Origin of the sequence: Stenotrophomonas sp. Pemsol, from assembly GCF_003586545.1 — a bacterium.
Classification (GTDB): Bacteria; Pseudomonadota; Gammaproteobacteria; order Xanthomonadales; family Xanthomonadaceae; genus Stenotrophomonas; species Stenotrophomonas sepilia.
On record NZ_CP025780.1, the window covers coordinates 2202937 to 2412904 of the forward strand.

Consider the following 209968-nt stretch of genomic DNA (forward strand, 5'->3'; position numbering starts at 1 on the left):
TAGGACATCACCCTTTCACGGTGGCGACCGGGGTTCGAATCCCCGTGGGGACGCCAGTTTCAAAACGGACTCTGCTCCTGGCAGATATCCAGAGTTTCATGGGGCCATAGCTCAGCTGGGAGAGCGCCTGCATGGCATGCAGGAGGTCAGCGGTTCGATCCCGCTTGGCTCCACCACTTCGACATTAGGCCGTCGAAAGTTCTACAACTTGAAGTTTTCGTGCGTCCCCATCGTCTAGAGGCCTAGGACATCACCCTTTCACGGTGGCGACCGGGGTTCGAATCCCCGTGGGGACGCCAATTCTTGAAAACCCCGGCTTCGGCCGGGGTTTTTCTTTGCCTGTGATTCCTGGGAAGGCCCTATCCACGCATGGCGTGGATCTACTGCAGGGCCCGGGTAGATCCACGCCATGCGTGGATGGCTTCACCCCGCCCACGGCTCAGAACCGCCGATACATCCCGATCGATGCCGGCGCAGTCGGTGCGAAACCAAACTGTGCATACAGCCGATGCGCCTCGCCATCGGCCAGCAGGCTGACGTACGCCGACGGCGGCAGGTTGGCCTGCATCCAGCCGTCCAGCCGCCGCATCACTTCCTTGCCCAGGCCCTGCCCCTGCAAACGCGGCAGCACCGCGATATCACAGACCTGCAGGTGGCAGCCGCCATCGCCGACGATACGGCCCATCGCCACAAGTTCTGCACCCTGGTAAGCGCACACGCCGAACAACGTATTGGGCAGCGCGCGGGCGGCTGCTTCGCGGGACTTGGCGCTGAGGCCTGCGAGCACGCGCAACTGGCAGTAGTCCTCGACCGTGGGTACGGCTTCGCGGAACTGGCAGGTGATGGAACCATTCATGCGGCATCTCCGGATGGGTCGGGCTATCCTGCCGCATCCACGTCGCAGCCGCTGCGACCCAGGCCCAAAGAGTCCCATGTGCTATTCCGCCCTGATCCGCGCTGACTACGCCAAGCTGGTACGCGAGTTCGGCGCCATCCTGTCGCTGGAGGACTTCGCCGAGCTGTACGCACACGATCCGGGCAAGAAGCGGCCGAAGACCCCGAAGGCGATGGATGACGGATTCGCCGGTGCGCGTACCGAACAGGGGCGGGACATCGTGGCGAAGATCCAGCAATGGCATGCGCAGGAGCAACAGGCACTGGAGGCCGAACTGGCCCGGCAACGCGAACGACGCGATATTGCCCATGCCACGCTGGCCACCCGGCCCACGCAGAAGGCGCGCAACGACCTGCGCGTGGCCGGCAACCGCATCGAGCGCGCACAGGCCCGGCTGGAAGACCTGCATCGGGTGCAGCTGCTGCCGCGTGACAACCGCATTTTCCCCGGCACCTACGCACCGGTGATGGTCAGCGAGAACGGCCAGCGCGTGATCAGGCCGATGCGCTACCAGTGCCGGCTGCCGGACAAGCCGGCGCGCAACGACGTGCTTTACCCCGGCACTTACAATGCGCGGCGCGACAGCCTGGAAGGTTACTGGCGGGGTGCGTTCGGACTGCGCCATGGCGTGGTGGTGGTACAGGCGTTCTACGAGCACGTGCCCCGCCACGCCATCGCCGGCCGCACCCTCGGTGCCGACGAAAAGGAACAGGACGTGGTGCTCGAATTCCGTCCCGATCCGCCCCGCGACCTGCTGCTGGCCTGCCTCTGGGCAGAATGGGAAGGACCGGAAGGCCGCCTGCTGTCGTTTGCCACGATCACCGACGCACCGCCCAGCGACGTCGCCGCTGCCGGGCATGACCGCGGCGTAGTGCCGATCCGCAAGGAACACCTCGACGCCTGGCTCAACCCCGAACCGGATGACCTGGCGCGCCAGTACCGCATCCTCGACGACCGCGAGGAGATCCGCTACGTGTACAAGGAAGCGGGCTGAGCGCCGGACGCAATTGAAAAACTCCGCCTGGGCGGGGTTCCTGGATCAGGGGTTGCCGCCGAACATCGCAGACGCGAGCATTCAGCCGTCGGCAGTATCCCCCTGCCGGTCCGTGGCGGACGGCTCAGGCCTTGACGCTGGAGCGACCCACCGCTCGCGCCAGCGCGCGTGACAGATCAGCCGACAGGTACGGCTTGACCAGCAGCAGGCCGGCCAACATCGGCGCCGGCAGCTGCTCGGCCAGCATCCCGGTGGCCAGCACGAACGGAATGCCACGCGATGAAAGCGCTGCAGCCACCGGCTCACTGGTCTCGTTGCGGGCCAGCCGGTAATCCAGCAGGGCCACGTCAGGAGTGCTCTGCTCCAGCAGCCGCAGGGCCTCGGACACACTCGCTGCGAGGCCAACCACGACCGCACCGGCATGCACCAGCTGCATCTGCAGCAGGGCCGCGCTCATTTCGTCGTTCTCGACCACCAGCACCCTCAGGTCCTGCAACACTGTCATCGGCTACCGCTCCTGGAGGCAATTGCACGCTGGGAGTATAGCTATCAAGGGGCCAATGCCGACAGAAACCGCCCTCATAGGCCCTCCTACTATGCATCGCCTGCCGACCTCGGTTACACTCGCACGCTGCCTGCCGGTGTGGCGGAATGGTATACGCAGCTGACTCAAAATCAGCCGGGGGTGACCCCATGAAGGTTCGAGTCCTTTCACCGGCACCACTGCATCAAAGGCCAGGTCCATGACCTGGCCTTTTGCATTTCCCGGGCCAGAGCGCCGACACTGGCAGGCATGCCCCAGCATGCCCTGCCCGCGCGCTGCCCCTCCTGCGGGCGTCCGACGCCGTCGCCCGGTCCCACTACTTCTCGCTGCCAGGCGTGATCGAGCACACCAGCTGGGGCGACGTTTCCGAACGGGCGATGGCGCTGCAGATCGCCCGCCATCTGCCTGACGCATCCGATCAGCGCCGGGCGCTGGGACGCCAACACCTGCAGGCGGTCGCCGCGATCCTCGACGGCTGCCCGCAACGCAGTGATGACCTGCTGGCCCGCGACGGCGGCGAGGAATTCATCGCCACCCTGCGAGCGCCTGCGCGCCGCCGTGGAAACCGCCGCCCTGCCCGCCGCTGAGGCCCCATGTGACCATCAGCATCGGCGTAGCCTGGCAGGCTGCGCATGAGCAGGCCGACCCACGATGCCGGGGAACAACACTCCGACCGCCGGGCCTAGACCGCGCGCAGCACCGCCGCGCCATGCAGGTGCCCCGCCCCACCCTGCACGCGGAAGCTGGCCACGGTCTGCAGAAGCTGCGCCGACTGCTCCTCCATGCTGCGCGCTGCGGCCGAGGCTTCCTCGACCAGCGCGGCGTTCTGCTGGGTGCCCTGATCGATCAGATCGACGGCATGGTTCATCTGCTGGATGTCGTCGCTCTGCTGCTGCGCGGCCGTGCTGATCTCGGACATCAGATCACTGACACGGCGCACATTGACCACGATCTCGTCCATGGTGCGTCCGGCGCTCTCAACCTGCGCGGTACCGGCGCCGACATTGGCCACCGACGCATCGATCAGCTGCTTGATCTCCTTCGCGGCACTGGCCGAGCGCTGCGACAGTTCGCGGATCTCGGTGGCGACCACGGCGAAGCCACGCCCGTGTTCGCCCGCACGCGCTGCTTCCACCGCCGCGTTCAACGCAAGGATGTTGGTCTGGAAAGCAATGCCGTCGATCACGCCGATGATGTCGACGATGCGCCGCGAGGACGCGTTGATCACGGCCATGGTCTCGACCACTTCGTGCACCACGTTGCCACCGCGGGCAGCGACATCAGCAGCACCACCGGCCAGCTGACTGGCCTGCCGTGCGTTGGTCGCGGTGCGCTGCACGGTCTCGGCCAGGCCCTTCATCGACACCGCGGTCTCCTCCAGCGACGCGGCCTGCTGCTCGGTGCGCTGCGACAGATCGCTGTTGCCCTGCGCGATCTCGGTGGCACCGACGGCGATGGTGTCGGCGGCGAACTTGATCTGGGCGATGATCGCGGCCATCGCCTCCACCAACGAATTCACGCCCTCGCACAGCTCGGCGATCGGCCCGTTCTTGTCGGCGGTGGCCACGCGCCGGGTCAGGTCGCCCTCCTTCGCGGCCGCCACCACTTCACGGGTCTGCGCCACGGCACGTTGCATGGCCTGGTTCTCATGCACCTGCGCGGTGATGTCGGTGGCGTACTTGACCACCTTGAACGGCTTTCCGTTGAGATCCAGGATCGGGTTGTAGGACGCCTGGATCCAGACCTCGCGCCCGCCCTTGCCGAGGCGCCGGTACTGGCCGGCATCGTATTCGCCACGGCCGAGCTTCTCCCAGAACTGGCGATACTCGGCACTGCCACGATACTCGGGCTCGACGAACAGCGAGTGGTGCTGGCCACGCACGTCGTCCAGGCTGTAGCCGGTGGCGGCCAGGAAGTTGTCGTTGGCCGAAAGGATGCGGCCGTCCATGCCGAACTCGATCACCGCCTGCGACTTGTCGATCGCCGCCAGCTGCCCGGCCGAGTCGGCTGCCTGCAGCTTCTGCGCTGTGATGTCGGTGGCGAACTTGACCACCTTGTAAGGCCGCCCCTGCCGGTCCAGCACCGGGTTGTACGAGGCCTGGATCCAGATCTCGCGCTGGCCCTTGCCGAAGCGCCGGTACTGGCCAGCGTCATACTCGCCACGCCCCAGCCGCGCCCAGAACTCGCGGTACTCGGCGCTGCGCGCCTGCTCGGGATCGACGAACAGGGAATGATGCTTTCCCTGGATCTCCTCCAGCCGGTAGCCCATCGCCTGCAGGAAGTTGTCATTGGCCTGCAGGATGGTGCCATCGAGGGCGAACTCGATGACCGCCTGGACCCGGTGCAGCGCCGCGACCTGGGCTTCCAGCTCGGCACGGCCATCGGACACGGCCTCGGCGCCGGTGCGGTGCTGGGGCGCCAGCGCGCCCAGCAGGGCACGCCACGGCGACCAACGGGTATGCAGCTCGGCCGGCGCCTGCGCGCCCGCCGTGAAGCCTGGAATGAGCATTGTCTGATCCTCGGTGTCCGGTAAGCGGTTGCGACCCGACGGGCGGGATGCCCGCCGGCAACTTCAGGTGCCAGGGACTACAGGTGCCAACCGGCACCTCTCGAGCGACTGCCACGAACGTCTGCTGCGGGTGCGATCGGCATCTGGGAGCGGCGGAACACACAGCGCGGGCCCCATCGGGGACGGCCTGGGGTCCTGCGGCGGGTGACTGTAGCGGGATCCAGAGGGAGTATCGGCGAGGGGATCAGTGGCTTTAGCCGGATTACGCGACGTCCGTCGCAACTTCAGATGCGGCTGCAGGGACGCGGTAGACAATCGCGATGTACTTCACATTCTGCTCACGCTCGGCGGGGCACGGGGTGTCGTCACGGAACATATCGCGCGTTGCCGCCGTCACTGGGCATAGCCTTGCCCGGCACGCCGATGCAGTTCAAGCCCAAAAGGTTTGCATGACCAACGGGCGATTCCATGGCAGGTGAAAATGGCCAGCATGCAGCGAACCGCAGGACGCTCACTGACACGGAGATCGCATGTTCCCACGCTTGGCCAGCCTCTTGATCCTGGGCCTGTGCAGTACCGGCGCCCTCGCTGCCGATGCCACCTATCGGCCCGCCTTCCAGCCGGACCAGCTGAAGGGGCCGCCTGCAGGGCGACCGAACGAGGTACTGGTACTGGGCACCGCCCACCTGTCTGGCCTGCCCAAGTCCTTCCAGCCCGCCTTGCTTGAACCGTTGCTGCAGCGACTGGTCGCCTGGAAGCCCGGGCTGATCGCCACCGAAGACCTGTCCGGCCTCCAGTGCGATTCCATGCGTCGCTACCCGGAACGCTATGCGGAGAGCGTGGCCACCTACTGCTTCGACACCACCGCTGCGCAGGCTGCCACCGGCCTGGACGTGCCTTCAGCGAACGCCCAGGCCGAGCGCCTGCTTGCGACCTGGCCGGACGAGCCGACGCCCGCCCAGCGTCGTCGGCTCGCCGCATTGTTCCTGGCTGCGGGCGAACGCGGCTCGGCGCAGGTGCAATGGCTGCGCCTGCCTGCGTCCGAGCGCAAAGCCGGCGATGGGCTGACGCCGGCCCTGGTCGAGATCCTCGGCAAAGGCCTGGTCCGCCGCAATGAAACCAGCCTGATCGCCGCCGTAGTTGCCGCCCGCCTCGGGCATGAACGGCTGTGGGCCGTGGACGACCACACGGCCGATTCTCCCACACCGGCAGAGGATAAGGCGGCGGCCAGTGCAGCCATCACCGGTGCCTGGAACAATACGTACTTGCGGGCGCGACGGGAGGCCGATGAACGCCTCGTGGCCAATCTGGACAAGCCCGGTGGCGTCATGGCGCTGTATCGGGATTACAACAGCCCGGCGGCAGCGATGGCAGCGTACCAGAGCGACTTCGGCGCGACGCTCGTCGAGCCGTCCTCCAAGGCGTTCGGCCGGATGTATGTCGGTTACTGGGAAACCCGCAACCTGCGCATGGTCGCCAACATCCGCGACGTGCTGGGCCTGCACCCTGGCAGCCGAATGCTGGCCATCGTCGGTGCCTCGCACAAGGGCTACTACGAGGCCTACCTCAATCAGATGCACGACGTGCAGCTGGTCAGTACGGACGCAGTATTGCGTTGACCAGGATAGGTGCCGGCCATGCGCTGGCACTATCCTGCAAGGCCCGTCTGCAGGTGCCGACATGCTGAAAGTGATCGCCGAGGATTTCATCCATCCCGAAGCCGTGGATACCGTGCTTCCCCTGTACCGCGAGCTGGTCGCATGCACGCAGCGAGAGCCGCTCTGCCTCGGCTATGAACTGTTCGTCGACCAGAAGGACCCCGGGCATTTCGTCTTCATCGAGCAATGGCCGGACCGCGACGCACTGGATATCCATTGCGCCAGCGAGCACTTCCAGCGTCTGGTGCCTCAGATCAACGCGTTCCAGCGCGCACCGTGCCGGGTCCTGCTGATGGACGCCGCACGGGTGTAGTGCCGGAAGCGAGACGCCCGCCGACGCTGCGGCCATGCCGCCACAGCAACAGGCAGGCTGCAACCGTGCACGCCAGGCTCAGGACCAGCAGCGCGACCGCGCCTTGCTGCAGCACGGGCAACAACGCCTGCGCGTACGGGTCGCCGCGCAGCTGTTCGGCGCGCAGGCAGGTGGCCAGCGCCAGGCACCAGCCGATCAGGGCCGGAATGAACATGCGCACCGCAACCGGGTTCCAGGCATTCATGGGTTCACCTGCTTGAGTGGAGATGCGCGCAGTATTCGCGCGCGTCCTCTCACAGGCTGAGATCAGTCCTGGGCGGCATCGGCATCGTCGCCTGGAAGCCCCGACAGCTCGCCCTGCACCTGCACGTTGTTGCGCCCCAGCGCCTTGGCCCGGTAGCACTGTGCATCGGCAGCGGCCACTGCCTGGTCCACGCTCATGCCCCCCGCCAGGGGCGCGATGCCGATGCTGGCACCGACCCGCAGCCGGTGCTGATCCCATGGAATGGACAGCGCTGACAGGGTCTGCAGGAGCTCACCGCCGATCCGTGCGGCACGACGCGGCGTACACCCGGACAGGATCACCGCGAACTCGTCGCCGCCCAGCCGCGCCACCACGTCCGAATCACGCACACCATGTCGCAGCACACTGGCCACCGCCCACAGCACCGCATCGCCGGCTAGGTGGCCCCAGGTGTCGTTGACCGGCTTGAAGCGGTCCAGATCGATGTACATCAGCGAGGCGGCCTGCCCGGTGCGCTCGACGCGGGTGATCGCCTGCTGCAGGTGCACCTCGAAACCGCGGCGGTTGCTCAGTTCGGTGAGTGGATCGATCTCGGCCAGGTGGCGGGCTTCGCGCTGCCGCGCCCGCTGCTGGGTGTCGTCGCGCAACACCCACACCGCGCCGCGCACATGGCCTTCGTCATCGCGCAGCCAGGCCCGCGTCAGATCCACCGGCACCGTTGCCGTGCCCAGGCGCAGCAGCAGGTCGGCATGCAGGTCCACCGCGTTGCTTTCCGGGTCCAGGAGTACCTGCACATCCAGCACCGAGCCGGGCGCGTACTCGGTGGTCAGCGCCAGCACGTCCTGCACCCTGTGCCCGGCCAGCGACAGCGCGCCATCACCGGCCAGGGTGCGTACCGCGGCCGCGTTGGCATAGTCGATGCGGCCGTCAAGGTTGACGCTGAGCACCAGGTCGGCCACCGCATCCAGGGTGATGCGACTGCGCTGTTCGCTCTCGAACAGGCGTTGCTCACTGCTGCGCTGGGCGGTGATGTCCTGGATCTGCGACACGAAATGCAGTGGCTGGCCATGCTCGCTGCGCACCAGCGACACTGACAGCCGCGCCCAGATGATGCGGCCGTCGCGGTCGAGATAGCGCTTTTCAAGGTGGTAATGGCTGCGCCGTCCGGCCAGCAGGTCCTGCACCAGGGCCAGGTCGGTCTGCAGGTCATCGGGATGGGTCAGGCGCTGGAAGTCGACCTGCAGCAGCTCTTCGCGCGGGTAACCCAGGATCCGGCACAGCGCATCATTGACGTCCAGCCAACGCCCCTCCAGCGACACCAGCGCCATGCCCAACGCCGCCGACGTGAATGCACCGGCGAACTTCTCCGCCGACAGCCGCGCCTCAGCCCGTGCCTGCAGGATCTCGGTGATGTCGATGGCCATGCCGACGTAGCCGATGCGTGCGCCATCGGCACCTTCCATGCGGCTGATCGACAGGCGCACCTGGCGTGGCAGACCCTCCTTGCGCAGCAACGTCCACTGCCGCGAGTAGGTCTGCCCGTCAGCGCGAGCACTGAGCGCTTCGAACACGTCGGGAAGGTTGCCCTCGGCATCGGCCAGCGGCTCCAGCCAGGCTTTCAGTTCCTCCGGATCGTGGAACGCATCGAGCCGGCGCTGGCCGACCACCTCCGCTGCGCTGTAGCCCAGCAGGCGCTCCGCACCCGTGTTGAACAGGGTGATGGTGCCATCGGTATCGGTGGCGATCACCGCTACCTCATCGGACGCATCGACCACGGCCTGCAGGCGTTGCCGGGTCTCGGCCGCGTCCTGCCTCGCCTGCTGCAGCTCGGTGACGTCAGCATGCGCGCCGGCCATCCACAGCGGCTTGCCCTGCCCATCCCATTCGAAGACCCGCCCGCGGTCCTGGATCCAGATCCACTGCCCGTTCTTGTGGCGCATGCGCAGCAGGCAGGCGTAGTTGTCGCTGCGGCCTTCGAAATGCTCATCCAGCGCCGCATCGGACAGCGCGATGTCATCGGGATGGACCAGCTTCAGGAACGTCTTCTGGCAGATGGGTTGCAGCTCTTCCAGGCGGTAGCCGACGATCTCAGCCCAGCGCGCGTTGACCCGCATCTCGCCGGTCTGCACGTTCCATTCCCAGGTTCCCGCGGCGGTACCGTCGATGATCATCGCCAGGCGGCGACGCTCTTCCGCCAGCTCCTGCAGGCGGCGCTCCAGCAGTCCATTGCCGTGGGTGCCCTGGCCCGGCATCAATCCGGTCCCCTGCCGGCACGGGCAGGCGCCGACCGCAGCGGAACGCTGCGGCCTGCAACGAAGATGGCGGGTCGTGCTGGCGTCATGGCCCTCCCCAGCAACAGCGGGGTGGCCGGACGCCTCCCCTCAAGCGCAAGTGTGCGCAATCACGGGGAAAATCGACAAGTCCCCCGCCACGAATCAAGTGTGACGGGGAACGCGGTCCTCAACCGCGCTTGGCGCGGGCGAAGGCCTCGGCCAGGGCGTTGTTGGCCGGCGGCGCGGACGCGGCGGGACGGCCGCCATTGCCTTGGCCCCGGTTCGGCCCGCGGTTCTGGCCGCCTGCATCGCGGCGCGGACCCTGCCCATGGCCGCGCTCATCACGCTGGCCCGGGCGGCTGGTCGCTTGCCCGGGGGTATCGTCCAGGCGCCGGGTCAGGGCGATGCGCTTGCGCGCCACGTCCACCTCCAGCACCTTCACCTTGACGATATCACCGGCCTTGACCACGTCGCGCGGGTCCTTCACGAACGTATCGGAAAGCGCCGAGATGTGGATCAGGCCGTCCTGGTGCACACCGATATCGACGAAGGCACCGAAGGCCGCCACGTTGCTGACCACACCCTCGAGCACCATGCCCTCGCGCAGGTCCTTGATGTCCTCGACGCCCTCGGCGAAGCGTGCCGCCTTGAACTCGGGACGTGGGTCTCGGCCCGGCTTCTCCAGTTCCTTGAGGATGTCACGCACGGTCGGCACGCCGAAGGTGGCATCGGTGAACTGCTCGGCCTTCAGGCCGCGCAGGAAGCTGCCATCACCGATCAGCGCCTTGATCGGGCGCGCGGTGCTGGCCACGATGCGCTCGACCACCGGGTAGGCTTCCGGGTGTACCGCCGAAGCATCCAGCGGCTCATCACCGTCGGCAATGCGCAGGAAGCCCGCGCACTGTTCAAAGGTCTTCTCGCCCAGGCGCGCGACCTTCAGCAGGTCCTTGCGGCGCTTGAACGGGCCGTTCGCATCACGGTGGCGCACGATGTTCTCGGCCACCGTGGCCGACAGGCCGGACACCCGCGACAACAGTGCAGCCGAAGCGGTGTTCACGTACACGCCCACCGCGTTCACGCAGTCCTCCACGCGGGCATCCAGCGCGCGCGCCAGGCGGTACTGGTCCACATCGTGCTGGTACTGGCCGACACCGATCGCCTTGGGTTCGATCTTCACCAGTTCGGCCAGCGGGTCCTGCAGGCGGCGGGCGATCGACACCGCCCCACGTAGCGACACGTCCAGCCCCGGGAACTCCCTGGCCGCGAACTCGGACGCCGAATACACCGACGCCCCGGCCTCGCTGACCACTACCTTCTGCAGCTTCGGGTTGGCAGCGGCCTTGATCGCTTCACCAGCCAGCTTGTCGGTTTCGCGGCTGGCGGTGCCGTTGCCGATCGCGATCAGTTCCACGTTGTGCTTGGCGCACAGCTGCTTGATCGTCTGCAGCGACTGCTCCCACTGGCGACGCGGCTCGTGCGGGTAGATGGTGTCGGTGGCGACCAGCTTGCCGGTGGCATCGACCACGGCGATCTTGCAGCCGGTGCGGATGCCCGGGTCCAGTCCGAGCACGGTCTTCGGGCCGGCGGGTGCCGCCAGCAACAGGTCCTTCAGGTTGTCGCCGAACACCGCGATGGCTTCGGCTTCGGCCTTTTCGCGGGCCTGGTTGAACAGGTCCAGCAGCAGATGGGTGTGCAGCTTGGCGCGCCAGGTCAGCCGGCACGCATCCAGCAGCCAGCGGTCGGCGGCACGGCCCTGGTCGGCGATGCCGGCCTTGCGCGCCACGCGTCCTTCGGCGTACTGATGGCCAGCCTCGGCATCGCTGCCCGGGTCCAGTTCCAGGAACAGGATCTCCTCGCGGCGCGCACGGAACAGTGCCAGCAAGCGATGCGACGGAATCTTCGCCAGCGCCTCGGCATGCTCGAAGTAGTCGCGGTACTTGGCGCCCTCGGTTTCCTTGCCCTCGGCGACGCGGGCACGGATCACCCCGGTCTCGCCCAGCCAGGTGCGCAGTTCACCGACCAGCGCGGCGTCTTCGCCCCAGCGCTCCATCAGGATCGCGCGCGCGCCTTCCAACGCTGCCTTGGTGTCGGCTACGCCCTTGTCGGCGTCGACGAAGGTGGCCGCGAACGTCTGCGGGTCCTGCGTCGGGTCGGCCAGCAGGCCATCGGCCAACGGCTCCAGGCCGGCCTCGCGGGCGATCTGCGCACGGGTGCGGCGCTTGGGCTTGTACGGCAGGTACAGGTCTTCCAGCCGGCTCTTGGTGTCGGCGGCCAGGATGTCATTGCGCAGCTCGTCACTGAGCTTGCCCTGCTCGCCGATGCTGGCCAGCACCGCCGCACGGCGGTCCTCCAGCTCGCGCAGGTAGGTCAGCCGGGTTTCCAGGTTGCGCAGCTGGGTGTCGTCCAGGCCACCGGTCACTTCCTTGCGGTAGCGCGCGATGAACGGAACGCTGGCGCCTTCGTCGAGCAGGCCGACTGCGGCGCGTACCTGGGCGGACTGGGCACCGATCTCGTCGGCGATGGTCTGGGCGATCTGCTGGGCGAGCGCGCTCTGGGCGTTCTTGGCGTCGTGCATTGCTTCAGGTCTGTGCCGCGTTTCGGGAAGCCCCCATTCTGGCAATCCGCGACGGAGCCGGACAAGGCATTGACAGGGGGCGAGGTTCAGCGGCGAAGCCGGATTGGACGCCGGCATCCTGGCAAAGAGCGGGCTCGGACTGGCCCGGGGCTGGGATGCCGGCGCGGGCGCGCGATGGTGGGCGCGCCCTGCCGCGTGTTGCGTCGGTCAGCGGTAGTGGCGAGCGGCGCGCTGCATGACGATGTCGTCACGCATGCCTTCCAGGGCCATCAGGCGGACCTTGCCGACACCCTGCAGTTCCATGAACCGCTCCGTGTAGAACTCCGGCCCCAGCGCGGTGTCGGCGCGGGATTTGCTGAAGCCGTAGGGCACCACGCCCTTCTCGCCATCCTTGCTACCACCGACATAAAGAACGATTGCCATGTGATGTATTCCTCCAAATTGCTACTGCGTACTGCGTTCGATGAGCGATGCTGCGAGCTCATCGAGGGAGAGCTTACCGCGTCGAACCTGACTGGAACGTCACGAAGGCTAATGACGATCGGTTGCATGCAGATGACTGCGGGATCGCTGCAGAATGCTTACGGATCTTTAACTTCCGGCTAACGAATCGGTGGGGGATTCCCGCCAACGGCGCAGCCCCTCGTGGGTGGTTTGGTTGGTCGCGGAAAGCCGGTTTCCTGTGGGCTGGCCGGGAGGGTGGGTAGGCCGGGGACGCCGTGAACCCAACCCGACCGACCAGCGCGAGGGTTTTGCATTTGACAACCAGGCATCACCACCCACGAGGGGCTGCGCCGTTGGCTGGAAACTACGGCCACCAACCACGCCCGAACCGGGCGAAATGATCGGCCGCGCGCTCGAACGGGTTGCGCGCGCTCACCCCGCCGCACAGCAGGTACACCGGCAGGTACAGCGGCCCCAGCACCATGTACTGGTAAACGTGCGCGCGCTCGTGGTCGTCCAGCCGGATCAGCGGCTCCACGCCCCACCCCGCCTGATGCGCATAGGTCCGGCAACAGATGCCGAGGTCATGGCCGGTATGCAGGATCACGTTGCCCAGGGTGATCGCACCGCCCGGCCCCCACGGCCAGTGATCGAACACCACGGCGCAGTCCCGCCCGCTCCAGCGCAGCGTCGCGCCGCCAAGCATGCCGGCCAAGCCGCCGATCAGGCCGATCAGTGTGTTGGGCAACGTCCATGCGGCGCCCAGCATCTGCAGCGCGCGCAGCCAGAGCGGCCAGGATCGAGCGGCGGTGTTCAATCCGCCTCGTTCGGAATCAGCAGCCACAGGATCAGGTAGATCAGAATGCCGGGGAAGGCGGCCGAGCCGATCGATACCAGCACGAACACGATCCGCACCAGGGTGGGGTTCCAGCCGAAGCGATGGGCAATGCCGCCCATCACGCCGGCAATCATGCGGTCGTTCAATGAACGCGACAGCGTCTTGGGCGTGGTGTTCACGGCGGTGTCTCCTCGGCTTGCGGGCAGAATCAGTCGAGCACGCCGCGACTCTACACCGCCTCCGTGTCTACGGCGTGCGGAGACGCAGCGCCTGCAGGCGCGCACCGAACCAGGCGGCCGCGGTCTGTTCAGGCTGCCCCGGGCACTGGATGCGGTAAGGCTTCCCGCTCATGCTGCTCTGGCTGGCGGCGCGCTCGATGAACTGCTCGGCGCTGTCCACCATGTCCTTCTTCAGCAGGTAGTCGTACTTGCGCTGCAGATGGGCGCGCGCATCGCCGCCGTCGTACCAGCTGCCATTGCGCTGGAAACGGCACTGCGAGCCGTCCAGGCTGGAAATCAGCTGGGCGATCTCCCGGCGTGCATCGGCACTGGGTGCGGCGTGGGCAAATTGTGCTGCCAGCAGTGCCGCAAGAATCAACGAAATCCGGTACGTCATCATCCCCCCAGGTCAGTCGAGCATGGCTCGACTCTACAGGTCACGCGCCTTCAACCAGCCATCGATCGTGGCCGGCACTTCGCGCTGGGCGCGGCCGGACACATAGATACCAATGTGGCCACCGCGGAAACTGGACTCGGTGTAGTCGTCCGTACCCAGGCGCCCACGCATCGCGCGCGAGGCGTCCGGCGGTACCAGATGGTCCTGCTCGGCATAGATGTTCAGCACCGGCAAGGTCACCTGCGACAGATCCACGGCTTCCTCGCCGATCCGCACCGTACCGTTCACCAGGCCGTTGCCCTGGTAGAACTGCTTGATGAAGTCACGGAACGCCTCGCCCGCCAGGTCCGGCGAATCGAAGATCCATTTTTCCATGCGCAGGAAATCCTCCAGCGCCGCCTTGTCGTCGAGGATATCGAGCAGACCGACGTACTTCTGCACGTTCAGGCGGAATGGCTTGAGCATCAGGTAGCTGGCATTCATCAGGTCAGCCGGTATGTTGCCCAGCGTATCCACCAGCAGATCCACGTCCACCTGCCGCGCCCAGTGCGAGAGCATGTTGTCGGCCGTCTGGAAATCGACCGGGGTGACCATGGTGATCAGCTTGCCCAGCTTCTCCCGGCGCAGCGCGGCATAGCACAGCGCGAACACACCGCCCTGGCAGATGCCGAGCAGGTCGATCGGGCCGCCACTGCGCACGCGCAGTGCATCCACCGCACCATCGATATAGCGCAGCAGATAGTCCTCCAGCGTCTGGAAGCGCTCCGAACGATCCGGGTAGCCCCAGTCCAGCACGTACACGTCCTGCCCGAGCGCCAACAGCTTCTGCACCAGGGAGCGGTCGGCCTGCAGGTCGACCATGTACGGCCGGTTGACCAGTGCGTAGACGATCAGCAGCGGCGTGCGCCGGGTCGGCGCCTGTTCGCCGACGAAGCGGTAGAGCACCACCTTGCCGTCGCGCCACACTTCCTCGCGGGCGGTCACGCCATAGTCAACGTCTTCCACCTGCGGCAGCAGCTTCAGCCCTTCCATCAGCTTGCGCTGCATCGCCAGGGTTTCCTGCATCAGGTCATCGGCGTTGAAGCCCAGCGGTCCCTTCATCGGTCACGTGCCCGTGAGGTGGTGCGAGATTCGGACTTTTTGGCAGCCGCCTTCTTTGCCGGCGCGGCCCTCTTCGCGGCCTTGCGGGCGGCTGGCTTCACCTTCGCCGGCGTCGGCTGCGCCACCGGATCGACCGCAGCGGTTCCAGCCAGCACCGCCACTTGTGCCTGCAGCCGGCGCAGGCCGCGCTCCAGCTCGGCGATGCGGCGGTGTGCGGCATCCATCTCGCTGCGGGTCGGCAGGCCGATACGTTCACTCATCTGTTCCACCTCGCGCTGCAGGCCGGCGCGCAGACGCATCTGCGCGTTGCCCAGCGAGGCGTACACCTGCTGGAACGGTTCGGACATGGCGACCTTGGCGTAGGCCTCCTCGGCCACTTCGATCCACAGGTCGAACATCGCGCGGGCGCTGGTCAGCTGGCTGCCCGGCTGTTCGTGCTCGGCCAGGCGCTGCTCGAACAGCGCAAATGCCTCGTCCAGTGCCCGCTTGATCTGGTCGACATAGGCGCGCGAATGCTGCTGGTATTCTTCCTGCGCACGCAGCAGGGCCTGCCAGCGCGCCTGGTGCTCGCGGCCGGGGCCGAATGCCGGGCTCTGCAGCCACGGGCCCGCCTGCAGCTGGAACTGCTGCAGCCATGCGGCGAATTCAGGTACTGCGGCACCGGCGTGGGTGCTGCCGCGGGCGCCCTGCAGCATCCATTGCAGCATGCCGTCGCCCTGCCCCTGCACCGCCTCGCGCCAGGCCTGGGCCACGTCGGCACTGCTGGCGTCGCGGCCGGCAAACCGAGCGGCGACCTCCTGCATGGTGCCGTACCAGCTGCCCGCCTGTTCGCGGAACCGGCGCATGGCATCTTCCGGCGCGCCGGGCGCCTGTTCGGGCAGCAATTGGCCCCACCAGTCAAACAACCGTTGCCAGCTGCCGGGGTCGTCACCGGCAGGTGCAGCGGGCGCGCCCGCATGGCGCAGAGCATCACCCCAGGCGCCGAAGTACTGCCGGGCCAGCGTCTCGAAATCGCTGCTGCCGGCATCGTGGGCCGAGCTGGTCATCGCAGGCCTCCGCAGGGCTGGCTCATGGCTTGGGGATACGCAGGGTCTTGCTGATCATCAGCGACCCGGACAGGGCAAACAACAGCACCATCGGGTGCAGCTGCCACGGTCCGATCTGCCACTGGCCGAACCAGATGTTCTGGCCGACGGCATCGGTGCCGGCGGCGATCGCCAGTACGATCACCAGCACCAGGCTGGTCGGGATCGGGGTGCCCTCGAAATACGTGACCTTGCCCTCATCGCCGGTCATTGCCTCGGCTGTGACGTTGTAGCGTGCCAGGCGGCTGACGCCGCAGCAGACGAAGTAGCTCAGCACCAGCCAGTCCCAGCCACCCTGCATGCCGCAGGCATAGGCCAGCGCCGCTGGGGCCACCCCGAAGGAGATCACGTCGGACAGCGAGTCCAGCTCGCGGCCCAGGGTGGAGCTGGACTTGCGCCAGCGCGCGATGCGCCCATCAAGGGCGTCGAAGATGAAGGCCAACGGGATCAGCGCCATGCCGAACAGCAGGTAGCCACGCTCGCCGTCCTGCAGGAAGCGCATGGCGGCAAATACCGCACCGGTGCCGCAGAAAGCATTGGCCAGGGTGAACCAGTCGGCCAGCTGGAATTCGCGCAGCATCGAGAAGTGACGTTTCATGGGGACTCACGGAGCATCAAGGCCCACAGGTTACCGCGAGCGCCGTCGCTGGTGACAGCGCTGACGGGGCCCACCCTTCACCGCCCCCTCACCCGCCCTCACCGGCGGTGAATTTTTCGCCACCCATCTTGACAGCCTAGGGGGGTGGCGCCTGTCGCGGCTTATCCACAAAGTTGCCCACGCGTAATCCACACCCCCTGTGGACAACCAGATCTCACCGACTGCGACGGTGGACATTTCCTCATCACCCTGACGCGGGGTTTCCCTACTTCCCAAGCCGCGAGGTCGGCGCTATGGTCACCGGCGGGCCCGCCGCCGCCACGCGCGATTCCTGGTGACGGGCGATGATGATGCCGGATGCTTCCACCCTGGCCGCGCAGCTGCGAAGGCCCCGCCGCAGCGCCGCACTGGCGGTCAACACCCTGTGCTTGTACTTCCGCCTGCTGCTGGCGCAGCGGCGCTGAAGTGGTAGAGCCGGCCGCTGGCCGGCTGCCCCTGCCATTCCGGAGTGCCGGCCAGCGGCCGGCACTACCCAGCGTGCACCCGCCGCCAACGCGCGAAGCACAACACCTGCAGCACCAGCATGGCCAGCAACCCCAGCGGCCACGCCCACCACACGCCGGCCAGCCCGTGCTGCGCCTGCATCCACATCGCCAGCGGCAGTTCCACCAGCAGCACCGCTGCCATACCCGGCAACGCTGGCAACCATACCGTGCCGCTGCCGCGCATCACCCCGACAAGCACCGCGCTGATTCCCATCGCCAGCACGCCCCACACCACAGTGCGCAGCTGCAACGCAGCCAGCTCGCGCACGTCGGCTGCCGCCAGGATCAGCCCGGTCAGCCCGCGCGCCAGCGCCACAACCAGCACCACCACCACGCTCAGCGTCGCCAGCGCCACCAGCACACCAGTCCGGGCGATGGCCGGCAGCCGTGCTGTACGCCCGGCGCCCATCGCATGCGCCGCGAGGATGGTGGCGGTGATCCCCAACGACATTGCCGGCAACTGCACCCAGTTCATCAGCTGGTTGACCGCACCGTAGGCGGCCGTAGCGGTGTAGCCGTAACGGTTGATCCAGCCCAGCAACACGATTTCGGCGACGGCCAGGCTGAGCATCTGCAGCGAGGAGGGTATGCCGATGCGCAGCATCGATCGGATGATCGCGCCATCGAAACGAATGGCATGCAACAACTCAGGGCCCGGTGCCAGGGGATGTCCTGCCCGATGCCAACGCAACAACAGCCAGCCCAGGGCCAACAGCGAGGCAAACGCCGCCGACACCGCCGCACTGGCCGATCCCAGCCGCGGCAGGCCGGCCCAGCCCAGAATCAGCAGCGGCGTGCACAGCAGGCCCACCGCCGTGGCCAGCAGCAGCGCATGCAGCGGCGTCTTCGCATCGCCTACTGCGCGGCTCACGGCAGTGGCCAGCCACAGGAGGAAGAACGCCGGCGCCGCCAGCAGCAGCACGCGCGCGTAGACGATGGACTCACCGAGGATCGGTGCCGGTGTACCCAGTGACATCAGAAGCTGTGGTGCGAAACCGCTCCCCAGAGCCATCACCAGCACCGACAGCACAAGGATCAGCGCCACCGCACTGCCAGCCACCGCGCGCACCTGCTGCGGCCGACCCGCGCCCCAGGCGTGCCCGATCAGCACCATCGCGCCGGTCGCCAGGCCCATCACCAGGGCCAGCAGCAGGAAGAAGACCGGGAAGAACGCAGCGGCCACGGCCACCGCCTGGGTACCGAGCAGATGGCCGAGGTAGATGTTGTCCAGCGTGCCTGCGGCCAGCTGCAGCGCATTGGTCAGCAGCATCGGCAGCAGCAGGGCCAGGTAGGTGCGCCACAGAGGCGGCGCGACCAGGGGCGTGGGATGTACAGGGGAGTTCATGGGGTTCTCTGGGCAAGGCGCTGCCCTGCCCGGCGTTTCCACCAGCAAAGCAAGCACAGGGGACCGGGCCGTGGCCCGCGATCAGGTGGCGCCGCCGTTCAACGACGGCGCGATGGATCAGCCGTCAGCGCTGTCGAACGCCAGACGCAGGGCGTGGTCGCGCACATCCCTGGGCCAGGAATGCAGCACCGCTTCCAGGCCCGCACGGTCGTGCGCGAACAGCACGCGGATGGCCTCCTCGAAGCCCGGCAGGTCACCGGCGATGGTCTGCAGGAAGAGATAGGCGCGCTCGGCATCGCGACGCCGGCGGTCCTTGTCCGCACCGGCGCGGCTGGCCGCCTCCACCAGTTTTCGCAATGCCACCGAGGCGCCGCCCGGCTGCTCGGCCAGCCAGGCCCAATGGCGCGGCAGCAAGGTCACTTCACGGGCGACCACGCCCAGCTTGGGGCGGCCACGGCCACGCGGGGTCGCAGCGTCTTCGGCAGTGATTTCGGCATCCGCCTCGCCAGAGGGGGAAAACGCTTCGGTTACCCGCGCCAGCAGTTCCTCGTCACTGCCGCGCGTATCGAAATCGCGGGTGCGACCGGTGGCGTTGTCGAACACCAGCAATGGGCCGGCAGCGTTGTCGGCGCGCAGCCGCTTGAGCGCCAGTGCCGCCACTTCCGGGCTGCCGCAGGCAACGAGGCGATGGCCGTCGAAACAACTGAAGGGAGGGAGTCGGGACGCAGGCATGGCAATGGCATCAGAGGTGATGCGCGAATATTGCCCGGGTAATTTATGGCTGTCAATATTGCCCGGGTATTAATCGACCAAAAGAGCGTGCCAACCCAGATTGGCACTCCCCGGAATGGTTGGCACCTCCCCGATTCACCGGGTCACAGCCGGCTGTAGGACCAACTGACCATGCGCCCGTCCTTGTACGGCATCACGCCGTGGAACGGGCGCGGGTCGGCGTCGAACACCAGCGGCAGGAAGTTGCGGTCGCCTTCCCACATCGGCAGCGTGTCCAGCTTGTCCAGATCTACCCACTCCAGCGTACCTTCGTGGTTGCCGCCGTGCGGGGTACCTTCGAAGCTGTCGATGACGAACACGAAGCCCAGCCAGTCTTCGCCGTGCTTGCCGAAACCGGGCCAGCTGAGAGTGCCGCGCAGGCGCATGCCGGTGCAGTCGATGCCGGCTTCCTCGGCAATCTCGCGGCGCATGCTGGCCGCCACGTCCTCGTCCGCTTCGATCTTGCCACCCAGGCCGTTGTACTTGCCGAGGTGATGGTCACCGGGGCGCGTATTGCGATGGATCATCAGCACCTGGCGACGATCGGGCGACAGCACATAGCCCAGAGTGGCGACGATCGGGGTGTACGGCATGGGGCGGCATCCAGCGGCAGGTCAGCCCTGGATTATGGCCGATCAGCGCACGAGCGACAGGCGGCGCTCGGCAGGCGCACCGGCGCCATCGGGGTCACGGCGCAGCGTTGCGACGCCGTGGCCGCGCTCGGCCAGGTATTCCAGCCACTTGCCGAGGAAGGTGTTCATCCGCATGCGGTGACTGATCAACTCCGCCGGCGGCGGGTACAGGCCCATGGTGTCCTGCCAGCGGCGGCCGACGTAGCAATGGGTGGTTTCGGCCTGGCGCGCGTCACGGTACAGGCGAACATAGGCCGAGGGATCCGGCTCGCCGGTGACCGGGTCGGCAATGTCGTAGGTCAGCCGCAGTTCCACCGTATAGCGGTGGCACTCGATCACGTCCAGGCGGACATCCAGGCCGTCGCCGATCGAGGAAATGTAGCTGCCCGCCGCCAGTCCCGCCGGTTCGAACAGGCGCACCAGATGGCGGTAGTTCTCCGCGTACAGGCCCATGAGCCAGCTCAGCCGGCTCAGGCGGGGAATGCGTTCGGTACGGGGCAAGGCTCGGGCCATGGGTCGATCCTACACGTTGGTGCTTCAACGTGGGGGCGCCTCAAGCCACAGCCAACCCGACGGTCGCTTTCATCGTGGTAGTGCCGGCCGCTGGCCGGCAGCCCCGCAGTGCGAAAAGGATCAATACAGCTCGCGCTGCAGCCCCAATGTGGCCAGCACCTTGCTGGAAATCTCCTCGATCGAGGTGTGGGTGGTGCTCAGGGTCGGGATCCGCTCCATGCGGAACATGGTCTCGGCCGCGGCCACCTCGCGCTTGCAGGTGTCCAGGTTCGCGTAGCGCGAGTTCGGACGGCGCTCCTGGCGGATCTGCTGCAGGCGGTCCGGATCGATGGTCAACCCGAACAGCTTGCGCCGGTAATTGCGCAGGCGCGGCGGCAGGCGGTCGCTTTCCAGGTCCTCGTCGGTCAACGGGTAGTTGGCCGCGCGCACCCCGTAATGCAGGGCCAGGTAGATGCAGGTGGGCGTCTTGCCGGCGCGCGACACCGCCACCAGGATCACGTCGGCATCGTCATAGTTCACTGCGATGCCGTCGTCATGGGTCAGGGCGAAGTTCATCGCGTTGATGCGGCGGTGGTACGTGTCGAAATCGACCATGCCGTGGGCCTGGCCGACCCGGGCCAGGCGCGGGCTGGCCAGTTCGCGCTCCAGCGGCTCGATGAACGGCGCGAACACATCCAGCATCAGGGCACCGCTGTCGGCCAGGATCAGGCTCAGGCTCTGGTCCACGCAGGAGTTCACCACGATCGGCCGGACCTGGTACCGCTCCCCCGCCGCCTGGATCCGGGCGCAGGCTTCACGCGCTTTTTCAGGGTCGTCGACAAACGACATCCGATCGGTAATGAAGCTGAACCCGGAGAACTGGGTCAGCAGGCTATGCCCAATGGTTTCAGCGGTGATACCGGTTCCATCGGAAACGTAGAACACCGGACGGATGGTCGACATGCGCGCTTTTACCCCCTACGAAGCTTAAAAAGGCCGCCAGCACAAGCTTGTGCCGACGGTGCTCTGCCCGGCATCATATCGGCTTCTTCCTACGGACGCGGCCACTCAGCCCGCCTCGGGCGATGGCCAAACGGAGCATCGCGCTTGAACGAGAACATCCTGTGGTTGCACGAACTGCGTCTGGCCGATCTGGCCCGCGTAGGCGGCAAGAATTCGTCCCTGGGCGAGATGATCGGCAACCTGGCCGGTCTGGGCGTTTCGGTGCCGGGCGGTTATGCCACCACCGCTGAAGCCTTCAAGGACTTCATCGCGCACAACGACCTGTCCAAGCGCATTTTCGACAGGCTGGCCACGCTGGACGTCGAGGACGTCAACGCGCTGACCGCCGCCGGCAAGGAAATCCGCGGCTGGGTAATCGACGCCCCGCTGCAGCCGCAGCTGGACCAGGACATCCGCACCGCCTACGCCAAGCTGAGCGCCGAGAATGGCGGCGGCGACGTGGCCGTGGCCGTGCGTTCGTCTGCCACTGCCGAGGATCTGCCGGATGCGTCCTTCGCCGGCCAGCAGGAAACCTTCCTCAACGTGACCGGTGCCGACGACGTCGTGCACAAGGTCAAGGAAGTGTTCGCCTCGCTGTACAACGACCGCGCCATCGCCTACCGCGTGCACCACGGCTTCAAGCATGAGGACGTGTTCCTGTCCGCCGGCGTGCAGCTGATGGTGCGTTCGGGCGTCGGTTCCTCCGGCGTACTGTTCACCCTGGACACCGAGTCCGGCTTCCGCGACGTGGTGTTCGTCACCTCCTCGTTCGGCCTGGGCGAGATGGTCGTGCAGGGCGCGGTCAATCCGGACGAATACTACGTCTACAAGCCCACCCTGCAGGCCGGCAAGCCGGCGATCCTGCGCCGCTCGCTCGGCAGCAAGGCGATCCGCATGGTGTATTCGGATGTCCCCGGTGAGCGCGTCCGTATCGAAGACACGCCGGCCGAACTGCGCACCACCTTCTCGATCAGCGACGAGGACGTGCAGGAACTGGCCAAGCAGGCGCTGGTCATCGAAAAGCACTACGGCCGCCCAATGGACATCGAGTGGGCCAAGGACGGTGTCAGCGGCAAGCTGTTCATCGTGCAGGCGCGCCCGGAAACGGTGAAGTCGCGCAGCCACGCCACCCAGATCGAGCGCTTCGCGCTGACCGAGAAGGGCGGCAAGGTGCTGGCCGAGGGCCGTGCCGTCGGCGCCAAGATTGGTTCGGGCGTAGCCCGCGTGGTGAAGACGCTGGACGACATGAACCGCGTGCAGCCGGGCGACGTGCTGATCGCCGACATGACCGATCCGGATTGGGAACCGGTGATGAAGCGCGCCTCGGCCATCGTCACCAACCGCGGTGGCCGCACCTGCCACGCCGCGATCATCGCGCGCGAGCTGGGCGTGCCGGCCGTGGTCGGTTCGGGCAACGCGACCCAGGTCATCGAAGATGGCCAGCTGGTCACCGTCAGCTGCGCTGAAGGCGATACCGGCTTCATCTACGAAGGCAAGCTCGGCTTTGAACGCACCACCACCGATCTGGGCAACATGCCGCCGGCGCCGCTGAAGATCATGATGAACGTGGCCAACCCGGAACGTGCCTTCGACTTCGGCCAGCTGCCGAACGCCGGCATCGGCCTGGCCCGCCTGGAAATGATCATCGCCAGCCACATCGGCATCCATCCGAATGCGCTGCTGGAATACGACCGCCAGGACGCCGCTACCAAGAAGAAGATCGACGAGAAGATCGCCGGCTACGGTGATCCGGTCAGCTTCTACGTCGACCGCCTGGCCGAAGGCATCGCCACCCTCACCGCCTCGGTCGCCCCGAACGCCGTGATCGTGCGCCTGTCGGACTTCAAGTCCAACGAGTACGCCAACCTGATCGGCGGCAGCAACTACGAGCCGCACGAAGAGAACCCGATGATCGGCTTCCGCGGCGCCAGCCGTTACGTCGATCCGAGCTTCTCGGCCGCCTTCGCGCTGGAGTGCAAGGCCGTGCTGCGCGTGCGCAACGAAATGGGCCTGGACAACCTGTGGGTCATGATTCCGTTCGTGCGCACCCTGGAAGAAGGCCGCAAGGTCATCGAGGTGCTGGAACAGAACGGCCTGAAGCAGGGCGAGAACGGCCTGAAGATCATCATGATGTGCGAAGTGCCGTCCAACGCACTGCTCGCCGATGAGTTCCTGGAGATCTTCGACGGCTTCTCGATCGGCTCCAACGACCTGACCCAGCTGAGCCTGGGCCTGGACCGCGACTCGTCGATCGTCGCGCACCTGTTCGACGAACGTAACCCGGCAGTGAAGAAGCTGCTGTCGATGGCGATCAAGGCAGCACGTGCCAAGGGCAAGTACGTTGGCATCTGCGGCCAGGGCCCGTCCGATCACCCGGATCTGGCCGAATGGCTGATGCAGGAAGGCATCGAGTCGGTGTCGCTGAACCCGGACACCGTGGTGGATACCTGGCTGCGCCTGGCCAAGCTGAAGGCCAACGGCTGATGCCGTGATGGGCTGACGTCGCTTTCATCGACGTCCGCCCATACTGCTGCTGCACGCAAGCCCCGCCTCTGCGGGGCTTGCTGTTTCTGGCGTCCACGCACGCCCGGCCCCACGCAGACATCGCTACGCAGCAAAGGACTTCCGCATGATCGCCGCCGCACCTCCCACCCCCGCCCCCGCCCCCGCCGCAACGCCCTGGTTCCACTCGCTCAACTGGGAGCGCCTGCTGGAAACCTACGGTGTGCCGTTACTGGCCGCCATCGTGGTGCTGCTCGTGGGCCTGTGGGTGGCGCGTCGCCTGTCCAACGCGATGCCGCGCGCCACAGCGCGCATGGGCGTGGACCCGATGCTGGGCAGCTTCCTGCGCAACGTGGTGTACGCCGCATCGCTGGTGATCGTGGTGGTGCTGGCCATCGGCACGCTGGGCGTGCAGATCACCCCGTTGCTGGCCGTGCTTGGTACCGCCGGCCTGGCCGTTGGCCTTGCCCTGAAGGATTCGCTGTCCAACATCGCCTCGGGCGTGATGCTGGTGACACTGCGGCCGTTCCGCGTCGGCGACGTGGTCACCGTTGCCGGACAGACCGGCACGGTGCGCGAAGTGCGCATTTTCCAGACCGTCATCACCGGTGCCGACAACCAGCACACCACCATTCCGAACACGCTGATCACCGCCGCACCGATCATCAACCTCACCGCCGAACCGACCCGCCGCGTCGAACTGGTGATCGGCATCGGCTACGAGGACAACATCCAGCTGGCGCGCGATACCGCGCTGGCGTTGATGAAGGCCGACCCACGCGTGCTGCAGACACCGGCACCGGACGTGGTGGTGTATGAGCTGGGCGCGCACGCCATCAACCTGGGCATCCGCTGCTACGTGAAGTCGGCCGACTGGTTCGGCACCAAGGTCACGCTGCTGGAGCAGCTGAAGCTGGGCTATGACAAGGCCGGCATCAACATCCCGTATCCGCAGCAGGACATGCACCTGTACCTGCATGGAAAGGATGGCGGGGTGATAGAGGCTGACGCGCTGGTGCGCGACAAGCCCTGATCCCAAACAGAAATGCCGGCCAGCGGCCGGCACTACCCTGCCCCGCGCCCCCTGGTAGTGCCGGCCGCTGGCCGGCACCCACCCATCTCCATGCACCGGTAGTGCCGGCCGCTGGCCGGCAGCGTCCAGGATCAGGCCGCGACGCTCTCTTCCAGCGTCGGATAATCGGTGAAGCCCGCCGCGCCACCGCCAAAGAATGTCGCACGATCCGGCGGATTCAGCGCCGCACCGGTACGCAGTCGCTCCGGCAGGTCCGGGTTGGCGATGAACGGGCGACCGAAGCCGATCAAGTCGGCCCAGCCTTCAGCCAGTGCCTGCTCGGCGCGCTCGGCGGTGTACTTGCCGGCGTAGATCAGCGTGCCCGGGTAGACCATGCGCAGCGCCTGCTTGAACGCCACCGGCATCAGCGGTGCATCGTCCCAGTCAGCTTCGGCGATATGCAGGTAACCCACGCCCAGCTCACCCAGCAGGTGCGCCGCGGCCAGATAGGTGGCCTGCGGCGTATCGTCCACCGCACCCTGCAACGTGATCAGTGGCGCCAGGCGCACGCCGACGCGATCACCACCGACCACCGCAACCACCGCCTGCACCACCTCGCGCAGGAACCGCAGGCGGTTCTGCAACGCGCCGCCATAGCCGTCGGTGCGCTGGTTGGCCTGCGAGTCGATGAACTGGTTGATCAGGTAGCCATTGGCACCGTGCAACTCCACGCCATCGAAGCCTGCGTCCAGCGCGTTGCGTGCCGCCTGGGCGTAGTCGGCGACGATGCCGGGAATCTCGTCTTCGCGCAGCGCGCGCGGCATCGAATGCTGGATCATTTCGCCCACCCCGGCTTCGGGACCTGCCCCGGTCGGGTCGACAAACACCTTCACGCCTTCCGCCAACAACGCCGACGACGACACCGGCGCGGCGCCACCCGGCTGCAGCGCCACGTGCGAGACCCGGCCGACATGCCACAGCTGGGCGTAGATGCGACCACCGGCAGCGTGCACCGCATCGGTCACCCGACGCCAGCCCTGCACCTGTTCCGGGCTGTGGATGCCCGGGGTCCAGGCATAGCCCTGGCCCTGCGGGCTGATCTGGGTGCCCTCGCTGACGATCAGGCCGGCACTGGCGCGTTGGGCGTAGTAGGCGGCCATGTCCGCGGTGGCGACGTTGCCGTCGGCGGCACGCGAGCGGGTCATCGGCGGCATCACGATGCGGTTGGGCAGGGTCAAGGCGCCCAAGCGGTGGGGAGTGAACAACATGGCGGCGATCTCTTGCGGGGGGACTGCCGCAAAGGATGGGGATGCCAGCTGCCAGGCAACAGGCATGCACTGGCAAAACAATTGTTCCCCGAAGGCAAGGATGGCCAGCCGGGGGGCAGAACCCCTTCCTGCGGAACGGGATCCGGCCCCGCGCGCAACCGGGGGCGGGTCCCTTTGCAACGCAAAGGGCTCCGACCGCGAAGCCGGTTACAGCGTGGGTTCGATCAGCACGCCGCCATGCGCCACGCGGTCATAGCAGGCGCGCACCACATCTTCCCCATACTTCAACTCCAGCCGGCGCACGATGAAGTGACCACGCGCCATGTCCTGGTAGTAATCGGTGAACATGGTATTCAGTGTTGCACCCGCGGCCGCACCAACGATCGGCACCGCCTGCGCAGCGAATTTCTCGGTAACAACCACACCGAAGCGCGCCGCCACCTTCTCCACCATCTTCGCCAGCAGCTTGCCGGCTTCCTTCGGCGCCACGCCCAGCGTCAGGTCGCGGCCGGTCACCACCCGCCCGGCCAGCTCGGCCGACAGGTGGCGCATCACGTCGGTGGTGAAGCCGCGGGCCAGGTAATAGCCCGTCTCGCTGGCGTCATCACGCGGCGAGTTGCCGCCCAGCGCGAACACTTCCAGGCACGCCTGGCGGGTGCTGAACTCGGACAGGTCAAACCCCTCGCTGCGGGCGACGTCGGCCACAGCACGCATCATGATCGTGGTCGACACCGGCAACTCGATGAGCAGGGCGGCAAAGCCGAAGGCGCCGCCGACCGCACCGGAGGTGGCTGCCGCCAGTTTGTGCCAGCGGGTCGACGCTCCCTTGCCGGGCGAGTTGTCCATGCTCCACAGGGCTGCCTGCGCCGACTTGGACAGTGCCGCCTGCACCGCACCGTGGATGCGGTTGGAGACCGAGCTGGGCAGCGCCTTCACCGCGAATTCCAGCGGCGTGCCGACCAGGTTGGCCATGCGCGCGGTCAGGGTCGGCGCTTCCAGCAGCGCCACCGCGCGCTGCAGGTCGGACCAGTCGCGGGCGTCATGGGCGATGTCGCGGGGAAGCAGGATGGGCTCGTTCATGGCGCCGATCTTAGCGCCCGGAAGTTGAACGGTTCGTCGCGGGTCACGACAGTAAGGCGCGGATCCCGCGCCTTGCCGGCCAGCGGCCGGCACTACCCGTTGGTGTGTCACCCGGTAGCGCCGGGCCATGCCCGACGGCGTCGTTCAGGCAGCCGGCAACCCCGACAGCGCGCCCATGAACTGGCGGTAGTGGCGCAGCTCGGCGATCGAATCGTGCACATCGCTCAACGCGGTATGGTTGCTGTTCTTGCCGACGCCGGCGGCCACGCTCGGCGCCCAGCGCTTGGCCAGTTCCTTCACCGTGGACACGTCCAGGTTGCGGTAGTGGAAGTACTTCTCCAGCCTCGGCATCTGGCGGTGCAGGAAGCGGCGATCCTGGCAGATCGAGTTGCCGCACATCGGCGAAAGACCGGCCGGAATCCACTGCGCCAGGAAGTTCACCGTCTGCGCTTCGGCCTGGCCCAGGGTGGTGGTGCTGTCCACCACGCGCTGCCACAGGCCGGAACGACGGTGCTGGTTGCGGTTCCACTCATCCATCGCTTCCAGCGTTTCCAGCGGATGGTGGATGGCAAACTCGGGGCCTTCAGCCAGCACATTGAGCTGGGCATCGGTGACCACGGTGGCGATCTCGATGATCGAATCGTTGTCGGTATCCAACCCGGTCATCTCCAGGTCGATCCAGATCAGTCGCTCGTTGGCCGCGCCGGTGTCCGCCATTGTGTCGCCTCGTTGCTGGGCAGGCGCGCGGCCTACCGGTGAAGGAAAGAGGCGCCCATCATACCCGTTCGCCCCTCAGCCCTCGGCCGCATGGTCTTCCAGCAGCAACGGCGGCTTGCCGCGCTTGGCGCGGAAATAATTGGTCAGGCGCATGCTGGCCTCCTTGGCCAGCACCCCACCGTGGATTTCCACCCGGTGATTGTGCCGGGCATCACCCAGCAGGTCGAACACGCTGCCGCAGGCGCCGGTCTTGGGGTCGCTGGCGCCGTAGACCAAGCGGGCGACGCGTGCATGCACGATGGCCATCGCGCACATCGCGCAGGGTTCGAGGGTCACGTACAGGGTGCTGCCGAGCAGCCGATGATTGGCCAGCCGCGTGCCGCCGGCGCGCATGGCCACGATCTCGGCATGCGCACTGGGATCGTGCGAGGCGATGTTGAGGTTCCAGCCCTCGCCCAGCAGCTGGCCATCGGCGCCCACCAGTACCGCACCGACCGGAATCTCGTCGAACTCGCGCTGCGCACGCTCGGCCAGCGCCAGCGCATGGCGCATCCAGTGTTCATCGGCGTCGTGCACCGGTACACCCAGGGCATCGGTCATGGCGGTTCTCGCGTGTCTGCAGGGCCAGGATGGCCGCCGGGGCCGCATTGTACGCCCGCGGCCGTGCAGGCGGCGCGGGTATCGGCGGTGCCATTGCGCGCGACCGGCGGTCCAAGCAGCGAGCGCGCTGAAGCCAGGCTGCAGGCCTCATACTGAGCCCTTCCGCAAGCACCTTGGTGAACCCATGACCACCCTCCGTCCCTCGCGCGCCGATGACGGCGCCGCCCTCGTCGACCTCTGGCGCCGTGCCGTCGACGCCACCCACGACTTCCTCAGCGCCGAAGACCGCCAGGCCATCGATGCCGAAGTCGCCAGCTTCCTGCCGCAGGCGCCGATGACCGTTGCGGTCGATGCACAGGATCGGCCACTGGGCTTCATGCTGATCGACGGCACGCACATGGAAGCGCTGTTCATCGATCCGGACGTGCGCGGCACTGGTATCGGCCGGCAACTGCTGCAGCACGCGCTGGCCCGGCATCCGCAGCTGAGTACCGACGTCAATGAGCAGAACGCACAGGCCGTTGGCTTCTACCTGCGCATGGGCTTCGTCGAAACCGGCCGCTCACCGCTCGATTCGCAGGGCCGTCCGTATCCCCTGATCCATCTCCGGCACAACGGCTGACATTGGACGGATATTCGAGGCCCGCCCCCGATCATCAGGCCGTGGCTTCGAATGCCGGTGAGTACTGCACCTCTCCCTGCGCCATCGACGGCCTCAGGTGCAGCGCCTGGAAGTACTCTGGCGGAACACCCGGCAGCACCAGGCCCGGCTCGGCGCGGAATCCGAATCGACCGTAGTACGCGGGTTCTCCCAGCAATACGCAGCCCTGCGCCGCCTGCTCACGCAGTGCATCAAGCGCCGCATGCATCAGCGCCGCGCCAATGCCCTGCCCCTGCCATCCGGGCAGCACCGAGATTGGTCCCAGGCCAAACCAGCCCGTACTGCCATCGCTGATCGTCACCGGCGACAAGGCAACATGCCCGACGACCTGCCCGTCCTTCTCGGCGACCAGCGAGAGACTCAGCTCTCCACGCGAACGCAGTGCATCCACAATGAACTGCTCGGTGTGGCTGCTGTGCGGGGCTTCGCGGAAGGCTGCCTCGGTGAGTGCGTGGATGACAGCGCGGTCTTCGCGGATTTCAGGGCGGATCGTGCAGTTCAAGGAGGGCGCCTTCAATGAAGTGATGGACATGTGAATGATTGATTTCAGTCACGGATTCAGCAGCAGACCTGCCTCCGGCAGCAATGCCAACGTGATGATCGCGAGCCTTGTGCGGCAAGCGATCCGCCCGGGCAATGCCTCGCCGGGGCGTCAAAAATCCGTCTCCAAGGGTGGCACAGCGCTCCCGGCACGTTCCATAATCGAGAAACCTGCCACCCAGGAAGGATAGATGGACATGGACGCACGATGCAGGCTCGCGCCATGCGTGTAGCTCGCCCCGAACCCAGGGGGCGGCCGCTCCTGGCATTGCTCGCCCTCGTCCCGCTGGCGGCATGTTCGCCCTACGCCGACGCCGAGCGTGACGTCGCCGCGGGTGGACGCGGCCTGGCCAAACTCAACCCGGCGCCGAAGCAGGCCTACGAACTGGTGCTGACACTGAAGGACGCGCCGGGCCCGTTCGCGATCGTGGAGGGCGTGGCCCAGTATGACGTCAGCAACTACGAAGACTGCGGGCGGGTCATCTGGTCCACCGGCACGGCCAGCCGCATCACCAGCCAGGAACCGGTGGAACTGCGCAGGACGGGCGAGAACGAATATCGCGGTACGTTCTACCTCGACCGCATGCAGGACCAGGACTATTACGATCGCGGTACCTGCCACTGGACACTGACCGGTGTTGGCGCGATGTTGCGTGCCACGACCGGCGAAGCTGATACGCGATTCCTGACGTTCATCGACAAGAAGCGCATGGACGCGGGGAGCCAGTTGACGCGGTACTACCCACGCGCCGACTACCCGCGGATCGAAGAGATCACCGGATACGGAGCAAGTGGCAAGGAAGATCCTTCGGCGTACAGGGAAGAGCTGCGCAATGCGCTGTTCTCAACCACCACCACTGTGCAGAGGCTTGTGCCATGAACTGCCAGTGCCACATTTCCCCCTACACACCAGGAGGCCGACATTGCGCCACAAGATGATTCCGTGCCTTGCTCTGCTTCTGTTGACCGCCTGCCATCCGGAGACCGCCATGAACCAGGAACGTGCCGCTGCTGAAGCCGATGTCGCCCAGGGTGGGCGCGGCCTCGCCAAGCTCAACCCCAGCCCGCGCAAGGCCTATGAACTGGTGCTGCGCCTGAAGGACGCCCCGGGTGATTTCGCTGTGGTTGAAGGCGTGGCCCAGTACGACGTCACCAACGAAGACCAGTGCGGCCACATCGAGCCGGCCACCGGCACGGCTGCTCGCATCACCAGCCAGGAGCCGGTGGAACTGCGCAAGGTCGCTGATGGCGAGTACCGCGGCACGCTGTATGCGGACCGCATGCTGGATGAAGACTACTACGGTCGTGGCGTGTGCAAGTGGGAGTTCACCGGCGCCGGGGCAATGCTGAAGGCAACGGGTGCTGAAGAAGAGACCCGTTTCCTGACTTTCGTCAAGGCGGAACCGCTGACTGAAGGCAAGACCCACACGCTTTACTATCCGGACGCAGCCTATCCGCGGGCACCACTTGCTGCCAACTATCCGGCCACCGGCAAGGCTGACCCGGCTGACTACGTTGCTGAACTTCAGGGCAAGTTGTTCACGATGAGTCTCAGCGCCAGCGAGGTCAACCCATGACCATCAGCACGCAGGATTATGCGGCGCTTTCCGACGATGCCTACAAGGATCGCGCTGTCGGCCGGAGGCGTCCGGGGGAAGAAGAGCTCGTCACGATCAACGGGCATGAATACAAGATTCTCGATCACGTCAATAATCGGCTCAATGGTTACCAAGGCACGGTTTATCAGCGAGCCGACACCAACGAGATCGTGGTCGCTCATCGCGGCACCGAGCAGATAGCTCGTGATGCCATCCTGACCGACGGCGGCATGGTCGTCGCCCGCACCAATGTGCAAGCGCCCGATGCCATTGCTTTGACCAAGAGTGCACTGGATTACGCGAAGCAGGACGCCGCCTTTGGAGGCCGTGCTCCTGAGGTCACCGTCACCGGTCACTCCCTCGGCGGCGCCCTGGCCCAGATTACCTCGCATCACTTCAACATCAAGGGTGAGACCTTCAACGCCTACGGCGCGGTCAGCCTCGGCTACCGCATCCCGGAAGGCGGCAACACCATGATCAATCATGTCATGGCCTCCGATCCGGTCAGCGCCGCCTCGCCGCACTTCGGCCAGGTGCGCATCTATGCCAAGCCGGAGGAGATCAGGACGCTGTCTGCTGCCGGTTTCAGCAACCACTCGTTGCGCGCCCTGATTCCAGACTACCCGGTCATCGCGGCAGCCAGTTCTTTGGGCTCCCACAAACTGGGTAACTTCCTCGATCAAGGCTCGGTGCTGAAGCACCCGGAAACCCAGACGCTGGCGAAAGACAACGCCAGGATGATCGAGGAGTACCGCGACAACCTGGAATCGCTGCGCAGCGGTATCACCCGTGCGGCGCGGGGCATTCCAGGCGGCGCCGTCGACCTGTACGACCACATCCGCGGCCCGCTGCAGCCCGGTGAGCCGGCACGCCGCGAAGCGGAGAAGAACGGCCATCACACCAGCATGCTGCGAATGGACGATGCCAACCATGTGGGCAACCCACTGTTCAACGACGCGATCCGTGGCGTGCACGCGCAGGATGTCCGCGTCGGCCGGGTACCAGACGTGATGAGCACGCAACTGGCAGGCAGCCTGGCCGCCGAAATGCACGCAGCAGGCGGCAAGCGCATCGACGAAGTGGTCATGAATGCCGATGCCTCGCGCAGCTTCGCCGTGCAGGGCCAGGGCGGCGACCCCGCCCACCTTCGCGTATCGGTCGATACGGCAGTGGCGATGAACACCCCGCTGGAACAGAGCAGCCAGCGCATCGACCAGCAGGCCGCCGACCAGCGCGTTACGCTGGAGCGCGACCAGCAGCTGGAACAGCAGCGGAACCAGACCCGCAGCCTGCAGGCCTGATGCAGCGCGGGAGCCGGTCAGCCCGGCTCCCGCATCACTTCGAGACTCCGACTCAGGGGCCGGACGCTGCCATTGGCACGGATGCTGCGGCCGTCACGAACAGATCGGGCCCGGAATCCGGGAATCCGCCACAGGCGCGATCGCCGGGTGCCACCGGGTCACAGGGCCACTGCGCGCGCGCGACCTTCTCGCGCAGCTCGAAGCGATCACCGGTCCAGACCACGAACGCGATGTGCTCACGGTTCCAGTCACTGTAGGCGCGCGGACCACCCTTCTGCGCCGACTCCGGGTATTGCACGAACCAACGCATGGCCGGGCCGTACTGCAGCTTGCTGTGGTCCAGGCTGATCCGGCCCTCACGCGACAGCTGGCGCGCACGATCGGCCTCCGTGACCGGGGGCATCGTCGGCATGGCATCGGCGGTCACATCCCTCGGCGCCGCATCCCCGCGGACCTGGTACACACGCTGGGCTACATAAGCCTCGCGGCAATCACCCGCTGGCACACGAACCGGCTCCGCGCCGTACTCATCACGGTTGGCGACCTGGTCGCTGCAGGTGAACGGCGCCGACACCAGATAGAACGTGCTGTCGGCGTCGCGCCCTTCCAGCGAACGCACCCAGATGTCGCCCATCCGCACGATGAAGTCCGGGCGCTGGCCATAGCCCGGCACAGCCTTGAACCAGGCCTTCTGCCGCACCTCACGCTCGCGCCAGCTGCGCGGAAGGTGGATGTCCTGCGCGGGCAGCGCGACCAGCAACGCGGCCAGATGCGTCGGCATGGTGCCCTGGCAGGCGCCAATCAGCAGGTCGCCCTGGGTCGCCAGCCGCCCGGCCAGATCCACCGGGCAGCGGGCACCGAGCGCCCGCTCGGTCGCCTGCTCTGGCGGCAACGGCACGATGGCCAATGCCGACGGAGCGGGGGCTACCGCGGGAACGGTTGGCTCGACGGCGGCAGGCGGTGCAGCCACAGGCGCCGCCGCTGCGGGCGCAACGGGCGCCGGGTCCGCAGCCGACGCCGGCTGCGTGTCCACCACCGGTGTCGCAGGGGGTGTCACGGCAGCCGGTACTTCGGGAGCCGGCGCCGCGACAACGGCGTCGGCCGCCGTGGGCGCTGCAACGGGCGCCGCCCCTGCAGGCGCCTCAACGATTGCATCTGCAGCGGGGGGCGTCTCCACGGCGGGTGCCGCTGTCTCCTGAGCCTGTGCCGACGCTGCGGCAAGTCCAAGTGACAGCAGCCAGACCGCCGGCAAGCGGCGCACGGATGCAGTGCAGCGGGCAGCGGCGTGCCGGGTATTCGAGGGAACGATTCGCATGTGGTGTCCTTACGAGTGGGTTTCCATGTCGGCGCCACTGGGCGCCACGCGTCGTACGTAAAGCGCCTGCGGGCACTCTGCCCGCCGGCATCAGGTGCTACAGGGATCGAGAGCGCTGCTCCTGCTCGCGGGCGAGCGCGGCCGCGGGGTCCTGCTGGGCGACACTGGCGGCCAACTGCTGGCTGCTCTGTGCCAGCGGCTGCTGTGCCGCCTGTTCGCGCTCGACCGAAGCGCGCAGCATGGCCGGGTCACCCAGCGCGCCCTGCACGGCAAACAACGTGCGGCCGTCGTTGCCAGCCAGGAGATGATCGATGCGCGACATCCCCGCCTTCTGCGCGCTCAGCGCCAGTGCGCCGGCAGCATTGTCCAGTTCCTGCACGCTGCGCAGACCGCTTTGTGGTCCCATCTGCTGCAGATGGTGGCGGGCGCCCTGGAACAGGGCATGCCCCGGCGCGCCAGGCTGCGACATGTCGCGCACGGTGGCCTGCTGGGCCGGCGCCCCGACTTCGCCCCGCTCCAGCCGCGCCATCACATCAGGCGTCAGCTTCTGCTGCCACACCTCGAATCGCTGCTGGCGGGCCTCGATGCCGTTCAGGCCACCATTGATCGCGCGCGTCGCTTCGCGCACGTCCTCGCGCGCCGCTTCCGGCACCCGCGTCTGCCACTGCCACACGGCAATGCGGCCTGCGTGCTCGGGCTGCGCGGCCAGTTCCGGGTGATTCACCAGGTCCAGATCCAGCGCCTTGCCGGCACGCTCGTAATTCTCCTTGCCGACCAGAGGCAGATAGCCGCGGCCGTGATACTTCAGCGCATCGCCAGGCGCGTCATTGCCCATACGCCCGCCATACATCAGTTCGGCCAGGTTCTCCGGCCGCCCACGCAGCGCCTCCTGGCGCGCGCTCTCAAGCGCACCATTGCCATTGCGCCACGCCGCTTCCACCGGGATCTGCGAGATACCCCGGGTGAAGTTGAAACTTTCATTGAGCCGGCTCAGGCCACGGGACTCGTGCCCGGCCTGCGCCATGAAGTTGGCCAGTTCCCGGGACGAGGTCATGCCGGCCTCCGTGGCCTGCCGCAACAGCTGCGACTCCCTATCCTGCGACACGGTGAAACTCCTGCTCGATCATCGTTGGATACTCCCGCCTCCTCACCGGCATGGCACTCAGGGCAAGCTGACGTCGGCGACGACGGACGGATCGAAATCCTCGAACCGCACCCGGCCAAGTTCGGCGGCCGAGAAGTCACGCGTATGGGTGGCCTCGGTCTCGGTGTCGACCACCTTGCGCTGCACGCCATGCACCCAGCACGCCTGCTCGGCAGGTGCATACCGGAACGTGTAGACGCTGCTCCAGCGTTCGCGACTGCCGCCGTTGGTGATCACACTGAACGCACCATCCTCGATGGTCACGTACGCGAAGGGATCGCCGGCAATGCCTCCCCGGGTGGAACACGGCACCAGCTTGTCGTTGCGCGCCGCCAACTGCCATCGACCCGTGGCGTCGCCCAGCAGCAGCAACAGCACCCGGTTGGGACCGTGCTCGCCGGGCAGCAAGCCCTCCGGAGGAGGTTGGTCGATCACCAGCAGCTGGTCCTGGAAACCATTGCCGGTCAGATCACCGCGCACGGCTTCCAGCAGGTTCGCGCCGGACGGAACGAACGCCAAGGCATTGTCCATGTGTACGCCACTCCCCTTCTCCATCCCCTGCAACTCCTTCAATCCCGTCCTGCCAGTTCCCGAGCGGAGGCCGGAAACGGGGCGATGCCTCGCACGTGCCCTGCGGCCGCCATGGCGGATGATAGCCCCGAGCCCACGGCAACCGCGATGGTGGCAAGCGTCACCCGCATCGCGGGGGGACACAGTCCTCATGGACGGAAAAGCTCCTGCGTTCGATGGCACCGGCGCGTCGGGATTTTGACGCGCACGCAGCTTACTTCGAGGAGGCGGGGCTCGTCGAAGGGGGCTTGGGATGAAAAGCGCACTTGATCACAGAAAAAGCGCGGTTAACGTGAATGGTGGCTTATCCGACAATCAGACACGCGGTGGATGGCGCCGCGGGGATGCGCTGCGACCCCACACAAGACCTGATTCGGCTAAGGCGATGTTGCACGGAAAGCCTGCGCCGCCCGTGCGGCTAGCCGCGACACGCCGCCCATGCTTTGCTGCCTCGCGTCGTAGCCAGCAATCACAATCAGCGCAACTGCTGCGCGCATGTAGCCCCCTGTGTGGCGTAGTCACGGACGTAGCCGTCCATCGTCAGCACCGTGATATCGCATCGATGGTTGACGTCACTGACGACATGCCCATAAGCATTCAATCCCTGCATACGCTCGCCACGATGCAGGTACAAGGTGCGCGAACCATCGGCCCCAATCTCCACACGATCCGGTGGGCCCCACGTCCGCACGAATTCCTGCTCTGTCTTGCCGATCCACAACTCCATGAGATTGTTGCGACCCACCCGGTTCGCTGCGCGACGCGACTCATCCAGAGCTCTGCTGGTTTCATTCTGGCCGCGCGCCACAGTCGCTTCCAGGCTACGCACAGTACGATCCATTTCAGCGTCGGTCGGCCGATAGGTGAATTCTGGGCGCTTGCCGTCCTTCCACAGGCTGCCCCAGATGAAATCCACAGGCGATTGCCCGACGTCACCGATGGAAAGGAAGCCACGCTTCATCATTTCCGCCGGCACCTTGGCCTTGGGATCAGGCCCCACGAGACAGGCAAAACGCACCAGTTGCACCTGCCAAGGAGCAATCGCCTCGGTTCGCGGTTCGAACTTATCCGGAGGGACGTTCTCCATTGGCCGATCGCGCCACTGGATCAGACTCGTCCTGATGGCCACGGTGTTCCGTGAGCAGTTCACCCAGTACTTTCTGACCAATCGATTCGGTTTGGTCGCGTTCTCGTAGACGGTATTGACCTGGATCTCGTACACCGGCTCCGGACCAGCAACGGGCTCACCGGGCTTGGGCGGCTTCCTGCGGCGCAACTGCTTAAGGTACGCGTTCTGCTCTGCCGGCGTGGCACGCTGCAGAAAACCGACCAGATCCGAGCGGTCGGCGAGCGTTTGCGCATCGACCACCCATGCCTCGCGGTTCGGCGTTTCGCCACCGGTGAAGATGACCCAGCTATCAGCCGCATGGGTCGACGAGGCGAACAGCAGTCCGCCAATCAGTGAGGCAACACGGCCTGGATTCTGCATGATTCGTTCCTTCCAATGGCGCGAAGACTTGCGGCATCGCGGGTGGCGCCTAATAGCTCGACCTGGCGCGTCGCCTCGAGCGACGCCAACCCTCAGCACAATGCCGAATGGCATCCATGATGCGAAGACAAAGGGAGCGCGATGGCTTCGCCACACCTGCAAGGCAAAGCATGCACGACCAAACTCAGGAGCTGTGAAATTCAGGCAGTGAGCACTCCGAGTAGGCCACGGCACAAGCGCCCCCCCTGTGCATCCGTACACTTCTCTTTTGCCAGCGCTATGGCAGTTGATTTATCCACCGCGGAAGTGATTGATCCTGTGCCCCGGCCAGAGGACGGGACGACATACGCCACGCACTGATTGTAGTAACTAATGGCCACACGGCAGTCCTTTGCCCCTTCCGCTTGGCACCTCGTAATCGCTTGTCGCTCCGCGTCCAGCTTTGAGGGCTGTCCCGTGCTTGTACCAACGAGCGTAGAACTACCGGATTCAGCAATCGCTCCCCACCGCGTCACCCACTCGCCTGTGGGCGCTGCAGGCACATCTACGGACGCACCCGAAGATGCATCTGGAATTGGGGCACAACCCTCAACCCCCTGTCCGATCTCAGCACGGGCTCGGCGAGGCTCACACCAGATTCGACATCGGCAACGCCGCTGCCGAACCCTAGGGCTTGAGCTAATCTTCCGTAGCTATTGCCAATCAGCGAGATGGGATTTTGATGCAGTTGACCACGCCAGGACCAGCACCACAATGAACCCGAGCATGTAAACTCATCATCCTAGACACTCAAAAACAACCGCATCTTCACCTGGCAGACGTGCGCTTAAAACTCACGAAAAACGGGTTTTGAGCATTCCGAATAGGCGATCACACAGGTACCGCCACCAGTATCTCTGCAACTGCGAAGTGCGTTGGCCCTCACAGTATCAATGTCCACTGCAGTATTCACGGAGCCCCGACCTTTGCCTGTCGATGGAGCGGAATATGCGACACATTGGTTGTAATAGCTCACAGTAGTCCTGCAGTCCCTCGCCCCTTCCGCCGCGCATTTTCTAATTGCGTCGGATTCAGCGGCGTCCTTACTCCTCTTGTTTGCCGAGGTTCCAACCAAATTCGAAGTCGGAGATTCCGCGACGGCCCCCCAAGTTGTGAGCCACTCCCCGATCGGAACCGGCGGGGAGTCCACAGCCCCCGAAGCGGCACCGGAAGACGCGCCAGGTATTGGCGCACACCCTTGCACACCCTGTCCTCCGATAGGATAAAACCCTGAAGGACAACTCCCTCCTTCAGAGTAGGCTGAGAATGGAACAAGGAATGTCAGAGCGAAAGCCAGAAAGCCACGATTTAATCGCATTGGAATACCCCACAAACTGATTCAGACATTTACTGCGGGAGCATTGCCACGCTGCCCGGCCTGCGCGGGTGCATCCGTTGCACCGCTAAATCTTGGCATCGAGCTCTGAGCTGGCGCCTCGAACGCCTGGTTGTTGCTGGGAGCATTGGGCTTATACGAGGAGCCGCCAGTAGAGCCGGGCGGCTGCCCTTGAGGGCCCGGCTGTGCAGCGGGCGAGCCGCCAATCTGCGAATAGGCCATGAAGCTACCCAGCGTGCCCTGGAAGAACATTGCGGCCATCGGCGGCGACGTAAGAATCAACGTCGTCAGAATCAGACCCATGCCGCCCTGCTGCATCGCCTGGCTGGTCATGCCGTCGCTGGAGGCGCCTTCGAGTAGGAACTTGTTGACCGACGCAGTCGATCAGAGCGCTGCCGAGACACCATGTACAGCGCGATTGAGATCATCGATGCCAGTCAGGAAGAAGATCGCCATTATGGGCGCTGCAGCCAGCGCCACCATCGGGATGTCAACTATCGATGCGTCAAAACGCTTCGAATTTTGGCTCTGTGCAGGCTGAGTAAACAACATCACAGCCACGTCCGCCGCGGGAATCGCACAATTTAGTAGCTACGCCTTTGGCAAGCTCTTCCGTAGCTGCACTGCCAAAGCTAGTCCCAGGGGTTCCAGAGCTAGGAACAGCCGCCGCAGCGCACTGATTCTTGTAGGTAAACGAAACTCGGCAATCACGCGCCCCTGAGCTAGCACATTCAGAAACTGCATTCTTCGCGGCGTCTGATTTCTTAACCTCACCAGTGACTGTTCCCGAGGCGCCGGTAGAAGAAGTTGCAATCGCTCCCCATGTCTTTATCCAACGGCCGGTGGCACGCGGTCCTTCCGCAGCTCCGCCGCCACCAGCAGGGATTGGAGCGCAGCCTGGAGCGCGGCTGTCCCCTATTGGATACTGGCCAGGCGGACATCTGCCCTCCGCGCTCACTTCTCCTGAGAGTGCAAAGGCTACACAGACCAAGACAGGCACCATCAGTGAAATTTTGTATGAAATAGGCATCAGCACCTCTTAATTTGAGACTAAAACTAATACTAAAAATCACTTATTCCTCGCCGCACCAAGGTGATCCGGCGCGAGCCCTGGATTAGGAGATGAGCCTTGCGACGACGAACTCCTTACCATCTGATTCGTTTCAACGGTACTGCTCTGAGCCTCAGTCTTGGCAGGCGCTGCCGGCGTATACGAACCCGGCGGCTGGCCCTGTGGACCCGGCTGGCCCGCTGCCGATCCACCGATCTGGGAGTATGGCGCGAAACCACCCAAGGTCCCCTGGAAGAACATGGCCGCCATTGGGGGCGCAGTCAGAATCAGGGTCGTGAGGATCAGGCCCATGCCGCCCTGCTGCATCGCCTGGCTGGTCATGCCGTCGCTGGAGGCGCCTTCGAGCAGGAACTTGTTGACCAAGGCGGTGGACCAGAACGCGGTCGAGACACGGATAACCATGTCCAGCGCGATCGATACCATCGCTGCCAGTACCGCCATCGAGAACATCGTGCCGATGCCATAGAACAGCCATCGCTGGAACAGCTGCTTGGTCTGGTCGAACAGCAGACACAGAATGAACAAGGGACCCAGGCCGATGAACAGCGCCAGCGCGACCTCGTAGAGCAGCAACATCGCACCAGCGGTGACCGCCGGGCCGCCCGTGCCCAGGCCGATGAACCACAGCGCCCGGGTCTTGTCCGCCTGCAACCCTGGATCATTCAGGATCTTGATGCCATCAATGCTCGACAGCGCCACCTGCATCCACGCCAGGCTCTTGTCGATCTGGTCTTCCGGCTGCTGGTCCTTGCCGGTCACCACGTGGGTGATCAGGCCTTTGACGTCCTCGTTGAGGAATTTCTGCAGGTTGCTGCCGAACATCGCCATGCTGGTGGCAACGCTCACAATCAACGCCGCGCGCGCCATATTGGTCACCAGCACCATCATGGAGTCGCGGCTGCGGCCGGTGACGATCCGGAAGCCCTGGATCAGTACCCACAGCGTCATCAGCACCAGGGCAATGCCACCGACCCAGGACATCATGCGCCCCATCAGGTCGATGCCGTAGTCACTGATCCTGTCGCGCAGGTAATCCATGATCAGCTTGAAGAAGACGAAATCGCCGATCGACTGGACACGCACAGCGTAGCCCAGCAGATCCTGCAATCCGCCTGAGAAATCAAAGTTGGCCAGCCACCTGATCGTCATTTCCACAATCCCTTGGTAATTCCGTTACTGCATGAAATGCCGCATTGCTTTGCAGCGCATGTCTACGTATTAGCGGCCTGCAATCACTTGACGCTGAGCGCGGCCTTCAGTGCGGTGGTCTTGACCATGTCGCTGATCAGCTGCTTGGTCGGGTCCCCCTTCAATGCGGCCTGCGCCACCACCTTCTGGTTGGCCTCCATGACCTCGATATAGGCATCATAGGATTTCATCCGTGCTTCCCAGCTCTGGGCAAGTGCGGCAATGTCATTGGCGGTGCGGAGCGATTCGCTGTCGGCACCCTGCACGGTGCCCTGATCGTTGTTGGTCAAGCGGATCTTGAGGATGCGGGTCAAGGAGTTGTTGATGCGCGGAACGGTCTGGGTCAGGAAATCGATCGCGTCGTTGTACTTGCGGTTCTGCATCATCCGGATGTTGACGCAGATCTGCATCTGCTGCTCCTTCACATCCGCCTGCGGATTGAACACGAACACTTTGAAGGCGGACTCCAGGCTGAAGTCCAGCGCCTTGCCGCAGGTTTCGGCAACCAGATAGTTCGGTGCCACCGGCACCAGCGGCGCGCTGTCGGGCATGCCGAAGCTGTTCACCGCCGCCTGCACCTGGATCAGCGCCTGGCGATACTGCTCCAGCGTGCGGATCCAGCGGGTGTTCTGCTCGACGTACTCGGCCGCGTCCTGCGCTTTGGCCGCGTAGACGGTCGCCTCGGTCTTGTAGGTGTTGATCTGATTGAGCAGGTGCTGGATGAGGCTGGTACCGGTCTCCTGCACGGGAATCCAGGCGCTGACATTGCCGGTGCCGAGCGCCATCATGGCTGCCACGGTCATCGCTGCAAGACGGGGCGCGCGGCGGCGGGGCGAGGAAGCTTGCTTGGTATTGTTCATATCAGTCTCCATTGATCGGAACTCGTAGTCTTCGGGCAGGCCGTCTCGCGGATCAGGTAACAGTGTCGCGCGCTGCGACAGCCGCCTTGCCCGAGCCCTTTCGATTCTTGTAGAAATCTTCAAGCCACTGTTCCGGCGTCAGCTCATCCACCGTCACCCGTGCGCGTACCGCAGCTGTCTGCAATACCCGATGCATGATGTCGATGTTGTCAGTGGACGCCGAGATCACCGACAGAATGTCATCCATGCCGCGCAGGTTGAGCTGGCACACGCTGGACGCGTGACCCTGCTTGACCAGGAAGCAGCGCGAGCGCTCGTCCAGGGCGGTAACCACCCTGAACTCGGCCTCGGTCAGCTTCAGGCCGTCCATGTAATCGCTCTTGCTGGCATTCGGGTTCGGCAGCAGGATCAGCGTGGCGGTCTGTTCGATCAGCGCGGCGGAGATATCGCTCTTCAGCGCGTCCTCCGGGCTCTGCGTCGCGAAGATGCCCAGACCGTTCTGCTTACGGATGGTCTTCTGCTTGTTCTTCGCGAATTCCTTCAGGCCACCCTCGCCGTCCAGGATCTTCCAGAATTCGTCCATCACGTAGATCAGCGGACGACCATCGATCAGCGACTCCAGGCGGTGCAGCAGGTAATTGATGACCGGCACGCGCACTTCGGGATTGTCGATGATGTCGGTGTAGTCGAAGCCGATGATATTGGCCTTGCTCAGGTCGACGGTATCCACCGGATTGTCGAACACCCAGCCCAGCGAATTGCCCGAGGTCCAGCGGCGCATGCGCGCGTAGAGGCCATCGTCACCCATGTTGGGCAGGCTCTTCTGGAAGTTGGTCATGCTGCGCAGGTGCATCGGTGTATCGAGCATGCTCTCTACAGCGCGATAGATATCCTCTTCCTCGCGGGCGCTGTACTCACGCTTGCCGGCCAGGACCTTGATCAGGTCGGCCAGGAACTGCACGTTGGCTTCATTGTTCTCGCACTGGAACGGGTTGAAGCCGGTCGGCGCACCGTTCTCCAGGGCCAGATAGTTGCCACCGCAGGCACGGACGAAGATCTCCGCACCACGGTCCTTGTCGAAGAAGAAGATGGTCGGTGACGGCTCGTACTTCTGAACCTGGCTGAGCAGGAAGTTGATCAGCGCGGTCTTACCGGTACCGGACTTACCAATCACCATGGTATTGGCGATCGCCTTCTCGCCCAGCGAGTTCTCTGACGGATGGGTCGCGTGGAAATTGAAGTAGTACGGCTGGCCGTTGGTGGTCTGCAGCGTGGTGACGCAATCGCCCCACGGGTTGTTGTGCTGCTTGCCGGTCGCGAAGTTATGCAGCGGCGACAGGCCCAGGAAGTTCAGCGAGCTGACATTGGCCAGGCGGGTGCGGTAGCGCCAGTTGGCCGGCAGCTGCGAGTAGAAAGACGAGGTGACGGCCAGATCTTCCTTGGTCGACACAAAACCGGCATTGGACAGCTCGGCGCGCGTCGTGGCCACGTTCTGCGACAGCTTGGCCTGGCTGTCGCCGTAGACTGCCATGATGAAGTGATACTCGCCGAGCACGAAATTACCCGACGAGAGCTGATCCATCGCCTGGTCCAGCTCGACGATCTGGCTGACTGCCTTGTCGCCGGAGGAGATCATCATGCCCTTGGTGCGGTCGAGCACCTTGAGCGCGTCCTGACGCCCCATCGGGCTGAACGAATGGGTGATGACGTACTCGTAGTCCAGGTACTTCAGGCCGTTGAGGATGCCCGGGTAAGTTCCCTCGGCATACTCCTTGATGTTCAGGATGGCGCCGAAGTGGTTGGCACCATTGGGGGTATTGATGACGAAGTCACCGGTCTTGGACGAGAACATGTGCCGGCTGACCGGCAGGTAGTCCTTGATTGGTGCCGACAGCACCGGGACCGGCTCGTCAATGCGATTGATCAGGTAGCCGAACAGCTCCAGCGTTTCCGAGAACACCACGCCATTCTTGGCCTCATACATGCCCAGGCGATACGGCGCGTAGTCGCGGATCACGGCCTCGACGTTGCCGGCCAGTTCCATCAGCTTTTCGACTGCCTGCTCCTGCTCCGCGCGCAGCTTGTCCACGTTCGCCGACTTCTCGACGAAGCGCTTACCCGCCACCACGGGGCGATAGATCATGGTCAGGTACAGTTCGTTCTGCATGATGCGCTGCGAGGACAGCATGCCCATGTACTGGTCGGACACGTCCTGGTTGAAGCGCTGCTTGTAGTTGCTCTTGCCCTTCAGCGTGCGGCGACGACGGATGTCATGCACCCAGAACGCCACGTTCACGAAGTCGGGAGCACGCAGCGTCTGCAGCAGGCGGTTGAACGTGTTGTGGCGATGCTCCAGCTCCCACTCCTCACGGCCGACGAACGGCAGCCCTTCCAGATGCCAGGTCAGCAGGTAGTCGCCGCCCGTGGTCTTGACCACGTTCGGGGCGACGTGCGACGACAATGGAATGAACTCGCTGATGGAGGTGTCTGGGCTGAACATACGACTGCTTCCAAAGAGGTACTGCCAAGAAGTTTCAACAGACCCGACGGGCGCTTGCGCCCGCCGGGCCGGATCCGGACCTCAATCCATTCGGGCCGGCTTGTCGCGGTAATGGTTGGGGTTGAACACCCACATGCCATCGTGTTCCTGCACGTTGCGGACTTTCAGCTTGAACATCAGGCGCAGGCCCAACAGGCGGAAGATCATTTCGTCACGCTTGGCCATCTGCCGCATGATGAAGACCGCCACCGGGATGGTGAGCAGGAACCAGAAGTTCGTGTACATGCTGAGCAGCAGCAACCCACCTGCCACCATGAAGAATGGCAGGTAGGGCACGCCCAGGAACATGGCCGGGCGCGTGCAGCCGCGGAACACGACGTTCTTATGCACTGTAGTACTGGATCGCGTTGTTGATCAGGTAGTAGGTGGTGCCGGTGCCGCCGCCGCACTTGCCATCACTGCCTTCGCCCAGCAGCATGCGCGCGATCTGGCCGGCGGCACCGATCAGCACGCCACCGATCAGGATCGGCGCGACGTCAGCGATGCGCTTGTGTGCGAAGGCGATCTGGTAGCCGGCGAAGATCACCGCGATGGTCACCACGGCGATCGAAGCCATGTTCAGCAGGCCGTTGATGTTGGAGAAGAAGCCGCAGACCTTCTTGTCGGTACCGCCGAAGTCGGGACTGGTGGCGAACACCTGCGGGGCGAACAGTGCGCCAACGAAGATCGTGGCCATCAGCAGGGTCTTCAGCGTGCGCTGGGCCTGGACGAGGTCGAGATTGGATCGCTTCATGGATTGATTTCCTTGTTGATGGACTAACACAACTGAATCGGCCAGCCGGGGGACTGGCCGCACCACGACTTCGTCAGAACACGAAGGCCGCATCCCCTGCGGGAATCTGTTGCACCGGTGCGGCCTGCACCGGCGCGTTGTACGAATTGTCGGTACCGGCCACAGGCTGGTTACGCTCGCTCCAGGGGCGCAACATCACCGGCCCTTCGTTGCCGGCGCCAGCCGCGCCCGGCAATTGCTGCGGCATGGCCATCGCCTGTGCGGGGCCTTGCTGTGGCAGCTGCTGCGGCATGCCGCCGGCCTGCTGCTGCGGATAGGCGCCCGCCTGGGCCGGCTGCGCCTGCGGCTGCATCATCCGATCCACCGAACCCAGCACCACCTTGGACAGCGCCTGGTCAGCGATGTTCAGCAGGCTGCCCCGCGCCATCGCACCGGTGGAGGGGTACACGACATACGCGCGTGCCGGATCTTCCGACGGCACGTACACCGGGCCATTGGATTGAGCAACGATGCGCGCCTGCGCCGGAGAGGCCAGCTGCGGATGATGCTCGACCTTCACGCTGCGGCGTTCACCGCGGCTCACCACGTCGATCGGCGCAACACCATTGCTGGCAACCTGCTGGCCGCGGCGGATCGAGTCGTAGATCTTCTGCACGTAGCCATGACGGAAGCCGGTCTCGAAGTTGCCCGAGTAGTAACAGCTGAACGACTTGCCCCAGTCACCGCCGGAACGCTTGTAGCATTCAGCAAGGATGCGCGAACCGGCCTGCAGGTTCGGGCACTGCTGGAAGGCCTTCTCGTAGGAATCCAGCCCGTATTTGCCCAGGTTGTAGCGATTGACCTGGGCCAGCCCGATCGAGAAGTTGTAGCCCTTCTCTTCCAGCATGCGCACCGTCGCCAGCGCTTCATCCAACGCCTTGGGCTGGCGCACCAGTGCACCGCCGACCACGCCGATGGCGTAGGGATTGCGCGACGATTCGACGTTGATGACGTGCTGCATCACATCCATCGACACGGCCATCTCCGGGCACGCCATCATTTCCAGTCCTGGCAGCATCCCTCAGCCCTCCTGCCCCTGGGCACGCCCAGGATTGAAGTCGATGCCGGTGATGTAGCGCGAGCCGGCATGCGCCTTGATATGCACAACGATGTCGATGGTCATCATCAACAGCCGCTTGATCACGTTGAACTCCAGGCCCGAACCTTCGGCTGAAGCCTTCACCATAAGCGCCAGCTGGTCCCAGGTCTGCTCCGGGCTGCCGGCATGGCAGCTGGTGATCGAGCCCGGGTGGCCGGACGCGCAGTTGCGGATGAAGTAGAACGCCTCGTCACCGCGCAGCTCGGCCAGGATGATGCGCTCGGGCTTCATGCGCAGGCAGGCTTCCATGCAGCTCTTGGCCGTGACATTGCTGGTGCTCTGCCCGCCCTTGGAATACAGCAGGTGCACGACATTGGGCTGGGTCAGGAACAGCTCGCGTGCGTCCTCGATGGTGACCAGGCGCTCGTTGTCCGGGATATGGTTGACCAACGCCTTCATGAAGGTGGTCTTGCCGCTGCCGGTCGCGCCGGATACCACGATGTTCTTGCGGTACATCACCGCACGCCGGAAGAATTCGGCGTACTCTCGCGAATGACGCAGCTCCAGCAGCTCGCGATCCTGCTCGCTGATGCTGCCATCAGATTCCAGGATCTGATTGAAGAAGCCGTCTTCGTGATACTGCGTGAGCGACTTGGTGTGCTTGGACGGCAGACGGATGGTGATCGACACCTTGCCAGCGTCACACGCGGGCGGAATGACGAACTGTGCACGCTGGCCGGTGGGGAACGTGAGCGACACGACCGGATCGGCATCGGTGATGCGCTGGCCGGTGTTGCTCTCGTTCACCACCGCCGTGCAGAACTGCCGGGCCCGCTCGAAGGTCAGGCTCGGCACGTCCACCCGCTGCCACCCCGCCCGGGTTTCCAGGTACAGCTCACCGGGACGGTTGATGCAGATTTCCGTCACTTCCGGGGAAGTCATGTACTCGGCGATGCCCAGCACTTCGTACTGATAGCGCAGGAAATCGCTGGAGACGAGGGCGAGGGGTGACACTTCGGCGTCCATGATCGTTCGTTGGGTTACCGGCGGGGGTGCAGCACGTTGGTGAAGTCGACGTCCTTTGCAACGTAGACGTTCACGATCGTGCCCTGGTTGATGGTGACGGTCGGCGGACGACGGTTGCTGCTGAGAGCCTCATTGGCCAGGCGCTCCATCGTGCGTGCGGTCGCACTCTCATAGGGCGACTGCACCGTCATGCCGTTGTTGGCGATGGTGGTCGTCTCCGGACCGTGTTCGGCGGCCGCGTACTTGAAGGCGTCGGAAATCAGGCTGATCATCAGCGCCGAGGCGATACGGCTGCCCCAGTGCGCGCTGTACTGGCCCGGATGACCGGCGCCGCCCAGCTGATCCACGCCCGGGCTGGACATCGCAACGTCGATGCCATTGGGGGTGGTGATGCGATCCCAGATCACTTCCACGCGCTTGCCCATCGGACCGCCGCCGTAGGCGCCATAGATCTTGGAGCCCTTCGGCAGCAGCAGGTTGCGGCCGTTGATCGAGTACACCGGCTCGGTCAGCAGGCACGAGGTATAGCCGGCGAGGTCAGTGATGATGCGGGTTTCCAGCACGCAACGCAGGTAGGTGCCGCGCACCAGCAGTGCATCGGGACTTTGGATGTAGGTTGCGCTGGAGACATCCTCGACGTCCGGTCCGCGACGGACCTTTGCCGGCGCCGCCTGATTGTTGGGCAGCTGGGCCAGCATGGTACGGGTGTACTCATCCATGCCGCGGCCGCCATTGCCCCCGTTGCCATCCTGTCCATCACCACCACCCACCCCGCTCCCGGAGCCGATGCGGCGGTCCAGCAAAGTCGGGCCACGGTCCATCTCGCGGGCCGAATCGGACTGGGGAACGAACAGCGGGGTGGAATCCAGCGGCGGCGGCGGTAGCGGCGGCGTCATCGGAATCGGATCAACCGGTTGCATGGCCTGGGAGGGCACCGGACTCGTCTGCACGGCGTCCGGCAGCGTCGGCGTAGACACGCGCGCAACGTCCGGCACCTTCTGCACGGCATTCTTGTCATCCTGCCCCTTGCGGAACAGCAGGAAACCCATGGCCACCAGCAGCACCACGATGCCGCCCAGGAACAGCAGCGCCTTGCGGTTCAACCGCTGCTCTTCGGCAGAGCGCAGCTGCGGCGCGGCCGCATCCAGATCCGGCGCAGGCTCGGCCTGGGTCGTGCCGAAGTAGGGATTCGACGGCGCGTCCGCGGCACCCTGTGCGCCGTACGGGCTCTGGCTCTCGTCGCGTCCGTTGTTCGGGTCGTTTCCGGGAGTGTTCTGCTGGCTCATTTCTTCACGTTCCTTCGCAGGCCGACGACGAAGTCGCCGTGGCGGATGACCAGGTACGGGTGCGTCCCGTGCACGATCAGCGTATTGCCTTCAACCGTGGTGTTGACCACGAAGTCTTCACCGTATTCCGTTTCACGACCGAACACCGCCGGGAAGATGCCGGTCTTGTACTCCGGCGAATTCGGCAGTTTCAGGTAGGTGAAACGACCATCGTCGTAGGCGTTGACCGGGATCAGCCACCCCATCTTCTTCGCCTTGCTGGTCGAATAGGAGTAGTTGAAGTTGTACTGCCGGTCCTTGGCCAGTTCCGAGCTCAACAACGGCTTGGCCTCTTCTTCGACCGCTTCCTGGGCGACGCCGAACACCGTGTCATTGGGATAGACGAAGGCGATCTTGTACTGCACGCCCGCGCGGCGGGCCTGCTCCAGCTGGCGCCAGTCGGTGGCCACCACCTTCAGTTCGAAGATGTAGGAATGGGTCTCGGTGCGCACCATCATGTTGGTGTCGACGTCGACGTTCTTCGGCTTGAGGTAGAACACGTTCTCGCGGCGGGTCAGTTCCCAGCCGCTGCTGAAGCCGGTGCTGTAGTCGAGGATCTTCTCGTTCGGGCTCAACTCGATCTGGGTGGTCAGACCCAGGCCGGTTCGAACCGGATAGATGCGGTCCTTCTCGTACTCGTAGTGGTCAACCGCCTGCGCCATCGCCGCTGCTGAGAACAGCAACGACAACATCGACAGCAGCGCCAGCGCGCTTCCCCTGATATTTCGACTACTCATCGGTTGCTTGCTCCATCAGCAGTTCCGGTGGAATTGTTCTGCGCCGGCCTCATGGCCGGCTGTCCGGGCATGGCCTGCCCCGGCATTGCTTGCCCCTGCACCGGCTGACCCGGCATCGGTTGGCCCTGTACAGGCTGTCCCGGCATTGCCTGGCCCGGTACCTGACCGTTGGCTGGCACCGCGACCGGCTGGCCGGTGGCCGGGTCGATCATGGTGGCTGCGGCCGGATTGTTGGGATCGTAGGCGCCCTGCCCCTGCTGCGCCGCCTGAGCGGCCTGCTGCGCCTGCGCCTGCATGGCGCCGTCATCCGGTACCGGCACACCACGCGAGTAGTCGTTGTCGACGCGGTACTCGGTGACCTGGAACGCCAGGGGGTTGAGGATGCGATCCTGCTCGGACAACGCCAGGTTCTGGTTGTACTCGAAGCGCATCGTCACCAGCTGGTTGTCCAGGTAGGTAGAGACGCCGGTGCGCTTGTCCAGCAGGCTGCGCTGGATGCGCACCGAAGCGCCGCGGAAGCTGCCGTTCGGCTCGGCCCCCAGTGGCGTGATGCTGAGGATCTTGACCCGGATGGCGCGCTCGCGACCGTACATCACGAACGGGTTCTGCGGATTGTTGCCGGCATAGCGGACACGCATGGACTGCGCCACCGGATCGGTGGACATCACGAACACCAGTTCCCAGTCACGCAGGCCCATCACCGCCGAGTCATACGATTCGCGCGCGAGCACGTACTGGGCGACGTTGCTGCGATTGATCGCTTCGTTGGTGGTGATCGTCTCGCCCTGGAAGGTGCCACTCAGGCGCGCGACGGTCGCAGTACCCGTGTAGGCATCGGCCATCACCAGGAACGGCACCTTCTCCTTCAGCGGCAGCATGTAGTAGTAGCCGCCCGCCAGGGCGAGCGACATCAGCAACGAGCCTGTGGCGACCCACCATGCGCGCCGCTCGCTGCGGCGTGCCATGTCGGCCACGGTGATCTCGTAGCTGACCGCCTTGGCGACCGACTGCTCGACCTTGGGACTATTGCCGGGATCCTTCTTGCGGAACATGGATTCTTCCGTACTGCTGAAACATCAATGGGCGTGGCACCCCTGCGACAGGCGCGGGGAGCGGCACGTTCGATGATTTCGAGGTGGACTCAGGTGCCGCTGTTGGAATCAGCGCCCTGCGCCGACGCGGTCGGCGTCGAGCCAGCGCTCTGCACAACGATCTGGTTGCCAACAATGGAGACGGAGATGCCCTGCGCCGCATAGGCTGCGGTCAGATCGATCACGGCCTGCTGTGCGTTGGTGGTGTCGATGTTCGAGACCGCGCCATACAGAGTGAAATCCGAGCTGAGGCGGTAGTCCAGCGTGCGCCCGGAATCCTTGGCCCAACGCTCGAGCATGGCTTTGAGCGTGCCATCCATCGGCGAGGCCTGGTAGACGTAGCTGGAGTACAGCGGAATTTCGGTCGTCGTCGCAGCAAAGCGGTTGACCGGCTTCCAGCGGCCTCCGAAATCCGGAGCGGACTTGGTGGCGCAACCGGCCACCATCAGCGCCGCCACTGCGGCGATGGACATTTTCGCGATAAACGCCTGATTCATACGGGCTTCACTTTGACGTACGAAAAAGCAGTCCCGAGCATTGGTCCCCTGGTCGTCCGGCGCTGCATCGCGCACGCCGGAATCGGAGGGACACGCTGTGTGCAGCGCACCCACTCCGGCTCCCCTGCAGCCCAAAGGCTGCCAACCAGGTTGCGGGGCCATCGGCGCAGCCGACAACACATCCGCATACCTCACCAACGTCGAAACCATCCTTGTTTCCATGGCACAAACTCCTGGCCACCCTGCTGCTACATCTTCGACATCCAGCACACACTTCTGGACGACATGCACAGGGTCGCACAACCACGCGTCAATTCCATGTCAGACAAGTCTGAAAATCCATGAACAAATGCCAAATTCTTGACCGAAATCACGAATTCACATTCTTAACTTCGAATCAAATTCACAAATTAAGCGTCGTGAATTAGACGTTCAGCATCGGAACGTCCACCTTCGGCAGCAGCCTCGAAGTGAAGTAGCGGTCCTTGTAGTAGCGGATCTTGTCGCACTTCACCGGATGCGGTATGCCCTCATACAGGAACACCTCCATGTCCGGCCCCATCGCCTTCAGCTCCTGCGGCAGCATCAGCGCGCGCCGTTCCTCGGTGAAGTTGTGGGTCTTCTCGCGGGCATGGGTGACGTTCTTCTTGCGCACCGTGGTGTAGCCCAGCATGTCCGAATAGTCATTGGCATCCTGTTGCTCACGCGGCGCGTACAGGATCTGCAGGGCATGGTTGGTGATGATGGTGCGTGACACTTCCCGGCCGTAGGTGGCGTCGAGCTGGGACATGCTCTGGATGATCGGCAGCAGGCGGATGTTGTAGCCAGCCATGTAGGACACCGCCGAGGCGATGATCTCCACTTTGCCGATCGAGGTGAATTCGTCCATCAGCAGCAGGCACTGGTACTTCAGGTCCGGGTTGGACTTGGGCAGTTCCTTGGTGTTGAGGTTGATCAGCTGGCTGAAGAACAGGTTGATGATCAGCCGGCTCTCGGCCAGCTTGTTCGGCTGGATGCCGATATAGATGGTCATCTTCTTCTTGCGGACATCGGTCAGCAGGAAGTCGTTGCAGCTGGTGGCCTTGTCCAGCACCGGATTGATCCAGGGATTGAGCGGTTCCTTGAAGGTGCCCAGGATCGAGGCGAAGGTCTCATCGGCCTGCGACAGCATGTTGGCGAACGCCGAACGGGCGTTGGCGCTGAGGAACGACCGCTCCGACAGGGTCTTGAGGTACTTCTTCAGGTCGGTGCCGTCGCCGGAGGACAGACGGTACACCGCACCGAGCGTGGGGGTGCCGGCGCCGCCCGGGAAACCGCTGCTGCGCTCGTCGTCCCAGTTCTCGAACAGGTACAGGGTGAAGGCCATGAACGCGTTGCGCGCCTGGCTGACCCAGAATTTCTGGTCCTCGGCCCCGTCCGGATACAGCATCGCGGCGATGCTCATCAGGTCCGACACGCGGAAGGCCGGATCGTCGGAGACGTAGCTGAGCGGGTTCCAGCGGTGCGTGCGCCGGTCCTCGGCGAAGGGATTGAACAGGTAGATTTCCTGGCCCTGGCTGGCGCGCCAGCCACTGGTCAGGTCGAAGTTCTCCTGCTTGATGTCCAGCACCACCAGCGATTCGCCGTACTCCAGCAGGTTCGGGATGACCACGCCCACGCCCTTGCCCGAGCGGGTCGGCGCGGCCAGGATCACGAACTGCTGGCCATCCAGGCGCACCAGCTTGCCGCCATGGCTGCCGACCACGATGCTCTGGCCGGTCTTCTTGAACATGCCGTGCTTGGCCAGGTCAGCGCCGGTGGCGAAGCGCGCATCGCCGTGCAGCGAGCGCTTGTCCTTCTTCAGCAGCAGCACCAGGCCGGCCACCAGCAGCACCAGCAGGGGCAGGCCGAAGCCCACGTAGCCAGCCCATTTGATCTTGCCCACGAAGGGCGCGACCTGCGGTTGGCCGATGGCGTGGACGTACTGGTAGTAGGTGTTCCAGGTGAACAGCTGGGTGTCCAGCCCCAGGAACAGCAGGGTCAGATAGCCGGAAAACACGAAACCGAGCAGCAGGGTCGCCAGCGTGATGATGGCGATGAGCAGATACTTCTTACTGGGCAACACCCGAATCCTCCATGATGCGCACGCGGCGCGACGGCCTAGCGGTGGCGCCAGCGCGACGCCTTCTTCCGCAGGTGGTTCTCGTTTTCCAGCCCGGGCTCCTCGCCCTCTTCACGCACCAGTTGCAGCAAGCGTTGGCGCGCTTCGGCCAGTGATATCAGGTCGGTCAAACGATCCCCATCGTCGGCGACGACCGCATGGCCGACCACATCGCCGGGAGCGTACACCGGCTCGTAGGACACCGCTACCAGCTGATAGCGTCCACGGGTTTCCAGCACATGCCTGAATTCCTGCATCTCACTCCTCCTTGTCGGGGCAACACTGCGTCCCCTGCCTCGCCATCATGCCCGTGGCAGCGTCATGGGCGCATCCACAACCGCTGCGGCTTTTGCGCGAAACTGTGCGCGGATATCCAAGGAGACTGCAATGGACTGGGTAGCACTTGCCCGTACGCTGGCCACCGAGGCCCACGCGGGGCAGATCGACAAGGCCGGCCAGCCTTATATCGGCCATGTGGCGCGGGTGGCGGCCGCCGTGCGCGGCGACGATGACGCCGAAGTGGTGGCCTGGCTGCATGACGTGGCCGAGGACTGCCCGGCGTTTGCCGCGCGGATCGAGGTATTCCCTGCGCCGCTGCGCGAAGCGGTGCAACTGCTCAACCGCGATGCAGCTCCTGACGCGGACAGCTACTACGCGCGCATTGCCGCCCACCCGCTTGCATTGAAAGTGAAGCGCGCCGATCTGGATGACAACGCCGATCCACAGCGGCTGGCGATGCTGGACGGGACCACGGCAGGGCGCCTTCGCGACAAATACGCTCATGCCCGGGCGGCGCTGGGCATCTGAGCCGGCCGCGAGGCGGCGCGGAGGGCCGGCGTGTCACCGATCAAACGCTGATTTACCCTGAGTGCTGCTGCTCCTGTTGCAGTGCAGCAGTACAATGGACGGCTCCCCCGCCCCATCGCGCCCCCGCATGAGCCCCAACTCTTCCCTGGCTGCGCGGCTGACGCCCCGCCAGCGCACCCTGATCATCCTCGCCCTGTCGCTGGGTGGATTTGCCATCGGCACCAGCGAATTCGCCAGCATGGGGCTGATGCTGGAGATCAGCCGCGGCCTGTCGATTTCCGAAACCCAGGTCGGGCACCTGATCAGCGCCTACGCCATCGGCGTGGTGGTCGGTGCCCCGATCCTCGCCTTCGTGGGTGCCAGCTTCCCGCGCCGCAAGCTGCTGTTGGCGCTGATGGGCTTCTACGCGATCGGCAACCTGGCCAGCGCGCTGGCACCGAATTACGGCACGATGCTGGTGGCACGCTTCGTCGCCGGCCTGCCGCATGGCGCCTACTTCGGCGTTGCGATGCTGGTGGCCGCTGCGATCAGCCCTGCCGGCCAGCGCGGCCAGGCGATGTCGCGGGTGCTGCTGGGCCTGTCGATCGCGATCCTGGTCGGCAATCCGTTGACCACCTGGCTGGGCCAGCAGTTGAGCTGGCGCACCGCCTTTGCCCTGGTCAGCGTGCTGGCCATTGCCACGGTGGCGATGATCGCGCGCTTCCTGCTGCCGGACCCGGACGAAGTGCGTACCTCGCCGATGCGCGAACTGCGCGCCTTCAACACTCCCCAGGTGTGGCTGGCGCTGGCGATCGGTGCGGTCGGCTTCGCCGGCATGTTCTGCGTGTTCACCTACCTCGCACCCACCCTCGTGCAGGTCACCGGCGTGGCCGAATCGTGGATGCCGCTGGCAGTAGGCGTGTTCGGCATCGGCGCGATCATCGGCAACATCGCCGGTGGCTGGCTGGTGGACAAGTTCCATTTCAAGGCCGCCGCCGTGGTGCTGCTGTGGTCGATCGTGATGCTGCTGCTGTATCCGCTGGCCGCACAGTCGGTGTGGACCATCGGCCCGATGATCATCACGGTCGGCACCATGGGTGCGCTGGCGGCGGTGCTGCAGACGCGCCTGATGGACGTGGCCGGCGAAGCGCAGACGCTGGCGGCGGCCTCCAATCACGCCGCCTTCAATACCGCCAACGCACTCGGCCCGTGGCTGGGCGGCATGGCGATCAGCGCCGGCTTCAGCCCGGCCAGTACCGGCTATGTCGGTGCAGCCACCGCGATCGGCGGCCTGCTGCTGTGGTGCGTGGCGGTGATGCTGGACAGGAAGCGCAAGACCGTCGCCGCCGGCAACCACTGAAGAACGGACGACCGCATCCACAGGTCGACCGGTCGACTGCGCGGTCTTCGTCGCGCTCCTGACGCGCGATGAACACATTTCGTGGATGTGCATTTGGGCACAGTGCAGCCGACGCCGTTTTCTCGGCCTGCACCGGACCCGCAATGCACCACCCTCGCGCCCCTGCCCGCCACGATGCCATCGCCTTGCAGGCCGGCATGCTGGGCAGCGTGTTGGGGGTGGCGTTGTCCAAGGCCATCGCCTTGTCCGCGTTGGCAGCCGATTCGATGATGGGGATCGGGCTGTGGGTGGTGGCCTGCGCACTGCTGGCTGCCTGGGCGCTCGCAGCCTATCTGGCCTGCCTGGCGCTGAGCCGTCGTGTGTTCGTGCTGATGGTGGCGCTGTGCATGGTGCTGATGATCTGCATCGCCTGACCCAGCAGGGGCCGGACTATCGCGCATTTGTTACAGAATAACAAGTGCAATGGGTCCGATTGTGCATGCCCGGCGTCACGGATTTGAATTCCATGACCATCCTGGCATTACCCGAGGCCACCCCATGAACCTGCAGCCTTCGTTCCGCGCCACCCTCACTGCCATCGCTCTGGCGTCGCTCAGCGCCTGCGCCACCTACGACGACAGCGCCATGCATCCGACCTGCCAAGAGTCACCCCATCTGAAGGATCTGCCACGCGAGGTCGCTGCCCGCGAGAGCCGTTGCAACAAGGGTGTGGAAGTGTGGTCGAGCGAGCGCGGCGGCAGTGACAAGCCGCTGGACCTGAGCGGAAAGAAAAAGGATCTCTGAAATGGAGCGCTGCCGGTTGCCGCAGCTGTCTTGATCATGTCCATGCACCTGGGCGACTGGCCCATCACAACCGGCGCGCGACGATGAGGTCTCCCCACCCTGTCGAGATTCAGATGCCGGACACTGCCCACCCTGTCATTCGCGCGTTCGAGGCCGTGTTCGATCTGTCAGGGGGCGTGCAGCGCATCACCGCGCTCACGGTCACCTGCCGGCATTGCACGTCGACCAGTTCGGCCAGTGAGGACAATCTGGTGCACTTGCCAGGTGGAGCATTGTTCCGCTGCGACGGGTGCGGCTGCCATCAACCGGTCAGCCATGCCCGTCTGTCGGACTGGCAACCGGCGTCGTTGCTGGGTATCTGAGGACCGCGACGTGGTAATGACTGTGGAACAGCGGAAAATACTCCAGGCCATCGCCGCTGCAGAACCGGTGCGCGGTGATGCCGCAACGTGGGCGGTGACCGCCGGATGGGCGGTACAGGCAGAGGACGGGGATATCGACCTCACCGAGGCTGGCCGGGATGCGCTCACCGCGCAGGCAGGTCGTGAGGGCTAGACCCGCCGCTCAGGCCAGCGTCGCCTCCCTTCGCGCTGCGCCGCGATAGCGGCAACCTGCGGAGCAAAGGGTGCATCCCTGCCACGTCGGCGGCGAAGTGGCGAGGCCTTTCATGTCGGCGGTGTGCAGAGCGTCATGACATGCGCTCGGCTATGCTGCGCCACCTTCCTGCGCCAATGGCGGCCATGCATCCTTTTCCCCTGCCAGTCTCTGCACCTGATCAGCTCGCCTACCGACTGCTGCAGGACAGTGACTGGGCCCGCTCGGCCACTGCCGCAAGCGCACCCGCCGAACTTCGCACGTTGCTGGCGATGATCCTGGATTCGCCAGAACCCCTGTGGCTTGCCTGGGGCAAGGAAGACAAGGCGTTCTTCTTCAATGATGCGTACCTGCCCATGCTGGGGGAAAAACTGCACGGCGCGATGGGCAATCGCCTGGAGGATGTCTGGGCGGACGTATGGCCGAACGTGGTGCAGGCCGTCAACGATGCCTTCGCCGGCACCAGCCGCAGCTTCAAGAACCTCCCACTGATGATGGATCGCGACGGCACGCTGCGTGAAACATTCTGGACGTTCTCCTATTCGCCGCTGCGCGTCGGCTGCGGCAGTGTGGCCGGCATCCTGTGCGTGGTCAGCGAACAGACCGAACGGGTGATCGAGCGCGACCTGCACAGCCGCCAGGTCGCGGCGATCACCGAGCAGGCGCGGGAGGCCCATCTGGAACTGGTGCGCGCCCGCGAGCAGCTGCGCCAGTCGCAGAAGCTGGAGGCGATCGGCCAGCTCACCGGCGGGGTGGCCCACGACTTCAACAACCTGCTGCAGGTCATCACCGGTTCGGTAGACATGCTCCTGCACACGTGGCCGGCAGACGACACCCGGCGCCGCTACATCCAGGCCATTGCAACAGCGTCGGACCGCGCCACCAAGCTGACCGCGCAACTGCTTGCATTCTCGCGTCGCCAGAGCCTGTCGCCGGAGGTCTTCGACCTCTGCGAAAGCGTGCACGCGCTCTCGGATATCATCACCACGGTACTTGGCGCGCGCATCCAGGTGTCGTTGACATTGCCCGATACACCGATGCCGGTACTGCTGGACCGGACCCAGCTGGACACCGCATTGATCAACATCGCGGTCAATGCCCGCGACGCGATCGAGGGACACGGCCGGGTGACCATCGAAGTGGAACGGGTAACCGCCGTGCCTTCGGTGCGCTTCGCCGCGCCGATGAAGGGCGACTTTGCCGCGATCAGTGTGACCGACACCGGAGCGGGCATCGACCCTGCGGTGGTTGACCGCATTTTCGAGCCCTTCTTCACCACCAAGAGCGTGGGCGCTGGGACCGGGCTCGGTCTCAGCCAGGTATTCGGCTTCGTCAAGCAGTCAGAAGGTGAGGTGGACGTGCAGAGCCAGGCCGGCGCCGGTACCCGCTTTACGCTGTACCTGCCGCTGGCGCAGGCAGGAGAAACGGCGGAACGGCCGGCGGCGCAATCGGGGCTGCAGCATGGGCATGGCGTCTGCGTGCTGGTGGTGGAAGACAACGTCGACGTGGCCGAATTTGCGGTGGGCGCCCTGCGCGAACTCGACTACAGCGTGGTCCTTGCACGCAATGCGGACGAGGCCCTGGCCGAGCTGGAACGGGATGCCGCGCGCTTCCATGTGGTGTTCAGCGACGTGGTAATGCCAGGCATGAACGGCCTGGATCTGGCCCGTGCCATCCGCGCCCGCTTCCCGGAGCTTCCGGTGATCCTCACCAGCGGCTACAGCGAATTGCTGGCGCGGGATCCTGGCCATGGCTTCACCCTGCTGCGCAAGCCGTACTCATTGAAGCAGCTGGCCTCGGTGATGACCGAGACCGCGCGCCGCGCGCTGGCTGTGATGGCATCGCCCTAGCCGGTCGCTCACCACGGCAAACCGAACCAGCGTTCCAGCGAAGACTCCAGCCCCGACGTGTCGCCGCCAGCATCGCAGGCCCAGGCCACAATACCGTCAGGGCGGACCAGCAACGCACCCAGTCCCATCGTATCGCGCGCCGTGGATATCACGCAGGGAACCGAGCGTTGCCAGCGCGCAAAGATCGGGCCGAGTGAAACGCCGGTATCGAGCCCCAGCAGCACGCCCTTCCCTGCGCGCAGCAGCTCCCCCATGCGATCGCCATTGGCCAGCTGGACGTCAGGCACGCTTTGGCCAACCCACGGATGCTCGCCGTTGAACACCGGTGGTTGTGCCACGCCCCACAACCGCTCAGCGAGATAGGTGGCACCGTCGCGGGTCGCGGCCAGGTCGGCGAAGACCGCCGCCAGCGCGCGCTGCCCTGGGCCTGGTCGCATCAACGCCACCTGCGCACGCGACCAGTCGAGCACCCGCGCGCCGATCGGATGGCGCTCCGCCTGATAGCTGTCCAGCAGCGTCTCGGCGACGTCGCCTCGCGCCACGGCGGCCAGCTTCCACCCCAGGTTCATCGCATCGCCGATGCCGAGATTCAGGCCCTGCCCTCCCAGCGGCGAATGCATGTGCGCCGCATCACCAGCCAACAGCACGCGGCCGCTGCGATAGGCCGTGGCCTGGCGCGCGGCATCGGTCCATGTGGTGGCCAGATGCAACGCGGTGATCGTTGCCTGGCGCCCGGACACCCGCCGCAGCAACGCCTGGGCGGCGTGCAGGTCCAGTGGCCCGCGGTGGCCTGCGCCACCGTCGAAATCGGCCAGCGCCAGCACGCCCGGCGGGTTGAAATTGCACATGCCGTATTCGGTGAACTGACGCCCCGGGGTGAGCACCGACGGATCGGCCAGCTCAACCTGCAGCGTGTACCCGGTGAACTCGGGCGCCGTCCCTGCGAACTCGAAGCCGGAGTGCTTGCGTACCGTGCTGCGGGCGCCATCGCAACCGACCAGCCATCGGCCCCGCATCAGCCCGCGACCGGTCTGCACCTGCATCTGTGCGTCGTGTGCCTGCACTGCCTGCACCGAACAGCCCCGCTCGATCTGCACACCCAGCGACACTGCGCGCTCGGCCAGCACCGTTTCCAGCGACTGAAGCTCCACCGCCATCTGGGTGGGTACCGGGGTCGGCAGGCGATCACGCCAGCGCCCGCTGTCCACGTCATCCAGCGCGAACGGAATGCCGGCGAAGTGGCCTCCCAGCGGCCGCGGTTGCGCCAGCCAATGGGCGGTGCCGGGCGGCGGTGCGCCCTTGTCCGGCTTCAGCACCTGGCGGGCTGCGACCGCGTCCAGCAGGCCGCGCCGATCCAGCGCTTCCAACGTGGGCGCGTTCAAGCCGCGCAGGCCAAAGGGCAGGCGCTTCAGGGCTGAATCGGGCGACTCAGCCTGCTCCAGCAGCAGGACCGAACAGCCGGCCTGGGCCAGCTCGCAGGACAGGAACAGGCCGACCGGGCCGGCCCCGGCAATGACAACGTCGTACAGCATCAGGTTCCCCCGCCTGCGCCGGCCCGGCGCTCTGGTGAGCACAATGTTACACTCGGTGTACGTTTACACAAGCCAACCGCCATGACCCCGCCCCAAGGCCGTCGCGAGCAACGCAAGGCACAGACCCGACAGGCAATTTCCGATGTCGCCACCGCGCTGATCATCCGGCGTGGCTTCGAGGCGGTGTCGATGTCCGAGATCGCCAAGGCCGCCGGGGTCTCGCGCAAGACAGTCTTCAACTATTTCGCCAGCAAGGAGGACCTGGTATTCGACCGCGACGAGGAGGCGCGGGCGTTGCTGCGCGAGGGCATGGCGGCGCGCCGCGGCATGACGCCGCTGGCCGCCTTCCAGTCTCTGGTGAGGGAGCTGCTCGACAGCGGCCATCCCCTGTTGCGGATCAACTCCGGTGCAGCGACCTTCTGGGCCACCGTGGCCGACAGTCCGGTGCTGGTGGCGCACGCGCGACGGCTGCAGGCACTGCTGGCCGACGACCTCACGCTGTTGATGGCAAGCGCGGTCGGGCGGCCAGCGGATGATGCCGAGGCACGCCTGGGTGCGGCGATGCTGCTGGCGTCGATGGTGGCGGCCTATCAGGGAGGCCTGGCCAGCCAGCAGGAGGGTGAGGATCCGCGCCAGGCGATGCTGCAGCTGATCGTGCGCGGCGGGACCGGCGTGCTGGTGGCCCTGGCCGGCACCCCGTATACCGACCCGGGCCCGCGTCCATAGCGCATTCGGGGGATAGGTCTCGAAGCACTGCAAATGCTAATCTTTCTCATTTGCAGCCCAGCCTCGTCCCTCATGCCCTTTCCAACCCCGCTCAAGCACGCCCTCTGCCTGGCGCTGCCCCTTTCCCTGGCTACACCTGCACTGGCTTCCGAGGCCTCCGCTGACACCCCGAAAGACCTGGACAAAGTGGAAGTCCGCGGCCGCGCGCAGACCCTGTACCGGGCCGACGATGCCGCTGTCGGCACCCGCACCGATACCCCGCTGGAACTGGTACCGCAGTCGATCCAGGTCGTGCCGCGCGAGCTGATCGACGACCAGGCGGCGCGCCAGGTCACCGATCTGTACCGCAGCATCAGCGGCATCAGCTTCTTCAGCTATGCCGGCGTCACCCTGCGCGGGTTCCGCCAGGAGAACGTGCTCTACGACGGCCTTCGCGGTGATCCCTATGCAGGCTTCTCGGTGCCGCAACTGTTCAATATCGAACGCGTGGAAGTGTTGAAAGGTCCGGCCGGTGCGCTGTACGGCGGTGGTGATGCGGGCGGTGTCATCAATTATGTAACGCGCAAGCCCAAGGCGCGCGCCGAACGCCGCATCGAGATGCAGGCAGGCGACAGGGACTTCCGCGCCGGATCGATCGAAGGCACCGGCCCCTTGAATGCCAGCGGCAGCATTCGCTATCGCGCCGGCCTGTATGCCGACAGCGAGCAGGGCGTGCGCTGGAATACCGACAGCGAAAGCGTGATCGGCGATGCCTCGCTGGCCTTCGATGTCGGCCAGACCGGCGAACTGGTGCTGCAGTTCACCGACATCACCCAGAACCTGGGCGGCAACCGCCTGCGCGGCGTGCCGGTGAACGATGCAGGCAGCTTCCTGACCGACCGGCGATGGAACCACAACGAGGCCAGTGACTTCCTCGACATGCGCGCCAAGGTCGCACTGGCGCAGTATCGTTTCGCACCGCGCGACAACCTGGACGTGGACATTGCCGCGCGCTGGTTCAGCAACAACGAGCACCAGATGTACCACGAGCCGATGGGGCTGATTGATCGTGATCGCGACGGCGTGGCCGAGTGGATGACGCGCCAGCTGCGCAACCAGATCCGCGACAACGAGGCCTTCACCGCCAGCGGCAATGCCGTCTGGCGGATCAACACCGGCCGTATCGAACACAAGGTGCTGTTCGGTGCCGACGTGTATCAGCTCGACGCCGACTTCACCGCGCAGACCGCCAACAGTGCCGACCTGACACGCGGCGCCGGCCCTGTGCGCGGCATCGACCTGTTCCACCCGGTCTATGGCGCGAGCACCTGGCACGACTACAACCTGGCCACCCTGCCCTGGCGCAGCACCGCCACCCGCAGCAAACGCTACGGCGGCTATCTGCAGGATGAGCTGGCACTGGGCACCCGCTGGCATGTGCTGGCCGGACTGCGCTGGGATGGCTTCAAGGATGAGGACCGCATGGGTGGCAGCAGCGTGGATGGCAATGCGCTCAGCTGGCGTCTGGGCAGCACCTTTGCCGCCCGGGACGGCGTGAACCTGTACGCCAACGTCGCCAGTGGCTTCGTGCCGCAGAGTGCCGCCAACCAGAATCCGGCGGCCGGTGGGCCCTTCGACGCTGAGCGCAGCAGGCAATGGGAAATCGGCCTGAAATCCCTGCTGGCCGACCGTGTGACCCTGAACATGGCGGCCTACCGCATCGACCGCAGCAACATCGTGCAGGCCACCGGCGAAGTGCGAGACGGCGTGAACCAGCTGGCCGCGCTGGGCCTGGTACGCAGCACAGGCATGGAACTGGACCTGCTGGCCGACGTGACCGAGCGCTGGGTGGTGAACCTGACCTATGCCTACAACGACGCACGGGTGAAGGACGCCGGACCGAATGGCATCACCAATGCCTCAGGCGACCGCTTCGCGAATGCGCCACGCAACAAGCTCGGCCTGTGGACACGCTACGACCTGCCGTCGATCAACTCGGCCATCGGCTTCGGCGCCGACCATGTGGGCGAGCGTGTCAGCCTGGATGGGCAGACGGTCAAGGCTTACACGGTATTCGACATGAGCTGGAAGACCACGTGGAAGCAGTGGCAGTTCCAGGCCAACGTCAAGAATCTGTTCGACAAGGTGTACGCAGCCAGTGGCTTCATCGAACGCAACGGGCACTTCCCGGGCGAGCCGCGGCGGGTGTATGTGCAGGCGGCCTACCGCTTCTGAGAAGGCCTTCCAGCAGAGCCGGGCGCCCGCGCGGCTCTGCTGCGTAACCTCAGCCCATCCGCATCGCAGGGTTGTCACGCGCGTGGACGTCGTTGTCCTGCTGGCGCTGCATGGTCGCCTGCTGTCGCTCCAGGCTGGCGGCCTCGATCTGCCGCAGCGAGTGTTCGACCGGCGTCTGCACTGCCGTGTCCGTAGGCATGACGGCTCGCAGATGCGCGGGATCGCTCATCTCGCCCTGCACCACGAACACGTTGCGGCCGGCCGGATGCTCGGCGGTCTGCGCGCTCAGCAGCACATGGTCGGCCCGTTCAAGCTGGTTGCGACGGGCCAATGCCATCACGCTCGCTACGAGGCGCTCGCTGTTCTCATCGTGGGTACGCCCGGCGCCGGCATCGATCGCGGCCACGCCTTCGCGCACCTGTTGCATCAGTGCGTAGTCGCGGTGGCCCGGACCAATGTCGGCCAGGCGGGTCGGTGCCTGCGAGGGATCCGGCACGTCGTCCACGGCGGCGGTCAGCGGGCTGCGGGTGATGGTCCGGTACGGGTCGTCCGGGTGGAACTGGGTGCGTTTTTCCTGGCGTTCCAGACGGACCTCGCGCGCGTCGTTGAGTTCGGCGATGCGGGAGGGGTCGGTGATCTCCCGCATCGACATGTGGCCGCCGCCCGCGCTGACACTAGCCCACTTCCTGTCCGCTGCGAAGTACATTGCGTAGTAGCTGTTGCCACCGATGACGTTCGGATCGACCGCCGAGCGCCCTTCCAATGCCTGAGTGGCTTCCAGCACGCTCAACCGGGTGAGGTACTGGCCGCCCTTCGCCCATCCCATCTGGCTGATGGCATCGACACTGGTATTGCCTACGCGCGGGCCGCCGGCGTAGTCGTTGTTGAGCATGTTGGTCCAGATCTGCTCCAGCTTCTCGGGGCCGCTCTTCTGTTCAGCCGCCTGCAGCAACACGCGCGGCGTCCAGCAGTTGGGATCGAGTTCATGCCGTTCAAATGCGCGGTCGTGAGCCAGCATCACGTCTTTGCCGGGAAGATTCAGTGCCAGGTCGGATCGCCCCTGCTCCATCCAAAACAGGCGTCGCTCCAGGTCCTGGCGCAGAAGCGTCTGCCCAAACATCTCCCATTGGCGCTCGCTCAGCTGCGCGTCGGGAAAGCCGGAGCCCTTGCCTTCCTGATGCCGGGCATACTCCTGTGCATAGCTGTTTGCAACGCGGCCAGGCAAGCTGTCGTTGCGAACCACGCCCAGCGCAAGCGTCCCATAGCCATCCGCGTCCGGCAGCTGCGACAGATAGTTCCAGTACAACTCGCGGTTTCCAGCCTTGGCATAGCTGGCCAGAATCTTGAGATTTTCTTGCGTCAATCCGCCCATCGCCTGCTCCTGAATGCACTCACTTCCGGACCCGGGAGCGCGCGAGAACATCCCGCACCGCATCTTCCATCCGCTTCCAGTCCGCCAGGAAGGCCCGCTTGTAGTTCAGCGAGATGGAAAGCTTGTTCTCCACATCCGAGAAATAGTGGAAGCACCCCGCGGCGGCTTGTCCCTGCTCACTGATGACCTGATCGCCCTGCAGTCGAACGCCGTCCCCCCGGAACGCCGTGTTTTCGCATTTGATGAATGTGGTCAGGTTGCCGTTGGGAGCGCGCGCGATGTACCAGTCATCTTCATAGGCAGGATTGCGGGTGGGCGGTTGTCCATAGCGTGCTTCGTACTCCTTCGAGAAAACCGCCATCCTCGTTTCATCGATGGCGTAAGGCGTCAGGCCCATGACATCGGGCTGCGCAATCCGCAGATCGAGCCGATCCCGAGGATCCTTTCGCTCCACCGACCCCTCCTCGGTGGATGCCTGGTTGGAGGACAAGCGCTCCAATGATGTTTCGATTGGCGCACGATCGATGTAGTCGATCGCCACAGCAATCTCCTTCCGGAAATCATTCGTACGCGGATTGGCCCGGGCGCCCGGCGCCGTCGGCTTCATGTCCGGCCACTCGATGACCAGCGTCACGCCCTCGCCTGGCCACGGTGCGATCTGGCTGTCCAGGTAGTTGGCCGGAATGCGGAAGGTATTCGGCCCGAGCTTCACGTCCACGGGCGCATCGGTATAGGTGTGGCCGTTGATCGTGCGGCCGGTCTGCGTTGCGCCGGACATGGCGGGATTCCTTTCGTGTTCGGTGGACGGTGACCGTGCACATGCGCTGGCGCTCACCGCGACGGCAAGTGCAAGCGTCAGGCAACGGCTCGGGGACATCACGTGCATGGGCATTCCATTGCAGGGTTCCAGCGCCACTATAAGGAGCCGGGCGTCAACGGAACAGGAACCGCATCGCAGCCCTTCATGGAACCAGGCAGCGCTCTACCTGCAGTGACAGCACTTGGCAGGCGTTGAACAGGCCCTCGACCACGGCGGCGGAGGGACAGCAGGCGGGATCGTCGCTCTCCCGCGCCACATGCGCAGCGTGCAGCACCGCGGTCAACGCCGTGATGCCCGAAATGCTTCGGGTCGCCAGGGCCATGTCGAAGGCGCGGCCGGGGCTCAGGCACATTTCACTCCAGGCCTCGCCATCAGCGCGCAGGTTCCTGCCGTGGCCTGCCAGATGTGCAAAGAATGCCGATGGCGTGACGAACTCGGCGGATTCGCGGAGCGCGTCCTCCAGCGTTTCGGCCAAGGCAGCGGGAAGATCGCGCACGGCGGCGCCCAGCAGCGCATGCAGGCGGGGATGGTCGGGAAGACGTTCGGGCATGACGGCAACCTCACGATGTGGCCACCTGCAGATGCAAGGTGGCGGACGGTGCGGGTTGGCGTGCCGGATACGTAGTACGAAAGCCGACGGGCCCTAAGACCCCCACGCACCATCCGCCATGAACTGACAGAGAGTGCATTGTCGTGATCGCAACATACGTTGCAACTACGACGCCTTGTACTACGTAAGTTCGAGACGCCAATCCCGGCCAGGGCGAGTGCCTTGGCGCGGCGATAATGGGCGCACTCCGTCGTGGATGGAAAGTAGGAAAAGTCCGCGCTGACACGTTCCTACGCTGGTTGCGTCACGGGATGGCGAACCGCCCACCGACTGACGCGCTTCGTTGGTACATCGCGCCTGCCTGCGCGTGGGACCCAACGATCACTTCGAGCCGGACACGACACACCGGCTATGGCGATCGCGCAGAAAGTCGCAATACGCACGGCCTTCCCTTCCAGCTCGAACACCATCGGCCCGCGCTGGAGACACACCGGGAACCGTTGCATGGAAGCGCCCAGAGCTATATTCGAGCGCGAGATCTGATCACAACGGAATGTGCGCGCCGCGCCATTTTCATACGAGATCCGCGAGCTGATGACTATAGTCGCCGACCTCAATGGATCAGGAGCTCATCATGGAATTCACTTCCTGGCGCAACATCCTTGTTGCCGCTGGTATAGCTGTCGCACTTTCCGTGGCCGCCTACAACGATCATCATCGTCATGCGCTTACTGATGGCGCTGAAGGGCGCGATGCGGTGGGCCTCGTCACCGAGGTGCATTGGGATGAGAAGAGGGGCAGAAAGAGCAACTTCGTCCTGAATGTCGAGTTCGAAACTGAAGACGGCCAATCACGCGTTGAGAAGATTGCGGTCTCCAACGACCTTGGTAATCGGATGCGTGCCACCGACGAGGCGGAGGAAATTGATATCCGCTACAACGCCAAAGACCCGTCCGTGGCGATGGCCGTTGGCGAAGCGGACAACTCCCTGCTGTTGTTGTGGCTGGCAATCGCCTCCGGGCTGGTCACCCTGGCACTGCTGGCCACCCGGGTGGTGCAGGGCCGGAAAGCGCAGCCGGCCTGACCCATCCAGGCGCGAGCGCATCCACCAATGCGCTCGCGCAGAGCCAAAAGTCTCTTCAACTCTGGCAATCGCCTTCCGTGCTTCCATGGCCGCGATAGGTCTCGCCCCACTCGCGCATGGCCAGCAGCACCGGCACCAGCGTGCGACCGAACTCGGACAGCTCGTATTCCACCTTGGGTGGCACTTCCGGATACACGTGGCGGATCACCACGCCATCGGCTTCCAGTTCACGCAGCTGGCTGGTGAGCATGGACTGGGTGGCATTAGGCACCCGCCGCGTCAGTTCCATGAAACGTCGCTTGCCGGTCATCAGGTGAAACAGAATGATCGGCTTCCACACGCCACCGATCACGGACAGCGTGACTTCCACCGCACACCCGCTCTTGCCATCCCAACGCCTGCTACGCATGCATACTCCGGAAAACCATAGTACCTACGGAAAATCATCGTTCTTGTTGCAATAGTGGCACGAGCCTAGCATGGCCCCATTCCATGAATGTGAGGCCATCCATGACGTTCAAAGCCCTGCTGACCGGCAAGACGAACAACCAGCTTTCGACCGAGCTGGTCGATTTCGACGAGGCGGACCTGATGGACGGCGATGTCCTGGTGCAGGTCGAGTACTCCACGCTCAACTACAAGGATGCGCTTGCGCTCACCGGCAAGAGTCCGATCATCCGGAGATTCCCGCTCATTCCCGGCATCGATCTGGCAGGCGTGGTACTGGAATCCAGCAGGGCCGACTTCAAGCCAGGCGACCGCGTCGTGCTCAATGGCTGGGACCTGAGCATGGGCCACCACGGCGGCCTGGCACAGCGCGCCCGCGTACGCGGCGAATGGCTCAACCGGATTCCTGGCAACCTGAGCACCCGTGACGCCATGGCCATCGGTACCGCTGGCTATACCGCGATGCTGTGCGTGCTGGCCCTGGAACATGCCGGGGTGACGCCCGAGAAGGGCGATGTGCTGGTGACTGGCGCCAACGGTGGCGTCGGCTCGATTGCGGTGGCGATCCTGTCGAAGCTGGGCTATCGCGTGGTAGCCGCCACCGGACGCCCGGAGCATGCTGAGTATCTGCACAACCTGGGTGCGGCCGAGATCATCGATCGTGCGCAGCTTTCGGAGCCGCGCGAGCGGCCGGTGAGTGCCGAACGCTGGGCCGGCGTGGTGGATGTGGCCGGCGGCCCTACCCTGGTCAACGCCATCGCCGAGACGAAGTATCGCGGTGCCGTGGCCGCGTGCGGCCTGGCGCAGAGCGACGCTCTGCACGGCTCGGTATTGCCCTTCATCCTGCGCAACGTGACCCTGGCCGGCGTGGATTCGGTGAATGCCCCACAAGAGGTTCGCCAGCGCGCCTGGGATCGGCTTGCGACCGACCTGGACCCGCAGAAGCTGGAAAGCACCGTGCAGCAGATCGGCCTCGCCGAGGTGCTGGATGTCTATGAGCAGATCATCCCCGGCAAGGTGCGCGGCCGCATCGTCGTGGATGTGAACGCCTGACGCCTGTCGCGCTGGCGAGGGTGCAATGCCATCGCTGGCTCACGCGCGCGACTGACCGGAAAACGCAGCGTGCCACGCCAAGCCGCCTTATCATGGGGCGGCAAGGGCGCTTTACGCCCGGTGACGTACGCAAGGCAGTATCTGGATGTCTATGGAATGGCGCCCCTCGGTCTGGGGCCAGCGTGTGACCCGCTCGCCGGACTGGCAGTTGCGGCTGGATGGCGAACAGCTCGCGCTTTTGATCGACGGCAGGCAATACCACCAGCATGTGGCGAACGAACACAGCGTGCGGGTCGTTCGCGGCGTGCTCTGGTCCCGGGTCGAACTGACGACCGAGCACGGTGAAGCACTGTCCGTGGATGGGCTGCCCAACAGCCAGGGCTCCGGGCTTGCCGCTGCCGTTCAGCACGTGCTTTTCGCGCGCTCCAGACGAGGGCGCAAGGCACTGTTTGAGCACGTTCTGGCGCAGATCCAGGCGTGGCTGGCCGAGGCAGATGCGCTTACCGACCGAGGCACCACCGGCCGCCGCTGGATCACGTACGAACAGCAGCAGGCGTTGCTGGCCGAACGCCCGTCCCTGCCCCTCACGTCAGCCGAGCTGGAGCAGCTGTTCCTCGACGAGGAGGTGCATGACGACCTGCACTCGGACCGCCACCGCATGGCACTGGATGCACTGCACGACTGGCAGCTGGATTGGCCCGCCATGTGGGCGGACGCCAATGAGGCAATGGCGACCCGTGAACTGGGTCTGGCCAAGCCCTTCCTGGACCGGGTCGAGAGCAGGCCGCTGACCGAGGAGCAGGCCCGCGCCGTCATCTGCTTCGACAACCGGGTGCAGGTCGTGGCCGCGGCCGGCTCTGGCAAGACCTCCACGATGGTTGCCAAGGCCGCTTATGCCATCGATCGCGGCTTTTTCCAGCCCGAACGGATTGTGATGCTCGCCTTCAACAAGGACGCCGCTCAGGAGCTGGAAGAGCGCGCGCAGCGATGCTTCGACCGGCTCGGCATGGGCGACACCATGGTGGAAGCCTGGACCTTCCACGCCCTGGGCCTGTCCCTCATCGCCAAGGCCACAGGGCGCAAGCCGGATATCCCGGAATGGGCGGTCGACGCGACGCTGGGCTTCAACAAGCTGGCCGAACTGGTGGACGACCTGAAGGACCGTTCGACCCACTTCCGCACCCAGTGGGACATGTTCCGCCTGGTGTTCGGACGCGATCTGCCGCCGTTGGGTGCCGACATGATGGCCGATGGTTACGACCGCGATGGCACGCCCTACATGCGTACCCTGCAGGGTGAGCGAGTGAAGAGCCTGGAAGAGTGCGTCATCGCCGACTGGCTGTTCTACAACGGCGTGGCGTACGACTACGAGCGGCGCTACGAGTTCGATACCGCGACGGATACCCACCGCCAGTATCGTCCTGACTTCTACTATCCGGACGCCCAGCTGTATCACGAGCACTTTGCGCTGGATGCCGATGGCCAGCCGCCGAAGCACTTTGCCAACTACAGCGAAGGGATGCGCTGGAAGCGGCAGCAGCATGCGGCACGCGGCACCGCACTGGTCGAAACGACGTCGTTCGGCCTGCGCAGTGGACAGGCCCTGCAGCATCTTGCCGAGCGGCTGGGTGCGTCTGGTGTCGAACTCGACCCGCACCCGGACCGCGAGCTGCCTGACCAGGGCGCCAAGCCGATGCCGGATGCAGACCTGATTGGCCTGATGCGCACCTTCATTGCGCATGCCAAGAGCAACTGCCTGACGCTGGATGACATGGCCGCACGCCTGCGGCAGATGCCTGAGGATCAGTTCAAGGAACGCTACCGGCGCTTCCTGGAGATCGCCGGGCCGGTTTTCCAGGCCTGGGACGATGCACTGGCTGACGAGCGCAGCATCGATTTCGAGGACATGCTCAACATGGCCGCCGGGCTGCTGGAACAGGGCCACTATGAATCACCCTACGATCTGGTGATGGCCGACGAATTCCAGGATGCCTCGCGCGCCCGTGCGCGCCTCTGCCGTGCGCTGGTCAGCCAACCGGGCCGCTATCTGTTTGCGGTGGGCGATGACTGGCAGTCGATCAATCGCTTCGCTGGCGCCGACGTTTCGGTGATGACCGGATTCCGTGAATGGATGGGGCATGGCCAGGTGCTGAAACTGGAGCAGACATTCCGATGCCCGCAGGCACTGTGTGATGTTTCCAGCCGCTTCATCAGCCGCAACCCCGCGCAGATCGCCAAGAAGGTCCGCTCTGCTGCGCCGGCAATGGGCCCGGTGCTGCAGGCGTTCCAGATGAACCGGCGTGAGGAGGTGCAGGATGGCGTTCGCCAATACCTGTCGAAACTGCACCAGCAACTATTGTCAGGCGCGGTGGCGCAGGGCCGCAACGGGCGCGTGACGGTCTTTGTTCTGGGGCGCTACCGCGCGGACCGCGGCGCGGTGCCTTCGGATTGGAAGACGGCCTTTGGCAGCACGATGGACGTCGAGTTCCTGACCGCACATCGATCGAAGGGGCGCGAGGCGGACTACGTGATCCTGCCGGGCATGATCAACCGCAGCTTCCCGAGCCTGCGCGCCGATGACCCGGTGCTTTCGCTGGCGATGCCGGATGGTGATACCTATCCGCTGAGCGAAGAACGACGCCTGTTCTATGTCGCGCTGACGCGTGCGCGACGGTCGGTTGCGATGTTCACCCTGCAGGGCAAGCACTCGCCATTCCTGGATGAGCTGGTGGAGGACGGGGCAGTGGAAATAACAAGCCTGTCTGGCGTGGCCGTCAATGAAGAACGCTGCTCAGTGTGCAAGGTTGGCGTGTTTGTGGACCGCAATGGACCGCATGGGGCTTTCCGGTCGTGCTCGAGCTATCCGTTGTGCCACAACAGGCCGAAGGGTGGACGACGCGGGTAAGTGCATTCATCTGCGCACTCAGCGCGGCGATGTTCGACCTGGCCAAACTTTCATCAAGAGTTATGCCCGGGGCTTGGTCCCGTCAGGGGATCGGCCATCCATGCCTACAGCTGGACCTCGTCAACTTTCGATGGATGACCCCATGGAACAGTGGCATCTCGCGAGACCGCTGGCGTTGGTCCTACACCAGATCGAGGTGATGAGCGGCATCATGCCGCCCCTTCTCGACCGACCGACTCAGCCAGGGCGTCAACACCTCAATCCGGCACTGCCTGCTGCCTCGACATGTCCAGTATGTTCACATTCTGGTCGACGAGCCGGGCTTCAAAGGCGTCGCTGCCAAATTCCTGGATAAAAAAGCGCTCCTCCTCGTAGATCGAGATGCATTGAAGCCAGTTGACCTGCAGCGGCGGAATATCAAGCTGCGGAAAATGATCTTCATTCCAGAAGAATGGTACAGCCAGATAAACGTGAGGCATCCTTGGATTTGGAATGTAATCACGAAATATGTTCTCCACAACGCACCCCGGAAGTACAGATCTCTTATTCTTTATGATGTGGAGCGCGACTGACGCAACGGCATTCACCCAGTAGCCCTCAGAGGCGAGCGCTGCAGCACATAGCTCAACTCTCGTGAAGAGCTCATCGCCAGAACCTGTAATCAACGCAACCTCCGACACACCGATCGTTCCGATCGATACAATCTCCGGGTCGACGGGGTCTAGGCATGTCAGCATGTCGATTGACGCAGTCCCTGCCTCATCCAGGTATTCGCGGACCTGTGGTGTGCCGCCAAATATTTTCTGTTCGTACTTAGCTACCAATCTGCATTGAGCACTTGGGATAGGCATGTCTCACTCCGAACATCAGTCGATTGTACTTTTCCGTTCTCCTGGCCTCACGACAACGCGCTAGTCCTGTAGAGGCTGGAGTTGGGGTCAGACTTTCTATGTAACGCTGCCTCACACTGAGTAGCGCAGAGGCGAGGTCAATTCACAGCCCGACGGCATCGCACAAATCTAGGTCGAGGTTGGCGCCCTTATAGACACGCATGAGGCGCGGCAGTCTAACGAAGGGAGATGGCGAGTCAATGCAACTATGCGGAATCTGATGAAAGGTGGCGACGCAATTGAAACCACCGCTTCCATCTTTCCCCCACAAGGCCATACCGTTGGGCTGTGTTGGCTGTAACCAACTTTTGAACGTAAGAGTGCGCGAGGTACGGGGCTCCAGCGGACAAGGGGTCGATAGCGTCATGCTTGCGCTGTGATAGCTGACGGCATCCTTGTGCGGCGCATCGGCCGCTTGCCAACTACAGCGAAGGGATGCACTGGAAGCGCCAGCGGCATGTGGCGCGCGGCACCGCGCTGGTCCAGACGACGTCGTTTGGCCTGCGCAGTGGACATGCCCTGCAGGGCCTTGCGGAGCGGATTGGTGCGCCTGACATCGAACTCGACCCGGACCCGGACCATGAGCTGCCCGAACAGGGTGTCAAGCCAATGCCCGATGTGGACCTGATCGACTTAATGCGGACCTTCATTGCCCATGCCCTCAGGCTCTCTGCAATGCCTCCAGTCACTTCGTCAGCAGGAACCCCGCGCAGATCGTAAAGGAGGTTCGTTCTACTACACCGGCTATGAGCCCGGTGTTGCAGGCGTTCCAGATGAATCGACGCGAGGAGCTGCAGGATGGCGTTCGCCGGCACCTCGCCAAGCTGCATCAGCAGTTGTTGTCCGGGGCGGTGCTAGAGAAGCGGCGAAAGAGGATGGAGGCCCGGTCAGCATTCGCTGAAAGCAGATTAAGGGCTAAGTAGAGCCCCAGAACGCTCGAACAGCTTCGACGCGTGGACTTGGACTGGATCAAACCTAGCAACGCCGGTAGGCTACTACTGCGACGCGAAGGCGGCTCGAGTTCTCTTAGACCAATCACAAGGCAGTCACCACATCGATGTTCACCAAATCAATTTCCAACATTGAGACTGTTCATGCGATCCGGTCGGAGCTCAATGAAGCCTTTAGCCCGGGCGCACCCGTGCTTGAAAGGGATCTTTTCGCCGGCCGACTGGACCAGTTGCGCTTGCTGATTGATGCGGTGGAGCAGCGCGGTCGTCACGCGTTGATATTCGGAGAGCGAGGCGTTGGAAAAACATCTCTAGCAAACGTGCTGAACCTAGTCGTCCGCAATCCTCTCTTCAAAACCCTGTATGCAAAACTAAATGCCGAACCCGGGGAGAATTTTACTAGCCTTTGGAAAAAGATCTTCCGTAGGCTTATGACTGACGCGCGAGTGGACAGGGAGATCGCACAGCTATTCGAAAATATTTGCGATCAGCATTATGGCGAGCTATCTATTGACGACATTGTGGTGACGTTGAGCGCCATACCTGCAAGAGCATCGGCGCTGATCGTCATCGATGAATTCGACCGAATCCAATCGACCGAGGTCACGGCGGCGATTGCTGACACACTTAAGGCTCTCTCAGATTACTCGAGTCGGGCGACTATTGTCCTAGTTGGCGTAGCTGATGACGTTGGCCAACTTATCGAGGGGCATCGCTCCGTTGCCCGCGCGATGGTTCAGGTGAAGATGCCTCGAATGTCACAGCAGGAGCTGGCCCAGATTATTGCCACCCGCTACAAGCGTTGCGGCATGCGAGCAGATGAGGAAGCGATGTGGAAGATGACTTTCCTAGCGCGCGGACTGCCATTCTATGCGCAGCTTATCGGCATGCATTCCGGACGCGCGGCTCTCGATGAGCATCGTCGAGAGATCAATGCCGTTGACGTGAGCAGCGCGCTAAGCGCCTCTGTCAGCGAACTGGATCAAAGCATTCAAGATAGCTATATGAAGGCTATTCGCAGCCCACGTAATGATGCACTCTTTGCGCATGTGCTGCTCGCATGTGCGCTGGCCAAAGGAGACGAACTCGGTGCATTCCAGCAATCCGCGGTCACTCAACCCCTGAATCGCATCCTTCCAGGTAAGAACTACAAGCCAGCAACATTCGCGTCCCATATGAACGAATTCTGCAATGAGCAGAGGGGCGGCGTATTGCACCGAGATGGCGAATCAAGAAATTATCGCTATCGATTTAGCGACCCGCTTATGCAACCATTCGTCATACTGAAGGGCTTAGCAACCGGAATGATTGACGACGATACCGCCGAGGTCTATCAGAATCGTCGTCAGCTCGAACTTTCGGACCAATGGTGACTAGTCTAGGACTTAACTGCTAAAGAGGCCGCGTGCCTCTCTAGTTCTTCGAAATCGGACGGCACAGTTCCGCGCTTCAATAGGGCCTTAAATACGACATAGACATCGGTACGCGCCCCCGCCTTCCGAAGTGTATTCTCGTCGTTGTACCAGGCGTAGATGATAGTTCGCCTGTCGCTGCGGAACTGGAAGAACAATCGATATCTCGACGGCATGCCCCCTTTCACTCGACGCCATGCGGCACGACCAAGTGTACTCACGACATAATCAACGTGAGTTGGGTCCTGGGGTACACGCTCAAAAATTACCCGGTCAAGGCGATCGAGCAACTTCCAATCGGGAGAATCCGCGAATCCTTCTGGATCATCTTCAGCCTTACGCTCGACTGCAGCAAGAAGCTGCTCGTACTTTTCCAAGAAAAGGCGATGCGCCTTCAACTTCCATCCCTTGACGATCAAGCAGCCCCCTAGCTGAAGAATCGCAGCTCAACGAAAGCCGCGAGGGCGCCAAGCTTACCCCTCCGAGTGGGCGCCTTGGAAGCGCTCAGCCTTCAGTCGAAGGAGAGACACCCGGTCACGCAAGGCGGCCGTCAAATCAACGATCGCATCGCCAGACCTCACTTCCCTGTCGAACATGGACAGCATCAACGCCTCTGCCACCTCAACATCGTCGGCAAAGCTCAGATCAACAGATTTCGCAACGCCATTCATAATCACTCCTTGACTCCGGGCAGCACAAAGGGCAAGCAATCGCCCGCCCTCGAACCGTTAAAAGCCATAAATTTCTCGGTGTCAAGTCTATTGACAACTGTAAAAAGTGTCAACCTTTGGTAGCTAAGCAGCCGTCACCAGATTTGGTATCTGTCCCTTTGCACCTTCGCGCGGAGTCCACTCCCGGCCCCCAATACCCGCAACCGATTGATTTAACAAAACAAATTCTCAGAGAATCACCACCTCACTAAGCTGGCGGCCTGCGCGGCTCCAGCCCTTCCTTGACCCGCTCCAACCCCTTCGCCCCCCGTCTCGGCCAAGCGCTGAGCCTATTGCAGGTGCTCGCGGGTCGGCGGCAGGCCGGGCAGCGGTTCGAGCGGTTCGCTCGGCCTGGTGTCCAGCAGCCGGGCCACGGCTGCTCGCAGGCGCAACTCTAGGTAGACCTGACCGCGCACCAGAGCTCGGCGTAGCGCTTGCGTTGGGCCAGGCTCGCCGCTCACACGTCTGTGCCTACAGCAACCAAAAGCTGCAGCGCTCAGCAGTTCCAGCTTGGGCTGGCCGACCGTCCTATCAGGGCTCGCCGCATCGGAAGCCATCATGGGCGCGGCTGAAAGTTCGGCAGCAGTTCGAGCAGAATCGACCTTTGCAGGTGGATGGGTAAGCGGGCGGGTAGCGAAAGCTGTAGAAACGAAAAAGCCCCTATTTCTAGGAGCTTTTTGCAAAGACTGGCGGAGAGAGTGGGATTCGAACCCACGGAAGGTTTGACCCTTCGCCGGTTTTCAAGACCGGTGCCTTAAACCGCTCGGCCATCTCTCCAATCGGGTCCCGGTCGCCCGGGCAGCGGCGTATTCTCGCACGTGAAGGGCATTTGCCCAAGACCACCCTTGCTCCCGACCTTCGCATCCGGCACGGTGGGGCCTTCACTGCAATCGGAGCCCCCATGGCCCATCTCGACCTGGCCAACCTGCGCACCACCCTGCTGGACGACACCCAGCTGGCCGCAGTGGCCCTGCACCGCACGTTCGCCGGGCACCTGCCGGTCAGCAGCGGGCACCTGGTGGTCTGCGATCCGCTGGTCCAGGCCGAAGCGCCCGCGCTGGCCGACTACACCGCCCCGCTGGGCCGGCATGCGGTCGAGATCATCGTGCACAGCGGCCGCCCGGCACTGGCCGTGGTCTGGTTCAAGCCCCGCGAAGCCCTCACGGCATCTGCCCTGCACTGGCAGATGGCGCGCTGGACCACGCAGGACCTGACCGGACTGGATGAGGACAGCTTCATCGGCTACCCGGTCGACGCCGGCATCGGCTGCTTCATGGACACCGACACCCAGCAGGCACTGCTGGCCCTGATCGAACGGGCCGATGGCGACGAAGGCGGCGAGTGGTCGGATGCGCTGATCGACCATGACGGCTTGGATGAGGGCGCCGAATACCGCCCTTGGGGCGAGGACTCACCATACGGCCTGGTCGTATTCACCAGCGGCTGGGGCGACGGCGTTTACCCCAGCTACTGGGCGCTGGATACGTCCGGCATTCCAGTCGCTCTGGTCACCGATTTCCTGTGCATCCAGAGCGGAGACGGGCGCGACGAGCGCGAGATCGCCGACCAGGCCTATCGCGACAGCCTCCCATACGAAGAGGCTGAAGCGCTGGCACGGCTTGTAGCGGCGGTGGAACGCGATGATGCTAACGCATTGCGCGACCTGCTGAAGGATGCGCCACAGCGCGCCAACCAGATCGAGCCTGGTTGCGGCGGCACCGCCGTGTTCGAGGCGATCCGTCTGGACCGCCCAGAGGCATTGCGGGTACTCCTGCAGGGCGGCGCGTTGCCGGCAATGCCCGAGCGGCTGCACATGAGCAAGGTGACCAGCTACCTGGACTATGCGCGCTTCCTGAAGAAGCCACGCAGCGCGGAGCTGATGGCGGTGCTGGAAGCACCGGTCATGGCCGAGCCCACACCGGCCGCACCGCCGCAGCGCAGCTTCTGGGACCGGTTGTTCGGGCGGAAGTGACCGGGGCCGGAAAGCAGCAACGCCGGGCATGGCCCGGCGCTACCGTTTCACAGATTGGCGGTGCAGTTGCGGGCAGGTGCCTCAGCCCGCATCCACTGCCAACGCGCCCAGCGCACTGGCCTTGATCCGCTCCTTGGCCTTTTCACAGGCGCCACCGCAATCCAGGCGCGAGGCCTCCAGCTGCGGCGGCAGGTGCTCGGCCAGGAAGTCGATGAACACGCGCACCGCCGGCAGCAGGCCGCGGCGCGAGGCGAACACGGCGTGGCACACGCCCTGCGGCAGTGACCAGTCCGGCAGCACCACTTCCAGCTCGCCGTTGCGCACGGCGTCGGCGCACACGGTCTCCGGCAGCATGGTGATGCCGAAACCGTCCTTCACCATGCTCTGCAGCAGCGGGAAGTCGAAACCGGCCACGCGCGGCTGCAAGTCGACCCGGCGCACTTCGCCTTCCGGGCCATGCAGTTCCCAGCGCTGGCGTGCTTCGTCTTCGCTGATGCTGAGGGTGACGTGCTGGGTGAGCTCTTCCGGGTCCTTGGGGCGTCCGGCGCGGTCCAGGTACTTCGGGCTGGCCACCAGCAGTTCCTGCACCTGGCCGAAGCTGCGCATCACCAGGCTGCCGTCGTCATCCAGGCGCGAACGCACGCGCAGGGCGACGTCGTAGCCTTCATTGATGATATCCACGCGGCGGTTGCTGATGTTCAGCTGCAGCCGCACCTTCGGGTACTGCTCAAGGAACTTGGGCAGCAGCTTGGGCAGCTGCATCTGCGCCAGTGACACCGGCACGCTGGCGCGCACCACGCCGCGCGGCTCCGCGCTGAGGCGGTCCACCACTTCGCGGGCGGCCTGGGCCTCGGCCAGCATTGTCTGCGCATGGCGATGCACGCTGGTGCCGACATCGGTGACCGCGAAACGGCGCGTGGAGCGCTGCAGCAGGCGTACCCCCAGGTCGGTTTCCAGCTGGCTGATGCGGCGGCTCAGGCGCGACTTGGGAATACCCAGTGCGCGCTCGGCGGCGGCGAATCCGCCGTGGTCGACCACCATCGCGAAGTAGTACAGGTCATTCAGGTCATGCATACCCGAGTTCCATATCTAGAACAATACGTGGCATTCAACCACCTTTATTCCGCCTTTGCAACAACCTATCGTTCTCTCCGTCGGCGGGGCCACCCCGCCCCTTCCTCCCAGAACACAGGTGACTGCCATGAAGCTTCTGCATCTCGACGCCAGCGTGCTTGGCGACAACTCCGTCTCGCGCCAGCTGTCGGCCGCTGTGGTCGCCCGCTTCGCCAGCCAGATCGATGGCCTGCAGGTCGATTATCGCGATCTTGACGCCAATCCGGTACCGCATCTGCGCAGCAGCTCGCTGGCCAAGACCGACGCGGCCGAGGCGACCGACGCTGAACAGGTGATGCAGCAGTTCCTGGACGCCGACATCGTGGTGATCGGCGCGCCGATGTACAACTTCAGCATTCCATCCACGCTGAAGGCCTGGATCGACCGCGTGGCCGTGGCCGGCCGCACCTTCAAGTACACCGAGAACGGCCCGGTGGGCCTGGCCGGTGGCAAGCGGGTGATCATCGCCAGCAGCCGTGGCGGCATCTACACCGACTCGCCGGCCGACTTCCAGGAGCCGTTCCTGCGCCAGGTGTTCGCCTTCATGGGCATCAACGAGGTCGAATTCGTGCGCGCCGAAGGCATCGCCTATTCGCCGCAGCACCGTGAAGACGCCATTGCCGGTGCGCTGGCGGCACTTCCGTCGCACGAAGCGGCCGAAGCCGTCGCTGCGTAACGCGTTCCAACGTTCGGCGCCCCTCTCTCCTCGTCTGGGCGCTGAACGCGGGCCGGGATCCCCTCCCCCATCCCGGCCCACCCTGGCGGCCCCGCTGTGCGGGGCCGTCTTCTTTTGCGACGCGCTAGGCTGGGGGCATGAACTACATCGTGACGGCTGCGCACCGCAGCGAATTTCCGCACCCGATCACCCTGCGCCGCGGCCAGGCGCTGGTAGTGGGCGAACGCTATGAAGGCCCGGAGGGCTGGGACGACTGGTTCCTGTGCGAGGCCGAGGGGCAGCAGCCCGGCTTCGTGCCGGCGCCGGTGATCGGCCGCGATGCGCAGGGTGGCGCGTTTGCCACCGAGGATTACTGCGCGCGGGAGCTGGATGTGGATCCGGGGCAGCTGCTGCGAGGGATGCGCACGCTTAACGGGTGGGCATGGTGCATGCCGGAGGCCGGCGAACCGGGATGGGTGCCGTTGGAGAAGCTGCGCGCTGTGGAGTGATCGCCGGGGTTCATCCACGCATGGCGTGGATCTACTGGGGCATCGTTGAATTCATGCCCGGCGCGTGCAACATCCTCAAGTAGATCCACGCCATGCGTGGGTACGGTGCCATGCAAGCATGGCACCCACCCAGCCAGAGAATCAGGCGATGGTTTCCAGGCCGCCCATGTACGGGCGCAGGGCCTCCGGCACGGTGATGCTGCCGTCGACGTTCTGGTAGTTCTCCATCACCGCGATCATCGCGCGGCCAACCGCCACGCCCGAGCCGTTCAGGGTATGCACCAGCTCAGGCTTGCCGGTGGCCGGGTTGCGCCAGCGCGCCTGCATGCGGCGGGCCTGGAAGTCACCACAGTTCGAGCACGAGGAGATCTCGCGGTAAGTCTCCTGCGACGGCAGCCAGACTTCCAGATCGTAGGTCTTCACCGCCGAGAAGCCCATGTCGCCGGTGCACAGCAGCACCTTGCGGTACGGCAGGCCCAGCTTTTCCAGCACCACTTCGGCACAGCGGGTCATGCGCTGGTGCTCGGCGTCGCTGTCTTCCGGGCGGCTGATCGAGACCAGCTCGACCTTCTCGAACTGGTGCTGGCGGATCATGCCGCGCACGTCGCGGCCCCCGCTGCCGGCCTCGGCACGGAAGCACATCGAGTGGGCGGTCATGCGCAGCGGCAGGCGCTCGGCGTCGACGATCTCGTCGCGCACGATGTTGGTCAGCGGCACTTCCGAGGTCGGGATCAGGTACCGCGTGGAGTCGCCCACGGCGGTCTTGAACAGGTCGTCCTCGAACTTCGGCAGCTGGCTGGTGCCACGCAGCGAATCGGCGTTGACCAGCAGCGGCACGTTGGTTTCCTCATAGCCGTGCTCACCGGTGTGCAGGTCGACCATGAACTGGGCCAGCGCACGGTGCAGGCGCGCGATCGGGCCGCGCAGTACGGTGAAGCGCGAGCCGGACAGCTTGGCCGCGGTCTCGCCGTCCAGCCAGCCGTTGCGCGCACCCAGCTCAACGTGGTCGAGCACCTTGAAGTCGAACTGGCGCGGAGTACCCCAGCGCGCCTGCTCGACATTGTCGTTCTCGTCGGCACCGGCCGGCACGTCATCGGCCGGCAGGTTCGGAATCCCCATAGAGATCGCTTCGATCTTCTCGCGCAGCTCGTCCAGCGCCACTTCCGAGGCCTTCAGCTCGTCGGCGAATGCAGCGACCTCGGCCATGATGGCCGACACGTCCTCGCCCTTGGCCTTGGCCTGGCCGATGGCCTTGGAACGGCTGTTGCGCAGGCTCTGCAGCTCCTGGGTACGCACCTGGATGCGCTTGCGATCGGCCTCCAGGGACTCCAGGGCAGACACGTCGAGCTCGAAGCCGCGGCTGGTGCGCAGGCGTTCGGCGAGGTCGGCGGGCTGGTGGCGGAGCAGGGCTGGATCAAGCATGGCAGGTGTCGTGGTGGGTATCAGGGATGGGATTATCGCTTGTTATACGGATTTCTGCCGCCCGGTTCATTCCCGCCGTGGCAGAATCGGGGCATTCCGTACTGGTCCGGTCCATGTCTGCACCCCGCTCGTCGTCCGCCAAGTCGTTTACCGTGCATATCCCGCGCAACGCCCTGAAGATCGCCGGCATCGCCTTCGGCGTGGGCGTACTGCTGTTCGTGCTGGTCTGGTACACCGGTCGCGACAAGGAATTCTTCCGCGCCGACCCGGCCGCACAGACCCCACAGGAGACGGCGCAGGTGGAACCGCTGCCCGAACCGCTGGCTGCGGCCGCCGGTTCCAGCGACATGCCCGATGCCAAGCCGGCCCCGGTCGAGGAGGAAGCCCCGAAGCTGGTCGAAACCCCGCCGCCACCGCCGGCGCCCGTCGCTGAAGCGGCCCCGGTCGCACCGGCCCCGGCGCCGGCTGCTACAGGCAACAGCCAGCCGATGCCGATTGCCGGCCAGTCGCCTCCACCGGCCTACCCGGCCGCCGCGCTGCGCGCCGGCGAGACCGGCAGCGTGGTGGTGCGCGTGGACGTGGATGCCACCGGCTATCCGAACAATGCCACGGTGATCCAGCGCAGCGGCTCACGCGAGCTCGACCGTGCCGCGACCGATGCGGTGCGCCGCTGGCGCTTCACCCCGGCGCAGAGCAACGGCCAGGCCGTACCGGGCAGCATTGAAGTGCCGTTCGACTTCAAGACCCAGTAACTGAACGTTTCCCGGCAGGCAAACTGAACCCTGCCGGTCGCGTTGACGCAACGCTGACACTTCCCGCCACTGGCCCGCGCAACACTCTCCCCGTCGTCCATTGACGGAAGGAGTTTGCGATGACCGCCACCACCCACGAAGACCTTCATTCGCCGCAGCTGCAGCAGGACGCCAGCGAACAGCACAAGCCCACGTCGCCCTGGATGTGGATCGCGCTGATCGTGGCGATGTTTGCCGCCGCGCTGCTCTGGCTGCGTCACTCGAACCAGGAAGACGTGGCGCCGGCACCGGTCGGCGAGCGCATGCTGCCCGCGCCCGAGCAGGCGCCGGTCGCCGATGTACAACAGCCTGCGGCCCGCCAGGCCGCAGCGGCCGGCAACCAGCGCAAGGCCCCCCCTGCCGTACGCAATCGCGAGGCACGCCCGCTGGCAGGCAACAGCAAGCCGACCTACCCCGCTGCCGCGCTGCGCAATGGCGTGCAGGGCAGCGTGATCGCCAGCCTGAATGTCGATGCCCGCGGCCAGGTCACCAATGCTGCGATTGTTTCGCGCAGCGGCGAGCGCAGCCGTGACCTGGATCGTGCGGTGCTGAGCGCCGTGCAGAACTGGAAGTTCCAGCCGGCGATGCATGAAGGCCGTGCAGTGGCCAGTGTGGTGCGGGTCCCGGTGGATTTCCGTACCGGACAGCGTTGATCGCGGACGAGGGGTTCGTGATGTTTAGACGGAGGCTTCGGCCTCCGTCCTTTTATGCGGAGAAGCGTGCCGACCAAGGTCGGCACCTACCGAGCGATGTGAGCGCGCCGACCGAGGTCGGCACCTACCGGACAGGGGGCGCGTGCCAACCATGGTTGGCACCTACCGGAAAACCTGATCGGCCGATCAGGCCAGGTTGAAGCCGGCGCTGCGTGCCAGGCCGTCGAAGTCCGGGAAGGAGGTGGCGACGTTGGCGATGTCGTTGATGCGCACTTCGCCGTCGCTGATCTGGCCGGCAATGGCAAACGCCATGGCAATACGGTGGTCACCGTGGCTTTCGATGGTGCCGCTGCCCAGGCGCACGCCCCCGTGCAGGGTGGCGCCGTCTTCGGTCTCGTCCACCTGCATGCCCAGCGCTCGCAGGCCGGTGGCCATCGCCGCAAGGCGGTCGGATTCCTTCACTCGCAGTTCGGCCGCACCGCTCACCACGGTCTGGCCCTCGGCGGCCGCGGCGGCCACGAACAGCGCCGGGAACTCGTCGATCATGTCCGGCACCAGCGCTTCCGGAATGCGTGCGCCCTTCAGCGGGGCGTAGCGCACCACCAGGTCGGCCACCGGTTCACCGCCCTGTTCTGCCGGGTTCTCTTCGCTGACGTCCGCACCCATCAGGCGCAGCGCATGCAGCAGGCCAGTGCGACGCGGATTCAGGCCGACCTGCTTCAGGCGCAGCTCGGAACCGGGAATGATGCTGGCGGCGACCAGGTAGAACGCGGCCGAAGAGAAATCGGCGGGTACCACGATATCCGTGGCGCGCAGGCGCTGGCCACCGCGCAGGCGGGCCTTGCCCGGCGAAAACGCGATGTCCACGCCGAATGCGGACAACATGCGCTCGGTGTAGTCGCGGGTCGGGTGCGGTTCGGTCACGCTGGTTTCGCCCTGCGCATACAGCCCGGCCAGCAGCACCGCCGACTTGACCTGCGCACTGGCCACCGGCGAGGCGAAATCGATGCCGTGCAGCGCTTGGCCACCATGCACGTGCAGCGGCGGCGTGCCGTCGTCCTGGGTGTCGATCCTTGCGCCCATCTGCGACAGCGGGCCGGTCACGCGGCGCATCGGGCGGCCGGACAGCGATTCATCGCCGATCAGCGTGCAGTCGAACGACTGCCCCGCCAGCAGGCCGGCCAGCAGGCGCATGCCGGTACCGGCATTGCCGCAATCCAGCGGTGCATCCGGCGCCTTCAGGCCATCGATACCGACGCCGTGCACGACGCGCTGCGACGGGCTGGGCGTTTCGATGCGCACCCCCAGCTGGCTGAAGATGCGCGCCGTGGCACGGGTGTCCTCACCTTCCAGGAAGCCCTCGATGTGCGAGGTGCCATCGGCCAGCGCGGCAAACATCACCGAGCGGTGCGAGACCGACTTGTCGCCGGGAATGGTCAGGCTGCCCTGCAGCGGCTGGCCCTTGCGGGCAATCCAGTGTTGCGCGTTGCTCATCGTTCGATCATTCCGTAAACACCGGCAGCGCCGGCGATGCATCAGGGAGCGGCGGCTGTTGCCGCCACAGCAGCACTCAGGGCACGGCCACCGGATAGGAGCCCAGCACCTTGATCTGCGCCGAGTGCGCTTCCAGTTCGGCCAGCGCGGCCTGCATCGGCGCGTCGTCGATATGACCGGCCAGGTCGATGAAGAAACCGTACTCCCACTTGCCGTGGTGTGACGGCCGCGACTCGATTCGGTTCATGCTGATGCCGTGGCGGGCGAACGGGCTGAGCACGTCGAACAGCGCACCGGGCTTGTCATGGATGAACACCAGCACCGAGGTGCGGTCGTGCCCGGAGGTCGGGAAAATGTTGCGACCCACCACCAGGAAGCGGGTGGTGTTGTCGGCATCGTTCTGGATCGGCTTGGTGACCACCTTCTTCAGGCCGTACACGTGACCGGCACTCTCGCCGCCGATGGCCGCCGCGTCGTCGGCGTTGCGCGCACGACGCGCGCCTTCGGCGTTGCTCGACACCGGAATCTTCTCGGCCTTCGGCAGGTTGGCGCGCAGCCACGCCGAGGTCTGCATGAACGACTGCGGGTGCGCGTAGATGCGCTCGATGTCCTCGATGCGGCCGCTGCGCGACATCAGGTACTGCTGCACGCGCAGTTCCACTTCGCCGCAGATCTTCAGGTTGGAAGTCAGGAACATGTCCAGGGTGATCTGGATGGTGCCCTGCCCCGAATTCTCCACCGGCACCACGCCGAAATCGGCGTTGCCCGCTTCCACTTCCTGGAACACCTCTTCGATGCTGGCCATCGGCAGGCCCAGCGCCGAGCGGCCGAAGTGCTTGAGCACGGCCTGCTGGCTGAAGGTGCCTTCCGGGCCGAGGTAACCGATCTTCAGCGGCTCCTGCTGGGCCAGGCAGGCCGACATGATCTCGCGGTAGACGTGCACCAGCAGTTCATCGCTGAGCGGGCCTTCGTTGCGGTCCACCACCATGCGCAGCACCTGCGCTTCGCGCTCGGGGCGGTAGTAGTCGACGGCGGCGGCGAGCTTGCCCTTGGCCTTGCCGACCTGGTGGGCGAAGCGCGCGCGCTCGGCGATCAGGCTCTGGATGTCGCGGTCGATCTGGTCGATCTTCGAGCGCACATCGGCCAGCGCCAGCGGCGCCAGGGTGGGTGCCGGGTTCGAGGTGGCCTTGGCCTTGCCCTTCGCCTTGGTGGGCACGCTGTCCTTGGCCGGTTCGGCCTTCTTCGGCGCCTTCTTGCTGGATTTGCTGCTTGCCATCGGAATTCCTTGTTGCGGGGAACGCACCCGACGGTGCGCGCCGTTCATTGCTCAGCCGTGACGCTGCTGGAAATCGGCCATGAAGGCGACCAGCGCCTCGGCCCCGGCCAGCGGCATGGCGTTGTACAGCGAGGCACGGATGCCACCGACGACCTTGTGCCCCTTCAGCGCCAGCAGGCCAGCGGCCTTGGCCTCGGCCACGAAGCGGGCATCGAGATCGGCATCGGGCAGGAAGAACGGGATGTTCATCCGCGAACGGGCCGCGTGTGCAACCTCATTGCGGTAGAAGCCGCCGGAGCCGTCGATGGCGCCGTACACCAGCGCGGCCTTGGCGGCATTGCGCCTGGCGAACTCGGTCACGCCGCCCTCGGCCAGCATCCACTTGAACACCAGACCGGCCAGATACCAGTTCCAGGTCGGCGGGGTGTTCAGCATCGAATCGCGGGCGACATGCGAGCGGTAATCGAAGATGTCCGCGCGTGGCTGGCCACTGCGCTCGAGCAGGTCGCGGCGGATGATCATCACCGCGATGCCGACCGGACCCAGGTTTTTCTGCGCACCGGCATAGATCACGCCGTAGCGGCGCACGTCCAGCGGCTCGCTGGCGATGGACGAGCTGAAGTCGGCGATCAGCGGAACGTTGCCGGTGTCGGGCACATCACGGAACTCGACGCCGTGGATGGTCTCGTTGGCGGTGATGTGCACGTAGGCGGCATCGGGTGACAGCTGCCAGTCGGCGCGCGGCGGCAGCGTGCGATAGCCATCGGCCTCGCTGCTGGCGGCGATGTTGACGTCCACGTAGACACCGGCCTGCCTGACCGCGGTCTTGCCCCAGTGGCCACTGACCACGTAGTCGGCACGCTGGCCGGGGGCGGCGAAGTTCAGCGGGATCAACGCCTGCTGGGTGGTGGCACCACCGGACAGGAACAGCACCGCATAGTCTTCGGGAATATCGAGCAGGCGACGCAGGTCGGCCTCGGCCTCGGCGGCCACGGACATGAATTCCGCGCCGCGATGGCTCATTTCCACGATCGAAGCGCCGGACCCGTGCCAGTCCAGCATTTCCGCCTGCGCCTGGCGCAGGACCGATTCCGGCAAGGTCGCAGGGCCGGCACTGAAGTTGAACGCGCGCGTCATGTCACACCTGTGGGGCAAGACCCCTAGTATGCCGCAGTGCACCAGCCTTGCGGCCTTGTGCGGCAAGGGAAATTTGGTTTCATCGGAATCCATCGGCAACGCGACCGGGTAGTGCCGGCCGCTGGCCGGCAACCTAACGGATTCGGGGCGGCGGTTGCCGGCCAGCGGCCGGCACTACCGTCAGCGCGCGCCGAACCAGAGCAGCAGGCTGAGCAGCGCGGCCAGCAGCAGCGCACTGACCAGCAGCCACGGCCAGCGCCGCACCCTGCGCGGCGCGGCCGGCAGCACCGGCGCCTGTTCCACGTCCTCGCCCGACTCGTCCTCGACCGGCAACGACCGTCGGCGCGGATCATGCGGCACTTCCAGCACGAAACGGTGCTGGCCATCGAACACCACCTGGTCGCCGGCCTGCAGCCAGCAATGGCGCACGGCCACGCCATTGACGCGGGTGCCGTCGGCACTGCCGAGATCGCGCAGCAGCACGCGTTCGCCGTGCACTTCCACGCGGGCATGCTGCTCGGCAAAAGCCGGGTCATCGATGGCGATGTCGGCCTCGTTGCCACGCCCGATCAGGCGGGCCCGCGACAGGGTGAAGCTGCGGCCATGATGGAGACCGCCGACACCGCGCAGCAGCCGCTGCTGCTCGTCGCTGCCATCTTCGGCTTTCGGCGCAGGCGCCTGCAGCAGGCTTTCGACCTCGCCCTGCAGGACCATCTCCACGCCATCCACATACACCGCATCGCCTGCACGCAGCAGGGCCATCCGGCGTACCGGGCGACCGTTGACGTGGACGCCGCGGATGCCGTTGCCGACCTGCAGCCAGAGGCCGCGATCATCCATGCAGAACTGGGCCAGCAGCAGTGCGCCGTGGCCAGGATCTCCGAGCCGCACGCTGCCGTTGGCCTGGCGCACGATGCGCTGCACCCCGGGCCGCAAGGGCTGGTCGGGCTGTTGTTGTTGACTGAAGTGAACAAGCAGGTTCTGCACGCGGCGCAGCCTAGCAGGTTGGTCGCCAACGAAGAAGAACCCACGATGAGTGCTTGGCGCGGCGGCCCTTGATGCGCACAATGCTTGCCCTCTTCGACCATCCCCGCCCTGCGCCAGGAGCCTGCATGTCCACCATCGATGTCCGCCACGCCCACGCCCTGCCCGATGCACAGGCGCGCGCCGCGATCGAACAGGTCGCTGCCAAGCTGTCCGAGCGCTTTGGCCTGAAGTCGTCCTGGACCGCCGACGTACTGAACTTCTCCGGCAGCGGCGTGGACGGTGCGATCGAACTGCAGCCGGGCGCGGTGCGCGTAACCGCCAAGCTGGGCTTCCTGCTGTCGGCGATGAAGGGCATGGTCGAAGGCGAGATCCAGCGTGTGCTGAAGGAAAAGCTGGGCTGAACCCCGGCGGCGGCCGTCACGGCCGTGCAACGCCGGTGCGCGCTACTCTCGGGGGCAGGCCCAACTCCCACGGGAAGTGCGATGAACCACTACGAGAACGACGACCGCCGCAACGACGATGCCTCTTTCGGTGACCAGGCCGAGCGCTTCTCGCGCAAGCTGAGCGATTCGGCCCAGCAGGTCTGGCTGGCCGGGTTGGGTGCGCTGGGTCGCGCCCAGGCCGAGGGCAGCCGCTTCTTCGACGGCCTTGTGAAGGAAGGCGAAGCCTGGGAAGCCCGCCGCCGTGAACGCAACGGCGACCAGGGCCCGGGCTGGCGTGACAATGTCGAGACCTCGCTGGACGAGGCCCGCGAGAAGGCCTCCGGCACCTGGAACAAGGTCGAGAAGGCCTTCGATGACCAGGTGCAGGGCGTACTCAAGCGCCTGCATGTACCCACCGCCGACGAAGTGACCGCGCTGGAGGCGCGCATTGATGCCCTGCACGCGCGCCTGGCCAAGCTGGAAAACCGCGCCGCGTCCGGCACCGATGCCCCTGCTCCGGGCAGCCATCAGTCACCGGACAGCGTGCCCTGACCACGATTGTTGCAATGCAATAAAAATTGGTTGACAATCGCGAGCAACCCGCCAATCGCTTCGGCTGCCGTTTGTTCCCTCCCCTCACGGCTTCAGGATTGGCGGGTTTTTCGTGCCCGCTGTACGCCGATCTGCGCGCTCCATCACGCTTTCTGTCAGGAACATCCTGACCCGGCCAGGCACCGCGACCTTTACACTGTCGTTCTCCGCTTTCGCCCCTTCCGCCCTACTCCTGCATGCTCCCTTGGATCCTGGCCCTGCTGTCGGCCCTGCTTAGCTGTTTCCTGGCCGTTGTCTATCTGTGGTGGGTCAAGCGGCGGCAGAAGGAGATGCAACTCGGCCTGCAGGCCCTGGCGGGCATGCATTGGCGCGAATTCTCCGTTCTGGTCAAGCGCATGCTGCGCGAACAGCGCGGCCTGCGTGAACTGATCGATCCGGCGGAAGAAGCCCGCGAGCCAAGCAGCGATTTCATGCTCAGCGATGGCCCCAACCACTGGCTGGTGTCGTGCAAGCACGGCCTGGCCTACCGCATCGGCACCGCCGCAGTGAACGAGCTGGGTGCGGCCGCGCGCCTGGCCGGCGCCAAGGGCGGCGTGCTGCTGACCGAAGGCCGCATCGAGCGCGACGGCCGCAGCGCCGCCGAGAAGCAGGCGGTTGAAGTGCTGGACGGCCCGCGCCTGTGGCCATTGCTGCAGCCTTACCTGCCCGGCGACATCGAAGCGCGCGTGCGCGCCAGCGCCCGGCACGAAGCGCTGCGCCGCATCGCCATCGCCGCACTGGGTTCGGCAACGCTGGGGCTGCTGGTTGGCCTGGGCCTGCAGGGCCTGCGTGTGGAAGAGGCCGCGCCGGTTGCTGCAGCGTCGGTGGTGGCGACGCCTTCAACCACGCCTGCGACCGTACCTGCCCCGAACGAGGCAGCCCCCGTAGCCGCCGCCGAGGCTGCCGTCGCCTCGGCGACCGACCCGCGCAGCAACCCCAATCCGGATGCAGCCACGCTGGATCGCTACCAGGCCGATCTGGCCCGCGCCCTGGCCGGCAAGCCCGGCATCGCCAGCGGTGTCTGGCTGACCCGGCAGACGCTGGCGATCAACCGCACCGGTGAACTGGAAAAGGTCTGGCCGCAGGTCTGTGAGGAAGTGCTGCACTACCCCGCCCTGCGCAACGTGCGCATCCAGCTCAATGCCCGCCCCGGCGTGGATGAGCCGGTGCGCTGGCGGCAGTGCGCTACGTATTGATGGGGCAACATCCACGCATGGCGCGGATCTACTGAATCCCGATACACGAATCTCTGGTAGATCCACGCCATGCGTGGATGCCTTTGCAGAGTCGAGCCACGCTCGACTCATCGCGCATCGCGCGAACAGCAGCCGAGCATGGGCTGGGCTCTACAAGGCGCCCGCTCAGCCCAATGCTGCGAGATGGGCGATGTAACTGGAGCGGGACTCGCCGGCCGCCTTGGCCTGCGCATCCAGCCTGGCCAGGATGCGACGCGGCAGGCTGATGTTGACCCGCTCGATGGTGTCGTCCAGCAGAGATGGATCAATGCAGATGTAGGCAAGAATCCAGGCCGTACCACTGGGAGCCTCGGCGACGATCTTCTGTGGCGCAGAAGGACTGGGAATCGAGCGCCCCTCATCCAGGGCCGCATCGATCCAGGCAAGCGCAGACTCCTCGGCCGCGCTGAGTGCATCGTCAAGCGTGTCGGCTGCCGAGAAGCACCCCGGCAGATCGGGAACGATGACCCCCCACGCGGTGCGTTCATCGCCGGCCTCAATCAAGACTGGATAGCGCATGGCACCTCCTACGTCAGTCCTGCGAGCTTCCGCAACGCCTGAACCAGCCCCTTGTCCAGATCCTTTCTGGGGTGAGGCACGGTGATGATGTGAGGCCACTGCGGGTGCACGAATACATGATGGGATCCGCGAATCCTGCACAGGTCCAACCTGCCGCCTCCAGATCGCGGATGAGTTCCCTGCTCTTCATGCAGGGACGATACACATCGTACACACGCACCAACAGAGTTCAAGACGACAGCCGTACCGGACCAGTAGATCCACGCCATGCGTGGATGGAATCCCTAGCGAGCGCCCGGCGCGAAGCGCGCAACCAGGTCCCAGGCATCCCCCAGGAACACCTGCCGCACGCGGGTGATCGGCTGTTCACCGCGCCAGGTCAGGCGCTCGATCACCAGGCAGGCGGTGCCCGGTTTCACGTCCAGCAGCCTGGCCGTGGCGGTGTCCGCACCCCAGGCACTGATTCGATGCTGCGCGCGCGTCCAGGACACGTTCTGCAGCAACCAGCTGCCCGGCGCGGTGGTACTGAAATCGACTTCCAGTACCTCGGGCACACCCACCGGACTGATCAGGCGATGCTCCAGCGCCAGCGGACGGCCATCGGCCAGGTGCAGGCAGCGCATCGCCAGCAGCTTCTCGCTGCCGGCCAGCTCCACTTCACCGGCATTGCCGGCGTCGGCCAGGCGCAGCTCGCGCTGCAGCAGGCGGTACGCGTACTGATGGCCGCGCGAACCGACCTCCATCGCGATATCGGGAATCTCCAGCGCCACCTGCTCCAGGTGAGGCGGCTGACGCGCTACGAATGAACCGGCGCGACGGCGGCGCTCGATCATGCCGCTCTCGGCCAGCGCGGTCAGCACCTTGTTCACCGTCATCCGCGAGCAGCCGTACTGCTCCATCAGCTCGTGCTCGTAGGGAATACGGAAGCCCGGCGCCCACTCTCCGCTGAGGATGCGGCTTTCCAGATCGCTGCGGATACGCTGGTTGAGCGTGGCGGACTTGCTTGCCTTCACGTAATGGGATCCCGGTGGCGGAGGCGATCAGCCCAGCACGCCACGCAGGGCGGCGGCGAAGGCGGTGGTGATCGCCTCGCGCTGCAGGTGGCGGCCCTCGGCCACGCATTGGCGGCCATGGCGCCAGACCGATCGCAGCGCGCCATTACGTGCGGCGAACACCCAGCTGTCAAGCCATGCGTCATCCTGTCGCGCCTGCAGCGCCGGGTGTGCGGCATCCAGTTCGACCAGATCGGCACTGGCGCCGACCTGCAGGCCAGCGGCCACGCCCAGCGCCTGTGCGCCACCGTGCAATGCACCTTCAAACAGGAAACGACCGGTGCTGCGGGTGGCATCCGGCGCCAGCACGTTGCGTCCGCGCAGGGTCAGCCGCTGGCCGTATTCAAGCAGGCGCAGTTCTTCAGCTGCATCGATCAGCACATTGGAATCGGAACCGACACCGAAGCGCCCGCCCTCGCGGGCGAACGCCTGCATCGGGAACAGGCCGTCGCCCAGATTGGCTTCGGTGATCGGGCACAGGCCGGCCACAGCCTGGCTGGCGACGATGGCCGCGCGCTCGTCATCGGTGATGTGGGTGGCATGCACCAGGCACCAGCGCGCATCGACCGGTGCATGGTCGTACAGCCACTGCACCGGGCGCTGGCCGCTCCAGGCCAGGCAGGCCTCGACTTCACGCACCTGCTCGGCGATATGGATGTGCACCGGGCCGTCGGTCAACGGCAGCAACGCACTCAGTTCCTCGCCGGTGACCGCACGCAGGCTGTGCGGTGCAATGCCGAGCACCGCATCGGGCAGCGCGGCCAATGCCGGCTTGGCGGCGTCCAGCAGCTGCGCGAAACCGTCCACGTCGTGGATCAGGCGGCGCTGCGCCGGATTCGGCGGCGCGCCACCGAAATCGGCATGCGCGTAGAACACCGGCAGCAGGGTCAGGCCGATGCCGGTCTGATCGGCCGCAGCGGCAATCCGCGCGCTCATCTCGGCGCGGTTGGCATAGGCATGGCCATCGGCGTCGTGGTGCAGGTAATGGAACTCGCCGACGCGGGTGAAGCCGCTTTCCAGCATTTCCATGTAGGCCTGGGCAGCAATGGCCTGCACCGCGTCCGGGCGCAGATGGGCCAGGAAGCGGTACATCAGCTCGCGCCAGCTCCAGAAGCTGTCACCGTCGCCGCCGCCGATCTCGGTCAGGCCGGCCATGCCGCGCTGGAAGGCGTGGCTGTGCAGGTTGGGCAGGCCCGGCACCAGGATGCCGACGCGGGTGTCACCGTCCTGCGCGCCCTGCCCCGTGCTGATCGCGGTGATGCGGCCGTCCTGAACCTGCAGGCGGACATCACGGGCCCAGCCCTCGGCCAGCAGGGCGTGGGCGGCATGGAAACAGTGCGGGGAACGCGAATCGGACATGGCTGGACAACCCGAAATGGACACCTATATTGTATAGACATATAAGCACAGCCGCGTTGTGGATGCCATGCACGTCGAAACCCTCTGGTCCAACGTCCACCTGATCACCCTCGATGGCGAGGGCCTGGGTGTCATCCGCGATGGCGTACTGGCCTGCGCCGACGGCCGCATCGTCCATGTCGGCCCGGCCGGCAGCGACGCCCACCTGCAGCCGACCACCCGCATTGACGGCGAGGGCCGCTGGATATCGCCGGGCCTGATCGACTGCCACACCCACCTGGTCTACGCCGGCAACCGCGCCAACGAATTCGAGCAGCGCCTGCAGGGCGTCAGCTATGCCGACATCGCCCGTGCCGGCGGCGGCATCGTCTCCACCGTGCGCGCCACCCGTGCTGCCACACCGGAACAGCTGGCCCGCGAAAGCCGGCCGCGCCTGCTGGCAATGCGCGCCGAGGGCGTGACCACCCTTGAGATCAAATCCGGCTACGGCCTGACCCTGCCCGACGAACGCAAGCAGCTGCAGGTGGCGCGTGCATTGGGTGAGGAATGCCGGGTCAACGTGGTGACCACCTTCCTCGGCGCGCACGCAATTCCGCCGGGCCGCGAAGCACAGGAGTACATCGACGAGGTGTGCGACGTGATGATTCCGGCCATCGCCGCGGAAGGCCTGGCCGAAGCGGTGGATGTGTTCTGCGAGAACATCGCCTTCTCGCCAGCGCAGGCGCGGCAGGTCTTTGAAGCGGCGCGCGCCAACGGGCTGGCGGTGAAGATCCATGCCGAGCAGCTGAGCAACCAGCATGGTGCTGAACTGGCCGCCAGCTTCGGTGCACTCTCGGCCGACCATATTGAACATCTGGATGACGCCGGCATCGCCGCGATGGCCGCCGCCGGCACCGTGGCCGTGCTGCTGCCGGGCGCCTTCTACTTCACCCGCGATACCACCCTGCCGCCGATCGCCGCGCTGCGTGCGGCCGGCGTGCCGCTGGCGCTGGCCACCGACAGCAACCCGGGCACTTCGCCGCTGACCAGCCCGCTGCTGGCGATGAACATGGGCGCCACCCTGTTCCGCCTGACCGTGGATGAGTGCATCGCCGGCTTCACCCGTGAAGCGGCGCGCGCGCTCGGCCATGGTGAGCGCATCGGCCGCCTCGCCGTCGGCATGGACTGTGACCTGGCGATCTGGGACATCGACGCCCCCGCCGACCTGGTCTATCGCATTGGATTCAACCCGCTGCACGCGCGCGTGGTGCGCGGGCAGCCCGACCTGCCTGCCTCCTGGAGCAACACATGAGCAACACCCTGGTTCTTCGCCCCGGCCATGTCACTCTCGCCCAGTGGCGGCAGGTCTATCGCGGTGCGCCGCTTGCACTGGACCCGGCCGCGCTGCCGGTGGTGCGCGCCAGCGCTGCGGCGGTGGCCGCCATCGTCGCCAAAGGCGCACCGGTGTATGGCATCAACACCGGCTTCGGCAAGCTGGCCAGCGTGCGCATCGAGCGCGAAGACCTGGCCACCCTGCAGCGGAACATCGTGCTCTCGCATGCCGCCGGCGTGGGCGAGCCGATGCCGGCCAGCGTGGTGCGGTTGATGATGGCGCTGAAGCTGGTCAGCCTGGCGCAGGGCGCGTCGGGCATTCGCGAGGAAACCCTGCTGCTGCTCGAAGCGATGCTGGTCAAGGGCGTGCTGCCGGTGGTGCCCGCACAGGGCTCGGTGGGTGCCTCGGGTGACCTGGCGCCGCTCTCGCACCTGGCCAGCGTGATGCTGGGCGTCGGTGAAGCCTTCATCGGTGACGAGCGCATGCCGGCGGTCGATGCACTGGCACGTGCCGGCCTGCAGCCGATCGAACTGGGCGCGAAGGAAGGCCTGGCGCTGCTCAACGGCACCCAGTTCTCCACCGCCTATGCGCTGGCGGGCCTGTTCGAGATCGAGACCGTGTTCCAGGCCGCACTGGTGACCGGCGCGCTGTCGGTGGAAGCGGCCAAGGGCTCGGACACACCGTTCGACCCGCGCATCCACGCCATCCGCGGCCAGCGCGGGCAGATCGCCACCGCCGCGACGCTGCGCGCGCTGATGCAGGGCTCGGAGATCCGAGAATCGCACCGTGACAACGACGTGCGCGTGCAGGATCCGTACTGCCTGCGCTGCCAGCCGCAGGTGATGGGCGCGGCGCTGGACATCCTGCGCCAGGCCGCGACCACGCTGGAAATCGAAGCCAATGGCGTGTCCGACAATCCGCTGGTGTTCACCGACACCGGCGAAGCACTGTCCGGCGGCAACTTCCACGCCGAGCCGGTCGCCTTCGCCGCCGACATGCTGGCGATGGCGGTGTGCGAGATCGGCTCGATCAGCGAGCGCCGCCTGGCGATGCTGGTGGACCCGGCGCTGTCCGGCCTGCCGGCGTTCCTGACCCCGCGCCCGGGCCTGAATTCCGGCTTCATGATTCCGCAGGTGACCGCGGCTGCACTGGTCTCGGAAAACAAGCAGCGCGCCTACCCGGCCAGCGTTGATTCAATCCCGACCTCGGCCAACCAGGAAGACCATGTGTCGATGGCCGCGCACGGCGCACGCCGCCTGATGCAGATGGCCGAGAACGCCGCCAACGTGATCGGTATCGAACTGCTGGCCGCCGCGCAGGGCTGCGACTTTCACGCCCCGCTGCGCTCCAGTGCCGCGCTGGAAAGCGTGCGCGCCAGCCTGCGCGCGCAGGTGTCGACACTGGAAGAAGACCGCTACTTCCATCCGGACATGGTGACCGCCACGAATCTGGTGCGCAGCGGTGCGCTGGCGCAGGGCCTGGGCGATCTGTTGCCGACCGTGGAACCGCAGGCATGACGACCCTTCCCGAATGGCTGACGGTGCACGAGGGCGATGCCCCCCTCATCGTCAGCTTCCCGCATACCGGCAGCGAGCTGCCGCATGAGCTGATGGGCGACTACCACTCGCCGTGGCTGGCCCGTCGTGACGCCGATTGGTGGGTGCACGATCTGTACGACTTTGTGCGTGGCATGGGCGCGACCACGGTGCGCTCGGCAATCTCGCGTTCGGTGATCGACCTCAACCGTGACCCCAGCGGGGTCTCGCTGTACCCGGGCCAGAACACCACCGGCCTGTGCCCGCTGACCACCTTCGACAACCAGCCGCTGTACCACGCCGGACGCGAACCGGATGACGCCGAGATCGCGCGGCGTCGCGACACGTATTTCCTGCCCTACCACGATGCGCTGACCGCGCAGATCACCCGCCTGCGCGCGAAGTTCGGCACGGTGGTGGTGTACGACGCACATTCGATCCGCTCACATATTCCGCACCTGTTCGACGGCGAACTGCCGCAGTTCAACCTGGGTACCGCCGGCCCGTCTGGCGCGCCGGACACGTCCTGCGACAACGCCTTGAGCGACGTGGTGGAGAACCTGCTGAAGATCAGTGGCATGAGCCAGGTGCGCAACGGCCGCTTCAAGGGCGGCTGGATCACCCGCCACTACAGCAACATCGCCGGCGGCGTGCACAGCCTGCAGATGGAGCTGGCCTGCCGCGGCTACATGCACGAACCCCTGCCGGACCAGGTGGACGAGCACAGCTGGCCCACCCCGCTCGACCCCGACCACGCCGCACCGCTGCGCCACACCCTGGCGCAGGTGCTCAATGCCTGCCTTGAATTCGCTACGAACCGGAGCGCCGCATGACCCGCAACGACCCGTCCCGCACCATCGCCGCGCCGACCGGCACCACGCTGAACGCCAAGAGCTGGCTGACCGAAGCGCCGCTGCGCATGCTGATGAACAACCTGCACCCCGATGTGGCCGAGCGCCCGCAGGAACTGGTGGTGTACGGCGGCATCGGCCGCGCCGCACGCGACTGGGAGAGCTTCGATGCCATCGTCGAAACGCTCAAGCGCCTGGACGACGACCAGACCCTGCTGGTGCAGTCGGGCAAGCCGGTGGGCGTGTTCCGCACCCACGCCGATGCGCCGCGCGTGCTGATCGCCAATTCCAACCTGGTACCGCGCTGGGCCAACTGGGACCACTTCAACGAGCTGGATAGGAAGGGCCTGGCCATGTACGGCCAGATGACCGCCGGCAGCTGGATCTACATCGGCGCGCAGGGCATCGTGCAGGGCACCTACGAGACCTTCGTGGAAATGGGGCGCCAGCATTTCGGTGGCGACCTGACCGGGAAGTGGCTGTTCACCGGTGGCCTCGGCGGCATGGGCGGCGCACAGCCGCTGGCCGCCGTGATGGCCGGCGCCTCCTGCCTGGCCGTCGAGTGCCGCAAGAGCAGCATCGACATGCGCCTGCGCACCGGCTACCTGGATACCTGGACCGACAACCTGGACGAAGCGCTGCGCCTGATCGATGAAGCCTGCAAGGCCGGCACGCCGAAGTCGGTGGGCCTGCTCGGCAACGTCGCCGACGTGCTGGCCGAACTGCTCAAGCGGGGCGTGAAGCCGGACCTGCTGACCGACCAGACCTCCGCGCACGACCCGGTGAACGGCTACCTGCCGCAGGGCTGGACCGTCGAGCAATGGGACGAAAAGCGCGTGTCCGCGCCGAAGGAAGTGGAGAAAGCAGCGCGCGCGTCGATGGCCAACCATATCCGCGCCATGCTCGGCTTCCACGCACTCGGCGTGCCGACCGTGGACTACGGCAACAACCTGCGGCAGATGGCGCTGGAAGAAGGCGTGGAGAACGCGTTCGACTTCCCCGGCTTCGTGCCGGCCTACATCCGCCCGCTGTTCTGCCGCGGCATCGGCCCGTTCCGCTGGGCGGCACTGAGTGGCGACCCGGAAGACATCGCCAAGACCGATGCCAAGGTGAAGGAACTGATTCCGGACAATCCCCACCTGCACCGCTGGCTGGACATGGCCGCCGAGAAGATCAAGTTCCAGGGCCTGCCGGCGCGCATCTGCTGGGTCGGCCTGGGTGATCGCGATCGACTCGGACTGGCGTTCAACGAGATGGTCGCCAACGGCGAACTGAAGGCGCCGGTGGTGATCGGACGTGACCACCTGGACAGCGGCAGCGTGGCCTCGCCAAACCGCGAAACCGAAGCGATGGCCGATGGCTCCGACGCGGTGTCCGACTGGCCGCTGCTGAACGCCCTGCTCAACACCGCCAGCGGCGCGACCTGGGTCTCGCTGCACCATGGCGGCGGCGTGGGCATGGGCTTCTCCCAGCATGCCGGCATGGTGATCGTCTGCGACGGTACCGAGGCAGCGGCGAAGCGGATTGGCCGCGTGCTGTGGAACGACCCGGCCACCGGCGTCATGCGCCACGCCGATGCGGGGTATGACATCGCGATCGACTGCGCGAAGGAGAAGGGGCTGGATCTGCCGGGGATCCTCGGCTGACGCAGTTTTGAGGTAGTGCCGGCCGCTGGCCGGCACCGCCCATGCATTGTCCGTGCCGCCGGCCGCCGTCTGCCCCTTTCTGGTGCTGGGACGCTCTGGTAGATGCCGACCTAGGTCGGCGCTCACTCCGCTACATCAATGCCGAGGCGACCACCGATGCCCTTGCTCGAATACTGTCCGACGCATCATCCTTCAGCGCTTTGATCAAGGAGACGACTTCTGCTGCACCCTTCGTCGAGGCCATGCTCTTCAGATAAGCAATCAACACATTTCTGTGTAGATCACTATTAAGCAATCTGCAGATGAAAGTCTCCAACCATTCTGGTGCCACGCGACGCATGTGCGGAGCTGATTGGACAAGCGCGGAAACCATGCTGTCGCCGTCACTTGCCTCGACAAGATGAAGAAGGCCCCACATGACTTCATGATGCGGAGTGTCATCGGCGAACATCGAGAAGAGAACTTCCAGCTCCCGACTGGAGAACCCCAGACCTGATAGCGCCTGAACCGTCCGGTCAAATACCGCAACCTCTTCTGAAGTGAGCATTTGCGAAGCCCGCAACAGCTCGTCCAGAAGTTGGCTCTTGATCAAAGCGTCGTTGGTGGCAGTTGGCACTGCTTGCACCTGTCCATCAATGGAGCGGCATTCGATTGTACGCGCGCACCAAGACAACTCTGGTGCTGGAGTGAAACGCCGCCGGGCATCGATCGAATCGATGCTCAAGCCAGCGCCTGAAGCTTCGCCGCATGGGTGGAGTCGTCTAAACCCGCTTAAGACTATCGCGTCGGTGTGGGCTGAGGCGCTCTTATATCTGGTGCCTCATCAGTCGCGAAGAGCTGTTTACGACAGGCCATTGGAAATTCACGCATTCACATAGGCGCCCGCCTCCGCTTGACCCGTTGCCCGCCGCTGACCAACATGCGCCATCACCGCTGATGGATCACCGCGATGTACCGCACCCTTGATGCTGCATTGCTCTGCGTCCTGTTCGCTGCTCCGCCGGCATCAGCGAGTGACCTCTCCGCCGGCCTCTCTACCCAGCTCGACGCCCAACTGCAGGCCAACCTCGAACGCTACGGCATCGCCGGTCAGGCGGTACTGGTCGCCCACAACGGCCAGGTGCTGTACCAGGGCGCCAGCGGCGAACGTGATCGCGCTACGCACACACCTGCCGCCGCCGATTCCATCTTCGCCGCGCAGTCCATGGCTAAATTGCTGACAAGCACGCTGGTGATGCAGTTGGTCGACCAGGGCAAGGTGGATCTGGATGCGCCGGCCAGCCGCTATGTGCCGGACCTGCCGGCCGCATGGAAGACGATCCCCGTGCGCGACTTCCTCAACCACAGCTCCGGCATCGCCGAGTACTACAACCGGGTGGATAACCGCTGGGTGAGCAAGGGCTACCCCGGTGTAGCGCCTGACCTTGGCACTGCGCTGAAGGTGGCCGGCGCGACACCGATGCAGTTCGCCACCGGCAGCCGCGTGCAGTACACCCAGGCCAACTACCTGGTGCTGACGGCGTTGCTGGAAGCGCACTACCGCAAGCCCTACCCGGCCATCGCGCGCGAACGCATCCTGCAGCCATTGAAGATGGCCAGCACCTCGTGGGGCGTTGCCAGCGTGCCGGCCCGGCGCGCGGCGGTGCCGTACATCGGCAAGGATGGCCAACTGCAGCCTGCCAATGAAGATCCCTGGCCGGACTACGGCTGGGGCCATGCCGATCTGCAGACCACCGTGGGCGACATGAACCGCTTCCTGCAGGCGCTGGCGACCGGCACGCTGGTGCGTACGGAGACCCTGGAAAAGCTCTGGCAGCCGCAGAAACTGAGCGGTGGCGGCAGCAATTTCTTCTCCACCGGCTGGGACACCACCCGCAGCGACGGCTACACCCAGGTGGGCCATGATGGCGGCACCCGTGTACGTGCGCGGCTGGCGTACAAGGACACGCTGGCCGACGGCTACTGGGTGTTCGTGTACCTGACCAACGGCAGCGCGCGCAATGTCTGGTCCAGCACGCTGGTGGAGAGCACGATGGCGGTCGCGGCGCCGCAGGCGTTTCCGCACGCGGTGCTGTCCGAGGGGCTGGTCGCGTATGCGCTGGATGATGATGCAGGCGCTGTCCAGGCGATACGCAGTTGGTTGCGCGATAACAACCGGGTGGCGGGCAGCGAGCTGGAACGAGCGATCAACGCCAGCGGCTATGCCATCCGCGAGAGCCTTGGTGCACGCAGGGCATTGAAGGTATTCGCCCTCAACACCGAGCTGTATCCGGATTCGGCCAATGTGTGGGACAGCCTGGCCGAGTGTCATGCGGCATTGGGCGAGAAGGAAGCAGCTGATCAGTTCTACGCAAAGTCGAAGACGCTGACGAAACCCTCGCCATGAACCCTGCTGTAGAGCCGAGCCCATGCTCGGCTGCTCTTCGTCGCGATGGCAGACAACCCGCGCTGCGCGCGATTAGCCGAGCGAGGGCTCGGCTCTACAGGAACGCGGCGGGCGGCCATACGCCGCCGATGGGTGACGTGGCGCCGTCGACCTGTTAACTTTCGCGCCACTTTCGTGGTTTACAGCATTTCCGTATGTCGCTCTCGTCGTACCGCCCCATCCCCTCGCTGCTGTCTCTGACCGTTTCCCTTGGCCTCGCCTCCACTGCCGCTGCAGTTCCGCAGGCCACCACGCTGGATGCGGTGCAGGTCACCGCTGCTGGCGATGCCAGCGCGCAGGCGCGCGAGGCGCTGAAGCGCGTACCCGGCGCCAGCAACGTCATCGACGTGGCCAAGGCCGACAGCCGCCTTTCCAGCAGCGCCGATGTGCTGGCCTACCAGCCGGGCATCAGCGCGCAGTCGCCGGGCAACGAGGGCACCAAGATCTCGATCCGGGGCTCGGGCATCAACCGCGGGCCGGGCGCGCATGCCTCGGGCATTGCGGTGTCGATCGACGGCCTGCCACTGACCGGCCCGGGTGGCACGCCTTACGAACTGCTGGAACCGCTGTGGCTTTCGCGCGTGGAAGTCCTGCGCGGGGCCAATGGTTTCGAACGTGGTGCGCTGGCACTCGGCGGTGCCATCGATTACGTCAGCCGCAGCGGCCGTGATTCGGCTGGCGTGCAATTGCATTACGAGGCCGGCAGCCGTGGCTACCAGAAACGCGGCATCAGCTGGGGCGGTGTCAACGGAGATCTCGATTACTTTCTGGCCTACACCGATACCGAGTTCGATGGTTATCAGCGCCATGCGCGCGGCGACGGCAAGGGCGCGATGGCCAACATCGGCTGGCAGATCACGCCCGACCTGCAGACGCGCTTCTTCGTGCGCTACCGCGAAACCAATCACGAAACGCCCGGTCGCTTGACCCGCGATCAGATCCGCAACGATCCGCGCGCCGCGAACGCGGCCAATCTGGCCATCGATGCGCGTCGCCCGCAGCCGGGCAGCACCTGGATGGGCAACGTCACCACGCTGCAGATCGATGAGGATTCGTCGTTGCAGGCCGGGCTGGTCTACCACACGTACCCGATGGACTTGAACGAGAGCCTGTACCGCCAGCAGCTGGACTACGCCAACCTCAACGCCACGCTGGACTACCACCACCGCCACCGGCTGTTCGGGCTGGACAGCGAGACCACGGTCGGCCTGCGCGTCACCCATGACCTGGATGCCGATGTGCGCGAGTCGCTGCGCTTTGCCAGCAACGGCTACGCTGCCGGCACGCGCACGCGTGACTTCCGCCACCACGGCACCGACAGCACACTGCACGTCGGCAATACCCTCGCCTTCAATGACCGCCTGCGCATGCAGACCGGGCTGGCACTGATCAACACCCGTCGCGATGTGCAGGTGACCTGGCCAAGCAGCAGCGGCCGCCTGCGTGACCACGACTGGGACTACGCACCGCGACTGGGCTTTACCTGGCAGCACAGCGCGCAAACCCAGTGGTTCGGCAACCTCAGCCGTTCGGTGGAGGCACCGCACCCGTGGTCGATGATCTGGGGCTCGAACCAGTACTTCGGGCCGGGCAATGGCCCGTCTACCGGCCGCCAGCGCGCGCCGGTGCCGATGCAGAACCAGACCGCCACCACGCTGGAACTGGGCGCGCGCGGTGATGCGGCGCTGGGTCGCTGGGAACTGACCGGCTACTACGCCCACGTGAACCACGAACTGCTGAGCGTCGAACTGCAACCGCTGCCGAACCTGTTCATCGTCGAGAACAATGCCAGCCCCACCGTGCACCGCGGTATCGAGGCCGGATTGGACAGCACGCTGTGGCAGGCTGCACCGGGCCGCCTGTCGCTGCGCCAGGCGTATACCTTCAGCGACTTCCGCTACCGCCACGATGCGCGCTTCGGCGGCAACCGCCTGCCCGGCCTGCCGCGCCACGCCTACCAGGCCGAGCTGCGCTTCGATCATGCATCCGGCCTGTACGCGGCACTGAACACCGAATACGCCTCGCGCATCGCGGTGGACTATGCCAACAGCTACTGGGCCGACAGCCATGTGATCTTCGGCAGCCGCATCGGCTACGACGCCCCCGGCGGTCGCTGGCAGGCCTGGGCGGAGATGCGCAACATCGGCAACCGCCACTATGCCGCCACGGTCACACCGGGCTACGACGATGCCGGCAAGGATGTTGCGCGCTCGACCCCGGGCGAAGGTCGTGGCCTCTATGCAGGCGTGCGCTGGCGCTTTGAGTGATTGCCGCAGGCGGCGCCGGGTGTGATCCGGCGCCGTCGTTCCAGGGTCAGCCGATACGCCAGGACGGCAGGCGCTCGCTGCGCTTCCAGATGGAAGGCGCCAAGCCGACCAGCACCAGTGCCGCCAGCCACTTCGGTGAGGTATTGAGCAGTGTCGAGGTGAGCGAGCCATCGACGGGAGCCGCCATTTCCTGCCACGGGTTGTAGCCCAGGTAGACGACGCTGCCAGCCCACCACGACAACGCCAGGCCGATGCCCACCAGCAGCAGCGCCAGCGTGCGGCAGGTCCAGCGCTGCGAGGTGGTTCCCCACTCGCGGGACACCGCTACCAGCAGACCCACCACCAGCAGCGACACCAGTGCCACCAGGCCGATATCAACCTTCGGTCCAATGCGCTCATAGGCGCAGGCGCGGCATTGCGCCTCTTCCGCGGCAGTGCCGGCTTCAGCGCCATCGCCCTGCCCGGCTGCCGGCTGCGCCAGTGCTGCAAACGGCAACCACACCGCCAGCAGCGTCACCATGATCCAACGAAACAACGTCCTGTTCCTGCGTGCAGCGACATCCATGCGCTCTTCCTCGTCAGTGGTTGTGTGTCTCAGTGGGCGTTCGGCCATCCAGCGCCCCGGTTCCCGATGCAGTACGACAAGCTCCGGATAGGTGAAACCGCCAGGACACGAATCCTCGGCGACCGCGATCATAGCCCACTGTTCAGGGCGGCTGAAAACAGGTCGGGACCGGGCCATACGAAGGAAGCAACCGCATTACAGCCCCTGGATGACCTGCAGCAGGTGGCTCGCACCCGGCACGAGTTCCTGAGCAAGCCAGCCCAGCACCGCGAAGAACAGCAACAGGCCGATCAGCGGCCAGACCGTGTGCGACACGCATACCCTCCACCATCCCTGCTCGTGCATGCCCTGCATGCGCCGGTACAGGCCGCCGGCGATCGCCGCGTCCACCAGCAGTTCGGCCATCAGCACCGGCGCCGACCACACCACCCACACGCTGGCCAGCAGGACGGTCGCCACCAGCGCGACGATGCCGAGGATGGCCAGCAACGGCAAGCCCGCTTCGTCTTCAGCGAGCCCGGCCAACGGCAGCTCTCCGGCGTCGCCACTGCTCACCGATGCCGGCTCGTTCCACGAGGCCGACGCACCGCCACCGCCGGAACGGCCGCCGGCGCCGCTCCACGGTGATTCCACGGCACTGCCGCGAGGGGATGGGCTGCCACCGCCCACATCCGGCGACAGGCCATCCAGCACGTTGTCCCAACGCCAGCGGATCCAGATCCACATCAGCAGCAGGAACACGCCGTAGGCCAGCACTACGGCCATTGGGTAGCGAAACCACATCGCGTCGATACCGGCCAGGCGCAGCAGGTGCGAGGCAAGGAAACCGGCCGCACCGGTCAGGGCGACGATCAGTGCCATCTGCAGGCGTGGCCAACCGCGCTGCTGCAAGTGCCTGCGCGCACGCACGACTTCGCTGCCGCGGTTCATCGGCAATGTCAGTGGGCTGCGTGAAAAATGGCGCGAGCGCTTCATGCCGCCGCCAGGGGGCGGGAGGCATCGCGGCCAGGGACCTCGGGAACCTGATGCTGCATGCGGACATCCTTGCCGGGCACGCGTAGGCGGTGTTGGGCGGATTCTACCGCGGGCAGCTCCGCTGTCCAGACGGCGGTTCCAAGCGGCCGTTCCTCAGCTGCGATCAATGATCCGTTCGATGCGGCCACCCGCGAACACGAACTCGCTCTGGCCCTGCAGTTCCAGCTCAGTGCCCGCACGCGGTCCATCGGGAACATCCTGCGCGAACACGCCGCGCCAGCCAATCGTCGCCGTCGCCTGGTCGCCATCGAACACCAGCGCCAGCAAGCGCTGTTCGCGCTCCCGGAACAGGCGCGCAGACTGGCGTGCCAGTTCGCCAAAGGCATCGACGCCTTCGGTGACCATCGTCAGCTGGCCGCCGCTGTGGTTCTCGAAGCGTACGTTGTGCGCCAGCACCGCCAGCATGGCGTCGATATCGAAGCGGTTGTAGGCCTGCAGGTAGTGCTCGATCAACTGACGATGGTGCAATTCGTCCATGGCGGCATCCAGTCGTGGGCTGCTGGCGAGTCTGGCCTGTCGGCACCGGCCGATCAAGGCCGCGTGGCCGCCTTCAGCAGCTGCGCGGCCACCTGATCGAACGGGGCGATGTCCTGCAGCGCACGGCACATCGCCACCGCCCCCTCCACGCTGGCGATCACCAGGCTGGCCAGCTCAGCCGCTGCTGGCGGGGCGTGTCCTTCGGCGACGAATGCCGAGGCGAGGTGGCCGTGCCAGCGTGCGAACACCTCGGCGGCCGCCGCGCGGGGTTGGCTGGGTGTCGCCTCCACCGGCTCCTCCACGGCAGCGGCCAGCACCGGGCAGCCAGCGCGGAACCCGGAGCGCAGCAGACGCTCGCGCCACATCGCAAGGAACTGCTGCAGGCCCTGTACCGCCCCATCCTTCAACAGCTCCACCAGCAGCGCCTCCACCTTGTCGCCGGCCATGTGGGTGGCGCGCGCCAGCAGCTCCTGCTTGCCGCCGGGAAAGTGATGGTAGGTGGAGCCCAATGGCGCCTCGGCCAGCTTGGTCACTTCGCGGATGCTGGTGGCATTGAGGCCCACCCGCGCCAGCATCTGCGCCGCGGCATCGATCACGCGCTGTGGGGCATCGGACGGTCGCGGGCTCACGGCGGTCTCCTTGCTAAGACAGTCGTCATAGATTAGCGTACCGGCGATTCTATAACAGTCGTCATAGCCATGAATCTCTGGTTCCGTCTGCTCCACCTGCTGCTGTGCAGCCTGTTCCGGCCGAAGCTGGAGGCCCCGTTCGGTGTCTCGCGGCTGCAGTTCCGGGTGCTGCCCAACGACCTGGACAGCAACCTGCACATGACCAACGGCCGCTACTGGAACATCTTCGACCTGGGCCGGCTGGACCTGATCCTGCGCATGGGTCTGGGCCGGGTGGCGCTGCGCGAGAAATGGGCGCCGATCGTCGGCGCCGGCACCATCCAGTTCCGCCGCGAATTGAAGCCGTTCCAGCGCTTCACCCTGGAAACACGACTGGTGGGCTGGGTCGGCTCGCGCGGCATCATGGAGCAGCGCGTGCTGATCGGTGCCGAGCAGAAGATCGCCACGCGCGCGTTGCTGGTCACCGGCATCTACGACCGCCGCGCGCGCCAGTTCCTGGGCATGCCGAAGATGATGGAAGCGATCGGTGTGGTTGCCCCGCCCTCGCCGCCGCTCGGTGCGGCCGCCGAAGCGTTGCTGGCGGCCGATGCAGCGTTGAAGCAGGACGATGCCTGAGCTTCAGGGGGCGGCCAGCGGCACCGCGTGCAGTTTGCGCGATACGACCTGGGTGCGCCCTCCCACATGCAGCACGTACTCGAAGGACTGCCGCATGCGGCTGTACGCGCCACCCTCCGGCACGCCGTAGTTGGCGCCCACGCTGAGGGTATGCCGGCCTGGCGGCAACGGCTTGAGCATCACCCAGTAGCCGTCGGCGGCGGCCAGCCGTGAGTCTGCGTCATCGTCATCCATGCGGAAGCAGCCTTCACTGCGCACCCGATGCATGCGCATGTCGCCCAGGGGTTGGCCATCCAGCAGCACCACTGCACTGATCAGATAATCGTTGTTGACCGCCGCCCCCGCCTGCAGCTCCTTGCAGGACACAGACTCATCCACCTGGTAGTGCGCCATGTTGATGATCGGCAGCAACAGGTACTTGCCCGCCGGCACCACGCATTCGCGATGTGGCCGGAAACGGCCATTGGTGCCGGCCAGGTTCCAGACCGGGCCTTCCTGGCCCACATCGCATACACGGCCATCCGGGTCGAGATAGGGCGCGCCGCCCTGGGCGTCGGCCCAGCGCCACCAGCGGGCGGTCCATTCGGCCAGTGAAACTCCGGCCACCGGCTCACGCGTCAGCGGCGAAGGCGCCGCCGTGTCTGCACTGAACGCCGGTACGGCTGCCAGCAGCAGTGCCATCGTTGCGCCGCTGCGGCGCAGCCATCCCTGGATTCCCTTCCGCATCACCCACCCGATCGTCCCTGGCGGCCACGCTGCGTGGCCGGCTCCGGGGCCATTTTACCTCGACGGGCTGGACGCTGTGCATTGCGGGTGCTGTGCCTAGTCCGGCGCCATTGCGCGCCTGATTGCAGCCTCCGCCAGCGGCGCCATCACCGCATAGCCCTTCGCCGTGGGATGCACGCCATCCTCGGCCAGCTGCGGATCCAGCCCTCCGGCGGCATTGGTCATCGGCGTGTAGTAGTCCAGATAGATCAGCTGCTTCGCATCGGCATAGCGCTTCAATGCCGCGTTCAATGCGCGCACCTTGGGAGCAGGTGCCGTGCCCGGCAACCACGGGTAATCGCTGACCGGCAGCACCGATGCCAGTACCACGGTGATGCCATGTGCGCGTGCCAGGTCCACCATCGCGTGCAGGTTGTCTTCAATCATCGCCTGCGTGGACGGGCCGGTGTTGCCGGCAATGTCGTTGGTGCCGGCCAGGATCACCACCACCTGTGGCTTCAGGGCCAGCACGTCCTGCGGGAACCGCACCAGCATCTGCGCCGTGGTCTGGCCACTGATGCCGCGGTTGAGCCAGCCCTTGCCGGGAAAGAACGATGCGCTGCCTTCCCTGCCCCAACCTTCGGTGATGGAATCACCGTAGAACACCACGCGTGGTTGCCCCGGTACAGCGGCAGGCAGTCGCGCGTTGGCGTCGCGATAACGCTGCAGTTGCGGCCAATCGGCCAGGCGCTGCTGCATGAAGCGCACTTCGTCCGCGCGCAGGCTTTCGACAGGCTCCAGCAGCAAAGGGTTGATCGCGGGCATCTCGGCCGCCACCCCGTGGGCGCTCAGCGCGATACCGATGGCAACTGCGGCCAGGCCGCCGGACAAGGAACGCATGGGGTCTCTCCCTTGAATGTCCGGGCCAGTCTAGCGCGCGGCCCCGCGCTTACCGCGCCGCCGACCGCGCGGCCACGCCGGTCACCTTGGCCGGCATCCACATGCCTGGGGTCCACCCGCTGGCGGTCAGGATCGCCTTCGGGTTGTCCTGCTGGATCAGCGCACGCACCGCGTCACGCTTGTCCTTGGCCTGCAGGTAATAGGCCTTGGCGATGCGGTAGCCCACCCAGTACCCGAGGTCATAGGGTTCCTGCGAACCGGGCTTGTAGTTATACAGCCACGGCGACAGATCGGTGCTGTCCACATCCAGCGCGAAAGCGCTTTCGATATGCACTTCCCGGCCACGGGTCCAGGCGGCATGCCGGCCGTTGCCGACGTTGCCGGAAATCAGCTCGGCGATGAACTCGGCGATGCCTTCGCCCAACGAAACACGCAGCACCGTCGCATGCGGGTCGCCCGGCTCGAAATCGGTCAGGCCGGTCTGCTGGATGTGCACGTACTCGTGGGCGATCACGTGCACGAAGCGGTCCTGCACATTGGGATTCATGAAATCCGCTGCGCACAGCGCTTCCAGGCCGATGATCACGCCGCTCTTCGAGGTCAGCCCGACCGGACGCCCCCGGCCGACCGCGAGGGTCACCGGCGGAAACGCGGCCTGCGGATAGATCGCCTGCAGGTTGCCGAACACCTGTACCAGGCGCTGCTTCACCGCCGGCAGCTCCGCCAGGCAACTACGGCCCTGCGCATACACCTCGGGCTGGCTGGCAATGGCCTCGGCCATGCGCTCGGGCGTGACCCGGCGCGCCTTCGACAGTTCACCCAGGCCCGTACTGCCTTCGGCCAGATAGCCGGCCAGCTGGGCGACACTGGGCTTGCCACCGGTGCTGTCGTAGAGCGCGTAGAAGCGGCTGGCATCATTGGTGAGGATCTGCGGCCCCGACGGAGTACCCGCCGACGCCACACCGACCGCCCCGGCACAGGCCAGGGCAAGCAGGCAACGCAGGAAACTGGACATCGCTCCGTCCTTGGTGGAGTGCATGCGAAGCGCGCAATCTATCACTCCGCCCCGGCCACCGCAGCGGGCACATGCAGGGCCTTCGGGGCTGTGCCAGACTCACTCAGGCACCTGCCATGGATGATGGAGCACCGCACGATGATGATCGTTCCCGCGTACTGGGCCGAAGCCCGCCTGCAGGCCCGTTTCCGTGGCCGGCCGGTGGTCGTACGCCGCTTCGGCTGGTCCGATGAGGGACCTGCCGAGGCCCAGGCCCACGCCGACCGCCGTGCCAACGAAGCCCTCAATGCCATCCTTGCCGGGCAGGCGCTGCCGCGTCGCGAAGTGCGCAGCAACTATGGCGTGGAGGGTGTGCCAATCCGCGAGCAGATCGTGCAGCGCGACGGCGATGTCATCATCACCCGCAACAGCTACGGCGCGCTGTGCCTGAATACACCGGACATACTGTTCGCCGACATCGACCATCCGCAGCCACCGGCAGGCTGCGTGATGCCTGCAATCATCGCGGCAGTGCTGCTGTTCGCCGGCGCCATCATCGGCACCCTGCTCTGGCACTGGCTAGTGGGACTGGTATTGGGTGTGGCGGCCGTAGTGCTGGTGAATGCCGCGATGCTGATGCAGCGCAAGCGGCGCCTGGCCGCCGCCGGTGGCGCCGAAGGTGTGGCGCTGCAGTGGGTCGCAGCCTTCAGCGAACAGCATCCGGACTGGCATCTGCGCACCTACCGCACGCCGGCCGGACTGCGCGTGCTGGCGATGCATGCCACCTTCTCGCCCGAGGACGAGCAGCTCCAGGCATTCTTCAAAGCACTGGGCACCGACACCCTGTACGCGCGCATGTGCCGGCTGCAGCATTGTTTCCGTGCGCGACTGACACCGAAGCCGTGGCGCGTCGGCCTGAAGTACCGCATCCGGCCGCCGGTGGCCGCGTGGTCAGCCGAACAGGCCAACAATCCGGATCGACTGGCCTGGATTGCCGAGTACGAAAAGAAGAGTGCCGGCTTTGCCGCGTGCACCTACCTGCGCAGCTTCGGCGACACCTCCCGGGTGCATGCCAAGGCCGAGCATGTGCGCGAGCTGCACGATCGGCTGTCGCACGCGCAGGACCGGTTACCGCTGGCCTGAACGCAATGAGCGCTCAGTCCACGCCCTGCACGAACGGCTGCCCTGCCAGGGTAGTGCCCAGCCGCACCGCGATCTGCTGACCTTCCTTTTCGAAGGTCGTCGCGCACTGCTTGGCGCCCCTTTGGCATCCGACTTCCGGAAAGCCCTCGAGTGACTCAGGCGCGCCCTGAACCGGACTCACATGCCACCCTGCCGCATCCATGAGGCGCTTGGCCTTGGCATAAGGCATGCCGGCGACAATGCCCAGCTGCGCCAGTTCGGAGGGGAGTGATTGGCCATGCAGGCTCGGCGTCATCACCAGCGCCAACACTGCGACAACACGTTTGGACTTCATAGGTGAAACCCATGGCAGACAGCAACAGGCCTGCAGCGTATCGCAGCGTCCGCACGCCATGGCACCCGCATCACATATGGTTACGCAATCGCAACGGCCAATGACACGAGGTCACCCTCCGGATCCATCAGGTACTGTTGAGAACCGCCACGGGGGCCTCGCGCGCCGCCCGCCGCGCCGGTACCCAGGCAGCCAGCTGCCCCAGGGCGAACACCAGCCCGACGCCCAGCACCAGGTACCCGGGATCGATGCGAGGTACCTCGTAGTAGCGCGAAACCCAGACATTCAACGCCAATGCCAGTACGCTGCCAGCGATCGCGCCGACGAAGGTCAGCATCAGATTCTCGATCATGAAGAAGCTGATCACATCGCGCCTGCGGGCACCCAACGCACGTCGTATGCCGATCTGCGGATAGCGCTTGCGGACCCAGAAGCTGGCCAGCCCATACACGCCCGTGCCGGTCACGATCAACAGCGAGATGCCGGCGCACAGGAAGATGCTGGTCACGCCGGAAGTATTCCGCACGCAGTTCGCTGAAGCGCTGGACCCGGGGCAGCATCCGGTTCGCTTCGCGCGCGGCCAGCGCATTGCGGGCCGAGTCGAGGACCGCGGAAAGCGCGTCCGGCTCGCTGCGCACCGCGTACATCACCCGGGTGCCATCGGGAATCAGCGGCAGCAGCAGGCTGTCGCCTGTTCAGCGACCGCGCTTGCGCTCGATTTCCGCGTGCAGTCCCTGCAACTTCACCAGGTACTGCTGGAAAACGCCCAGATCTTGCTCGACCAGGCTTGACCAGTCAGGCTTCGCATTCAGCAACTGCTCGACCTGCTGCTGCGGTGGGCGATCAAAGCCCTCGCCCAGGACGGCCAGGTAGCGCTCCCTGAATCCCTCCGGATCCTGCTGGTCCTGGGCGAAGAGCTGCACCGCAATCAGTCCGGCATACAGGTAATTGGCCAGGTAAAGCGGATCCTCATACATCAGCCGCTTGGATATCCAGGTGCTGCGCAGCTCGGGATACTGCTCCGATGCGCCCCCGTACCTGCCCAGCACCTTCATCGTCAGCGTATCAAGCGCGTCTGCGTTGCCAACCTCATCGGCGGCCACGTCCTGATAGATGGACTGTTCCAGATCGGCCTCTTCAGACGATACGAACAGCTGCAGGATGATGTCATCGAGCAACGACTTCAGGTAATACGCCTTGGCACGTGGATCACTGGCCTGCCGGTAGAGCTGATCGCGGAACTTCAGTTCGTTGTAGATGGCGAAGGCCTCGGTCAACCACTTGTTGCCGTTGCGCTGGAATGATGATGCGCCGCCGCGCTGCATCCACTGGCCATGCATGGCATGGCCGGCTTCGTGAGCGATCTGGACATCCCCCTCCAGATCGCCCTGGCGATGGCCAACGAACAGCAACGAAGGCACGCCGGGGGCGCTGATCGAAAACGCATCCATCGCGCGCCGCCCTGCCGATCCGCCCAGATCCATGCGTCCGCCCGCAGGATTGAGCAGCCCGCGCAGCCCTGTCACGTAATCCGGCCCCAGCACCTGCATTGATGCCGCCGCCGCATCACGCAACTGCGCCAGGTCAAGCGGCGGAGGAATATAGCCCGCATCAGGCAGGTCCATGTCCCAGATCTGTGGAGACGCCTGGCCCATGCGCTCAAGATGGGTCAACTGCATCTGCTGGTAGTTCCGCCGCAGCAGCGCGTGGCGCGCTACCGCCGCCAGTGTCGCGTCGACGGCGGCCTGATCCAGGCCCATGTGCCGGTAGCTGCGGTCAGGCGCAGTTCCATCGCCCTGCAGTTCCGACGCATGCTCGTTGAGGCGGACCAGGCCCAGCAGCACCGTTGCCATTTCGCTGCGCCGCGACGCCATTCCCTGCCAGTAGGCACGCCATGCCGCTTCGCGCAGTGAACGGTCCGGCAGGCGGGAAAGGGCTCGCGCGTCGGTGCGGCTGTCGAGCGTGCGGCCTTCATGTTCGAAACGCGCAAAGGGGGCCGACTGCAGCAGCTGCCGGTGCAGACGCCCGAAGCTGTCCAGCGCCGGGTCAGCCAACGTGTCGACCGCATCCACCAGCGCTGCATTGGCCGGCTGCACATCCTCCCGCAACGCCCGTTCACGCAGGTCGGCATGCGGCCCGATCCAGGCAGCGTGCGCGGGCGCATCACGCAATGCCTGCTTGGCAATCGCCGCGATGCGTCCACATGTGCTGGCGACTTCGCCCTGGGTGTTGGCCAGCCGGGCATCGTCGGCATTGCGCGCGGCCTGAAGATGCAGGTAGCCATGGTGCCGGAGGCACTCGCCATACAGCTGTTCGGCCTGCTGGAACCTCACGTCTGGCGGCGCATGAAGCGCCTTGAGGGCATGGGTCCTCCGCTCGAGGTTCTGCCACGCCTCACGTTCCTGGGAGGCGCTGCCAAAGTAGCTGCGGTCATCTGCCCGCAGAGCCTGCGCTTCCACTCCGTGTGTCATCCCGGCCAACAGCGTCGCGATGACAAAAGTGATGGCGCGCATCCCATTGCGATGCATCGATGTCTCCTGGTTTGTTTCCACTCCCAGCTTAGCAGCCCGGGTGGACCCGGATGCCGCATGGCAGGTGGCTTCCCGATTCTCGATTCCGCATCCGGATCCAGGCCGTCTACCCACTCACATCCCGATACAGCAAGGCCGCCCTGGGGCGGCCTTCCCGTCTCCTTACTTGGCGTTCTTCACGTAGGTGTCGAACCAGTTCAGCATTTCCGCCACCAGCTGCTCGTTCGATTCCAGCGCGGTGTACCAGTGCGGTTCGTTCGGCAGCATCACCAGCCGCGTGATGCCACCGTTGCCTCGGATCGCCTGGTAGAGCTTGCGCGACTGGAACGGCTCGGTGCCCGGGTTGGCGTCGTCCTCGCCGTGGACCAGCAGCAGCGGCAGCTTGATCTTGTCTGCGTAGAAGAAGGGCGAGGCCTTCAGGTACACGTCCTGCGCCTGCCAGACCGAACGGCGTTCGTTCTGGAAACCGAACGGGGTGAAGGTCTTGTTGTACGAACCGCTGGTCGCCACGCCAGCCTTGAACAGGTTGGTATGGGCGATCAGGTTGGCGGTCATCAGGCCGCCATGGCTGTGGCCGGTCACGCCGATGCGGTTGCGATCGACCACGCCCATGTCCACCGCCTTGTCCACCGCCGCCTTGGCGTCAGCTTCCAGCTGCTCCAGGTAGGTGTCGTAGGCGTTTTTCGGGTCACCTACGATCGGGAACGAGGCGTTGTCGATGATCGCGTAGCCGGCCAGCAGCATCAGGCGGTACGGCTGCAGGCGGGTGAAGGTCTGCTGCGAACCGGACACCTGCCCCGCCTGCGCGGCGTTGGCAAAGTCGGCCGGGTAGGCGTACAGGATCGCAGGCACACGCTGGCCTTCCTTGTAGCCCGGCGGCGTGTACAGGGTGAACGACAGGTCCACGCCATCAGCACGCTTGTAGGTCACCAGCTGCTTCTTGATCTGGCGCACTTCCGGAGTCGGGTCGACCAGCTTGGTCAGCGCGGTGGCGGTGGACGCGAACTGCGCCTCGCCGGTCTTCGCATCGGCCACCGCCTCACCCTGCTGGCGGATGAAGGCATTCGGCGGATCGATCACCGACTGGTGCCAGGTCAGGTAGCGCCCAGGCGTATTGCTGAAACCAAGGAACTGCTCGTAGGCATCGGCGCTGCTGCGGAACAGGCGCTCGCTCTTCAGCGTGCCCAGGTCGAGGCGGTCGAGGAACGGACGGTCGCCCTGCGGCGAGGCGCCACGGCCGCTCAGGAACACGTGATCGCCCTCCCGGCGCACGACCTGCGCGCCATTCGGCAGGCGGGTGAAGACCAGGTTGCCGGGGTTGCCGTACAGCTCATCGCTGGACATGTCCCACAGCAGGCGGCCTTCCTTCTTCGGCTGATCCACATCGACGATGCGGGTCTGCATCCAGTGGCGGTTCTCGTCGTTCTCGTACTGGAACGCCACGGCCGGATCGGCAGTCCACGCGAAGCCTTCGAAGCGCTGTGCGGTGCGGGCGATCTCGACCGGCTTGCCGTTGAACGGCGCCTTCAGCATCAGCACCCGGTCGCGATGCGGCACGTTGACCTTCCAGTCGCCCTTGTCCAGCGCTTCGGCATAGACCAGGGTGGCCGGATCGGTGGCACGCCAGTCGAAACCACGCGGGCCTTCCGGTACGCCGTGCACCGGCACGCGGTCGGCCAGCGGCAGGCTGGCGATCGGCGTGGACTTGCCGCTGGCGATATCCAGCACGGCCACGTCGTTGGCGAAGCGCTGGTAGGTCACCGCATGCGAGTACGGCGCCTTGATCGATTCGGTCAGCACGTGCACGCCATCGGGCGCGGCGCTGACTTCGTTGAACAGCGCCGGCTGCCCGACCGGACGCACGCTGTTGGCGGCAGTATCAACCACGGCCAGCTGCGAGGCGCCGTAATAAGCGAACAGCTTCTCGTCATGCACGCTGGTCAGCGTGTCGCGGGCTTCGTAGGTGCTGCTCTCGCCACTGCTGCCCAGCGACTCCTGTGCATCCGGGCCGGTCGGTACGCCACCGTTGGACGGTGCTGGGCCCTGGTTGGCCGGCACCAGCTTCACCAGCAGGTTCTGGCTGCCGCCCAGCCACTGCACGGTATAGCCGAAAATCGGGTTCAGCTGGACGTTCGGCACCTGCTTCACCTGGCCGGTAGCGGCATCGCCCACCCACAGCTGCACGCTGGTATCGACCGCGTTCTGGAACGCAAAGTGGCTGCCATCGGCCGACCACAGCGCGCCGGTGGCACAGCCCTGCGGCAGGTTGACCTTGGTCTGCTGGCCACTGCCGATGTCGACCAGGGTGAAGTCGGCCACGCAGGCCGGGATGCCATAGCCACCGGGGGTGTCATGGCGGCTGCGGTTCTTCGGTTCCAGGCGCACGCCAGCCAGCTTCAGGTACGGCTGGGCGACACGGCTGATCGACGGGTAGGTCTGCGCAGTGGTCAGCAGCAGGCGCTGGCCACCCGGGGCCACGTTCGGCGCCGGCGGCGGCGGTGCCTTCAACACCTTGAGCAGGTGCTCCGGCGGCTTCGCGTAGTCTGCAAGCGCCGGGCCAGCGGCCAGCAGGCCGAAGGTGGCAACGGCAACGGCCGCCGCCAGAGAGGTTCGACGGATGAGCATCCTTATCCCCTGGGTGTGAATGGGTACCCGGAATCGGGCAAGGTCCCGAATCTAGCACCGCAGGGGTTGTCGTGAATGGGCCGGAAGGGCTAGTGGCCGGATGGGGCAAAGTGGGACACGCCCGGAGAGGCCGGCAATGGACCGGCATCTGCCAGGCGTGGTCTGTCGTCACTGCTGGGCGTGCAGGTCCCAGGCAGTCAGGTAATCGGGGTCGACCACGATCATGCCACTGTTCCGCATGCGGTACTCGCCGGGCTCGGCGGGCAGGTACTGGTCGAGCATCGGCGGCAGATAGCGCTCATGGCCGTCATTCTCGTCCGCCAGCACCACGCCTTCGTCGGCGCTGATGCGCAGCACCGTACCGGCGTATTGTTCCAGCCCCTGCACCTGGCCGTCACCGCCATAGCGGGTGACGCCCACCAGCACCACCTTGCCGATCATTTCCTCGACCTTGGCATCGTCCAAGGGCGGCAGCATGGGAGTGAATTCATCGCTCATCGGTGCACCTCCGTAGCCTGCTGGACATCGTGGATGAGGTTTCCGCTTCGCAGTGCGCGTCGCTGGCAGCCGAGCAAATGCCCGGCCTGAAGCCTCTGCATCGAGAGTGCCAGTACGCCCATGAACCCAAGGGTTCCTGGAGCACGATGCTGCCATCGCAGGCGGAAGGGACAGGTGAAGGCCGAAATCGGTCCTCGCCGATCAGAGGGTTGTACCTGCACCCACGCTAGAATGCGCCCATGCGCACCGTACATGCCCTCCGCTACATCACCCCGTTACGGGAAGGCGGCTCCCTGCCCGCCGTGGTCGAGACCGACGACGACGGCATGGCCGTGCTGAAGTTCCGCGGCGCCGGCCAAGGCCCGAAGGCGTTGATCGCCGAGCTGATTGCCGGTGAGATGGCACGCACGCTGGGCCTGCCGATTCCGGAAATCCTGTTCGTCGAGCTGGATCGCGAGTTCGCCCGAACCGAGCCCGACCCGGAGATCCAGGAGCTGATCCGCGCCAGCGAGGGCCTGAACCTGGGCCTGGACTACCTGCCGGGTGCGATCAATTACGATCCGGCGGCGATGCCGGTGGACGCCGACCTGGCCTCGCGCATCGTCTGGTTCGATGCGTTCACCAGCAATGTCGATCGCACCACCCGCAACCCCAACCTGATGGTGTGGCACCGCAAGCTGTACCTGATCGACCACGGCGCGGCGATGTACTTCCACCACGACTGGGCCAATGCCGGCGATGCCTGCGAAAAGCCGTTCGTGCTGATCCGCGACCATGTGCTGCTGTCGTTCGCCAGCCGCATCGCCGAGCTGGATACCGAACTGGCCGCGCGCCTGAGCGATGCCGAGATCGAGCGCATCGTCGGCCTGGTGCCGGACAGCTGGCTGGTCAACGAGCCGGCATTCGACAGTCCGCAGGCCTATCGCCAAGGCTACATCGACTATCTCAAGCACCGCCTGAAAGTGCGTGCGGTGTTCGTGCAGGAGGCCGTCCGTGCCCACGCTGCACACGTATGACTATGCGGTCATCCGCGTGGTACCGCGGGTGGAACGCGAGGAGTTCATCAACGTCGGAGTGATCGTCTCCTGCCCCGGCGCGCGCCATCTGGAAGCGGCCATCGAGATCGATCCGGCACGCCTGCACGCGTTCGCTCCAGCGCTTGATCAGGATGCGTTGCAACCGTGGTTGGATGCGATCGTGGCCATCTGCCGTGGCGACGCCAGCGCCGGACCGATCGCACAGCTGCCCGCGCGCGCCCGCTTTCATTTCCTCACCGCCAAGCGCAGCTCGGTTGTGCAGATGTCGAGCACGCATGTCGGCCGCACTGCGGACCCGGCGGGTGTGGTGGAACACTTGATGACGAAGATGGTGCGGGTACCGGCACCAACCGAGCAACATTGATTGGGTAGAGTCGACCGCTGGTCGACTGCCGTTCGCGGGAAGCAGGCGCACCGTCTTCGTGGCCGTACCGGTGCTCCCTACCCTCGCCCTGCACCACGAAACCAAGCCATACCAGCCCTTGTGGTTCTGCGCCGTGGTGGCCCGCTGCAGCAATGCAGGTGAGACCAGCGCTCCGCTTTGCAGGCGTGGGCGAGCTTCATCTTGTCCGGCGTTTCAGCGCCCACGATCTGGAACCGCTTCACCTGCCGCAGATTGGCCAGGTCCATGACGGTCGTCACCCCAGCTGCATCCACGCTAGGGACTCTGCCGCAACACCTCGACCGTGACGGCGAACGCCTTGATGCGTTGCCATTCGCTCCGCTCATGCGGCAGCGATTCCACGCCCATGCCGATCTGGTACCGCACCGCTTCCTCGGGCGCGGCGAAATCACGCGATTCGTGCTGCGCTGTGGCCAGCACATAGGCAATCTGCCGATGGTCGGTAATGCCGTTGTCGATGCAGGTACGCACGATCATCTCGACCGACTGGTCCCGGGTCAGGCCGAAGCCCACCCCACCTTTTCCATAGCCTTCGCTCATCCTTCAGCTCGCCAGTTCCGGAACGCATCCGTTCGTCGGGGGAAGACCTACTTCAGCAGGTCCGATTCGGTAGGGGCCTCGCCACTGCAGGTGTCATAGCGGCGCTGCAGCAGCGTGCGTGGCCCGGTTCCGCGCAGCTGGATGACCTTGTCCTCGCGCTCGCATGGGCTGACCTTCGCGCGCAGCACGAACCGCCCATTGTCGATATGGTCGATGTCGCGCCCGCCGATGGCCGCTTCCAATGCCTTGGCACGCACATAGCGGTTGACCTTGGCGTCGAACAGGTAGAACGCATGCACCGGAACGTTGTAGACACCGTTGTTGTCCTGCCACACCTGCAGGTCCGGCATGCCATCGCCATTGAAATCCGAAACGGTCAGCAGCACGGCCGCCGCACCCTGGGCATCGGCGCCAGCGCGGGTCAGGCGCGGCTGCACGCCCGTGACCGCCACGTTGCGCCCGCCACGGGTAACGCCCATGCTCCGCACCCTGCAGGTCGTCACGTTGTCGGCGCCGCCGCAGTCGGTCACCTGGAAGACCACCTGCAATGCAGGCGTGATCCTGCCCTCGCCGGGCCGCAGGACGATCCTGCCCTGCTTGTCGGGCGCGGCATCGGCGGTATGCACAGCGGCCTGCGCCGGCGCCGGGGCCGCCTTGGCTTCCGCCACCAGCGCCGCCGCACCGCCGCCCTGCAACTGGCGGGCACGCAGCAGGGTCATGTGCGTGCGGCACTGCTGTGAATCCAGCTGGGCAACGGCCGTGCCGCCTTCCGGGCAACGACTGTCGCGCTGGCGCAGCCATTGCCGCTGCAGATCGCGCAGCACCTGCTGATCACTGGCGGTCAGCGTGGAGCGCGCCGCACTGTAGGCGGCGTTGAGCGCATCGTCGTGCACCTTGAATTCAGCGTCGACACAACGACGACGGGCGTCCAGTGCGGTGACCGCGGCCGCCATGCAGGGCGCATAGGCAGGGCTCAGAAAGCGTGCATCGCCGGCAATCAGTTCGGCACCACTGGGCACCTTGCGTGCGGCGGGCTGGGGCTGCGCCTGAGCGCTTGCCCACAGGCAGGGGCCAAGCAGAAGCAGTCCTGCCAGCAACCGGGTGGCACGCCCCGATAGGCGTTCAGAGTTCAGCATGCGTTTCCTTCCCTGGCGGCATTGGCCGGCCCCGTCCTGTTCCGATGATGGATGCTGCCCGGTCACCAGCGCAATTTCAGCTACAGCGGTCACAGCCCCGCGTGCGTGTTCAGGCCGGCGATCGCTATTTCGGCAGGGCAAACGCCATCACGTAATCGCCGTTCGGGGTTTCCATGAAATGGTGGCCGCCGGCCATGATCACGACGAACTGGCGTCCGTCTTGTTCATACACCATCGGCGTAGCCTGCCCGCCCGCGGGCAGCGCCGCGTGCCACAGCTCCTTGCCGGTCTTCAGGTCGATGGCGCGCAGCAGGTCATCGGTGGCGGCCGCGATGAAGATCAGCCCGCTGGCGGTCACCACCGAACCGCCGTTGTTCGGCGTGCCGATCTCGATCGGCAGGCCGGAACGGATGCCGAACGGCCCATTGCCGCGCGCACTGCCAAACGGACGATCCCACAACAGCTTGCCGGTGCGCAGGTCGATGGCACGGATGCCGCCGTAGGGAGGCTGCTTGCACAGCAGACCCGTGAACGGCAGCCGCCAGCCAGCGTTGACCTGGATGCCATACGGCGTTCCCACCTGCGGATCGCCGGCCCCCTCGCCACCACCCCTGTCGGCACGGATCTTCTCGCGCGGCAGCCAGCCCAGGCGGTCGGCTTCGGCACGTGGCACCAGCCGGTTGTAGTTGGGCATGTCGTTGTAGTTGGCCACGATCACGCCGCGGCGCGTATCGATGGACACACTGCCCCAATCCGAACCGCCGTTGTAGCCGGGGTATTCGATGGAATGGCGATCACTGCTCGGCGGCGTGTAGAAGCCTTCGTAATAGGCCTTGCGGAACTGGATGCGGCAGATCAGCTGGTCGATCGGGGTGATGCCCCACATGTCGCGCTCGGTCAGGTCATGCTCGCGGCGCAGCGTGTGGTACAGCGAGAACAGCTGCGTGGGTGAGCGCTGTTCCGGTTCGACACCGCCGACCGGCACCTTGCGCTCTTCGGCAGCGGTCAGCAGCTGGCCGTTGCGGCGGTCGAGGATGTAGAGATCACCCTGCTTGGTCGGCAGCAGGAGTGCCGGCACCTTGCCTGCCGCCGTTGGGTAATCGATCAGGCTGGCCTGCGAACCCAGGTCGTAATCCCACACGTCCTTGCGCACGGCCTGGAAATGCCAGGCCGGCTTGCCGGTGGCCACATCGATCGCCACCAGCGACGTCGCATAGCGGTTCTGGTTTTCCGTACGCGAGCCACTCCAGTAGTCGCCCGCAGAATTGCCCAGCGGCAGATAGACCAGCCCCAGCGCCTCATCACCGGTCGCGGTGGTCCACATGTTCGGCGTGCCGCGCGTGTAGGTCTGCCCATGCGGCGGCAGGCCGCTGCGCTCGGGCTGGTCCATGTCCCACGCCCAGCGCAGCTTGCCGGTAATCGCGTCGTAGGCCTGGATCACGCCCGATGGCGCGTCGCGGCGCTGACCATCCAGCACCTGGTGGCCGGTGACGATCACGCCGCGCACGATGGCCGGGGGCGAGGTGATCGACACGTAGCCGGGTGGCACCTCACCCATACCGAGGGTGATGTCGACCTGGCCGTTGTTGCCAAAATTCGCGCAGGGACGGCCGCTATCTGCATCCACTGCAATGATGCGCCCGTCCAGCGTGCCTTCGATGATGCGCGCCCAGCACGCCGGACGACTGCCCGGTGCAGCGCTGCGGCTCACGCTGGGCGGCGGTTCGGGCAACGCCAGATCAGCCGCGGCATCGGCCAGGGTGGCATCGGCCAGGATCGGCGTTGCCGGTTGCTCGTAGTAGCTCACACCACGGCAGGCGGCGGTGTACGGGATCGAGGCGTCCTTCACCTTCGGATCGAAGCGCCACACTTCCTTGCCACTGGCGGCGTCGAGAGCGATCAGGCGGTTACGGGCAGTGCACAGGTACAGGCGGTCGCCGATCTTCAGCGGCGTGGTTTCCGCACCCCAGCGCTTCTTCGGCAGGTCACCGGTGCGGAACTGCCAGGCCAGCTGCAGCGTGGCCACGTTGGCCGGGGTGATCTGCTGCAGTGGCGAATAGCGGGTGCCTGCATTGCTGCGGCCCCACGCCGGCCAGTCTCCCTCGGCCGGCTGGTCGGCCGGTTGCAGGCCGGTGGTATCCCGCGTGGGTTCCAGTCCGGCGCTGGCCGCGCCTTCCGGGAACGGCTGGTGCCCGTCCACTTCACCATGCGGCGCGAACGCCAACCCGAAGGCAGCGACGAACACCAGCATCAGGACGCCCGCCACGCTGCGCGACAGGCGCTTTGAAACCGTTTCGCGAAGGGTCGGCGCGAGCAGCGCCAGCACGATGCCGAGCGCGGTCACCAGGCCCAGCCGCGGCACCCAGCGCCAATAGTCACTGCCCGATTCCCACCAGGTCCACAGCAGCGTGCCGACGAACACCAGCGCATACAGCAGCGCGCCGCTGCGGCGATTGCCGAATAATAACACGCCACTGGCCAGAAGGCCGGCCCCGGCGATGGCGTAGTACGCAGACCCGCCCAGGCTGAGCAGCCACGCGCCGAGCCCGCCGATGACCAGGCCGAGCACGACCAGCAGCAGCGACAGCACGGTAACGAGAGGGTGCCGGGAGGCGCGGACGGGAGCAGGAGCGGACTGCGGCGTGGCGGACATCGTCGATCTCCGGGGGCAGCATGCGTCGTTATCCCACCGCCTGCGTGAAGCGCGCGCTTACGCGTGGCATCCGGATACGACGACGCCGGCACAGGGCCGGCGTCGTCGGGTGTCTCAGGCTCGCGGCAGGATCAGTCCTGTGCGGCGTCCTCGCTGCTGGCCGCAGCCGGGGCGCTGTCGGTCGTGGCCGGGGCGGCGACTGCCACCTCGTCCTCGTCCTCGTCGATCGAGGCATCCATGCGCTCCACCGCCTGCAGCTTCTCGTCCTTGGACAGGCGAATCAGGGTCACGCCCTGGGTGTTGCGGCCGACGCGGCTGATTTCCGAGCCACGCGTACGCACCAGCGTACCGCCGTCGGAGATCAGCAGGACTTCGTCGCGGGAGCCCATCAGCACTGCGGCGACCAGCTTGCCATTGCGCTCGGTGGTCTGGATGCCGATCACGCCCTGCGTGCCACGGCCCTTGCGCGGGTAGTCCGGCAGCGGGGTGCGCTTGCCGTAGCCGTTCTCGGTGGCGGTGAGGATGTACTGCACGCTGGCGTCGTCGGCACTATCGATCACCGCATCACCCGTGGCGGCGGCTTCCTCGACACCGTTGTCGTCCTCGTTCTCGTCCTCGATGCCACCGGCACTTTCGGCCACGATCAGGCTGACCACTTCCTCGCCGGCCGGCATCCTGATGCCACGCACGCCGGTTGCGGTACGGCCCATCGAGCGGACTTTGTCCTCGCCGAAGCGCACGGTCTTGCCGTTGGAGGCGAACAGCAGGATGTCGCGCTGGCCGTCGGTCAGGCCGACGCCGACCAGCGCATCGCCCTCATCGAGGTTGATCGCGATCTTGCCGCGGGCCAGACGGAAGGCGAACTCGCCCAGCGGGGTCTTCTTGACCGTACCGTTCTTCGTGGCGAAGAACACGAACTGGCCATCGGCGTACTCGCGCACCGGCAGCACGGCCTGCACGCGTTCGCCCGGTTCCAGCGGAATCCAGTTGATGATCGGACGGCCGCGGGCGTTGGAACCCGCTTCCGGCAGCTGGTAGACCGGCAGCCAGAACACCTTGCCCGAGCTGGTGAAGGTCAGCAGCGTGTCGTGCGTGTTGACCAGCCACAGCTGTTCGATGAAATCCTCTTCCTTGGTCGCCGCCGCACTGCGGCCACGCCCACCGCGGCGCTGTGCGCGGTACACGCTCACCGGCTGCCGCTTCACGTAACCTGCATGCGACACGGTGACCACCACGTCTTCCGGTGCGATCAGGTCGAGGATGTCCAGGTCTTCTTCGCTGTGGCGGATTTCGGTGCGACGTTCGTCGCCGAACTCGGCCTTGACGTTGACCAGCTCCTCGCGGATCACCTGCAGCAGGCGGTCGGGATCTTCCAGGATGTGGATCAGCCCGGCGATCACTTCCAGCAGCTGCTTGTACTCGTCGGTCAGGCGGTCCTGCTCCAGCCCGGTCAGGCGGTGCAGGCGCATTTCCAGGATCTGGGTGGCCTGGATCTCGGTCAGCTGGTAGCCGCCCTCGATCAGGCCCACGCCCTTGGGCAGGTCTTCCGGGCGCGAGGCTTCGGCACCGGCGGCACCCAGCATCGCACCGACCAGGCCCGGCTCCCACACGCGCGCCAGCATGCGCTCGCGTGCTTCGTTCGGGTTCGGCGAGGTCTTGATCAGTTCGATCATCTCGTCGATGTTGGCCAGCGCGACGGTCAGGCCTTCCAGCACATGGGCGCGGGCGCGCGCCTTGCGCAGCTCGAACACGGTGCGGCGGGTGACCACTTCGCGACGGTGGCGGACGAACGCCTCCAGCATCTGCTTCAGATTCATCAACTGCGGGCGGCCGTCGACCAGCGCCACCATGTTGATGCCGAACACCGATTCCATCTGCGTCTGCTGGTACAGGTTGTTCAGCACAACCTCGGCAGATTCGCCGCGCTTGATCTCGATGTAGATGCGCATGCCGTCCTTGTCGGACTCATCGCGCAGCTCGCTGATGCCTTCGATCTTCTTTTCCTTGACCAGCTCGGCGATCTTTTCGATCAGACGCGCCTTGTTCACCTGGTAAGGAATTTCAGTGACGATGATCGATTCGCGGCCATTGTCGGCCACTTCGATATCGGCCTTGGCACGGATACGCACGCGGCCACGGCCGGTGCGGTAGCCAGCGACGATGCCGGCGGTGCCGTTGATGATGCCGGCAGTCGGGAAATCAGGGCCCGGGATGTACTCCATCAGGCCGTCGACGTCGATCTCCGGGTTGTCGATCAGCGCAATGCAGGCGTTGATCGATTCGCTCAGGTTGTGCGGCGGGATGTTGGTCGCCATGCCCACCGCGATACCGGCCGAGCCGTTGACCAGCAGGTTCGGGAACCGGGTCGGCATGACCGTCGGCTCCAGTTCCTTTTCGTCGTAGTTGGGCTGGAAGTCGACGGTTTCCTTGTCGATGTCCGCCATCAGCTCGTGCGCGAGGCGCGACATGCGCGCTTCGGTGTATCGCATGGCCGCGGCGGAGTCGCCGTCGATGGAGCCGAAGTTACCCTGGCCATCGACCAGCATGTAGCGCAGCGAGAACGGCTGTGCCAGGCGCACCAGCGTGTCGTACACCGACTGATCGCCATGCGGGTGGTACTTACCGATGACGTCACCGACGATACGCGCCGACTTGAAGTAGGGCTTGTTGCTGTGCGCGTTGAGCTCGTTCATCGCGTACAGCACGCGGCGATGCACCGGCTTGAGGCCGTCGCGCGCATCCGGCAGCGCGCGGCCCACGATCACGCTCATGGCGTAATCGAGGTAGCTCTTGCGCATCTCGTCTTCCAGGTTGACCTGGATGATTTCCTTGGCGGTTTCTGCCATTCGGGTTCCGTTGTCTGGTAGCGGTCCAGTCCGGCGCAGCCCTCTGCGGGAGGGGGTCGCGCCGGAACCTCGATTCAACCTGTGGATACTACCACAACGGGCTGTTTTCCGCCTGCCTTTACGGGGATTTTACCGGCACAAATCAGGAACTTAGGGGCCCTACCGATGCTGTAGGGCCGAGCCCATGCCCGGCTCGGCCGGCAATACGCCGCAGCCGAGCATGGGCTCGGCTCTACAGACGTCCGCGGTCCTGCCCGCCTCAGCCGCCGAAGGCGGCGCGCATGTTCTCGGCGGTCGGGTTCAGGATCACCCCGCGCTCGGTCACGATGGCGTCGATCAGCTCGCCCGGGGTGACATCGAACACCGGGTTCCAGGCGGCAATGCCTTCGGCCACGGTGCGGGCACCGCCCACGCCATACAGCTCACCCGGGTCGCGCTGCTCGATCTCGATCTGGCTGCCGTCCACGGTCTCCATGTCCACGGTCGAGGACGGCGCCACCACCATGAACTTCACGCCGTGGTGGCGTGCGGCAATGGCCAGTTGGTAGGTGCCGATCTTGTTGGCGGTATCACCATTGGCGCAGATGCGGTCTGCGCCCACGATCACCCACTGCACGGCACCGGTCTTCATCAGGTGCGAGGCCGCCGAGTCGGCGATCAGGGTGGCATCGATACCGTCCTGCTGCAGCTCCCACACGGTCAGGCGTGCACCCTGCAGCCACGGCCGGGTCTCGCCGGCGAACACGCGCGCGATGCGGTGCTGGGCCATGCCGGCGCGAATGACGCCCAGCGCGGTACCGAAGCCGGCGGTGGCCAGCGAGCCGGTATTGCAGTGGGTCAGCACACCGCTGCCAGCCTCGATCAGGCCAGCGCCCAGTGCGCCCATGTGGCGGTTGGCCGCCAGGTCTTCCTCTGCGATCGCCTGCGCTTCGGACTCCAGCAACGCCTTCCAGTCGGCGCCGGCAGCGTTCAGGCAACGGCGCATCCGTGCCAGCGCCCAGGCCAGATTGACCGCAGTAGGGCGCGATGCGTTCAGGCGCTGCAGTGCCGGCTCCAGCTGCTGCAACGCGTGCGCACCGTCTGCGGCCTGCACCTCGCGCGCGGCCAGCACCACGCCCCAGGCGGCGGCAATGCCGATCGCCGGCGCGCCACGCACGGTCAGTGCGTGGATGGCGCTGGCAACCTCGTCACTGTCATGGCAGACCACGTGCTCGACCACGAACGGCAGCTTGCGCTGGTCCAGCAGTTGCAAGGCATCGCCGGTCCACAGGATCGGGCGGATGTGGTCGTAACGGGCGTAGTCGATGTCGGAGGCAGTGTTCATGGGCCCATTGTAGGGCCACGCCCCGCGTGGTTGGAGCCTGCCCCGGCTCAATTCACCGAGAATTCGGCGCGGCAGCCGCCATCCACCCAGATCCCGTTGCGGTTCCAGCCCCAGGTGCTGCCTTCCTCGCAGGGCGTGCTGGACAGCTGCTCGGAGACCACAGCACCCACCGAGATGCTCGCGCCGCAGAAGCGGCGCTTCTTCGACTTCGATTCGCAGGTCAGGCGGCGCGGCACATCGACGAAGCGGCCATCCTCGTCGGCCACCTCGAAATCGCCCTGGCAGCCACGGCTGGTCCAGACTTCATTGCGCTTGTAGCCCCATCCCTGGCCTTCCCGGCACGGCAGCACCGACAACTGGCGAAGCAGGCGCACCGGCGCGCCATCCAGGCGTACCGGGCAACTCTGCGGACGGCCATTGGATTCGCAGCGCACCACGCGGCGCACCAGGCGCTTGCCTTCCGTTGCCGCAGGTGCCGCACCCTGCGCACGGCGCGCCCGGAATTCGGCGCGGCAGCCAAGGGTGACCCACACGCCGCTGCGGTCGGTGCCCCACTCGCTGCCGCGGATGCAGCTGTTGCTCGACAGCTGGCGCACCAGATCGACGCCGTTGGCCACGTCGATATCGCAGTGTACCCAGCCCATGTCGCGGGACTCGCAGGTCACCACTTCATCGTCGTAGCCCACCTGCTGGGCCGACGCCGGCGACGGCAGCCAGGCACCCCAGAGCGCAATGGAGTACATCGGTGCAGCGACAACCGCAAACCACTTGACCAAAGCCTTCCCCAGCAGGAATGGATGAACTGCATGCCAGTGTCCGGCATTGGCCGTGATAAGAGCATCATCCTGCTTACCGACGCAAGCGCACAGAGCCCGCGTTTCGTTCAGCCTGCAATGTTCAGCAACACGCGGGCGTCACGCGTGGGCAAAGTCGTAGGCCAGCACATCGGCAATGCGTGGCGTGCGGTTCATCGCCATCAGCAGGCGATCGACACCCACCGCCACGCCGGCACAGGCCGGCAACGCTGGCAACGCCGCCAGCAGCGCCTCATCCAGTGGCGGCTGCACCTGCCCGCGTTCGTGGCGGCGTTGCTGGTCGCGCCGGAAGCGGGCGCGCTGCTCGTCGGCGTCGTTCAGTTCGTGATAGCCGTTGGCCAGCTCCACTGCACCCAGGTACAGCTCGAAACGCTCGGCCAGCGGCGGCGTGCCGGCGCGGATGCGTGCCAGCGCGGCCTGGCTGGCTGGCCAGTCATGCACCACGGTCATGACCGCGTCATCGAAATGCGGCTGGATACGATGGGTCATCAACAGGTCGAGCCAGTCATCACGGGTCAATCCGACCGGGTCAATGTGCACCTCGCCCAACGCGGCACGCAGCGTGGACTCATCCGCCTCGAACGGATCCACGCCAAGGTGCTGCTGGAACAGCTCGCGGTAACTCAGCACGCGCAGGGTCGCACGGTGTCCAACCAGGGCCAGCGCCTGCCCGATCAGCTCGGCGGTCTCCTGTACCAGCCGATGGTGGTCCCAACCGACCCGATACCATTCCAGCATGGTGAATTCCGGGTTGTGGCGACCACCGGCCTCGCCATTGCGGAACACCCGGCCCAGTTCGTAACAGTCGCCCACGCCGGCAGCGAGCAGGCGCTTGAGCGGATACTCCGGCGAGGTGCGCAGCCAGCGGCGGCGTCCGCCGGCATCGACATGCCCGGTGAAGTCGGTATGGAAGCTGTCGATGTTCGGCTCGGTGTTGCCTGCCACCGACAGGATCGGCGTCTCCACCTCGAGCACATCGCGCTCTGCAAAGAAGCGGCGCACCAGCGCGTTGAGCGCGGCGCGCTGCTGCAGCGCGCGCAGCAGGGCCTCGCTCACAGGATGCCCTCCGGGCGCGGATGGTCGAGCGGCAGGGTCAGCAGATCGCGCGTATCGTCGATGTAGCCGCTGGCCAGGTACAGGCGGCGTGCCAGTTCGTTGTGGTGGTTCACTTCCAGGCGAAGGCGACTGACGCCACGACCGCGAGCGCGCTGTTCGCAGATGGCCAGCGCCTGCTTGCCGCGGCCACGACCGCGCGCACGATGGCTCAGGTACAGCTCGTCCAGCAGCATGAAGTGGCCGCCCTGCTCCAGGCTGAAGCCCATCGCGATCACCGCGTAGCCGACTACCTCGCCCGCCTCGTCCAGCCACAACAGCACTTCACCATTGCGCGGATCGGCCAGCAGCGCGTCCACGCCGCGACGCACGCGCGCGTCATCGAAGTCGATCCTGTCTTCGGCGTAGAACTCGCGCATCAGCGCGATCAACAGCTCCTCGTCGGCACGGGTGGCCAGGCGGAAATCCAGCGGGGCGGTCTGCATCGGTGTTCCTTTGTGTTTCATGCCGGGCGCGGGGACACCCGGCGGGATCGTCACTCGTGTTCGGCCAGATAGGCCAGCAGGCGGTCTTCGTCCCACACCGGCACGCCCAGCGACTGCGCCTTGTCCAGCTTGGAACCCGCTTCGCTACCGGCGACCACGAAGCTGGTCTTCTTCGAAACGCTGCCGGAGACCTTTGCACCGAGGGCCTCCAGGCGCTCCTTGGCGGCATCGCGGGTGAGCTGGGCCAGGGTGCCGGTCAGCACCACGGTCTGCCCATCCAGCGGGCCGGCCACGATCTCGGCCAGCGCCGGTGCCTTGGCCAGGATCTGCTGCATCGCCTTCTCGGCCGCCAGCAGCATCCCGCCGTGGCCCTCGCTGTCCAGCCACTGGGCCAGGCCACGCGCGGTGTCGTCCGGCAATCCTGCGTTGACGAACTGCCCATGCTCGGCGTCGAGCACCGCCTGGGCACCGGGCAACGCAGCCACCAGTCTCTCCGCGCGCAGGCGGGTGATGCCGGGAATCTCTGATTCGACCAACAGCTGCGCCAGGTCCAGCCCCTCGCGCAGCCTGGCGCTGGGCGCGTGCACATCGCTGATGCGGACCTGGCCGACCTGCAGCAGGTCATCGATGGCCTGCTGGTTGCCCTGCTGCTCGAAGAAGTGGCCGAGCGACCGCGCCACTTCGCCACCGATGTCCGGCACACGCTTGAACAATGGCCACGGCAGGTGGCGGATCAGTTCCAGGTCACCGAACCACTGCGCCAGCGCCTTGGCCGTGCTTTCGCCCACGTGCTCGATGCCCAGCGCGAACAGCAGCCGTTCCAGCGTGGCGGCACGACTGGCGTCGATGGCCGCGATCAGGTTGTCGGCCCACTTGGTCGCGATCTTCTTCGTGTTCCATTCGAAGCGGGCCGGCTGCGCCAGCGCCTGCGCGCGCCAGCCCGGATCGTTGCCGTCCAGCCTGAGCACCGCATTGAGCACCGCGCCACTGCCTTCAGCCGGCAGGTGCAGCTTCAGTGCGGCGGCCAGCGCCGAGGGATCTTCAGCGTCCAGCACCAGCTTCAGGTGCAGCAGCTGGTCACGACTGAGCCGGTACAGGTCGGCCACGCTCTTGACGATGCCAGCGTCGACCAGGGTTTCAATGTACTTGTCGCCCAGGCCGTCGATGTCCATCGCGCGGCGCGAAGCGAAATGGGCAATGGCTTCCTTGCGCTGCGCCGGGCAGGACAGCTCGCCCGAGCAGCGCCATGCGGCCGCCCCTTCCTCGCGCACGATCTCCGAGCCGCACACCGGGCAGCGCGTCGGCATCTGCCAGGGCGAGGTGTCCTGCGGGCGTCGGTCGAGGATGACGCTGACCACTTCCGGGATCACGTCGCCGGCACGGCGCACGATCACGCTGTCACCGACACGCACATCGAGACGTGCGATCTGGTCGGCGTTGTGCAGCGTGGCGTTGGACACGATCACGCCGGCCACGGCCACCGGTGCCAGCCGCGCGACCGGTGTGGCCGCACCGGTGCGGCCGATCTGGATCTCGATCGCCTCCACCGTGGTGCTCTGTTCCTGTGCCGGGAACTTGTGCGCGATGGCCCAGCGCGGCGCACGCGAGACAAAGCCCATCGCCTGCTGGCCGGCACGGTCATCGAGCTTGTAGACGACGCCATCGATATCGAACGGCAGGCCGTCGCGGCGCTCGCCGATATCGCGGTAGTAGCCGAGCAGGCCGTCGGTGCCTTCCACCACCTTGCACAGCGCGCTGACCGGGAAACCCCAGGCGCCGAGCTGCGCCAGCGTGCCCGAATGGGTATCGGGCAGCTCGCCGCCCTGCACTTCACCGGTACCGTAGGCAAAGAAGCTCAACCTGCGCTGCGCACTGATCTTCGGGTCGAGCTGGCGCAGCGATCCGGCCGCCGCATTGCGCGGGTTGGCCAGCACCTTGCCGCCGTGCATGCGCGCACGTTCGTTGTATGCCTCGAAATCGGCACGCGCCATGTAGACCTCGCCGCGCACCTCCAGCACATCCGGCCAATCCTTGCCGTGCAGGCGCTTGGGAACATCGCCGATCTCGCGCAGGTTGGCGGTCACGTCCTCGCCGGTACTGCCATCGCCGCGGGTCGCGCCGAGCACGAAATGACCATCCTCATAGCGCAGGCTGATCGCCAGGCCGTCCATCTTCGGCTCGGCCGAAAACTGCAGGCTGCGGCGGCCCAGTCGTTCATCGATGCGGCGCACAAAATCCGCCACTTCCTCATCGCTGAAGGCGTTGGACAGCGACAACATCGGCACCGCATGGCGGACTTCGGGGAAACGGCCGGAGGGACGCGCGCCGACCTGCTGGGTCGGACTGTCGGCCCGGGCCAGTTCCGGATATTCGCGCTCCAGTGCTTCCAGCTCGCGCACCATCCGGTCGTAGTCGATGTCGGGGATCTGCGGGGCGTCCAGCTCATGGTAGGCGCGGTTGGCCTGGGCGATCTGCCGGCGGAGATCTTCGGCGCGTTCGGCGGGGCTGGAGCTCATCGGAATCCGGTGGTTCTGGGATGGCCGGGGATTCTACCGCGCCCGGCCGTCAGGCCCTGTAATGCCCCCCCCTTCGCAGCGCCGAGCCATGCTCGACGGGCGCCCCCCCTGCCCTGGTGGATGCCAACCATCTCCCCGCCCCGGCAGGTGCCCAACCTTGGTTGGCACACCTGCAGCCGAGCATGGCTCGGCACTACAAAAAGCGGGCTTGCCGCCCACCGCAACCAGCGCTAGCGTGCGAAGGCTACTCCTCGGAATCCCACCCGTGACCCTGCCTGCTTCCCGTAGACGCTTCCTGCAACTGGCCGGTGCCGGCCTCGCTGTCGCTGGCAGCGGACTGCCGCGGCTTGGCCAGGCCCAACCTGCGGCCGCCGTCGCCCCGGCCCCTGCCGAAGGCGTGGTACTGCTGAACTTCAACGAGTGCCCCTACGGCCCCTCGCCGGCGGCCCAGCAGGCCGCGCGCGACAGTATCGCCAGTTGCGGCCGCTACCGCTTCGCCCTGGCCGCACAGGTGCGCGATGCCTTCATCGAGCAGGCACGTATTCCGGCCGACCACGTGCGCCTCTATCCCGGCTCAAGCGAGCCGTTGAACCGCGCCGCCACGGTGTGGACCGGGCCGCAGGCGGGATTGGTGGTGGCCGACCCGACCTTCGAGACGCTGGGCGAGGTCGCCGCTGCTCGCGGCGCCCATGTGCAGAAGGTGCCGCTGCGCGACGACGGCGCGCATGACCTGCGTGCGATGGTCGCCGCCGCGCAAGCGCGCCCGACCGGGCTGGTGTATGTGTGCAATCCGAACAACCCGACCGGTTCGATCAGCCCACCGGATGAGCTCGCCTGGCTGCTGGCCCACAAGCCCGCATCGACCCGCGTGCTGGTCGACGAGGCCTACCTGCAGTACAGCGAGCAGCCGAGCCTGATCGCGCAGGTAGCGCAGCGCGATGACCTGATCGTGCTGCGCACGTTCTCCAAGCTGTACGGCATGGCCGGCCTGCGCCTGGGCGTGGCGGCCGCACATCCCGACCGCCTGCGCGAACTGGCCAGCCTGGGCGACAACCCACTGCCCGTGCCAGCACTGGCCGCAGCACTGGCCAGCCTGCAGGATCCCCAGTTGATCGCGCAGCGGCGCCTGCAGAATGCCCAGGTGCGGCAGGCCACCATCGCGTGGCTGGGCAAGCGTGGTTTCAGCTGCGTCCCGTCGGAAGCGAACTGCTTCGTGGTGGATGTGCAGCGCGACGGTGCCGCCTTTGCCAAGGCGATGGCAGACAACGGCGTGATCATTGGCCGCAGCTGGCCGATCTGGCCACAGCGCGTGCGCGTGACCGTCGGCACCGAAGACGAAATGGCCGCATTCCGCCGTGCGTTCGCCAAGGTGGCCGGCGTACCGGCCTGACCCCGTTGGTGGGGGCGAACTTGGTTCGCCCCATCCACGCATGGCGTGGATCTGCTGTTGTGGATGCCGACCGTTGGTCGGGGTGGGTGCCGACCGTTGGTCGGCACGCCATGGGGCTCACCAGCGCGGGGTCTTGGTCAGCGGCGGTGCCTGGTGCTGGCGGTCGTAGGCACGCAGTTCGTCGCGGATGTGCGCGATGCGCTGGCGGCCCAGGGCATTGCGGCTGTCATCCAGCACCACGCCATCGAGCAGCTCGGCCATGCGCTGCACGGTCGGCAGCATCTTCTCCCAGGCATCAAGCGCGGTCAGCGGCGCCGGCAGGGTCAGGAAGAAGGCGATGGCCGGGGTTTCCATGGCACGGATGTTGGCCATGTCGAAGCTGCCCGGCTTCATGATGCTGGCCATCGAGAAGATCGGGCCGCGCTCGGGGTGGCCTTCCACCAGGCGGTGGAACACGTTCATGTGGCCGAATACCAGGCCGGTCTTCTCCGCCGCCACCACGATGTCTTCGCCGCGCAGCTGCTCGCCGGCACGGGCGGCCACGAACAGCGAGACGATCTTGTCGAAATCCTGGGTGGTGCGCTTGCCGAGGTCGTTGGCCGCGCCCGGATCGGTGTCGGCCAGGCCAAGTTCGGCCTGCTCGCCTTCGCCGCCCATGCCCGGTTCGACGCGGCCCTCGGCCACCACGACGCCGTCCTCGCCCAGGACCGGTTCGCGGCGCTCGCCACTGGTCGGTTCCGCGTTTTCCACGCGGCGCCCCTGGGGCTTTTTCTTCGGACGGCCAAACAGGAAGATCGCGGCGATCAACAGCAGGCCGGCGGCCAGGATGCCGATGCGCAACAGTGCCGTGTCGGACATTCGATAGGTTCTCCGGCTAATTCATTCAGGTAACTAGGATGGCACGTCAGGCCGCGCCCGCCAATCGCGCCGCTTCTTCCAGGTCCACACTGACCAGGCGGCTGACGCCCGGCTCACGCATGGTCACGCCCGACAGCTGGTGCGCGGCCTCCATCGTCGCCTTGTTGTGGCTGACGAACAGGAACTGCACCTTCTCGCTCATTTCCTTGACCATGTTGGCCAGGCGGCCGACGTTGGCTTCGTCCAGCGGCGCGTCCACCTCGTCCAGCAGGCAGAACGGGGCGGGATTCAACTGGAAGATGGCGAACACCAGCGCCACCGCGGTCATCGCTTTCTCGCCGCCGGACAGCAGCGAGATGCTCGACACGCGCTTGCCCGGCGGGCGCGCCATGATGGTCACGCCCGTGTCGAGCAGGTCTTCACCGGTCAGTTCCAGGTAGGCGTGGCCGCCACCGAACAGGCGCGGATACAGGGCCTGGACGCCGGCGTTGACGCGGTCGAAGGTGTCCTTGAAGCGCCCGCGGGTCTCGCGATCGATCTTGCGGATGGCATCCTCAAGTGTTTCCAGCGCCGTGGTCAGGTCGGCGTGCTGCGAATCCAGGTAGTCCGAACGCTGCGAAGCCTCGCCGTACTCGTGGATGGCGGCCAGGTTGACCGGCTCCAGCCGGCGCATGCGTGCGTCGATCTGGTGCACGGCCTGCTCCCAGTCGCCCAGGCGGGCGTTCTCGGGTAGTGCATTGAGCACGTCCTGCAGCACGAAGCCGGCCTTTTCCACCGCCGCCTGCAGGGTGTCGGCGCTGAGCACCAAGGCCTGCTGGTCGAGCTTGCGCTGCGAAATGCGCTCGCGCTGGGCCAACGCCTGCTCGTCGCGCTGGTGGCGGGTCTGCTCGTAGTTGCGCAGCTCGGCGTCAATGCCGTCCAGCAGCGTTCGCGCCTCGGTCAGCACACGGTCGGCCCGCACGCGCTCTTCCAGCGCGTTCTGGTGTTCGGCCTGCAGCGATTCGACCGGCGAATCCCCTTCGTCCAGCTGCGAGTGCAGCTCGCCCAGCCGCGCGTCCAGCTGCCCGCGCTGGGTGCCCATGCGTTCCAGCGCTTGGCTCAACGAGTCCAGCTGCGCGCGCTGCGATTCCAGGGTCAAGGCCAGCGAATGCGCGCGCTCGCGTACCGCGCGGGCGGCATCGCGGGCCAGGTCGCGGGCCTCGGTCAACTGCCGACGTTCGCCCTCCAGCCGCTGCCGGGTCGATTCCAGGTCGCCCATGCTGCTGACCGCACTCTCCAGCCGCGAGCGCGCTTCACGCGCCTGCTCGTTGTTGACTTCCAGCGTTTCCTGCAACTGCTTCAGCTCGCCCTCGATGCGGTCGATGCGGGTGCGTGCCGCTTCCACCTTGCCCTGCTGGCCCTGCAGCTGGCCGGCCAGCTCGGACACCGCGCGGTGGGCCTGGTAGAGCGCGCGCTGCGCGTCCTCGCGCTGCTGCTCGGCCGCCTGCAGCTGCTCACGGAAACCGCTCAGCTGCTCTTCCAGCTCGGCCTCGCGGTCCTGCAGCTGCTCGATCTGCTCACGCAGTTCGTTGATCTCACGCTCGCGCAGCAGCGCACCCTGCTCGGCGGCACCGGAGCGCGACACGCGCAGCCAGCCCTGGCCCAGCCGCTCGCCGCCCTGGGTGATGATCGAATCGCCTTCCGGCAGGCTGGCCTGCAGGGCCTTCGCCTCGGACAGGTCCTTCGCACCATGCAGGTGCGCCAGCAGCCGACGGATCGCCGCCGGGCCGCGCACGCGTGCCGCCAGCGAGGTCGACGCCACCTTCAGTTCAGCAGCATCGTCGGCGACCAGCGCAATGTGGCCTTCGCCAAGTTCGCCCAGCGCGCCGACCAGGCTGGCCGGGTCATCGACCAGCACGCCTTCGATCAGCTGGCCCAGCGCACTTTCCACCGCGTTCTCCCAGCCGGCATCCACGTCCAGGCGTTCGCCGACGCGCGCCGCCGAATCCAGCCCGCGCGCCTTCAGCCAGGCTACGGCTGCACCCTGCTCCTGGCCCAGCGCGGCCTGCTGCAGGGTTTCCAGCGAGGCCAGGCGACCGCGCAGGCCGTTGGCCTGCTTGCGCAGTTCAGCCAGTTCGTTCTGGCCATTGCGCTGCTGTTCCTGCACTGCCGTCACGCCCTGCTTGCGCAGCTCGACGTCTTCACTCAATTCATCCAGTGCGGCCTTCTGCGTGTCGTGCTGCAGGTGCAGCTGCTCGAAGGCTTCTTCCAGCGCGTCCACGTCCAGGCCTGCGCGTTCGGCGGCCAGGGCCTCGCGACGCCGGTCGGCGTCGAGGATCTGCTTGTCCAGGTAGTCCACGCGCGTGCGCTCGACATCGCCGGCGCGCGAGGCTTCCGAACTCTGCGAGGTGTGCTGTTCCCAGCGCTGCTGCCAGCTGGCCAGCCGCTCTTCAGCCTCACGCAGGCTTTCCTGCTTGATCTCGTTTTCTTCCTGCAGTGCTTCCAGCTGCGGAGTGGCGGCCTCCACCGCCTCGCGCAGCACCCTCAGTTTGGCCTCGTCGCCGCTGATGTGCTGGCCCAGTTCAGCCAGCGCCTGCTGGGTTTCATCGCGCGCCTTGTGCAGGCGCTGCGACAGCTCGCGCTGGTGCTGGATCTGCTGTTCCAGGCGCGCCAGCGTACTGCCGACCTGGTAGACCGCAGCCTGCGCGGTGTTCAGCGCGTCGGCGGCCTCTTCGCGCCGCGCGCGCGAGGTCTCGATGCGCGCCTCGGCATCACGCTGGTCGGCGATCAGCTGCTGCAGCCTGGTCTCTTCCTGCGACAGGCCTTCGCGCAGCTTCGACAGGCGCCCGTCGAGGCCGCGGAATTCCAGCGCCTTCCACTCGGCATCCTTGACCCGGCGCTCTTCCTGCAGGGCCTGGTACTGCTCGGCCTGCTTGGCCTGGCGCTTGAGGTGCTCCAGCTGCTTGCTGATCTCGTCGCGCAGGTCGCCCAGCCGGTCCAGGTTCTCGCGGGTGTGGCGGATGCGGGTCTCGGTCTCCTTGCGGCGCTCCTTGTACTTGGAGATGCCGGCTGCCTCTTCCAGGTACACACGCAGGTCTTCCGGGCGCGCCTCGATGATCTGGCTGATCATGCCCTGCTCGATGATCGAGTAGCTGCGCGGGCCCAGGCCGGTGCCGAGGAACAGGTCGGTGATGTCGCGGCGGCGGCACTTGGTGCCGTTGAGGTAGTAGTTGCTGGTACCGTCGCGGCTGACCGTGCGCTTGACCGAGATTTCGTTGAACGCGGCGTACTCGCCGGAGATCGTGTGGTCGGAGTTGTCGAAGATCAGCTCGACCGTGGCCTGCGACACCGGCTTGCGGGCATTGGAACCGGAAAAGATCACGTCGGTCAACGAGTCGCCGCGCAGGCGGCTGGCCGAGCTCTCGCCCATGACCCAGCGCACGGCGTCGATGATGTTCGACTTGCCGCAGCCATTGGGGCCCACCACGCCGGTCATGTTGGTCGGCAGGTGCAGGGTGGTCGGATCGACGAACGACTTGAAGCCGGACAGCTTGATCGTGGAAAGACGCATAGGGGTTCCGGACTGGGGCCGGCAAGCGGCCTGCGTTTACCCTCCAAGTCATTGATCCTGTTGGGATCGATGCCCGTGGAACGGGTGTGACGCCCTGAGTATACCGATGTGGCCGTGTTCTACGAATGGGCGTGGAACATTGCCCGGCCCTGCCCCGCCGGCCGCACGTGGCCCGAGCTGGCGAAACGGAACCATAAAACAAAACGGGCACCCTTGCGGGCGCCCGTTCTGCGGTGATGCCAGGCCTTGCGGCGTGGGATCAGGCTTCGGCGACGACGACGACCTTGACGGTGGTCTCGACGTCGGCGTGCAGGTGGACCAGCACGTCGTATTCGCCGATGTTGCGGAAGGCGCCTTCACCCAGGATGACTTCGCTCTTCTCCAGCGGCAGGCCGGCGGCAGTGAAGGCTTCGGCGATGTCGCGCGGGCCGACCGAGCCGTACAGCTTGCCTTCGGTCGAAGCGTTGGCGGCGATGGTCACGCTCGCGCCTTCCAGCTTTGCCTTGCGGCCTTCAGCTTCTGCGTGGATGGCCTGGGCCTTGGCTTCGTACTCGGCGCGCTTGGCTTCGAACTCGGCCTTGTTGCTCTCGGTGGCCGGCACGGCCTTGCCCTGCGGCACGAGGAAGTTACGGCCGTAGCCCGGCTTCACGTCGACCAGGTCGCCCAGGTTGCCGAGGTTGGTGACTTTCTGCAGGAGGATCAGCTGCATGGTATTGCTCCAGATGAGTTATTCGTTAGCGAGGCGATGCCCCGCAACAAAGGCTGTCCGAATAGCTGGCACAGCGGGGGCGGCACCGGGCCGCCCCGCCGGCATCAGACGTCGTGGTTGTCGGTGTACGGGATCAGGGCCAAGAAGCGGGCGCGCTTGACGGCGGTCGCCAGCTGGCGCTGGTACTTCGACTTGGTACCGGTGACGCGGCTCGGCACGATCTTGCCGTTCTCGGTCAGGTACTGGCGCAGGGTGTTGAGATCCTTGTAGTCGATCTCCTTCACACCTTCAGCAGTGAACTTGCAGAACTTGCGGCGACGGAAGAACTTGGACATGGGAAGGCTCCTTAGGCGGCGGAAGCGGCGTCGTCGCCGGCTTCGTTGTCAGCGGTGGTGTTGGACTCGCCTTCTTCGTCGTCACGACGACGGCGCTCACCGCGCTCCGGCTTGTCACCCTTCTCGTCCTTGCTCTTCATGATCAGCGACTGCTCGGTGTCAGCCTCGTCACGCTTGATGACCAGGTTGCGCAGCACGGCGTCGTTGAAGCGGAAGCTCTCGGTCAGTTCGTTCAGAACGGCCTGGTCGGCTTCGATGTTCATCAGCACGTAGTGGGCCTTCACCAGGTTCTGGATCGGGTACGCCAGCTGGCGGCGGCCCCAGTCTTCCAGGCGGTGGATGGTGCCGTTGCCGTTCTCGACCAGCGACTTGTAGCGCTCGATCATGGCCGGGACCTGCTCGCTCTGGTCCGGGTGGACCATGAACACGATTTCGTAATGACGACTCATGTTTTTTCTACCTTTCGGATGTGGCCTTGCGGCCGGACAGCCCCCCGCCGTTGAGACCGCGGTGGGGCAAGGATTCCCGCCAGGAAGGCAGGAAGCCGCGCATTATGGCGCAGATGGGGATGACGGGCAACCGGGGGCACCCGACCTTCTGAACCGGGGTGCCCTGCCCCGGTGCCGATCAAGGTCGGCACCCACCAGGCGGGTAGCGCCGGCCATGCCCGGCGGGCGCCCAAGCCGCGCGTCAGGCCTTGTCGGCGTCGGTGGTGAAGCTCTCGCCGCAGCCGCACTCGGCGGTGGCGTTCGGGTTGCTGAACGTGAAGGTCTCGCTCAGGCCATGCTTGCCGAAGTCGATCACGGTGCCGTCCACCAGCGCCAGGCTCTTGGCGTCGACATAGATCTTCACGCCGTCCTGGTCGAAGACGGTATCGCCCTCGCGCTCGTCGCGGGCCAGGTCGGTCACGTGGCCCCAACCGGAGCAGCCGGTCCTGGTCACGCCGAAACGCAGGCCCAGCGCGCCGGGGGTCTGGGCGACAAAGCGCTGCACGCGCTCGAAGGCAATGGGGGTCAGGCTGACGGCCATGGGGCTACTCCAGAGGTACGGGGACATTATAAGGAGCCGTTGCCGCGAAAAATGCCTCGCAAGCAGAACGCTGCAACCGGTAAACTCCCGTGTTCACAGATCGAGTCGATCAGCAGAGGATTCAAGTCATGACGGTGGTCAGCGTTGAACATGCGCTTGCCGGGAAGATCCCGGAAGGCGGCGAAGTCACGGTACGCGGATGGGTGCGCACGGTGCGCGGTTCAGCGAATCTGGCCTTCGTGAATGTGAGCGACGGCTCCTGCTTCGCCCCGATCCAGATCGTGGCCAACGACACCCTGGGCAACTTCGACGAGATCAAGCGCCTGACCAGCGGCTGCTCGGTCATCGCCACCGGCACCCTGGTGAAGTCGCAGGGCAAGGGCCAGTCGTTCGAGATCCAGGCCAGCGCCCTGGAAGTGGTCGGCTGGGTCGAAGACCCGCTCACCTACCCGATCCAGCCCAAGCCGATGTCGCCGGAGTTCCTGCGCGAAGTGGCGCACCTGCGCCCACGCACCAACCTGTTCGGCGCAGTCACCCGCATCCGCAACTGCCTGGCCCAGGCCGTGCACCGCTTCTTCCACGAGAACGGCTTCAACTGGATCAGCACCCCGATCATCACCACCTCCGATGCCGAAGGCGCCGGCCAGATGTTCCGCGTGTCCACCCTGGACATGGTGAACCTGCCGCGTGACGAGAAGGGCGCGATCGACTTCAGCCGCGACTTCTTCGGCAAGGAAACGTTCCTGACCGTGTCCGGCCAGCTGAACGTCGAGGCGTACTGCCTGGCGCTGAGCAAGGTCTACACCTTCGGCCCGACCTTCCGCGCCGAGAACAGCCACACCACCCGCCATCTGGCGGAGTTCTGGATGATCGAGCCGGAAATCGCCTTCGCCGACCTGGCCGAAGACGCACGCCTGGCCGAAGAGTTCCTGAAGTACCTGTTCCGCGCCGTGCTGAACGAGCGCAGCGACGACCTGGCCTTCATCGCCGAGCGCGTGGACAAGAACGCGATCACCAAGCTGGAAGATTTCATCAACGCACCGTTCGAGCGCATCGACTACACCGATGCGGTCAGCCTGCTGCAGAAGTCCGGCAGGAAGTTCGACTTCCCGGTGGAATGGGGCCTGGACCTGCAGACCGAGCACGAGCGCTGGCTGACCGAGGAGCATGTCGGCCGTCCGGTGGTGGTGACCAACTATCCGGAGCACATCAAGGCCTTCTACATGCGCCTGAACGACGACGGCAAGACCGTTGCCGCGATGGACGTGCTGGCCCCGGGCATCGGCGAGATCATCGGTGGCAGCCAGCGTGAGGAGCGCCTCGACGTGCTGGACGCGCGCATGGCCCAGTTCGGCCTGGATCGTGAGCACTACAGCTGGTACCGCGACTTCCGCCGCTATGGCTCGGTGCCTCACGCCGGCTTCGGCCTGGGCTTCGAACGCCTGGTGGTGTACGTCTGCGGGCTGTCCAACATCCGCGATGCGATCCCCTACCCGCGCGCCCCGGGCAGCGCGGACTTCTAAGCCCCACACGTCCACGGAGGTACGGCTCCCATGACCCTGTTCTTCGCCCTGTGTTTCGTCGGCGTTGCAGTGGCCGGGTTCAGTGCCTTCGTGATCTTCTGGCCGCTGACCCTGGTGCACGTTCGCGACCGCCATCCGGCGCTCGCCGAGCGCTTCGGCAGCGGCGCCTTCCTCAAGCCCGATGCCCTGGCCTGGCTGTTGCGCCGCGACTATCGCCAGCAGCCGGACCGCTCGCTGTCCGGGCTGGCGACGCCGGCCTGGGTATCGCTGCTGACCCTGCTGGCCGGACTGGGCATGGCCGCCCTGCTCTGGCTGGCCTCGCTCTGGTAACCCCCATGAATGACATTTCCGCCTCGCGCGACAGCTGGTGGCTGGCCAGCCTCGGCAACACCCTGATCTGGGCGCGCCTGCGCGTTCGCCCGGCCGGCACCGCTGAGGTGCTCGACAGCGACGGCAACACGCTGAGCTATGACAGCGAAGACACCGCCCGTTCGCAGCTGTTCGACGCCGAATTCGTCGAGTATGACGGCCTGGACGAGGAAGACGCGCTGGTGCGCGGCTTCAGCCTGCACGAAGTGCAGCCGCCGCAGGCCGACAACGACGAAGGCCTGCGCGGCCGCATGATCCAGTCGCTGGGCGCGCGCGCCTGATCCAGGCATGTTCACTCCACGCGCCTTCGCCGAGACCGACCTGCTCTGGCTGGACCGCCTGCTGGCGCGTGATCCATTCGTCACTGTGCTCACCCCCGGCAGCGATGGCCTGCCGGAGCTGACCCGGATGCCGGTGCTGTACCGGCGCGAGGGCGAGCGCATCGAGCTGCGCGGGCACTGGGCCCGCGCCAACCGGCAGTCGCGCCACGGCGGTGCGGCCAAGGTGCTGGTCGACGGACCACACGGCTACGTCTCGGCCAGCTGGTATCCGGACAAGGAGCCTGCCGCACGGGTGCCGACCTGGAACTACGCCGCCGCCGAGCTGCGTGGCCAGTTGCACACCTTCGACGACACCGATGCGCTGGCCGGGCTGGTCGGCGCGATCAGCGACCACTTCGAAGCCAGCGTCGGCCAGGCCTGGCAGTTCGATGCCACGCGTGCCGAACATGGCCCGGAACTGCGTGCCATCGTCGGCTTCCGTTTCCAGGTCGAACACGTGCAGCTGAAGCTGAAGCTGAGCCAGAACCATCCCGACGCCAACCAGCGCGCCGTGATCGCCGAACTGGAACAGCTGGGCACCCCTTCCTCCACCGAGTTGGCGCAGTGGATGCGCTGGCACCGCGAACAGGCCGCCCGCAGCGGCTGAACACCCCCGATTCCCGCGACGTCGCAGCTGGATGGCTGCGGTGCGCCCCCACCCGACGCCAGGGACCCGAACATGAAAGACATCCACAAGCTGCTGCAGAACAACCGCGACTGGGCCGACCGCATCGAGAAGGAGGACCCCGACTTCTTCCACCAGCTGGCCAAGCAGCAGCATCCCGAGTACCTGTGGATCGGCTGCTCCGATTCGCGCGTGCCGGCCAACCAGATCATCGGCATGGCGCCGGGCGAAGTGTTCGTGCACCGCAACGTCGCCAACGTGGTCGCCCACACCGACCTTAACTGCCTGAGCGTGGTGCAGTACGCGGTGGACCAGCTGAAGGTCAAGCACATCCTGATCGTCGGCCACTACGGCTGCGGCGGCGTGCATGCCTGCCTGCACAACACCCGCGTCGGCCTGGCCGACAACTGGCTGCGCCATGTCGGTGACGTGGTGCAGAAGCACCAGGGCATCCTCGACGCCATCGAAGACGACGAACTCAAGCACGCCCGGCTGTGCGAGCTGAACGTGATCGAGCAGGTCGCCAACCTCTGCCGCTCGACCATCGTGCTGGATGCCTGGGCCCGCGGCCAGAAGCTGATGGTGCACGGCTGGGTCTACAGCCTGAAGGACGGACGCGTGCGTGAAATGGGCATCGACGTCGGTTCGCTGGAAGAGCTGCAGCCAGCGTACGAAAAAGCGCTGTCCTTCGTGCCGCGCAAGGGCCGTCGCGACTGATCCCCACACGGATGACCACCATGCTCGCTCCACCGATCAACCTGCACGCCTGGATCGAAGAGAACCGCCACCTGCTGAAGCCGCCGGTGGGCAACAAGATGATCGACAACGGCGATTTCATCGTGATGGTGGTCGGCGGGCCGAACTCGCGTACCGACTACCACTACGACGAAGGCCCCGAGTGGTTCTACCAGCTCGAAGGCGAGATGGTGCTGAAGGTGCAGGAGGACGGCGCGGTACGCGACATCCCGATCCGCGCCGGCGAGATCTTCCTGTTGCCGGGCAAGGTGCCGCACTCGCCGCGGCGCCCGCCCGGGGGCATCGGCCTGGTGGTCGAGCGCAAGCGGCTGCCGCATGAGATGGACGGCGTGATCTGGCACTGCGAGCGCTGCAACCACAAGCTGCACGAAGAGTATTTCCCGCTGCAGAACATCGAAACCGACCTGCCCAAGGTGTTTGCGCGCTACCACGCCAGCCTGGAACTGCGTACCTGCAGCCAGTGCGGGCACGTGGATCCGCTGCCGGTGCCGGCGGCGGGCTGAAAGGCCGGTGGGCATGGCGATTGCTGTTACCTCCGCCGGGCATGGCCCGGCGCTACCGATGCGCGTGATCCCCAGGTAGCGCCGGGCCATGCCCGGCGAGCGCGCCGCGCGGCAGGCACGCCGCCAAGCGCTACACTGGCGGTCCCGTTGCAGCCTGTTGCCCGACCATGTCCGACCTGCTCAGCCGCACCCACGCCATCGCCCTGGACGCCGCCGATCCGCTGCGCCCGCTGCGTGGCGAATTCCTGATTCCGCGCCATGGAGGCGGCGAGCAGACCTACTTCGTCGGCAACTCGCTGGGCCTGCAGCCGCGCGGTGCGCAGGCAGCGGTGCAGGAAGTGATGAAACAATGGGGCGAACTGGCGGTGGAAGGCCACTTCACCGGCCCGACGCAGTGGCTGTCCTACCACCGCCTGGTGAGCGCGCAGCTGGCCCGAGTGGTCGGCGCACTGCCCAGCGAGGTGGTAGCGATGAACACGCTGAGCGTGAACCTGCACCTGATGATGGTCAGCTTCTACCGGCCGACCACGCAGCGCCCGGTGATCCTGATGGAAGCCGGCGCATTCCCGACCGACCGCCACGCGGTGGAAGCTCAGATCCGCTTCCATGGTTTCGACCCGGCCGAGTGTCTGGTGGAAGTGCAGCCGGACGAAGCCAACGGCACGATTTCGCTGGCCGCGATCGAACGCGCCATCGCCGAGCACGGCCCGCGCCTGGCGCTGGTGCTGTGGCCCGGCGTGCAGTACCGCACCGGCCAGGCCTTCGACCTCGATGCGATCACGCGCGCCGCACGCCTGCAGGGCGCACGCATCGGCTTCGACCTGGCGCACTCGGTTGGCAACCTGCCGCTGCGCCTGCATGAGGTGGCGCCCGATTTCGCCGTGTGGTGCCACTACAAATACCTCAACAGCGGCCCGGGCGCGGTGGCCGGCGCGTTCGTGCACGAGCGCCACCATCGCGACACCACCCTGCCGCGCTTTGCCGGCTGGTGGGGCCATGAGGAATCGACCCGCTTCCAGATGGCGCCCCAGTTCACCCCCGCCATCGGTGCCGAAGGCTGGCAGTTGAGCAATCCGCCGATCCTCGGCCTGGCACCACTGCGTGCCTCGCTGGACCTGTTCGAGCGTGCCGGCATGGAGGCGCTGCGCAGCAAATCGCTGGCGCTGACCGGCCTGCTCGAAGCACTGGTCCGCGCACGCCTGCCGCAGGTGCTGGACATCATTACCCCGGCCGATCCGCAGCGCCGCGGCTGCCAGTTGTCGCTGCGCGTGATCGGTGGCCGCGAGCGTGGCCGTGCACTGTTCGAGCACCTGCGCGGGATCGGCGTGCTCGGCGACTGGCGCGAGCCTGACGTGATCCGCATCTCGCCCACCCCGCTCTACAACCGCTACCTGGACGTGCACCATTTCGTCGAGGAAGTGGAAGCCTGGGCCGGCCTGTAAGCCGACCCCTCCCCTGCTGCTGGACAGTTCGTTGATCGCACACGCCTCCCGCTCGTTGAGCATTATCGGTGCCGGCCTTGCCGGGTCCCTGCTGGCCATCCTGCTGTCACGGCAAGGCTGGCGCATCACCCTGTACGAACGCCGTGGCGATCCCCGCATTGCCGACTACGAGAGCGGTCGTTCGATCAACCTGGCGTTGGCCGAGCGCGGGCGCAATGCACTGCGCCAGGCCGGCGTTGAAGACGAGGTGATGGCGCGCGCGGTGATGATGCGCGGGCGCATGGTGCATCCACGCGACGGCGAACCGCAGCTGCAGCGCTATGGCCGCGACGACAGCGAGGTGATCTGGTCGATCCATCGCAGCGATCTGAACACCACGCTGCTGGAACTGGCCGAACAGGCCGGTGCCACCGTGCACTTCCATCGCCGCCTGCATACCGTGGATTTCGATGCGGGCTACGCGCGTTTCATCGATGACCGTGACGACAGCCCGCACGACATCCGCTTTGACACCCTGATCGGTGCCGACGGCGCGGGCTCGGCACTGCGCGCGGCGATGAACCGTCGTGCGCCGCTGGGCGAGGACATCGCCTTCCTTGACCATTCGTACAAGGAACTGGAGATCCCGCCGGCCGCCGACGGCGGCTTCCGCATCGAGCGCAATGCGCTGCACATCTGGCCGCGCGGCCACTACATGTGCATCGCGTTGCCCAACCACGAAGGCACTTTCACGGTCACCCTGTTCCTGCCCAACCAGGGCGATCCCAGCTTTGCCACGGTCAACACCGGCGCGCAGGCCGAGGCGCTGTTCGCGCGCGAGTTCGCCGACACCCTGCCGCTGATTCCCAACCTGCGCAAGGACTGGGAACAACACCCGCCGGGCCTGCTCGGCACGCTCACCCTGGAACGCTGGCATCAGCAGGGCCGCGCCGTACTGATCGGTGACGCCGCGCATGCGATGGTGCCGTTCCACGGCCAGGGCATGAACTGCGCATTCGAGGACTGCGTTGCACTGGCCCGCCAGCTGATGGAGGCCGATGACCTGGAAAGCGCGTTCGCCGCGTTCGAAGCCGAGCGCAAACCGAATGCACGTGCCATCCAGCAGATGGCGCTTGAGAACTACCTGGAGATGCGCGACCGCGTAGCCGACCCTGCATTCCTGCTGCAACGCGAGCTGGAGCAGGAACTGCAGCGGCGCTGGCCGACCCGCTTCGTGCCGCATTACACGATGGTCACCTTCCTGCACACGCCCTACGCCGAGGCGCTGCGCCGCACCGAACTGCAGCGCGACCTGCTGGTTGCAGCCACCGCCGGTCACGATTCACTGGACAACATCGACTGGGCCGCACTGGAAACGCAGGTCCACGCGCAGTTGCCGGTCCTGGAGGGCGCGCACTGATGGCAGACAGCTTCCTGTTCTACGACCTGGAAACCTTCGGCCAGGACCCGCGGCGCACGCGCATCTCGCAGTTCGCCGCGATCCGCACCGATGCCGACCTCAACGAGATCGACACGCCGGTCAGCTTCTTCGTGCGCCCGGCAGACGACCTGCTGCCCTCGCCGATGGCCACCCTGGTCACCGGCATCACCCCGCAGCAGGCCCTGGCCGAGGGCATCAGCGAGGCCGAAGCCTTCGACCGCATCAACGAGCAGCTGTCGCGCCCCGGCACCTGCGCACTTGGCTACAACACCCTGCGCTTCGACGATGAGTTCGTCCGCTACGGGTTGTTCCGCAACTTCCACGATCCCTACGAGCGCGAGTGGCGCAATGGCAATTCACGCTGGGACCTGCTGGACATGCTGCGGCTGATGCGCGCGATGCGCCCGGACGGCATCCGGTGGCCGCTGCGCGAAGACGGCGCCACCTCGTTCAAGCTCGAGCACCTGGCCGAGGCCAACAACGTGCGCGAAGGCGATGCGCACGAAGCGCTGTCAGACGTGCGCGCTACCATCGGCATGGCTCGGCTGTTCAAGCAGTCGCAGCCGCGCCTGTGGGAGTACGCACTGAAGCTGCGCGACAAGCGCTTCGTCGGCGGCCTGCTGGACGTGGCCGCGATGAAGCCGGTCCTGCACATTTCCATGCGCTACCCTGCCAGCCGCCTTTGCGCCGCACCGGTTCTGCCCTTGGCCGTACACCCGACCATCAACAACCGGGTGATCGTGTTCGACCTGGAAGGCGAGATCGACGACCTGCTGGAGCTGCCGCCCGAGGTGATCGCACAGCGCCTGTACATGCGGGCCAGCGAGCTGCCCGAAGGCGTGACACGCGTACCGCTGAAGGAAGTACACCTGAACAAGGTGCCGGCACTGATCGCATGGAACCACCTGCGCGCCGACGATCATGCGCGCCTCGGCCTGGACGTGGCCGCGATCGAGGCCAAGGTGGAACGGCTGCGCGCGTTCGCTCCACAGCTGGCCGAGAAGGCACGCCAGGTCTACAACCAGCCCCGCGTCGCGACCGTGGCCGATGTCGATGCCTCGCTGTACGACGGATTCCTCGGCAACGGCGACAAGCCGCTGCTCGCGCTGGCACGCACCACCGCGCCGGAGCAGCTGGCCGCGCTGGAAGGCCGCTTCCGCGACCCGCGCCTTCCAGAGCTGCTGTTCCGCTACCGCGCACGCAACCATCCCGGCAGCCTCGCGCCGGCTGAACACCAGCGTTGGCAGGATTACCGCCGCCAGCGCCTGCTCGGCGACGGCGGCCTGGGCGAACTCAACCTGCCCCAGTACCAGCAACAGCTTGATGCACTGGCCGCCGAAGCGCCCGGCGACGCGCGGCGCCAGGCCCTGCTGCAATCGTTGCGCGACTGGGGCCAGCACCTGCAGGAGACGCTGTGAGCACCTATTTCTCGGACGCCAGTTTCAAGTTCCTGCGCAGCCTGGCGCGGCACAACGACAAGACCTGGTTCAACGACCACCGCCAGCAGTATGAAGACCACGTCCGGCAGCCGTTCCTGCGCCTGCTGGGCGACCTGCAGCCGGCACTGGCCGAGGTCAGCGAGCACTTCCGCGCCGATACCCGCGGCGTCGGTGGCTCGCTGTTCCGCATCCACCGTGACGCGCGCTTTTCCAACGACAAGTCACCGTACAAGACCTGGCAGGGTGCGCGCCTGTTCCATGAGCGCCGCCGAGAGGTGGCCGCGCCGTCCTTCTATGTGCACCTGCAACCCGGCGAGAGCTTCGTCGGCGCCGGCCTGTGGCATCCGGAACCGGAAACCCAGCGCCGCGTGCGCCATTTCATCCTCGACAACCCGGGCAGCTGGAAGGCCGCCGCGCACGCGCCGGCCCTGCGCAAGCGCTTCGATTTCGAGGAGAGCGAGAAGCTGGTGCGCCCCCCTCGTGGCTTCCCGGCCGACTTCGAGTTCATCGACGACCTCAAGCACCGCAACTGGGTGATGTGGCGCTCGCTGGATGACGCCACGATGACCGGCCCACGCCTGCTGTCCACGCTGGGCAAGGACCTGGCCGCGCTCGGCCCGTTCGTCGACTACCTGTGCGCTGCGCTGGACCTGGAATTCTGATGTCGCAGAATCTTCCGCTGGCCCGCCAGCGGCGCGTGCTCGGCCGCACCGGCCTGGCCGTTTCACCGATCGGCCTGGGCTGCTCCGGCTTCTGGGGTCATCGCCGCTTCCCCGAGCATGAGGCGGCTGCCGTGGTCGAACATGCGCTTGCCCACGGGGTGAACCTGCTCGATACCGGTCACAACTATTCCGGCTTCCATGCCGAGCCGCGCCTGGGCCGCATCCTGCGCCCGTTGCTGAAGCAGTACCCGCGCGATTCACTGGTGATCTCAAGCAAGGGCGGCACGCTGACCGGCCAGGCCGGCATCAGCGGCGCCGAGCAACGCAACTTCTCGCCCGCGGCCATCACCGCCAGCTGCGAGGCGTCGCTGCGCAACCTCGGCCTGGACCATCTTGATGTCTACCAGCTGCATGGCGCCAGCGAACACGACATCAGTGACGACCTGCTGGCGGCACTGCAGCGCCTGCGCGAACGTGGGTTGATCCGGTACACCGGCATCAACACCCACTCGGCCTCGACCCTGCGCTGGATGATCGCCCATCCGGACGCCTTCGATGTGGTACTGCTGGACTACAGCGCCCTGCAGCAGGACCGAGAACCGCTTATCGATCGGCTGCAGGCAGTGGGCATCGGCGTGCTGGCCGGCACCGTGCTGGCGCAAGGACACCTGCTGCCCGCGCGTGCGCGCCTGCCACGGCTGGCCGATGGCTGGTATCTGGCGCGCGCGTGGCTGAAGCCCAGCAGCCGCCAGCTGATGCGCAGTGCCCGCCAGATGCGGCGCGCTGTGGCCACGATCCACAGCCAGCGCCCGGCCCAGACCGCCTTCGCCTATGCGCTGGGCCATCCCGGCGTTGCCAGCGGCATCCTCGGCACCACCCGCACCCGCAGCCTGGACGAAGTGCTGGCGACGCGGCTGGAGGCGCTGACTCCGGCGGAACGCCAACGGCTGGTCGATGCCTTCGGTGATGGCCGTGGTTCGCCCAGTCAGTGAGTCTTCACCCGGCACTGCCGCCGTTGCGGCAGTCTGTCCGGCATGAAGAAGCTCACCGCACTGCTTGTGCTGCTGGTCCTGGCCTTGGCGGCCTGGTGGTTCGGCGGCCCGTACCTGACCGTCAATGGCCTGTCCAAGGCCATCGAGCAGCGCGACACTGCGCGCCTGGAGCGCTACGTCGATTTCCCGCGCGTGCGCAGCAGCCTGCGCGCGCAGCTCAATGACTACCTGGTGCGCCAGGCCGGCCCAGACGTGGCGGCCAGCCCGTTCGGTGCCCTCCTCTACGGCCTCGGCGACCAGCTCGGGGGGGCCGCGGTGGACACCCTGGTGACCCCGACCGGGATCGGCGCGATGCTGCAGGGCCACGTGCTGTGGAAGCGTGGCCGCAATGAACTGCAGGGTGGCGACGCCTTCGGCGCAACTGAACCGGCGCGGCCGTTGAAGAATGCCGAACATCATTTCGAAGCGCTGGACCGCTTCGTGATCGATGTGGATCGCGGCCCCGGTCAGCCACCGATGAAGGTGGTGCTGGAGCCGCAGGGCCTGCGCTGGAAAGTGGTGGACCTGCAGTTGGGGATGTCGGGCAGCCCGTAGCCCCATGCCGCTGCGCTCGCCGGACATGGCCCGGCGCTGCCGCCGCCTCATACCCCGCTCTGGTAGACGCGCACCTTGGTGGGCGCGGCTGCGCCGCGATGCCAACCAGGGTTGGCAGCTACCGGGCTCAGCCCTCGTTGGCGACGCCGTGCGGCACGTGGCCGGCGGCTACATGCTCGCGGGCGCTGTCGATGTTGTGCTGCGAATCATCGAAGAAGATGTCGGCACCGAAGGCCTGCAGGAACGGCCCCTTGTGCCGGCCGCCGAGGAACAGTGCTTCGTCCAGGCGCACGCCCCACTCCCGCAGGGTACGGATCACCCGCTCGTGCGCCGGGGCCGACCGCGCGGTCACCAGTGCGGTACGGATCGGCGCGCTGTCGCCAGCCGGGAACACTTCCTGCAGCGTGTGCAGGGCCGACAGGAAGCCGCGGAAGGGGCCGCCACTGAGTGGCTCGCGGGCGCGTTCGCGTTCGTGGCGGCCAAAGGCTTCCACGCCCTGCTCGCGCGAAATGCGCTCACTCTCGTCACCGAAGATCACTGCGTCACCGTCGAAGGCAATGCGCAGCTGGCCGGCCGGGCGACCGGTATCGATCTGGTCGGCCGCTGCCGCAGCGGTCTCGCCCGGTGGTTTGGGCAGGATGGTCGCCGCCGCGATGCCATGGCGCAGCGCACTGCGCACCGATTCCGGGTTGGCCGACAGGAACAGGTCGGTGCCGAACGGCTTCACATACGGCCAGGTCGGCTCGCCAGCGGTGAACGTCGCACGGATGATGCCCAGGCCGTAATGCTGAATCGAGTTGAAGATACGCAGGCCGGTATCGGCCGAATTGCGCGACAGCAGGATCACCTCGACCCGCGGGTTCTCCGGGCTGGCGCCCTGGTTCAGTGCCAGCAGCTTGCGCACTACGGGAAAGGCCACGCCGGGACCGAGGATGTCGTCCTCATGTTGGCGCTGGAACTCGGCATAGGCCGCCACGCCATCGCTCTCGAACAGCGCGTGGCTTTCCTCGAGGTCGAACAGCGCGCGCGAGGTGACCGCGACGGTCAGCAAACGGGGGGAGTTGTCGCCCATCGGTGGGGGTCCTTCAAGCGGTCGGCGGGGCCGGCCGCCCATTGTCCTCAAAAAACGAACTGTTCGCTCAGGATCCGGTCTTCCAGGTTGTGCTCCGGGTCGAACAGCAGGGTCACACGACGGTCCCTCGACTCGCGGATGGTCACCTCGACCACATCGCGGGTCTCGTGCGAATCAGCGGTGACGCTGACCGGACGCTTGTAGGGGTCGAGCACGCGGAAGCGCACTTCGGTGTCGGCCTTGAGGATCGCCCCGCGCCAGCGTCGCGGCCGATACGGCGCCAGCGGCGTCAGCGCGATGGTATGCGACCCCAGCGGCAACACCGGGCCGTGCGCGGAATAATTGTAGGCGGTACTGCCGGCCGGGGTGGCCACCAGCACGCCGTCACCGATCAGCTCGGCCACCCGCTCCTGGCCGTTGAGGTCGATGCCGATATGGGCCGCCTGCCGGGTCTGGCGAAGGAGCGAGACATCGTTGTACGCCAGCGAGCCGGTGCTGGTCCCCGACTCCGTCAGCGCCACCATTTCCAGTGGGCGCAGGTTGGCCGGTTCGGCACGCGCAATGCGGGCCTGCACGTCATCGTCGCCGCGGTACTGGTTCATCAGGAAGCCAACGGTGCCCAGCTTCATGCCGAACACCGGCTTGCCCAGGTGCCCGTGCCGGTGCAGGGTCTGCAGCATGAAACCGTCGCCACCCAGCGGGCACAGCACGTCGGCCTGCTCGGGCGCGTGATCGCCATAACGCGAGATCATCGCCGCGCGGGCCATCTGTGCAGGTTCGGCGGTGCTGGCCAGGAAAGCGATGCGGGGGGTGTCGCTCATCAGGCGTGGGGCCCTGGAAGTGTGGATAGAGCATACCTCGCCACTGCTCCAACGCAACTGAGGTTGCCGATTCCAATGCTGCCTGTCTGACTTCCGATTCCCAAGCGATGCCCTCCTCTGCACGCCACCAAGTAGAACGCCTGGGCGACGGCGGCCACAGCCCTCCAGAACCGGCCTACGCCCAAGGCTGATTGTTCCTTCGCTCCCTGGATGTGCGGGGAAACAATCGCGTTGGGTCCGATACCAACTACATCGTGGATGACGGAAGCCGCACTTTTGCGGGCAGCCGTGACCGCTTGGCACACGCGAACAACGTCGCGGAGGTTTCCATCTGCTCGAGGTGACTCTGTAAAAAATCCAACACATCGAAGGCCGCTCGCATCGTTTACCGACAACGTCCGATAGCTCCCGTCCGGTACTGCACCGACCATGCAGCAGCGTACTCGCCGTTCCGCGGCTGATTGCGCTCCACCCTTCAGAGAGAGAGGACACATGAACTTCAAGCACCTCAGCCTTGCGTTGGCGGCACTACTGCCGTCCTGGGCCAGTCTTGCCCAAGACGCAGCCACTTCTCAGCAAACCGCAGCGGCAAAGGCCCATATCGGCTTCCTGAGCCCGGCATCAAACGCCTACCGCGAGCTGCTGCCGGGCAACTATACGAATCTGTACTTCACGCTACGCAATGATGACTGGCAGGACCGGGTGCGGCTGCCCACCTCGCTGTCGTTGTCCGAGCGTTCCATCTATCTGGCCAACCTGGCGACATCGCCCCGCCATCTGGAGGTCGACGGTGTATTCACCCATCTGCCCTCAGAGGTCAGAAAGGTGATGTTGCCCGCCGGCCAGAACCTGGCCGTCAGCAACAGGATGAGCATGGCCTGGCGCCTGTCCCCGAAGCACCTGCGCGAGATCAATGGCCCGAACGAAGCGCGCTGGCGCATTCCTTCAAACGGACGCAAGCTCGCAACGGTACTCAATCTCCGTGATGGGCAGCATGTCGGCCAGGTGGGCCTGCCCGACGGCGCACACTCCTATGACACGGTTACCATTCGGCACACGGCAACGTGGCCGAGCTCGGTCATCGCAGCCGATACGCAGTTCCCGCGCTCGAACCTGCGGATCGAGTCGGGTGACGTGCACCACTACGTCTTTGATCCCTTCTTCCGCGTGTGGAAACTGAATCATGCAACCTATCGCCCCGTACTTCCGAATGACGCATCGCGAAAGACGAGTACGGCACGCACACTGGTCACGGCCACCAACGAGAACTTCCGGGGCTACTATCTGAATTTCCCCGATAGCCCGTCGGACCGTGATCGCCGCATGTTCAAGGTCGCTGATTCGAAAGTGATCGATCCGAGCTGGGGACTGAAGATCAAGGATGACAACATCTTTGACCGCGAGGCCCACGTCTGGACCAACCCCGGCGAAGAGTTCGAGTTCATGTACGTCGACGACGGCGGCTCCGGTTCCGGCCATTGGCACGCACTTCGCTATCCGGTGTCGCGCGTCGACGTTGACAAGTCTCGTGGTGGCAAGGTCGACAACGCAGCCGCACTGCTCACCTGGGTGACCACGGGCGGCGGCACGGTCACACTGCCCGATGCGTTCCAGCGCCTGACGCGACTGGTTGTGGAGAATGTCACCGGCACCCATCCTTACCCGGCACCTAGGACGACCACGGTCATCGGGCCCGGCCTGTCGGACAAGGTACTGCCGGGTGAGCAGGTCTCCTATCGCCTCAGGGACTACAAGTGGATTCGTGAAACGACCACTGTCGACGTGGTGTTTGCCGTTTCCGGCCAGCTCGGCGAGATCGGTTCGAAGGACATGGCCTTGGAGTTGATGCGCGAAAGCCTGGCGAAGACCAACCAGGCGCTCGACAACTCGGGAGCGACGTTCCGCTTCCGTGAAGCGGCAGTGCGTGATATCACCGTGCCGTACTACCTGCCGACCTATGCCATTCCCGAGTGGATTGCCAATCATGCACCGCAGGTGATCAGCGACAGCGGGGCGGACGGCGTGTACTTCGGTGGTGTGGCCACCGGCTGCAACGGCGTCCACCACTCCAAGCCGCGCAAGCAGTTTGCGGTGGCAATGAACCTGCTCTGCTCCACCGACATGCTTCGTGAGGAAATGGGCAAGGCACTGGGCATGAAGGTCAATGGCATGCAGGGCGTTCCGGTCATCGGCGCCGGCAACAAGCTGCCGCTGTACCCGACGCCGTTGCGCTTCGTGGACGATGGCAACCGCGCCATCAACCCCGGCCAGCGCGACGAAGTGCAGCACATGAACGGTGTCGCCGCCGAAGTCGCCCGCTACGGCCACGCGCGTTGATGGACTGATTGCTGGCAGCCATCGGCGGCCAGCGGCCCCGGATACAGAACGGCCCCGCTTTCGCGGGGCCGTTCCTTTTCTCCACGCACGCCGGGCACGGCCCGGCACTACGTCACTTACGCACCATGCGCGGCCAGCTGGCCCAGGCGCTGCACCGCGACCGAGACGGTCGGGTAGTCCAGGGTCTTCTGCTCGGCCAGTTCGGCCAGCATCGCCAGGGTGAAGCGCAGGCTGTTGTCATCGCGGCCCATCCAGGCAGCGACCTTGGCCTCGGCACTGCTGCCCTTGGTGCCCAGCACCTGCCCGGCCAGGTTGCGGTGGTTGGCTGCAAGCTCATCACGCAGCACGCCACGCGCCACCGCGTGCCAACGACCGTTGACTTCCAGCGCGTCGACCTGCTCGAACAGCCACGGCAGCTGCAGGGCATCGCCCAGGCGGAAGTGGACCTTGGACACGTCCACCGGCTTCAGCTTGCGGGTGCGGGCCAGTTCGATGATGTCGAACGCCGGTTCCAGGAAGTGCAGTTCGGCCAGCTGTTGTGCCAGTGCAGACGGCAGGCCCTTTTCCTTCCACTCGGCCACCAGGGCTTCGTAGGTCGGACGCTGCGAATCCGGCAGCACGCCCGAAGCGACGCGGATGTCGTTGAACGGTCCCTGGTAGCGGTTGACCGCTTCGGTGATGCCCGGCATCGCGCCCGGGCGCGACAGCAGCCAACGCACGAACGAGCGCTGCAGCTTCCAGATCACTTCCAGGGCGTCGATCTGCACCGACTCCGGCACCTTGCCGTCGAGCGCGTCGATCTGTGCCCACAACGCGCGCGCATCCAGCGTTTCGCGGCTGATGGTGTAGGCCTTGGCGACCTCGGCGATGGAACGGCCGGTGTCTTCCTGCATGCGCATCAGGAAGGTGGCGCCCATGCGGTTGATGGTCTGGTTGGTCACGGCCGTGGCGATGATTTCGCGCTTCAGGCGGTGACGCTCCATCGCGTCGGCGTACTTCTTCTGCAGCGGGGTCGGGAAGTAGCGCTGCAGCTCCTTGGACAGGTACGGATCTTCCGGAATGTCCGAATCCAGCAGCTGGTTGAACGCCACCAGCTTGGAATAGGACAGCAGCACCGACAGCTCCGGACGGGTCAGGCCCTGGCCGCGTGCCTTGCGCTGCGAGAGCTCGGCATCGGACGGCAGGAACTCGATCTGGCGATCAAGCAGGCCCTGCTGTTCCAAGGTGCGGATGAAGTGCTGCTTGGACCCCAGGCGCTTGACTGCCATCCGCTCCATCAGGCTCAGCGCCTGGTTCTGGCGGTAGTTGTCGTTGAGCACCAGCTCGGCGACCTCATCGGTCATCGACGCAAGCAGCTTGTTGCGCTGCTCGACGGTCAGCTTCTTGGCCCGCACCACATCGTTGAGCAGGATCTTGATGTTGACTTCGTGGTCGGAGGTATCGACGCCGGCCGAGTTGTCGATGAAGTCGGTGTTGAGCAGCACGCCGGCCTGGGCAGCCTCGATGCGGCCCAGCTGGGTCATGCCCAGGTTGCCGCCCTCGCCCACCACCTTGCAGCGCAGCTCGCCACCGTTCACGCGCAGCGCGTTGTTGGCGCGATCGCCGACATCGCTGTGCTGCTCGCTGGCGGCCTTGACGTAGGTACCGATGCCGCCATTCCACAACAGGTCGACCGGAGCCTTCAGGATCGCGCTCATCAGATCGTTCGGCGACAGCGCCTTGACGTTCTCGTCCAGGCCCAGCGCTTCGCGCACCTGCGGGGTGATCTCGATCGACTTCAGGCTGCGCGGGTACACGCCGCCGCCCTTGCTGATCAGCTTGGTGTCGTAGTCCGCCCAGCTCGAACGCGGCAGGGTGAACAGGCGCTCACGCTCGATGAACGACGTGGCCGCATCCGGATTCGGGTCCAGGAAGATGTGGCGGTGGTCGAACGCAGCGACCAGGCGGATGTGGCGCGACAGCAGCATGCCGTTGCCGAACACGTCGCCGGACATATCGCCGACGCCAACCGCAGTGAATTCCTGGCTCTGGCTGTCGCGGCCCAGCGCACGGAAGTGGCGCTTGACCGATTCCCACGCGCCGCGCGCGGTGATGCCCATGCCCTTGTGGTCGTAGCCGACCGAACCACCGGAGGCGAATGCATCGCCCATCCAGAAGCCGTGCGCGATGGCCAGGCCGTTGGCGATGTCGGAGAAGGTCGCAGTGCCCTTGTCGGCGGCCACCACCAGGTACGGATCGTCCATGTCGTGGCGCACGACATCCACCGGCGGCACGATCTTGTTGTTGACGATGTTGTCGGTGATGTCCAGCAGGCCCTGGATGAACAGCTTGTAGCAGGCCACGCCGTTGGCGAAGATCGCGTCGCGATCGCCGTTCACCGGTGGGGTCTTGGCGAAGAACCCACCCTTCGCGCCGACCGGCACGATGACGGTGTTCTTGACCATCTGTGCCTTGACCAGGCCCAGCACTTCGGTACGGAAGTCTTCGCGACGATCCGACCAGCGCAGGCCGCCACGCGCAACCGCGCCGAAGCGCAGGTGGGTACCTTCCACGCGCGGGCCGTACACGAAGATCTCGCGGTACGGGCGCGGCTTCGGCAGGTCCGGCACCAGCGCCGAATCGAACTTGAAGCTGATGACATGGCCGTGCTGGCCGTTGGCATCGGTCTGGTAGTAGCTGGTACGCAGGGTCGCGTCGATCACGCCCATGAACGAGCGCAGGATGCGGTCCTCGTCCAGGCTGGACACGCGATCCATCAGCTTCAGCAGTGCATCGCGCGTGGCCTGCATCTGCGCGTCGCGGTCCCCCTTGCGGGCATCGACCACGCTCTTGAGCACCTTCAGGGTGGCATCGTCGCCAGCGGCCAGCACATCGAAGTGGGCCTTCAGCTGGGCCTGACCGGCCGCGATGTCGTCCTTGCTCTCATGGCCGGTGGCCGGATCGAAGCGGGCTTCGAACAGCTCGACCAGCAGGCGGGCCAGCAGCGGGTAGCGCGCGAAGGTGCCTTCCACGTAGGCCTGCGAGAACGGCACGCCGGTCTGCAGCAGGTACTTGCAGTAGCCACGCAGCATGGCGACCTGGCGCCAGTGCAGGCCAGCAGCCAGCACCAGGCGGTTGAAGCCGTCGTTCTCGGCGTCGCCGTGCCAGACGCGGGCGAAGGTCTCGCCGAAGGCTTCATCGACACTGGCGGCATCGATCACGCCAGCGGTCGACTCGACCTCGAAGTCCTGCACGTACACCGGCGCGTTGTCGACCGACAGGCGGTACGGACGCTCGGCGATCACGCGCAGGCCCATGTTTTCCATCATCGGCAGCGCGTCCGACAGCGGGATGTCATCCAGCTGGCGATACAGCTTCAGGCGCAGGCCATCGCCGCTTTCGCGCGGCACGGCCTGCAGGCTCAGGCGCAGGTCGTCCGGGCCGGTCAGCGCGTCGAGCTGGCTGACATCGTTGGCGGCAACGGCGGTGCTGTTGTCTTCGATGTAGCCGGCCGGCAGCGCCTTGCCGATGCGGGCGGCGATGCGCAGGCCTTCGGTCTCGCCGTGGCGGCTCACCAGCGCTTCGCGCAGGTCGTCCTGCCAGTTGCGCAGCACCTGGGCCAGCTTCTGCTCCAGTTCGGCGGTATCGACGTCGAGCATTTCACCCGGCTTCGGGCGCACGATCAGGTGAACCTGCGCCAGCGGCGATTCGCCCAGCACCACCGAGCTGTCGACGAACTCGCCGTGCAGCGCGTCCTTGAGCATCGCTTCGATGCGCAGGCGCACGTCGGTGTTGAAGCGCTCGCGCGGCAGGTAGACCAGCGCGGAGATGAAACGGCTGTACTTGTCACGGCGCAGGAACAGGCGGCTGCGCACGCGTTCCTGCAGGCCCAGCACGCCCATCGCGGTGCGGAACAGCTCGTCCTCGCTGGACTGGAACAGTTCTTCGCGCGGCAGGGTTTCCAGGATATGGCGCAGGGCCTTGCCACTGTGGCTGGCCGGGGCCAGCCCGGACTGCTTCATCACATGCTCGTGGCGCTGGCGCACCAGCGGGATTTCCCACGGGCGACGGTTGTAGGCGCTGGAGGTGAACAGGCCGAGGAAACGCTGCTCGCCGATGATCTTGCCCTTGGCGTCGAACTCCAGCACGCCGATGTAGTCCATGTAGCCGGCGCGGTGCACGCGCGAACGGGCATTGGTCTTGGTCAGGATCAGCGCATCCTTCAAACCTGACGTGGTATTCAGGCCCTGCGCGGCCAGCGTCTTGACCGGACGGGCGGCGGACTTGTCCTTGCCGCGCATCAGGCCCAGGCCGGTGTCGTTCAGCGGCGCCAGCACCTCTTCCTTGCCCTGCTTCTCGACGCGGTACTCGCGGTAGCCGAAGAAGGTAAAGTGGTTGTCAGCGGCCCAGCGCAGGAACTCCTGTGCTTCCTTGCGCGACGCGTCGTCGACGGGCAGCTGGCGGCTGCCCAGGTCGTCGGCCAGTGCCAGCGCCTTGTCCTTCATCGGCTGCCAGTCGCGCACGATTGCACGCACTTCATCCAGCGCCTTGTTGATGGCCTGCTCGATGGCGGCCATCGCATCGGCCGGCTGGCGGTCGATTTCCAGCAGCATCACCGACTCGGCATCACCTTCGCCGACCTTGACCAGCTTGCCGGCCTTGTCGCGGGTGAAACGCAGTACCGGGTGGCCCAGCACGTGGACGCCCACGCCCTGCTCGGCCAGCGACATGGTGACGGTATCGACCAGGAACGGCATGTCGTCGTTGACGATCTGCAGCACGGTATGCGGCGATTCCCAACCGTTGGCCTTCGCGGTCGGATTGAACACGCGGACGTTGGCCTTGCCAGCCTTGCGGGCCCGGGCGAATTCCAGCGTCTCAGCCGCGAGAGCGGCCCACTCTTCAGCGCTGTGGTGCGGGAACTCGTCCGACTCCATGCGCTTGTAGAAGTCAGTGGCGAAGGCCACTGCTTCGGCCTGTGCGGCCGCGGGGTAGCGCTTGCGCAAGGCCGTGTACACCGGCTCCAGGGAGAAACCAGCGGTCACTGCGACCTCCGACTCTGCTGGTTTCGTCTTGTTTTTCACGGTCTTGGCTGCGGTTTTTTGCGGTTTCATGGCAGAGCGATGCGCTTGCTCAGTTGGGAAAATGAAATTGTAGCCCTACCGCACGAAAAGGCCTTGCTGCAGGACGGAATAAGCAGATTCGGGTTTGCTGCGGTTTAGACGCCTATTCAGTTCGCTCCGGTATGGAGCGGGCGCCTGCTTCAGCACTGCCGACAGGATCGGCAAAGCGTGTTACTGGAAGACACACGCGGCGACGCCGATTCGATTCCACAATCCTGAACTGGACGGTATAGTCCACCGCGTGAACCCGGCCTACCTCCCCGTTGCCCTCGACGCACGCGATGAGCGCGTGTTCGATGCCGTGCGCGAACTGCTGGCCCAGCAGGGCATCCAGATGAGCATGGACGCGGTGGCCCAGCATGCCGGCTGTTCCAAGCAGACCCTCTACTCGCGCTATGGCAGCAAGCAGCAACTGCTGCGCCGGGTAATGCAGCGCCACGTCGGCCACGCCACCGGGGCCATGGTTCGTGCACTCCGCAGTGACGACCTGCGTGCCAGCCTGCTCCAGTTCGCCACCGACTTCCTGGAGCATTTCAACCAACCGCACGTAGGGCAGGCCTGCCGGCTGATCGCGGCCGAGGCGGCCCAGTTTCCCGAAGAGGCGCGTACGCTGTACCGGCATGGTGCCGGCGCGTTGTCGCTTCATCTTGCTGAATGGATTGAAACCGTTTGCATGCAGGGCCAGCTCCGGCATGACGACCCGCACTTCATGGCCGAACTGCTGCTGAGCATGATCGCCGGTCAGGATTTCGACAAACAGCGCTTCCATACCCCCCACCGTGATGACGCGCTCTTGCGTCGGCGCTGGGCAGAGTTCTCCGTCGACAGCTTCCTGCGCGCCTTCGCGCCTCAGCCGTCGCCGGCCCCGTCTACAAACCAACCCCGGAGTTCCTCCTGATGACCGCCCCACTCCGCACCCTTGCCTTGACGTGCGCCGTTGCTGTCGCGCTGGCTGCCTGCAAGAAGCCGGAACAGCAGACGCCCCCGCCGCCGGAGGTGGGCGTGATCGACGCCAAGCCGCAGACCCTGCCGCTGCAGCGCGAACTGGTCGGCCGCCTGTCGCCGTTCCGCAGCGCCGACGTCCGCGCACGCGTGCCCGGCGTGCTGCTCAAGCGCGTCTACCAGGAAGGCTCGCAGGTCAAGCAGGGCCAGACCCTGTTCCTGATCGACCCGGCGCCGCTGCGAGCCTCGCTCAACGCCTCCGAGGCCCAGCTGGCCTCGGCCCGCGCGACCTACGCCAACGCCAAGGTCGCCGCCGACCGCGCACGCTCGCTGGCCCCGCAGCAGTTCGTCTCCAAGTCCGACCTGGACAACGCCGAATCGGCCGAGCGCACCGCGCTGGCCGCGGTCAAACAGGCCGAAGCGGCAGTGACCTCCTCGCGGATCAACCTGGGCTATGCCGAAGTGACCGCGCCGATCAGTGGCGTGGCCAACAAGCAGCAGGTCACCGAGGGCGCGCTGGTGGGCCAGGGCGATGTGACCCTGCTGACCACCGTCGACCAGCTCGACCCGCTGTACGTCAACTTCTCGTTGAGCGTGGACGAGCTGACCCAGCTGCGCGCGCAGCAGGCCAAGGGCGCGCTGGCGCTGTCCGGCGACGGCAAGGCCACGGTCAACGTCAAGCTCGCCGACGGCACCACCTATGGTGAGCCGGGCACGCTGGACTTCTCCTCGACCACGGTCGACCCGGCCACCGGCGCCGTGTCGTTGCGCGCGCTGCTGCCGAACCCGCAGCAGATCCTGCTGCCGGGCGCCTTCGTCAGCTTCCAGGCCAACCTGGGCGAGCGCAACAACGCCTTCCTGGTGCCGCAGCAGGCCCTGCTGCGCGATACCACCGGCGGCTACGTGATGGTGGTCGGCGCCGACGGCAAGGTCGTGCGCAAGAACGTGAAGACCGATGGCGCGCAGAACGGCAACTGGCTGGTCAGCGACGGCCTGGCCGCCGGTGACAAGGTGATCGTGGCCGGCGTGCAGAAGGTCAAGGAAGGTGCACCGGCGGTGGCCAAGCCGTGGACCCCTGGCCAGGACGCCAACGGCAAGCCGGCCGCAGGCGGCGCCGCCCCGGCGGGCGCTGCACCGGCTGCAGGCAAGGCACCGGCCGACGCGGCCAAGCCCGAGCAGGCCGATGCGGCCAAGCCGGCCGCCACCGATTCGAACAAGCAGTAACGGGAACCTTCCGTCATGCCTAAATTTTTCATCGAACATCCAGTCTTCGCCTGGGTGGTTGCGATCCTGATCTCGCTCAGCGGCGTGATCGCGATCCTCAACCTGGGCGTGGAGTCCTATCCCAACATCGCCCCGCCGCAGGTCACCGTCTCGGCGACCTATCCGGGCGCCAGCGCCGATACCACGGAAAAGTCGGTCACCCAGGTGATCGAGCAGCAGCTGACCGGCATCGATCACCTGCTGTACTTCAGCTCCTCGTCCGCCTCCAACGGCCGTGCACAGATCACCCTGACCTTCGAGACCGGTACCGATCCGGACATCGCCCAGGTGCAGGTGCAGAACAAGGTCTCGCTGGCCACGCCACGCCTGCCTTCGGAAGTCACCCAGCAGGGCGTGGTGGTGGCCAAGGCCAACGCCGGCTTCCTGATGGTGGTGGCGCTGCAGTCCGATACCCCGACCATCAACCGTGACGCGCTGAACGACATCGTGGGCTCGCGCGTGCTCGACCAGGTCTCGCGCATCCCCGGCGTCGGCAGCACCCAGCAGTTCGGTTCCGAGTACGCCATGAACATCTGGCTGAACCCGGAAAAGATGCAGGGCTACGGCCTGTCGGCCAGCCAGGTACTGGCCGCGGTGCGTGCGCAGAACGTGCAGTTCGCCGCCGGCGCGCTGGGTTCGGATCCGTCGCCGGAAGGCCAGCACTTCACCGCCACGGTCTCGGCCGAAGGCCGCTTCAGCTCGCCGCAGGAATTCGAGAACATCATCCTGCGTGCCAACGCTGATGGCTCGCGCGTGCTGCTGAAGGACATCGCCCGCGTCGCCTTCGGTGCCAACAACTACGGCTTCGACACCCAGTACAACGGCAAGCCGACCGGCGCCTTCGCCATCCAGCTGCTGCCGGGCGCCAACGCCCTGAACGTGGCCGAAGCGGTGCGCGCCAAGATGGACGAGCTGCAGCCCAGCTTCCCGGCCGGCGTCACCTGGTTCTCGCCGTACGACAGCACCACCTTCGTCAAGATCTCGATCCAGGAAGTGGTCAAGACACTGTTTGAAGCAGTGCTCCTGGTGTTCCTGGTGATGCTGATCTTCCTGCAGAACTTCCGCGCCACGCTGATCCCGACCCTGGTCATCCCGGTGGCGCTGCTCGGTACCTTCCTGGGCATGTGGATGATCGGCTTCACGATCAACCAGCTGACGCTGTTCGCGATGGTGCTGGCGATCGGCATCGTGGTCGACGACGCGATCGTGGTGATCGAGAACGTCGAACGCATCATGACCGAGGAGGGCCTGGCGCCGAAGCCGGCCACACAGAAGGCGATGACCCAGATCACCGGCGCGGTGGTGGCGATCACCGTCGTGCTGGCCGCGGTGTTCATCCCCTCCGCCCTGCAGGGCGGTGCCGCCGGCGAGATCTACAAGCAGTTCGCGCTGACCATCGCCATCTCGATGGCGTTCTCGGCGTTCCTGGCGCTGGGCTTCACCCCGGCGCTGTGCGCGACCTTCCTCAAGCCGACGCACAACGACAACCCGAACATCGTCTACCGCACCTTCAACAAGTACTACGACAAGATCAGCCACACCTACGTGGGGCACATCACCTCGGCGGTGCGCCATGCGCCGCGCTGGATGATCCTGTTCGTGGTGCTGACCGCGCTGTGCGGCTTCCTGTTCACCCGCATGCCGGGCAGCTTCCTGCCGGAAGAGGACCAGGGCTATGCGCTGGCGATCGTGCAGCTGCCGCCGGGCTCGACCAAGGGCCAGACCAACGAAGTGTTCGCGCAGATGCGTGGCATCCTGGAAAAGCAGGATGGCTATGAAGGCATGCTGCAGGTGGCCGGCTTCAGCTTCGTCGGTTCCGGCGAGAACGTGGGCATGGGCTTCATCCGCCTGAAGCCGTGGGAGGAACGCAAGTTCACCGCGCCCGAGTTCATCCAGAACATGAACGGCGCGTTCTACGGCATCAAGGAAGCGCAGATCTTCGTGGTCAACCTGCCCACCGTGCAGGGCCTCGGCCAGTTCGGTGGCTTTGACATGTGGCTGCAGGACCGTAGCGGTGCCGGCTACGAACAGTTGACCCAGGCCCGCAACATCCTGCTCGGCCAGGCCGCGCAGAAGCCGGACCACCTGGTTGGCGTGCGCCCCAACGGCCTGGAAAACGCGCCGCAGCTGCAGCTGCACGTGGACCGTGTGCAGGCGCAGTCGATGGGCATGTCGGTGTCGGACGTGTACAGCACCATCCAGCTGATGCTGGCCCCGGTGTACGTCAACGACTTCTTCTACGAAGGCCGCATCAAGCGCGTGACCATGCAGGCCGATGGTCCGTACCGCACTGGCCAGGAATCGCTGAAGAGCTTCTACAGCCCGTCCAGCCTGACCCAGAACGCCGATGGCACCAACGCGATGATCCCGTTGAACACGGTGGTCAAGTCCGAATGGGTGTCGGCGCCGCCGTCGCTGAGCCGCTACAACGGCTACTCGGCGATCAACATCGTCGGTTCGCAGGCACCGGGCACCAGCTCGGGTGAGGCGATGCAGACCATGGAAGGCATCGTCAACGACGACCTGCCGGCCGGCTTCGGCTACGACTGGTCGGGCATGTCCTACCAGGAAATCCTGGCCGGCAACGCTGCGACCCTGCTGCTGGTGCTGTCCATCGTGGTGGTGTTCCTGTGCCTTGCCGCCCTGTATGAAAGCTGGTCGATCCCGGTGGCGGTGCTGCTGGTGGTGCCGCTGGGCGTGCTGGGTGCCCTCGGCCTGTCGATGCTGCGCGGCCTGCCCAACGATCTGTTCTTCAAGATCGGCCTGATCACCGTGATCGGCCTGGCGGCGAAGAACGCGATCCTGATCGTGGAGTTCGCGGTGGAGCAGCGCGCAGCAGGAAAGAACCTGCGTGATGCCACCATCGAAGCGGCGCGCCTGCGTTTCCGCCCGATCCTGATGACCTCGTTCGCGTTCATCATGGGCGTGATCCCGATGGCGATCTCCACCGGTGCCGGCGCCAACTCCCGCCACGCCATCGGTACCGGCGTGATCGGCGGCATGCTGTTCGCCACCCTGCTCGGCCTGCTGATGATCCCGGTGTTCTTCGTGGTCGTGCGCCGCATGCTGGGCGACAAGCTGGACGAACCGTCCAAGGAGTTCATGGAACGCCAGCGCGATGCGGATGCCGCACATCGTCCGGATCGTTGATCCGGTGCTGCGCTGAGAACGAGAAGGCCCCGGAGCGATCCGGGGCCTTTTTATTGCCACAATTGAATTCATGCCAACCCAGGTTGGCATCTACCGGAATAACGGCATGGCCGATATCCGTCAACCTGGGTTGGCGCTGTTCGGGCAACGCCTCAGCGCATCACCGCGACCACGGCGCACACCGCCACCAGAATCAGCGAGGCCCACTGCATGGGTACGAAGAAGAAATGGTGGGGCGCGGCCTCCCCCTTCTGCCGCGGCGCACGGTTGAGCCACAGGCCCAGCACCACGTTCACCGCTGCGCCGAGGCCTGCGCCCAACAGAACCTGTGACAGCGGAGTATTGCCCTTGGGGCCGTCATGCGGAAAGAAGTACGCCAGCAGCAGGATCGCTGCAATCGGCGTCACCAGCGTCATGATTCCCCAACCGCGATAGATCATCGTGCAGACCCATGAAAAAAACGGCCTGCATTGTAGCGGGGCTTTGGGAGGGCGCCGCAGAATGAAATGTATGGCGATGCGCAGGTTGCCGCTCTGTAGAGCCGAGCCCATGCTCGGCTGCTTGTACCGGAGCCGAGCATGGGCTCGGCTCTACAGACGGCCAGAGAACAGCGCATCCACGCGTGGCGTGGACCTACCGCCGCGCCGCCATTGCGGCGGCGCGGCCCTGCGACTCAGCGCAGCCCGGTTTCGTTGCGGGCGATCACCAGGCGCTGGATCTCCGAAGTACCTTCGTAGATCTCGGTGATCTTGGCATCACGGAAGTAGCGCTCCAGCGGCATTTCCTTGGAATACCCCATGCCGCCGTGGATCTGCACCGCCTGGTGGGTAATCCACATCGCCGCCTCAGAGGCGGTCAGCTTGGCAATGGCAGCCTCATTGCTGAAGCGCTTGCCCTGGCCCTTCACCCACGCCGCGCGCAGGGTCAGCAGCAGCGCTGCGTCCAGCTTGCACTTCATGTCGGCAATCTTGGCCTGGGTCATCTGGAAGGTACCGATGGCCGCGCCGAATGCCTTGCGCTCCTTGACGTATTCAATCGTCGCTTCATAGGCGGCACGGGCGATGCCGATGGCCTGCGAAGCGATGCCGATGCGACCGGCATCGAGCACGCTCATGGCGATCTTGAAGCCCTCGCCTTCCTGGCCCAGCACGTCTTCGGCCTGCGCCACGTAGTCGTTGAACTCGATCTCGCAGGTGGCCGAGGCGCGGATGCCCAGCTTGGGCTCGGTCTTGCCACGACCGAAACCGGCCTTGTCGGTATCGATGATGAAGGCGGTGATGCCGCGCGCGGCCTTGTCCGGCTCGCTCATCGCGAACAGCACGATGTACTTGGCCACCGGACCGGAGGTGATCCAGCTCTTCTTGCCATTGATGACGAAGGTGCCGTCGGCCTGCTTCACCGCGCGGCAGCGCATGGCGGTGGCATCGGAACCGGACTGCGGCTCGGTCAGCGCGAACGCGCCGATGGCCGTGCCTTCGGCGATGGCACGTACGTAGGTCTGCTTCTGCTGCTCGGTACCGTGGGTCAGGATGCCGTTGCAGAACAGCGAATTGTTGACCGACATGATGGTCGAATGGGCTGCGTCGGCGGCGGCGACCTCCACCATCGCCAGCACGTACGCAACCGGGTCCATGCCCGCACCGCCGTATTCGGTCGGCACTTCAATGCCCATCAGGCCGTTCTCGCCCAGCAGGCGGATGTTGTCCAGCGGGAACTCGCCGGTGCGGTCATGATGCTCCGCACTGGGGGCGATCTTCTCCTGCGCGATGCGCCGCGCAACGTCCTGCAGCATCAACTGCTCTTCGGTAAAGCTGAAATCCACAACACCCTCCCGGGTACATGAAGTTATGGGCCGCATACGGCGCGCCCAGGTGCTCCGATTGTACCGGGGCCCGGCAGTTTCCGTACGCTGGCGACTTGACCGCGACAGCCCCTTCAGCGAATATATCTCTATATCGCGATAGGTAGATGTTTATGGATCTGGAAGACTGGTCGACCCGCCTGAAGGTGTTCGCCGATGCCACTCGCGTGCGCCTGCTGGCGCTGCTGGAGCAGGAGGAACTGACCGTGGCCGAACTGTCGGCGATCACCCGGCTGGCGCAGCCGCGCGTGTCCACCCACCTGGCACGCCTGAAGGAAGCCGGCCTGGTCCGCGACCGCCGTGCCGGCGTGTCGGCCTACTACCGCTTCGACGAGGCCCAGCTGGACCCCGCGCAGCGTGCATTGTGGCATGCCTTGAGCAACGGAAGCGATGACCCGCTGCTGCGCCAGGACGCTGAACGCGTGGCCGCCGTGCTGGCCCACCGCGCCTCCGACCAGAACTGGGCCGACAGCGTGGCCGGCGACATGGAACGCCACTACTCGCCGGGGCGCACGTGGGAAGCGCTGGCCCGCACCGCGCTGCCGCTGCTTGAGACCGGCGACGTGCTGGATATCGCCTCTGGTGATGGCGTGCTGGCCGAACTGGTTGCCCCGCATGCCAAGCGCTACATCTGCATCGACACCAGCGCGCGCGTGGTTGCCGCCGCCAGTGAACGCCTGCGCCGCCTGCCCAACGTGGAAGTGCGCGAGGGCGACATGCATGCCCTGCCGTTCAAGGACAGCAGCTTCGATCTGGTCGTGCTGATGCACGCGTTGACCTACGCCAGCAAACCGGCGCAGGCAGTGACCGAAGCCGCGCGCGTACTGCGACCGGGTGGCCGCCTGCTGCTGTGCAGCCTGGCCCGGCACGAGCACAAGGCGGCCGTGGAGGCCTATGGCCACGTCAACCTCGGCTTCAGCGACAAGGAACTGCGCAGGTTCGTCGACAAGGCCGGCCTGCAGGTGTCCAGCCTGGAGACGGTCACCCGCGAGAAGCGTCCGCCGCACTTCGAAGTGATTTCGCTGATCGCCAACAAGCCCTGAGCCCGAGACCGCCATGCCCGCCCTGCCCTGGTTGCATCCAGATCGTGCCAACGCCCTGCTCGACGCCCTGCGCGAGCGGATCCTGATCATCGATGGTGCGATGGGCACGATGATCCAGCGCCACGGCCTGCAGGAAGACGATTACCGTGGCGAACGCTTCGCCGGTGGCTATGACCATCTGCATGGCTCCGGCTGCGATCACGCCACACCGGAAGGCCATGACCTGAAGGGCAACAACGATCTGCTGCTGTTGACCCGGCCGCAGATCGTCGCCGACATCCACACCGCCTACCTCGAGGCCGGTGCGGACCTGGTCGAAACCAACACCTTCAATGCAACCTCGGTCAGCCAGGCCGACTACCATCTCGAGCACCTGGTGTACGAGTTGAACAAGGCCGGCGCTGCGGTCGCGCGCACGTGCTGTGATGCAGTGGCCGCAACCACCCCGGGCAAGCCGCGCTTCGTGATCGGGGTGATCGGCCCGACCAGCCGCACCGCTTCGATCAGCCCTGACGTCAACGATCCCGGCTTCCGCAACACCAGCTTCGACGAGCTGCGCGACACCTACCGCGAAGCCATCGAGGGCCTGATCGACGGCGGCGCCGACACCCTCATGGTCGAGACCATCTTCGACACGCTCAACGCCAAGGCCGCGCTGTATGCGCTGGAGGAAGCGTTCGATGCGCGCGGCGCGCGGCTGCCGGTGATGATCTCCGGCACCATCACCGACGCTTCCGGTCGCACCCTGTCCGGGCAGACCGCCGAGGCCTTCCACGCATCTCTCGCCCACGCCCGGCCGTTGTCGATCGGCTTGAACTGCGCGCTGGGTGCCGATGCGATGCGCCCGCATGTGGAAACCCTCTCGCAGGTCGCCGACTGTTACGTCAGCGCCCACCCCAATGCAGGCCTGCCCAACGCGTTCGGCGAGTACGACGAAACCCCTGAAGAGATGGCCACCACCCTGCGCGGCTTCGCCGAGGATGGCCTGTTGAACCTGGTCGGCGGCTGCTGTGGCTCCACCCCCGAGCATATCTGTGCAATTGCCAATGCCGTGGCCGGACTACCGCCGCGCGCACTGCCCGGCACCCGGGAGCAGGCCGCATGAACGTTGCCGCCACTGTCCCGCACTTCCCGCCCTACTGCTGTTGAGCCGACGCCTGCCATGACGCCTGTCCGCCCTACCCGCCTGTCCGGCCTGGAACCTCTGGTCATCACACCGGACCTGCTGTTCATCAATGTCGGCGAACGCACCAACGTCACCGGCAGCGCGCAGTTCCGCAAGCTGATCAAGGAAGGCCGCTACGAGGAGGCGGTGGACGTGGCCCGCCAGCAGGTGGCCAGCGGCGCGCAGATCCTCGACGTCAACATGGACGAGGGCCTGATCGATTCGGAAGCGGCGATGACGCGCTACCTCAACCTGATCATGTCCGAGCCGGACATCGCGCGCATCCCGGTGATGGTCGACTCCTCCAAGTGGAGCGTGATCGAGGCCGGCCTGAAATGCCTGCAGGGCAAGAGCGTGGTCAACTCGATCTCGCTGAAGGAAGGCGAAGCGCTGTTCCGCGAGCACGCGCGCAAGGTGCTGCGCTATGGTGCCGCGGCAGTGGTGATGGCGTTTGACGAGGCCGGGCAGGCAGACACCTGTGCGCGCAAGGTCGAGATCTGCACACGCGCCTACCGCATCCTGGTCGACGAGATCGGCTTCCCGCCGCAGGACATCATCTTCGACCCGAACATCTTCGCCGTCGCCACCGGCATTGAAGAGCACGACAACTACGCGGTGGACTTCATCGAAGCCACCCGCATCATCAAGCAGACCCTTCCGCACTGCCATGTCTCCGGCGGCGTCTCCAACGTCTCGTTCTCGTTCCGAGGCAACGAAACCGTGCGCCAGGCCATCCATTCGGTGTTCCTGTACCACGCGATCGCCGCCGGCATGGACATGGGCATCGTCAACGCCGGCGCGATGCCGATCTACGACGAACTGGAGCCGGACCTGCGCGAGCGTGTCGAGGACGTGATCCTCAACCGCCGAAGCGATGCCACCGAGCGCCTGCTGGAGATCGCCGAGCGCTACAAGGGCAAGAAAGGCGCGGCGAAGACCGAAGATCTGGCCTGGCGCGACAAGCCGGTGGCACAGCGCTTGGCACATGCCCTGGTACACGGCCTGGATGCCTTCGTCGAGGAAGACACCGAACTGGCCCGGCAGGCCTCCAGCCGCCCGCTGGACGTGATCGAAGGACCGCTTATGGACGGCATGAACATCGTCGGCGACCTGTTCGGCGCCGGCAAGATGTTCCTGCCACAGGTGGTGAAATCCGCGCGCGTGATGAAGAAGGCCGTGGCCTACCTGCTGCCTTACATCGAAGCGGAAAAGGCGCGCAGCGGTGACACCGCCAAGAGCAACGGCAAGATCATCATGGCCACGGTGAAGGGCGATGTGCATGACATCGGCAAGAACATCGTCGGCGTCGTACTGGCCTGCAACAACTTCGACGTGGTCGACCTCGGCGTGATGGTGCCGGCGCAGAAGATCCTCGATGCTGCCCGCGAGCACAACGCAGACCTGATCGGCCTGTCCGGGCTGATCACCCCGTCCCTGGAGGAGATGAGCCACGTCGCCCGCGAGATGGAGCGCCAGGGCTTCGACCTGCCGCTGCTGATCGGGGGCGCGACCACTTCGCGTGCGCATACCGCGCTGAAGATCGACCCGCACTACAAGGCGCCGACGGTGTGGGTGAAGGATGCGTCGCGCGCGGTTGGCGTGGCACAGTCGCTGATCTCGCGTGATCTGCGCGAGGCCTTCGTTGCCGCCAACGAAGCCGACTATGCCGAAATCCGCGCACGCCACCGCAACCGGGGCGACGCCAAGCGCCTGGTCACACTGGAACATGCGCGCGCGCAGAAATTCCATGGCGGCTGGGACAACTACACTCCACCGGCACCGAATCAACCCGGCCTGCACGTGTTCGACGACTATCCCCTGGCCGAACTGGTCGACTACATCGACTGGACGCCGTTCTTCCAGGCCTGGGAGCTGGCCGGCAAGTTCCCGGCGATCCTCACCGACGAGATCGTCGGTACCCAGGCCAGCGAGCTGTACAAGGATGCCCGTGCGATGCTCGAGCGCATCGTCGGCGAGAAGTGGCTGACGGCCAAGGCCGTGTTCGGCCTGTGGCCGGCCAACAGCATCGGCGACGACGTCCGCGTGCAGCACGCACAGGGCGAAACCACCCTGCACTTCCTTCGCCAGCAGGTGGACAAGCCAGCCGAACGCCCGGATTTCTGCCTGGCCGATTTCATTGCACCGGCCGACAGCAGAAAGCAGGACTGGATCGGCGCGTTCGCTGTCACCGCCGGCATCGGCATCGACGCCCACGTCGCGCGCTTCGAGGCCGAGCATGACGATTACAACGCGATCCTGCTGAAAGCACTGGCCGACCGCTTCGCCGAGGCGCTGGCCGAGCGCCTGCACCAGCGCGTGCGTACCGAATTCTGGGGCTACGACCGCGCCGAGACGCTGGACAACGAGGCCCTGATCGACGAGCAGTACCGCGGCATCCGTCCGGCACCGGGCTACCCGGCCTGCCCCGAGCACAGCGAGAAGCGCCGCCTGTTCGACCTGCTGCAGGCTGAGAAGAACGCGGGCATGGAACTGACCGAGAGCTTCGCGATGCTGCCCACGGCCGCTGTCTCGGGCTACTACTTCAGCCATCCGCAGAGCCAGTACTTCGTGGTCGGGCGGCTCAGCCGCGAACAGGTCACCGACTATGCCCGGCGCAAGGGCGTGGACCGCGCCCAGGCCGAACGCTGGCTGGCCTCCAACCTCGACTACGACCCCGAATGACACAAAAAGGGGACGGAGGGGATTAAGTCGTTTGTGCATTAGCGACTTAATCCCCTCCGTCCCCTTTTTTGCTTCATCATTCGGCGATGACCGTTCCCGTTGCCCGCCTCTCAAGTTTCTACCTGTTCTACTACGCGGCGCTCGGCGCGTTCACGCCGTACTGGAGCCTGTTCCTGACCGCGCGCGGCATGAGCGTGACCGCGATCAGCGTGATGATGGGCCTGTGGTACGCCACCCGCGTGATCGCACCCAGTACCTGGACCTCGCTGGCGGCCGCATCACCGCGGCCGATCCGCCTGCTGCGCGTCGGCTGCGTGCTGACCCTGCTCAGCTTCGCTGGCTTCCTGCTGCCACTGCCGCAGCCGTGGATGTACCCGGCGATGATCGTGTTCTGCTTCTTCTACAACGCGGTGATGCCGCAGTTCGAGTCGATCACCCTCACCCACCTGGGCAACGACAGCCACCGTTACGGGTTGATCCGGGTCTGGGGTTCGCTCGGCTTCATCGCCGTGGTCACCTTGTTCGGCTGGCTGATCGAAGGCGATGGCGCCGGCAACCACGCCGGATTGTTGCCGTGGATGATGCTGCCCCTGTTCGTGCTGCTGGTTGCCTCGGCCTTCAGCAACCACTACGCGCGCGGCATCGGCAAGACTGCGGGTGACACCAGCGGCTTCTGGCAGATCGTGCGCCGACCGCCGGTGCTGGCGTTCTTCCTGGCCGCCTTCATGGAACAGCTGTCGTTCGGCCCGTACTACACGTTCTTTTCGGTCTACATGGACCATCACGGCTACCGTACCTCCACCCTTGGCCTGCTGTGGACCATCGGCGTGGTCTTCGAAGTGGGCGTGTTCTTCACCATCGGCCGCTTCTTCCGCCGCTACGACGCCAGCTGGATGCTGCTGATCGCGCTGGTCAGTTCCTGCCTGCGCTGGGCCGTGACCGCACTGTTCCCGGAGAACCTGCCGGTGATGCTGCTGGCGCAGACCGCGCACGCGCTGGGCTTTGCCGCGTTCTTCGCTGCAGCGATGCAGATGCTGGCGACCTACTTCCCCGGTCGTCTCAACGGCCACGGCCAAGGACTGCTGTACGGCTTTTCGTCCGGTGTCGGCGGTGTGCTGGGCGCGCTCATTGCCGGCCAACTGTGGAAGATCGACGACGGCCGCACCGCGTTCCTGGCCGGCAGCGGCTTCGCCCTGATTGGCGCCCTGCTCTGCTTCTTCGCGCTGAGCCTGCCGCTGATACGCGCGCGCCGGACCCACGGCGCACACTGACAACGCTCCGATTCAGCGCTGCAGCAACACCTGCTGCAGCGATGGCAGCAGCACGCGGTTGCCATGCGCGCTGAGATGATCGCCATCGAAGAACAGCGGGCGGCCATCGCGCTGCGCGGGACATAGCGCGTCGTCGCACAGCACCGGCATCGGGTCCCACAGCACGCCACCGGGCAGTCCATCAACCACCTGCCGCAGGCTGCCCAGCATCGGCGCACGCAGCGCTTCCATCGCCTCGCGCGTGCTGTCCAGGCCATTGCGGCAGACTTCGTTGCGCGAATTGAATCGGTCCGAGCAGCGATAGGGCGGCGCCGGCAGCACCGGCTTGGGCGCCTCCAGCACGATGCGCACACCGCGCTCGGCCAGTGGCTTCCACTGCTTGATCGCCTCGACCGCTTCGGCCTCACGCCCTGCCGCGGCCTCCGCTGTCAGTTCGCCCGCCAGCTGCGCCCGCGCATCGAACAGCACGAACTGATCGGACAGGCGCGGCATCCGCAGCGACACCAGCACCACGGCATCGCCCGGCTGCGCGCGCCGCGCGATATCGGCGAACACCGCGGCATCGAAATCAGCGCAACCGGCACCCGCCCCACGCCACTTCTGCAGGCTCACCTGCGGGCATCCGCCGCGGCCATAGAGGGAGACCTCCGAGCCGGTTTCCAGCGCCAGCCGCTGCAGCAGCTCGATGTAAGCCATCGCATGCGAATCACCGGCAACAAACACCCGCTTCGGCGCGCCGGCCGGCGTCGGGCGGTCGCAGTTTCCACGGGCAAAGGTCCGCGCACTGCCGCCTTCGAAACGATGCTTGGCAGCCAGCAGAGCGCAATTGGGATAATCGCCAGCCACGCTCTTGCCATTGGGGTACCAATCGGCCGGATGCCGGCTGACGGTACTCAGCGACAGTCGTGGCGCCTGCTGATAGAGCAATGCCTGGATACCGGCGGCGCACAGCAGTACGACCGCGCCGGCCAGCACCCAACGCCCGGGGCGCAGGCGCTGCGCCAACGTGCCGCGGAACGGCTGTTCCACCCAGCGCCACGACGCCCATGACAGCACCAGTACCAGCACCATCGCAGCGATCATCTGCCAGGGTGTCTGCAGGCCCACGGTCCAGCGCATCAGCACGAACACCGGCCAGTGCCACAGATACAGCGAGTACGAAAGCAGACCGATGCGGCGCATCGGAGCGCTGGCCAACAGGCGCGCCACCCATGCCTGCGGATGGTGATGCAGCGCCCAGAGCAGGCCCGCGGTGGCGAAGGCCGGCAGCAGGCCGTCAGGCCACGGCGAGCGCCCGGCACGCGAGGACCATAGCGCCCACCCCAGCAGGGCCAGCGCCATCATGGCCAGCAGGGAAAACACCGGCGCAGCGCGCTTCAGTGCCTGACTGGTTGCCGGGTCCAGCGATTGCCGCACGTGCAGCAGCTGGAACAGCAGCACGCCCAGCCCCAATTGCCAGAGACGGGTGCTGGTGGCGTAGAACGCCCACGATGGCGGCGCCTCGCGCAGACCCAGCACCGCAGCGTGCAGCAGCGATGCCATGCTGACCAGTGCGAACAGGCCCAGGCTGATCCAACGCCCGCGCGCGCCACGTGCCCAGGCCAGGAACAGCAACGGGAACAGCAGGTAGAACTGCTCTTCCACACCCAGCGACCAGGTATGGGTATAGGGATTGAATTCGGCCTTGGGCGCGAAGTAATCGTTGCCGATCGCCGCCAGCACCCAGTTGCTGAAGCCGAACAACGCCATCAGCCCCGTCTTGTCGCTGGCTTCGCTGAGCCACGACTCGGGAATGAACAGCACGCTCGCCACAAAGGTCAGCAACACGCACGCCAGCAGCGCTGGTGCAATGCGACGGATGCGACGCGCATAGAAGCGCAGCATCGACTGCCCCAGCGACAGCGGCGGCAGCCGGTGTACTGATGCGCTGACCACGAAACCGGAGATGACGAAGAACACATCCACGCCAGTGAACCCGCCTGGCAACCAGGCCGGGTCCAGGTGGAACACGATGACGGCCAGCACCGCGATCGCGCGCAGGCCGTCAATGTGCGGCACGTAGCCGCGGCTTGGATCAGCGGTCATCCCTTCCCCCATGGCCGCGACGGCAGCGCGCCCGCGGCGGTCACGCGCTTACCAGACCAAGTCGTCCGGCACCTGGTATTGCGGGTCCGCGTACGGATCCTCCTCGGCCGGCGCATTCGGATCGACCTTCAGCGCCACCGACGCGGCGAACACCGCCTCGGACTGCGCCAGCACCTCGGCGGTCACCAGCAGGTAGCGGCCATTGAGCTGGACCACCCCAAGCTCGCCGGCATTGAGCGCGGTCAGCTGTTCGGCGGTCACATAGATGCGCTTGATCTTGCCGCCATATGGGAAGTGGCGGGCGATATCGGCCGCTTCCGAGTTCAGGCTCTTGTCCTTCAGCAGTTCTTCCAGCTTGGCCTTGGCCTCGCGGCGCACACGCGCCTCTTCCTGCTTCAGGCGCTCGGTCTCGATGCGCTCTTCCTTTTCCTTCTGCGCGCGGATGGCGTAGGCCTTGGCCAGGTCCATCTCTTCGGCGCTGCGCGGCTTGCGCGGGCCCTGCTGGCCTGGGCCACGTGACTGGCCGGGCTTGCCCGGGCCGCCGTGGCCATGCCCACGACGCTCGCCGGGCTTGTGCTCGCCCTTGCCAGCGCCCTGCGGCTTTCCATTGCCGTTGCCACCCTTGCCCTGCGGGCGACCATCACGGCGGGGGCCATCATTCTTGCGCTCGGGCTTGGGCGCAGGCTTGAAGCCCAGGCCCATCAGCTGGTCGCGGAGGGTATCGCTCATAGGATTCGGATCAGTAGTGCGGCGGCGGCGGTTCGCTCGCCGGATCGGAAGAATTCAGCGCGTTGCGGACCTTGCCCAGGTCTTCCAGCAGCACGCGCAGCACGTCGGCGTTGCGCATGCCCTGCATGCGGGCATCGGCCAGCGCATCGCTCAGTTCGGCCAGCGCCTGTTCCTGGAAGGACACGCGCATTTCCAGTTCGACCAGGCGCGCTTCCAGCGCCTGCTCGCGTTCGGTTGGCAGCAGATCAGACATGCAGCGAGCGCCCCCGGCCAATGCCGTAGTACGCCAGGCCCGCCGCTTCCACATCCGCCGGCTCGTACAGGTTGCGGCCGTCGAACACCACCGCGTCCTTCAACTGCTCGCGCAGCATCTGGAAATCGGGGCTGCGGAACTGCTTCCACTCGGTCACCACGACCAGTGCATCGGCCCCCTGCAGCGCCTCGTCGGCACTGCTGCAGAACACCAGATCATCGCGCTCGCCGAAGATGCGCTGCGACTCGTGCATCGCTTCCGGATCGTAGGCACGCACCGTCGCGCCGCCTTCCCACAGCTGCGCCAGCAGGCGACGGCTGGAGGCTTCGCGCATGTCATCGGTGTTCGGCTTGAACGCCAGGCCCCACACGGCAAAGGTCTTGCCACGCACACCTTCGTCTTCACCCTTGTCGTAATGACGCTGGATGAGAGCGAACAGATGGCCCTTCTGCGCGTCGTTGACCGCTTCCACGGCGTTCAGCAACTTCGGCTCCAGGCCGGCCTGCTGCGCGGTGCGGGCCAGCGCCTGCACATCCTTGGGGAAGCACGAGCCGCCGTAACCGGCGCCCGGGTAGATGAAATGCCAGCCGATGCGCGGATCCGAGCCAATGCCCTGGCGGACCTGCTCGACATCGGCGCCGACACGTTCGGCGATGTTGGCGATTTCGTTCATGAACGAGATCTTGGTCGCCAGCATCGCGTTGGCGGCGTACTTGGTCAGCTCCGCCGAACGCACGTCCATTTCCACCACGCGGTCGTGGTTGCGGTTGAACGGTGCGTACAGGCGCCGCATCACCGCCACCGACTCGGCGCTGGTCGCGCCGATGATGATGCGATCCGGGCGCATGCAGTCGGCGACAGCGTCGCCTTCCTTCAGGAATTCCGGGTTGGACACCACATCGAAGGCGATGTCCGCGCCACGTGCCGCCAACTCTGCGGCAATGGCGGCACGCACCTTGTCGGCGGTGCCCACCGGCACCGTCGACTTGTTGACCACCACGGTCGGCACGCTCATGTGCCGCCCGATGGTGCGGGCCACAGCCAGCACGTACTGCAGATCGGCACTGCCATCCTCGTCCGGCGGCGTGCCGACGGCGATGAACACGACCTGGCCGTGGCCGATCGCGGCCGCGGCATCGGTGGTGAACGCCAGCCGCGACGCGGCGTGGTTGGCCTTCACCATCGGCTCCAGGCCCGGCTCATAGATCGGGATGATGCCCTGGTTGAGGCCATCGACCTTGGCCTGGTCGATATCGACGCAGACCACCTGGTGGCCGACGTCGGCCAGGCAGGTACCGGTCACCAGCCCTACATAACCGGTACCGAAAATCGCAACGCGCATGTCCGTGCAGGCTCCGTGGTCGCTTACGGCAGGACGCCCAGCAGCTCGACGTCGAAGGTCAGAGTCGCGTTCGGGCCGATCGGGCCACCCGGGGTGCCGTTCTCACCGTAAGCCAGCTCACCCGGGATCCAGAAGCGGTACTTCGAACCGACCGGCATCAGCGCGACGCCTTCGGTCCAGCCCTTGATCACCTGGTCCAGGCCGAACTCGGCCGGCTGGCGACCATAGGAGCTGTCAAACACGGTGCCGTTGAGCAGCTTGCCTTCGTAGTTCACGCGCACCTTGCTGCTCGGCAGCGGGCGCTCGCCGCTACCCGGGCGGATGATCTGGTACTGCAGGCCAGACGGGGTGGTCACCACGCCCGGCTGGGTCTTGTTCTTGGCCAGGAACGCGTTGCCTTCCTCGCGGTTGGTCTGCGCAGCGGCAGCGGCCTTGGCCTGCATCTCGGCCTGCTTGCTGCCCATGAAGGCCTGGATGGTGGCGGTCGCGTCAGCTTCCGTCATCTTCGGCTGGCCCTTGCTCAGACCTGTGCTGATCGCGTCAAACAGCGAGGCGACATCGATGTCGTCCTTCAGCTGTGCCAGCGACGGGCCGACCGAGTACGAACCGATCATCTGCGACACTTTGACGCGATCGACCTTCGGCGGCTGCGAACCCGGCGCCATGCCCGGCACCTGCTGGCCACTGCGGGCCATCACGACCTGGCGCAACGCGGCATCGGTGGCCTTGGCCTGTTCCTGGGTGATCTGCGGCTGCAGGCCTTCGAACGAACGCTCCACGGCAGTGCGCAGCGCGGCCACATCGATCTCATCGGCGATCGGGGTGAACGACTTGGCGACATCAAGGCCGATGGCGTAGCCGAGCTTCTGCTTGGGGGAATTCAAGGTTGCGGTCTCCTTGGCGGCTGCGGGGGCAGCCGGTTGTTGCGACAGAGCGACACCCGAAGTGCCCATCGCCAGAATCAGAACCGACGCCGCGGCGCCGCGCATTCCCATCTTCATTCGCTGCATTCCTGGAAGTGTCTGGGCGCCGACGTCGGCGCGAAAAGAAACATTGTCGCACGCATGCCGTCGATGTCGAGGCATCCGTGCCGGATATCAATGCGTGGCGGCTGCGGCCAGCGCCTTGTCGATGGCGGCGGTCAGCTGCGGATCGTCCGGCGTTACCTTGCTGGCGAACTGGGCAATGACCTTGCCATCGCGGCCGACCAGGTACTTGTGGAAGTTCCAGCCCGGCGCCACGCCGGTGGCCGCGGTCAGCCTCTGGTACAGCGGCGTGGCCTGTGCACCGACGACATGCACCTTCTCGAACATCGGGAACCTGACGCCGTAGGTGAGCGTGCAGAAATCCTGGATCTGCTTTTCGTCACCGGGCTCCTGGCCCTTGAAATCGTTGGACGGGAAACCGAGCACGGCAAAGCCGCGGCCGGCATAACGCTTCTGCAGCGCCTCCAGGCCTTCGTACTGAGGGGTATAGCCGCACTTGCTTGCGGTATTGACCACCAGCAGTACCTGCCCGTGGTAGCGCTGCTGCAGGTTGACCTGCTGCTTGCTGGCCAGTGGGCGGTACTCCAGGTTCAGCAGATCGGCCGCCAGCACATGGCCGGAACCGGCCAGGCCGGCCACCAGCAGGGTCAGCAGGGACAGGCCGCGCAGGCGGCGCGGGATAACGGTCGGCAGGGGCATCGAGAGCGGTCCGCGGTAGCCATTCACAGGGCCGGCCGGTAGCGGCCGGGAATCGGCCGAACTATAGCACCGCCCCTCGCCCCCCCTTGTTGCGGCAAGCGCCAGCGGCTTTGCGCGGCGTGGCGTCTTCCCGCTGGCCTTACCAACGACGGCGCAGTGATGACATAGCATGGACAACACTGAATGGCAGGCGGAACTGGACCAGCCCGCACATCAAATTTATTTCCCTTTCCAATCAAATGGATAAGAGGATATTTCAGCAATTTGACCACCCCTGCCATCAGTTGGGGACGGCAGGGGGTTGCACCCAGGCGTGCCGGTGTTATAGTTGCATACAACACCAGTCACCTGAGACAGGGGGAAGCCATGAACGCCCGCATCCGTCGCAACCTCACCGCACCCGCGGCCGCTGCTGTTTCGACCCTGATCGTGCTGGCCTGGCTGGCCACGCCCACCACCCCCGCCTCTCCCGACAGTGCGCAGGACGCAACCGCTGCACCGGCCGGGAACGCCGATTCCTCCCCCCCTCCCCCGCGTCGGCTGCACAGCTCCCTGTCCATGCCGTATTTCTCGTTCGCCCAGCCGCTGACCCCACGGAGCTGAATATGAGCGACATCCAGTGGAGCGACGGCGCTCCCATCTACCGTCAATTGAAGGAGCGCGTGATCGCCATGATGCTCGACGGAATCCTGAAGCCGGGCGATGCCCTGCCTTCGGTGCGCCAGGTGGCCGCCGACTATCAACTCAACCCCATCACCGTTTCGCGCGCCTACCAGGAACTGGCCGATGAAGGCCTGGTCGAGAAGCGCCGCGGCCTGGGCATGTTCATGACCGAGCAGGCGGCCACGCAGCTGCGCAGCAGCGAGCGCGAGCGCTTCCTCAACGAAGAATGGCCCGCGGTGCTGGAGCGCATTCAGCGCCTGGGCCTGAGCCTCGACGAATTGCTGCCCCAGGGGAACGTCTGATGAACAGCACTGCAAGCGAACCCGTCATCACCGCGCGAGGCCTGCGCAAGGCCTACAGGACCACGGTAGCCCTCGACAACGCCAGCTTCAGCATTCCGAGCGGGCGCATCGTCGGCTTGATCGGCCCCAACGGCGCCGGCAAGACCACCGCACTGAAGGCCATCCTCGGCCTTACCTCGGTGGAAGGCGACCTGAGCGTGCTCGGCCGCGATCCGCGACTGCATCGCGACGAGCTGATGAATGACATCTGCTTCATCGCCGACGTCGCTGTGCTGCCGCGCTGGCTGAAGGTGCGCGAGGCGATCGACTTCGTCGCCGGCGTGCACCCGCGCTTCGACCGGGCCCGCTGCGAGCGCTTCCTGGCCAATACCAAGCTGCAACCGAAGCAGCGCGTGCGCGAACTGTCCAAGGGCATGATCGTGCAGCTGCACCTGGCGCTGGTGATGGCCATCGACGCCCGCATCCTGGTGCTGGACGAGCCCACTCTCGGCCTGGACATCCTCTATCGCAAGGAGTTCTACCAGCGCCTGCTGGAGGACTACTTCGACGAACAGAAGACCATCATCGTCACCACCCATCAGGTGGAAGAGATCGAGCACATCCTCAGCGACGTCATGTTCATCCGGGATGGCCGCATCGTGCTCGACGCGGACATGGACGACGTCGGCCAGCGCTACACCGAGCTGCTGGTCAATGCCGACCAGCTGGAGACCGCGCGTGCGCTGAAGCCGATCGACGAGCGCAGCCTGGCGTTCGGCAAGACCGTGATGCTGTTCGACGGCGTGCCGCGTACCCAGCTCTCTACCCTTGGCGAGACCCGCAGCCCGGGCCTGGCCGATCTGTTCGTCGCCATCATGAAGGGGACCTACGCATGAATGCCGTCAACCACCCCGTCAGCCCGATGGGCACCCTGCGCTGGCTGCTCAAGCGCGAGTACTGGGAGAACCGTGGCGGTTTCCTGTATGCACCGTTGATCGCCGGCCTGATCTCGCTGGTGATGAGCACCATCGGCATCGCCTTCGGCCTGTTCGCCCTGCACCGGGCCGCGCGTGATGGTGGCCTGCACATCGACGGCGAAGACGTGAACATCAACGGCCTGGACCTGGCCCTGCTGACCCGCGACATCAGTGCCAAGGACCTGGCTGACCTCGGCAACGGCCTCGACCTGACCCTGGTGCTCAGCTCGGCCTGGCCGTTCCTGGTACTGGCCTTCGTGGTGTTTTTCTATTGCCTGGGTGCCCTGTACGACGACCGCCGCGACCGCAGCATCCTGTTCTGGAAGTCACTGCCGCTGTCGGATACCCAGACCGTGCTGTCCAAGGTGATCAGCGCACTGATCGTGGCCCCGCTGATCGCGGTGATCGCCGGCATCATCACCATGTTCGGCTTCATGCTGGTGATCAGCATCGTCGCGCTGATGCACGGCGGCAGCCCAATGACCCTGATCTGGGGCCCGGCCAGCCCGCTGACCCTGGCAGCCGGCCACCTGGCCTGGATCCCGGTCTACGCCCTGTGGGCCCTGCCCACCGCCGGCTGGCTGCTGCTGTGCTCGGCCTGGGCCCGCAGCAAGCCGTTCCTGTGGGCGGTGATGCTGCCGCTGTTCGCAGGCGTCATCGTCAGCACCACCAAGGTGATGCCGCTGATCGGCCTGACCACGGGCTGGTTCTGGCAGAACATCGTTGGCCGACTGCTGCTGGGCGGCGTACCGGGCACGGACCTGGTGTATCGCCTCAGCGCCGAGGAAGGCACGCGTCGCGACCTCGAATCGGTGGTCAGCCTGATGTCGCCGGCCTCGCAGCTGAAGTCACTGGCGATGCCGGAACTGTGGATCGGTGCTGCCGTCGGCTCCGTGTTCATCGTCCTTGCCATCCGTCTGCGCAAGCGCGCCGGCGAGATCTGATTCCATCCACCCGGAGGCACCACCCATGCGTTCCCTGCTCGCCTGTTCTGCGTTGTTGCTGTTGCCGCTGTCGGCGCTGGCCGCCGATGCTCCGAACTGCAAGTTCACCGCTGCCCGCGCGCTGAAGCTGGACGTGGCCGGTGCCAAAGCGGTGGTGTTCGAGGTCAACCAGCATGACCTGAAGGTGGTCGCCAGCCCCGGCGGCGGCCAGTTGGCTGGCCGTGCCTGCGCGTCCAGCCAGGAATGGCTGGACCAGCTGGTACTGGACCAGCGCAGGGTGGGCGACAAGCTGGTGGTGAGTCTGCGCCGCGAGGGCCGCGACAGCGGCATCAGCCTGGGCAGCAGCTACGCCTGGCTGGACATCCGTGGCAGCGTGCCGGACAACCTGCCCCTGCAGCTGAAGGTCGGCTCCGGCGACGCCAGCGTGGACAACGCGCAGTCGCTGAGCGTGGATGTCGGCTCCGGTGATGCAATCGTGCGTGGCACCCGCGGCAGCATCCACGCAGCGGTGGGTTCGGGCGACCTGGACATTGATGGCGGCAGTTCGCTGAACCTGCTTTCGCTGGGTTCCGGCGACGTCAAGGTGCGCAACATCGGTGGCGATGCGGTCACCGGCACTGTCGGTTCGGGTGATCTGAAGATCAGCGATGTCCGCGGCAACGCACGACTGGACACGGTCGGTTCCGGCGACATCGGGTTCAAGCGCGTGCAAGGCAACGTCGAGGTCGGTGTGGTCGGCTCGGGCGATGTTGATCTGTCCGACATCGGCGGCAATGTGCATGTGCGCAGCCACGGCTCGGGGGACATCCAGGTCGATGGCGTGCGCGGCAGCCTGACCGTCGACCACAGCGGCAGCGGCGATGTCGGCCACCGCAACGTCAGTGGCACCGTCACCCTGCCCCGTAAAAAGTAACCGCTAACGGATCGATCGAGGAAACTGCCATGAATCTGCTGCGCGTGCTGCCTGCCACCCTGCTGTGCCTGCCGCTGATCGCCTGCGGCGGCACTTCTTCCGCACCCGACAAGACCATCGGCAAGAGCGTCGCCGAGGCCACCAGCGGCGTCGGCCAGACTGTCAAGGAGGCCATGGACGATGCCCGCAAGGACATCACCCAGGGCAACATCAAGATCTCGGCCGACAAGCAGCCGCGTGCCGAGATCACCCCGGATGGCCGCCTGCTGATCGCCGGCAAGGAAGTGGCCGCCAACGAAACCCAGCGCCGCCAACTGCAGGAGTACCGCGGCCACGTGGTCGCCATTGCAATGGATGGCATGGATGTCGGCCTGGCCGGTGCCAAGCTCGGCGCCAGTGCTGCCGGAGAGGCCCTGAAGGGCATCTTCAGCGGCGACAGCGAGGGCATCGAGAAGCGGATCAATGCCGAGGCGGAGAAGATCGAAGCCCAGGCCAAGCGCATCTGCAACCGCATGCCGGCGATGCTGGCCAGCCAGCAGGCGCTGGCCGCATCGCTGCCCGCGTTCAAGCCCTACGCCACAATGGACCAGAGTGACGTCGACGACTGCGGCAAGGACACCGTGGTCCAGCGCTAGGCCTGTGACAGATCAGCGCACCCGGCCGGCAGCGGCGCCCCGCTGCCGGCCGTCACGTGCCGACCGGCTTACAATGGCGGCCCCGGACGCCCCCGAACCGAATGCCATGAAGAAGTTGTTCCTGCTGCTGGCCGCCCTGCTCTGCCTGGGCCTGGTCGGCTGTGACAAGGATTACCGCAACCACCGCGCCGAGCGCGGCAAGCCCAAGATTTCCGTCAGCGAAGGCATGGTGACCGTGCGTCGCCCGCCGGCACCGAACATCATCATCCTCGGCGATGGCACGATGAAGGTGGACGAGATCCAGATCCCGCTGGACGAAGGGCAGAAGCAGATGCTGCAGACGATGTTCGGCAGGCTGCAGGTGCTGCGCCAGAACACCCTGGTCGCCGCCCCGGCCGATCCCAACATGCAACCGGTGAAGATCCAGCCGCCAGAGGGCATGGAAGTGATTCCGGCGGACCTGGTCCAGCGCATACCCGAGTTCAAGGATTACACCGACACGTTCGGCAACATCGTCGCCGACCGTCGCTGAAGCAGAAACGCCGCCCCTGGGCGGCGTTTCCTTTTGTAGAGCCGAGCCCATGCTCGGCTGCTGCCCGGAACCTGAGCCGAGCATGGGCTCGGCTCTACAACCAGCAGATCAACCGCCGGCGCCACCACCGCCAGCCTGGATGCCACCTGCGGTCAGTGCGGTCGGATCCAGCAGGCGCCGCAATTCGGCCTCCTCCAGCCCGCTGTCTTCCAGTGCCACGTCCAACACCGGGCGCTGTTCCTTGTAGGCACGCTTGGCGATGGCCGCGGCCTTCTCGTAGCCGATGATCGGATTCAATGCCGTGACCAGGATCGGATTGCGCGCCAGCGCTTCGGCCACACGGTCCTCGCGCACTTTCAACCCGGCGATCGCGCTGTCGGCCAGCAGCCGCGACACATTGGCCAGCAGGCCGATGCCATCGAGCAGGTTCACCGCGATCAGCGGCAGGGTGACGTTGAGCTGGAAGTTTCCGGTCTGCCCGGCCACGGTGATTGCCGTGTGGTGGCCGATCACCTGCGCGCAGGCCATCACGGTCGCTTCCGGAATCACCGGGTTGACCTTGCCCGGCATGATCGAGCTGCCCGGCTGCAGCGCCGGCAGTTCGATCTCGCCCAGCCCGGCCAGCGGACCGGCATTCATCCAGCGAAGATCATTGGCGATCTTGATCAGCGCCACGGCCAGTGCATTGAGCTGGCCCGACAGTTCCACGGCATCATCCTGCGCGGCCAGGCCCTCGAACTTGTTCTCGGCGCTGTCGAACTTGAAACCGGTCTGTTGCTTCAGTGCCTTGGCCACCTGCGCGCCGAAGCGCGGGTCGGCATTGATGCCGGTGCCGATGGCGGTGCCACCCAGCGGCAGGCGGCGCACGCGCCTGAGGCTGTCTTCGATCCGCTCCTGCGCCGAGGCCAGCTGTGCCGACCATGCGCCGAACTCCTGCTCGAAGGTCAGTGGCATCGCGTCCATCAGGTGGGTACGGCCGGTCTTGACCACCTTGCGCAGGCTGCGGCCCTTCTTGTCCAGGGTCTTGCGCAGGTGCACCAGCGCCGGCAGCAGCTGCTCATGCGTCGCCAACACCGCCGACACGCGCAGCGCGGTCGGAATCACGTCGTTGGAGCTCTGCCCCTGGTTGACGTGGTCATTGGGGTGCACGGCGGTCTTGCCCGCCTTGCCGGCACGGTTGGCCAGTGTGGCGATGACCTCATTGGCATTCATGTTCGACGACGTGCCCGAACCGGTCTGGTAGACATCGATCGGGAACTGCGCATCCCAGTTGCCGGCGGCCACTTCGGCGGCAGCGGTCTGGATGGCCTTGGCCACGTTCTTCGGCAGATGGCCCAGCTCCGCGTTGACGCCCGCGGCGGCGCCCTTGATCAGGCCCAAGGCACGGATGAAACCGCGCGGCATGCGCTGGCCCGACACCGGGAAGTTCTGCACGGCACGCTGGGTCTGCGCGCCCCACAGGGCGTCGGCAGGCACCTGCAGCTCGCCCATGCTGTCGTGTTCGATTCTGAAACCCTTGCTTGCAGCTTTGCTCATTGCATCAACTCCGCACTACTTCAGTTGGGGAAAGGGAAGCGGCGGCTGGCAGGGTGTCGCTTCCCGGGCTGGCGGCTGCGCCAACGATACTCCCTTGCCCGCAGCGTGGGATGACGAGCGCGGGCCAGATCGTTCCGTCTGCACGGCCGTTGTGCACGCGCAGGGGTAGTGCCGGCCGCTGGCCGGCACCATGGAAGCGTAGGCCGGGCGTGGTTGCCGGCCAGCGGCCGGCACTACCTGACCGGCACGTCGTAGAATATGGCCCCCGCCGCTCGCCCCAGCCCTGCCGACATGTCCGATTCCGCCCTGCTCGCCCTGTCCCCGCTCGATGGCCGCTATGCCGGCAAGGTCGACGCCCTGCGCCCGATCTTCTCCGAGTACGGCCTGATCAAGGCCCGCATCACGGTCGAGGTGGAATGGCTGCTGGCGCTGGCCGCCGAGCCGGGCATCGTCGAACTGGCCCCGTTCTCCGACGCCGCCGTCGCCCGCCTGCGCGCCCTGGCCGCCAGCTTCAGCCCGGCCCAGGCTGCACGCGTGAAGGAGATCGAGCGCACCACCAACCATGACGTCAAGGCGGTGGAGTACTTCATCAAGGAACAGCTGAAGGACGACGCCGAGCTGGCTCCGGCGATGGAATTCGTGCATTTCGCCTGCACCAGCGAAGACATCAACAATCTCAGCTACGGCCTGATGCTGGAACAGGCCCGCCGTGAAGTGCTGCTGCCGACCCTGGACGGCATCGCCAGCACCCTGCGCAGCCTGGCCCACGCCCAGGCCGGCCAGCCGATGCTGTCGCGCACCCACGGCCAGACCGCCTCGCCGACCACCTTGGGCAAGGAACTGGCCAACGTGGTCGCGCGCCTGGAGCGCCAGCGCAGGCAGATTGCCGCGGTCGAACTGACCGGCAAAATCAACGGTGCGGTCGGCAACTACAACGCCCACATCGCCAGCTACCCGGACGTGGACTGGCCTGCCTTCGCCGAGCGCTTCGTGACCGGCCTGGGCCTGGTATTCAACCCGTACACCACGCAGATCGAGCCGCACGACAACGTGGCCGAGATCGGCGATGCCGCACGCCGCGCCAACATCATCCTGATCGACCTGGCCCGCGACATCTGGGGCTACATCTCGCTGGGCTACTTCAAGCAGCGCCTGAAGGAAGGCGAAGTCGGCTCGTCGACGATGCCGCACAAGGTCAATCCGATCGACTTCGAGAATGCGGAAGGCAATTTCGGCATCGCCAACGCCCTGTTCGAGCACTTCAGCGCGAAGCTGCCGATCAGCCGCTGGCAGCGTGACCTGACCGATTCCACCGTGCTGCGTGCGCTGGGCACGGCGTTCGGCCACAGCCAGGTGGCACTGGATTCGCTGGCCAAGGGCCTGGGCAAGCTGGAGGTGAACCCGCAGCGCCTGGATGCGGATCTGGACGCGGCCTGGGAAGTGCTGGCCGAGGCCGTGCAGACGGTGATGCGCCGCCATGGCCTGCCAAACCCGTACGAGCAGCTGAAGGCGCTGACCCGCGGCCAGGGGATCACGGCCGAGTCGATGCGTGCGTTCGTGCAGGGGCTGGAGCTGCCGACGGATGCGAAGCAGCGTCTGCTCGAGATGACCCCGGGCAGCTACACCGGTCTGGCCGAGGCGCTGGCAAAGAAGATCTAAGGGGTTTGCTTGCGGCGGCGGCCGCGGGCGCTGCCTGCGGCAGGCTTAACTGCAACTGCAACGTCAAAGGCGGCTCTGGGTTACTGCCTCGCTTGGCGGGGCGGGTTGGGTTCGCGGGGGACGCCGTGAATCCGTCCGTGGAGGCTTGGCCGCGGCATCCATGCCGCGGACACCCCCGCGAACCCAACCCGCCCCACCTCTGACAGGTTTCCGGTGACGGATCGAAGAGCATTGGGTTGTCGGGACGGAATTTGAAAGAGGGACGCGGCTTCGCCGCGTCCCTCTTTGTTTGCGGAGGTTTTGTAGAGCCGAGCCCATGCTCGGCTGATTTTCGCGTGGGCAAAAGCAAGCCGAGCGTGGGCTCGGCTCTACAAGGGCATGAGCAAGCGCAGCGCGCGACCCGCTTTTGCCTTTGATTTTCCTCTTCCATTCCGTGGCGGGCCACGCAGGAAACTGTCAGGGGCCGGGCGGGTGGGCTGCGCGGGGGGGACGTGCTTGCAGCGTCCCCCGCGCAGCCCACCCGCCCGGCCAAACCCATGAAGCCGGTCGACTAACAGTCGACCCTACCAAGATGTCGCCACGAGGGGCTCCGCCGTTGGCCGGAACCCCGCGACAAACCACCACACGTGCGCAATCCCCACGAACGGCGGACAATGGAGATCTTGGCGGCCCGCCACGCCGCCCCTCCCGCTTTCCGCTGCAAGGATTCCCCCCCATGGCCGCCCGCAAGTCCTCCGCCCCCCTCATCGAAGTCACCGCCCGCCCCGGCCAGCCGCTGGGCATGGCGCCGGCCACCTTCCTGCGCGACTTCTGGCAGAAACGCCCGCTGCTGATCCGCAACGCCTTCCCCAACTTCCAGACCCCGGTGCAGCCGGAAGACCTGGCCGGGCTGGCCTGCGAGGAAGGCGTGCTTGCGCGCCTGATCGAGCACGACAAGACCCAGGACGGCTGGCGCGTGCGCACCGGCCCGTTCCAGGAAGACGTGTTCCCCGCCCTGCCCGACCACGACTGGACCCTGCTGGTGCAGGACGTGGACAAGTGGGACCCGGATGTGCGCGCCCTGATCGAGCACTTCAGCTTCCTGCCGCGCTGGCGCATGGATGATGTGATGATCAGCTTCGCCGCTACCGGCGGCTCGGTCGGCGCCCATGTCGACCAGTACGACGTGTTCCTGCTGCAGGCCCACGGCCACCGCCGCTGGCAGATCGACGCCAGCGAATCGATCAAGGGCAAGCAGCCGCCGCTGGGCTTCCGCCCGGACGTGGAACTGAAGCTGCTGAAGGTGTTCAAGCCGACCCACGACTGGGTGCTGGCGCCGGGCGACATGTTGTACCTGCCGCCGAACGTGCCGCACCACGGCGTCGCCGAGGATCCCTGCCTGACGTTCTCCTTCGGCATGCGCGCGCCGTCCTCGGCCGAGCTGATCAGCGACTACCTCGACACCCTGATCGCCGATGCCGACGAGAACATCCGTTACCAGGATGCCGACCTCAAGGTGCCGGCCGACCCGAACGAAATCGACACGGTGGCGATGGCGCGGGTGATCACCGCGCTCAACGCCATCCGCATGAACGACCCGGACAAGCTGGGTGACTGGTTCGGTCGCTTCATCACCACCTACCGCGCCGCCGGCGAAGTGATGGCCCACCAGGCCGCACCGGCACCGGAGGAAGTGGTCCAGGCGCTGGCCTCCGGCCTGCTGCTGCAGCGCCACCCGTGGGCACGCCTGGCCTGGCGCCGGGCCAAGCGCGGCGCCAGCCTGTACGTCAGCGGCCAGGACTTCGCGCTGCCGGTGAAGGACGCGCAGCGCCTGGCCGGCGCCGAGCAGCTCGACGCCGCCGCCTATCGCGGCCTGTCCGACAAGGGCCGCGCGGTGGTCCAGCAGCTGTTGGTCGGTGGCGTGTTCCAGCTGATCGATCCGAACGAGGTGTACGACGCTGAAGAGGAGGACGACGGCGAAGACGCCGTGGTCCTCGGCGAAGTGGTCGAAGGCCGTGACCGCGTCGACGCGATCGACGCCGACGCGGTGTCCGACGATGTCCACTCCGTGACCGTGCACGACGACGGTATCGAGGTCATCGTCAACTTCGAGGACGACGACGAAGACGACAGCACTGGCCGGGCCTGAGCCCTCACCATGATCCGGGTCCAGCAGGTCAGCCACGCCGACGCCCACGTTGCCATCCACGACGTGCGCCAACGCGTGTTCGTGCAGGAACAGGGCATCGCCGCCGAACTGGAACGCGATGCGCTGGACCCGCTCAGCGCCCATGTGCTGGCGCTGGACAGTGACAACCAGCCGGTCGGCACCGGTCGGCTGGCCCCGGACGGCCGCATCGGCCGCATGGCGGTGTTGGCCAGCCATCGCAGCCACGGGGTCGGTGAGGCCCTGCTGGAGGCACTGGTCGAGGCCGGGCGCAGGCTCGGCATGGCCGAGCTGCACCTGCACGCCCAGCTGCCCGCCCGCGATTTCTATGCCCGCCAGGGCTTCCTGCCGGAAGGCGAGGCGTTCGAGGAGGCCGGCATCGGCCACCAGCAGATGCGCCGCCGGCTGGGCGCGACCAGCGCGATCGACCGCCGCGCCGAGGCGGTGGCCATCACCACGGCCATCGTCCACCGCGCCCGCCGCCAGCTGTGGCTGCACAGCCGCCAGCTGGACCCGGGACTGCTCGACGCGGCGCCGGTGCAGGCCGCCCTGCGCCGCTTCGTCACCGCCCGCCACGACAAGCAGCTGCGGGTGATCGTGCACGATGCCGCTGCGATCGCCTCTGCCGGGGCACCGCTGCTGGCGCTGGCCCAGCGCTTGCCGAGCGTGATCCAGTTCCGCGAGGTCAGCGACCCGGTCGACCGCGCGCTGGCCTCTTCCTGCCTGCTCAACGATGCGGGCGACTTCTACTTTCGTCTGATCGGCCATCGCCTCGACGGCGAGGCCGGTATCGCGCTGCCGGCACGTTCGCAGCCGTTCGGGCAGCAATTGCAGCGCGTCTGGGACCGTTCGCGCGATTGCAGCGAACTGCGCGCGCTCGGCATCTGAGCCGGCGCCGCTGACCCAACCTGTCTGGAACCGGCACCGGCGGACGTGGGATGCCCGCAGTGGTGCCCCTTCGTGTCCCGTTGGGGGTACAATTTGGCTGTTTGAACGCGCCCGCGCAGGGCTATTCATCTTCCTGCCGGGTCCTTCTGAAGCCATACCCCACAAAGCGAATCAACACCCTCCATCGTGGACAATCAACTGAAGCAGTTTGCGCAATCTTCGCAACTCGCCGGCGGCAACGCCTCCTATGTCGAGGACCTGTACGAGCAGTACCTGGTCTCCCCGGATAGTGTCGATCCCAAATGGAAAACCTACTTCGACGGCTTCAAGGGCCGCGAAGCAGGTGACATTCCGCACTCGGCCGTCATCTCCCACATCGCGGACGCGGCCAAGGATGCGCTGAAAGCTGGCACCGGCACCGGTGCGGGCGACGAGCGCGAGCGCAATGTCGGTCGTCTGATCACCGCCTACCGCTCGCGCGGCCACCTGGACGCCCGCCTCGATCCGCTGGGCCTGGCCGCGCCGGTGAACACCCCGGACCTGGGCCTGCCGTTCCACAGCCTGTCCGATGCCGATCTCAACAGCGAGTTCAGCACCGGCGGCGTCGGCGGCCAGCCGCGCATGAAGCTGCGCGACCTGCTCGCACGCCTGAAGGCGACCTACACTGGCTCGATCGGTGCGGAGTTCATGCACATCTCCGAGGTCGAGCAACGCCAGTGGATCTACAAGAAGCTGGAAGCGGCCGGTGGCAACTACCAGCTGGACGCTGACACCCAGCGCCGCACCCTGGAGCGCCTGACCGCGGCCGAAGGCCTGGAGCGCTACCTGCACACCAAGTACGTCGGCCAGAAGCGCTTCTCGCTGGAAGGCGGCGACTCGCTGATCCCGATGATGGACACCATCATCCGCAGCGCCGGCAAGGATGGCGTCAAGGACGTGGTGATCGGCATGGCCCACCGCGGCCGCCTGAACGTGCTGGTCAACACCCTGGGCAAGAACCCGCGCAAGCTGTTCGACGAATTCGAAGGCAAGTTCGAGCACGACGAGCACGCGTCGGCCGGCGACGTGAAGTACCACATGGGCTTCTCCGCCGACGTGGCCACCGACGGTGGCCCGGTGCACCTGGCGCTGGCGTTCAACCCGTCGCACCTGGAAATCGCCGACCCGGTCGTGGCCGGTTCCGTGCGTTCGCGCCAGGAGCGCCGCAAGGACACCGCACGCAAGCAGGTCATGCCGATCCTGATCCACGGCGACGCGGCCTTCTCCGGCCAGGGCGTGGTCATGGAGCTGTTCCAGATGTCGCAGGCCCGCGGCTTCGCCGTCGGCGGCACCGTGCACATCGTGGTCAACAACCAGGTCGGCTTCACCACTTCCAACCCGCTGGATACGCGCTCCACGCGCTATGCCACCGACGTGGCGAAGATGATCGCCGCCCCGGTGCTGCACGTGAACGGCGATGATCCGGAAGCCGTCGTGTTCGCCGCGCAGCTGGCCTTCGAGTTCCGCCAGAAGTTCGCCAAGGACGTGGTCATCGACCTGATGTGCTACCGCCGTTGGGGCCACAACGAGGCCGACGAGCCGGCGATCACCCAGCCGCTGATGTACCAGGTGATCCGCAAGCACCCGACCACCCGCGAGATGTATGCCGAGCAGCTGGAAAAGGCGGGCGTGATCGCCGCCGGTGCCGGCAAGGCCATGGTCGATGCCTACCGCGAGAAGCTGGACGCCGGTGAAGTGACCACCGAGCTGGCCAAGGTCGAGAAGACCCCGCCGAGCAGCCCGCTGTTCGTCGATTGGCCGAAGCTGCTGGAAGGCAAGCTGTCCGACCCGGTCTCGACCAAGGTCGAGAAGAACAAGCTGGTCGAGCTGGCCAAGCTGATCAACACCATCCCGGACGAAGTGCAGCTGCACTCGCGCGTGGCCAAGGTCTACGACGACCGCCGCAAGATGGCCGCCGGCGAGATTCCGGGCGACTGGGGCTTTGCCGAGAACCTGGCCTACGCCACCCTGCTCGACGAAGGTCACGCACTGCGCCTGGTCGGCCAGGACGTCGGCCGCGGTACGTTCACGCACCGCCACGCGATCCTGCACGACCAGAAGACCGACAACTACTACATGCCGCTGCGGCAGCTGGTGGATTCGCCGGAGAAGGCCACCGTCATCGACTCGCTGCTGAGCGAAGAAGCGGTGATGGCCTACGAGTACGGTTTCTCCACCACCGATCCGAACACGCTGTGCATCTGGGAAGGCCAGTTCGGCGACTTCGCCAACGGTGCCCAGGTGGTGATCGACCAGTTCATCGCCGCCGGTGAAGCCAAGTGGGGCCGCATTTCCGGCCTGACCCTGCTGCTGCCGCATGGCTATGAAGGACAAGGCCCGGAACACAGCTCGGCGCGCCTGGAGCGCTTCCTGCAGCTGTGCGCCCTGGAGAACATGCTGGTTGTCGTGCCGTCGACCCCGGCCCAGGCCTTCCACATGCTGCGTCGCCAGCTGCACATGACCACCCGCAAGCCGCTGGTGGTGATGTCGCCGAAGTCGCTGCTGCGCCACAAGCTGGCCGTGTCGACCCTGGACGAACTGGCCAATGGCGAGTTCCAGCACCTGATCGGCGACGCCAATGCCGATGCCAAGAAGGTCAAGCGCGTGGTGCTGTGCTCGGGCAAGGTCTACTACGACCTGCTGGAAGACCAGACCAAGCGTGGCCAGGACGACGTGGCGATCATCCGCGTGGAGCAGCTGTATCCGTTCCCGCGTGCGCTGCTGGCTGCCGAGCTGAAGAAGTACGGCAAGGCCACCGACGTGGTGTGGACGCAGGAAGAACCGCAGAACCAGGGCGCGTGGTACCAGATCCGCCACCACCTGCAGTTCTGCCTGGCCGATGGCCAGAACCTGCACTACGCCGGTCGCGCACGTTCGGCGTCGCCGGCTGCCGGTCACATGGCTGACCACGTCCGCGAGCAGCAGCAGCTGATTGCCGACGCACTGGTCAACCCGTTCAACGACACGTTCGCTGAATAATCCTCCCCCTATTTAGAAGACAAACCAGGAAGCTCCCGCAATGGCCACCGAAGTCAAAGCCCCGGTACTGCCCGAATCCGTCGCCGACGGCACCATCGCCACTTGGCACAAGAAGGTGGGCGACGCCGTCAAGCGCGACGAAAACCTGCTTGACCTGGAAACCGACAAGGTCGTGCTGGAAGTGCCGTCGCCGGTTGACGGCGTGCTGAAGGAAATCAAGTTCAAGGAAGGCGATACCGTGACCTCCAGCCAGGTCGTGGCGATCATCGAAGAAGGCGCCGTAGCTGCGGCTCCGGCCCCGGCCGCTGAAGAGAAGAAGGCTGAAGCCGCACCGGCCGCCGCTGCTCCGGCCGCAGCCGCCGCTCCGGCTCCGGCTGCCAAGTCGGCCGCCGACACCCTGCCGCCGGGCGCCCGCTTCACCGCCATCACCGAAGGCGTGAACCCGGCCGACGTCGACGGCACCGGCCGTCGTGGTGCAGTGACCAAGGAAGACATCGTCAACTTCGCCCGCAACGGCGGCGCCGGCAAGGCCGGTGGTGCACGTCCGGAAGAGCGCGTGCCGATGACCCGCATCCGCAAGCGCATCGCCGAGCGCCTGATGGAGTCGAAGAACTCCACCGCCATGCTGACCACCTTCAACGAAGTCGACCTGTCCAAGGTGTCGGCGGCGCGCAAGGAACTGCAGGACGAGTTCGTCAAGGCCCACGGCATCAAGCTGGGCTTCATGAGCTTCTTCGTGAAGGCCGCTGCCAACGCGCTGCAGCGCTTCCCGCTGGTCAACGCCTCGATCGACGGCGACGACATCATCTACCACGGCTACTCGGACATCTCGATCGCCGTGTCGACCGAGAAGGGCCTGGTCACGCCGGTCCTGCGCAACGTCGAGCGCATGTCGTTCGCCGACATCGAGAAGACCATCGCCGACTACGCCAAGAAGGCACGTGACGGCAAGCTGGGCCTGGAAGAACTGCAGGGCGGCACCTTCACCGTGACCAACGGCGGCACCTTCGGTTCGCTGCTGTCGACCCCGATCATCAACCCGCCGCAGAGCGCCATCCTGGGCATGCACGCCATCAAGGAGCGTCCGATCGCCCAGAACGGCCAGGTCGTGATCGCGCCGATGATGTACCTGGCGCTGTCCTACGACCACCGCATCATCGACGGCAAGGACTCGGTGCAGTTCCTGGTGGACATCAAGAACCAGCTGGAAAACCCGGGCCGCATGCTGTTCGGCCTGTAAGAAACCTCCCGCCCCTCCGCGCCTGCGCGGAGGGGTTCTGGTAATGCATCAAGGAATAATTCAATGGCTGAACAATTCGACGTCGTCGTCATCGGTGCCGGCCCGGCCGGTTACCACGCTGCCATCCGCGCGGCCCAGCTGGGCCTGAAGACCGCCTGCATCGACGCAGCGCTGGGCAAGGACGGCAAGCCGGCCCTCGGCGGCACCTGCCTGCGCGTGGGCTGCATCCCGTCCAAGGCGCTGCTCGATTCCTCGCGCCAGTTCTGGAACATGGGCCACATCTTTGGCGACCACGGCATCAGCTTCAAGGATGCCAAGATCGACGTCGAGGCGATGATTGGCCGCAAGGACAAGATCGTCAAGCAGTTCACCGGCGGCATCGGCATGCTGTTCAAGGCCAACAAGGTCGCCGCCTACTACGGCTTCGGCCAGCTGCAGCCCGGCAACGTGGTCAAGGTGAAGCAGCACGACGGTTCGGAAGTCGAGCTGAAGGGCACCAACGTCATCATCGCGGCCGGTTCGGATTCGATCGAACTGCCGTTCGCCAAGTTCGACGGCGAGACCATCGTCGACAACGTCGGCGGCCTGGACTTCACCGAAGTGCCGAACCGCCTGGCGGTGATCGGTGCCGGCGTGATCGGCCTGGAACTGGGCAGCGTGTGGAAGCGCCTGGGCGCTGAAGTCACCATCCTTGAGGCCATGCCGGAGTTCCTGGCGGCTGCCGACGCCGAAGTGGCCAAGGCCGCTGCCAAGGAATTCAAGAAGCAGGGCCTGGACATCAAGCTCAATGCCAAGGTTTCCAAGACCGAGATCACCGGCAAGGGCAAGAAGAAGGAAGTCATCGTCACCTACACTGACGCGGAAGGCGAAAAGACCCTGACCGTGGACAAGCTGCTGGTGGCCGTCGGCCGTCGCGCCGCCACCAAGGGCCTGCTGGCCGAAGGCACCGGCGTCAAGGTCAACGAGCGCGGCCAGATCGAAGTCGACGCGCACTGCCACACCGGCGTCAACGGCGTGTGGGCGGTCGGCGACTGCGTGCGCGGCCCGATGCTGGCGCACAAGGGCTTCGAGGAAGGCATCGCGGTGGCTGAGCTGATCGCCGGCCTGCCGGGCCACGTCAACTTCGACACCATCCCGTGGGTCATCTACACCGAGCCGGAACTGGCCTGGGTCGGCAAGACCGAAGCCCAGCTGAAGGCCGAGGGCATTCCGTACAAGGCCGGCAGCTTCCCGTTCGCCGCCAACGGCCGTGCCGTGGCGATGATCGAGCCGGCGGGGTTCGTGAAGATCCTGGCCCATGCCGAAACCGATCGCATCCTCGGCATGCACCTGGTTGGCGCCAACGTCTCCGAACTGGTGCACGAAGGCGTGCTGACCATGGAGTTCAGCGGCTCGGCCGATGACCTGGCCCGCATCTGCCACGCCCACCCGTCGCTGTCGGAAGTGATCCACGACGCCGCGATGGCGGTCAGCAAGCGCGCCATCCATAAAGCGAACTGATCGTCCACCTGGTAGTGCCGGCCGCTGGCCGGCTTCACCCGGATTCAAGAAGCCCCGCCTCGGCGGGGTTTTTTGTTGCTCATTTTCCTGTAGCGCCGAGCATTGGGCTCGGCGCTACACCTTTCCAGCGGGCTTCTTCGGTGGATCGTCACAGATCCGATGCTGCACCACCGTCTCGCCGACCTTCCATTCCTTCGTTACCCGGCAGCGCTCCCTGTCCCCGGGCCCCGTCGAAGCCTTCGCCCCAGCAGCATTCGCTTCGTCAGCACCGGCTGCCTGCTGGCGCTCCAGCCGCACCGAAGGCGATGCTGGAGGAGCGGCCTGTAGCGGGCCCGCCAACAGGGCCAGACCGACCAGCACCACCGCCCTCATGCGGGCACCGCCCGGCCACCGAGCATGCGCGCCGGCAGCATGAACAGCGCGCGCAGGAAGGCGAACAGCGCCGAGAAGGTGATGCCGACCAGTCGGAACGGCAGGCTCAGCAGCCACACGAACGGCCAGGCGATCAGGGCGAGGATCGCCAGCGGCCAGCACAGTACGAACAGCAGGCACCACACACCGAGCGCGAACAGGGTCTTCATCACGGTCTCCTTGGGACGGCACCCTGCCGCCTGCGGACACCTTGGCGCCCTGCCCTGGCGCCGGCAAACAGTTTGCGACGAAACCGGGCTGGCGGCGATGAAACCGGTCCAGCGCAGTGCAACGCCACGCCCATGCCCGGCTGCGCTTCGTGGCGACCGCATGGAACCCGCGCTGACAGCAGCTCCTGCCGGTGCCTTGGCTCTGCAGCGCCCGATGGTGGTTGCCGGCCAGCGGCCGGCATGACCGCTATTCGAACGAACCGACCGAGTCGTGGGCCAGGTTGTCGAAGCGGGTGTACTCACCGAAGAACTTCAGTTTGCACGAGCCGGTCGGGCCACCACGGTGCTTGCCGATGATGATTTCGGCCAGGCCCTTGTCCGGCGAGTTTTCCTTGTTGTAGTAGTCGTCGCGGTAGATGAACACGATCATGTCCGCGTCCTGCTCGATTGCGCCCGATTCGCGAAGGTCGGCCATCACCGGGCGCTTGTCGGTACGCGTTTCCAGCGAGCGGTTGAGCTGCGACAGCGCGATCACCGGCACGTTCAGTTCCTTGGCCAGGCCCTTCAGCGAACGCGAGATTTCCGAGATTTCGGTCGCGCGGTTCTCGCTGTTGCCCGGCACGCTCATCAGCTGCAGGTAATCGATCACCACCAGGCCCAGGTCATGCTCGCGCTTGAGGCGGCGGCACTTGGAACGCAGCACTTCAGGCGACACGCCCGGCGTGTCGTCGATGAAGATCTTGGTTTCCTTCAGCATCTTGATCGCGCTGGTGACGCGGCTCCAGTCCTCGTCTTCCAGCTGGCCGGTACGCAGGCGCTGCGCGTTGATGCGTCCATTGGAGGAAATCAGGCGCATCGCCAGCTGCGACGCCGACATTTCCATCGAGAACACCGCCACGCCCTTCTTCGACTTGATCGCCGCGTACTCGGCGATGTTCAGCGCGAAGGTGGTCTTGCCCATTGCCGGGCGCGCCGCGAGGATGATCAGGTCGGTCGGCTGCAGGCCAGCGGTCATCGCGTCGAAATCGTTGTAACCGGTCGGCAGGCCGGTGATGTTGCCGCCGTTCTCGAAGCGGTTGCGCAGCTCCTCGAAGGCATCCTTCAGTGCACCGGGCATGGCCACGAAATCGGTACGGCCACGCGCACCCTGTTCGGCGATTGCAAACACGCTCTTTTCCGCCGAGGCCAGCAGCTCGCTGCTGTCACGCCCCTCCGGCTGGAAACCGTCGTTGACGATGTCGGTGCCGACCTGGATCAGCTGCCGCAGCACCGCTTTGTCGCGCACGATCTCGGCGTAGGCCACGATGTTGGCAGCTGACGGCGTGGTACTGGCCAGTTCGATCAGGTAGGCGCCGTCACCCACCAGTTCCATCTTGCCCTGCGATTCAAACCACTCGCCCAGCGTCACCGCGTCGAACGGCCGTTCGCGCTCGGACAGCTCGCGGATCGCACGATAGATCATCTGGTGATCGCGACGATAGAAGTCGCTTTCGGTCAGCTGGTCGTTGACACGGTCATACGCCTCGGGCGCCAGCATCAGGCCCCCCAGCACCGCCTGCTCGGCTTCCACCGAATGGGGCGGTACCCGCAACTGGTCGATGCGCGACTCGTCGCGATCGCGATCGAAGCCATCACCGCGCTCTCTGCGGTTGGAACGGAAGCCGGGACGAGCGGACATGCTGCGGTGTTTCCTGCAAAAGTGGGCCAGACGAGTGTAGGCATGTGCCGACCCCGGCAGCCATGGACAAGCCTGTGGATAAGCCGTGGAAAAACGGGGGATATCCGCCGGTACCTGGCCAGACTGGCGTGAAAGCGTCGCACTGCCTGCGACGGGCGCCGTTGCGGCGCCCGAGCGGGACATTATCGCAGATCAACGCCCTGGGGTCGGATCCCCTGCGACGCAGGGGACTCTGACCCCGCAGGCGTCAATCGCCCTTGACGTGCACTGCGATCAACGCCAGGAACCGGTCCACGTAGCCCTGCAGGAACTTCTGCGTGCCTTCGTTGTGGATCGTGCCATCGGCATCGATCAGGCCGTCCTTGAAGTGGATGAATGCCTCGGGCTGGCCCAGCACATGCATGTCCAGGAAGGCCAGGCTGTTGCGCAGGTGCTGCTGGGCCACGGCGGTACCGATCTGGCCGATGGAGGCGCCGATCACCGCCGCCGGCTTGCCGGCAAACGCACTGTCACCGTACGGGCGCGATCCGATATCGATGGCGTTCTTGAGCACGCCGGGCACCGACCGGTTGTACTCGGGTGTCACGAACAGCACCGCGTCGGCGGCGCGCACCTGATCCTTCAGCCGGGTGCCCTGCGGCGGATAATCAGCGTCGAAATCCTGGTCGTACAACGGCAGATCGCCGATCTGCACGTACTGGAAGCGCGCGCGATCACCGGCGAGCTTCTCCAGCGCATGGGCCAGCTTGCGGTTGCAGGAATCCTTGCGCAGGCTGCCAACGAACACGGCGATGGTGGGGACGGACATCGGGACATACTCCTCACGGTGCGGGAGGCCCAGCCTAGTCGCCAGGCCCGTGCCATCCGGTGAAGATCAGCCGCCGGTCACGCCGGTCCGCGCCTGCCGCCAATGCGCCTGCCAGGCCTGGAACATCAGCACGTTCCACAAGTGGGTATGCCACTTGCGCTGCCCCGCCAGGAACTGCTGCCACAGCGGCTGCACCGCCGCCGCCGACAGCACGCCCTCACGCTCCAGCCGCGCCGGCTGCAGCAGGTCCTCTGCCCAGGGTCGCAGGTCGCCCTTCAACCAGTCACTGACCGGTGCTCCAAAACCGCGCTTGGGACGGTGCACCATTGAATGCGGCACGTAACGGCCCAGCACGCGCTTGAGCAGCACCTTGCTGGTCGTCTCACTGCGCTTGAAGCCCAGCGGCAGCGACCAGGCGAACTCGGCCACGCGCCAGTCCAGCAATGGCGCGCGCGCCTCCAGGCTGACTGCCATCGAGGTCCGGTCGACCTTGCACAACAGGTCATCGGGCAGGTAGGTCACGAAATCGGCCAGCATCATCGCGTCGGCCGGTGTCCCCGCGCCGTGCAGCGGATCGGCCAGGTCGTAGAAGCTGCCGGCCGCCTGCGCACCGGGTACCGCCGCGGCAGGGTCGCGCCAGCGCGAGATGCGGTTGCGGTAGACGTCGCCGATGCCACGTGCGCCTGTCTCGGCCAGCAGCGCCGCCAGGCCACCGGTCCGCGAGGCCTCGCCCTGCTGCTGCGAGCGAGCGCCCATCCAGCGCCGCAGCGGCCCCGGCACGCGTCCGAGCATCTGCCAGTTGCGCAGCGCGCGTACATAGCGGGTGTAGCCGAAGAACAGCTCATCGCCACCGTCGCCGGACAGCGCGACGGTCACGCCCTGCCGTGCCAGCCGTGCCACCAGCGCGGTCGGCACCTGCGACGCATCGGCAAAAGGTTCATCGAACATCGCCGGCAACTGCGGCACCACCGCCAGCGCGTCGGCGCCACTGACGTACAACTCGGTGTGATCACAGCCGAGATGAGCCGCCAGCTCCCTGGCCAGCGGAGCTTCGTCATGTCCCGAGTCGGTGAAGCCGATGCTGAAACTATGCACCGGCTGCCCGCTCTGCGCCTGCATCAGCGCTGCCACCAGCGATGAGTCCGTGCCGCCGGACAGGAACACGCCGACCGGCACGTCGGCCACCATGCGCAGCGCCACCGCATCGCGCAGCAGCGTATCCAGCTGTTCCTCGGCCTCCTCGATGCGGCCCTGGAACGGGGCGGCCAACGCCGCCTGCATGCGTGCGCGCGCATCCCAGTACGGGCGCTGCGCCTGCTCCGGGCGGTGTGCCGCGGCGCCTGCGGCCACAGCCGCTGCATCCAGCCGCAGCACCCGGCCCGGCATCAGCTTGTAGCAGCGCTGGTGGATACTGTGCGGCGCCGGGATGTAATCCAGCCGCAGCAGCAAGGTGAGCGCATCGCGGTCGATGTCGTTGTCGAACGCCGGGTGTTGCCAGAGCGCCTTCAGTTCCGAACCGAACACCAGCGTGTCGCCGGCCCAGCCGTAGTACAGCGGCTTCTTGCCGACGCGGTCGCGGGCCAGCCACAGGCAACGATCCTGACGGTCCCACAGCGCGATGGCGAACATGCCGTTGCAGCGCTGCAGGGTGTCTTCGACGCCCCACTGCAGGATTGCCGCCAGCAGTACTTCGGTGTCGGAATGGCCGCGGAAGGTGTGCCCCAGCGGCTCCAGCTGTTCACGCAGGGCCGCGAAATTGTAGACCTCGCCGTTGTAGGCCATCACGTAGCGGCCGTCCGCCGAGGCCATCGGCTGGTGGCCCAGCGGGGACAGGTCGAGGATGCTAAGGCGTCGATGCGCCAGCGCGATGCCCGCCTCGGCATCGACCCAGCTGCCGCCATCATCCGGCCCGCGATGGTGCAGCGCCTGGCCCATGGCCAGCGCCTGCGCCTGCAGCGCCTCGGCCGACGCCAGCGGCGCCGGCAACAACATTCCCGCCAATCCACACATGCATCAGGGTTCCTGCGCCAGGTCGAGGGCGGCGCCAATCACCGCATTGTCGCTTGGAAGCCCGAACATTGCTGCCCCTGCCAGCGGCGTGTAGGTGTCGGCGCCACAGACGCGGCGCAGCGGCAGGTGACCAAAGCCGGCCTCGACCAGTGCCGTGACCACGCCCTCACCCACTCCGCCGCTGTGGCGGCCTTCGTCCAGCACCAGCACCCGCCGCGCGCTCGCGGCCTGGGCCGCGATGAAGCCGGCATCCAACGGTACCAGCCAGCGCAGGTCGACCACCCGCACCTGCCAGCCCAGCTGCTGCTCGATCGCCCGCGCCGCGCGCAACGCCATCGGCACGCCATTGCCATAGGTGTAGATCACCAGGTCTCCGGCCTCTGGTGCATACACCCGGCCCTCGCCCGGCACCAGCGCCTGGCCCTGTGCCGGGTAGTCGAACAGCCACTGGCCATCCCCTGCTTCGTGCAGGTCCTTGCTCATGTACAGCGCGATCGGCTCCAGGAACACCGCCACGCGCCCATCCACCCGCGCCAATGCGGCCAGCGTGCGCAGCATCATCACCGCATCGTCACCGCGCGAGGGGCAGCCGACCACCAGCCCGGGGATGTCGCGCAACGCGGTGATCGAGTTGTCGTTGTGGAAGTGCCCGCCGAAACCCTTCTGATAGCCCAGCCCGGCCACCCGCACCAGCATCGGGTTGCGGTACTGGTCGTTGGAGAAGAACTGCAGCGAACAGGCTTCACCACGCAGCTGGTCGATGGCGTTGTGCAGGTAGGCCAGGTACTGGATCTCCGGAATCGGCAGCATGCCCAGGTTGGCCAGGCCCTGCGCCATGCCCAGGATCATGGTTTCATCCAGCAGCGTGTTGAACACCCGGCGTGGACCGAAGCGGCGCAGCAGATCCTTGGTGACGGTGTAGACACCGCCCTTCTGAGCCACGTCCTCGCCGAACAGCAGGCTCTGCGGATACTTCGCAAGCAGTTCCAGCAGGCCGTGGTTGATCTGGATCGCGAGATGCCGTGGCGCCTGTCGTTCCGGCAAGGCCTCGGTACCGCCATAGAGTGCCTCGCGCGCTTCGTCGGCGACCTCGCGCCGGGCTTCGGCCTGCACCGCTGCGGGCGTATAGGGTGCCAATGGCGCCATGACCTCCTGCAGCGACTGCAGCTTCGCACGGCCTTCGGCATCGGCAGCGGCGGCCATGCAGCGCGCGCGCATCGTCTCGTAGGCCACTTCGATGGCGCCTGCATCCATCCAGCCCGATTCCAGCGCGATCTGCGCCGAGCGCAACAGCGGATCCTGTGCCTCGGCCGCGCACAATTCCGGCAATGCACGCCATTCCACCTCGAAGTCGGTGCCGGCGTGGCCCATCAGGCGCGTGGTGCGCAGATGCAGGAAGGTCGGTCGCCGCGTCCGCCGGCAGTGGTCCACTGCGGCCTGCACCTGGGCGTGCCCAGTGGCCAGGTCGAGGCCATCGGCAAAGAAATAGTCCAGCCCTGGCTGGTGGCTGAAGCGCTCGGCAATCCAGCCGTCCGGCGTCTTCACCGAGATGCCCAGCCCGTTGTCCTCGCAGACGAACAGGATTGGCGCCGGCAGTTTCTGGTAGGCCGCCCACATCGCGGTGTTGAATGCGGTCTGCGCAGTGGCATGGTTGGCCGAGGCGTCGCCGAACGAGCACAGCACGATGCTGTCGGCCGGAATGGGAAGCGCATGGCCCAGCCGCTTGCCACTCTCGATGGCCAGCGCGGTGCCCAGCGCTTTCGGCAGGTGCGAGGCGATGGTCGAGGTCTGCGGCAATACCCACAATGGCTTGCTGCCCCACACCTTGTGCCGGCCGCCACTGGCCGGGTCATCGGCGCTGGCCGCGAATGAAAGCGCCGCATCGCGCAACGGGTCGATGCCCGGCACCTGGCGCGAGCGCTCGACCATGAAGGCGCCGGAGCGATAGTGCAGGAATGCGGGGTCGGTATGCCGGCAGGCCCGCGCCAGCAGCGCGTTGCCTTCATGGCCGGACGACCCGATGGTATAGAAGACCTTGTTCTGCACGCGCAATACGCGCGCCATCAGGTCCAGCTGGCGGCTGGCCAGCTGGGAATCGAACAGCTCACCGAAGGCCGCAGCGCTGAGCGAGCTGCCCGGCAGGATCGGCGCGTCCGGTGCAGGACGTGCGCGCGGTGTGCCTCGCCAGCCACGCACCGCGTCGAGGAAATTGGCGTCGCACACTTCGGCGCGGTTGAGCACGCGCATGCGCGCAGGAATCGGATCTGGGACCACAGCAAACATCGAACACCCTCCGTGTCGTTGTTGCATTCCACCCGGCAACGCCGGGCGCTACCCTGTGGGATCAGGCAGCCTCGAAACGCGCGCGCACCTCGGCGGTCACCGCTGGCATCGCCACGAAGCGCGGCTGCGCGCGCACGCGCTGCAGCCAGGCGCGCACTTCCGGGAAGGGCGCCAGGCTGATGCCGCCCTCGCCTGCGACGTCGGTATAGGCGAACAGCGCAATGTCGGCGATACCGTATGCGCTGCCGGTGAACCACTGCGCTTCGCGCAGGTGCTGCTCCATCACCGCCAGCGCGGTGGCGGCGCGCTCGTGCAGGCGTGGCAGTTCAGCACGGCGCGGTGAATCGGGCGGTGTCCAGCCGCGGATGAAGCGCGCTACCGCCACGCATGGCTCGTGCGTGTACTGCTCGAAGAACATCCAGCTCAATGCCTGCGCGCGTTCCCAACCGTCGGTAGGCAGGTAGGGCGTCCCTTCGGCCAACCAGAACAGGATCGCATTGGATTCAGTCAACACGCGGCCATCGTCGCGGACGATCAACGGCACCTTGGCGTTGGGATTGAGCGCAAGGAACTCGGCGGTGTGGGTCTGGCCATGGGCACTGTCCACTTCCACCCAGCGGTAGCGGCTGCCGAGCTGCTCCAGCAGCAGGCGGACCTTGTGGCAATTGCCGGACACCGACATGCCATGCACCGTCAACGGGACGCGCTCTTCCACCATTGCCTGCTTCCTCGGATCCGGCCGGCGGCCAGCTGCACGCAGTCTGGCAAGCCCGCCGGTGAATGCCAAGCGCGGATGCAGCATGGCAACACGGTAACGCTGGCCGCTGGCCGGCAATCGCACGAATCCTGCCACATCGAGGTTGCCGGCCAGCGGCCGGCACTACCGGCAACGCTCAGCGCACGCGCTGCCGCCACTGTTCTCGCGACTGGCCCCAGATCTGCATCGGCTTGTCGTTGTACGGCGGTGGCAATTCGCCCATGCGCAGCAGCGTGCTGCCCAGCTTGCGCGCGACCGCCCTCGAGTTGTCGTTGTTCTCGGCGATGGTGTGGATCACCTCGTCCCAGCCCAGCGTGTCGAACGCCCAGTCGATGGCGGCAACCGCCGCTTCGGGTGCATAGCCCCGGCCCCAGCTGGCATGCCGAATACCCCAGCCGACCTCGGTTCCAGGCCAGTCCTGCGGCTGCCACGGTCCCATCCGGCCGATCCAGTCACCGCTGGATTTCTCGATCACGCTGAACATCGAGAAGCCGAACAGCTGCCAGGCGCCGGCCAGGCTGCAGAAGCCGCGCCATGCCACTGAGGGCGGTTGAACACCCCCCAGGGTGCGCATCGTTTCCTCGTCGGCACAGAATGCCAGGTACGGTTCGTAGTCCTCGCGCAGCAGCGGGCGCAGGATCAGCCGCTCGGTTTCCAGGCGCAGGTCGAAGATGCTCATGCCGACTCCTTGTCGAAGGGGGCGTCCATCATGGTCGATTCCCTTTGCCCACGGATGAATGCCCGTGCGCACAACGAAACGGGCCGGCATGAGCCGGCCCGTCGGGTGCAGCAGGGTGTTCTGGATTACTGGCGCGTGGCCGCCGTGGCGCCGGCAGCAGCGGTCTGCGTGACCAGCTGGCCATCGACCACCGGCAGGCGATCGCTGGCCGGCTTGTTGTCCATGCGCACGGTCTTCTCGGCGCCATCATAGCGATAGGTCACGTTGTAGCCCTTCACCACATCATTGGTACCCATGGCGATGCGGCTGCCCGGCTTGCTGGCCATGCGCATGGTGCCGGTGGTGCCGTCTTCGTTGCGATAGGTCACGTTGTAACCGGTGACGCGGCTCGACTCGGACGTTGCGGTTTCGGTGTGGCACTGGCGCTCGGTGCGGTTGACCACGCGGCCGCCCACGTGGCGCTTGTCGATCTGGTTGCCGATGAAGCCACCGGCCACCGCACCGGCTGCGGTCGCGGCCTTCTTGCCGTTGCCGCCACCGACCTGGTTGCCGAGCAGGCCACCCACCACCGCGCCAACCACGGTACCGCCAACGTTGCCATCACGCTCCGGCAGGCGTTCCTGCACCGTCACGTCCTGGCAGACCTCGTGCGGAGTCTGGGTGGTGGAGGTCTCGCGCACCGGATCGGTGCCGATCACGGTGGCATAGGCCTTCTGCTTCTCGGTGATCGGGTCGACCTTCAGCACATCGGCATATTCCAGCCCGCGCGGCGCCGACGGGTCAAGCTTGTCACCACGTACGCCATCGTCGGTGGCGTTGCCATCGACCAGGCGCGACTCGCCATTGGGGGTTGCGGCGCTGATGGAGTCGGGCGAGCGGTCGCCACTCTTCATGAAGGCGGCGGTGGCGATGCCACCAACCAGCAGCGCGCCCGCTGCGACCAGGACAGTTGTAGTTGTGCTTTTCATGACCTGCTCCTTGCGGACCATCCGCAACGTTCTCGGGACAGATTGCAGCACGCGCTGCCTGAACGGAATCTCCACATTTCCTGCTCATTGCTGTAACCCATTCAGCATCGGGAAATGCAGGGCCCGTGGTAGCGTTTGCATATTCCCCACGAGGATCCCCGCCATGGCCAACCCGATGCTGCTGCCAGTACTGCAATGGGCGCGCCGGCTGCGCTACCCCACCCTGTTCAAGCTCACCGCCGGCCTGTTCGTGCTGACGCTGTTCATCCCGGACCCGATCCCGTTCATCGATGAGCTGGTGCTGGGCTTCGGCACGCTGCTGCTGGCGAACTGGAAGAGCCGCAACGCCACCACGCCACCGCCGCTGGAACAGCGTTGAGCGTGCTGGTCGACAGCCACTGTCATCTCGACGCGAGCGCGTTCGACCCTGACCGTGCCGCGGTGATCGAGCGGGCGCAGGCCGTGGGTGTGCGCCAACAGGTGGTGCCCGCGGTCACCGCTGCCAGCTGGCCGAAACTGCGCGAGGTCTGCCAGCAGGCGCCCGGGCTGTACCCGGCCTTCGGCCTGCACCCGGTGTTCCTGGCCGATCACCAGCCTGGGCACCTGCCACTGCTGCGCGAGTGGATCGAGCGCGAACGCCCCTGCGCGATCGGCGAATGCGGCCTCGACTTCTTCGTCGAAGGACTGGATGCCGAGGCTCAACAGGCGTATTTCATCGGCCAGCTGGAACTGGCCCGAGAATTCGATCTGCCGGTGATCGTGCACGCGCGACGCGCGGTGGATGCGGTGATCGCCGCGATCCGTCGCGTCGGCGGCCTGCGCGGCGTGGTGCACAGTTTTTCCGGCAGCCCCGAACAGGCCGCGCAACTGCACAGGCACGGCTTCCTGCTGGGCCTTGGCGGTCCGCTGACCTACGAGCGGGCGCAGCGCCTGCAACGGCTGGTACGCGGGATGCCGCTGGAGCAGCTGCTGCTGGAAACCGACGCGCCCGACCAGCCCGACGCAGGGGTCCGCGGCCAGCGCAACGAACCGGCACGGCTGGCAACCATTGCCCGGCACGTGGCCGCGCTGCGCGGAATGGAGCTGGAGGCCCTGGCACAGGCCACGACAGAGAATGCACGGCGGCTGTTCGCGCTGCCGGCAAAGTGACGGCGGGGGCCCGACCTTGACCGGCACGCTGTAACGACGGCGACGAACCCGATGCCGGCCAGCGGCCGGCACCACCGTCACGCGTCGGCGTAGGCCTCGGTCACCTCGGTTTTCGCCTTCTTCGGCTCCAGCAGCATCTCAAGCGCCTTGCCCACCGCCGCAAAGGCGAACGCGCCGGTGATGTGGGTCGCCGCGCCCAGACCGGCGCCGCAGTCCAGCTTCAACGCCGCATCGGCACCCAGGTTCGGACGAATGCCGCAGACGCTGCCATCGGCCTGCGGGTACTTCACATTCTCCAGCGAATACACGGCCGGCACGCCGAAATAGCGCTTGGCGTTCTTCGGGAAGTTGAACTCGCTGCGCAGCTTCTTGCGGATCAGCGCCAGCATGGCGTCGTGCTCGGTGCGCGAGACGTCGCGGATACGTACCAGGGTCGGGTCGGTGCGGCCACCGGCAGCGCCGACGGTCAGCAGCGGCAGCTTGCGGCGGCGGCACCAGGCGATCGTCTCGACCTTGACCCGGAAGCTGTCGCAGGCATCGATCACCAGATCGAACCCGCGGTCCAGCAGCTCAGCCATGTTGGACATCGTCAGGAATGCCTGCACGGCATCGACGTCGATCCCCGGATTGATCGCACGGCAGCGCTCGGCCATCGCCTCGGCCTTGTTGCGCCCGTAATTGCCTTCCATCGCCGGCAGCTGCCGGTTGGTGTTGGACACGCAGATGTCGTCGGCATCGATCAGGGTCAGATGACCGACCGCCGAACGGGCCAGCGCCTCCACCACCCACGAGCCGACGCCGCCCATGCCGACCACCGCCACGCGGCTGCCCTGCAGGCGCTCGAGCGCACCCACGCCATACAGCCGTTCGATGCCGGCAAAGCGTTGTTTGACCTGTTCGTTCATCGGGCTATTTTAACGTGCAGGTGCCAGCCCCCAAAGCACGCCGGCGTCGAACCCACCGTTGCACGCCCGGAGAGCCCGCATGAACGCCAGCCCGCCCCGCCGCCTGTCCCCTGCCCATCGCTACCTGTTCGTACTGTGCCTGGGCCTGCTGATCGGCCTGGTCGCCACGGTGATGGTAGGCCGCGCCCTGCAGGCGCGTCGCGACCCGTTCCCGGACAGCCTGATGCAGGTGATGCAGCGGCAGTCGCAGCTGCTGCAGCGGGCCCAGCAGCAGAACCGCTGCAGCCTGGCCGACAGCGTGCCGCGGCTGCAGGCGCTACGCCTGTTGTCCAATGACCTGGACCTGGCGTTTCCCGGGCTGAAGGACAGCACGCAGTTCCAGCAGCACGCCAGCCGACTTCGCGGCAACCTCAACACGGCGCTGGCTGCACCGCCAGGCGACTGCAGGGCCTTGGCCCAGCTCGTGGAAACGCTGCAGGCCGATTGCCGGGCCTGCCACCAGGATTTCCGCTGAGGCGCGTTCATCCTGCAGCCGGGCATCGGGTGCGTGGTTGGCGCGTTGTTCACGTTCGAAGGGAGAGGATTCGTCCACCCTGCTGCATGACGCAGTACCACCCAACATACCCGCCTTCACGGCCAGGAGACGCCCCATGAAGATCCAGCTCATCGCCGCCAGCGCCATTGCTACCCTCGCGCTGGCCGGTTGTGCCACCTCGCCCGGTTACAGTGGCGGTGGTTACAACAACGGCTACAACAACGGCGGCTACGGCAACAACGGCGGCTACAACCAGGGCCGCTGCGCGGACTGTGGCATCGTCACCCGCATCAATACCGTGCCCTCGGGCCGCACCGCGCCCAGCGCGACCGGCGCGATCCTCGGCGGCATCGTTGGCGCCGTGGCCGGCCATGAAATCTCCGACCACACCGGTGGCAGCCGTGGCAACAAGAACATTGCCGCCGCTGCAGGCGCAGTCGGTGGCGCCCTGGCCGGCAACCAGATCCAGAAGAACGTGACCAGCGATACCTACGACATCAGCGTGCGCATGGATGATGGCCGCACCATCGTGGTCAATCAGCGTGACCTGGGTGGCATCCGTGAGAACACCTATGTGCGCGTGGTCAACGGCAAGGTCATCCTGCGCTGACCTGCAGCGGGCCAAAGGCAAAGAAAAAGGCCCGCTTGCGCGGGCCTTTTTTCATGCCGACGGACGGCAGGTGTTACATCGGCTGGACCTTGTCAGCCTGCAGGCCCTTCTGGCCCTGCACGACTTCAAAGCTCACACTCTGGCCTTCCTTGAGGCTCTTGAAGCCCTGGGTCTCGATGGCGCGGAAGTGCACGAACACGTCCTCGCCATTCTGCCGGCTGATGAAGCCGAAGCCCTTCGCATCATTGAACCACTTTACGGTACCGGTCTCGCGATCAGCCATCTCACTAACTCCCTTTGACTCTCTCTTGTTGTTGGAAACGCCTGGTGGGCGGCTGACAAGCAAGGGGGAAGCGAGGTGCATCGATGCAGCGGATCGGGAAGATCTTGCTTCATCAGGCCACGATCCACGGTGACCTTGCCAAGCTCAGCGACTGCAACTTAACCCGGCCAAAACGAAAAAGCAACTGGCAAAATCTTTCACTGTCAACCCCAAAACGGACTCCATACGGGACAGCATGGGACTCTCATTCATCTTGTATCTGCTAGCGGTCATTTTTGTCCTGATAGGCATCGCCGGCGTCATCCTGCCGGCCCTCCCGGGCATCCCGCTGGTGTTCATCGGACTGCTGCTGGCCGCCTGGGCCGACGGCTTTGCCCACGTCGGCTGGCCTACCCTGGTCGCGCTTGGGGTACTGACCCTGCTTTCGCTGCTGGTGGACGTGCTGGCCACGGTGGTCGGCGCGCAGCGTGTCGGTGCCAGCCGCAAGGCGCTGTGGGGAACCTTCGTCGGCAGCATCGTCGGCCTGTTCTTCATGCCCATCGGCCTGTTCGCCGGACCGCTGGTCGGTGCCCTGCTCGGCGAGTACTGGCACACCCGCGAACTCGGCCGCTCGACCAGGGTCGGTCTGGCCACCTGGCTCGGCATCCTGCTTGGCCTGGCACTGAAACTGGCGGTCGTGATCGCGATGCTGGGCCTGTTCGCGTTCGCCTGGTTCTTCTGAGCCACCGGGCCTTCACGCCACGCGCACGCTGTGACCGTGCATAAACCGTGGGGCTGGCCGCGATCCGGCACAGCCGCCACACTGTGTGATTCCCGAATTCATCGAAGGGCCTGCTGCAATGACCCTCCCCACGCTGTCTCCCCGTCTGGCGCCGCTGGCGCTTGCCCTGGCCAGTGCACCGCTGGCTGCGCAGGAGTTCGCGCCTACCGCCGATACCTCACCGGCCGCCTGCGCGGCAATTACCACCGACGCGGCCCGGCTGGCCTGCTATGACCGCCTGTTCGGGCATACCCCGGAGGCTACCGCCGCCGCTGATGCTGCCGCCGAAGCGGCTGCACAGGCCCGCCGCGAAGAACGGCAGACCGCGCGCGTGAGCCAGGGCGAGGAAAAGCTGCGCGAGCGGGTGAGCGACCTGTTCCGCCCGGCGACGCCGGACAGCGCGCTGGCCAACGCCGGCCGCGGTTCGCTGCTGGACAGCCGCTGGGAACTGGCCGAGGACTCCAAGCTGGGGCCGTTCCAACTGCGCGCCTACAAGCCGGTGTACCTGCTGCCCGCCTTCTGGACCAGCGATCGCAACACCATGCCGCACTCGCCGAACCCGGCCAACAGCGTAACCACCCCGCAGGTACTCGACAGTGCCGAGCTGAAGTTCCAGATCAGCTTCAAGACCAAGATCGTCGAGAACCTGTTCGGCGACAACGGCGACATCTGGGCCGGCTACACCCAGAGTTCGCGCTGGCAGGCCTACAACAGCGAGGATTCGCGCCCGTTCCGCGAAACCAATTACGAGCCGGAAGTGATGATGGTGTTCCGCAACGGCTACTCGATCGGTGGCTGGCGCGGGCGCATGACCGGCATCGCGCTGAACCACCAGTCCAATGGCCGCGCCGACCCGCTGTCACGCAGCTGGAACCGGGTCATGCTCAACATCGGCCTGGACCGCGAGAACTGGGCGCTGGTGCTGCGTCCCTGGTACCGCATTCCGGAAAGCCGCAGCGAAGACAACAATCCGGACATCGACGATTACATGGGCCGCGGCGACGCTACCCTGACCTGGAACCGCAATGGGCATGAGGTCTCGCTGATGGCGCGCCATTCACTGCGCACCGGAAGCCGTTCGCACGGTGCGCTGCAGCTGGACTACGGCTTCCCGATCAGCAACCTGCTGCGTGGCCATGTGCAGGTCTTCGACGGCTACGGCGAAAGCCTGATCGACTACAACCACAAGGCCACCTACGTGGGTGTGGGCGTGTCTCTGCTGGAGTGGTTCTGATGGACGTGACGATCTGGCACAACCCGGCCTGCAGCAACTCGCGCGGCGCACTGAAACTGATCCGCGATGCGGGCTTCGAGCCGGTGGTGATCGACTACCTGGGCAACCCGCCGGACGCAGCCACGCTGCGCCAGGTACTGGCCGAATCCCGGCTGCACGCACAGGAACTGGTACGCAGCAAGGAGGCGCTGTTCGCCGAACTGGGCCTGGACGGCGCCGACGACGCCACGCTGCTGGCGGCGATGAGCGAACATCCCCGCTTGATCAATCGCCCCGTGGTGCGCACGACCAAGGGCACGCGGCTGTGCCGCCCACCGGAAACAGTGCTGGAGATCCTGTAGCCCGGAAAAGGGGACGGAGGGAATTAAGTCGTTTGTGCACAAACGACTTAATTCCCTCCGTCCC

General features: G+C 65.8%; 190 protein-coding genes, 5 tRNA genes and 4 pseudogenes (1 of these 199 cut by a window edge). 87 read left to right on the forward strand and 112 right to left on the reverse strand.

Annotation, left to right across the window (positions count from 1 at the left end; translation table 11 throughout):
• The 3 genes from PEM_RS20400 to PEM_RS10270 form a co-directional block, all read left to right on the forward strand.
• Window positions 1-56: transfer RNA gene (locus tag PEM_RS20400), tRNA-Ala, on the forward strand; it begins 194 nt to the left of the window's first position.
• A gap of 44 nt (window positions 57-100) precedes the next feature.
• Window positions 101-176, forward strand: a tRNA-Ala gene (locus PEM_RS10265).
• A 47-nt stretch (window positions 177-223) separates the two neighbouring features.
• Window positions 224-299: transfer RNA gene (locus tag PEM_RS10270), tRNA-Glu, on the forward strand.
• Between the two features lie 140 nt (window positions 300-439).
• Here the strand turns inward: PEM_RS10270 and PEM_RS10275 are convergent.
• Window positions 440-856 (reverse strand): GNAT family N-acetyltransferase, encoded by a 417-nt coding sequence (locus tag PEM_RS10275; RefSeq protein ID WP_053500686.1) that lies wholly within the window; start codon window positions 854-856, stop codon window positions 440-442.
• 76 nt (window positions 857-932) lie between these two features.
• Here PEM_RS10275 and PEM_RS10280 point away from each other — a divergent pair, with 76 nt between their 5' ends.
• Complete coding sequence (locus PEM_RS10280; RefSeq protein WP_065178515.1) at window positions 933-1889, forward strand: SOS response-associated peptidase family protein; 957 nt, start codon at window positions 933-935, stop codon at window positions 1887-1889.
• 124 nt (window positions 1890-2013) lie between these two features.
• Here PEM_RS10280 and PEM_RS10285 read toward each other — a convergent pair whose 3' ends face one another.
• The gene (locus PEM_RS10285) at window positions 2014-2394 is read right to left on the reverse strand and encodes a response regulator (protein WP_069138248.1); all 381 of its coding nucleotides are present in this window, start codon (window positions 2392-2394) and stop codon (window positions 2014-2016) included.
• A gap of 132 nt (window positions 2395-2526) precedes the next feature.
• Here PEM_RS10285 and PEM_RS10290 point away from each other — a divergent pair.
• Window positions 2527-2612: transfer RNA gene (locus tag PEM_RS10290), tRNA-Leu, on the forward strand.
• A 255-nt stretch (window positions 2613-2867) separates the two neighbouring features.
• Window positions 2868-3085 (forward strand): annotated as a pseudogene (locus PEM_RS20600) (GGDEF domain-containing protein); the annotation flags it as partial.
• Between the two features lie 30 nt (window positions 3086-3115).
• Here the strand turns inward: PEM_RS20600 and PEM_RS10305 are convergent.
• Window positions 3116-4942: a methyl-accepting chemotaxis protein gene (locus tag PEM_RS10305; protein ID WP_069138247.1), complete on the reverse strand. Its 1827-nt coding sequence runs from the start codon at window positions 4940-4942 to the stop codon at window positions 3116-3118.
• Between the two features lie 530 nt (window positions 4943-5472).
• Here PEM_RS10305 and PEM_RS10315 point away from each other — a divergent pair.
• The gene (locus PEM_RS10315; RefSeq protein ID WP_111128831.1) at window positions 5473-6561 is read left to right on the forward strand and encodes a DUF5694 domain-containing protein; all 1089 of its coding nucleotides are present in this window, start codon (window positions 5473-5475) and stop codon (window positions 6559-6561) included.
• Window positions 6562-6622: 61 nt separating this feature from the next.
• Complete coding sequence (locus PEM_RS10320; protein ID WP_111128833.1) at window positions 6623-6913, forward strand: putative quinol monooxygenase; 291 nt, start codon at window positions 6623-6625, stop codon at window positions 6911-6913.
• Here the strand turns inward: PEM_RS10320 and PEM_RS10325 are convergent.
• The 15 genes from PEM_RS10325 to PEM_RS10395 all read right to left on the reverse strand — a co-directional run bounded on the left by PEM_RS10325 (window position 6855) and on the right by PEM_RS10395 (window position 21434).
• Window positions 6855-7157, reverse strand: coding sequence for a hypothetical protein (locus PEM_RS10325; RefSeq protein ID WP_032954271.1), 303 nt, complete (start codon window positions 7155-7157; stop codon window positions 6855-6857). The two genes, PEM_RS10320 and PEM_RS10325, sit on opposite strands and share 59 nt — an antisense overlap.
• A gap of 62 nt (window positions 7158-7219) precedes the next feature.
• Window positions 7220-9409 (reverse strand): PAS domain S-box protein, encoded by a 2190-nt coding sequence (locus PEM_RS10330; RefSeq protein ID WP_065178518.1) that lies wholly within the window; start codon window positions 9407-9409, stop codon window positions 7220-7222.
• A gap of 208 nt (window positions 9410-9617) precedes the next feature.
• Window positions 9618-12005: a Tex family protein gene (locus PEM_RS10335; protein ID WP_111128834.1), complete on the reverse strand. Its 2388-nt coding sequence runs from the start codon at window positions 12003-12005 to the stop codon at window positions 9618-9620.
• Window positions 12006-12212: 207 nt separating this feature from the next.
• Complete coding sequence (locus tag PEM_RS10340; protein ID WP_005417149.1) at window positions 12213-12428, reverse strand: hypothetical protein; 216 nt, start codon at window positions 12426-12428, stop codon at window positions 12213-12215.
• Between the two features lie 385 nt (window positions 12429-12813).
• Complete coding sequence (locus PEM_RS10345) at window positions 12814-13218, reverse strand: hypothetical protein (protein ID WP_088123871.1); 405 nt, start codon at window positions 13216-13218, stop codon at window positions 12814-12816.
• Window positions 13219-13262: 44 nt separating this feature from the next.
• Window positions 13263-13466: a PspC domain-containing protein gene (locus PEM_RS10350; RefSeq protein ID WP_005417153.1), complete on the reverse strand. Its 204-nt coding sequence runs from the start codon at window positions 13464-13466 to the stop codon at window positions 13263-13265.
• A gap of 67 nt (window positions 13467-13533) precedes the next feature.
• Window positions 13534-13902 (reverse strand): YfeK family protein, encoded by a 369-nt coding sequence (locus tag PEM_RS10355; protein WP_032954276.1) that lies wholly within the window; start codon window positions 13900-13902, stop codon window positions 13534-13536.
• 33 nt (window positions 13903-13935) lie between these two features.
• Window positions 13936-15003, reverse strand: coding sequence for a class III poly(R)-hydroxyalkanoic acid synthase subunit PhaC (gene phaC, locus PEM_RS10360; RefSeq protein ID WP_005417157.1), 1068 nt, complete (start codon window positions 15001-15003; stop codon window positions 13936-13938).
• Complete coding sequence (gene phaE / locus PEM_RS10365; protein ID WP_005417159.1) at window positions 15000-16049, reverse strand: class III poly(R)-hydroxyalkanoic acid synthase subunit PhaE; 1050 nt, start codon at window positions 16047-16049, stop codon at window positions 15000-15002. The genes phaC and phaE overlap by 4 nt, the downstream gene beginning before the upstream one ends.
• 22 nt (window positions 16050-16071) lie before the next feature.
• On the reverse strand, window positions 16072-16686 hold the full coding sequence (locus tag PEM_RS10370) for a phosphatidylcholine/phosphatidylserine synthase (protein WP_005417164.1): 615 nt from the start codon (window positions 16684-16686) through the stop codon (window positions 16072-16074).
• Between the two features lie 528 nt (window positions 16687-17214).
• On the reverse strand, window positions 17215-18576 hold the full coding sequence (locus PEM_RS10375; protein WP_111129260.1) for an MATE family efflux transporter: 1362 nt from the start codon (window positions 18574-18576) through the stop codon (window positions 17215-17217).
• Window positions 18577-18693: 117 nt separating this feature from the next.
• On the reverse strand, window positions 18694-19308 hold the full coding sequence (locus PEM_RS10380) for a DUF2239 family protein (protein WP_032954272.1): 615 nt from the start codon (window positions 19306-19308) through the stop codon (window positions 18694-18696).
• Window positions 19309-19451: 143 nt separating this feature from the next.
• Window positions 19452-19940 carry an 8-oxo-dGTP diphosphatase gene (locus PEM_RS10385; RefSeq protein ID WP_005417168.1) on the reverse strand — a complete coding sequence of 163 codons (489 nt, stop codon included), beginning with the start codon at window positions 19938-19940 and terminating at the stop codon, window positions 19452-19454.
• A gap of 42 nt (window positions 19941-19982) precedes the next feature.
• Window positions 19983-20492: a DUF1249 domain-containing protein gene (locus PEM_RS10390; protein ID WP_032954273.1), complete on the reverse strand. Its 510-nt coding sequence runs from the start codon at window positions 20490-20492 to the stop codon at window positions 19983-19985.
• A 120-nt stretch (window positions 20493-20612) separates the two neighbouring features.
• Window positions 20613-21434 carry a pyruvate, water dikinase regulatory protein gene (locus tag PEM_RS10395; RefSeq protein WP_005417170.1) on the reverse strand — a complete coding sequence of 274 codons (822 nt, stop codon included), beginning with the start codon at window positions 21432-21434 and terminating at the stop codon, window positions 20613-20615.
• Window positions 21435-21578: 144 nt separating this feature from the next.
• Here PEM_RS10395 and ppsA point away from each other — a divergent pair, with 144 nt between their 5' ends.
• Together ppsA and PEM_RS10405 are read left to right on the forward strand one after the other, a co-directional pair.
• Window positions 21579-23957, forward strand: coding sequence for a phosphoenolpyruvate synthase (ppsA, locus tag PEM_RS10400; protein ID WP_005417171.1), 2379 nt, complete (start codon window positions 21579-21581; stop codon window positions 23955-23957).
• Window positions 23958-24102: 145 nt separating this feature from the next.
• Entirely contained in the window at window positions 24103-25008 is a 906-nt protein-coding gene (locus PEM_RS10405; protein WP_119706100.1) for a mechanosensitive ion channel domain-containing protein, read from the forward strand.
• Between the two features lie 131 nt (window positions 25009-25139).
• Here PEM_RS10405 and PEM_RS10410 read toward each other — a convergent pair whose 3' ends face one another.
• The 4 genes from PEM_RS10410 to tadA form a co-directional block, all read right to left on the reverse strand.
• Window positions 25140-26255 carry an alkene reductase gene (locus PEM_RS10410; protein ID WP_119706101.1) on the reverse strand — a complete coding sequence of 372 codons (1116 nt, stop codon included), beginning with the start codon at window positions 26253-26255 and terminating at the stop codon, window positions 25140-25142.
• A 207-nt stretch (window positions 26256-26462) separates the two neighbouring features.
• A complete protein-coding gene (locus tag PEM_RS10415; RefSeq protein WP_005417175.1) occupies window positions 26463-27335 on the reverse strand; it encodes an EcsC family protein in 873 nt (290 codons plus the stop codon).
• Window positions 27336-27479: 144 nt separating this feature from the next.
• Entirely contained in the window at window positions 27480-28052 is a 573-nt protein-coding gene (gene orn, locus PEM_RS10420; protein ID WP_053499815.1) for an oligoribonuclease, read from the reverse strand.
• A 75-nt stretch (window positions 28053-28127) separates the two neighbouring features.
• Window positions 28128-28652 carry a tRNA adenosine(34) deaminase TadA gene (tadA, locus tag PEM_RS10425; protein ID WP_095377163.1) on the reverse strand — a complete coding sequence of 175 codons (525 nt, stop codon included), beginning with the start codon at window positions 28650-28652 and terminating at the stop codon, window positions 28128-28130.
• Window positions 28653-28836: 184 nt separating this feature from the next.
• Between tadA and PEM_RS10430 the strand changes: the two genes are divergently transcribed.
• Window positions 28837-29274: an acetyltransferase gene (locus PEM_RS10430; RefSeq protein ID WP_053499819.1), complete on the forward strand. Its 438-nt coding sequence runs from the start codon at window positions 28837-28839 to the stop codon at window positions 29272-29274.
• 34 nt (window positions 29275-29308) lie between these two features.
• On the opposite strand, the gene PEM_RS10435 is transcribed toward PEM_RS10430, so the two are convergent.
• Window positions 29309-29815, reverse strand: coding sequence for an N-acetyltransferase (locus PEM_RS10435; protein ID WP_111127276.1), 507 nt, complete (start codon window positions 29813-29815; stop codon window positions 29309-29311).
• Window positions 29816-30061: 246 nt separating this feature from the next.
• On the opposite strand from PEM_RS10435, the gene PEM_RS10440 reads away from it, so the two are divergent.
• Genes PEM_RS10440 through PEM_RS10450 form a run of 3 tightly spaced genes read left to right on the forward strand, consistent with a single transcriptional unit; the run spans window position 30062 to window position 32752 of the window.
• On the forward strand, window positions 30062-30733 hold the full coding sequence (locus PEM_RS10440) for a hypothetical protein (RefSeq protein WP_111127278.1): 672 nt from the start codon (window positions 30062-30064) through the stop codon (window positions 30731-30733).
• Between the two features lie 43 nt (window positions 30734-30776).
• Window positions 30777-31430, forward strand: coding sequence for a hypothetical protein (locus PEM_RS10445; RefSeq protein WP_111127280.1), 654 nt, complete (start codon window positions 30777-30779; stop codon window positions 31428-31430).
• Window positions 31427-32752: an XVIPCD domain-containing protein gene (locus tag PEM_RS10450; RefSeq protein WP_111174905.1), complete on the forward strand. Its 1326-nt coding sequence runs from the start codon at window positions 31427-31429 to the stop codon at window positions 32750-32752. Before PEM_RS10445 ends, PEM_RS10450 begins: the two co-directional genes overlap by 4 nt.
• 52 nt (window positions 32753-32804) lie before the next feature.
• On the opposite strand, the gene PEM_RS10455 is transcribed toward PEM_RS10450, so the two are convergent.
• The 19 genes and pseudogenes from PEM_RS10455 to PEM_RS10555 all read right to left on the reverse strand — a co-directional run bounded on the left by PEM_RS10455 (window position 32805) and on the right by PEM_RS10555 (window position 53209).
• Entirely contained in the window at window positions 32805-33650 is an 846-nt protein-coding gene (locus PEM_RS10455; RefSeq protein WP_240431541.1) for a hypothetical protein, read from the reverse strand.
• Between the two features lie 514 nt (window positions 33651-34164).
• Window positions 34165-35172, reverse strand: a complete 1008-nt coding sequence (locus PEM_RS10460) for an XVIPCD domain-containing protein (RefSeq protein ID WP_005417198.1) — start codon at window positions 35170-35172, stop codon at window positions 34165-34167.
• A gap of 57 nt (window positions 35173-35229) precedes the next feature.
• The gene (locus tag PEM_RS10465; protein ID WP_072168087.1) at window positions 35230-35766 is read right to left on the reverse strand and encodes a hypothetical protein; all 537 of its coding nucleotides are present in this window, start codon (window positions 35764-35766) and stop codon (window positions 35230-35232) included.
• 490 nt (window positions 35767-36256) lie between these two features.
• Entirely contained in the window at window positions 36257-37270 is a 1014-nt protein-coding gene (locus PEM_RS10470; RefSeq protein ID WP_111127286.1) for a hypothetical protein, read from the reverse strand.
• Window positions 37271-38648: 1378 nt separating this feature from the next.
• Window positions 38649-38978 carry a hypothetical protein gene (locus tag PEM_RS20495; RefSeq protein ID WP_240431542.1) on the reverse strand — a complete coding sequence of 110 codons (330 nt, stop codon included), beginning with the start codon at window positions 38976-38978 and terminating at the stop codon, window positions 38649-38651.
• A 172-nt stretch (window positions 38979-39150) separates the two neighbouring features.
• Entirely contained in the window at window positions 39151-39675 is a 525-nt protein-coding gene (locus PEM_RS10490) for a DUF4189 domain-containing protein (protein ID WP_080342795.1), read from the reverse strand.
• Between the two features lie 39 nt (window positions 39676-39714).
• Window positions 39715-40866, reverse strand: coding sequence for a type IV secretion system protein (locus tag PEM_RS10495; protein ID WP_230548534.1), 1152 nt, complete (start codon window positions 40864-40866; stop codon window positions 39715-39717).
• 83 nt (window positions 40867-40949) lie between these two features.
• The gene (locus tag PEM_RS10500; RefSeq protein ID WP_053091844.1) at window positions 40950-41765 is read right to left on the reverse strand and encodes a hypothetical protein; all 816 of its coding nucleotides are present in this window, start codon (window positions 41763-41765) and stop codon (window positions 40950-40952) included.
• 52 nt (window positions 41766-41817) lie between these two features.
• Window positions 41818-44265: a VirB4 family type IV secretion/conjugal transfer ATPase gene (locus PEM_RS10505; protein WP_111127292.1), complete on the reverse strand. Its 2448-nt coding sequence runs from the start codon at window positions 44263-44265 to the stop codon at window positions 41818-41820.
• Between the two features lie 81 nt (window positions 44266-44346).
• Window positions 44347-44655 carry a VirB3 family type IV secretion system protein gene (locus tag PEM_RS10510; protein WP_019660289.1) on the reverse strand — a complete coding sequence of 103 codons (309 nt, stop codon included), beginning with the start codon at window positions 44653-44655 and terminating at the stop codon, window positions 44347-44349.
• Window positions 44648-45058 (reverse strand): TrbC/VirB2 family protein, encoded by a 411-nt coding sequence (locus PEM_RS10515; protein WP_069139858.1) that lies wholly within the window; start codon window positions 45056-45058, stop codon window positions 44648-44650. Before PEM_RS10515 ends, PEM_RS10510 begins: the two co-directional genes overlap by 8 nt.
• A 580-nt stretch (window positions 45059-45638) precedes the next feature.
• Window positions 45639-46103: pseudogene (locus PEM_RS20605) on the reverse strand (lytic transglycosylase domain-containing protein); the annotation flags it as partial.
• Between the two features lie 15 nt (window positions 46104-46118).
• Complete coding sequence (virB11, locus tag PEM_RS10525) at window positions 46119-47162, reverse strand: P-type DNA transfer ATPase VirB11 (protein ID WP_021202793.1); 1044 nt, start codon at window positions 47160-47162, stop codon at window positions 46119-46121.
• 14 nt (window positions 47163-47176) lie between these two features.
• Window positions 47177-48448, reverse strand: coding sequence for a TrbI/VirB10 family protein (locus PEM_RS10530; protein WP_069139857.1), 1272 nt, complete (start codon window positions 48446-48448; stop codon window positions 47177-47179).
• A complete protein-coding gene (locus tag PEM_RS10535) occupies window positions 48445-49224 on the reverse strand; it encodes a TrbG/VirB9 family P-type conjugative transfer protein (protein ID WP_014037652.1) in 780 nt (259 codons plus the stop codon). Before PEM_RS10535 ends, PEM_RS10530 begins: the two co-directional genes overlap by 4 nt.
• The gene (locus PEM_RS10540; protein WP_111127294.1) at window positions 49221-50276 is read right to left on the reverse strand and encodes a type IV secretion system protein; all 1056 of its coding nucleotides are present in this window, start codon (window positions 50274-50276) and stop codon (window positions 49221-49223) included. The genes PEM_RS10535 and PEM_RS10540 overlap by 4 nt, the downstream gene beginning before the upstream one ends.
• A gap of 89 nt (window positions 50277-50365) precedes the next feature.
• Window positions 50366-50812 carry a hypothetical protein gene (locus PEM_RS10545; protein ID WP_032954281.1) on the reverse strand — a complete coding sequence of 149 codons (447 nt, stop codon included), beginning with the start codon at window positions 50810-50812 and terminating at the stop codon, window positions 50366-50368.
• A gap of 424 nt (window positions 50813-51236) precedes the next feature.
• Window positions 51237-52916 (reverse strand): type IV secretory system conjugative DNA transfer family protein, encoded by a 1680-nt coding sequence (locus tag PEM_RS10550; RefSeq protein WP_111127296.1) that lies wholly within the window; start codon window positions 52914-52916, stop codon window positions 51237-51239.
• A gap of 35 nt (window positions 52917-52951) precedes the next feature.
• Window positions 52952-53209, reverse strand: a complete 258-nt coding sequence (locus PEM_RS10555; RefSeq protein ID WP_005417248.1) for a hypothetical protein — start codon at window positions 53207-53209, stop codon at window positions 52952-52954.
• Window positions 53210-53339: 130 nt separating this feature from the next.
• On the opposite strand from PEM_RS10555, the gene PEM_RS10560 reads away from it, so the two are divergent.
• From PEM_RS10560 to PEM_RS10585, 7 genes are all read left to right on the forward strand, one after another.
• On the forward strand, window positions 53340-53759 hold the full coding sequence (locus tag PEM_RS10560) for an HD domain-containing protein (RefSeq protein ID WP_049415052.1): 420 nt from the start codon (window positions 53340-53342) through the stop codon (window positions 53757-53759).
• Between the two features lie 127 nt (window positions 53760-53886).
• Window positions 53887-55098, forward strand: a complete 1212-nt coding sequence (locus tag PEM_RS10565) for an MFS transporter (RefSeq protein WP_005417252.1) — start codon at window positions 53887-53889, stop codon at window positions 55096-55098.
• Between the two features lie 143 nt (window positions 55099-55241).
• Window positions 55242-55511 carry a hypothetical protein gene (locus tag PEM_RS10570; protein WP_005417254.1) on the forward strand — a complete coding sequence of 90 codons (270 nt, stop codon included), beginning with the start codon at window positions 55242-55244 and terminating at the stop codon, window positions 55509-55511.
• Window positions 55512-55635: 124 nt separating this feature from the next.
• Window positions 55636-55881 carry a hypothetical protein gene (locus tag PEM_RS10575; protein ID WP_005417256.1) on the forward strand — a complete coding sequence of 82 codons (246 nt, stop codon included), beginning with the start codon at window positions 55636-55638 and terminating at the stop codon, window positions 55879-55881.
• A gap of 113 nt (window positions 55882-55994) precedes the next feature.
• The gene (locus tag PEM_RS10580; protein ID WP_005417258.1) at window positions 55995-56243 is read left to right on the forward strand and encodes a hypothetical protein; all 249 of its coding nucleotides are present in this window, start codon (window positions 55995-55997) and stop codon (window positions 56241-56243) included.
• A gap of 16 nt (window positions 56244-56259) precedes the next feature.
• Complete coding sequence (locus tag PEM_RS20285; RefSeq protein WP_005417260.1) at window positions 56260-56436, forward strand: hypothetical protein; 177 nt, start codon at window positions 56260-56262, stop codon at window positions 56434-56436.
• Between the two features lie 185 nt (window positions 56437-56621).
• Complete coding sequence (locus PEM_RS10585; protein ID WP_095377220.1) at window positions 56622-58325, forward strand: PAS domain-containing sensor histidine kinase; 1704 nt, start codon at window positions 56622-56624, stop codon at window positions 58323-58325.
• An 8-nt stretch (window positions 58326-58333) separates the two neighbouring features.
• On the opposite strand, the gene PEM_RS10590 is transcribed toward PEM_RS10585, so the two are convergent.
• Complete coding sequence (locus PEM_RS10590; RefSeq protein WP_111127298.1) at window positions 58334-59857, reverse strand: FAD-dependent monooxygenase; 1524 nt, start codon at window positions 59855-59857, stop codon at window positions 58334-58336.
• Window positions 59858-59938: 81 nt separating this feature from the next.
• On the opposite strand from PEM_RS10590, the gene PEM_RS10595 reads away from it, so the two are divergent.
• Together PEM_RS10595 and PEM_RS10600 are read left to right on the forward strand one after the other, a co-directional pair.
• Entirely contained in the window at window positions 59939-60583 is a 645-nt protein-coding gene (locus PEM_RS10595) for a TetR/AcrR family transcriptional regulator (RefSeq protein WP_111127300.1), read from the forward strand.
• A 72-nt stretch (window positions 60584-60655) separates the two neighbouring features.
• Window positions 60656-62797, forward strand: coding sequence for a TonB-dependent receptor (locus PEM_RS10600; RefSeq protein ID WP_111174764.1), 2142 nt, complete (start codon window positions 60656-60658; stop codon window positions 62795-62797).
• A gap of 49 nt (window positions 62798-62846) precedes the next feature.
• Here PEM_RS10600 and PEM_RS10605 read toward each other — a convergent pair whose 3' ends face one another.
• The 3 genes from PEM_RS10605 to PEM_RS10615 all read right to left on the reverse strand — a co-directional run bounded on the left by PEM_RS10605 (window position 62847) and on the right by PEM_RS10615 (window position 65539).
• Window positions 62847-64169 carry an XVIPCD domain-containing protein gene (locus PEM_RS10605; RefSeq protein ID WP_111127304.1) on the reverse strand — a complete coding sequence of 441 codons (1323 nt, stop codon included), beginning with the start codon at window positions 64167-64169 and terminating at the stop codon, window positions 62847-62849.
• Window positions 64170-64188: 19 nt separating this feature from the next.
• The gene (locus PEM_RS10610) at window positions 64189-65055 is read right to left on the reverse strand and encodes a hypothetical protein (protein ID WP_065179542.1); all 867 of its coding nucleotides are present in this window, start codon (window positions 65053-65055) and stop codon (window positions 64189-64191) included.
• 76 nt (window positions 65056-65131) lie between these two features.
• Window positions 65132-65539, reverse strand: a complete 408-nt coding sequence (locus PEM_RS10615) for a hypothetical protein (protein ID WP_065179543.1) — start codon at window positions 65537-65539, stop codon at window positions 65132-65134.
• Between the two features lie 634 nt (window positions 65540-66173).
• Between PEM_RS10615 and PEM_RS20290 the strand changes: the two genes are divergently transcribed.
• Entirely contained in the window at window positions 66174-66623 is a 450-nt protein-coding gene (locus PEM_RS20290) for a DUF3592 domain-containing protein (RefSeq protein ID WP_005417274.1), read from the forward strand.
• Between the two features lie 55 nt (window positions 66624-66678).
• Here the strand turns inward: PEM_RS20290 and PEM_RS10625 are convergent, their stop codons facing one another.
• Window positions 66679-67032, reverse strand: a complete 354-nt coding sequence (locus tag PEM_RS10625) for a helix-turn-helix domain-containing protein (protein ID WP_032954284.1) — start codon at window positions 67030-67032, stop codon at window positions 66679-66681.
• 101 nt (window positions 67033-67133) lie between these two features.
• On the opposite strand from PEM_RS10625, the gene PEM_RS10630 reads away from it, so the two are divergent.
• Both PEM_RS10630 and PEM_RS10635 read left to right on the forward strand, forming a co-directional pair.
• Entirely contained in the window at window positions 67134-68123 is a 990-nt protein-coding gene (locus tag PEM_RS10630; RefSeq protein WP_005417278.1) for an MDR family oxidoreductase, read from the forward strand.
• Window positions 68124-68274: 151 nt separating this feature from the next.
• The gene (locus PEM_RS10635; RefSeq protein ID WP_111127310.1) at window positions 68275-71028 is read left to right on the forward strand and encodes a UvrD-helicase domain-containing protein; all 2754 of its coding nucleotides are present in this window, start codon (window positions 68275-68277) and stop codon (window positions 71026-71028) included.
• A 257-nt stretch (window positions 71029-71285) separates the two neighbouring features.
• Here PEM_RS10635 and PEM_RS10640 read toward each other — a convergent pair whose 3' ends face one another.
• Complete coding sequence (locus PEM_RS10640; protein WP_111127312.1) at window positions 71286-71879, reverse strand: suppressor of fused domain protein; 594 nt, start codon at window positions 71877-71879, stop codon at window positions 71286-71288.
• Window positions 71880-72335: 456 nt separating this feature from the next.
• Here PEM_RS10640 and PEM_RS10645 point away from each other — a divergent pair.
• Window positions 72336-72772: pseudogene (locus PEM_RS10645) on the forward strand (helicase IV); the annotation flags it as partial.
• Window positions 72773-72975: 203 nt separating this feature from the next.
• Window positions 72976-74241: an ATP-binding protein gene (locus PEM_RS10650; protein ID WP_111127314.1), complete on the forward strand. Its 1266-nt coding sequence runs from the start codon at window positions 72976-72978 to the stop codon at window positions 74239-74241.
• Window positions 74242-74246: 5 nt separating this feature from the next.
• Here PEM_RS10650 and PEM_RS10655 read toward each other — a convergent pair whose 3' ends face one another.
• The 4 genes and pseudogenes from PEM_RS10655 to PEM_RS10670 form a co-directional block, all read right to left on the reverse strand.
• The gene (locus tag PEM_RS10655) at window positions 74247-74699 is read right to left on the reverse strand and encodes a type II toxin-antitoxin system YhaV family toxin (RefSeq protein WP_111127316.1); all 453 of its coding nucleotides are present in this window, start codon (window positions 74697-74699) and stop codon (window positions 74247-74249) included.
• 54 nt (window positions 74700-74753) lie between these two features.
• Window positions 74754-74951 (reverse strand): hypothetical protein, encoded by a 198-nt coding sequence (locus tag PEM_RS10660; protein ID WP_111127318.1) that lies wholly within the window; start codon window positions 74949-74951, stop codon window positions 74754-74756.
• A gap of 250 nt (window positions 74952-75201) precedes the next feature.
• Window positions 75202-75447, reverse strand: a pseudogene (locus PEM_RS20500) (hypothetical protein); the annotation flags it as partial.
• A gap of 230 nt (window positions 75448-75677) precedes the next feature.
• Window positions 75678-75767 (reverse strand) — tRNA-Ser (locus tag PEM_RS10670).
• Window positions 75768-75891: 124 nt separating this feature from the next.
• Here PEM_RS10670 and PEM_RS10675 point away from each other — a divergent pair.
• A complete protein-coding gene (locus PEM_RS10675) occupies window positions 75892-76962 on the forward strand; it encodes a DUF4241 domain-containing protein (RefSeq protein ID WP_111127343.1) in 1071 nt (356 codons plus the stop codon).
• A gap of 81 nt (window positions 76963-77043) precedes the next feature.
• Here the strand turns inward: PEM_RS10675 and PEM_RS10680 are convergent, their stop codons facing one another.
• Window positions 77044-78036, reverse strand: coding sequence for a LysR family transcriptional regulator (locus PEM_RS10680; RefSeq protein WP_005410175.1), 993 nt, complete (start codon window positions 78034-78036; stop codon window positions 77044-77046).
• Between the two features lie 127 nt (window positions 78037-78163).
• Here PEM_RS10680 and PEM_RS10685 point away from each other — a divergent pair, with 127 nt between their 5' ends.
• Window positions 78164-78751 (forward strand): NAD(P)H-dependent oxidoreductase, encoded by a 588-nt coding sequence (locus PEM_RS10685; RefSeq protein ID WP_005417285.1) that lies wholly within the window; start codon window positions 78164-78166, stop codon window positions 78749-78751.
• A 137-nt stretch (window positions 78752-78888) separates the two neighbouring features.
• Entirely contained in the window at window positions 78889-79239 is a 351-nt protein-coding gene (locus tag PEM_RS10690) for a ligand-binding protein SH3 (RefSeq protein ID WP_111127345.1), read from the forward strand.
• Window positions 79240-79380: 141 nt separating this feature from the next.
• Here the strand turns inward: PEM_RS10690 and serS are convergent, their stop codons facing one another.
• Window positions 79381-80661, reverse strand: a complete 1281-nt coding sequence (gene serS / locus PEM_RS10695; RefSeq protein WP_005417289.1) for a serine--tRNA ligase — start codon at window positions 80659-80661, stop codon at window positions 79381-79383.
• Between the two features lie 113 nt (window positions 80662-80774).
• Here serS and PEM_RS10700 point away from each other — a divergent pair, with 113 nt between their 5' ends.
• Window positions 80775-81413, forward strand: coding sequence for an energy transducer TonB (locus PEM_RS10700; protein ID WP_005417291.1), 639 nt, complete (start codon window positions 80775-80777; stop codon window positions 81411-81413).
• 119 nt (window positions 81414-81532) lie between these two features.
• Window positions 81533-82105: an energy transducer TonB gene (locus tag PEM_RS10705; RefSeq protein WP_005417293.1), complete on the forward strand. Its 573-nt coding sequence runs from the start codon at window positions 81533-81535 to the stop codon at window positions 82103-82105.
• Between the two features lie 186 nt (window positions 82106-82291).
• Here the strand turns inward: PEM_RS10705 and aroA are convergent, their stop codons facing one another.
• The 4 genes from aroA to PEM_RS10725 form a co-directional block, all read right to left on the reverse strand.
• Entirely contained in the window at window positions 82292-83599 is a 1308-nt protein-coding gene (aroA, locus tag PEM_RS10710) for a 3-phosphoshikimate 1-carboxyvinyltransferase (protein ID WP_111127347.1), read from the reverse strand.
• 76 nt (window positions 83600-83675) lie between these two features.
• The gene (pheA, locus tag PEM_RS10715) at window positions 83676-84875 is read right to left on the reverse strand and encodes a prephenate dehydratase (RefSeq protein ID WP_005417297.1); all 1200 of its coding nucleotides are present in this window, start codon (window positions 84873-84875) and stop codon (window positions 83676-83678) included.
• A 51-nt stretch (window positions 84876-84926) separates the two neighbouring features.
• Window positions 84927-86012, reverse strand: a complete 1086-nt coding sequence (gene serC / locus PEM_RS10720) for a 3-phosphoserine/phosphohydroxythreonine transaminase (protein ID WP_111127349.1) — start codon at window positions 86010-86012, stop codon at window positions 84927-84929.
• Window positions 86013-86192: 180 nt separating this feature from the next.
• The gene (locus PEM_RS10725; protein ID WP_032954286.1) at window positions 86193-86999 is read right to left on the reverse strand and encodes an FHA domain-containing protein; all 807 of its coding nucleotides are present in this window, start codon (window positions 86997-86999) and stop codon (window positions 86193-86195) included.
• 125 nt (window positions 87000-87124) lie between these two features.
• Here PEM_RS10725 and PEM_RS10730 point away from each other — a divergent pair, with 125 nt between their 5' ends.
• The 3 genes from PEM_RS10730 to PEM_RS10740 all read left to right on the forward strand — a co-directional run bounded on the left by PEM_RS10730 (window position 87125) and on the right by PEM_RS10740 (window position 89208).
• On the forward strand, window positions 87125-87400 hold the full coding sequence (locus tag PEM_RS10730; protein WP_005417302.1) for a polyhydroxyalkanoic acid system family protein: 276 nt from the start codon (window positions 87125-87127) through the stop codon (window positions 87398-87400).
• 81 nt (window positions 87401-87481) lie between these two features.
• Complete coding sequence (locus tag PEM_RS10735) at window positions 87482-87973, forward strand: phasin family protein (protein ID WP_053497278.1); 492 nt, start codon at window positions 87482-87484, stop codon at window positions 87971-87973.
• A gap of 236 nt (window positions 87974-88209) precedes the next feature.
• A complete protein-coding gene (locus PEM_RS10740; RefSeq protein ID WP_111127351.1) occupies window positions 88210-89208 on the forward strand; it encodes a restriction endonuclease in 999 nt (332 codons plus the stop codon).
• A gap of 165 nt (window positions 89209-89373) precedes the next feature.
• Here the strand turns inward: PEM_RS10740 and PEM_RS10745 are convergent, their stop codons facing one another.
• The 4 genes from PEM_RS10745 to PEM_RS10760 are packed head-to-tail and all read right to left on the reverse strand — an operon-like array spanning window position 89374 to window position 92177.
• Window positions 89374-89766: a type II toxin-antitoxin system HicB family antitoxin gene (locus tag PEM_RS10745; protein WP_111127353.1), complete on the reverse strand. Its 393-nt coding sequence runs from the start codon at window positions 89764-89766 to the stop codon at window positions 89374-89376.
• An 8-nt stretch (window positions 89767-89774) separates the two neighbouring features.
• On the reverse strand, window positions 89775-90035 hold the full coding sequence (locus tag PEM_RS10750) for a type II toxin-antitoxin system HicA family toxin (protein ID WP_240431543.1): 261 nt from the start codon (window positions 90033-90035) through the stop codon (window positions 89775-89777).
• A 15-nt stretch (window positions 90036-90050) separates the two neighbouring features.
• Window positions 90051-90779, reverse strand: coding sequence for a histidine utilization repressor (gene hutC / locus PEM_RS10755; protein WP_005417312.1), 729 nt, complete (start codon window positions 90777-90779; stop codon window positions 90051-90053).
• 27 nt (window positions 90780-90806) lie between these two features.
• Entirely contained in the window at window positions 90807-92177 is a 1371-nt protein-coding gene (locus PEM_RS10760) for a formimidoylglutamate deiminase (RefSeq protein WP_111127355.1), read from the reverse strand.
• Window positions 92178-92244: 67 nt separating this feature from the next.
• Between PEM_RS10760 and hutI the strand changes: the two genes are divergently transcribed.
• The 4 genes from hutI to hutU are packed head-to-tail and all read left to right on the forward strand — an operon-like array spanning window position 92245 to window position 97521.
• Window positions 92245-93468: an imidazolonepropionase gene (hutI, locus tag PEM_RS10765; RefSeq protein ID WP_111127414.1), complete on the forward strand. Its 1224-nt coding sequence runs from the start codon at window positions 92245-92247 to the stop codon at window positions 93466-93468.
• Window positions 93465-95006: a histidine ammonia-lyase gene (gene hutH / locus PEM_RS10770; protein ID WP_111127357.1), complete on the forward strand. Its 1542-nt coding sequence runs from the start codon at window positions 93465-93467 to the stop codon at window positions 95004-95006. The genes hutI and hutH overlap by 4 nt, the downstream gene beginning before the upstream one ends.
• Window positions 95003-95857: an N-formylglutamate deformylase gene (gene hutG, locus PEM_RS10775; RefSeq protein ID WP_053497287.1), complete on the forward strand. Its 855-nt coding sequence runs from the start codon at window positions 95003-95005 to the stop codon at window positions 95855-95857. The genes hutH and hutG overlap by 4 nt, the downstream gene beginning before the upstream one ends.
• A complete protein-coding gene (gene hutU, locus PEM_RS10780) occupies window positions 95854-97521 on the forward strand; it encodes a urocanate hydratase (RefSeq protein WP_065186172.1) in 1668 nt (555 codons plus the stop codon). Before hutG ends, hutU begins: the two co-directional genes overlap by 4 nt.
• Before the next feature lie 130 nt (window positions 97522-97651).
• Here hutU and PEM_RS10785 read toward each other — a convergent pair whose 3' ends face one another.
• Complete coding sequence (locus PEM_RS10785) at window positions 97652-98245, reverse strand: Imm30 family immunity protein (RefSeq protein ID WP_146256586.1); 594 nt, start codon at window positions 98243-98245, stop codon at window positions 97652-97654.
• A gap of 225 nt (window positions 98246-98470) precedes the next feature.
• Here PEM_RS10785 and PEM_RS10790 point away from each other — a divergent pair, with 225 nt between their 5' ends.
• Together PEM_RS10790 and PEM_RS10795 are read left to right on the forward strand one after the other, a co-directional pair.
• Window positions 98471-99907, forward strand: a complete 1437-nt coding sequence (locus PEM_RS10790; RefSeq protein ID WP_111127361.1) for a serine hydrolase domain-containing protein — start codon at window positions 98471-98473, stop codon at window positions 99905-99907.
• Between the two features lie 194 nt (window positions 99908-100101).
• Window positions 100102-102213 carry a TonB-dependent receptor gene (locus tag PEM_RS10795; RefSeq protein ID WP_111127363.1) on the forward strand — a complete coding sequence of 704 codons (2112 nt, stop codon included), beginning with the start codon at window positions 100102-100104 and terminating at the stop codon, window positions 102211-102213.
• A gap of 46 nt (window positions 102214-102259) precedes the next feature.
• Here PEM_RS10795 and PEM_RS10800 read toward each other — a convergent pair whose 3' ends face one another.
• The 4 genes from PEM_RS10800 to PEM_RS10815 form a co-directional block, all read right to left on the reverse strand.
• The gene (locus tag PEM_RS10800) at window positions 102260-102778 is read right to left on the reverse strand and encodes a hypothetical protein (protein ID WP_111127417.1); all 519 of its coding nucleotides are present in this window, start codon (window positions 102776-102778) and stop codon (window positions 102260-102262) included.
• Window positions 102779-102973: 195 nt separating this feature from the next.
• On the reverse strand, window positions 102974-103753 hold the full coding sequence (locus PEM_RS10805) for a hypothetical protein (RefSeq protein WP_065186176.1): 780 nt from the start codon (window positions 103751-103753) through the stop codon (window positions 102974-102976).
• A gap of 153 nt (window positions 103754-103906) precedes the next feature.
• Complete coding sequence (locus PEM_RS10810; protein ID WP_065186177.1) at window positions 103907-104290, reverse strand: nuclear transport factor 2 family protein; 384 nt, start codon at window positions 104288-104290, stop codon at window positions 103907-103909.
• Window positions 104291-104343: 53 nt separating this feature from the next.
• Window positions 104344-104919, reverse strand: coding sequence for a TetR/AcrR family transcriptional regulator (locus PEM_RS10815; protein ID WP_005417331.1), 576 nt, complete (start codon window positions 104917-104919; stop codon window positions 104344-104346).
• Window positions 104920-104988: 69 nt separating this feature from the next.
• Between PEM_RS10815 and PEM_RS10820 the strand changes: the two genes are divergently transcribed.
• Window positions 104989-105534 (forward strand): thioesterase family protein, encoded by a 546-nt coding sequence (locus PEM_RS10820; RefSeq protein ID WP_053497299.1) that lies wholly within the window; start codon window positions 104989-104991, stop codon window positions 105532-105534.
• A 3-nt stretch (window positions 105535-105537) separates the two neighbouring features.
• On the opposite strand, the gene PEM_RS10825 is transcribed toward PEM_RS10820, so the two are convergent.
• The 3 genes from PEM_RS10825 to PEM_RS10835 all read right to left on the reverse strand — a co-directional run bounded on the left by PEM_RS10825 (window position 105538) and on the right by PEM_RS10835 (window position 108154).
• Window positions 105538-106215, reverse strand: coding sequence for a hypothetical protein (locus PEM_RS10825; protein ID WP_005417335.1), 678 nt, complete (start codon window positions 106213-106215; stop codon window positions 105538-105540).
• 141 nt (window positions 106216-106356) lie between these two features.
• Window positions 106357-107139, reverse strand: coding sequence for an SGNH/GDSL hydrolase family protein (locus PEM_RS10830; protein WP_111127367.1), 783 nt, complete (start codon window positions 107137-107139; stop codon window positions 106357-106359).
• A gap of 49 nt (window positions 107140-107188) precedes the next feature.
• On the reverse strand, window positions 107189-108154 hold the full coding sequence (locus tag PEM_RS10835; RefSeq protein ID WP_111127369.1) for a DUF2268 domain-containing putative Zn-dependent protease: 966 nt from the start codon (window positions 108152-108154) through the stop codon (window positions 107189-107191).
• A gap of 138 nt (window positions 108155-108292) precedes the next feature.
• Between PEM_RS10835 and PEM_RS10840 the strand changes: the two genes are divergently transcribed.
• On the forward strand, window positions 108293-109276 hold the full coding sequence (locus tag PEM_RS10840) for a hypothetical protein (protein ID WP_111127420.1): 984 nt from the start codon (window positions 108293-108295) through the stop codon (window positions 109274-109276).
• Window positions 109277-109289: 13 nt separating this feature from the next.
• On the opposite strand, the gene PEM_RS10845 is transcribed toward PEM_RS10840, so the two are convergent.
• From PEM_RS10845 to PEM_RS10865, 5 genes are all read right to left on the reverse strand, one after another.
• Window positions 109290-109610 (reverse strand): hypothetical protein, encoded by a 321-nt coding sequence (locus tag PEM_RS10845; RefSeq protein ID WP_111127371.1) that lies wholly within the window; start codon window positions 109608-109610, stop codon window positions 109290-109292.
• Between the two features lie 127 nt (window positions 109611-109737).
• Window positions 109738-110118: an FtsX-like permease family protein gene (locus PEM_RS10850; RefSeq protein WP_162911591.1), complete on the reverse strand. Its 381-nt coding sequence runs from the start codon at window positions 110116-110118 to the stop codon at window positions 109738-109740.
• A gap of 187 nt (window positions 110119-110305) precedes the next feature.
• Window positions 110306-112123 (reverse strand): M3 family metallopeptidase, encoded by a 1818-nt coding sequence (locus tag PEM_RS10855; RefSeq protein WP_240431624.1) that lies wholly within the window; start codon window positions 112121-112123, stop codon window positions 110306-110308.
• A gap of 180 nt (window positions 112124-112303) precedes the next feature.
• Window positions 112304-114766: a prolyl oligopeptidase family serine peptidase gene (locus tag PEM_RS10860; RefSeq protein WP_111127377.1), complete on the reverse strand. Its 2463-nt coding sequence runs from the start codon at window positions 114764-114766 to the stop codon at window positions 112304-112306.
• Between the two features lie 168 nt (window positions 114767-114934).
• Window positions 114935-115264, reverse strand: coding sequence for a hypothetical protein (locus PEM_RS10865; protein WP_061480047.1), 330 nt, complete (start codon window positions 115262-115264; stop codon window positions 114935-114937).
• Window positions 115265-115503: 239 nt separating this feature from the next.
• On the opposite strand from PEM_RS10865, the gene PEM_RS10870 reads away from it, so the two are divergent.
• Both PEM_RS10870 and PEM_RS10875 read left to right on the forward strand, forming a co-directional pair.
• Window positions 115504-116280: a HipA family kinase gene (locus PEM_RS10870; RefSeq protein ID WP_111127379.1), complete on the forward strand. Its 777-nt coding sequence runs from the start codon at window positions 115504-115506 to the stop codon at window positions 116278-116280.
• Complete coding sequence (locus PEM_RS10875) at window positions 116258-116665, forward strand: DUF3037 domain-containing protein (RefSeq protein WP_061480045.1); 408 nt, start codon at window positions 116258-116260, stop codon at window positions 116663-116665. Before PEM_RS10870 ends, PEM_RS10875 begins: the two co-directional genes overlap by 23 nt.
• 294 nt (window positions 116666-116959) lie before the next feature.
• On the opposite strand, the gene PEM_RS20505 is transcribed toward PEM_RS10875, so the two are convergent.
• The 9 genes from PEM_RS20505 to ligA form a co-directional block, all read right to left on the reverse strand.
• Window positions 116960-117244, reverse strand: coding sequence for a hypothetical protein (locus PEM_RS20505; RefSeq protein ID WP_111127381.1), 285 nt, complete (start codon window positions 117242-117244; stop codon window positions 116960-116962).
• A gap of 47 nt (window positions 117245-117291) precedes the next feature.
• Window positions 117292-118380, reverse strand: coding sequence for a lysozyme inhibitor LprI family protein (locus PEM_RS10890; RefSeq protein WP_111127383.1), 1089 nt, complete (start codon window positions 118378-118380; stop codon window positions 117292-117294).
• Window positions 118381-118504: 124 nt separating this feature from the next.
• On the reverse strand, window positions 118505-121033 hold the full coding sequence (locus PEM_RS10895) for a membrane-bound PQQ-dependent dehydrogenase, glucose/quinate/shikimate family (protein ID WP_111127385.1): 2529 nt from the start codon (window positions 121031-121033) through the stop codon (window positions 118505-118507).
• 131 nt (window positions 121034-121164) lie between these two features.
• A complete protein-coding gene (gene gyrA / locus PEM_RS10900; protein ID WP_065178624.1) occupies window positions 121165-123879 on the reverse strand; it encodes a DNA gyrase subunit A in 2715 nt (904 codons plus the stop codon).
• A gap of 259 nt (window positions 123880-124138) precedes the next feature.
• Window positions 124139-125203 (reverse strand): S-methyl-5-thioribose-1-phosphate isomerase, encoded by a 1065-nt coding sequence (gene mtnA / locus PEM_RS10905; RefSeq protein WP_053497328.1) that lies wholly within the window; start codon window positions 125201-125203, stop codon window positions 124139-124141.
• A gap of 47 nt (window positions 125204-125250) precedes the next feature.
• Window positions 125251-125979, reverse strand: a complete 729-nt coding sequence (locus tag PEM_RS10910; RefSeq protein WP_005417382.1) for a DUF3011 domain-containing protein — start codon at window positions 125977-125979, stop codon at window positions 125251-125253.
• 138 nt (window positions 125980-126117) lie between these two features.
• Window positions 126118-127074: an EF-P lysine aminoacylase EpmA gene (epmA, locus tag PEM_RS10915; RefSeq protein ID WP_111127387.1), complete on the reverse strand. Its 957-nt coding sequence runs from the start codon at window positions 127072-127074 to the stop codon at window positions 126118-126120.
• A complete protein-coding gene (locus tag PEM_RS10920) occupies window positions 127071-127556 on the reverse strand; it encodes a GNAT family N-acetyltransferase (protein WP_010480482.1) in 486 nt (161 codons plus the stop codon). The genes epmA and PEM_RS10920 overlap by 4 nt, the downstream gene beginning before the upstream one ends.
• A 50-nt stretch (window positions 127557-127606) precedes the next feature.
• Entirely contained in the window at window positions 127607-130072 is a 2466-nt protein-coding gene (ligA, locus tag PEM_RS10925) for an NAD-dependent DNA ligase LigA (protein ID WP_111127389.1), read from the reverse strand.
• Between the two features lie 265 nt (window positions 130073-130337).
• On the opposite strand from ligA, the gene PEM_RS10930 reads away from it, so the two are divergent.
• Window positions 130338-131462 (forward strand): pyridoxal phosphate-dependent aminotransferase, encoded by a 1125-nt coding sequence (locus PEM_RS10930; protein ID WP_065178621.1) that lies wholly within the window; start codon window positions 130338-130340, stop codon window positions 131460-131462.
• A 117-nt stretch (window positions 131463-131579) separates the two neighbouring features.
• On the opposite strand, the gene zipA is transcribed toward PEM_RS10930, so the two are convergent.
• The 6 genes from zipA to PEM_RS10960 all read right to left on the reverse strand — a co-directional run bounded on the left by zipA (window position 131580) and on the right by PEM_RS10960 (window position 137943).
• Window positions 131580-132320 (reverse strand): cell division protein ZipA, encoded by a 741-nt coding sequence (zipA, locus tag PEM_RS10935; RefSeq protein WP_111127391.1) that lies wholly within the window; start codon window positions 132318-132320, stop codon window positions 131580-131582.
• Between the two features lie 46 nt (window positions 132321-132366).
• Window positions 132367-135870 (reverse strand): chromosome segregation protein SMC, encoded by a 3504-nt coding sequence (gene smc / locus PEM_RS10940; RefSeq protein ID WP_111127393.1) that lies wholly within the window; start codon window positions 135868-135870, stop codon window positions 132367-132369.
• Between the two features lie 259 nt (window positions 135871-136129).
• Window positions 136130-136579 carry a 50S ribosomal protein L9 gene (gene rplI, locus PEM_RS10945; RefSeq protein ID WP_005417398.1) on the reverse strand — a complete coding sequence of 150 codons (450 nt, stop codon included), beginning with the start codon at window positions 136577-136579 and terminating at the stop codon, window positions 136130-136132.
• Between the two features lie 104 nt (window positions 136580-136683).
• Entirely contained in the window at window positions 136684-136914 is a 231-nt protein-coding gene (rpsR, locus tag PEM_RS10950) for a 30S ribosomal protein S18 (RefSeq protein WP_002804494.1), read from the reverse strand.
• Window positions 136915-136925: 11 nt separating this feature from the next.
• Window positions 136926-137363: a 30S ribosomal protein S6 gene (gene rpsF / locus PEM_RS10955; RefSeq protein WP_005417400.1), complete on the reverse strand. Its 438-nt coding sequence runs from the start codon at window positions 137361-137363 to the stop codon at window positions 136926-136928.
• Between the two features lie 241 nt (window positions 137364-137604).
• On the reverse strand, window positions 137605-137943 hold the full coding sequence (locus PEM_RS10960) for an iron-sulfur cluster assembly accessory protein (protein ID WP_005417401.1): 339 nt from the start codon (window positions 137941-137943) through the stop codon (window positions 137605-137607).
• Window positions 137944-138071: 128 nt separating this feature from the next.
• On the opposite strand from PEM_RS10960, the gene asnS reads away from it, so the two are divergent.
• From asnS to PEM_RS11020, 12 genes are all read left to right on the forward strand, one after another.
• On the forward strand, window positions 138072-139466 hold the full coding sequence (asnS, locus tag PEM_RS10965; protein WP_065186192.1) for an asparagine--tRNA ligase: 1395 nt from the start codon (window positions 138072-138074) through the stop codon (window positions 139464-139466).
• A gap of 30 nt (window positions 139467-139496) precedes the next feature.
• Window positions 139497-139796 carry a hypothetical protein gene (locus PEM_RS10970; protein ID WP_005417403.1) on the forward strand — a complete coding sequence of 100 codons (300 nt, stop codon included), beginning with the start codon at window positions 139497-139499 and terminating at the stop codon, window positions 139794-139796.
• Window positions 139797-139801: 5 nt separating this feature from the next.
• Window positions 139802-140116 (forward strand): hypothetical protein, encoded by a 315-nt coding sequence (locus PEM_RS10975; RefSeq protein WP_005417404.1) that lies wholly within the window; start codon window positions 139802-139804, stop codon window positions 140114-140116.
• Window positions 140117-140123: 7 nt separating this feature from the next.
• The gene (locus tag PEM_RS10980; protein ID WP_005417405.1) at window positions 140124-140762 is read left to right on the forward strand and encodes an FMN-binding negative transcriptional regulator; all 639 of its coding nucleotides are present in this window, start codon (window positions 140124-140126) and stop codon (window positions 140760-140762) included.
• A gap of 72 nt (window positions 140763-140834) precedes the next feature.
• The gene (gene can / locus PEM_RS10985) at window positions 140835-141497 is read left to right on the forward strand and encodes a carbonate dehydratase (RefSeq protein ID WP_005417406.1); all 663 of its coding nucleotides are present in this window, start codon (window positions 140835-140837) and stop codon (window positions 141495-141497) included.
• A gap of 20 nt (window positions 141498-141517) precedes the next feature.
• Complete coding sequence (locus PEM_RS10990) at window positions 141518-142039, forward strand: 3-hydroxyanthranilate 3,4-dioxygenase (RefSeq protein WP_032954300.1); 522 nt, start codon at window positions 141518-141520, stop codon at window positions 142037-142039.
• Window positions 142040-142206: 167 nt separating this feature from the next.
• Window positions 142207-143481: a kynureninase gene (gene kynU, locus PEM_RS10995; protein WP_005417408.1), complete on the forward strand. Its 1275-nt coding sequence runs from the start codon at window positions 142207-142209 to the stop codon at window positions 143479-143481.
• A 31-nt stretch (window positions 143482-143512) separates the two neighbouring features.
• The gene (locus tag PEM_RS11000; RefSeq protein WP_111127397.1) at window positions 143513-144880 is read left to right on the forward strand and encodes an NAD(P)/FAD-dependent oxidoreductase; all 1368 of its coding nucleotides are present in this window, start codon (window positions 143513-143515) and stop codon (window positions 144878-144880) included.
• Window positions 144880-146319 (forward strand): exodeoxyribonuclease I, encoded by a 1440-nt coding sequence (sbcB, locus tag PEM_RS11005; protein WP_065197221.1) that lies wholly within the window; start codon window positions 144880-144882, stop codon window positions 146317-146319. Before PEM_RS11000 ends, sbcB begins: the two co-directional genes overlap by 1 nt.
• Window positions 146316-147002, forward strand: coding sequence for a DUF2461 domain-containing protein (locus PEM_RS11010; protein WP_053500718.1), 687 nt, complete (start codon window positions 146316-146318; stop codon window positions 147000-147002). The genes sbcB and PEM_RS11010 overlap by 4 nt, the downstream gene beginning before the upstream one ends.
• On the forward strand, window positions 147002-147994 hold the full coding sequence (locus tag PEM_RS11015) for an aldo/keto reductase (RefSeq protein ID WP_111127399.1): 993 nt from the start codon (window positions 147002-147004) through the stop codon (window positions 147992-147994). The genes PEM_RS11010 and PEM_RS11015 overlap by 1 nt, the downstream gene beginning before the upstream one ends.
• A 42-nt stretch (window positions 147995-148036) precedes the next feature.
• On the forward strand, window positions 148037-148588 hold the full coding sequence (locus PEM_RS11020; protein WP_095379107.1) for a DUF2939 domain-containing protein: 552 nt from the start codon (window positions 148037-148039) through the stop codon (window positions 148586-148588).
• 127 nt (window positions 148589-148715) lie between these two features.
• On the opposite strand, the gene PEM_RS11025 is transcribed toward PEM_RS11020, so the two are convergent.
• Both PEM_RS11025 and PEM_RS11030 read right to left on the reverse strand, forming a co-directional pair.
• Window positions 148716-149660 carry a 5'-nucleotidase gene (locus tag PEM_RS11025; RefSeq protein WP_005417414.1) on the reverse strand — a complete coding sequence of 315 codons (945 nt, stop codon included), beginning with the start codon at window positions 149658-149660 and terminating at the stop codon, window positions 148716-148718.
• 47 nt (window positions 149661-149707) lie between these two features.
• Window positions 149708-150481, reverse strand: coding sequence for an NAD kinase (locus tag PEM_RS11030; protein ID WP_005417415.1), 774 nt, complete (start codon window positions 150479-150481; stop codon window positions 149708-149710).
• Window positions 150482-150973: 492 nt separating this feature from the next.
• Here PEM_RS11030 and PEM_RS11035 point away from each other — a divergent pair, with 492 nt between their 5' ends.
• Window positions 150974-152818 (forward strand): hypothetical protein, encoded by a 1845-nt coding sequence (locus tag PEM_RS11035; RefSeq protein WP_111127401.1) that lies wholly within the window; start codon window positions 150974-150976, stop codon window positions 152816-152818.
• A 116-nt stretch (window positions 152819-152934) separates the two neighbouring features.
• Here PEM_RS11035 and PEM_RS11040 read toward each other — a convergent pair whose 3' ends face one another.
• Complete coding sequence (locus PEM_RS11040; RefSeq protein WP_111127403.1) at window positions 152935-157911, reverse strand: NAD-glutamate dehydrogenase domain-containing protein; 4977 nt, start codon at window positions 157909-157911, stop codon at window positions 152935-152937.
• 250 nt (window positions 157912-158161) lie between these two features.
• Here PEM_RS11040 and PEM_RS11045 point away from each other — a divergent pair, with 250 nt between their 5' ends.
• From PEM_RS11045 to PEM_RS11055, 3 genes are read left to right on the forward strand one after another with little or no spacing between them, the layout of a single operon-like run.
• Window positions 158162-158818 (forward strand): TetR/AcrR family transcriptional regulator, encoded by a 657-nt coding sequence (locus PEM_RS11045; protein WP_005417420.1) that lies wholly within the window; start codon window positions 158162-158164, stop codon window positions 158816-158818.
• Window positions 158818-160086, forward strand: a complete 1269-nt coding sequence (locus PEM_RS11050; protein ID WP_069139730.1) for an efflux RND transporter periplasmic adaptor subunit — start codon at window positions 158818-158820, stop codon at window positions 160084-160086. The genes PEM_RS11045 and PEM_RS11050 overlap by 1 nt, the downstream gene beginning before the upstream one ends.
• Before the next feature lie 15 nt (window positions 160087-160101).
• Window positions 160102-163275, forward strand: a complete 3174-nt coding sequence (locus PEM_RS11055; RefSeq protein ID WP_005417430.1) for a multidrug efflux RND transporter permease subunit — start codon at window positions 160102-160104, stop codon at window positions 163273-163275.
• A gap of 152 nt (window positions 163276-163427) precedes the next feature.
• On the opposite strand, the gene PEM_RS11060 is transcribed toward PEM_RS11055, so the two are convergent.
• Entirely contained in the window at window positions 163428-163715 is a 288-nt protein-coding gene (locus tag PEM_RS11060) for a hypothetical protein (protein WP_053499468.1), read from the reverse strand.
• Window positions 163716-163948: 233 nt separating this feature from the next.
• Window positions 163949-165097: an acyl-CoA dehydrogenase family protein gene (locus tag PEM_RS11065; RefSeq protein WP_005417433.1), complete on the reverse strand. Its 1149-nt coding sequence runs from the start codon at window positions 165095-165097 to the stop codon at window positions 163949-163951.
• Between the two features lie 152 nt (window positions 165098-165249).
• Between PEM_RS11065 and PEM_RS11070 the strand changes: the two genes are divergently transcribed.
• From PEM_RS11070 to PEM_RS11085, 4 genes are all read left to right on the forward strand, one after another.
• On the forward strand, window positions 165250-166179 hold the full coding sequence (locus PEM_RS11070) for a metalloregulator ArsR/SmtB family transcription factor (RefSeq protein WP_049465810.1): 930 nt from the start codon (window positions 165250-165252) through the stop codon (window positions 166177-166179).
• 13 nt (window positions 166180-166192) lie between these two features.
• Window positions 166193-167284: a homocysteine S-methyltransferase family protein gene (locus PEM_RS11075; RefSeq protein ID WP_111127405.1), complete on the forward strand. Its 1092-nt coding sequence runs from the start codon at window positions 166193-166195 to the stop codon at window positions 167282-167284.
• Between the two features lie 57 nt (window positions 167285-167341).
• On the forward strand, window positions 167342-170026 hold the full coding sequence (gene metH / locus PEM_RS11080) for a methionine synthase (RefSeq protein WP_111127408.1): 2685 nt from the start codon (window positions 167342-167344) through the stop codon (window positions 170024-170026).
• An 86-nt stretch (window positions 170027-170112) separates the two neighbouring features.
• Window positions 170113-171297, forward strand: a complete 1185-nt coding sequence (locus tag PEM_RS11085) for an MFS transporter (protein WP_095379099.1) — start codon at window positions 170113-170115, stop codon at window positions 171295-171297.
• Between the two features lie 12 nt (window positions 171298-171309).
• On the opposite strand, the gene PEM_RS11090 is transcribed toward PEM_RS11085, so the two are convergent.
• The 6 genes from PEM_RS11090 to PEM_RS11115 all read right to left on the reverse strand — a co-directional run bounded on the left by PEM_RS11090 (window position 171310) and on the right by PEM_RS11115 (window position 177391).
• Window positions 171310-173382, reverse strand: a complete 2073-nt coding sequence (locus PEM_RS11090) for an acyltransferase family protein (protein ID WP_095379097.1) — start codon at window positions 173380-173382, stop codon at window positions 171310-171312.
• Between the two features lie 48 nt (window positions 173383-173430).
• Window positions 173431-174111: a DUF2058 family protein gene (locus tag PEM_RS11095; RefSeq protein WP_005417446.1), complete on the reverse strand. Its 681-nt coding sequence runs from the start codon at window positions 174109-174111 to the stop codon at window positions 173431-173433.
• A gap of 10 nt (window positions 174112-174121) precedes the next feature.
• Window positions 174122-174364: a SlyX family protein gene (locus PEM_RS11100; protein ID WP_005410256.1), complete on the reverse strand. Its 243-nt coding sequence runs from the start codon at window positions 174362-174364 to the stop codon at window positions 174122-174124.
• Window positions 174357-175706, reverse strand: a complete 1350-nt coding sequence (locus tag PEM_RS11105; RefSeq protein WP_053499456.1) for a UDP-glucose/GDP-mannose dehydrogenase family protein — start codon at window positions 175704-175706, stop codon at window positions 174357-174359. The genes PEM_RS11100 and PEM_RS11105 overlap by 8 nt, the downstream gene beginning before the upstream one ends.
• Window positions 175707-175729: 23 nt before the next feature.
• The gene (locus PEM_RS11110) at window positions 175730-176707 is read right to left on the reverse strand and encodes an FKBP-type peptidyl-prolyl cis-trans isomerase (protein ID WP_014037761.1); all 978 of its coding nucleotides are present in this window, start codon (window positions 176705-176707) and stop codon (window positions 175730-175732) included.
• Between the two features lie 96 nt (window positions 176708-176803).
• Entirely contained in the window at window positions 176804-177391 is a 588-nt protein-coding gene (locus PEM_RS11115) for a glutathione peroxidase (protein ID WP_095379095.1), read from the reverse strand.
• Between the two features lie 366 nt (window positions 177392-177757).
• Here PEM_RS11115 and PEM_RS11120 point away from each other — a divergent pair, with 366 nt between their 5' ends.
• The 7 genes from PEM_RS11120 (at window position 177758) to PEM_RS11150 (ending at window position 182336) form a co-directional block, all read left to right on the forward strand.
• Window positions 177758-177994: a hypothetical protein gene (locus PEM_RS11120; RefSeq protein ID WP_032954303.1), complete on the forward strand. Its 237-nt coding sequence runs from the start codon at window positions 177758-177760 to the stop codon at window positions 177992-177994.
• A gap of 2 nt (window positions 177995-177996) precedes the next feature.
• Window positions 177997-178356 carry a GntR family transcriptional regulator gene (locus PEM_RS11125; protein WP_005417481.1) on the forward strand — a complete coding sequence of 120 codons (360 nt, stop codon included), beginning with the start codon at window positions 177997-177999 and terminating at the stop codon, window positions 178354-178356.
• Window positions 178356-179231: an ABC transporter ATP-binding protein gene (locus PEM_RS11130; protein WP_005417484.1), complete on the forward strand. Its 876-nt coding sequence runs from the start codon at window positions 178356-178358 to the stop codon at window positions 179229-179231. The genes PEM_RS11125 and PEM_RS11130 overlap by 1 nt, the downstream gene beginning before the upstream one ends.
• Window positions 179228-180256, forward strand: coding sequence for an ABC-2 transporter permease (locus PEM_RS11135; RefSeq protein ID WP_111127411.1), 1029 nt, complete (start codon window positions 179228-179230; stop codon window positions 180254-180256). The genes PEM_RS11130 and PEM_RS11135 overlap by 4 nt, the downstream gene beginning before the upstream one ends.
• Before the next feature lie 25 nt (window positions 180257-180281).
• Window positions 180282-181169 (forward strand): DUF2807 domain-containing protein, encoded by an 888-nt coding sequence (locus PEM_RS11140; RefSeq protein WP_111187576.1) that lies wholly within the window; start codon window positions 180282-180284, stop codon window positions 181167-181169.
• Between the two features lie 29 nt (window positions 181170-181198).
• A complete protein-coding gene (locus PEM_RS11145) occupies window positions 181199-181804 on the forward strand; it encodes a hypothetical protein (protein WP_111178808.1) in 606 nt (201 codons plus the stop codon).
• Between the two features lie 106 nt (window positions 181805-181910).
• A complete protein-coding gene (locus tag PEM_RS11150) occupies window positions 181911-182336 on the forward strand; it encodes a hypothetical protein (protein WP_032953534.1) in 426 nt (141 codons plus the stop codon).
• Window positions 182337-182444: 108 nt separating this feature from the next.
• Here the strand turns inward: PEM_RS11150 and PEM_RS11155 are convergent, their stop codons facing one another.
• Window positions 182445-183872 carry a class II fumarate hydratase gene (locus tag PEM_RS11155; protein WP_111174684.1) on the reverse strand — a complete coding sequence of 476 codons (1428 nt, stop codon included), beginning with the start codon at window positions 183870-183872 and terminating at the stop codon, window positions 182445-182447.
• Between the two features lie 291 nt (window positions 183873-184163).
• Here PEM_RS11155 and purB point away from each other — a divergent pair, with 291 nt between their 5' ends.
• The 6 genes from purB (at window position 184164) to lpdA (ending at window position 194323) form a co-directional block, all read left to right on the forward strand.
• Window positions 184164-185531, forward strand: coding sequence for an adenylosuccinate lyase (gene purB / locus PEM_RS11160; RefSeq protein ID WP_111174683.1), 1368 nt, complete (start codon window positions 184164-184166; stop codon window positions 185529-185531).
• 715 nt (window positions 185532-186246) lie between these two features.
• Complete coding sequence (locus tag PEM_RS11165; protein WP_119706102.1) at window positions 186247-187659, forward strand: cupin domain-containing protein; 1413 nt, start codon at window positions 186247-186249, stop codon at window positions 187657-187659.
• Between the two features lie 9 nt (window positions 187660-187668).
• Window positions 187669-188565 (forward strand): GNAT family N-acetyltransferase, encoded by an 897-nt coding sequence (locus PEM_RS11170; protein WP_111174699.1) that lies wholly within the window; start codon window positions 187669-187671, stop codon window positions 188563-188565.
• 186 nt (window positions 188566-188751) lie between these two features.
• Window positions 188752-191583: a 2-oxoglutarate dehydrogenase E1 component gene (locus tag PEM_RS11175; protein WP_005417518.1), complete on the forward strand. Its 2832-nt coding sequence runs from the start codon at window positions 188752-188754 to the stop codon at window positions 191581-191583.
• Between the two features lie 40 nt (window positions 191584-191623).
• Window positions 191624-192823, forward strand: a complete 1200-nt coding sequence (sucB, locus tag PEM_RS11180; protein ID WP_053499860.1) for a dihydrolipoyllysine-residue succinyltransferase — start codon at window positions 191624-191626, stop codon at window positions 192821-192823.
• 63 nt (window positions 192824-192886) lie between these two features.
• Window positions 192887-194323 carry a dihydrolipoyl dehydrogenase gene (gene lpdA, locus PEM_RS11185; protein ID WP_005417523.1) on the forward strand — a complete coding sequence of 479 codons (1437 nt, stop codon included), beginning with the start codon at window positions 192887-192889 and terminating at the stop codon, window positions 194321-194323.
• A 368-nt stretch (window positions 194324-194691) separates the two neighbouring features.
• Here lpdA and PEM_RS11195 read toward each other — a convergent pair whose 3' ends face one another.
• From PEM_RS11195 to PEM_RS11230, 8 genes are all read right to left on the reverse strand, one after another.
• Window positions 194692-194904, reverse strand: coding sequence for a hypothetical protein (locus PEM_RS11195; protein WP_005417525.1), 213 nt, complete (start codon window positions 194902-194904; stop codon window positions 194692-194694).
• Between the two features lie 247 nt (window positions 194905-195151).
• Window positions 195152-196582 carry a replicative DNA helicase gene (locus PEM_RS11200; protein ID WP_005417526.1) on the reverse strand — a complete coding sequence of 477 codons (1431 nt, stop codon included), beginning with the start codon at window positions 196580-196582 and terminating at the stop codon, window positions 195152-195154.
• Window positions 196583-196829: 247 nt separating this feature from the next.
• Window positions 196830-197390 (reverse strand): NAD(P)H-dependent oxidoreductase, encoded by a 561-nt coding sequence (locus PEM_RS11205; RefSeq protein WP_049410520.1) that lies wholly within the window; start codon window positions 197388-197390, stop codon window positions 196830-196832.
• Between the two features lie 66 nt (window positions 197391-197456).
• Window positions 197457-199400, reverse strand: coding sequence for an asparagine synthase (glutamine-hydrolyzing) (gene asnB, locus PEM_RS11210; RefSeq protein ID WP_065196647.1), 1944 nt, complete (start codon window positions 199398-199400; stop codon window positions 197457-197459).
• Window positions 199401-199403: 3 nt separating this feature from the next.
• Window positions 199404-201683, reverse strand: coding sequence for a transketolase C-terminal domain-containing protein (locus PEM_RS11215; RefSeq protein ID WP_065186071.1), 2280 nt, complete (start codon window positions 201681-201683; stop codon window positions 199404-199406).
• A 61-nt stretch (window positions 201684-201744) separates the two neighbouring features.
• Window positions 201745-202401: a glutathione S-transferase family protein gene (locus tag PEM_RS11220; RefSeq protein ID WP_032954328.1), complete on the reverse strand. Its 657-nt coding sequence runs from the start codon at window positions 202399-202401 to the stop codon at window positions 201745-201747.
• A gap of 175 nt (window positions 202402-202576) precedes the next feature.
• Window positions 202577-203119 (reverse strand): GNAT family N-acetyltransferase, encoded by a 543-nt coding sequence (locus PEM_RS11225; protein WP_005417537.1) that lies wholly within the window; start codon window positions 203117-203119, stop codon window positions 202577-202579.
• 125 nt (window positions 203120-203244) lie between these two features.
• Window positions 203245-204087 (reverse strand): glycine zipper 2TM domain-containing protein, encoded by an 843-nt coding sequence (locus PEM_RS11230; RefSeq protein WP_065178309.1) that lies wholly within the window; start codon window positions 204085-204087, stop codon window positions 203245-203247.
• 163 nt (window positions 204088-204250) lie between these two features.
• Between PEM_RS11230 and PEM_RS11235 the strand changes: the two genes are divergently transcribed.
• Together PEM_RS11235 and PEM_RS11240 are read left to right on the forward strand one after the other, a co-directional pair.
• A complete protein-coding gene (locus PEM_RS11235; protein ID WP_005417541.1) occupies window positions 204251-204466 on the forward strand; it encodes a DUF6116 family protein in 216 nt (71 codons plus the stop codon).
• A complete protein-coding gene (locus PEM_RS11240) occupies window positions 204463-205236 on the forward strand; it encodes a TatD family hydrolase (protein ID WP_111174686.1) in 774 nt (257 codons plus the stop codon). Before PEM_RS11235 ends, PEM_RS11240 begins: the two co-directional genes overlap by 4 nt.
• 77 nt (window positions 205237-205313) lie before the next feature.
• On the opposite strand, the gene PEM_RS11245 is transcribed toward PEM_RS11240, so the two are convergent.
• A complete protein-coding gene (locus tag PEM_RS11245) occupies window positions 205314-206141 on the reverse strand; it encodes a tRNA threonylcarbamoyladenosine dehydratase (protein ID WP_005417543.1) in 828 nt (275 codons plus the stop codon).
• 79 nt (window positions 206142-206220) lie between these two features.
• On the opposite strand from PEM_RS11245, the gene PEM_RS11250 reads away from it, so the two are divergent.
• Window positions 206221-206655, forward strand: a complete 435-nt coding sequence (locus PEM_RS11250; RefSeq protein WP_005417544.1) for a cytochrome c — start codon at window positions 206221-206223, stop codon at window positions 206653-206655.
• A gap of 136 nt (window positions 206656-206791) precedes the next feature.
• Complete coding sequence (locus tag PEM_RS11255) at window positions 206792-207286, forward strand: glycine zipper 2TM domain-containing protein (RefSeq protein WP_005417545.1); 495 nt, start codon at window positions 206792-206794, stop codon at window positions 207284-207286.
• A gap of 73 nt (window positions 207287-207359) precedes the next feature.
• Here the strand turns inward: PEM_RS11255 and PEM_RS11260 are convergent, their stop codons facing one another.
• Window positions 207360-207569 (reverse strand): cold-shock protein, encoded by a 210-nt coding sequence (locus tag PEM_RS11260; protein WP_005417546.1) that lies wholly within the window; start codon window positions 207567-207569, stop codon window positions 207360-207362.
• A gap of 235 nt (window positions 207570-207804) precedes the next feature.
• On the opposite strand from PEM_RS11260, the gene PEM_RS11265 reads away from it, so the two are divergent.
• The 3 genes from PEM_RS11265 (at window position 207805) to arsC (ending at window position 209904) form a co-directional block, all read left to right on the forward strand.
• A complete protein-coding gene (locus PEM_RS11265) occupies window positions 207805-208290 on the forward strand; it encodes a DUF456 domain-containing protein (protein WP_111174687.1) in 486 nt (161 codons plus the stop codon).
• A gap of 118 nt (window positions 208291-208408) precedes the next feature.
• On the forward strand, window positions 208409-209563 hold the full coding sequence (locus PEM_RS11270) for a phospholipase A (protein ID WP_111174688.1): 1155 nt from the start codon (window positions 208409-208411) through the stop codon (window positions 209561-209563).
• Window positions 209563-209904, forward strand: a complete 342-nt coding sequence (gene arsC, locus PEM_RS11275) for an arsenate reductase (glutaredoxin) (RefSeq protein WP_005417554.1) — start codon at window positions 209563-209565, stop codon at window positions 209902-209904. The genes PEM_RS11270 and arsC overlap by 1 nt, the downstream gene beginning before the upstream one ends.
• Window positions 209905-209968 lie beyond the last annotated feature (64 nt).

What these genes read in the sequence shown, in the direction of transcription:
- PEM_RS10635 (WP_111127310.1), top strand. Translation starts at nt 68,275, where the DNA reads ATGGAATGGCGCCCCTCGGTCTGGGGCCAGCGTGTGACCCGCTCGCCG.
- tadA (WP_095377163.1), bottom strand. Translation starts at nt 28,652, where the DNA reads ATGACCGATGCCCTGGGTGTACCGGTGCACGACGCCGATGAACACTGG.
- PEM_RS10555 (WP_005417248.1), bottom strand. Translation starts at nt 53,209, where the DNA reads ATGCAGGAATTCAGGCATGTGCTGGAAACCCGTGGACGCTATCAGCTG.
- PEM_RS10505 (WP_111127292.1), bottom strand. Translation starts at nt 44,265, where the DNA reads ATGTTCAGCCCAGACACCTCCATCAGCGAGTTCATTCCATTGTCGTCG.
- PEM_RS10470 (WP_111127286.1), bottom strand. Translation starts at nt 37,270, where the DNA reads ATGCAGAATCCAGGCCGTGTTGCCTCACTGATTGGCGGACTGCTGTTC.
- PEM_RS10530 (WP_069139857.1), bottom strand. Translation starts at nt 48,448, where the DNA reads ATGAGCCAGCAGAACACTCCCGGAAACGACCCGAACAACGGACGCGAC.
- PEM_RS10500 (WP_053091844.1), bottom strand. Translation starts at nt 41,765, where the DNA reads ATGAACAATACCAAGCAAGCTTCCTCGCCCCGCCGCCGCGCGCCCCGT.
- PEM_RS10495 (WP_230548534.1), bottom strand. Translation starts at nt 40,866, where the DNA reads ATGACGATCAGGTGGCTGGCCAACTTTGATTTCTCAGGCGGATTGCAG.
- rplI (WP_005417398.1), bottom strand. Translation starts at nt 136,579, where the DNA reads ATGCAGCTGATCCTCCTGCAGAAAGTCACCAACCTCGGCAACCTGGGC.
- PEM_RS11060 (WP_053499468.1), bottom strand. Translation starts at nt 163,715, where the DNA reads ATGATCTATCGCGGTTGGGGAATCATGACGCTGGTGACGCCGATTGCA.
- PEM_RS10805 (WP_065186176.1), bottom strand. Translation starts at nt 103,753, where the DNA reads ATGAAGCGCTCGCGCCATTTTTCACGCAGCCCACTGACATTGCCGATG.
- rpsR (WP_002804494.1), bottom strand. Translation starts at nt 136,914, where the DNA reads ATGTCCAAGTTCTTCCGTCGCCGCAAGTTCTGCAAGTTCACTGCTGAA.
- PEM_RS10395 (WP_005417170.1), bottom strand. Translation starts at nt 21,434, where the DNA reads ATGTCGACCATCCGTCCGGTGTTCTACGTTTCCGATGGAACCGGTATC.
- PEM_RS10335 (WP_111128834.1), bottom strand. Translation starts at nt 12,005, where the DNA reads ATGCACGACGCCAAGAACGCCCAGAGCGCGCTCGCCCAGCAGATCGCC.
- PEM_RS11165 (WP_119706102.1), top strand. Translation starts at nt 186,247, where the DNA reads ATGGCCGCCCGCAAGTCCTCCGCCCCCCTCATCGAAGTCACCGCCCGC.
- PEM_RS11075 (WP_111127405.1), top strand. Translation starts at nt 166,193, where the DNA reads ATGCCCGCCCTGCCCTGGTTGCATCCAGATCGTGCCAACGCCCTGCTC.
- PEM_RS10970 (WP_005417403.1), top strand. Translation starts at nt 139,497, where the DNA reads ATGACCCTGTTCTTCGCCCTGTGTTTCGTCGGCGTTGCAGTGGCCGGG.
- PEM_RS11230 (WP_065178309.1), bottom strand. Translation starts at nt 204,087, where the DNA reads ATGAAAAGCACAACTACAACTGTCCTGGTCGCAGCGGGCGCGCTGCTG.
- sucB (WP_053499860.1), top strand. Translation starts at nt 191,624, where the DNA reads ATGGCCACCGAAGTCAAAGCCCCGGTACTGCCCGAATCCGTCGCCGAC.
- PEM_RS10565 (WP_005417252.1), top strand. Translation starts at nt 53,887, where the DNA reads ATGAGCCCCAACTCTTCCCTGGCTGCGCGGCTGACGCCCCGCCAGCGC.
- PEM_RS10660 (WP_111127318.1), bottom strand. Translation starts at nt 74,951, where the DNA reads ATGAATGGCGTTGCGAAATCTGTTGATCTGAGCTTTGCCGACGATGTT.
- PEM_RS10800 (WP_111127417.1), bottom strand. Translation starts at nt 102,778, where the DNA reads ATGGATGTCGCTGCACGCAGGAACAGGACGTTGTTTCGTTGGATCATG.
- PEM_RS10585 (WP_095377220.1), top strand. Translation starts at nt 56,622, where the DNA reads ATGCATCCTTTTCCCCTGCCAGTCTCTGCACCTGATCAGCTCGCCTAC.
- PEM_RS10580 (WP_005417258.1), top strand. Translation starts at nt 55,995, where the DNA reads ATGCCGGACACTGCCCACCCTGTCATTCGCGCGTTCGAGGCCGTGTTC.
- PEM_RS10600 (WP_111174764.1), top strand. Translation starts at nt 60,656, where the DNA reads ATGCCCTTTCCAACCCCGCTCAAGCACGCCCTCTGCCTGGCGCTGCCC.
- PEM_RS11040 (WP_111127403.1), bottom strand. Translation starts at nt 157,911, where the DNA reads ATGAAACCGCAAAAAACCGCAGCCAAGACCGTGAAAAACAAGACGAAA.
- PEM_RS10380 (WP_032954272.1), bottom strand. Translation starts at nt 19,308, where the DNA reads ATGCCTGCGTCCCGACTCCCTCCCTTCAGTTGTTTCGACGGCCATCGC.
- PEM_RS11070 (WP_049465810.1), top strand. Translation starts at nt 165,250, where the DNA reads ATGGATCTGGAAGACTGGTCGACCCGCCTGAAGGTGTTCGCCGATGCC.
- PEM_RS10355 (WP_032954276.1), bottom strand. Translation starts at nt 13,902, where the DNA reads ATGACGTACCGGATTTCGTTGATTCTTGCGGCACTGCTGGCAGCACAA.
- PEM_RS10745 (WP_111127353.1), bottom strand. Translation starts at nt 89,766, where the DNA reads ATGCGCTATCCAGTCTTGATTGAGGCCGGCGATGAACGCACCGCGTGG.
- PEM_RS10305 (WP_069138247.1), bottom strand. Translation starts at nt 4,942, where the DNA reads ATGCTCATTCCAGGCTTCACGGCGGGCGCGCAGGCGCCGGCCGAGCTG.
- PEM_RS10750 (WP_240431543.1), bottom strand. Translation starts at nt 90,035, where the DNA reads ATGGCGTGGATCTACTGGTCCGGTACGGCTGTCGTCTTGAACTCTGTT.
- PEM_RS10405 (WP_119706100.1), top strand. Translation starts at nt 24,103, where the DNA reads ATGATCGCCGCCGCACCTCCCACCCCCGCCCCCGCCCCCGCCGCAACG.
- PEM_RS10680 (WP_005410175.1), bottom strand. Translation starts at nt 78,036, where the DNA reads ATGCATGACCTGAATGACCTGTACTACTTCGCGATGGTGGTCGACCAC.
- PEM_RS11225 (WP_005417537.1), bottom strand. Translation starts at nt 203,119, where the DNA reads ATGAGCATCTTCGACCTGCGCCTGGAAACCGAGCGGCTGATCCTGCGC.
- PEM_RS11055 (WP_005417430.1), top strand. Translation starts at nt 160,102, where the DNA reads ATGCCTAAATTTTTCATCGAACATCCAGTCTTCGCCTGGGTGGTTGCG.
- PEM_RS10860 (WP_111127377.1), bottom strand. Translation starts at nt 114,766, where the DNA reads ATGCTCATCCGTCGAACCTCTCTGGCGGCGGCCGTTGCCGTTGCCACC.
- PEM_RS10490 (WP_080342795.1), bottom strand. Translation starts at nt 39,675, where the DNA reads ATGCCTATTTCATACAAAATTTCACTGATGGTGCCTGTCTTGGTCTGT.
- PEM_RS11085 (WP_095379099.1), top strand. Translation starts at nt 170,113, where the DNA reads ATGACCGTTCCCGTTGCCCGCCTCTCAAGTTTCTACCTGTTCTACTAC.
- PEM_RS10830 (WP_111127367.1), bottom strand. Translation starts at nt 107,139, where the DNA reads ATGCGTTCCTTGTCCGGCGGCCTGGCCGCAGTTGCCATCGGTATCGCG.
- PEM_RS10650 (WP_111127314.1), top strand. Translation starts at nt 72,976, where the DNA reads ATGTTCACCAAATCAATTTCCAACATTGAGACTGTTCATGCGATCCGG.
- PEM_RS11195 (WP_005417525.1), bottom strand. Translation starts at nt 194,904, where the DNA reads ATGAAGACCCTGTTCGCGCTCGGTGTGTGGTGCCTGCTGTTCGTACTG.
- PEM_RS10640 (WP_111127312.1), bottom strand. Translation starts at nt 71,879, where the DNA reads ATGCCTATCCCAAGTGCTCAATGCAGATTGGTAGCTAAGTACGAACAG.
- smc (WP_111127393.1), bottom strand. Translation starts at nt 135,870, where the DNA reads ATGCGTCTTTCCACGATCAAGCTGTCCGGCTTCAAGTCGTTCGTCGAT.
- PEM_RS11265 (WP_111174687.1), top strand. Translation starts at nt 207,805, where the DNA reads ATGGGACTCTCATTCATCTTGTATCTGCTAGCGGTCATTTTTGTCCTG.
- PEM_RS10375 (WP_111129260.1), bottom strand. Translation starts at nt 18,576, where the DNA reads ATGAACTCCCCTGTACATCCCACGCCCCTGGTCGCGCCGCCTCTGTGG.
- PEM_RS11260 (WP_005417546.1), bottom strand. Translation starts at nt 207,569, where the DNA reads ATGGCTGATCGCGAGACCGGTACCGTAAAGTGGTTCAATGATGCGAAG.
- PEM_RS11205 (WP_049410520.1), bottom strand. Translation starts at nt 197,390, where the DNA reads ATGTCCGTCCCCACCATCGCCGTGTTCGTTGGCAGCCTGCGCAAGGAT.
- PEM_RS10605 (WP_111127304.1), bottom strand. Translation starts at nt 64,169, where the DNA reads ATGGGCGGATTGACGCAAGAAAATCTCAAGATTCTGGCCAGCTATGCC.
- PEM_RS10855 (WP_240431624.1), bottom strand. Translation starts at nt 112,123, where the DNA reads ATGCGCGCCATCACTTTTGTCATCGCGACGCTGTTGGCCGGGATGACA.
- PEM_RS10790 (WP_111127361.1), top strand. Translation starts at nt 98,471, where the DNA reads ATGTACCGCACCCTTGATGCTGCATTGCTCTGCGTCCTGTTCGCTGCT.
- PEM_RS11025 (WP_005417414.1), bottom strand. Translation starts at nt 149,660, where the DNA reads ATGGGCGACAACTCCCCCCGTTTGCTGACCGTCGCGGTCACCTCGCGC.
- PEM_RS10465 (WP_072168087.1), bottom strand. Translation starts at nt 35,766, where the DNA reads ATGGAGAAGGGGAGTGGCGTACACATGGACAATGCCTTGGCGTTCGTT.
- PEM_RS20505 (WP_111127381.1), bottom strand. Translation starts at nt 117,244, where the DNA reads ATGAGCGAAGGCTATGGAAAAGGTGGGGTGGGCTTCGGCCTGACCCGG.
- zipA (WP_111127391.1), bottom strand. Translation starts at nt 132,320, where the DNA reads ATGTCCGACACGGCACTGTTGCGCATCGGCATCCTGGCCGCCGGCCTG.
- PEM_RS11090 (WP_095379097.1), bottom strand. Translation starts at nt 173,382, where the DNA reads ATGACCGCTGATCCAAGCCGCGGCTACGTGCCGCACATTGACGGCCTG.
- PEM_RS10315 (WP_111128831.1), top strand. Translation starts at nt 5,473, where the DNA reads ATGTTCCCACGCTTGGCCAGCCTCTTGATCCTGGGCCTGTGCAGTACC.
- PEM_RS11135 (WP_111127411.1), top strand. Translation starts at nt 179,228, where the DNA reads ATGAATGCCGTCAACCACCCCGTCAGCCCGATGGGCACCCTGCGCTGG.
- PEM_RS10330 (WP_065178518.1), bottom strand. Translation starts at nt 9,409, where the DNA reads ATGCCGGGCCAGGGCACCCACGGCAATGGACTGCTGGAGCGCCGCCTG.
- PEM_RS10450 (WP_111174905.1), top strand. Translation starts at nt 31,427, where the DNA reads ATGACCATCAGCACGCAGGATTATGCGGCGCTTTCCGACGATGCCTAC.
- PEM_RS11255 (WP_005417545.1), top strand. Translation starts at nt 206,792, where the DNA reads ATGAAGATCCAGCTCATCGCCGCCAGCGCCATTGCTACCCTCGCGCTG.
- metH (WP_111127408.1), top strand. Translation starts at nt 167,342, where the DNA reads ATGACGCCTGTCCGCCCTACCCGCCTGTCCGGCCTGGAACCTCTGGTC.
- PEM_RS10675 (WP_111127343.1), top strand. Translation starts at nt 75,892, where the DNA reads ATGGCCCATCTCGACCTGGCCAACCTGCGCACCACCCTGCTGGACGAC.
- PEM_RS10740 (WP_111127351.1), top strand. Translation starts at nt 88,210, where the DNA reads ATGCTCCCTTGGATCCTGGCCCTGCTGTCGGCCCTGCTTAGCTGTTTC.
- PEM_RS10685 (WP_005417285.1), top strand. Translation starts at nt 78,164, where the DNA reads ATGAAGCTTCTGCATCTCGACGCCAGCGTGCTTGGCGACAACTCCGTC.
- PEM_RS11100 (WP_005410256.1), bottom strand. Translation starts at nt 174,364, where the DNA reads ATGTCTGATCTGCTGCCAACCGAACGCGAGCAGGCGCTGGAAGCGCGC.
- PEM_RS10960 (WP_005417401.1), bottom strand. Translation starts at nt 137,943, where the DNA reads ATGGCCGTCAGCCTGACCCCCATTGCCTTCGAGCGCGTGCAGCGCTTT.
- PEM_RS10285 (WP_069138248.1), bottom strand. Translation starts at nt 2,394, where the DNA reads ATGACAGTGTTGCAGGACCTGAGGGTGCTGGTGGTCGAGAACGACGAA.
- PEM_RS10840 (WP_111127420.1), top strand. Translation starts at nt 108,293, where the DNA reads ATGATGATCGTTCCCGCGTACTGGGCCGAAGCCCGCCTGCAGGCCCGT.
- hutH (WP_111127357.1), top strand. Translation starts at nt 93,465, where the DNA reads ATGAGCAACACCCTGGTTCTTCGCCCCGGCCATGTCACTCTCGCCCAG.
- PEM_RS11270 (WP_111174688.1), top strand. Translation starts at nt 208,409, where the DNA reads ATGACCCTCCCCACGCTGTCTCCCCGTCTGGCGCCGCTGGCGCTTGCC.
- PEM_RS10575 (WP_005417256.1), top strand. Translation starts at nt 55,636, where the DNA reads ATGAACCTGCAGCCTTCGTTCCGCGCCACCCTCACTGCCATCGCTCTG.
- PEM_RS10440 (WP_111127278.1), top strand. Translation starts at nt 30,062, where the DNA reads ATGCAGGCTCGCGCCATGCGTGTAGCTCGCCCCGAACCCAGGGGGCGG.
- PEM_RS10810 (WP_065186177.1), bottom strand. Translation starts at nt 104,290, where the DNA reads ATGGACGAATTGCACCATCGTCAGTTGATCGAGCACTACCTGCAGGCC.
- gyrA (WP_065178624.1), bottom strand. Translation starts at nt 123,879, where the DNA reads ATGGCAGAAACCGCCAAGGAAATCATCCAGGTCAACCTGGAAGACGAG.
- PEM_RS10570 (WP_005417254.1), top strand. Translation starts at nt 55,242, where the DNA reads ATGCACCACCCTCGCGCCCCTGCCCGCCACGATGCCATCGCCTTGCAG.
- PEM_RS10390 (WP_032954273.1), bottom strand. Translation starts at nt 20,492, where the DNA reads ATGGCCCGAGCCTTGCCCCGTACCGAACGCATTCCCCGCCTGAGCCGG.
- kynU (WP_005417408.1), top strand. Translation starts at nt 142,207, where the DNA reads ATGTCCGACCTGCTCAGCCGCACCCACGCCATCGCCCTGGACGCCGCC.
- PEM_RS11035 (WP_111127401.1), top strand. Translation starts at nt 150,974, where the DNA reads ATGAACTTCAAGCACCTCAGCCTTGCGTTGGCGGCACTACTGCCGTCC.
- PEM_RS10870 (WP_111127379.1), top strand. Translation starts at nt 115,504, where the DNA reads ATGCGCACCGTACATGCCCTCCGCTACATCACCCCGTTACGGGAAGGC.
- PEM_RS20290 (WP_005417274.1), top strand. Translation starts at nt 66,174, where the DNA reads ATGGAATTCACTTCCTGGCGCAACATCCTTGTTGCCGCTGGTATAGCT.
- PEM_RS10560 (WP_049415052.1), top strand. Translation starts at nt 53,340, where the DNA reads ATGGACTGGGTAGCACTTGCCCGTACGCTGGCCACCGAGGCCCACGCG.
- PEM_RS11200 (WP_005417526.1), bottom strand. Translation starts at nt 196,582, where the DNA reads ATGTCCGCTCGTCCCGGCTTCCGTTCCAACCGCAGAGAGCGCGGTGAT.
- PEM_RS10535 (WP_014037652.1), bottom strand. Translation starts at nt 49,224, where the DNA reads ATGAGTAGTCGAAATATCAGGGGAAGCGCGCTGGCGCTGCTGTCGATG.
- PEM_RS11235 (WP_005417541.1), top strand. Translation starts at nt 204,251, where the DNA reads ATGGCCAACCCGATGCTGCTGCCAGTACTGCAATGGGCGCGCCGGCTG.
- PEM_RS11115 (WP_095379095.1), bottom strand. Translation starts at nt 177,391, where the DNA reads ATGCCCCTGCCGACCGTTATCCCGCGCCGCCTGCGCGGCCTGTCCCTG.
- PEM_RS11015 (WP_111127399.1), top strand. Translation starts at nt 147,002, where the DNA reads ATGTCGCAGAATCTTCCGCTGGCCCGCCAGCGGCGCGTGCTCGGCCGC.
- PEM_RS11215 (WP_065186071.1), bottom strand. Translation starts at nt 201,683, where the DNA reads ATGTTTGCTGTGGTCCCAGATCCGATTCCTGCGCGCATGCGCGTGCTC.
- orn (WP_053499815.1), bottom strand. Translation starts at nt 28,052, where the DNA reads ATGGCGGACACCGGCGCGGCCAACGAGCGACTGATCTGGATCGACCTG.
- PEM_RS10610 (WP_065179542.1), bottom strand. Translation starts at nt 65,055, where the DNA reads ATGCACGTGATGTCCCCGAGCCGTTGCCTGACGCTTGCACTTGCCGTC.
- phaE (WP_005417159.1), bottom strand. Translation starts at nt 16,049, where the DNA reads ATGACCAGCTCGGCCCACGATGCCGGCAGCAGCGATTTCGAGACGCTG.
- PEM_RS10515 (WP_069139858.1), bottom strand. Translation starts at nt 45,058, where the DNA reads ATGAAGCGATCCAATCTCGACCTCGTCCAGGCCCAGCGCACGCTGAAG.
- PEM_RS11245 (WP_005417543.1), bottom strand. Translation starts at nt 206,141, where the DNA reads ATGAACGAACAGGTCAAACAACGCTTTGCCGGCATCGAACGGCTGTAT.
- ligA (WP_111127389.1), bottom strand. Translation starts at nt 130,072, where the DNA reads ATGAGCTCCAGCCCCGCCGAACGCGCCGAAGATCTCCGCCGGCAGATC.
- PEM_RS10325 (WP_032954271.1), bottom strand. Translation starts at nt 7,157, where the DNA reads ATGAATGCCTGGAACCCGGTTGCGGTGCGCATGTTCATTCCGGCCCTG.
- PEM_RS10795 (WP_111127363.1), top strand. Translation starts at nt 100,102, where the DNA reads ATGTCGCTCTCGTCGTACCGCCCCATCCCCTCGCTGCTGTCTCTGACC.
- PEM_RS10430 (WP_053499819.1), top strand. Translation starts at nt 28,837, where the DNA reads ATGACCACCCTCCGTCCCTCGCGCGCCGATGACGGCGCCGCCCTCGTC.
- purB (WP_111174683.1), top strand. Translation starts at nt 184,164, where the DNA reads ATGTCCGATTCCGCCCTGCTCGCCCTGTCCCCGCTCGATGGCCGCTAT.
- PEM_RS10920 (WP_010480482.1), bottom strand. Translation starts at nt 127,556, where the DNA reads ATGCAGACCGCCCCGCTGGATTTCCGCCTGGCCACCCGTGCCGACGAG.
- PEM_RS11170 (WP_111174699.1), top strand. Translation starts at nt 187,669, where the DNA reads ATGATCCGGGTCCAGCAGGTCAGCCACGCCGACGCCCACGTTGCCATC.
- PEM_RS10990 (WP_032954300.1), top strand. Translation starts at nt 141,518, where the DNA reads ATGCTCGCTCCACCGATCAACCTGCACGCCTGGATCGAAGAGAACCGC.
- PEM_RS11140 (WP_111187576.1), top strand. Translation starts at nt 180,282, where the DNA reads ATGCGTTCCCTGCTCGCCTGTTCTGCGTTGTTGCTGTTGCCGCTGTCG.
- PEM_RS11145 (WP_111178808.1), top strand. Translation starts at nt 181,199, where the DNA reads ATGAATCTGCTGCGCGTGCTGCCTGCCACCCTGCTGTGCCTGCCGCTG.
- PEM_RS10385 (WP_005417168.1), bottom strand. Translation starts at nt 19,940, where the DNA reads ATGCCGTACACCCCGATCGTCGCCACTCTGGGCTATGTGCTGTCGCCC.
- arsC (WP_005417554.1), top strand. Translation starts at nt 209,563, where the DNA reads ATGGACGTGACGATCTGGCACAACCCGGCCTGCAGCAACTCGCGCGGC.
- PEM_RS11120 (WP_032954303.1), top strand. Translation starts at nt 177,758, where the DNA reads ATGAACGCCCGCATCCGTCGCAACCTCACCGCACCCGCGGCCGCTGCT.
- PEM_RS10975 (WP_005417404.1), top strand. Translation starts at nt 139,802, where the DNA reads ATGAATGACATTTCCGCCTCGCGCGACAGCTGGTGGCTGGCCAGCCTC.
- PEM_RS10320 (WP_111128833.1), top strand. Translation starts at nt 6,623, where the DNA reads ATGCTGAAAGTGATCGCCGAGGATTTCATCCATCCCGAAGCCGTGGAT.
- PEM_RS11110 (WP_014037761.1), bottom strand. Translation starts at nt 176,707, where the DNA reads ATGAAGATGGGAATGCGCGGCGCCGCGGCGTCGGTTCTGATTCTGGCG.
- PEM_RS10625 (WP_032954284.1), bottom strand. Translation starts at nt 67,032, where the DNA reads ATGCGTAGCAGGCGTTGGGATGGCAAGAGCGGGTGTGCGGTGGAAGTC.
- PEM_RS10730 (WP_005417302.1), top strand. Translation starts at nt 87,125, where the DNA reads ATGTCCACCATCGATGTCCGCCACGCCCACGCCCTGCCCGATGCACAG.
- PEM_RS11125 (WP_005417481.1), top strand. Translation starts at nt 177,997, where the DNA reads ATGAGCGACATCCAGTGGAGCGACGGCGCTCCCATCTACCGTCAATTG.
- mtnA (WP_053497328.1), bottom strand. Translation starts at nt 125,203, where the DNA reads ATGAACACTGCCTCCGACATCGACTACGCCCGTTACGACCACATCCGC.
- PEM_RS10370 (WP_005417164.1), bottom strand. Translation starts at nt 16,686, where the DNA reads ATGAAACGTCACTTCTCGATGCTGCGCGAATTCCAGCTGGCCGACTGG.
- PEM_RS10980 (WP_005417405.1), top strand. Translation starts at nt 140,124, where the DNA reads ATGTTCACTCCACGCGCCTTCGCCGAGACCGACCTGCTCTGGCTGGAC.
- phaC (WP_005417157.1), bottom strand. Translation starts at nt 15,003, where the DNA reads ATGAAGGGACCGCTGGGCTTCAACGCCGATGACCTGATGCAGGAAACC.
- PEM_RS11050 (WP_069139730.1), top strand. Translation starts at nt 158,818, where the DNA reads ATGACCGCCCCACTCCGCACCCTTGCCTTGACGTGCGCCGTTGCTGTC.
- PEM_RS10615 (WP_065179543.1), bottom strand. Translation starts at nt 65,539, where the DNA reads ATGCCCGAACGTCTTCCCGACCATCCCCGCCTGCATGCGCTGCTGGGC.
- PEM_RS11150 (WP_032953534.1), top strand. Translation starts at nt 181,911, where the DNA reads ATGAAGAAGTTGTTCCTGCTGCTGGCCGCCCTGCTCTGCCTGGGCCTG.
- PEM_RS10275 (WP_053500686.1), bottom strand. Translation starts at nt 856, where the DNA reads ATGAATGGTTCCATCACCTGCCAGTTCCGCGAAGCCGTACCCACGGTC.
- PEM_RS10345 (WP_088123871.1), bottom strand. Translation starts at nt 13,218, where the DNA reads ATGCTGGGCGCCGCATGGACGTTGCCCAACACACTGATCGGCCTGATC.
- PEM_RS11130 (WP_005417484.1), top strand. Translation starts at nt 178,356, where the DNA reads ATGAACAGCACTGCAAGCGAACCCGTCATCACCGCGCGAGGCCTGCGC.
- PEM_RS11220 (WP_032954328.1), bottom strand. Translation starts at nt 202,401, where the DNA reads ATGGTGGAAGAGCGCGTCCCGTTGACGGTGCATGGCATGTCGGTGTCC.
- PEM_RS11020 (WP_095379107.1), top strand. Translation starts at nt 148,037, where the DNA reads ATGAAGAAGCTCACCGCACTGCTTGTGCTGCTGGTCCTGGCCTTGGCG.
- PEM_RS20495 (WP_240431542.1), bottom strand. Translation starts at nt 38,978, where the DNA reads ATGACCAGCCAGGCGATGCAGCAGGGCGGCATGGGTCTGATTCTGACG.
- PEM_RS10690 (WP_111127345.1), top strand. Translation starts at nt 78,889, where the DNA reads ATGAACTACATCGTGACGGCTGCGCACCGCAGCGAATTTCCGCACCCG.
- lpdA (WP_005417523.1), top strand. Translation starts at nt 192,887, where the DNA reads ATGGCTGAACAATTCGACGTCGTCGTCATCGGTGCCGGCCCGGCCGGT.
- PEM_RS11030 (WP_005417415.1), bottom strand. Translation starts at nt 150,481, where the DNA reads ATGAGCGACACCCCCCGCATCGCTTTCCTGGCCAGCACCGCCGAACCT.
- PEM_RS10705 (WP_005417293.1), top strand. Translation starts at nt 81,533, where the DNA reads ATGACCGCCACCACCCACGAAGACCTTCATTCGCCGCAGCTGCAGCAG.
- PEM_RS10825 (WP_005417335.1), bottom strand. Translation starts at nt 106,215, where the DNA reads ATGGCACTGCTGCTGGCAGCCGTACCGGCGTTCAGTGCAGACACGGCG.
- hutG (WP_053497287.1), top strand. Translation starts at nt 95,003, where the DNA reads ATGACGACCCTTCCCGAATGGCTGACGGTGCACGAGGGCGATGCCCCC.
- PEM_RS10410 (WP_119706101.1), bottom strand. Translation starts at nt 26,255, where the DNA reads ATGTTGTTCACTCCCCACCGCTTGGGCGCCTTGACCCTGCCCAACCGC.
- serC (WP_111127349.1), bottom strand. Translation starts at nt 86,012, where the DNA reads ATGACGCGCGCGTTCAACTTCAGTGCCGGCCCTGCGACCTTGCCGGAA.
- PEM_RS10540 (WP_111127294.1), bottom strand. Translation starts at nt 50,276, where the DNA reads ATGTTCCGCAAGAAGGATCCCGGCAATAGTCCCAAGGTCGAGCAGTCG.
- hutU (WP_065186172.1), top strand. Translation starts at nt 95,854, where the DNA reads ATGACCCGCAACGACCCGTCCCGCACCATCGCCGCGCCGACCGGCACC.
- PEM_RS11155 (WP_111174684.1), bottom strand. Translation starts at nt 183,872, where the DNA reads ATGAGCAAAGCTGCAAGCAAGGGTTTCAGAATCGAACACGACAGCATG.
- PEM_RS20285 (WP_005417260.1), top strand. Translation starts at nt 56,260, where the DNA reads ATGACTGTGGAACAGCGGAAAATACTCCAGGCCATCGCCGCTGCAGAA.
- PEM_RS10835 (WP_111127369.1), bottom strand. Translation starts at nt 108,154, where the DNA reads ATGTCCAGTTTCCTGCGTTGCCTGCTTGCCCTGGCCTGTGCCGGGGCG.
- asnS (WP_065186192.1), top strand. Translation starts at nt 138,072, where the DNA reads ATGACGGTGGTCAGCGTTGAACATGCGCTTGCCGGGAAGATCCCGGAA.
- sbcB (WP_065197221.1), top strand. Translation starts at nt 144,880, where the DNA reads ATGGCAGACAGCTTCCTGTTCTACGACCTGGAAACCTTCGGCCAGGAC.
- PEM_RS10340 (WP_005417149.1), bottom strand. Translation starts at nt 12,428, where the DNA reads ATGGCAATCGTTCTTTATGTCGGTGGTAGCAAGGATGGCGAGAAGGGC.
- PEM_RS10630 (WP_005417278.1), top strand. Translation starts at nt 67,134, where the DNA reads ATGACGTTCAAAGCCCTGCTGACCGGCAAGACGAACAACCAGCTTTCG.
- PEM_RS10760 (WP_111127355.1), bottom strand. Translation starts at nt 92,177, where the DNA reads ATGTCCGATTCGCGTTCCCCGCACTGTTTCCATGCCGCCCACGCCCTG.
- PEM_RS11250 (WP_005417544.1), top strand. Translation starts at nt 206,221, where the DNA reads ATGAACGCCAGCCCGCCCCGCCGCCTGTCCCCTGCCCATCGCTACCTG.
- PEM_RS10890 (WP_111127383.1), bottom strand. Translation starts at nt 118,380, where the DNA reads ATGCTGAACTCTGAACGCCTATCGGGGCGTGCCACCCGGTTGCTGGCA.
- PEM_RS10845 (WP_111127371.1), bottom strand. Translation starts at nt 109,610, where the DNA reads ATGAAGTCCAAACGTGTTGTCGCAGTGTTGGCGCTGGTGATGACGCCG.
- rpsF (WP_005417400.1), bottom strand. Translation starts at nt 137,363, where the DNA reads ATGAGTCGTCATTACGAAATCGTGTTCATGGTCCACCCGGACCAGAGC.
- virB11 (WP_021202793.1), bottom strand. Translation starts at nt 47,162, where the DNA reads ATGGACGCCGAAGTGTCACCCCTCGCCCTCGTCTCCAGCGATTTCCTG.
- PEM_RS10895 (WP_111127385.1), bottom strand. Translation starts at nt 121,033, where the DNA reads ATGTCCGCCACGCCGCAGTCCGCTCCTGCTCCCGTCCGCGCCTCCCGG.
- PEM_RS10415 (WP_005417175.1), bottom strand. Translation starts at nt 27,335, where the DNA reads ATGAACGAGCCCATCCTGCTTCCCCGCGACATCGCCCATGACGCCCGC.
- PEM_RS10545 (WP_032954281.1), bottom strand. Translation starts at nt 50,812, where the DNA reads ATGAATCAGGCGTTTATCGCGAAAATGTCCATCGCCGCAGTGGCGGCG.
- PEM_RS11105 (WP_053499456.1), bottom strand. Translation starts at nt 175,706, where the DNA reads ATGCGCGTTGCGATTTTCGGTACCGGTTATGTAGGGCTGGTGACCGGT.
- PEM_RS10735 (WP_053497278.1), top strand. Translation starts at nt 87,482, where the DNA reads ATGAACCACTACGAGAACGACGACCGCCGCAACGACGATGCCTCTTTC.
- aroA (WP_111127347.1), bottom strand. Translation starts at nt 83,599, where the DNA reads ATGAGCAACGCGCAACACTGGATTGCCCGCAAGGGCCAGCCGCTGCAG.
- PEM_RS10590 (WP_111127298.1), bottom strand. Translation starts at nt 59,857, where the DNA reads ATGCTGTACGACGTTGTCATTGCCGGGGCCGGCCCGGTCGGCCTGTTC.
- hutI (WP_111127414.1), top strand. Translation starts at nt 92,245, where the DNA reads ATGCACGTCGAAACCCTCTGGTCCAACGTCCACCTGATCACCCTCGAT.
- PEM_RS10820 (WP_053497299.1), top strand. Translation starts at nt 104,989, where the DNA reads ATGAATCTCTGGTTCCGTCTGCTCCACCTGCTGCTGTGCAGCCTGTTC.
- can (WP_005417406.1), top strand. Translation starts at nt 140,835, where the DNA reads ATGAAAGACATCCACAAGCTGCTGCAGAACAACCGCGACTGGGCCGAC.
- pheA (WP_005417297.1), bottom strand. Translation starts at nt 84,875, where the DNA reads ATGGCAAGCAGCAAATCCAGCAAGAAGGCGCCGAAGAAGGCCGAACCG.
- asnB (WP_065196647.1), bottom strand. Translation starts at nt 199,400, where the DNA reads ATGTGTGGATTGGCGGGAATGTTGTTGCCGGCGCCGCTGGCGTCGGCC.
- PEM_RS10280 (WP_065178515.1), top strand. Translation starts at nt 933, where the DNA reads ATGTGCTATTCCGCCCTGATCCGCGCTGACTACGCCAAGCTGGTACGC.
- PEM_RS11095 (WP_005417446.1), bottom strand. Translation starts at nt 174,111, where the DNA reads ATGAGCGATACCCTCCGCGACCAGCTGATGGGCCTGGGCTTCAAGCCT.
- serS (WP_005417289.1), bottom strand. Translation starts at nt 80,661, where the DNA reads ATGCTTGATCCAGCCCTGCTCCGCCACCAGCCCGCCGACCTCGCCGAA.
- PEM_RS10700 (WP_005417291.1), top strand. Translation starts at nt 80,775, where the DNA reads ATGTCTGCACCCCGCTCGTCGTCCGCCAAGTCGTTTACCGTGCATATC.
- PEM_RS10595 (WP_111127300.1), top strand. Translation starts at nt 59,939, where the DNA reads ATGACCCCGCCCCAAGGCCGTCGCGAGCAACGCAAGGCACAGACCCGA.
- PEM_RS10865 (WP_061480047.1), bottom strand. Translation starts at nt 115,264, where the DNA reads ATGAGCGATGAATTCACTCCCATGCTGCCGCCCTTGGACGATGCCAAG.